This is a genomic window from Salmonella sp. 32100201201700099SM, from assembly GCF_017572645.1.
Lineage (GTDB): Bacteria > Pseudomonadota > Gammaproteobacteria > Enterobacterales > Enterobacteriaceae > Salmonella > Salmonella enterica.
In genome coordinates, this window is sequence record NZ_JAGERQ010000001.1 from 1 (window position 1) to 227,701 (window position 227,701).

General features: G+C 50.2%; 232 protein-coding genes, 4 tRNA genes, 1 other RNA gene, 7 pseudogenes and 1 other annotated feature (1 of these 245 cut by a window edge). Of the genes and pseudogenes, 137 read left to right on the plus strand and 107 right to left on the minus strand.

Annotated features, from left to right (window positions below):
- Positions 1-146 precede the first annotated feature (146 nt).
- Both J4685_RS00005 and mfd read right to left on the minus strand, forming a co-directional pair.
- Entirely contained in the window at positions 147-1,112 is a 966-nt protein-coding gene (locus tag J4685_RS00005) for a L,D-transpeptidase family protein (protein WP_000482964.1), read from the minus strand.
- Positions 1,113-1,259: 147 nt separating this feature from the next.
- The gene (gene mfd, locus J4685_RS00010; protein ID WP_001114315.1) at positions 1,260-4,706 is read right to left on the minus strand and encodes a transcription-repair coupling factor; all 3,447 of its coding nucleotides are present in this window, start codon (positions 4,704-4,706) and stop codon (positions 1,260-1,262) included.
- 337 nt (positions 4,707-5,043) lie between these two features.
- Here mfd and lolC point away from each other — a divergent pair, with 337 nt between their 5' ends.
- Genes lolC through cobB form a run of 5 tightly spaced genes read left to right on the plus strand, consistent with a single transcriptional unit; the run spans position 5,044 to position 9,959 of the window.
- Positions 5,044-6,243: a lipoprotein-releasing ABC transporter permease subunit LolC gene (gene lolC / locus J4685_RS00015; RefSeq protein ID WP_001532069.1), complete on the plus strand. Its 1,200-nt coding sequence runs from the start codon at positions 5,044-5,046 to the stop codon at positions 6,241-6,243.
- A complete protein-coding gene (gene lolD, locus J4685_RS00020) occupies positions 6,236-6,937 on the plus strand; it encodes a lipoprotein-releasing ABC transporter ATP-binding protein LolD (RefSeq protein ID WP_001033714.1) in 702 nt (233 codons plus the stop codon). Before lolC ends, lolD begins: the two co-directional genes overlap by 8 nt.
- Entirely contained in the window at positions 6,937-8,181 is a 1,245-nt protein-coding gene (lolE, locus tag J4685_RS00025) for a lipoprotein-releasing ABC transporter permease subunit LolE (protein ID WP_000168090.1), read from the plus strand. The genes lolD and lolE overlap by 1 nt, the downstream gene beginning before the upstream one ends.
- Positions 8,182-8,209: 28 nt before the next feature.
- Positions 8,210-9,121, plus strand: a complete 912-nt coding sequence (gene nagK, locus J4685_RS00030) for an N-acetylglucosamine kinase (protein WP_000291319.1) — start codon at positions 8,210-8,212, stop codon at positions 9,119-9,121.
- 16 nt (positions 9,122-9,137) lie between these two features.
- Positions 9,138-9,959, plus strand: a complete 822-nt coding sequence (cobB, locus tag J4685_RS00035; RefSeq protein ID WP_023211513.1) for a Sir2 family NAD+-dependent deacetylase — start codon at positions 9,138-9,140, stop codon at positions 9,957-9,959.
- 81 nt (positions 9,960-10,040) lie between these two features.
- Here cobB and potD read toward each other — a convergent pair whose 3' ends face one another.
- The 5 genes from potD to potA form a co-directional block, all read right to left on the minus strand.
- Complete coding sequence (gene potD, locus J4685_RS00040; RefSeq protein WP_000759329.1) at positions 10,041-11,087, minus strand: spermidine/putrescine ABC transporter substrate-binding protein PotD; 1,047 nt, start codon at positions 11,085-11,087, stop codon at positions 10,041-10,043.
- Positions 11,088-11,111: 24 nt separating this feature from the next.
- Positions 11,112-11,891, minus strand: a complete 780-nt coding sequence (potC, locus tag J4685_RS00045) for a spermidine/putrescine ABC transporter permease PotC (RefSeq protein WP_000580301.1) — start codon at positions 11,889-11,891, stop codon at positions 11,112-11,114.
- A 315-nt stretch (positions 11,892-12,206) separates the two neighbouring features.
- Complete coding sequence (gene sifA, locus J4685_RS00050) at positions 12,207-13,217, minus strand: SPI-2 type III secretion system effector SifA (RefSeq protein ID WP_011233075.1); 1,011 nt, start codon at positions 13,215-13,217, stop codon at positions 12,207-12,209.
- 328 nt (positions 13,218-13,545) lie between these two features.
- Positions 13,546-14,409 carry a spermidine/putrescine ABC transporter permease PotB gene (gene potB, locus J4685_RS00055; protein WP_000799391.1) on the minus strand — a complete coding sequence of 288 codons (864 nt, stop codon included), beginning with the start codon at positions 14,407-14,409 and terminating at the stop codon, positions 13,546-13,548.
- Positions 14,393-15,529, minus strand: a complete 1,137-nt coding sequence (potA, locus tag J4685_RS00060) for a spermidine/putrescine ABC transporter ATP-binding protein PotA (protein WP_000531582.1) — start codon at positions 15,527-15,529, stop codon at positions 14,393-14,395. Before potA ends, potB begins: the two co-directional genes overlap by 17 nt.
- Positions 15,530-15,779: 250 nt before the next feature.
- On the opposite strand from potA, the gene pepT reads away from it, so the two are divergent.
- Both pepT and J4685_RS00070 read left to right on the plus strand, forming a co-directional pair.
- Positions 15,780-17,009, plus strand: coding sequence for a peptidase T (gene pepT, locus J4685_RS00065; protein ID WP_000359418.1), 1,230 nt, complete (start codon positions 15,780-15,782; stop codon positions 17,007-17,009).
- Between the two features lie 3 nt (positions 17,010-17,012).
- Positions 17,013-18,347, plus strand: coding sequence for a periplasmic protein (locus tag J4685_RS00070; RefSeq protein WP_016505389.1), 1,335 nt, complete (start codon positions 17,013-17,015; stop codon positions 18,345-18,347).
- A gap of 39 nt (positions 18,348-18,386) precedes the next feature.
- Here the strand turns inward: J4685_RS00070 and roxA are convergent, their stop codons facing one another.
- The 9 genes from roxA to rluE form a co-directional block, all read right to left on the minus strand.
- Positions 18,387-19,508, minus strand: a complete 1,122-nt coding sequence (roxA, locus tag J4685_RS00075) for a [50S ribosomal protein L16]-arginine 3-hydroxylase (protein ID WP_000456514.1) — start codon at positions 19,506-19,508, stop codon at positions 18,387-18,389.
- An 80-nt stretch (positions 19,509-19,588) separates the two neighbouring features.
- Positions 19,589-21,052, minus strand: coding sequence for a two-component system sensor histidine kinase PhoQ (gene phoQ, locus J4685_RS00080; RefSeq protein WP_001031687.1), 1,464 nt, complete (start codon positions 21,050-21,052; stop codon positions 19,589-19,591).
- Positions 21,052-21,723, minus strand: a complete 672-nt coding sequence (phoP, locus tag J4685_RS00085; RefSeq protein ID WP_001537766.1) for a two-component system response regulator PhoP — start codon at positions 21,721-21,723, stop codon at positions 21,052-21,054. Before phoP ends, phoQ begins: the two co-directional genes overlap by 1 nt.
- 126 nt (positions 21,724-21,849) lie before the next feature.
- Positions 21,850-23,220 carry an adenylosuccinate lyase gene (purB, locus tag J4685_RS00090; RefSeq protein WP_000423767.1) on the minus strand — a complete coding sequence of 457 codons (1,371 nt, stop codon included), beginning with the start codon at positions 23,218-23,220 and terminating at the stop codon, positions 21,850-21,852.
- A 3-nt stretch (positions 23,221-23,223) separates the two neighbouring features.
- Entirely contained in the window at positions 23,224-23,865 is a 642-nt protein-coding gene (hflD, locus tag J4685_RS00095; RefSeq protein WP_001519653.1) for a high frequency lysogenization protein HflD, read from the minus strand.
- Positions 23,866-23,951: 86 nt separating this feature from the next.
- Positions 23,952-25,058, minus strand: a complete 1,107-nt coding sequence (gene mnmA / locus J4685_RS00100; protein WP_000004540.1) for a tRNA 2-thiouridine(34) synthase MnmA — start codon at positions 25,056-25,058, stop codon at positions 23,952-23,954.
- A gap of 53 nt (positions 25,059-25,111) precedes the next feature.
- Positions 25,112-25,573 (minus strand): NUDIX hydrolase, encoded by a 462-nt coding sequence (locus J4685_RS00105; RefSeq protein WP_000476064.1) that lies wholly within the window; start codon positions 25,571-25,573, stop codon positions 25,112-25,114.
- 11 nt (positions 25,574-25,584) lie between these two features.
- Positions 25,585-25,914: a lysozyme inhibitor LprI family protein gene (locus J4685_RS00110; protein ID WP_000825956.1), complete on the minus strand. Its 330-nt coding sequence runs from the start codon at positions 25,912-25,914 to the stop codon at positions 25,585-25,587.
- On the minus strand, positions 25,911-26,576 hold the full coding sequence (rluE, locus tag J4685_RS00115) for a 23S rRNA pseudouridine(2457) synthase RluE (RefSeq protein WP_001249417.1): 666 nt from the start codon (positions 26,574-26,576) through the stop codon (positions 25,911-25,913). Before rluE ends, J4685_RS00110 begins: the two co-directional genes overlap by 4 nt.
- 171 nt (positions 26,577-26,747) lie before the next feature.
- Between rluE and icd the strand changes: the two genes are divergently transcribed.
- Together icd and sopF are read left to right on the plus strand one after the other, a co-directional pair.
- A complete protein-coding gene (gene icd, locus J4685_RS00120) occupies positions 26,748-27,998 on the plus strand; it encodes an NADP-dependent isocitrate dehydrogenase (protein ID WP_000444503.1) in 1,251 nt (416 codons plus the stop codon).
- Between the two features lie 458 nt (positions 27,999-28,456).
- Positions 28,457-29,581 (plus strand): type III secretion system effector SopF, encoded by a 1,125-nt coding sequence (sopF, locus tag J4685_RS00125; RefSeq protein ID WP_000915986.1) that lies wholly within the window; start codon positions 28,457-28,459, stop codon positions 29,579-29,581.
- Between the two features lie 187 nt (positions 29,582-29,768).
- Here the strand turns inward: sopF and J4685_RS22370 are convergent.
- Positions 29,769-29,915: pseudogene (locus tag J4685_RS22370) on the minus strand (hypothetical protein); the annotation flags it as partial.
- Between the two features lie 612 nt (positions 29,916-30,527).
- On the opposite strand from J4685_RS22370, the gene pltB reads away from it, so the two are divergent.
- From pltB to J4685_RS00140, 3 genes are all read left to right on the plus strand, one after another.
- Entirely contained in the window at positions 30,528-30,941 is a 414-nt protein-coding gene (gene pltB, locus J4685_RS00130) for a typhoid-like toxin S-CDT binding subunit PltB (protein ID WP_011233074.1), read from the plus strand.
- 16 nt (positions 30,942-30,957) lie between these two features.
- Positions 30,958-31,686: a typhoid-like toxin S-CDT ADP-ribosylating subunit PltA gene (gene pltA, locus J4685_RS00135; protein WP_011233073.1), complete on the plus strand. Its 729-nt coding sequence runs from the start codon at positions 30,958-30,960 to the stop codon at positions 31,684-31,686.
- A gap of 191 nt (positions 31,687-31,877) precedes the next feature.
- Positions 31,878-32,420, plus strand: coding sequence for a glycoside hydrolase family 108 protein (locus J4685_RS00140; RefSeq protein WP_000158843.1), 543 nt, complete (start codon positions 31,878-31,880; stop codon positions 32,418-32,420).
- Between the two features lie 147 nt (positions 32,421-32,567).
- Here J4685_RS00140 and J4685_RS00145 read toward each other — a convergent pair whose 3' ends face one another.
- The 6 genes from J4685_RS00145 to pagD all read right to left on the minus strand — a co-directional run bounded on the left by J4685_RS00145 (position 32,568) and on the right by pagD (position 36,651).
- Positions 32,568-32,945 carry a DUF1353 domain-containing protein gene (locus J4685_RS00145; protein ID WP_001277616.1) on the minus strand — a complete coding sequence of 126 codons (378 nt, stop codon included), beginning with the start codon at positions 32,943-32,945 and terminating at the stop codon, positions 32,568-32,570.
- Between the two features lie 72 nt (positions 32,946-33,017).
- Positions 33,018-33,827, minus strand: coding sequence for a cytolethal distending toxin S-CDT (cdtB, locus tag J4685_RS00150; protein ID WP_011233072.1), 810 nt, complete (start codon positions 33,825-33,827; stop codon positions 33,018-33,020).
- A gap of 873 nt (positions 33,828-34,700) precedes the next feature.
- Positions 34,701-34,940 carry a virulence protein MsgA gene (gene msgA / locus J4685_RS00155; protein WP_000497451.1) on the minus strand — a complete coding sequence of 80 codons (240 nt, stop codon included), beginning with the start codon at positions 34,938-34,940 and terminating at the stop codon, positions 34,701-34,703.
- Between the two features lie 180 nt (positions 34,941-35,120).
- Positions 35,121-35,642 (minus strand): RICIN domain-containing protein, encoded by a 522-nt coding sequence (locus J4685_RS00160; protein ID WP_011233071.1) that lies wholly within the window; start codon positions 35,640-35,642, stop codon positions 35,121-35,123.
- A 401-nt stretch (positions 35,643-36,043) separates the two neighbouring features.
- On the minus strand, positions 36,044-36,256 hold the full coding sequence (cspF, locus tag J4685_RS00165; protein ID WP_011233070.1) for a cold shock-like protein CspF: 213 nt from the start codon (positions 36,254-36,256) through the stop codon (positions 36,044-36,046).
- Between the two features lie 131 nt (positions 36,257-36,387).
- Entirely contained in the window at positions 36,388-36,651 is a 264-nt protein-coding gene (pagD, locus tag J4685_RS00170) for a virulence protein PagD (protein ID WP_010989183.1), read from the minus strand.
- Positions 36,652-37,455: 804 nt separating this feature from the next.
- On the opposite strand from pagD, the gene pagC reads away from it, so the two are divergent.
- Positions 37,456-38,013 (plus strand): virulence membrane protein PagC, encoded by a 558-nt coding sequence (gene pagC, locus J4685_RS00175; RefSeq protein WP_000789473.1) that lies wholly within the window; start codon positions 37,456-37,458, stop codon positions 38,011-38,013.
- A 390-nt stretch (positions 38,014-38,403) separates the two neighbouring features.
- Positions 38,404-38,480, plus strand: a tRNA-Arg gene (locus J4685_RS00180).
- A gap of 747 nt (positions 38,481-39,227) precedes the next feature.
- On the opposite strand, the pseudogene J4685_RS00185 reads toward J4685_RS00180, so the two are convergent.
- Positions 39,228-39,425: pseudogene (locus tag J4685_RS00185) on the minus strand (MliC family protein); the annotation flags it as partial.
- Here J4685_RS00185 and J4685_RS00190 point away from each other — a divergent pair.
- Positions 39,393-40,355 carry a sialidase family protein gene (locus J4685_RS00190; protein ID WP_011233067.1) on the plus strand — a complete coding sequence of 321 codons (963 nt, stop codon included), beginning with the start codon at positions 39,393-39,395 and terminating at the stop codon, positions 40,353-40,355. The pseudogene J4685_RS00185 and the gene J4685_RS00190 sit on opposite strands and share 33 nt — an antisense overlap.
- Positions 40,356-40,436: 81 nt before the next feature.
- Here the strand turns inward: J4685_RS00190 and J4685_RS00195 are convergent, their stop codons facing one another.
- Together J4685_RS00195 and J4685_RS00200 are read right to left on the minus strand one after the other, a co-directional pair.
- Positions 40,437-40,967: a cytochrome b gene (locus J4685_RS00195; protein ID WP_000929978.1), complete on the minus strand. Its 531-nt coding sequence runs from the start codon at positions 40,965-40,967 to the stop codon at positions 40,437-40,439.
- A gap of 148 nt (positions 40,968-41,115) precedes the next feature.
- Positions 41,116-41,430, minus strand: coding sequence for a TRL-like family protein (locus J4685_RS00200; RefSeq protein WP_000182479.1), 315 nt, complete (start codon positions 41,428-41,430; stop codon positions 41,116-41,118).
- A 681-nt stretch (positions 41,431-42,111) separates the two neighbouring features.
- On the opposite strand from J4685_RS00200, the gene J4685_RS00205 reads away from it, so the two are divergent.
- The 5 genes from J4685_RS00205 to J4685_RS00225 are packed head-to-tail and all read left to right on the plus strand — an operon-like array spanning position 42,112 to position 46,897.
- The gene (locus tag J4685_RS00205) at positions 42,112-43,746 is read left to right on the plus strand and encodes an ABC transporter substrate-binding protein (RefSeq protein WP_000946098.1); all 1,635 of its coding nucleotides are present in this window, start codon (positions 42,112-42,114) and stop codon (positions 43,744-43,746) included.
- Positions 43,746-44,720, plus strand: a complete 975-nt coding sequence (locus J4685_RS00210) for an ABC transporter permease (protein ID WP_016505386.1) — start codon at positions 43,746-43,748, stop codon at positions 44,718-44,720. Before J4685_RS00205 ends, J4685_RS00210 begins: the two co-directional genes overlap by 1 nt.
- A complete protein-coding gene (locus J4685_RS00215) occupies positions 44,710-45,522 on the plus strand; it encodes an ABC transporter permease (RefSeq protein ID WP_000966640.1) in 813 nt (270 codons plus the stop codon). Before J4685_RS00210 ends, J4685_RS00215 begins: the two co-directional genes overlap by 11 nt.
- On the plus strand, positions 45,516-46,313 hold the full coding sequence (locus J4685_RS00220) for an ATP-binding cassette domain-containing protein (protein ID WP_000950212.1): 798 nt from the start codon (positions 45,516-45,518) through the stop codon (positions 46,311-46,313). Before J4685_RS00215 ends, J4685_RS00220 begins: the two co-directional genes overlap by 7 nt.
- Positions 46,307-46,897: an ATP-binding cassette domain-containing protein gene (locus tag J4685_RS00225; RefSeq protein ID WP_000947467.1), complete on the plus strand. Its 591-nt coding sequence runs from the start codon at positions 46,307-46,309 to the stop codon at positions 46,895-46,897. Before J4685_RS00220 ends, J4685_RS00225 begins: the two co-directional genes overlap by 7 nt.
- 81 nt (positions 46,898-46,978) lie before the next feature.
- On the opposite strand, the gene J4685_RS00230 is transcribed toward J4685_RS00225, so the two are convergent.
- Complete coding sequence (locus J4685_RS00230; RefSeq protein ID WP_000456060.1) at positions 46,979-48,112, minus strand: mechanosensitive ion channel family protein; 1,134 nt, start codon at positions 48,110-48,112, stop codon at positions 46,979-46,981.
- Positions 48,113-48,305: 193 nt separating this feature from the next.
- Between J4685_RS00230 and J4685_RS00235 the strand changes: the two genes are divergently transcribed.
- The 6 genes from J4685_RS00235 (at position 48,306) to J4685_RS00260 (ending at position 52,028) form a co-directional block, all read left to right on the plus strand.
- A complete protein-coding gene (locus J4685_RS00235; RefSeq protein ID WP_001183699.1) occupies positions 48,306-48,632 on the plus strand; it encodes a four-helix bundle copper-binding protein in 327 nt (108 codons plus the stop codon).
- An 8-nt stretch (positions 48,633-48,640) separates the two neighbouring features.
- A tRNA-Arg gene (locus J4685_RS00240) sits at positions 48,641-48,717 on the plus strand.
- Positions 48,718-48,828: 111 nt separating this feature from the next.
- A complete protein-coding gene (zinT, locus tag J4685_RS00245) occupies positions 48,829-49,476 on the plus strand; it encodes a metal-binding protein ZinT (RefSeq protein WP_016504863.1) in 648 nt (215 codons plus the stop codon).
- Between the two features lie 108 nt (positions 49,477-49,584).
- Complete coding sequence (aadA, locus tag J4685_RS00250) at positions 49,585-50,373, plus strand: cryptic aminoglycoside nucleotidyltransferase ANT(3'')/ANT(9) (protein ID WP_000175807.1); 789 nt, start codon at positions 49,585-49,587, stop codon at positions 50,371-50,373.
- A gap of 144 nt (positions 50,374-50,517) precedes the next feature.
- Complete coding sequence (locus J4685_RS00255; protein ID WP_001562706.1) at positions 50,518-51,111, plus strand: helix-turn-helix domain-containing protein; 594 nt, start codon at positions 50,518-50,520, stop codon at positions 51,109-51,111.
- 68 nt (positions 51,112-51,179) lie between these two features.
- Entirely contained in the window at positions 51,180-52,028 is an 849-nt protein-coding gene (locus J4685_RS00260) for a MerR family transcriptional regulator (RefSeq protein ID WP_000190263.1), read from the plus strand.
- 254 nt (positions 52,029-52,282) lie between these two features.
- On the opposite strand, the gene J4685_RS00265 is transcribed toward J4685_RS00260, so the two are convergent.
- Complete coding sequence (locus tag J4685_RS00265; RefSeq protein ID WP_000208086.1) at positions 52,283-52,531, minus strand: biofilm/acid-resistance regulator YmgB/AriR; 249 nt, start codon at positions 52,529-52,531, stop codon at positions 52,283-52,285.
- Between the two features lie 78 nt (positions 52,532-52,609).
- Positions 52,610-52,765, minus strand: coding sequence for a hypothetical protein (locus J4685_RS00270; RefSeq protein ID WP_000908466.1), 156 nt, complete (start codon positions 52,763-52,765; stop codon positions 52,610-52,612).
- An 82-nt stretch (positions 52,766-52,847) separates the two neighbouring features.
- Here J4685_RS00270 and J4685_RS00275 point away from each other — a divergent pair, with 82 nt between their 5' ends.
- The 6 genes from J4685_RS00275 to J4685_RS00300 all read left to right on the plus strand — a co-directional run bounded on the left by J4685_RS00275 (position 52,848) and on the right by J4685_RS00300 (position 56,382).
- Positions 52,848-53,393 carry a chorismate mutase gene (locus J4685_RS00275; RefSeq protein ID WP_000617983.1) on the plus strand — a complete coding sequence of 182 codons (546 nt, stop codon included), beginning with the start codon at positions 52,848-52,850 and terminating at the stop codon, positions 53,391-53,393.
- A 196-nt stretch (positions 53,394-53,589) separates the two neighbouring features.
- The gene (gene leuE, locus J4685_RS00280) at positions 53,590-54,228 is read left to right on the plus strand and encodes a leucine efflux protein LeuE (RefSeq protein WP_000457190.1); all 639 of its coding nucleotides are present in this window, start codon (positions 53,590-53,592) and stop codon (positions 54,226-54,228) included.
- A 173-nt stretch (positions 54,229-54,401) separates the two neighbouring features.
- Positions 54,402-54,764 carry a DUF1971 domain-containing protein YeaR gene (yeaR, locus tag J4685_RS00285; protein ID WP_001248993.1) on the plus strand — a complete coding sequence of 121 codons (363 nt, stop codon included), beginning with the start codon at positions 54,402-54,404 and terminating at the stop codon, positions 54,762-54,764.
- Between the two features lie 2 nt (positions 54,765-54,766).
- Positions 54,767-54,949, plus strand: coding sequence for a DUF1869 domain-containing protein (locus J4685_RS00290; protein ID WP_000513733.1), 183 nt, complete (start codon positions 54,767-54,769; stop codon positions 54,947-54,949).
- 229 nt (positions 54,950-55,178) lie between these two features.
- A complete protein-coding gene (locus J4685_RS00295; protein WP_001532438.1) occupies positions 55,179-55,820 on the plus strand; it encodes a hypothetical protein in 642 nt (213 codons plus the stop codon).
- A gap of 313 nt (positions 55,821-56,133) precedes the next feature.
- Complete coding sequence (locus tag J4685_RS00300) at positions 56,134-56,382, plus strand: GlsB/YeaQ/YmgE family stress response membrane protein (RefSeq protein WP_000512149.1); 249 nt, start codon at positions 56,134-56,136, stop codon at positions 56,380-56,382.
- Positions 56,383-56,520: 138 nt separating this feature from the next.
- Here J4685_RS00300 and J4685_RS00305 read toward each other — a convergent pair whose 3' ends face one another.
- Entirely contained in the window at positions 56,521-56,619 is a 99-nt protein-coding gene (locus J4685_RS00305) for a YoaK family small membrane protein (RefSeq protein ID WP_001589065.1), read from the minus strand.
- Between the two features lie 195 nt (positions 56,620-56,814).
- Here J4685_RS00305 and J4685_RS00310 point away from each other — a divergent pair, with 195 nt between their 5' ends.
- Together J4685_RS00310 and J4685_RS00315 are read left to right on the plus strand one after the other, a co-directional pair.
- Entirely contained in the window at positions 56,815-57,066 is a 252-nt protein-coding gene (locus J4685_RS00310; RefSeq protein ID WP_000673489.1) for a DUF333 domain-containing protein, read from the plus strand.
- 68 nt (positions 57,067-57,134) lie between these two features.
- Complete coding sequence (locus J4685_RS00315) at positions 57,135-57,446, plus strand: hypothetical protein (protein ID WP_000487135.1); 312 nt, start codon at positions 57,135-57,137, stop codon at positions 57,444-57,446.
- On the opposite strand, the gene J4685_RS00320 is transcribed toward J4685_RS00315, so the two are convergent.
- On the minus strand, positions 57,432-57,779 hold the full coding sequence (locus J4685_RS00320; protein ID WP_001222527.1) for a DUF488 domain-containing protein: 348 nt from the start codon (positions 57,777-57,779) through the stop codon (positions 57,432-57,434). The two genes, J4685_RS00315 and J4685_RS00320, sit on opposite strands and share 15 nt — an antisense overlap.
- Positions 57,780-57,897: 118 nt before the next feature.
- On the minus strand, positions 57,898-59,082 hold the full coding sequence (locus J4685_RS00325; protein WP_000205341.1) for a CynX/NimT family MFS transporter: 1,185 nt from the start codon (positions 59,080-59,082) through the stop codon (positions 57,898-57,900).
- Between the two features lie 100 nt (positions 59,083-59,182).
- Here J4685_RS00325 and J4685_RS00330 point away from each other — a divergent pair, with 100 nt between their 5' ends.
- The gene (locus tag J4685_RS00330) at positions 59,183-59,977 is read left to right on the plus strand and encodes an AraC family transcriptional regulator (RefSeq protein ID WP_000579798.1); all 795 of its coding nucleotides are present in this window, start codon (positions 59,183-59,185) and stop codon (positions 59,975-59,977) included.
- Here the strand turns inward: J4685_RS00330 and J4685_RS00335 are convergent.
- Positions 59,957-60,403, minus strand: a complete 447-nt coding sequence (locus J4685_RS00335) for a DUF441 domain-containing protein (RefSeq protein WP_000460698.1) — start codon at positions 60,401-60,403, stop codon at positions 59,957-59,959. The genes J4685_RS00330 and J4685_RS00335 overlap by 21 nt on opposite strands.
- Positions 60,404-60,608: 205 nt before the next feature.
- Here J4685_RS00335 and yoaI point away from each other — a divergent pair, with 205 nt between their 5' ends.
- Entirely contained in the window at positions 60,609-60,716 is a 108-nt protein-coding gene (gene yoaI / locus J4685_RS00340; RefSeq protein ID WP_000272239.1) for a small membrane protein YoaI, read from the plus strand.
- Here the strand turns inward: yoaI and J4685_RS00345 are convergent.
- Together J4685_RS00345 and dgcJ are read right to left on the minus strand one after the other, a co-directional pair.
- Entirely contained in the window at positions 60,713-61,231 is a 519-nt protein-coding gene (locus tag J4685_RS00345; protein WP_162467023.1) for a YbaK/prolyl-tRNA synthetase associated domain-containing protein, read from the minus strand. The two genes, yoaI and J4685_RS00345, sit on opposite strands and share 4 nt — an antisense overlap.
- A gap of 49 nt (positions 61,232-61,280) precedes the next feature.
- Complete coding sequence (dgcJ, locus tag J4685_RS00350; RefSeq protein ID WP_001048660.1) at positions 61,281-62,774, minus strand: diguanylate cyclase DgcJ; 1,494 nt, start codon at positions 62,772-62,774, stop codon at positions 61,281-61,283.
- Positions 62,775-63,072: 298 nt separating this feature from the next.
- Between dgcJ and J4685_RS00355 the strand changes: the two genes are divergently transcribed.
- Entirely contained in the window at positions 63,073-63,291 is a 219-nt protein-coding gene (locus J4685_RS00355) for a hypothetical protein (protein WP_000976279.1), read from the plus strand.
- Between the two features lie 153 nt (positions 63,292-63,444).
- On the opposite strand, the gene J4685_RS00360 is transcribed toward J4685_RS00355, so the two are convergent.
- Positions 63,445-64,731: a YeaH/YhbH family protein gene (locus J4685_RS00360; RefSeq protein WP_000219716.1), complete on the minus strand. Its 1,287-nt coding sequence runs from the start codon at positions 64,729-64,731 to the stop codon at positions 63,445-63,447.
- A gap of 122 nt (positions 64,732-64,853) precedes the next feature.
- Entirely contained in the window at positions 64,854-66,788 is a 1,935-nt protein-coding gene (gene yeaG / locus J4685_RS00365; RefSeq protein WP_012532511.1) for a protein kinase YeaG, read from the minus strand.
- Positions 66,789-67,213: 425 nt separating this feature from the next.
- Here yeaG and J4685_RS00370 point away from each other — a divergent pair, with 425 nt between their 5' ends.
- The 3 genes from J4685_RS00370 to J4685_RS00380 all read left to right on the plus strand — a co-directional run bounded on the left by J4685_RS00370 (position 67,214) and on the right by J4685_RS00380 (position 70,400).
- Entirely contained in the window at positions 67,214-67,960 is a 747-nt protein-coding gene (locus J4685_RS00370; RefSeq protein ID WP_000163759.1) for a MipA/OmpV family protein, read from the plus strand.
- A gap of 289 nt (positions 67,961-68,249) precedes the next feature.
- Positions 68,250-69,446: an anaerobic sulfatase maturase gene (locus J4685_RS00375; protein WP_000029239.1), complete on the plus strand. Its 1,197-nt coding sequence runs from the start codon at positions 68,250-68,252 to the stop codon at positions 69,444-69,446.
- A gap of 96 nt (positions 69,447-69,542) precedes the next feature.
- Positions 69,543-70,400 (plus strand): aldo/keto reductase, encoded by an 858-nt coding sequence (locus J4685_RS00380; RefSeq protein ID WP_000843751.1) that lies wholly within the window; start codon positions 69,543-69,545, stop codon positions 70,398-70,400.
- Between the two features lie 98 nt (positions 70,401-70,498).
- On the opposite strand, the gene J4685_RS00385 is transcribed toward J4685_RS00380, so the two are convergent.
- Together J4685_RS00385 and gapA are read right to left on the minus strand one after the other, a co-directional pair.
- Positions 70,499-71,383 (minus strand): D-hexose-6-phosphate mutarotase, encoded by an 885-nt coding sequence (locus J4685_RS00385; protein WP_000608662.1) that lies wholly within the window; start codon positions 71,381-71,383, stop codon positions 70,499-70,501.
- A 328-nt stretch (positions 71,384-71,711) separates the two neighbouring features.
- Positions 71,712-72,707, minus strand: a complete 996-nt coding sequence (gene gapA, locus J4685_RS00390; protein WP_000153505.1) for a glyceraldehyde-3-phosphate dehydrogenase — start codon at positions 72,705-72,707, stop codon at positions 71,712-71,714.
- A 341-nt stretch (positions 72,708-73,048) separates the two neighbouring features.
- Here gapA and msrB point away from each other — a divergent pair, with 341 nt between their 5' ends.
- Positions 73,049-73,462, plus strand: coding sequence for a peptide-methionine (R)-S-oxide reductase MsrB (gene msrB / locus J4685_RS00395; protein ID WP_001519539.1), 414 nt, complete (start codon positions 73,049-73,051; stop codon positions 73,460-73,462).
- Positions 73,463-73,503: 41 nt separating this feature from the next.
- Positions 73,504-73,782 carry a YeaC family protein gene (locus J4685_RS00400; protein ID WP_001046861.1) on the plus strand — a complete coding sequence of 93 codons (279 nt, stop codon included), beginning with the start codon at positions 73,504-73,506 and terminating at the stop codon, positions 73,780-73,782.
- Between the two features lie 350 nt (positions 73,783-74,132).
- Here the strand turns inward: J4685_RS00400 and pncA are convergent, their stop codons facing one another.
- The 3 genes from pncA to sppA form a co-directional block, all read right to left on the minus strand.
- Positions 74,133-74,789, minus strand: a complete 657-nt coding sequence (gene pncA, locus J4685_RS00405) for a bifunctional nicotinamidase/pyrazinamidase (RefSeq protein ID WP_000184700.1) — start codon at positions 74,787-74,789, stop codon at positions 74,133-74,135.
- Between the two features lie 26 nt (positions 74,790-74,815).
- Complete coding sequence (gene ansA, locus J4685_RS00410) at positions 74,816-75,832, minus strand: asparaginase (protein ID WP_001170132.1); 1,017 nt, start codon at positions 75,830-75,832, stop codon at positions 74,816-74,818.
- Between the two features lie 95 nt (positions 75,833-75,927).
- Complete coding sequence (gene sppA / locus J4685_RS00415) at positions 75,928-77,784, minus strand: signal peptide peptidase SppA (protein ID WP_001259874.1); 1,857 nt, start codon at positions 77,782-77,784, stop codon at positions 75,928-75,930.
- A gap of 173 nt (positions 77,785-77,957) precedes the next feature.
- Here sppA and J4685_RS00420 point away from each other — a divergent pair, with 173 nt between their 5' ends.
- From J4685_RS00420 to topB, 3 genes are all read left to right on the plus strand, one after another.
- The gene (locus J4685_RS00420) at positions 77,958-78,509 is read left to right on the plus strand and encodes an NAD(P)H nitroreductase (RefSeq protein ID WP_000339311.1); all 552 of its coding nucleotides are present in this window, start codon (positions 77,958-77,960) and stop codon (positions 78,507-78,509) included.
- A gap of 117 nt (positions 78,510-78,626) precedes the next feature.
- Positions 78,627-79,670 carry a selenide, water dikinase SelD gene (gene selD, locus J4685_RS00425; protein WP_001294894.1) on the plus strand — a complete coding sequence of 348 codons (1,044 nt, stop codon included), beginning with the start codon at positions 78,627-78,629 and terminating at the stop codon, positions 79,668-79,670.
- A gap of 4 nt (positions 79,671-79,674) precedes the next feature.
- On the plus strand, positions 79,675-81,624 hold the full coding sequence (gene topB, locus J4685_RS00430; protein ID WP_001235856.1) for a DNA topoisomerase III: 1,950 nt from the start codon (positions 79,675-79,677) through the stop codon (positions 81,622-81,624).
- Between the two features lie 29 nt (positions 81,625-81,653).
- On the opposite strand, the gene gdhA is transcribed toward topB, so the two are convergent.
- Positions 81,654-82,997 (minus strand): NADP-specific glutamate dehydrogenase, encoded by a 1,344-nt coding sequence (gene gdhA, locus J4685_RS00435; protein WP_000372863.1) that lies wholly within the window; start codon positions 82,995-82,997, stop codon positions 81,654-81,656.
- Between the two features lie 238 nt (positions 82,998-83,235).
- Here gdhA and J4685_RS00440 point away from each other — a divergent pair, with 238 nt between their 5' ends.
- Positions 83,236-83,511 (plus strand): YnjH family protein, encoded by a 276-nt coding sequence (locus J4685_RS00440; protein ID WP_001254683.1) that lies wholly within the window; start codon positions 83,236-83,238, stop codon positions 83,509-83,511.
- Here the strand turns inward: J4685_RS00440 and J4685_RS00445 are convergent.
- Positions 83,471-83,887 (minus strand): pyrimidine (deoxy)nucleoside triphosphate diphosphatase, encoded by a 417-nt coding sequence (locus J4685_RS00445; RefSeq protein WP_000592148.1) that lies wholly within the window; start codon positions 83,885-83,887, stop codon positions 83,471-83,473. The two genes, J4685_RS00440 and J4685_RS00445, sit on opposite strands and share 41 nt — an antisense overlap.
- A gap of 72 nt (positions 83,888-83,959) precedes the next feature.
- Positions 83,960-84,766 (minus strand): exodeoxyribonuclease III, encoded by an 807-nt coding sequence (gene xthA, locus J4685_RS00450; protein ID WP_000673954.1) that lies wholly within the window; start codon positions 84,764-84,766, stop codon positions 83,960-83,962.
- A gap of 445 nt (positions 84,767-85,211) precedes the next feature.
- Between xthA and J4685_RS00455 the strand changes: the two genes are divergently transcribed.
- The 6 genes from J4685_RS00455 (at position 85,212) to spy (ending at position 92,060) form a co-directional block, all read left to right on the plus strand.
- Positions 85,212-86,438, plus strand: a complete 1,227-nt coding sequence (locus J4685_RS00455) for an aspartate aminotransferase family protein (RefSeq protein ID WP_000059519.1) — start codon at positions 85,212-85,214, stop codon at positions 86,436-86,438.
- The gene (astA, locus tag J4685_RS00460; protein ID WP_001263889.1) at positions 86,429-87,463 is read left to right on the plus strand and encodes an arginine N-succinyltransferase; all 1,035 of its coding nucleotides are present in this window, start codon (positions 86,429-86,431) and stop codon (positions 87,461-87,463) included. The genes J4685_RS00455 and astA overlap by 10 nt, the downstream gene beginning before the upstream one ends.
- On the plus strand, positions 87,460-88,938 hold the full coding sequence (astD, locus tag J4685_RS00465) for a succinylglutamate-semialdehyde dehydrogenase (RefSeq protein WP_000177279.1): 1,479 nt from the start codon (positions 87,460-87,462) through the stop codon (positions 88,936-88,938). Before astA ends, astD begins: the two co-directional genes overlap by 4 nt.
- Positions 88,935-90,278, plus strand: a complete 1,344-nt coding sequence (astB, locus tag J4685_RS00470; protein ID WP_000123946.1) for an N-succinylarginine dihydrolase — start codon at positions 88,935-88,937, stop codon at positions 90,276-90,278. Before astD ends, astB begins: the two co-directional genes overlap by 4 nt.
- Positions 90,271-91,239 carry a succinylglutamate desuccinylase gene (gene astE, locus J4685_RS00475; protein WP_016504859.1) on the plus strand — a complete coding sequence of 323 codons (969 nt, stop codon included), beginning with the start codon at positions 90,271-90,273 and terminating at the stop codon, positions 91,237-91,239. Before astB ends, astE begins: the two co-directional genes overlap by 8 nt.
- Before the next feature lie 335 nt (positions 91,240-91,574).
- Positions 91,575-92,060 (plus strand): ATP-independent periplasmic protein-refolding chaperone Spy, encoded by a 486-nt coding sequence (spy, locus tag J4685_RS00480; RefSeq protein WP_001229001.1) that lies wholly within the window; start codon positions 91,575-91,577, stop codon positions 92,058-92,060.
- Between the two features lie 74 nt (positions 92,061-92,134).
- Here the strand turns inward: spy and cho are convergent, their stop codons facing one another.
- On the minus strand, positions 92,135-93,016 hold the full coding sequence (gene cho / locus J4685_RS00485) for an excinuclease Cho (protein WP_011233065.1): 882 nt from the start codon (positions 93,014-93,016) through the stop codon (positions 92,135-92,137).
- Positions 93,017-93,136: 120 nt separating this feature from the next.
- Positions 93,137-93,964 (minus strand): ammonia-dependent NAD(+) synthetase, encoded by an 828-nt coding sequence (gene nadE / locus J4685_RS00490; protein ID WP_000174983.1) that lies wholly within the window; start codon positions 93,962-93,964, stop codon positions 93,137-93,139.
- A 218-nt stretch (positions 93,965-94,182) separates the two neighbouring features.
- Between nadE and osmE the strand changes: the two genes are divergently transcribed.
- From osmE to chbG, 7 genes are all read left to right on the plus strand, one after another.
- A complete protein-coding gene (osmE, locus tag J4685_RS00495; RefSeq protein ID WP_001039301.1) occupies positions 94,183-94,524 on the plus strand; it encodes an osmotically-inducible lipoprotein OsmE in 342 nt (113 codons plus the stop codon).
- Between the two features lie 300 nt (positions 94,525-94,824).
- Complete coding sequence (gene chbB, locus J4685_RS00500; RefSeq protein ID WP_000412161.1) at positions 94,825-95,145, plus strand: PTS N,N'-diacetylchitobiose transporter subunit IIB; 321 nt, start codon at positions 94,825-94,827, stop codon at positions 95,143-95,145.
- An 82-nt stretch (positions 95,146-95,227) separates the two neighbouring features.
- Complete coding sequence (gene chbC, locus J4685_RS00505) at positions 95,228-96,586, plus strand: PTS N,N'-diacetylchitobiose transporter subunit IIC (protein ID WP_000073015.1); 1,359 nt, start codon at positions 95,228-95,230, stop codon at positions 96,584-96,586.
- A 50-nt stretch (positions 96,587-96,636) separates the two neighbouring features.
- Positions 96,637-96,984, plus strand: a complete 348-nt coding sequence (gene chbA, locus J4685_RS00510; protein WP_000459883.1) for a PTS N,N'-diacetylchitobiose transporter subunit IIA — start codon at positions 96,637-96,639, stop codon at positions 96,982-96,984.
- A 9-nt stretch (positions 96,985-96,993) separates the two neighbouring features.
- Complete coding sequence (gene chbR, locus J4685_RS00515) at positions 96,994-97,836, plus strand: transcriptional regulator ChbR (RefSeq protein ID WP_000983393.1); 843 nt, start codon at positions 96,994-96,996, stop codon at positions 97,834-97,836.
- Between the two features lie 124 nt (positions 97,837-97,960).
- The gene (locus J4685_RS00520; protein ID WP_000078775.1) at positions 97,961-99,316 is read left to right on the plus strand and encodes a 6-phospho-beta-glucosidase; all 1,356 of its coding nucleotides are present in this window, start codon (positions 97,961-97,963) and stop codon (positions 99,314-99,316) included.
- 12 nt (positions 99,317-99,328) lie between these two features.
- Complete coding sequence (gene chbG, locus J4685_RS00525) at positions 99,329-100,087, plus strand: chitin disaccharide deacetylase (RefSeq protein WP_000442730.1); 759 nt, start codon at positions 99,329-99,331, stop codon at positions 100,085-100,087.
- Positions 100,088-100,130: 43 nt separating this feature from the next.
- On the opposite strand, the gene katE is transcribed toward chbG, so the two are convergent.
- Positions 100,131-102,383, minus strand: coding sequence for a catalase HPII (gene katE, locus J4685_RS00530; protein ID WP_000019112.1), 2,253 nt, complete (start codon positions 102,381-102,383; stop codon positions 100,131-100,133).
- 364 nt (positions 102,384-102,747) lie between these two features.
- Here katE and cedA point away from each other — a divergent pair, with 364 nt between their 5' ends.
- Positions 102,748-102,990: a cell division activator CedA gene (cedA, locus tag J4685_RS00535; protein ID WP_000977510.1), complete on the plus strand. Its 243-nt coding sequence runs from the start codon at positions 102,748-102,750 to the stop codon at positions 102,988-102,990.
- A 102-nt stretch (positions 102,991-103,092) separates the two neighbouring features.
- Here cedA and tcyP read toward each other — a convergent pair whose 3' ends face one another.
- From tcyP to hxpB, 3 genes are all read right to left on the minus strand, one after another.
- Positions 103,093-104,484, minus strand: coding sequence for a cystine/sulfocysteine:cation symporter (gene tcyP / locus J4685_RS00540; protein ID WP_001010670.1), 1,392 nt, complete (start codon positions 104,482-104,484; stop codon positions 103,093-103,095).
- A gap of 136 nt (positions 104,485-104,620) precedes the next feature.
- The gene (locus J4685_RS00545) at positions 104,621-105,220 is read right to left on the minus strand and encodes a metal-dependent hydrolase (RefSeq protein WP_000505804.1); all 600 of its coding nucleotides are present in this window, start codon (positions 105,218-105,220) and stop codon (positions 104,621-104,623) included.
- Between the two features lie 137 nt (positions 105,221-105,357).
- Positions 105,358-106,026, minus strand: a complete 669-nt coding sequence (hxpB, locus tag J4685_RS00550) for a hexitol phosphatase HxpB (protein WP_000106855.1) — start codon at positions 106,024-106,026, stop codon at positions 105,358-105,360.
- Positions 106,027-106,174: 148 nt separating this feature from the next.
- Between hxpB and J4685_RS00555 the strand changes: the two genes are divergently transcribed.
- Positions 106,175-106,711, plus strand: coding sequence for a YniB family protein (locus tag J4685_RS00555; protein ID WP_000222160.1), 537 nt, complete (start codon positions 106,175-106,177; stop codon positions 106,709-106,711).
- A 42-nt stretch (positions 106,712-106,753) separates the two neighbouring features.
- On the opposite strand, the gene J4685_RS00560 is transcribed toward J4685_RS00555, so the two are convergent.
- The 3 genes from J4685_RS00560 to pfkB all read right to left on the minus strand — a co-directional run bounded on the left by J4685_RS00560 (position 106,754) and on the right by pfkB (position 109,040).
- Positions 106,754-107,614, minus strand: coding sequence for a fructosamine kinase family protein (locus J4685_RS00560; RefSeq protein ID WP_000267686.1), 861 nt, complete (start codon positions 107,612-107,614; stop codon positions 106,754-106,756).
- Between the two features lie 106 nt (positions 107,615-107,720).
- The gene (gene ghoS, locus J4685_RS00565) at positions 107,721-108,011 is read right to left on the minus strand and encodes a type V toxin-antitoxin system endoribonuclease antitoxin GhoS (RefSeq protein ID WP_000146137.1); all 291 of its coding nucleotides are present in this window, start codon (positions 108,009-108,011) and stop codon (positions 107,721-107,723) included.
- Positions 108,012-108,107: 96 nt separating this feature from the next.
- Positions 108,108-109,040, minus strand: coding sequence for a 6-phosphofructokinase II (pfkB, locus tag J4685_RS00570; RefSeq protein WP_000251706.1), 933 nt, complete (start codon positions 109,038-109,040; stop codon positions 108,108-108,110).
- A gap of 288 nt (positions 109,041-109,328) precedes the next feature.
- Here pfkB and J4685_RS00575 point away from each other — a divergent pair, with 288 nt between their 5' ends.
- Positions 109,329-110,087, plus strand: coding sequence for a YdiY family protein (locus tag J4685_RS00575; RefSeq protein WP_000770984.1), 759 nt, complete (start codon positions 109,329-109,331; stop codon positions 110,085-110,087).
- A gap of 48 nt (positions 110,088-110,135) precedes the next feature.
- Here J4685_RS00575 and J4685_RS00580 read toward each other — a convergent pair whose 3' ends face one another.
- Positions 110,136-111,095, minus strand: a complete 960-nt coding sequence (locus tag J4685_RS00580; protein WP_001046442.1) for a lipid A deacylase LpxR family protein — start codon at positions 111,093-111,095, stop codon at positions 110,136-110,138.
- Positions 111,096-111,237: 142 nt separating this feature from the next.
- Here J4685_RS00580 and J4685_RS00585 point away from each other — a divergent pair, with 142 nt between their 5' ends.
- The 3 genes from J4685_RS00585 (at position 111,238) to J4685_RS00595 (ending at position 112,782) form a co-directional block, all read left to right on the plus strand.
- On the plus strand, positions 111,238-111,552 hold the full coding sequence (locus J4685_RS00585) for a hypothetical protein (RefSeq protein ID WP_000916613.1): 315 nt from the start codon (positions 111,238-111,240) through the stop codon (positions 111,550-111,552).
- Positions 111,549-112,403, plus strand: coding sequence for a DNA/RNA non-specific endonuclease (locus J4685_RS00590; RefSeq protein WP_001044100.1), 855 nt, complete (start codon positions 111,549-111,551; stop codon positions 112,401-112,403). The genes J4685_RS00585 and J4685_RS00590 overlap by 4 nt, the downstream gene beginning before the upstream one ends.
- A 172-nt stretch (positions 112,404-112,575) precedes the next feature.
- On the plus strand, positions 112,576-112,782 hold the full coding sequence (locus J4685_RS00595; protein WP_011233063.1) for a hypothetical protein: 207 nt from the start codon (positions 112,576-112,578) through the stop codon (positions 112,780-112,782).
- A gap of 322 nt (positions 112,783-113,104) precedes the next feature.
- On the opposite strand, the gene rfc is transcribed toward J4685_RS00595, so the two are convergent.
- On the minus strand, positions 113,105-114,328 hold the full coding sequence (rfc, locus tag J4685_RS00600; RefSeq protein WP_000905563.1) for an O-antigen polymerase Rfc: 1,224 nt from the start codon (positions 114,326-114,328) through the stop codon (positions 113,105-113,107).
- Positions 114,329-115,219: 891 nt separating this feature from the next.
- Here rfc and thrS point away from each other — a divergent pair.
- The 14 genes from thrS (at position 115,220) to selO (ending at position 128,033) form a co-directional block, all read left to right on the plus strand.
- Positions 115,220-117,148: a threonine--tRNA ligase gene (thrS, locus tag J4685_RS00605; RefSeq protein WP_001144225.1), complete on the plus strand. Its 1,929-nt coding sequence runs from the start codon at positions 115,220-115,222 to the stop codon at positions 117,146-117,148.
- A 3-nt stretch (positions 117,149-117,151) separates the two neighbouring features.
- Positions 117,152-117,694: a translation initiation factor IF-3 gene (gene infC, locus J4685_RS00610; protein ID WP_011233062.1), complete on the plus strand. Its 543-nt coding sequence runs from the start codon at positions 117,152-117,154 to the stop codon at positions 117,692-117,694.
- Positions 117,695-117,789: 95 nt separating this feature from the next.
- Positions 117,790-117,987 carry a 50S ribosomal protein L35 gene (rpmI, locus tag J4685_RS00615; protein WP_001124225.1) on the plus strand — a complete coding sequence of 66 codons (198 nt, stop codon included), beginning with the start codon at positions 117,790-117,792 and terminating at the stop codon, positions 117,985-117,987.
- 50 nt (positions 117,988-118,037) lie between these two features.
- The gene (gene rplT / locus J4685_RS00620; RefSeq protein WP_000124850.1) at positions 118,038-118,394 is read left to right on the plus strand and encodes a 50S ribosomal protein L20; all 357 of its coding nucleotides are present in this window, start codon (positions 118,038-118,040) and stop codon (positions 118,392-118,394) included.
- A 115-nt stretch (positions 118,395-118,509) separates the two neighbouring features.
- Positions 118,510-118,633, plus strand: a sequence feature (Phe leader region).
- Complete coding sequence (gene pheM, locus J4685_RS00625; protein WP_001386830.1) at positions 118,515-118,559, plus strand: pheST operon leader peptide PheM; 45 nt, start codon at positions 118,515-118,517, stop codon at positions 118,557-118,559. Its footprint overlaps the feature before it by 45 nt.
- A gap of 62 nt (positions 118,634-118,695) precedes the next feature.
- A complete protein-coding gene (pheS, locus tag J4685_RS00630) occupies positions 118,696-119,679 on the plus strand; it encodes a phenylalanine--tRNA ligase subunit alpha (protein ID WP_000018570.1) in 984 nt (327 codons plus the stop codon).
- Positions 119,680-119,694: 15 nt separating this feature from the next.
- Positions 119,695-122,082 (plus strand): phenylalanine--tRNA ligase subunit beta, encoded by a 2,388-nt coding sequence (gene pheT, locus J4685_RS00635; protein WP_000672404.1) that lies wholly within the window; start codon positions 119,695-119,697, stop codon positions 122,080-122,082.
- Between the two features lie 4 nt (positions 122,083-122,086).
- Positions 122,087-122,386, plus strand: a complete 300-nt coding sequence (ihfA, locus tag J4685_RS00640) for an integration host factor subunit alpha (RefSeq protein ID WP_001229266.1) — start codon at positions 122,087-122,089, stop codon at positions 122,384-122,386.
- Positions 122,387-122,588: 202 nt separating this feature from the next.
- Positions 122,589-123,569, plus strand: coding sequence for a vitamin B12 ABC transporter permease BtuC (btuC, locus tag J4685_RS00645; RefSeq protein WP_000954980.1), 981 nt, complete (start codon positions 122,589-122,591; stop codon positions 123,567-123,569).
- 91 nt (positions 123,570-123,660) lie between these two features.
- Positions 123,661-124,212 (plus strand): glutathione peroxidase, encoded by a 552-nt coding sequence (locus J4685_RS00650; protein ID WP_001181565.1) that lies wholly within the window; start codon positions 123,661-123,663, stop codon positions 124,210-124,212.
- Positions 124,212-124,961 carry a vitamin B12 ABC transporter ATP-binding protein BtuD gene (btuD, locus tag J4685_RS00655; RefSeq protein ID WP_000080606.1) on the plus strand — a complete coding sequence of 250 codons (750 nt, stop codon included), beginning with the start codon at positions 124,212-124,214 and terminating at the stop codon, positions 124,959-124,961. The genes J4685_RS00650 and btuD overlap by 1 nt, the downstream gene beginning before the upstream one ends.
- A 76-nt stretch (positions 124,962-125,037) precedes the next feature.
- On the plus strand, positions 125,038-125,502 hold the full coding sequence (locus J4685_RS00660) for a C40 family peptidase (protein WP_001213256.1): 465 nt from the start codon (positions 125,038-125,040) through the stop codon (positions 125,500-125,502).
- A gap of 313 nt (positions 125,503-125,815) precedes the next feature.
- Complete coding sequence (ydiV, locus tag J4685_RS00665) at positions 125,816-126,529, plus strand: anti-FlhDC factor YdiV (protein WP_000562005.1); 714 nt, start codon at positions 125,816-125,818, stop codon at positions 126,527-126,529.
- 61 nt (positions 126,530-126,590) lie between these two features.
- Complete coding sequence (selO, locus tag J4685_RS00670) at positions 126,591-128,033, plus strand: protein adenylyltransferase SelO (RefSeq protein ID WP_000175667.1); 1,443 nt, start codon at positions 126,591-126,593, stop codon at positions 128,031-128,033.
- Positions 128,034-128,068: 35 nt separating this feature from the next.
- On the opposite strand, the gene hemP is transcribed toward selO, so the two are convergent.
- The 3 genes from hemP to ppsR form a co-directional block, all read right to left on the minus strand.
- On the minus strand, positions 128,069-128,260 hold the full coding sequence (gene hemP, locus J4685_RS00675; RefSeq protein WP_000089116.1) for a hemin uptake protein HemP: 192 nt from the start codon (positions 128,258-128,260) through the stop codon (positions 128,069-128,071).
- Positions 128,261-128,416: 156 nt separating this feature from the next.
- Positions 128,417-129,463 carry a 3-deoxy-7-phosphoheptulonate synthase AroH gene (gene aroH / locus J4685_RS00680; protein ID WP_001082189.1) on the minus strand — a complete coding sequence of 349 codons (1,047 nt, stop codon included), beginning with the start codon at positions 129,461-129,463 and terminating at the stop codon, positions 128,417-128,419.
- A 155-nt stretch (positions 129,464-129,618) separates the two neighbouring features.
- On the minus strand, positions 129,619-130,452 hold the full coding sequence (gene ppsR / locus J4685_RS00685; RefSeq protein ID WP_000370992.1) for a posphoenolpyruvate synthetase regulatory kinase/phosphorylase PpsR: 834 nt from the start codon (positions 130,450-130,452) through the stop codon (positions 129,619-129,621).
- Positions 130,453-130,780: 328 nt separating this feature from the next.
- Between ppsR and ppsA the strand changes: the two genes are divergently transcribed.
- Positions 130,781-133,159 carry a phosphoenolpyruvate synthase gene (gene ppsA / locus J4685_RS00690; RefSeq protein WP_000069330.1) on the plus strand — a complete coding sequence of 793 codons (2,379 nt, stop codon included), beginning with the start codon at positions 130,781-130,783 and terminating at the stop codon, positions 133,157-133,159.
- A gap of 99 nt (positions 133,160-133,258) precedes the next feature.
- Here ppsA and aroD read toward each other — a convergent pair whose 3' ends face one another.
- From aroD to ydiK, 3 genes are all read right to left on the minus strand, one after another.
- The gene (gene aroD / locus J4685_RS00695) at positions 133,259-134,017 is read right to left on the minus strand and encodes a type I 3-dehydroquinate dehydratase (protein ID WP_000860213.1); all 759 of its coding nucleotides are present in this window, start codon (positions 134,015-134,017) and stop codon (positions 133,259-133,261) included.
- A gap of 61 nt (positions 134,018-134,078) precedes the next feature.
- Positions 134,079-134,186: antisense sRNA RprA (rprA, locus tag J4685_RS00700), an RNA gene on the minus strand.
- Between the two features lie 182 nt (positions 134,187-134,368).
- On the minus strand, positions 134,369-135,487 hold the full coding sequence (gene ydiK / locus J4685_RS00705) for an AI-2E family transporter YdiK (RefSeq protein ID WP_000248617.1): 1,119 nt from the start codon (positions 135,485-135,487) through the stop codon (positions 134,369-134,371).
- Between the two features lie 264 nt (positions 135,488-135,751).
- Between ydiK and J4685_RS00710 the strand changes: the two genes are divergently transcribed.
- The 3 genes from J4685_RS00710 (at position 135,752) to J4685_RS00720 (ending at position 139,502) form a co-directional block, all read left to right on the plus strand.
- Positions 135,752-138,808, plus strand: coding sequence for an FAD-binding and (Fe-S)-binding domain-containing protein (locus J4685_RS00710; RefSeq protein ID WP_000612897.1), 3,057 nt, complete (start codon positions 135,752-135,754; stop codon positions 138,806-138,808).
- Complete coding sequence (gene menI, locus J4685_RS00715) at positions 138,805-139,215, plus strand: 1,4-dihydroxy-2-naphthoyl-CoA hydrolase (protein ID WP_000637930.1); 411 nt, start codon at positions 138,805-138,807, stop codon at positions 139,213-139,215. Before J4685_RS00710 ends, menI begins: the two co-directional genes overlap by 4 nt.
- Positions 139,216-139,313: 98 nt before the next feature.
- The gene (locus J4685_RS00720) at positions 139,314-139,502 is read left to right on the plus strand and encodes a YdiH family protein (RefSeq protein WP_001537749.1); all 189 of its coding nucleotides are present in this window, start codon (positions 139,314-139,316) and stop codon (positions 139,500-139,502) included.
- A gap of 287 nt (positions 139,503-139,789) precedes the next feature.
- On the opposite strand, the gene J4685_RS00725 is transcribed toward J4685_RS00720, so the two are convergent.
- Entirely contained in the window at positions 139,790-141,136 is a 1,347-nt protein-coding gene (locus J4685_RS00725) for an L-cystine transporter (RefSeq protein WP_000261869.1), read from the minus strand.
- Positions 141,137-141,562: 426 nt separating this feature from the next.
- Here J4685_RS00725 and sufA point away from each other — a divergent pair, with 426 nt between their 5' ends.
- The 7 genes and pseudogenes from sufA to J4685_RS00760 all read left to right on the plus strand — a co-directional run bounded on the left by sufA (position 141,563) and on the right by J4685_RS00760 (position 148,237).
- Positions 141,563-141,931, plus strand: coding sequence for a Fe-S cluster assembly scaffold SufA (gene sufA, locus J4685_RS00730; protein WP_000418973.1), 369 nt, complete (start codon positions 141,563-141,565; stop codon positions 141,929-141,931).
- An 8-nt stretch (positions 141,932-141,939) separates the two neighbouring features.
- Complete coding sequence (sufB, locus tag J4685_RS00735) at positions 141,940-143,427, plus strand: Fe-S cluster assembly protein SufB (protein ID WP_000089372.1); 1,488 nt, start codon at positions 141,940-141,942, stop codon at positions 143,425-143,427.
- A 16-nt stretch (positions 143,428-143,443) separates the two neighbouring features.
- Entirely contained in the window at positions 143,444-144,190 is a 747-nt protein-coding gene (sufC, locus tag J4685_RS00740) for a Fe-S cluster assembly ATPase SufC (RefSeq protein WP_000948902.1), read from the plus strand.
- Positions 144,165-145,436 (plus strand): annotated as a pseudogene (gene sufD / locus J4685_RS00745) (Fe-S cluster assembly protein SufD). The gene sufC and the pseudogene sufD overlap by 26 nt, the downstream one beginning before the upstream one ends.
- A pseudogene (sufS, locus tag J4685_RS00750) lies at positions 145,433-146,652 on the plus strand (cysteine desulfurase SufS). Before sufD ends, sufS begins: the two co-directional pseudogenes overlap by 4 nt.
- Before the next feature lie 12 nt (positions 146,653-146,664).
- Positions 146,665-147,081: a cysteine desulfuration protein SufE gene (gene sufE / locus J4685_RS00755; protein ID WP_000729470.1), complete on the plus strand. Its 417-nt coding sequence runs from the start codon at positions 146,665-146,667 to the stop codon at positions 147,079-147,081.
- Positions 147,082-147,235: 154 nt separating this feature from the next.
- Entirely contained in the window at positions 147,236-148,237 is a 1,002-nt protein-coding gene (locus J4685_RS00760) for a L,D-transpeptidase family protein (protein ID WP_000817066.1), read from the plus strand.
- A gap of 65 nt (positions 148,238-148,302) precedes the next feature.
- Here the strand turns inward: J4685_RS00760 and J4685_RS00765 are convergent, their stop codons facing one another.
- From J4685_RS00765 to ttrB, 11 genes and pseudogenes are all read right to left on the minus strand, one after another.
- Positions 148,303-148,542, minus strand: a complete 240-nt coding sequence (locus J4685_RS00765) for a major outer membrane lipoprotein (RefSeq protein WP_001082323.1) — start codon at positions 148,540-148,542, stop codon at positions 148,303-148,305.
- A 77-nt stretch (positions 148,543-148,619) separates the two neighbouring features.
- Positions 148,620-148,859, minus strand: coding sequence for a major outer membrane lipoprotein (locus tag J4685_RS00770; RefSeq protein WP_001082322.1), 240 nt, complete (start codon positions 148,857-148,859; stop codon positions 148,620-148,622).
- 81 nt (positions 148,860-148,940) lie between these two features.
- Entirely contained in the window at positions 148,941-149,177 is a 237-nt protein-coding gene (gene lpp / locus J4685_RS00775) for a murein lipoprotein Lpp (protein ID WP_001082307.1), read from the minus strand.
- A gap of 310 nt (positions 149,178-149,487) precedes the next feature.
- Entirely contained in the window at positions 149,488-150,900 is a 1,413-nt protein-coding gene (pykF, locus tag J4685_RS00780; protein ID WP_000751449.1) for a pyruvate kinase PykF, read from the minus strand.
- 401 nt (positions 150,901-151,301) lie between these two features.
- Entirely contained in the window at positions 151,302-152,645 is a 1,344-nt protein-coding gene (locus J4685_RS00785) for an APC family permease (protein WP_000756099.1), read from the minus strand.
- Between the two features lie 21 nt (positions 152,646-152,666).
- Complete coding sequence (locus tag J4685_RS00790) at positions 152,667-153,560, minus strand: proline iminopeptidase-family hydrolase (protein ID WP_001000503.1); 894 nt, start codon at positions 153,558-153,560, stop codon at positions 152,667-152,669.
- 12 nt (positions 153,561-153,572) lie between these two features.
- Positions 153,573-154,355 (minus strand): glutamine amidotransferase, encoded by a 783-nt coding sequence (locus J4685_RS00795; protein WP_000697192.1) that lies wholly within the window; start codon positions 154,353-154,355, stop codon positions 153,573-153,575.
- An 11-nt stretch (positions 154,356-154,366) separates the two neighbouring features.
- Positions 154,367-155,593 (minus strand): annotated as a pseudogene (locus tag J4685_RS00800) (PfkB family carbohydrate kinase).
- Between the two features lie 322 nt (positions 155,594-155,915).
- Complete coding sequence (gene ttrA / locus J4685_RS00805; RefSeq protein WP_000002380.1) at positions 155,916-158,978, minus strand: tetrathionate reductase subunit TtrA; 3,063 nt, start codon at positions 158,976-158,978, stop codon at positions 155,916-155,918.
- Positions 158,971-159,993: a tetrathionate reductase subunit TtrC gene (gene ttrC, locus J4685_RS00810; RefSeq protein ID WP_000149751.1), complete on the minus strand. Its 1,023-nt coding sequence runs from the start codon at positions 159,991-159,993 to the stop codon at positions 158,971-158,973. The genes ttrA and ttrC overlap by 8 nt, the downstream gene beginning before the upstream one ends.
- A pseudogene (gene ttrB / locus J4685_RS00815) lies at positions 159,994-160,729 on the minus strand (tetrathionate reductase subunit TtrB).
- Between the two features lie 181 nt (positions 160,730-160,910).
- On the opposite strand from ttrB, the gene ttrS reads away from it, so the two are divergent.
- The 3 genes from ttrS (at position 160,911) to fumD (ending at position 163,594) form a co-directional block, all read left to right on the plus strand.
- The gene (gene ttrS, locus J4685_RS00820) at positions 160,911-162,689 is read left to right on the plus strand and encodes a tetrathionate respiration histidine kinase TtrS (RefSeq protein WP_001214425.1); all 1,779 of its coding nucleotides are present in this window, start codon (positions 160,911-160,913) and stop codon (positions 162,687-162,689) included.
- Positions 162,664-163,284, plus strand: a complete 621-nt coding sequence (gene ttrR / locus J4685_RS00825) for a tetrathionate respiration response regulator TtrR (RefSeq protein WP_000190927.1) — start codon at positions 162,664-162,666, stop codon at positions 163,282-163,284. The genes ttrS and ttrR overlap by 26 nt, the downstream gene beginning before the upstream one ends.
- A 97-nt stretch (positions 163,285-163,381) precedes the next feature.
- Positions 163,382-163,594, plus strand: coding sequence for a fumarate hydratase FumD (gene fumD, locus J4685_RS00830; protein ID WP_000165779.1), 213 nt, complete (start codon positions 163,382-163,384; stop codon positions 163,592-163,594).
- A 95-nt stretch (positions 163,595-163,689) separates the two neighbouring features.
- Here fumD and mlrB read toward each other — a convergent pair whose 3' ends face one another.
- The 4 genes from mlrB to J4685_RS00850 form a co-directional block, all read right to left on the minus strand.
- The gene (mlrB, locus tag J4685_RS00835; RefSeq protein WP_001060721.1) at positions 163,690-164,649 is read right to left on the minus strand and encodes a transcriptional regulator MlrB; all 960 of its coding nucleotides are present in this window, start codon (positions 164,647-164,649) and stop codon (positions 163,690-163,692) included.
- Positions 164,650-164,820: 171 nt separating this feature from the next.
- Positions 164,821-165,549 (minus strand): MerR family transcriptional regulator, encoded by a 729-nt coding sequence (locus J4685_RS00840; protein ID WP_000122317.1) that lies wholly within the window; start codon positions 165,547-165,549, stop codon positions 164,821-164,823.
- A 178-nt stretch (positions 165,550-165,727) separates the two neighbouring features.
- Positions 165,728-166,366: a two component system response regulator gene (locus tag J4685_RS00845; RefSeq protein ID WP_000666334.1), complete on the minus strand. Its 639-nt coding sequence runs from the start codon at positions 166,364-166,366 to the stop codon at positions 165,728-165,730.
- 30 nt (positions 166,367-166,396) lie between these two features.
- Positions 166,397-169,159 carry a two component system sensor kinase gene (locus J4685_RS00850; protein ID WP_001050780.1) on the minus strand — a complete coding sequence of 921 codons (2,763 nt, stop codon included), beginning with the start codon at positions 169,157-169,159 and terminating at the stop codon, positions 166,397-166,399.
- Between the two features lie 400 nt (positions 169,160-169,559).
- Here J4685_RS00850 and spiC point away from each other — a divergent pair, with 400 nt between their 5' ends.
- From spiC to ssaU, 30 genes are all read left to right on the plus strand, one after another.
- Positions 169,560-169,961: an SPI-2 type III secretion system protein SpiC gene (spiC, locus tag J4685_RS00855; protein ID WP_001562740.1), complete on the plus strand. Its 402-nt coding sequence runs from the start codon at positions 169,560-169,562 to the stop codon at positions 169,959-169,961.
- 1 nt (position 169,962) lies between these two features.
- The gene (spiA, locus tag J4685_RS00860; RefSeq protein ID WP_000261283.1) at positions 169,963-171,456 is read left to right on the plus strand and encodes an SPI-2 type III secretion system protein SpiA; all 1,494 of its coding nucleotides are present in this window, start codon (positions 169,963-169,965) and stop codon (positions 171,454-171,456) included.
- Positions 171,437-172,648, plus strand: a complete 1,212-nt coding sequence (gene ssaD, locus J4685_RS00865; protein ID WP_000323798.1) for a SctD family type III secretion system inner membrane ring subunit SsaD — start codon at positions 171,437-171,439, stop codon at positions 172,646-172,648. The genes spiA and ssaD overlap by 20 nt, the downstream gene beginning before the upstream one ends.
- A 7-nt stretch (positions 172,649-172,655) precedes the next feature.
- Positions 172,656-172,898, plus strand: a complete 243-nt coding sequence (gene ssaE / locus J4685_RS00870; RefSeq protein ID WP_000210200.1) for a YscE family type III secretion system co-chaperone SsaE — start codon at positions 172,656-172,658, stop codon at positions 172,896-172,898.
- A gap of 262 nt (positions 172,899-173,160) precedes the next feature.
- Positions 173,161-173,487 carry an SPI-2 type III secretion system chaperone SseA gene (gene sseA, locus J4685_RS00875; RefSeq protein WP_000972855.1) on the plus strand — a complete coding sequence of 109 codons (327 nt, stop codon included), beginning with the start codon at positions 173,161-173,163 and terminating at the stop codon, positions 173,485-173,487.
- A 6-nt stretch (positions 173,488-173,493) separates the two neighbouring features.
- Complete coding sequence (gene sseB / locus J4685_RS00880; RefSeq protein WP_000094432.1) at positions 173,494-174,084, plus strand: SPI-2 type III secretion system translocon protein SseB; 591 nt, start codon at positions 173,494-173,496, stop codon at positions 174,082-174,084.
- Positions 174,081-174,554: a SycD/LcrH family type III secretion system chaperone SscA gene (gene sscA / locus J4685_RS00885; protein WP_000711030.1), complete on the plus strand. Its 474-nt coding sequence runs from the start codon at positions 174,081-174,083 to the stop codon at positions 174,552-174,554. Before sseB ends, sscA begins: the two co-directional genes overlap by 4 nt.
- Before the next feature lie 2 nt (positions 174,555-174,556).
- Entirely contained in the window at positions 174,557-176,011 is a 1,455-nt protein-coding gene (sseC, locus tag J4685_RS00890; protein WP_001079757.1) for an SPI-2 type III secretion system translocon protein SseC, read from the plus strand.
- Positions 176,012-176,026: 15 nt separating this feature from the next.
- Positions 176,027-176,614 (plus strand): SPI-2 type III secretion system translocon protein SseD, encoded by a 588-nt coding sequence (sseD, locus tag J4685_RS00895; RefSeq protein ID WP_000388328.1) that lies wholly within the window; start codon positions 176,027-176,029, stop codon positions 176,612-176,614.
- A gap of 2 nt (positions 176,615-176,616) precedes the next feature.
- Positions 176,617-177,033, plus strand: a complete 417-nt coding sequence (gene sseE, locus J4685_RS00900) for an LcrR family type III secretion system chaperone SseE (protein ID WP_000249605.1) — start codon at positions 176,617-176,619, stop codon at positions 177,031-177,033.
- Positions 177,034-177,084: 51 nt separating this feature from the next.
- Complete coding sequence (gene sscB / locus J4685_RS00905; RefSeq protein ID WP_000979964.1) at positions 177,085-177,519, plus strand: SycD/LcrH family type III secretion system chaperone SscB; 435 nt, start codon at positions 177,085-177,087, stop codon at positions 177,517-177,519.
- A gap of 15 nt (positions 177,520-177,534) precedes the next feature.
- Positions 177,535-178,317: a type III secretion systems effector SseF gene (gene sseF, locus J4685_RS00910; RefSeq protein WP_000690725.1), complete on the plus strand. Its 783-nt coding sequence runs from the start codon at positions 177,535-177,537 to the stop codon at positions 178,315-178,317.
- The gene (gene sseG, locus J4685_RS00915; RefSeq protein WP_000805845.1) at positions 178,314-179,003 is read left to right on the plus strand and encodes a pathogenicity island 2 effector protein SseG; all 690 of its coding nucleotides are present in this window, start codon (positions 178,314-178,316) and stop codon (positions 179,001-179,003) included. The genes sseF and sseG overlap by 4 nt, the downstream gene beginning before the upstream one ends.
- A gap of 93 nt (positions 179,004-179,096) precedes the next feature.
- Positions 179,097-179,312 carry a type III secretion system needle filament protein SsaG gene (gene ssaG, locus J4685_RS00920; protein ID WP_000350226.1) on the plus strand — a complete coding sequence of 72 codons (216 nt, stop codon included), beginning with the start codon at positions 179,097-179,099 and terminating at the stop codon, positions 179,310-179,312.
- A complete protein-coding gene (locus J4685_RS00925) occupies positions 179,290-179,580 on the plus strand; it encodes an EscG/YscG/SsaH family type III secretion system needle protein co-chaperone (RefSeq protein ID WP_000444713.1) in 291 nt (96 codons plus the stop codon). The genes ssaG and J4685_RS00925 overlap by 23 nt, the downstream gene beginning before the upstream one ends.
- Positions 179,581-179,591: 11 nt before the next feature.
- Positions 179,592-179,840, plus strand: coding sequence for a SctI family type III secretion system inner rod subunit SsaI (gene ssaI, locus J4685_RS00930; RefSeq protein WP_001574409.1), 249 nt, complete (start codon positions 179,592-179,594; stop codon positions 179,838-179,840).
- Entirely contained in the window at positions 179,837-180,586 is a 750-nt protein-coding gene (gene ssaJ / locus J4685_RS00935) for an SPI-2 type III secretion system apparatus lipoprotein SsaJ (RefSeq protein ID WP_000862876.1), read from the plus strand. Before ssaI ends, ssaJ begins: the two co-directional genes overlap by 4 nt.
- 17 nt (positions 180,587-180,603) lie before the next feature.
- Positions 180,604-181,152, plus strand: coding sequence for a type III secretion system domain-containing protein (locus tag J4685_RS00940; protein WP_001526945.1), 549 nt, complete (start codon positions 180,604-180,606; stop codon positions 181,150-181,152).
- Complete coding sequence (ssaK, locus tag J4685_RS00945; protein ID WP_000011202.1) at positions 181,149-181,823, plus strand: SPI-2 type III secretion system apparatus protein SsaK; 675 nt, start codon at positions 181,149-181,151, stop codon at positions 181,821-181,823. Before J4685_RS00940 ends, ssaK begins: the two co-directional genes overlap by 4 nt.
- Positions 181,789-182,805, plus strand: a complete 1,017-nt coding sequence (ssaL, locus tag J4685_RS00950) for an SPI-2 type III secretion system apparatus protein SsaL (protein WP_000238878.1) — start codon at positions 181,789-181,791, stop codon at positions 182,803-182,805. The genes ssaK and ssaL overlap by 35 nt, the downstream gene beginning before the upstream one ends.
- A gap of 57 nt (positions 182,806-182,862) precedes the next feature.
- A complete protein-coding gene (gene ssaM / locus J4685_RS00955; protein ID WP_000383700.1) occupies positions 182,863-183,231 on the plus strand; it encodes an SPI-2 type III secretion system apparatus protein SsaM in 369 nt (122 codons plus the stop codon).
- The gene (gene ssaV, locus J4685_RS00960; RefSeq protein ID WP_001258214.1) at positions 183,216-185,261 is read left to right on the plus strand and encodes an SPI-2 type III secretion system apparatus protein SsaV; all 2,046 of its coding nucleotides are present in this window, start codon (positions 183,216-183,218) and stop codon (positions 185,259-185,261) included. The genes ssaM and ssaV overlap by 16 nt, the downstream gene beginning before the upstream one ends.
- Entirely contained in the window at positions 185,251-186,552 is a 1,302-nt protein-coding gene (ssaN, locus tag J4685_RS00965; RefSeq protein WP_000787220.1) for a SctN family type III secretion system ATPase SsaN, read from the plus strand. The genes ssaV and ssaN overlap by 11 nt, the downstream gene beginning before the upstream one ends.
- Positions 186,553-186,554: 2 nt before the next feature.
- Positions 186,555-186,932 (plus strand): SPI-2 type III secretion system apparatus protein SsaO, encoded by a 378-nt coding sequence (gene ssaO / locus J4685_RS00970; protein ID WP_000449089.1) that lies wholly within the window; start codon positions 186,555-186,557, stop codon positions 186,930-186,932.
- Positions 186,913-187,287, plus strand: coding sequence for an SPI-2 type III secretion system apparatus protein SsaP (gene ssaP, locus J4685_RS00975; RefSeq protein ID WP_001223305.1), 375 nt, complete (start codon positions 186,913-186,915; stop codon positions 187,285-187,287). Before ssaO ends, ssaP begins: the two co-directional genes overlap by 20 nt.
- Positions 187,268-188,236, plus strand: a complete 969-nt coding sequence (gene ssaQ / locus J4685_RS00980; RefSeq protein ID WP_000944183.1) for an SPI-2 type III secretion system cytoplasmic ring protein SsaQ — start codon at positions 187,268-187,270, stop codon at positions 188,234-188,236. Before ssaP ends, ssaQ begins: the two co-directional genes overlap by 20 nt.
- A 67-nt stretch (positions 188,237-188,303) precedes the next feature.
- Positions 188,304-188,951, plus strand: a complete 648-nt coding sequence (gene ssaR / locus J4685_RS00985) for an SPI-2 type III secretion system export apparatus protein SsaR (RefSeq protein WP_000056367.1) — start codon at positions 188,304-188,306, stop codon at positions 188,949-188,951.
- Complete coding sequence (ssas, locus tag J4685_RS00990) at positions 188,948-189,214, plus strand: SPI-2 type III secretion system apparatus protein SsaS (RefSeq protein ID WP_000999982.1); 267 nt, start codon at positions 188,948-188,950, stop codon at positions 189,212-189,214. The genes ssaR and ssas overlap by 4 nt, the downstream gene beginning before the upstream one ends.
- Positions 189,215-189,994, plus strand: a complete 780-nt coding sequence (gene ssaT, locus J4685_RS00995) for an SPI-2 type III secretion system apparatus protein SsaT (RefSeq protein WP_000068769.1) — start codon at positions 189,215-189,217, stop codon at positions 189,992-189,994.
- On the plus strand, positions 189,991-191,049 hold the full coding sequence (gene ssaU, locus J4685_RS01000; protein WP_001291715.1) for an SPI-2 type III secretion system apparatus protein SsaU: 1,059 nt from the start codon (positions 189,991-189,993) through the stop codon (positions 191,047-191,049). Before ssaT ends, ssaU begins: the two co-directional genes overlap by 4 nt.
- A gap of 157 nt (positions 191,050-191,206) precedes the next feature.
- Here ssaU and J4685_RS01005 read toward each other — a convergent pair.
- From J4685_RS01005 to mdtK, 3 genes are all read right to left on the minus strand, one after another.
- Positions 191,207-191,283, minus strand: a tRNA-Val gene (locus tag J4685_RS01005).
- A 10-nt stretch (positions 191,284-191,293) separates the two neighbouring features.
- Positions 191,294-191,370, minus strand: a tRNA-Val gene (locus J4685_RS01010).
- A 151-nt stretch (positions 191,371-191,521) separates the two neighbouring features.
- Entirely contained in the window at positions 191,522-192,895 is a 1,374-nt protein-coding gene (gene mdtK / locus J4685_RS01015; protein WP_001175075.1) for a multidrug efflux MATE transporter MdtK, read from the minus strand.
- Positions 192,896-193,111: 216 nt separating this feature from the next.
- Here mdtK and J4685_RS01020 point away from each other — a divergent pair, with 216 nt between their 5' ends.
- Positions 193,112-193,753 (plus strand): riboflavin synthase, encoded by a 642-nt coding sequence (locus J4685_RS01020; protein ID WP_000493969.1) that lies wholly within the window; start codon positions 193,112-193,114, stop codon positions 193,751-193,753.
- Between the two features lie 41 nt (positions 193,754-193,794).
- On the opposite strand, the gene cfa is transcribed toward J4685_RS01020, so the two are convergent.
- Positions 193,795-194,943 (minus strand): cyclopropane fatty acyl phospholipid synthase, encoded by a 1,149-nt coding sequence (gene cfa, locus J4685_RS01025; RefSeq protein ID WP_000098872.1) that lies wholly within the window; start codon positions 194,941-194,943, stop codon positions 193,795-193,797.
- Positions 194,944-195,232: 289 nt separating this feature from the next.
- Positions 195,233-196,438, minus strand: a complete 1,206-nt coding sequence (gene punC, locus J4685_RS01030) for a purine nucleoside transporter PunC (protein WP_001182316.1) — start codon at positions 196,436-196,438, stop codon at positions 195,233-195,235.
- Positions 196,439-196,550: 112 nt separating this feature from the next.
- On the opposite strand from punC, the gene punR reads away from it, so the two are divergent.
- Positions 196,551-197,483: a DNA-binding transcriptional activator PunR gene (gene punR, locus J4685_RS01035; RefSeq protein ID WP_000269518.1), complete on the plus strand. Its 933-nt coding sequence runs from the start codon at positions 196,551-196,553 to the stop codon at positions 197,481-197,483.
- On the opposite strand, the gene purR is transcribed toward punR, so the two are convergent.
- A complete protein-coding gene (gene purR, locus J4685_RS01040) occupies positions 197,480-198,505 on the minus strand; it encodes an HTH-type transcriptional repressor PurR (RefSeq protein WP_000190998.1) in 1,026 nt (341 codons plus the stop codon). The two genes, punR and purR, sit on opposite strands and share 4 nt — an antisense overlap.
- Positions 198,506-198,800: 295 nt before the next feature.
- Between purR and J4685_RS01045 the strand changes: the two genes are divergently transcribed.
- Positions 198,801-198,890, plus strand: a complete 90-nt coding sequence (locus J4685_RS01045; RefSeq protein ID WP_000102277.1) for a YnhF family membrane protein — start codon at positions 198,801-198,803, stop codon at positions 198,888-198,890.
- An 82-nt stretch (positions 198,891-198,972) separates the two neighbouring features.
- Here J4685_RS01045 and sodB read toward each other — a convergent pair whose 3' ends face one another.
- Both sodB and J4685_RS01055 read right to left on the minus strand, forming a co-directional pair.
- On the minus strand, positions 198,973-199,554 hold the full coding sequence (gene sodB, locus J4685_RS01050; RefSeq protein WP_000007298.1) for a superoxide dismutase [Fe]: 582 nt from the start codon (positions 199,552-199,554) through the stop codon (positions 198,973-198,975).
- 126 nt (positions 199,555-199,680) lie between these two features.
- Entirely contained in the window at positions 199,681-200,502 is an 822-nt protein-coding gene (locus J4685_RS01055) for a C40 family peptidase (RefSeq protein WP_016504846.1), read from the minus strand.
- Positions 200,503-200,837: 335 nt separating this feature from the next.
- On the opposite strand from J4685_RS01055, the gene grxD reads away from it, so the two are divergent.
- Positions 200,838-201,185 (plus strand): monothiol glutaredoxin 4, encoded by a 348-nt coding sequence (gene grxD, locus J4685_RS01060; protein WP_000108176.1) that lies wholly within the window; start codon positions 200,838-200,840, stop codon positions 201,183-201,185.
- 77 nt (positions 201,186-201,262) lie between these two features.
- Here the strand turns inward: grxD and rnt are convergent, their stop codons facing one another.
- From rnt to J4685_RS01080, 4 genes are all read right to left on the minus strand, one after another.
- Positions 201,263-201,910: a ribonuclease T gene (gene rnt / locus J4685_RS01065; RefSeq protein ID WP_001282267.1), complete on the minus strand. Its 648-nt coding sequence runs from the start codon at positions 201,908-201,910 to the stop codon at positions 201,263-201,265.
- 100 nt (positions 201,911-202,010) lie between these two features.
- Positions 202,011-202,418: a lactoylglutathione lyase gene (gene gloA / locus J4685_RS01070; RefSeq protein ID WP_001237787.1), complete on the minus strand. Its 408-nt coding sequence runs from the start codon at positions 202,416-202,418 to the stop codon at positions 202,011-202,013.
- A gap of 68 nt (positions 202,419-202,486) precedes the next feature.
- Positions 202,487-203,584: an alkene reductase gene (locus tag J4685_RS01075; protein WP_000092944.1), complete on the minus strand. Its 1,098-nt coding sequence runs from the start codon at positions 203,582-203,584 to the stop codon at positions 202,487-202,489.
- Between the two features lie 58 nt (positions 203,585-203,642).
- Positions 203,643-204,242, minus strand: coding sequence for a TetR/AcrR family transcriptional regulator (locus J4685_RS01080; RefSeq protein WP_001041823.1), 600 nt, complete (start codon positions 204,240-204,242; stop codon positions 203,643-203,645).
- A gap of 102 nt (positions 204,243-204,344) precedes the next feature.
- Here J4685_RS01080 and J4685_RS01085 point away from each other — a divergent pair, with 102 nt between their 5' ends.
- The 3 genes from J4685_RS01085 (at position 204,345) to sodC2 (ending at position 206,132) form a co-directional block, all read left to right on the plus strand.
- Positions 204,345-204,584, plus strand: coding sequence for a DUF1289 domain-containing protein (locus J4685_RS01085; protein ID WP_001538148.1), 240 nt, complete (start codon positions 204,345-204,347; stop codon positions 204,582-204,584).
- 50 nt (positions 204,585-204,634) lie between these two features.
- Positions 204,635-205,531 carry an aldo/keto reductase family oxidoreductase gene (locus tag J4685_RS01090; protein WP_000250721.1) on the plus strand — a complete coding sequence of 299 codons (897 nt, stop codon included), beginning with the start codon at positions 204,635-204,637 and terminating at the stop codon, positions 205,529-205,531.
- 79 nt (positions 205,532-205,610) lie between these two features.
- Complete coding sequence (gene sodC2, locus J4685_RS01095) at positions 205,611-206,132, plus strand: superoxide dismutase [Cu-Zn] SodC2 (protein ID WP_000826813.1); 522 nt, start codon at positions 205,611-205,613, stop codon at positions 206,130-206,132.
- Here sodC2 and J4685_RS01100 read toward each other — a convergent pair.
- Genes J4685_RS01100 through J4685_RS01110 form a run of 3 tightly spaced genes read right to left on the minus strand, consistent with a single transcriptional unit; the run spans position 206,108 to position 209,237 of the window.
- Positions 206,108-208,147 carry an FUSC family protein gene (locus tag J4685_RS01100; protein WP_000777626.1) on the minus strand — a complete coding sequence of 680 codons (2,040 nt, stop codon included), beginning with the start codon at positions 208,145-208,147 and terminating at the stop codon, positions 206,108-206,110. The genes sodC2 and J4685_RS01100 overlap by 25 nt on opposite strands.
- On the minus strand, positions 208,147-208,998 hold the full coding sequence (locus J4685_RS01105; protein ID WP_046596311.1) for an HlyD family secretion protein: 852 nt from the start codon (positions 208,996-208,998) through the stop codon (positions 208,147-208,149). Before J4685_RS01105 ends, J4685_RS01100 begins: the two co-directional genes overlap by 1 nt.
- Before the next feature lie 2 nt (positions 208,999-209,000).
- On the minus strand, positions 209,001-209,237 hold the full coding sequence (locus J4685_RS01110) for a DUF1656 domain-containing protein (protein ID WP_000649755.1): 237 nt from the start codon (positions 209,235-209,237) through the stop codon (positions 209,001-209,003).
- A 194-nt stretch (positions 209,238-209,431) separates the two neighbouring features.
- Between J4685_RS01110 and slyA the strand changes: the two genes are divergently transcribed.
- Positions 209,432-209,872 carry a transcriptional regulator SlyA gene (gene slyA, locus J4685_RS01115; protein ID WP_000764554.1) on the plus strand — a complete coding sequence of 147 codons (441 nt, stop codon included), beginning with the start codon at positions 209,432-209,434 and terminating at the stop codon, positions 209,870-209,872.
- A 47-nt stretch (positions 209,873-209,919) separates the two neighbouring features.
- Here slyA and slyB read toward each other — a convergent pair whose 3' ends face one another.
- Complete coding sequence (slyB, locus tag J4685_RS01120; protein WP_000597179.1) at positions 209,920-210,387, minus strand: outer membrane lipoprotein SlyB; 468 nt, start codon at positions 210,385-210,387, stop codon at positions 209,920-209,922.
- 271 nt (positions 210,388-210,658) lie between these two features.
- Here slyB and anmK point away from each other — a divergent pair, with 271 nt between their 5' ends.
- The 5 genes from anmK (at position 210,659) to pdxY (ending at position 215,233) form a co-directional block, all read left to right on the plus strand.
- Positions 210,659-211,780: an anhydro-N-acetylmuramic acid kinase gene (anmK, locus tag J4685_RS01125; RefSeq protein WP_000835012.1), complete on the plus strand. Its 1,122-nt coding sequence runs from the start codon at positions 210,659-210,661 to the stop codon at positions 211,778-211,780.
- Between the two features lie 87 nt (positions 211,781-211,867).
- Complete coding sequence (gene mliC / locus J4685_RS01130; RefSeq protein WP_001132086.1) at positions 211,868-212,197, plus strand: C-type lysozyme inhibitor; 330 nt, start codon at positions 211,868-211,870, stop codon at positions 212,195-212,197.
- A 58-nt stretch (positions 212,198-212,255) separates the two neighbouring features.
- Positions 212,256-212,912 (plus strand): pyridoxamine 5'-phosphate oxidase, encoded by a 657-nt coding sequence (pdxH, locus tag J4685_RS01135; RefSeq protein ID WP_001282334.1) that lies wholly within the window; start codon positions 212,256-212,258, stop codon positions 212,910-212,912.
- Positions 212,913-213,038: 126 nt separating this feature from the next.
- Positions 213,039-214,313: a tyrosine--tRNA ligase gene (gene tyrS / locus J4685_RS01140; protein ID WP_000168626.1), complete on the plus strand. Its 1,275-nt coding sequence runs from the start codon at positions 213,039-213,041 to the stop codon at positions 214,311-214,313.
- A gap of 59 nt (positions 214,314-214,372) precedes the next feature.
- Positions 214,373-215,233, plus strand: a complete 861-nt coding sequence (gene pdxY / locus J4685_RS01145; protein WP_000789736.1) for a pyridoxal kinase PdxY — start codon at positions 214,373-214,375, stop codon at positions 215,231-215,233.
- Between the two features lie 58 nt (positions 215,234-215,291).
- Here pdxY and gstA read toward each other — a convergent pair whose 3' ends face one another.
- The 12 genes from gstA to blr all read right to left on the minus strand — a co-directional run bounded on the left by gstA (position 215,292) and on the right by blr (position 225,726).
- Positions 215,292-215,897: a glutathione transferase GstA gene (gstA, locus tag J4685_RS01150; RefSeq protein WP_000764754.1), complete on the minus strand. Its 606-nt coding sequence runs from the start codon at positions 215,895-215,897 to the stop codon at positions 215,292-215,294.
- A 104-nt stretch (positions 215,898-216,001) separates the two neighbouring features.
- The gene (gene dtpA, locus J4685_RS01155; RefSeq protein WP_000100907.1) at positions 216,002-217,507 is read right to left on the minus strand and encodes a dipeptide/tripeptide permease DtpA; all 1,506 of its coding nucleotides are present in this window, start codon (positions 217,505-217,507) and stop codon (positions 216,002-216,004) included.
- Between the two features lie 601 nt (positions 217,508-218,108).
- Positions 218,109-218,744, minus strand: a complete 636-nt coding sequence (nth, locus tag J4685_RS01160; RefSeq protein ID WP_001030326.1) for an endonuclease III — start codon at positions 218,742-218,744, stop codon at positions 218,109-218,111.
- The gene (locus J4685_RS01165) at positions 218,744-219,436 is read right to left on the minus strand and encodes an electron transport complex subunit E (protein WP_001289632.1); all 693 of its coding nucleotides are present in this window, start codon (positions 219,434-219,436) and stop codon (positions 218,744-218,746) included. Before J4685_RS01165 ends, nth begins: the two co-directional genes overlap by 1 nt.
- A 2-nt stretch (positions 219,437-219,438) precedes the next feature.
- The gene (gene rsxG, locus J4685_RS01170; RefSeq protein ID WP_000920820.1) at positions 219,439-220,059 is read right to left on the minus strand and encodes an electron transport complex subunit RsxG; all 621 of its coding nucleotides are present in this window, start codon (positions 220,057-220,059) and stop codon (positions 219,439-219,441) included.
- A 3-nt stretch (positions 220,060-220,062) separates the two neighbouring features.
- The gene (rsxD, locus tag J4685_RS01175) at positions 220,063-221,121 is read right to left on the minus strand and encodes an electron transport complex subunit RsxD (RefSeq protein WP_000231886.1); all 1,059 of its coding nucleotides are present in this window, start codon (positions 221,119-221,121) and stop codon (positions 220,063-220,065) included.
- The gene (gene rsxC, locus J4685_RS01180) at positions 221,122-223,329 is read right to left on the minus strand and encodes an electron transport complex subunit RsxC (RefSeq protein ID WP_000915596.1); all 2,208 of its coding nucleotides are present in this window, start codon (positions 223,327-223,329) and stop codon (positions 221,122-221,124) included. It lies immediately after the preceding gene.
- Complete coding sequence (gene rsxB, locus J4685_RS01185; protein ID WP_001092600.1) at positions 223,322-223,900, minus strand: electron transport complex subunit RsxB; 579 nt, start codon at positions 223,898-223,900, stop codon at positions 223,322-223,324. The genes rsxC and rsxB overlap by 8 nt, the downstream gene beginning before the upstream one ends.
- Complete coding sequence (rsxA, locus tag J4685_RS01190) at positions 223,900-224,481, minus strand: electron transport complex subunit RsxA (RefSeq protein WP_000133179.1); 582 nt, start codon at positions 224,479-224,481, stop codon at positions 223,900-223,902. Before rsxA ends, rsxB begins: the two co-directional genes overlap by 1 nt.
- 76 nt (positions 224,482-224,557) lie before the next feature.
- Positions 224,558-224,998 (minus strand): DUF2569 domain-containing protein, encoded by a 441-nt coding sequence (locus J4685_RS01195; protein ID WP_000214061.1) that lies wholly within the window; start codon positions 224,996-224,998, stop codon positions 224,558-224,560.
- Between the two features lie 88 nt (positions 224,999-225,086).
- A complete protein-coding gene (gene ydgT, locus J4685_RS01200; protein ID WP_000217946.1) occupies positions 225,087-225,302 on the minus strand; it encodes a transcription modulator YdgT in 216 nt (71 codons plus the stop codon).
- Positions 225,303-225,600: 298 nt separating this feature from the next.
- Positions 225,601-225,726 (minus strand): division septum protein Blr, encoded by a 126-nt coding sequence (blr, locus tag J4685_RS01205; RefSeq protein ID WP_031608772.1) that lies wholly within the window; start codon positions 225,724-225,726, stop codon positions 225,601-225,603.
- 207 nt (positions 225,727-225,933) lie between these two features.
- On the opposite strand from blr, the gene J4685_RS01210 reads away from it, so the two are divergent.
- A complete protein-coding gene (locus J4685_RS01210) occupies positions 225,934-226,974 on the plus strand; it encodes an oxidoreductase (protein WP_000998242.1) in 1,041 nt (346 codons plus the stop codon).
- 73 nt (positions 226,975-227,047) lie between these two features.
- Here J4685_RS01210 and add read toward each other — a convergent pair.
- A pseudogene (gene add, locus J4685_RS01215) lies at positions 227,048-227,701 on the minus strand (adenosine deaminase) (it continues 348 nt past the right edge of the window).

Sequence of the window (227,701 nt, forward strand, 5' to 3'; positions counted from 1 at the left end):
TTTACGGGCCGTAAGTAACGAAGTTTGATGCAAATGTCAGATCGTATGCGCCTGTTAGGGCGCGGCTGGTAAGAGAGCCTTACAGGCGCATCTGAAAAACCTCCGGCTATGCCGGAGGATATTTATTGTCGGTCAGCTATTCACGCTTACAGCGACTGCGGTTTCGCCTCTGATTGACGGGTTACATCCACCGGCATTCCGGAACGCACTTCCATAACATGTTCCATCACCGCAGCATCGGTCTGCGGCGCGTTCTTAAAGGCCTGCATCGGGCCATTCAGCACAATCGGCAGCACCTGTGGATCGTCGCCTATATTTTTAGACAGCGGCTGATGAACTTCCACCAGTCGCACGCCGCCTGGCTCCACCGAGGCTTTAATCGGCGTATTGATTATATTCACTTTGGTTCCCGGCGTGACCTGACGGAACAATGTCTCTATATCACCGTCGCGCAGACGGATACAGCCGGAACTGACGCGCATACCAATGCCAAAATCGGCATTCGTGCCATGTAACAGATAGACGCCGCCGTAGGCCGCTAAACGAATCGCGTGATGCCCCATTGGGTTATCGGGACCGGCAGGCACCACGGCGGGGAGATCGATGCCTTGCGCTTTATAACGGGCGCGAATATTGGCGGTCGGCGTCCAGGTTGGATTGGCGCGTTTATCCGAAATGGTCGTCACCATCGTTGGCGTCAGGGTATCGCCGCCCAGTTGGCCAATCCCGATAGGGTAGACCGTGACCGTATTTTTCCCCGGTTGATAATAGTAAAGCCGTAATTCCGCGAGGTTAATGACGATACCTTCACGTGGCGCGTCCGGTAGCAGCGTTTGCAGCGGAATCGTCAGCACGCTGCCTGCGCGTGGTACGTAAGGATCAATGCCGGGGTTGGCCTGTAACAGGGCTAAAAAGCCCACGTTATATTTTTTGGCGATCGCCTCCAGCGAGCCGCCGTCGTCTTCAACGACATGGAATTTATTTTCTCCCACCAGTTGACTGCCGGGGGGCGGAAGAGGCCACGTATTCGCCTGCGCGGGAAGGGCAAGCATGATGGTCGCGGTAAGCGCAAGCAACGCCCACCAGCGAGAGAGTCGCGTATTGTTGAACATTATAATAAACCCATGATTATTATGTGGTTATTTTTATAAAAGAGGAAATAAGAATTATGGCGGTTGGCTGTGTCTGGAACTGCAGGGAAGTGCAAAGAATTTGTAAAGATTAGGCCGGACGCAGAGTAATGATGCCCGGCCTGACGCTTATGCAATAGCGTTTTCTTCCAGTTGCTGCATGAACTGGCGTACCCAGTCTATACGCGTTTTACGTTCGCTTAAATCCTGAATAAACTTGAGGCGCGTCGGGCCATCCAGACGGAAATGCTGCGGCTGTTTTTGCAGCAACCCGATAAGCCAGGCGGGGTCAACGTGGTTTTTCTCGGCGAACTCAATCGTTCCGCCTTTCTCGTTACCCTCCAGTTTTCGGATGCCGAGCTTTTGCGCCTGTTGGCGCAGGCGGGCGATATCCAGCAGATTACGCGCCGGATCGGGCAGCAGGCCGAAGCGATCGATCAATTCCACTTTGATCTCTTCCAGCTCGTTTTCGTTCTTCGCGCTGGCAATGCGTTTATAGAATGACAGCCGGGTATTAACATCCGGAATAAAATCATCCGGCAGTAACGACGGCATTCGCAGCTCGACTTCCGTTTGCTGACTGGTGAGATCTTCCAGCGAGGGTTCGCGGCCTGCTTTCAGCGCATCAACGGCGTTTTCCAACAGTTCCATGTAGAGTGAGAAGCCAATGGTTTCCATTGAGCCGCTTTGCTCTTCGCCAAGCAGCTCGCCCGCGCCGCGGATCTCCAGATCGTGGGTCGCCAGCGCAAACCCGGCGCCTAAATCCTCCAGCGACGCAATCGCCTCCAGCCGTTTTTGCGCATCGGTGGTCATGGCCTTAGGATGTGGCGTCAACAGCCAGGCGTAGGCCTGGTGGTGCGAGCGCCCAACGCGGCCACGCAGCTGGTGCAACTGCGCGAGGCCGAAATGATCCGCGCGTTCAATGATGATCGTGTTAGCGGTGGGAATGTCGATCCCCGTTTCGATAATGGTAGTACACACCAGCACGTTAAAACGTTGATGGTGGAAATCGTTCATGACCCGTTCCAGCTCACGTTCGCGCATCTGCCCGTGGCCTATAGCGATTCGCGCTTCCGGCACCAGTTCCGCCAGCCGCTCTGCGGCTTTCTGAATATTTTCGACGTCATTGTACAAATAGTAAACCTGACCGCCGCGCAGGATTTCACGCAGAATCGCTTCCCTTACTACCAGGCTATCATACTCGCGGACAAAGGTTTTTACCGCCAGACGACGGGCAGGGGGAGTGGCGATAATGGAGAGATCGCGCATACCGCTCATCGCCATATTCAGCGTCCGCGGGATCGGCGTCGCCGTGAGCGTCAGAATATCGACATCGGCGCGCATCGCCTTAATTCGCTCTTTGTGGCGCACGCCGAAACGGTGCTCTTCATCGACAATCAGCAGGCCCAGGTCGCGCAGCTTCACATCGCTTTGTAGCAGTTTATGCGTACCGATCAGAATATCGATCTTACCCTCGGCGGCTTCCGCCAGGATTTGCGTCTGCTCTTTGGCGCTGCGAAAGCGGGACAGCATCTCAATGCGTACCGGCCAGTTGGCGAAACGGTCGCGGAAGTTGTCATAGTGTTGCTGCGCCAGCAGCGTGGTCGGCACCAGTACCGCTACCTGTTTATGGTTTTCCACCGCCAGGAACGCGGCGCGCATCGCCACTTCGGTTTTGCCGAAGCCGACGTCGCCGCACACCAGCCTGTCCATCGCCAGCGGTTGGCACATATCGCTCAATACGGCGTTAATCGCCTGTGCCTGATCGGGCGTCGTTTCAAACGGGAAGCTGTCGCAGAATAACTGATACTGCTCACGATCATGCTTAAAGGCAAACCCCTCTTTTGCCGCCCGTTGCGCATAAATATCCAACAGTTCCGCTGCGACATCGCGCACTTTTTCCGCCGCTTTCTGCCGGGCGCGCGACCAGGCGTCGCCGCCCAGTTTATGCAGCGGCGCACTTTCTTCCGCGCCGCCGGCATAGCGGCTAATCAGATGCAATGAGGAGACCGGCACATACAGTTTGGCGTCATTGGCGTAGGTGAGCATCAGATACTCACCCTTGATGCCGCCAGCCTCCAGAGTGGTCATGCCGGCATAGCGTCCGACGCCGTGCTCCAGATGCACTACCGGTTGACCGACGTGGAGCTCCGCCAGGTTACGAATCAACGTATCCGGGTTGATCGTGCGGCGGGAATCCAGGCGGCGACGCGCCACCCGCTCACCCAAAAGATCGCTTTCACAAATCAGCGCCAGATTGCGTTGGGTGTCGATAAAGCCATGTTCTGCGGCGCCAATCATCAGATAGCGTCCCGCATCCTGCGCCTCGTCCAGGCGTAATATCCGCTTCGGCGCGATTTTTATGCGAGCCAGGAGCTCTCCCAGAGCTTCGCGGCGTCCTTCGCTTTCCACCGAAAAAATCACCGGACCGCTGAAAGATTCGAGGAACTTACGCAGCGCGTCCAGCGGCGCTTTCTGCTGTGCCTGGATAGACAAATCCGGTAATTTCTGGAAACCGAGATTGGTATTGGCGGCTTTTTCCGGCAGATGGTCGGTTTTAAGCTGGAGGCGAGGCCAGCGTTTAAGCTCGGAAAAGAGCTCATCCACCCGTAGCCAGAGGGCTTCCGGCGGCAAAAGCGGGCGCATAGGATCGACGCCACGATTTTCAAAACGCGCCAGCGTATCGGCCTGAAAGCGTTCGGCGCTGGTTTCCAGCGAGCCGGTATTCACCACCAGAGTATTGGCGGGGAAATAGCTAAATAATGGCGGTAACGGTTCGCTGAAAAAGAGCGGCTGCCAGTATTCGATCCCGGCGGGCAGAGTGCCTTTGCTGACCTGCTGATAGATGTGCTCGGCGTCGCGTTTTACCTCAAAGGTATCGCGCCACTGGCTACGGAAAAGCTCAATAGCGGCTTTGTCGGTAGGAAATTCGTGCGCGGGCAACAAATTGATGGCCTCGACCTCCTCCAGCGTACGCTGGGTATCCGCGTCAAACAGACGCAGGCTGTCGATTTCATCATCAAAAAAGTCGAGGCGATAAGGCTGTTCGCTGCCCATCGGAAAGAGATCCAACAGCGCGCCGCGCGTCGCGTATTCGCCATGCTCCATCACCTGATCGACATGCCGATAACCGGCGCTGTCAAGCTGCGCGCGCAGAGCGTCGCGGGACAGCCGCTGGCCTTTTTTCATCACCAGCGCATGACCATGCAGATAGCTATGCGGACAAACGCGCTGCATCAGGGTGTTTACCGGTACAATCAAGACGCCGCGCTGCATCGACGGCAACTGGTAGAGCGTGGACAGGCGCGAAGAGATAATTTCCTGATGCGGGGAAAAGCTGTCATACGGTAGCGTTTCCCAGTCCGCCAGGTTCATCACCATCTGATCGGTAAACTGGCGGATTTCATCATGCAATCGCAGAGCATTTTGCATGTCAGGCGCTATGAGTACCACCGGACCGGCATGGCGTTCGGCTATCTCCGCCACCAGCGTAGCGCAGGCGGCACCGGTAAGTTCGCCCAACTGGCACTGATCGCCCGCTTTTGTCGGCAGCGTGTAACGTTGTTTTTCAGGCATAACGGTTGTCAGTATCTCTTTTTGTTTTACGCCGCACTCTACGCGTCACCCTTCAGGCTGCTTCATGGTTGGCTGCGCGCCGGGACAGCATGAAGGACTCAGGTATTCAGGGGCATATGACTGATAAGCAATGTTCTTTATTATCCGCGATCGTTGTTTATTAGCAAATTGAATCCGCCGGATAACGCGCCGAACAGGTAAAGTATGAACATGTAAGTGACTTGATTTGTCGGCCTTTTTCAGAATAACGCTGACGAACTCTTACGGTTCAGACATTTACGCATTCCGCTTTCGCTTATATACTCGGGACTTTGCTAACAGCAACCAGACGGATTACATGTATCAACCTGTCGCTCTATTCATCGGCCTGCGTTACATGCGCGGGCGTGCAGCAGATCGCTTCGGTCGCTTCGTTTCCTGGCTTTCCACTATCGGCATTACCCTGGGGGTGATGGCGCTGGTCACGGTATTGTCGGTGATGAACGGTTTTGAGCGCGAACTGCAAAATAACATTCTTGGTTTGATGCCTCAGGCCATCCTCTCTGCTGAACATGGTTCTCTTAACCCGAGTCAGATGCCGGAAAAAGCGGTGAATCTGCAAGGCGTTAACCGTATTGCGCCGCTGACGACGGGCGATGTCGTACTGCAAAGCGCGCGTAGCGTTGCGGTTGGCGTGATGTTGGGTATCGATCCGGCGCAAAAAGATCCGTTAACGCCGTATCTGGTCAATGTGAAGCAAAGCGAATTACAGCCGGGTAAGTATAATGTCATCCTCGGCGAGCAGCTCGCCGGACAGTTAGGGGTCAACCGCGGCGATCAGATTCGGCTAATGGTGCCATCTGCCAGCCAGTTTACGCCAATGGGACGCCTGCCCAGTCAGCGTCTGTTTACGGTGATTGGCACATTTGCCGCCAATAGCGAGGTCGATGGCTATGAAATGCTGGTCAATATTCAGGACGCGTCGCGTTTAATGCGCTATCCGGCAGGCAATATTACCGGCTGGCGTCTGTGGCTGGATGAACCGCTGCAAGTCGATACCCTCAGCCAACAGACGCTGCCGCAAGGCACGAAGTGGCAGGACTGGCGCGAACGCAAAGGCGAGTTGTTCCAGGCTGTGCGCATGGAAAAGAACATGATGGGATTGTTGCTGAGCCTCATCGTGGCGGTCGCGGCTTTTAACATTATTACTTCGTTGGGCCTGATGGTTATGGAGAAGCAGGGTGAAGTGGCGATTTTACAAACTCAAGGGCTGACGCCGCGACAAATTATGATGGTCTTTATGGTGCAGGGCGCCAGCGCCGGGATTATCGGCGCGCTGTTGGGCGCTGCGCTGGGCGCATTGCTTGCCAGTCAACTGAATAACCTGATGCCGATCATCGGCGCGTTTCTGGATGGCGCTGCGTTGCCCGTGGCGATAGAGCCGTTACAGGTGATCGTTATCGCGCTGGTGGCAATGGCCATCGCGCTGCTTTCTACGCTTTATCCTTCCTGGCGCGCTGCCGCCACTCAACCCGCTGAGGCTTTACGTTATGAATAAGATCCTGTTGCAATGCGACAACCTGTGCAAACGCTATCAGGAAGGCACCGTACAAACCGACGTGTTGCACGATGTCAGCTTCAGTATCGGCGAAGGCGAAATGATGGCGATCGTCGGCAGTTCCGGTTCGGGTAAAAGTACGTTGCTGCATCTGTTAGGCGGGCTGGATACGCCCACCTCCGGCGATGTGATTTTTAGCGGCCAGCCGATGAGCAAACTCTCTTCTGCGGCAAAAGCGGAATTACGTAACCAGAAACTGGGGTTTATCTATCAGTTTCATCATCTCCTGCCGGATTTTACGGCGCTGGAAAACGTGGCGATGCCATTATTGATTGGCAAAAAGAAACCGGCGGAGATTGACGCTCGGGCGCGAGAAATGCTGCACGCCGTAGGGCTGGAGCATCGCGCAACCCATCGACCTTCGGAACTTTCCGGCGGTGAGCGCCAGCGTGTCGCGATAGCGCGCGCGTTGGTGAATAACCCGCGTCTGGTACTGGCGGATGAGCCGACCGGTAATCTGGATGCGCGTAATGCCGACAGTATTTTTGAGCTTCTGGGCGAGTTAAATCGTCTGCAGGGAACCGCGTTTCTGGTGGTGACTCACGATTTGCAACTGGCGAAACGTATGAGCCGCCAGCTTGAGATGCGCGATGGCCGCCTGACGGCGGAACTGAGCCTGATGGGGGCGGAGTAATGGCGTCGCCTTTATCATTGTTAATTGGCTTGCGTTTCAGCCGTGGACGGCGGCGCGGCGGTATGGTTTCGCTCATTTCCGTCATTTCTACCATCGGTATCGCGCTGGGCGTGGCGGTATTGATTGTCGGTTTAAGCGCGATGAACGGTTTCGAACGCGAGTTGAATAACCGTATTCTGGCGGTGGTTCCGCACGGGGAGATTGAAGCGGTCAATCAGCCGTGGACCAACTGGCGTGAAGCGCTGGCAAAAGTGCAGAAGGTGCCGGGCATTGCCGCCGCCGCGCCGTATATCAATTTTACCGGCCTGGTAGAGAGCGGGGCCAATTTGCGCGCTATTCAGGTTAAAGGCGTCGACCCTAAGCAAGAGCAGCAGCTTAGCGCGTTACCGTCATTTGTGCAAAATCACGCCTGGGATCATTTCAAAGCGGGCGAGCAGCAGATCATTATCGGTAAAGGCGTCGCCGATGCGCTGAACGTGAAACAGGGCGACTGGGTGTCCATCATGATCCCCAATGCGAATGCCGACCATAAGCTGCTCCAGCCCAAACGCGTGCGTTTGCATGTCATCGGGATTCTGCAACTGAGCGGCCAGCTCGATCACAGCTTCGCCATGATCCCGCTTGAGGATGCGCAGCAGTATCTGGATATGGGGTCCAGAGTTTCCGGTATCGCGCTTAAAGTCCATGACGTGTTTAATGCGAACAAACTGGTGCGTGACGCGGGTGAGGTGACTAACAGCTATGTCTACATTAAGAGCTGGATCGGCACCTACGGCTATATGTATCGCGATATCCAGATGATTCGCGCCATTATGTATCTGGCGATGATTCTGGTGATCGGCGTGGCCTGTTTTAATATCGTTTCCACCTTAGTGATGGCGGTAAAAGACAAAAGCGGCGACATTGCGGTATTAAGAACGCTGGGGGCGAAAGATGGTTTGATTCGTGCCATTTTCGTCTGGTACGGACTACTGGCGGGCTTGCTGGGCAGCTTGATTGGCGTGGCGATCGGCGTTGTCGTTTCGCTTCAGCTTACCGCCATTATTAATGGGATTGAAAAGGCGATCGGGCATCAGTTTTTGTCCGGCGATATCTATTTTATCGACTTCCTGCCATCCGAATTACATTGGCTGGACGTTGTTTACGTACTGGTCACGGCGTTGTTGTTAAGCTTACTGGCGAGCTGGTATCCGGCGCGGCGGGCGAGCAACATTGACCCTGCGCGAGTATTGAGCGGCCAGTAATCGCGGAATATAAAAACAAGGAGCGGTGATGTATTACGGGTTTGACATTGGCGGAACAAAGATTGCGTTAGGCGTATTTGACTCAACGCGGCGGCTACAGTGGGAAAAACGGGTTCCCACGCCTCATGCCAGCTATGGTGCCTTTTTAGACGCTGTGTGCGAACTGGTCGCGGAAGCCGACCAGCGATTTGGCGTAAAAGGGTCGGTAGGGATTGGCATACCCGGTATGCCGGAAACCGAAGACGGCACGCTGTACGCCGCGAATGTCCCGGCAGCCAGCGGTAAGCCGTTGCGCGCCGATCTCAGCGCCCGACTGGATCGCGATGTGCGTCTGGACAATGACGCTAACTGTTTTGCCTTGTCCGAAGCCTGGGATGATGAATTCACGCAATATCCTTTGGTTATGGGGCTTATCCTCGGCACCGGCGTCGGCGGTGGCCTGGTGCTAAACGGGAAGCCGATTACCGGTCAGAGCTATATCACCGGCGAGTTTGGCCATATGCGTTTGCCGGTTGACGCGCTAACGTTGATGGGGTTTGATTTTCCTCTCCGCCGTTGTGGATGCGGTCAGATGGGCTGCATTGAGAATTATCTGTCCGGGCGTGGGTTTGCGTGGCTATATCAGCATTATTATCATCAATCGCTGCAGGCGCCGGAGATTATCGCGTTGTGGGAGCAGGGCGATGAGCAGGCGCACGCGCATGTTGAGCGCTATCTGGATTTACTGGCGGTTTGTCTGGGGAATATACTGACGATTGTCGATCCCGATTTATTGGTGATCGGCGGCGGACTATCGAACTTTACGGCAATAACAACGCAACTGGCGGAAAGACTGCCGCGCCATCTCCTCCCTGTTGCCCGCGCGCCGCGCATTGAGCGTGCGCGGCATGGGGATGCAGGTGGGATGCGCGGTGCTGCTTTTTTACATCTTACCGACTAATCAAAAAGAGGTTGTTATGCAGTCGCGTCGGTTTCATCGATTAAGCCGCTTTCGTAAAAATAAACGTCTGTTGCGTGAACGTCTGCGCCAGCGGATCTTTTTCAGAGACAGAGTGGTGCCGGAAATGATGGAAAACCCAAGAGTATTAGTCCTTACAGGTGCAGGAATTTCTGCAGAGTCTGGTATTCGTACGTTTCGCGCGGGGGATGGCCTTTGGGAAGAGCATCGGGTTGAAGATGTGGCCACGCCGGAAGGATTCGCCCGTAATCCGGGGCTGGTGCAGACATTTTATAATGCCCGCCGTCAGCAGCTTCAACAGCCGGAAATACAACCCAATGCGGCGCATCTGGCGTTAGCGAAGCTTGAAGAAGCGCTTGGCGATCGCTTTTTGCTGGTGACGCAAAACATCGACAATTTGCATGAACGCGCGGGCAATCGCAACATCATTCATATGCATGGCGAGCTGTTGAAGGTGCGCTGTTCGCAAAGCGGCCAGATTCTGGAATGGAACGGCGATGTGATGCCGGAAGATAAATGTCACTGCTGTCAGTTCCCGGCGCCGTTACGTCCGCACGTGGTGTGGTTTGGCGAGATGCCGCTTGGCATGGATGAAATTTATATGGCGCTGTCGATGGCGGATATTTTTATCGCCATTGGCACATCCGGTCATGTCTATCCGGCTGCGGGTTTTGTGCATGAAGCAAAACTGCACGGCGCACATACGGTGGAACTGAATCTTGAGCCAAGCCAGGTCGGCAGCGAGTTTGAAGAGAAGCACTACGGCCCGGCAAGCCAGGTTGTGCCGGAATTTGTTGATAAATTCCTGAAAGGGCTGTAGTGCCGTTTGCCCGGTAACGCCTTATCCGGCCTACATTTCACGTTACGTTCATCTGTAGGCCCGACAGGCGCTTTGGCTGAATTAGCGTCCTGCTTTTAGCTTCTGATAATACTCTTCATAAATGGCGCTGGCGTCGCCGACATCGTTTTGCCACTCGCCTTTGCTGATGGTTTGCGCATCCGGATAGAGCGACTTATCATTGGCGACCTCCGGGCTTAACAGCTTACGCGCCGCCAGGTTGGGGGTAGGGTAGCCGATGGTTTCTGCCACCTCTTTCGCGACGTCAGGACGCAGCAGGAAGTTGATTAGCTTCAGCGCGCCCTCTTTATTTTTCGCGTTCGCCGGAATAGCCAGGCTGTCCATCCAGAAAATACCGCCTTCCTTCGGCCAGACGACCTCCAGCGGCGTGCCAGCCTGACGAGCAACGAAGGCCGAACCGTTCCACACCATACCCAGGTTGACTTCCCCTTCCATATACGGATTCGCCGGATTATCGGAGTTGAAGGCCGCTACGTTCGGCATCAGTTTTTTCAACTCTTCATATGCCGCTTCGATCTCTTTCGGATCGGTAGTGTTACCGGAATAACCTAGCTTGCGCAGCGCCATCTGGAAGACTTCTCGCGCATCGTCGGTTAAAAGCAGGCTGTTTTTATATTCCGGTTTCCACAAGTCAGCCCAGCTGGTAATGGTTTTTGGATCGATAGCATCGCTGTTCACGCCAATCGCCGTTGCGCCCCAGATATACGGAACAGAATAATCGTTGTTGGGGTCAAACGGTTTGTTGAGCATTTCCGGATCGAGGTTGTGGAAATTGGTTAATTTCGACTTATCGATCTTCTGGATCATGCCTTCTTTGCGCATTTTGTCGACATAGTATGTAGAAGGAACAACCAGGTCATACGCGCCATCTTTATAGGTTTTGAGTTTGGCATACATGGTTTCGTTCGACTCGTAGGTCGAATAAATCACCTTAATGCCAGTCTCTTTAGTGAACTGTTCCAGCAGGCCCGGCGGTACATACTCAGTCCAGTTATAGAAATAGAGCGTGTCGTTGTCGGAGGCATGAGCGGCACTCATACCCAGCGCCAGGGCGCCCGCCGCGAGCAGGTGGCGTGACCATTTTTTCATTTAACGTCCCCTGAATTACGGGCCTTATCGGCCCTTGGTTTTATCACGAGCAATAAGCTGGCTGGCAATGACCATTACCAGAGACAGCACCAATAAAACGGTCGCCAGCGCGTTCACTTCTGGTGAAACGCCGACTTTTACCATGGAATAAATCTTTAAGGGTAAAATTTCATAGCCCGGCCCGGTGACAAACGACGAGACTACTACATCGTCCATCGACAACGTAAAGCTCAGCAACCAGCCCGCCGCCACCGCCGGCATCGCCAGCGGCAGAATGATTTTGCGTAAAATCGTTACCTCACTGGCCCCCAGGTCTTTTGCGGCTTCCTGCATTCTGACATCAAAGCCTTTCAGGCGCGAATAGACCGTGACGACCACAAACGGCAGACTAAAGGTGATGTGCGAGAACAGCAACGACCAAAAGCCCAGTTGAATGCCGAGTAACATAAACAGCACCAGCAGGGAGATCGCCATCACGATATCCGGCGACATCATTACTACAAACAGCATCCCGCTGACGAATGGCTTCCCGCGAAAGCGGTAGCGATAAAGCGCCACCGCGGTTAACGAGCCAATCAACGTGGCGAAGGTCGCTGAGAAAATCGCCATCGTCAGTGAATGTTGAGCGGCCTGCAACAGACTGTCGTTATTGACCAGGAGTTCGTACCATTTAGTGGTAAAGCCCTGCCAGTTAATGCCGAATCGCGAACTGTTGAAGGAGTTCACGATCAGAATAATGATGGGAATATACAGATACGCATAGATGGCAGTCATGAAACCGCCACGGAGCAGCCGACCGATCATTCAAGTTCCACCTTCTTATTCAGAGGATGGGGTGCTTTTAGAGTATTGAAAATGATCAATTTTTTCTCTTCTCCAAAATCTCTCCAAAACGTCTCGCGGTTATCAGCAGCCAGGAAGAAGCAAGCTGCCGCTTGAAGCCGCGAATTTTACAACAAATTGCCAGACGAGCGGGAAAAAAAGGCCATTTAAATGACTATTCTCATCCGATCCGGTCATATGCGGCATTATTGCGCCTGGCAAGAGGTTACTCTGTAGGCAAACAGGAAGTACGTGAGTAAACCCTGAACGTGACGTCTGAGAAAGCGTCGTCTGATTTTACAAAAAACAACATAAACAGCCGCTTTGTTGTTCTGAGCGAACGTGTAGCGTGGTTAACTGTTCTTCTGCCATTTTTTGTATAGCCTGGGGGGCTATTCTAAAAATGGCGTGAAAAACCTGATCAGAGATGGCTTCGACTATCTCAGCTAACATACTTTGGCTGGTGCTGGGATCCGTTACGAGGAACGCCTGAAACGTCTTATCCGCCAGTAAAACCTCTTTTACCATTTTCTCAATAGGTATGTGGGTATGTGGTGGTGGTATTTCAAGCTGCTTTAATCCACACATCGCCATTGTTTCTAAAAATGCGCTTTGCTGAGTACTTTCGGATATATTCGCATGCTGTAAAATGCGCGTTGTCTTTTCAATCCCAGACTGAATTTTCGCTGCCAGGTAGGTTACCTTTTCTTGCGTTTTCCACTCATCTAAATTTCCTTTTCTCCATTCAGAATATAAATACCCCTCTATGTTGTCTAATGGAACCGATAATGTCGGCGCGCCAGCAGGGTTGAGACATAATGTCGAAGGGAGGGGGTAATCTACGATTTCGCTATATCTTCTATTAATCATGGCCGTCATTTGTGGATGCGGTTTTAAAATATCGGGGCGATCTTTTATTAAAAAATAAGCATTCCCCATGACTTCACAGGTAAAGGCATCGGTATTTTGAGTGATACGTAACAATTCGTTCTCTTCGTTTTGATCCATGATGCGAAGAATAATAGTGTCATCATTTTCATTAGGATTATAAACCTGAAATCTATCTCTTTGTGATGCGCAGGCTAACTCTTTTAACTCAAAAAAAATCTCTGTAAGCCGCTCTCGTGTGGGGGTGCGATCGGCAAACAACATCTCATGTAGACAACGGTCCGCTTTTGCTTTGCCAGTAGAAAAAAAGAAGTCTTTAATTTTTTCCCATAAAACTTTCCACCATGCTTCTTTCGTATTCCTTGGGGAGTTGGTAAGGATTTCACTTTTTAAAAAACCATTCCCTATAGTAATCGGCATATTAATCTCACTTAAACTGGAGTAAAAATGACTACATAATTGATTAAATCGACCCTTTTTATCTCAACTGCGGGCGCATCGGATGTAATATAATTTTTAAAAGAGACTGGCAATCAGTATAAAACCTGAGAGCTTCGCGTATAAACGCATTACTGTCTGTGATAGCGTCGCTACAGGTAAAAATAAAAGAAGGCCTACCGCGGATGATGTTGTAGATTTGCAATACTGGCAGCAACTGCTTTCATGCGTTTTTTATGCCGGAGGCATGAAGTTTACCCTTGAATAAACTTCATGCCTGGATGCGTGTGGATTTGTTAGCGTTGCGCAATTAATCGCTTATATCACTCACCTTCTTATTCAATAAGCGGGAAGCCCGCCAGTAAATCAACAGCATGAGTCCCATCACAATGGTCAGCGTAATGCTGGTAGCCGCGCCAAACGGCCAGTCGCGAATATTCAGGAACTGTACCTTAATGACGTTACCAATCAGCAGGTTTTTCGCGCCACCCATTAAATCGGAGACGTAGAACAGGCCCATTGCCGGTAGCATCACGAGCAGGCAACCGGCGACAATGCCCGGCATGGTTAATGGAATAATGATGCGGATGAACGTTTGCATTTTACTGGCGCCGAGATCGCGAGCGGCCTCCAGTAGCGGTTTGTCGAGCTTCTCAATGCTGGAGTAGAGCGGCATGACCATAAACGGCAGCAAAATGTAAACCAGGCCGATAATAACGGCGCTCGGGGTGAACATGATGCGAATCGGCGTATCAATCACGCCCAGCCACAGCAGGAATTCATTGAGATAACCTTTAGTGCTCAGGAATATTTTTAGCCCATAGATGCGGATCAGTGAGTTGGTCCAGAAAGGAACAATCAGCAAAAACAGCAATAACGGACGTATCTTTTCCGGTAACTTCGCCAGAAACCAGGCGAAAGGATAGCCCAGCACCAGGCAGGAGAGGGTGGCGATCAGCGCCATATTCAGAGAGTGCAGGAGCACTTCAAAATAGAGCGGATCGAGCAGGCGTGCGTAGTTATCCAGCGTAAAGACCATCTTGACGAAACTGGCGTCGTCACGGGTCAGAAAGCTGGTGCCAATGATCATCAGGTTGGGCAGAAAAACAAACAACACAAGCCAACCGACGATAGTGACAATCACTACATTCTGGAATTTACTTGTGTTCTTCATCAGCCAGTACGACCTCCCAGCTTTCTACCCAACTAATGGCCATTTTTTGGTCAAGTGAATGGTCGAAGTCAGGATCGTCTTCGTTGAAGAATTCGCTGACCATCACCATTTTGCCATTTTCCAGTTCAACCACCGACTCCAGCGTCATACCTTTGTAATTGCGCTCGCGCACGTAGCCGATAAGCCCTTCGATGTGGTTATCATCGTTGATCTCTTCGACGCGTAGATCTTCCGGTCGCAGCAGGACGTTCAGTTTTTGGCCCGGTTCGACAGCGAAATTGACGTATATATTGCACTCCCGACCTTCTACGCTGGCGCGGACGCGCTGTTCATCAAGCCGTTCAATGACGGTTGCGTCAAAGCGGTTAATTTCGCCGATAAAACCAGCGACAAACAGGTTTTTTGGCTCTTCATAGATTTCACGCGGCGTGCCGTCTTGCTCAATCACGCCATTACGCATTACCACGATACGATCGGACATGGTGAGCGCTTCTTCCTGATCGTGAGTGACAAAAACAAACGTGATACCGAGTTTACGCTGTAATGCTTTAAGCTCGTTCTGCATTTGTTTGCGCAATTTATAGTCCAGCGCGGAGAGCGATTCGTCCAGTAATAACAGGCGAGGTTTATTCACCACCGCGCGAGCGATAGCCACACGCTGCTGCTGTCCGCCGGAAAGCTGGTGCGGTTTACGTTGTGCAAACTCTTCAAGCTGCACCATACGCAGCGCATCGGTCACGCGAGGCGCTATCTCGGCGGCTGGTGTTTTTTGCATTCGTAAGCCAAACGCGACATTTTCAAACACCGTCATATGCGGAAATAAAGCGTAGCTTTGAAATACGGTATTTACATAACGATTTTCGGCGGGAACGTGGGTGATATCCTGGTTATCCAACATGATATGCCCGGCATCAACGGTTTCCAGGCCGGCAATCAGGCGAAGAACGGTTGTTTTACCGCAGCCGGAAGGGCCAAGCAGCGTGAGGAATTCGCCATTGTTGATGGTCAAATCCAGCTGTGAAATGACCTCTTTGCCATCGAAACTTTTGCTAATTCCCGACAAAAGCACCAGCGGTGAAAGCGAACGCGGTTGTTTATTCAATTTCTTACTCTGTCCCATGTAAACGCAACGGATGGCTGACCGCTGCGGGGTTTGTGGTTAACCACCTTAATCACTCTTAATGAGGGCGGTCATTCTACGGCAAACCACCGTGATCGCCAATCCTTGTTGCGAATTACTGACTTAGCTTTATAGTCAGAAAGCGTGTCAAAGTGAAATATTCTTGTTTGCAGGGATAAAAGTGACCTGACGCAATATTTGTCTTTTCTTGCTTATTAATAATGTTGTCACGAAAAGTGAGGGTGACTGCATGGATAAACTACTTGAGCGTTTTTTACACTACGTATCGCTGGATACCCAATCAAAGTCGGGTGTTCGGCAGGTTCCAAGCACTGAGGGGCAGTGGAAGTTACTACGTTTGCTCAAACAGCAGCTCGAAGAGATGGGGCTGGTTAACATTACATTAAGTGAAAAAGGGACGTTGATGGCGACGCTCCCGGCCAATGTTGAGGGGGATATTCCCGCCATTGGTTTTATCTCCCATGTGGATACCTCTCCGGATTTCAGCGGTAAAAACGTTAACCCGCAGATTGTCGAGAATTATCGCGGCGGCGATATAGCATTAGGGATTGGCGATGAGGTGTTGTCACCCGTGATGTTCCCGGTACTGCATCAATTACTGGGACAAACGCTGATTACTACCGATGGTAAGACATTGCTGGGCGCGGACGATAAAGCCGGTGTTGCGGAGATCATGACCGCGCTGGCGGTGCTGAAAGGTAATCCTATTCCCCACGGCGAAATTAAAGTGGCGTTTACGCCTGACGAAGAGGTAGGGAAAGGCGCGAAGCACTTCGATGTTGAGGAATTTGGCGCGCAGTGGGCCTATACGGTCGACGGCGGCGGCGTGGGAGAACTGGAGTTTGAAAACTTCAATGCCGCCTCGGTGAATATCAAAATCGTCGGCAATAACGTGCATCCTGGTACGGCGAAAGGCGTGATGGTCAATGCGCTGTCGTTGGCGGCGAGGATTCACGCGGAAGTGCCGGCGGATGAAGCGCCTGAAACCACTGAAGGTTACGAAGGGTTTTATCATCTGGCCAGCATGAAAGGCACCGTTGACCGGGCCGAAATGCACTACATCATTCGCGATTTCGACCGTAAGCAGTTTGAAGCGCGTAAACGCAAAATGATGGAGATTGCCAAAAAAGTCGGTAAGGGGCTGCATCCGGACTGCTATATCGAACTGGTGATTGAAGACAGTTATTACAATATGCGCGAAAAAGTGGTTGAGCATCCGCATATTCTCGATATCGCCCAGCAGGCCATGCGCGACTGTCATATTACGCCGGAGATGAAACCGATTCGCGGCGGTACAGACGGGGCGCAACTGTCGTTTATGGGCTTGCCGTGTCCTAATCTCTTTACCGGCGGATATAACTATCATGGTAAACATGAGTTTGTGACGCTGGAGGGGATGGAAAAAGCGGTACAGGTGATTGTACGTATCGCGGAGCTGACGGCGAAGCGCGGCCAGTAGCGAATGTTACGCATTGTGGTGAAGTGTTTTATTATTTATGGCGGGATATTTTCCGCCATCAATTTTTCTGCCTGGAGCGCCGAATATCCGCCTTCCTGGTCCCAGCGCCAGCAACAATCTGCAGCATGTTTTATGACCGGCGATGAAACCTGCATGACGTTTATTGATGATGCGGTGAGGCTGGCCTCGCGGCAATATGGCAAACGCTCAATACAGCTTGTTCGTAGCCTGCTATTACAAAGCGATATTTATCAATGGCTGGGTAAACCTGAATTAACGCCGCAAATGCTGCTGCGAGCGCGGGCAATCATGAAAACATTTCCGGCGGGCACTTGTCCGGGCGATCGGGCCGATATGTTTGAACACCTTGCGGCCTTTAATGTTTACAGTGACGATCGCCATATAGAGTATTCATCTACAGAGCAGTGGCGATACGAGATCAAGGTTGATTACCGTCAGCGAATAGCCTGGCAAGAGCAGGCATTAACGTGGTGTCTTAAAGACAAAAAGGCATCGACGGAGGCATTGGTTTATACCTTAAACAGGATGCGCGACGCTTATTCTGATGCGCTGGAAGAGCGGGATGTCGAATGTGATAGTGCGCGTAAAGCCTATTATTTGGCGAAGATAGACGCAACGGAGCGGCAGTGGTTGGGCGTTATTTTACGGGATAAAACCTGGGATAATCGTGAGCGCGTCGCCTCTTTTTTGCAGCAGAAAGCGGATATTGCTTATAATGCAGGACATATTAGCGAGGCGATTAATGCGCTAAGTCAGGCGCTAAAAATTAAGCAAACGCTTTATGGCGCCGAATTCGGCGAAATGACGATTGACAGCAATAATCTTGCTGGCTTTTATGCACAGGGCCATCATTATAAGGAAGCGAAAGATCTCTACCTTAAACTTATCGCGTATTACCAGAGCCGTTTAACGCCAATGGCGACGGTAATATCACGATTACGCTTTTATTTGCCCGAAAACATCGACCTGGACAGTACCTCCCCCTATCTCCCATTGCTGGAAGAATATAATCGTCGGCAGTCTGACGTATCAATGGTGTTGTATGGTATTTCGCTGCTTTATCAGAATAATCAACAGCTTGAACAAGCAAAAGACTTTGCGGAACGCGCCTTTACGCTTGATGCCGTAGCTTATCCAGCAAAGATGCAGTATGAACGATTACAGCAACTGGCTAATATTGCCGAAGGTCTTGGCGATAACGTACTGGCGCGGCGCTATCGGCAAATGTCATTTCGCCATCGAATGGCCCACTCGATTTATCCGGGCGATCCGCAATATAACGATTTCGCCAAAGCTGGCGGCGATCGTTGTGGATAGTTTGCGTCAGCCCGGCGGTCGCCGGGCATTGCGATGTTCTTATCCTTCGAAGAACCAGTACCCGCTATTCACCAGCGCCGCCAGCATCGCGAGGAAGGACGGGTCTTCCAGCGCATCGCCGAAGTTTTCAGCGGTCAGTGCAATATGACTGGCGAGCGCCTCCAGAGCGGGGCGATGCGGAGAGTCTATTTTTTCGCCATTCGCATAGACCTCATCGCCGATACGCAATACGCGAAGCCCGCCGAGACGTACTAATACCTCGCCTTGCTTTAAGGCATCGTAAATTTCATCAGGCTGATACGGCGGCTCCGGCGGCGCAATATCCAGTTCGTGGCGTGACTGAGAGAGAAACTCGCCAAGCCACTGTTGGAAATGCGCGGGTTGATTGATCAAATCGAGCATCATATTACGCAGTTTATCCATCTCCTGCGGCAGGATATCCGCCGGATGCTTGCGGGACGGCATATCCGGATCGCTGTAGTATGTATTGCCCAACTCCCGTTGCAGGACGTAATCGGCAAAACCGCTGATCAGCTCACGGCTATTGGGCGCGCGAAAACCGACCGAATAGTTCATGGCGTTTTCCAGCGCATAGCCTTCATGCGGGAATCCTGGCGGAATATACAGAATGTCGCCCGGCTCCAGCTCTTCATCAATAATGGCCTCGAACGGATCGACTTGTAACAGGTCGGGATGCGGGCAGTGCTGACGCATTTGCAGCTTTTCGCCCACGCGCCAGCGACGGCGACCGGTTCCCTGGATAATAAACACATCATACTGATCCAGATGCGGGCCAACGCCGCCGCCGGGGACGGAAAAGGAGATCATCAGATCGTCGATACGCCAGTCCGGCAGAGCGCGGAACGGGCGCATCAAGGCGGCGGTGGGTTCGTGCCAGTGGTTTACCGCCTGTACCAGCAGCGACCAGTTGCTCTCACCCAGATGATCGTAGCTTTCGAAAGGGCCATGGCTGACCTGCCATTTGCCATCCTGATGGCTAACGAGACGGCTGTCGATTTCGCTTTCCATCGCCAGCCCCGCCAGCTCATCCGGCGAGAGCGGATCGATAAAGTTGCTAAACCCACGTTTTAAGACCACCGGGCGTTTTTGCCAGTGGCGTTCAAGAAAGTCGGGCCAGTTAAGAGTTAATTGGTATTCCATGTTAAGTATCCGCAGGCTGGTATCTGACACCGATTATAACGGATGCTTAACGAGATGCGTGGAAGAACGCGCAGAAATGTTTATTCCTCTTTCTGTGTGGGATGCTGTCGGCCAAAAACGACCTCCATACGGGCGCCGCCGAGCAGACTGTCGCTGGCAATGATCTGCCCGGCGTATTGTTCCGTAATCTCGCGCGCGACAGCCAGCCCCACGCCTTGCCCTGGTCGTAGGGTATCGGCGCGCTGACCGCGATCAAACACCAGGGAACGTTTGCTGTGGGGTATGCCTGGGCCGTCATCTTCGACGAAAATATGCAAATGATCGTCGGTCTGGCGAGCCGAAATCTCGACAAACTCCAGACAATATTTACAAGCGTTGTCCAGTACGTTGCCCATAACTTCGACAAAGTCGTTTTGCTCGCCGACAAAACTGATCTCTGGTGAAATATCCATACTGATATTCACCCCTTTACGCTGATAAACTTTATTTAGCGCGGAGATCAGGTTATCTAACAACGGCGCGACGGGATGCAGTTCGCGGCTTAACAATACGCCGCTACCGCGCATACTGGCGCGATGCAGATAATAGCCGATCTGCTGGGAAATCCGGCTGATCTGTTCCAGCATCACCGGTTCAGCTTTGCTGACGCTCATCTTTTCGTTGCGTAAAGAGCGTAACGTACTCTGCAAAACCGCGAGCGGCGTTTTTAAACTGTGCGTCAGGTCGGTCAGGGTCGTGCGGTATTTGTTATAACGTTCACGCTCGCTTTTGAGCAGTTGATTAAGGTTGCGCACAAGGCTGGTCAGCTCACGCGTCGTCTCCGGATTGAGCATTTCGCGGTGATGATCTTCAAGCTCGCGGACTTCCCGCGCCAGCGCCTCGATAGGGCGTAAGCTCCACCAGGCGGCGATCCACAGTAAAGGAATGACTAACAGTAAATTGGCGGCCAGCACGTATACGAACCAGCTCCACACCATATAGGAGCGTTTTAGTTCTATCGGAATGGTATCGACCACCACGATGGTTAACTGCGGCATCCGCGCCGTGGCAGGATAAATATTTACCGCTACCGAGTGGGTCATCTCCGCATCATCGTCATCTTCACGTACTTCTTTGAGTTTTTCCTGCGCGGAATGGTCCTCGCTCAACAGCGTGCTGGTAGCGTCTACGTTGGTTTCAATTTCATGGAAGCCGTTCGTTTTTAACCATTCCGGTTGAATGCTTTTAATCAGCCAGGGGATATTGCGCTGCGTCCATAATAATTTGCCCGTTTCATCGTAAATCAGCGTCATGGTCGGACTTTGCATGTCCAGATTTTCAGGCAGCTCAACGCTGATTTTATTATTTTCCCATTTGGCGAGGGTATAAAACAGGTTGCTTTCGCCGCGCAGCAAACGAAAAGTGGTTTTATCAAAACTTACGCTATAGCCGACCAGCGCCACTATGCCATATGCCAGAGAAAGCACCAGCACGACGCCGGCTGTCGCCAGCAAAAAACGAACCCGCAGCGACAGCGGCAGAAAATGGCGAGCAAATTTATTCATTAGCGCAATTCAAAAAGATATCCTTGTCCGCGTACGGTGGTAATGACATCGTGCGGATACTGGGCCTGTATTTTTTTCCGCAGACGCCCCATGAGAACATCAATGGTATGGCTTTCCCGCAGTTCCGCATCCGGATACAGCTGAAGCATCAGCGAATCTTTGCTGACCACTTTACCGTTGTTACGGATAAGCGTTTCCATAATGGTGTATTCGAACGCCGTGAGTTTGATGACCTCTTCATTGACGGATAATTCCCGGCGTGAGAGATCCACCTGGAAAGGCGGGATGTTGATCACCTGGGAGGCCAGACCGCTATTACGGCGCATTAACGCCTGCATACGCGCCATTACCTCTTCGATGTGGAATGGCTTCGTTACGTAGTCATCGGCCCCGGAGCTGAGAACCTCGACTTTATCCTGCCAGCCTTCGCGCGCGGTTAACACCAGAACCGGCAGTGAAACATCACTGCTGCGCCAGCGGCGTATTAAGGAAAGGCCGTCTTCATCCGGCAGACCTAAATCGACAATAGCGATATCCGGAAGGTGTTCATTAAGGTAGTAATCAGCTTCCCTGGCATCTTCTGCGGCATCGACCTGGTGACCTGAATCCTGGAGCTGAACCTTCAGGTGGTGGCGTAATAATGCATTATCCTCTACAACCAGTACGCGCATCATCTCTTCTCCCTTGTGTTAACAATAAGAACAGTCTAGCGTTGATTATGGTGCTTTGGGGATAAACAGTTAATAAACCAGACAAATAGTCACCCTCTTTCTGAAGAAAAGAGGGTGAGGCACATATTATTTAAGTTCGTCGACCAGAGTCACAGCGCGACCGATATAATTTGCCGGCGTCATGGCTTTAAGGCGCGTTTTTTCTGCTTCCGGCAGGGCCAGACTATCAATAAACTGTTTCATTCCTTCGGCATCGACACGCTTGCCACGGGTCAACTCTTTCAGTTTTTCATATGGTTTTTCAATACCATAGCGGCGCATGACGGTCTGGATCGGTTCGGCTAATACTTCCCAGTTGTGATCCAGTTCGTCAAGCAGATGATCGCGGTTTACTTCCAGCTTGCTGACGCCCTTCAGGGTGGACTGATAAGCGATAAGCGCATAGCCGATGCCGACACCTAGGTTACGCAGGACGGTTGAGTCGGTCAGATCGCGCTGCCAGCGGGAAACCGGCAGTTTGTTTGCCAGATGGTGCAACACTGCGTTAGACAGACCGAGGTTGCCTTCTGAGTTTTCAAAGTCAATGGGGTTAACTTTATGCGGCATGGTAGAAGAACCGATCTCCCCGGCGATGGTTTTCTGTTTGAAATGGTTCAACGCAATATAGCCCCAGACATCGCGATCGAAATCGATCAGGATAGTGTTAAAGCGCGCGATACAGTCAAACAGTTCCGCAATATAATCATGCGGTTCAATCTGGGTGGTGTAAGGATTCCACTGGATGCCCAGCGAGGTGACGAACTCTTCGCTGAACTGATGCCAGTCAACTTCCGGATAGGCGGCGATATGCGCGTTATAGTTGCCTACGGCGCCGTTAATTTTACCGAGGATCTCCACCTGGTTGAGCTGGCGGAACTGACGCTCCATCCGATACGTCACGTTCGCCATCTCTTTACCCAGAGTGGAAGGTGTTGCCGGCTGGCCGTGGGTGCGGGAGAGCAGAGGAATATCGCGATACTGCGTGGCGAGATCTTTAACCGCGTTAATCACCTGACGCCAGTAAGGCAGGATCACTTCATCGCGCGCGGTTTTGAGCATTAACGCGTGCGACAGGTTGTTAATGTCCTCAGAAGTGCAGGCAAAGTGGATAAATTCGGAAACGTCATGTAGCGCCGGGATCGCGGAGACTTTTTCTTTCAGAAAATACTCAACCGCTTTCACATCGTGATTTGTGGTGCGCTCAATGGTTTTAATGCGCGCGGCATCTTCTTCATTGAAGTTTGCAACAAGCGTATCCAGGTAACCGTTTGCGTCGGCAGCAAAAGCAGGAACTTCCTTGATCGCTGCGTGCGCGGCTAATTTCTGCAGCCAACGTACTTCGACTTGTACACGAAATTTCAGCAAACCGTATTCGCTAAAAATTCCGCGCAGCGCGCTGACTTTATCGCCGTAGCGTCCATCGACAGGGGAAACGGCGGTCAGTGAGGATAATTCCATAGATCATAACTCCGGGGTTAAATGAGCAAGAATTTGTTTTGCCTGAGTCGTCAGGCGATGACGAGAAAACATAAGCTGTAGGCGACCACCGCCTACCTGATGCCAGAGCACGGCTGCACGGATGCCTGCCAGTAGCGAGGCGCGGACTTTGGCCTGCACCTGCGGACTTTGCAGAACGGCCGGGGAGCCCGTCACCTGAATGCGCGGGCCCAATGGGCTAATCACATCCACGTAGATGCCCGCCATGGCGCTCATTAACGTGTCTGACTGTAAATCAAAATGATCAAGCTGGCGCTGCAGGCCGTTAATGCGATCGCCTAACGTATTCAATGCGCCTTTGGCGGATGACAGCTTGCGCTCCAGCACCATCAGGCTAAGCGTATAACGCGTCAGTTCGGCGTTAAGTCCTTGTCGGCTGCTGGCATTCAGCACGCCGAGCAGTGTTTCCAGACCAAGACGCAGGTTAGCTTCGCTGCCGCCGAACACGCCCAGAGTAGAACTGGGATTCATATCAATGACACTGTTGAGTGAAACGTGCAACGCGTCGGCATCACAGTGCCCCTGGTGCGCCAGTTGTTGCACCAGGCGTGCCGACTGGCAAATGCCAGACAGCGCGAGGGTGATGTCATAATAATTCTTTGCCACAATCACTGCTTCCTTGTATCAAATAAAATACACTTCATCTTTTAAGCCGCTTTGAGGCGACTTGAATGATGTTGTGTATTGAATAATCAGACCGTCAGCGGCAGTCGCTGCTCGATAATGCCGCCGCCCAGGCAGACTTCGCCGCTGTAAAAGACAGCGGACTGGCCCGGCGTAACGGCGGCAACCGGCTCGTCAAAAATGACCTCGATACGATCGTCATCCAGCGCGTTAATCGTGCACGGAATATCGGTCTGGCGGTAGCGGGTTTTTACCGTACAGCGCAGGGTGCCGGTGAACGGTTCGCGATCGACCCAATGTAGCTGCTGGGCGATGAGGCCTACCGACATCAGGCGTGGGTGCTCATGCCCCTGGGCGACAATTAACACATTGTTTTCAACGTCTTTATCCACCACATACCAGGGGTCTTCGCTACCGTCTTTGGTGCCGCCGATTCCCAGCCCTTTACGCTGACCGAGCGTATGATACATCAGACCCTGATGCTCGCCGATTTCATCGCCGTCAACGGTAATGATTTTCCCCGGCTGCGCAGGCAGATAGCGCCCTAAAAAGTCGCGGAATTTGCGCTCGCCGATAAAGCAGATACCGGTAGAATCTTTTTTCTTTGCGGTTACCAGCCCCAGATCTTCGGCGATTTTACGCACCTGCGGTTTTTCCAGCTCGCCAACCGGGAACAGACTTTGCGCAATCTGCTCATGGCCAAGTGTGTAGAGGAAGTAGCTCTGATCTTTGTTGCCGTCGAGCCCGCGCAACAACCGGCTTTTGCCGTTTACATCCGCGCGGCGAACGTAGTGACCGGTGGCGATATAGTCGGCGCCTAAATCTTCTGCGGCAAATTCAAGGAAGGCTTTAAATTTGATCTCTTTATTGCACAGAATATCCGGGTTCGGCGTACGGCCTGCTTTGTACTCTTCAAGGAACAGTTCAAAGACGTTATCCCAATATTCTGCGGCAAAATTAACGGTATGCAGTTCAATGCCAAGCTTGTCGCACACGGCCTGCGCGTCAGCCAGATCGGCTGCCGCGGTACAGTATTCCTCACCATCGTCCTCTTCCCAGTTCTTCATGAACAGGCCTTCTACCTGATAACCCTGTTGTTGCAACAGCCAGGCGGAAACGGAGGAATCGACACCGCCGGACATGCCGACGATCACTTTTTTTGGGCTTTCTGACATTGGAATGCTCGCGACATTGAACTTCAAGGCGGCGTATTCTATCACGCAGCCCTTTACTTGACACCCTCTGTAAACGGCCAGTTAAATTCGCCCACTATAGATAAGGGGTAACGTTGTCCCGTTTGATAACTGCGAATGCTTTCAGCCACCAGCGGAGAACGTAAATTCGGCGCGTTCAGAATCTCGTCGGCGCTCACCCAACGGCAGCAATCGATGTCATTGTCATGGGGGGCGGTCGCGCAAATATGATCAAGCTTGATAGCGAATAAAAAGCGCAGGAACGGGGTCTTATCCGGCGCAATCCACTGATGCATACGGATAAAATACTGTGGTTGCGCCGTGATGCCAGTCTCTTCCCACAGTTCACGCGCGGCGGCCTGCGCCAGCGTTTCATCTGCCTCCAGGTGTCCGGCAGGTTGATTCCATAACGATTTACCGTTGATGGTCTCTTCCACCACCAGAAATTTATCTTCGGCATGTACGATGCAGGCAACGGTCACGTGCGGCTTGAACATAGGCATCCTTATTAAAGCGGTTTATCAATGTGGTCATAGATCGCGTCAAGCTGTTTCAGACGCTCGTTATAAGCTTTTGTCAGGCAGGTGACGTCGGCCTTGCACTGCTGACGCTGTTTAAGCCAGCTCTGCTGGGCGTCCTGCAGGGCGCCGCGACTGCCCATCGCGAACAACCCTTTCAGAAACTGATATTTGGTGTGCATTTCCACGTCTTTATCATTCAGCGTCAGATGCGCGCAGATAGCCTTTTCATCCGCAGCCTGCGCTTTCTGGCAGTCGAAGCTGGCCGCATTAACGGATAACGGTGTTAATAAAGCAAAAGCAATGAGAAGCCGTTTCATCTGTCTTTCTCCTGTGCGATCTCGCGCCACTGTCCATTATCGAGGCCGTTGAGCGTGTAGTCGCCCATGCTGTAACGAATTAATCGTAGAGTGGGATGACCGACATGCGCTGTCATGCGTCTTACCTGGCGGTTGCGGCCTTCATATAAGGTGACTTTTAGCCAACTGGTGGGAATATTCTTCCGTTCGCGAATCGGCGGGGTGCGCGGCCACAGCCAGTCAGGCTCCGCGACAATCTCAATACCGGCGGGCAGGGTAGGGCCATCGTTGAGCGTGACGCCAGTACGAAGCGCCTGCAGCGCTGCATTATCCGGGATACTTTCTACCTGAACATAGTAAATCTTGCCGGTGCGTTTGCCCGGTTGCGTGAGGCGCGCCTGCAGCGCGCCGTCATTAGTCAGCACCAAAAGCCCTTCGCTGTCGCGGTCCAGGCGGCCTGCGGCATAAACGCCTTGCACAGGAATAAAATCTTTTAACGTGCGGCGACCTGCTTCATCCGTGAACTGCGGCAACACATCGTAAGGTTTATTGAACAAAACCACGCGTTTTGGCTGGTTTTCTTTCCGTGATTTAGATGCTTGTCGTGAGCTGAATCGCTTAACGTAGTGATTTCTAAAAGAAGTTTTTTGCATGGTGTTTTCAGAACTTATTAATTGCCGCATTATAGCGCAATAATGAGTGTCTTTCATGGCGGCAAACAATAGGGTAGTATTGACATGCTCATTACAAAACATTAACAAAAAATTGCTCTAACGCAGTCGTGCAGCAGGACGCCATTGCACATGCAGCGCGATGACAGACGAGCAAACCAGAAGCGCTCGAAGGAGAGGTGAATGGAAAGCAAAGTAGTTGTTCCGGTGGAAGGTAAGAAGATCACCCTGCAAAACGGCAAACTCAACGTTCCTGAGAATCCGATTATCCCGTTTATTGAAGGCGATGGTATCGGTGTTGATGTCACTCCTGCCATGCTTAAAGTGGTCGATGCCGCCGTCGAGAAAGCCTATAAAGGCGAGCGTAAAATTTCCTGGATGGAAATTTACACCGGAGAAAAATCCACACAGGTTTACGGCCAGGATGTCTGGCTCCCCGCTGAAGCCCTTGATTTGATTCGTGATTACCGCGTAGCGATTAAAGGTCCGTTGACCACGCCGGTTGGCGGCGGTATTCGCTCTCTGAACGTTGCCCTGCGTCAGGAGCTTGACCTGTACGTTTGTCTGCGTCCCGTTCGTTACTATCAGGGCACGCCAAGTCCGGTGAAACATCCGGAGCTGACCGATATGGTCATCTTCCGTGAAAACTCTGAAGACATCTACGCCGGAATTGAATGGAAAGCTGACTCTGCAGACGCTGAGAAAGTGATCAAGTTCCTGCGCGAAGAGATGGGCGTGAAGAAAATTCGCTTCCCGGAGCACTGCGGTATCGGTATCAAACCATGTTCTGAAGAAGGCACTAAACGTCTGGTTCGCGCGGCGATTGAATACGCTATTACCAACGATCGCGATTCCGTCACGCTGGTACATAAAGGCAATATCATGAAGTTCACCGAAGGCGCGTTTAAAGACTGGGGCTACCAGTTGGCGCGCGACGAGTTCGGCGGTGAGCTTATTGACGGCGGTCCGTGGCTGAAAATTAAGAACCCGAACACGGGTAAAGAGATTGTGGTTAAAGACGTTATCGCCGATGCGTTCCTGCAACAGATCCTGTTGCGTCCGGCGGAATACGACGTTATCGCCTGTATGAACCTGAACGGTGACTATATTTCCGATGCCCTGGCGGCTCAGGTTGGCGGTATCGGTATTGCACCGGGTGCGAATATCGGCGACGAATGCGCGTTGTTTGAAGCGACTCACGGGACTGCGCCGAAATATGCGGGCCAGGATAAAGTCAACCCAGGCTCCATTATTCTGTCTGCGGAGATGATGCTGCGCCACATGCAGTGGTTCGAAGCGGCGGATCTGATTGTTAAAGGTATGGAAGGCGCGATTGCCGCGAAGACCGTGACCTATGACTTTGAACGCCTGATGGAAGGCGCTAAGCTGCTGAAATGTAGTGAGTTTGGCGACGCGATTATCGCAAATATGTAATAACGATAATTGTTAAAAACAAAAACGGGGACTTAACGTCCCCGTTTTTATTATTAGCATTCGAACGGTTATCAAAATTTTATCAAAAAAATTTATCAAAACTCCCTCAATTCTGACCGCAATAGTAATCCATCCTTTACGCCGATCGTCATGATAACCTGAGACCCCCTGAAAGCTGATAGTTACCGATTTTGATTGTGGTGGTTTTCTTTATGATGTGTGGTTTGGCTATTTTTTGAAAGTGCCTTACCAGATTTATTGTTATTATCAGGGGATTATTTCAATAAAAGGTGATGATTTATTGCCTGCAATAGTGGGTAGATTAAGCATTTTATGAAATTATTAGTGTCTTTATTTGCACTTCTATAAGGCTGTTAAGAGGTGTTGAAATATCAGCTTGGTAAAGAATACGTCAGCGAAAGTGAATGCTATATTAGTCATAAAAATTCAGGAGACATATGCTCAAACTTATCTTCTACAGTGGAAGTGTGAAGGTTCCGGAATATCTGGAAACAGATAAGGAAAAAAATGTCGGACGTACTCCTCTGTCTTCAGACATTCAGCAAATTAAAAATGTTGTTGAAGATGTTCCGCCATTTCCAGAAAGCAGAGCGGCGAGAGGTTCTGTAAGCGCAGCGTACAGGCTTTCTTTTGACGAAGTGTTTTGCGGTCTCAGCAATGAAGAGCGTAAAAAGGTGTATGGTCGCCTTTTTGGAAAACAAGTACTTGCGCATATTCATTCCAGGTGTCAGCGCGACGCTGACATAATAAGAGAAAAAGCGCTCAGGCGGATAAGCCGTGAGTGTGGTGCCGAAATAGATTGCGCTCTCTTACTAAATAAGATGGTGGATATTTTACAAAATGCCCGGCTGACAATAAATTTTAATGCAGCAAAAATTGACTTTGTCTCTCTCTTAAAAAATAAAGAATATCTGAACTCTTATGCATTAGGTTGCAGACCGGGAGATTTACCTGCTTATAATGTCGGGCGTGATTCAGTTGAAACTAAAGCATTTGAACTGGAGAAGCTTGCAGATTCACCTTATGCCCCATATGGTCAGACAGGCGGTTTTTCCGTAGCATATACTCCCAACAGTAAAACTTTTAGCCCTACAAGCAGACCAATTTATGCTGCACTGGACTTTCTGAACGGTGAAAATGGAGGTGCCAGCGCCTATGGGAAATCATTTTTTGAATTAAATGATAATGTAAAAACAAATTGTACATTCTCACCTTTTGATATCTACGGCCACAGATTTGGCCTGGATACTAGTAAATTATCTACATTTTGCCATATGGAGAACCTGATTGCATCCTGTCAAAATGATTTTTTTGGTTATAATTGCTTTAAGAGTTTGGTTAAAATGGCTAAGGGCGAAAAATTTTTAGCTCATTCTAATTATGGTACAGGCTATGAAGGGAATTATATAGAGGCTCATATTCATGGTGATGTATGTTTATTCAGAGATATAAAGCATGTTTATTTGTCTTTGCAAGAAAACTCTTACTCGGAAAGTCAACTATATGATTATGCAAAACAAATAAGCCAGGCGCTTAATAGAGACTGCATAATATTATATTGACAAGATTATTATCAGTCTCTTTAAAAGAGCTTTAAATGATCATGAGCACATACTTCTTGAGGTAGGCAGTAACTGCTTTTATATTTATTATAGCAGGACCGCTCTGGCAGATACCTGGGTGGCGCTCCAGTATGGCCTGGCAAAATGGAGGAATATGGACCAGCAGAAGCGCCTGCTGGCTATCGATATTCCTGCTCATCAGGTTTTTACGCCATCTACGCACATTTATTCTGCTATAAGTTGAAATACTGCAAAAAATATTAAGGCTTATTATTTTTTCTTTAAGTAAATTTTCGTTCAACAAACTTGGATGCGGGAATGTTTGAAATATTATTGCCTTATACTAGATCTCAGCGACCTACAACTCACAACTTTATTAGATCATCTTCCTGAACATATTACTTTTCTGGCGGTTATCAACAATAGGCTGACTAAATTGCCTGACACTTTACCAGGAGGGTACAGATAGATCACGCGGGTAGGATCACTACACCGGAAAAAGATTGCCAGTTAATAAGATGTCGTCCATGATTCAGTTGGATGATAATGATTTATTCCCCACTCTTTGATCCTATAATAGTGATCTGATAGTTATCCAGAATGTTCTTGCAGAGGGCGGGCTTGTTAAATTACCGTCAATTTATTAATGAGTTATGTCCTGCTTTGCTGAAAATAAAAACCAGTAGACAGACGACGGCGATCAATATGAGCCGGAAGTACCTGTGTTATTACCGTGGCAGAAATTCTGTAACTGATAAAATAGGTGTGGCTTATTATCAGTGATGAAATTTTTTATATGTGTATTATTACTATTTACAAGTAATTTGAGTGTTTGTTGTGGTTGGTAACATTGTGTTGAAGTAAATCATGATAGACTGAATTTTGATGTGATAAGATATAATAAATTTGTGCTTTGTTAATTATTTTAAATGTACAGGAGAGTAGTATGTATATAAATAAGTTTGTGCCTGTTTATACATTATTAATTCTCATTTATTCTTTTAATGCCAGCGCTGAGTGGACAGGAGATAATACGAACGCCTATTACTCAGACGAAGTTATCAGTGAATTACATGTTGGTCAGATAGATACTAGTCCTTATTTTTGCATAAAAACGGTTAAAGCTAACGGTAGTGGTACACCAGTTGTTGCATGTGCGGTATCAAAGCAGAGCATATGGGCGCCCTCCTTTAAAGAACTTCTTGATCAGGCAAGATATTTTTACAGTACAGGGCAATCCGTAAGGATTCATGTTCAAAAAAATATCTGGACCTATCCGCTTTTTGTTAATACCTTTTCAGCAAATGCTCTTGTGGGACTATCATCGTGCAGTGCGACACAATGCTTTGGACCCAAGTAAGAGGGGAGAAGAAATAATGAAAAAGTTAATATTCTTAACCTTATCTATAGTTAGCTTTAATAACTATGCTGTAGATTTTGTGTATCGTGTGGACTCAACCCCGCCGGACGTTATTTTTCGCGATGGGTTTTCACTACTTGGGTATAACCGTAACTTTCAGCAATTTATTAGTGGAAGGTCATGTAGTGGTGGAAGTAGTGACAGTCGCTATATTGCAACAACCTCAAGTGTTAATCAAACATATGCTATAGCCAGAGCGTACTATTCTCGCTCAACATTCAAAGGTAATTTATACAGATATCAGATTCGTGCAGATAATAATTTCTACAGCTTGCTCCCATCCATCACCTATCTGGAAACGCAAGGTGGTCACTTTAATGCTTATGAAAAAACGATGATGCGATTGCAAAGAGAGTATGTTTCCACATTATCTATTTTACCCGAGAATATTCAAAAGGCCGTGGCGCTAGTTTATGATAGCGCAACCGGTCTGGTAAAGGATGGTGTAAGCACAATGAATGCCAGTTATTTAGGTTTAAGCACTACGTCTAATCCTGGTGTGATACCTTTTCTTCCGGAACCGCAGACGTATACCCAACAACGAATTGATGCATTCGGCCCATTAATAAGTTCATGCTTTTCAATAGGTAGCGTATGTCAGTCACATCGAGGGCAAAGAGCTGACGTATACAACATGTCTTTTTATGATGCAAGACCTGTAATAGAACTTATACTTTCTAAATAAATGAAACTTACCTATGTTGCCTATTAAATTAAACAGACCGTTTATTAGTGGTCTGGTTAATATTGTTTATTAAGTTGGCTATCCACTTAAATATAAATGTTTATATACTTCAATAAGTTTTTTATCAGATTCATTGCATTATCAATCATAGCATTCAGGTACGTATTTTATTAATATTAGAAGGAGTTATTATGACTAAAGATGAAATCTTTGCAGCTATCCTTAGTAGAGAAGGCGGTTACGTTGATCACCCTGACGACAGGGGGGGACCAACGCATTGGGGTATAACCCTGACGACGGCCCGGGCTAATGGCTATATGGGGGATATGCGGAATCTTACCCGTAATCAAGCATTAAAAATCCTTGAGGCAGATTATTGGTATGGTCCACGACTTGATCAGGTTGCCATTATCTCTCACTCTATCGCAGCTGAGCTTTGTGATACTGGTGTGAACATGGGACCCTCAATTCCGATTAAGTACTTCCAGCGTTGGCTTAATGTTTTTAATGATCAGCAAAAAATTTATCCGGATTTGATAGCAGATGGTCAGATTGGGCCACGGACGCTTTCGGCACTAACATTTTTTCTCTCTCACCGGAGAGATGAGGGCGAAATGATACTTATCCGGGCATTGAATTGTAGTCAGGGACAACGCTATCTGGAGTTAGCTGAAAAGCGCCAGGCGAATGAATCATTTGTTTATGGATGGATAAAGGAACGGGTAAGATTGTAATTCCCTTACTTACCACTATAGCGGTTTGTGATGATAGCATATAATGATATATTCACACAGAGAACTGGTGAAAGCCACTAAGTCTCATTATTACTATATTAAGGCGTCAGGTTTTTCTATAGTTCTTTGTGTGTTAAAAACGAGAAATTAATTATGTTGTATGGTATGAGAATGATAGTATTTCCAGCCAAATATTCTTACGGCTAAATACATTATTATCCTTTTCCATTTTGGCACGCCCAGAACTTTCATCCCATCCAGGAATATGAGATCGGACTCTTTTCTGTTACGTAATGGATAATGATACAGGTAGTCATGAATGATTGCCGCTTTGGCATATTCACCATCCGGTGGTAATAATGACCAGAAAATACGCGGAACAGTGGCAAGGTCGGTAACGAATCCTACCGGTACTTCAATGACATCATTTTTATCTTCACTGAGATAAAACCTGAATGGCTCATAAACACGCCATTTATAATGACCTAACATTTCCATAATTGCTGGACTGGTAAAACAACTCATAATTTTACCTTATAATAAATATATATTCTGCACCTTACGCTCAAAGTACATGTCGTCAACGCTATTTACTCATTAACAGCTTCGTGCCAAAAAGGCTACGGGATAATGATCAGAAGCGAGTTGTGGATTACGTAATGCTTCGACCCTTTGTGAATAAGGTGCTCGATCGACAATGACCCCATAATCTAAAATACCACCGCTAATTTGCGTGGGTTCTGTAGGTGCGAGTACGGCTACAACTCGTTCCAGATGCTCAGTCATCAGGTCATTTTCAAGTCTGTCTGGGCTGCGATTAAAATCCCCGGCAAGAAACCAGGATAAATGCCGCATCTGAGGTTGTCTAAAAAAATTAATGGTAACCCTGACAATAGCTGCAGCATCCGGACCTCCACTAGCCAGTGCGTGCGCTGTCAGAAAAACATCATTACCCAGTCCGATGCCAATGACGGGGCGAGATGCGACAGTTGTCGGACGCAAGACATAAACATTATCCGCTCTTTGTCTGGAAACTATTGCCAGATTAACACGGCGTGCTCCAACATCAATAGCCGAGTAGTAGATATATCTTATATCCTGACGGCTGGTGGTTCCGAGATTCCAGGTGTATTCATCAATGGGAATACCCACTCCAAAAGGCTGAATATGTCGTCCGGTAGGAACCGCTGAGGTGGGAACAGCACCGGCCTCCTGTACCATAAGAATATCCACACCGGCAGTACCGCTTAAAAGCTGTCTGACATTGACATTCCATTTACTTTCTGTAGATGCTGAAGAGCCCTGAAGATTCCAGGTCATAACTTTGTAGTCACTGATATTAGCGCAGGCAAAAGAAATATAGCTGCAGATGATCATGGTCAGAAGGAAAAAAACAGGTTTTTTCATGATATCTACTCTCCCGATTATTACTTCTTTATCTGAATGATATATGTGTTCATAACCCATTGTTTCATGACATTGATTTTATTCTGGCAATGCCTGACTTGTTTCTGGTTCTATGTCTTGTGCAGATAGTAAGATACATAGTCTAACGTCAATAAAACTAAAATAGATGTCTATTACAGAGGTAAAATGATAGTTTATTCAGTACAATCAATTAATTATTGTTAATACCAAAGAGACAACTATAGATAAACAACTAACTGAATTTAAAACTACATTCACTTATCTCATTGTAACTGTATTGGGTTGATTTATATGTGGAAATAGAGATTCGATATCATTAGTACTTTATAAGTAAACATAAATTTTTCATTACCAGGATTATTATATCCCTGTGAGGGAGGTGACATTTCATCTATTCTCACTCTTGTAGTGACATAGTAAATTTGGCCACCTGATTAAAGGCGATGTTCTCACCTCAACACAAAACAGGTAACTTAGTGAACAAGAAAACCAAATAAATCAATGGTTACATCTTGAACGGCTACAATAGCGTCAGACCTCATCATTATAACGGTGCACTGACGCCGGAAGAGTCTGAGAACAGGTACCGTTTTTACTGTAAAACCGTGACCAATAGCGTCGATGCGCAACAAAACGTATAATCCGTTGATAGGGCGTACAGGTGTGGCACTGGGCAAAACGTTCAGTGACAATGACTGGAGCTGGCGGCATTTGGCAAATAGCATGTTGACCATGCGATAAACGCCAACTTCCGCTACATGTTCTGAGTGGTGGCGTTTGCGTTATATCGTCACAGACAGCGCCTCAGGGCGCTGTTTTCGATCGGACATGTCGCTTTCGCAGGAGGGGACGTTATTCGGCGACCAGCCACATATCAGCCTCTTCAAACATCTCTTCCAGCATACGGTGCAGTCGTTCTTTCTCGGTTTTTGTACAGTCACTGTTTAATGCGTTCGCCTGCATTGGCTTAACTTTCACTTGCGCATCGGGAAAAAGTTGATGTACGCGTTTTGTGAGTTCATTGAGGATGATTTCGCGTGCGCCTGGCAAACCTTCAACATTTCGCTTGTCATAAACGAGTTCGACGAACATCGCCATTTCCTTTTTACTGGTTGGATGAGCAGTATTTAAGCTGGGTATATAACTGGTGTCAAGGTTTAGCCGCCGTTTTGTCATCCTGACGTTGCGGACGTGACCGCACGTGGAAGTAAAGGTCGCTAACCTGTTGTTGTGTCATGAGGTTAGCGGCTCTCTCTTCACAGCGGTGTCCTGCTACCTGATGGTAAATTCCAGGGCGCGACTAAAATCGCAATCGGCCAACACAACAGGGTCGCCTTTTCTGACAATAATGCTATTTGTGCCCAGGCATTTTCGGCTCTGTTTCCCCTTAATTTTGTTATCATCAGTGAGCCAGCGCTGGTTATCATTACCCGTGCATGAATAAAGAATGATTGGTGTGCCTTCTTTTGTACCTTGTCCTGCGGCATCCAGACATTTCTCACCCTGCGTGATTCTGTCTCGGTGAAATGAGAAAAGCTGAGATTGCACATGCTTACACTCCCGCAGCGTCAAACGATTCTGTTGATCTGAACCTGTATCAAGGCACAGACCATCAGTTGTCCGAATTTGTTCCGCGTCATTTATGTAATAACCACCGGAATTAATTTGGTTTTGTGTAATGACCGGGAACGACAAATTAATACTATAAGGTGCGGGTAAGCCGTTCGTCGTACATCCACATAAAATAGAGGAGAGGCAGAGAACCAGTGTGGTTTTTCCTGAAAGCAAAGTCATTCAATTATTACCCTAAAAATAAATAGCGTTACAACTATATTGGCGATTTATACCCACTGAATATGATGTAGCATTGAGCGGCAATAGAGATAATTCCGATAGAATCACATAAATACTTCGGTTAAATGCGCGCAGCCAGCCACTCCTGTGACGATGGGTATATAGCGTTAAATACTTTTGCAATATTAGATGCTATCACAGTGAAAAACGGCTGTACATTTCTTCACGTTAAAAAAAGTGAGAAGGGGGGGACACCCGATATATGATAAAAGAGGTCACAGGAGTCATTAGCAAAATAAATCCTTTAGATTTTCGCCACTGAAATTCAGGCAAAGCCTCATAGCAGACTGCGGAGGTATACGGGCTCGCTAAATTTTTCTGAAAAAATGCCGAGTGACGAATTATGAAAGATAAACGTTGGCGGCGGTAGGTCCGCGGAGGCCATTAATACGACAAAACTCAACGCGTATACCGGGGATAAGCGCTTCTGTTTCGTGTAGGCGACATGCTGAAATGTGGAACTGAACATCTTTGCGTCCATCGGAGGGGGTGATGAGACCTTTACCGCTCTTACAATCAAAGGTTTTGACAATTCCTGTCATTTTACGAGACAAACAAATTCCTTAATGGGGATAACGAGGCGCACTATACACGTCAGGAAAAATAATGCCAGCTATATTTGATGGCAATCAAGATTTCCGGATGGCTAAAAGTAGTCGTTCGGCACCATTGTAGATAAATAACATTATGTTCTGGAGAAAGTATTCCCTTTCCTGGCGTCGTTGGTTGGTGCGGACATCATGGGTTTTGCTGTCGGGCAGGATGGTGAACTAATCTGCCTGGCTTGCTTTTTATCGGTATTTGTAGGTGGTTGCGGGGTTTTACTACCAAAATCGTAGATAAAAATTTCCCATGATGCCTGTTGTAAACCAGAACAATGGTCTGAACTGGCCAAAACATGGAATGAAAAAATAAGTAATGACCAAAGCATAAAAGCATGATGTTTCATAGCACCTCCTGTTATATGTAATGACTTGTGAAGTTCATCTAATGAATTATGGGACGTCATTGGCATTTTTTATTCAACGAAGAGTTAACCACTCTTAATAATAATGGGTTTTATAGCAAAATAGACTTTTTTATCGAGTATTCAATATTTGCGTTCGTTATTATTTTTCTGGAATGTAAATTCTCTCTCAACACAGGTGAAATTTATGTTTGAATTGTGGTGTTGATTCTATTCTTATAACAAGAAATGTTGTAACTGATAGACATATTAAAAGATTGAATCGGAGCGGGAATAAAGCATGCTGAACATCATGGTGAATAGGATTACGGTGCCAGCGATGGCATGTAACGGCATTTCGTCTGGAGCGTCACGTGAGGACTGTGAAGCACAATGCGATATGTTCTGGTTATATGGCGAGTTTGCTTAATGACATTTTTTTAGCCGATCAGCGTCAGGCTTCTTAATGTGGTTGTAATATTTTTCTTTAAATATCAAAAGTTTGTATGACGTGTTTGTTGTTTTATAGTGGCTAAACACTTTATGGTTTCTGTTAAATATATATGCGTGAGAAAAATTAGCATTCAAATATATAAAAGTGAGATGACATTGTAGAACCGGTTACCTTAATGAGCGATAGAGCGCTTCGGTAGTAAAAATATCTTTCAGGAAGTAAACGCATCAGGAGCGATAGCGGTGAATTATTCGTGGTTTGTCGATTCGGCATAGTGGCGATAACTGAATGCCGGATCGGTACTGCAGGTGTTTAAACACACCGTAAATAATAAGTAGTATTAAGGAGTTGTTATGAAAAATATTATTTTATCCACTTTAGTTATTACTACAAGCGTTTTGGTTGTAAATGTTGCACAGGCCGATACTAACGCCTTTTCCGTGGGGTATGCACAAAGTAAAGTTCAGGATTTCAAAAATATCCGAGGGGTAAATGTGAAATACCGTTATGAGGATGACTCTCCGGTAAGTTTTATTTCCTCGCTAAGTTACTTATATGGAGACAGCCAGGCTTCCGGGTCTATTGAGTCTGAAGGTATCCATTACCATGACAAGTTTGAGGTGAAATATGGTTCTTTAATGGTTGGGCCAGCCTATCGATTGTCTGACAATTTTTCGTTATACGCGCTGGCAGGTGTCGGCACGGTAAAGGCGACATTTAAAGAACATGCCACTCAGGATGGCGATTCTTTTTCTAACAAAATTTCCTCAAGGAAAACGGGATTTGCCTGGGGCGCGGGTGTACAGATGAATCCGCTGGAGAATATCGTCGTCGATGTTGGGTATGAAGGAAGCAACATCTCCTCTACAAAAATAAACGGCTTCAACGTCGGAGTTGGATACCGTTTCTGAAAAGCATAAGCTATGCGGAAGGTTCGCCTTCCGCACCGCCAGTTACAAAACAGGGCTTCTTTACCAGTAACACGTACCTGCCTGTCTTTTCTCTCTTCGTCATAGTGACGCTGTACATAATATCTCACCAGCATAAGCACAGATAAAGGATTGTGGTAAGCAATCAAGGTTGCTCAGGTAGGTGATAAGCAGGAAGGAAAATCTGGTGTAAATAACGCCAGATCTCACAGGATTCACTCTGAAAAATTTTCCTGGAATTAATCACAATGTCATCAAGATTTTGTGATCGCCTTCGCATATTGTACCTGCCGTTGAACGACTACTAAAAAGTAGCAAGGTATGTATTTTATCCAGGAGAGCACCTTTTTTGCGCCTGGCAGAAGTCCCCAGCCGCCACTAGCTCAGCTGGATAGAGCATCAACCTCCTAAGTTGATGGTGCGAGGTTCGAGGCCTCGGTGGCGGTCCAATGTGGTTATCGTATAATGTTATTACCTCAGTGTCAGGCTGATGATGTGGGTTCGACTCCCACTGACCACTTCAGTTTTGAATAAGTATTGTCTTGCAATCCTGTTACAGAATAATTTCATTTATTACGTGACAAGATAGTCATTTATAAAAAATGCACAAAAATGTTATTGTCTTTTATTACTTGTGAGTTGTAGATTTTTCTTATGCGGTGAATCCCCCTTTGCGGCGGGGCGTCCAGTCAAATAGTTAATGTTCCTCGCGAACCATATTGACTGTGGTATGGTTCACCGGGAGGCACCCGGCACCGCAATTTTTTATAAAATGAAATTCACACCCTATGGTTCAGAGCTGTGTTTTTACATCAGGTGGGCAAGCATAATGCAGGTTAACGTGAAAGATACGAGCAATAACAGAAACCAGTGATTTCGTTTATGGCCTGGGGATTTAACCGCGCCAGAGCGTATGCAAGACCCTGGCGCGGTTGGCCGATGATTGTTCAATAATGCGAATATGAATGGTTACCAGCCGCTGCGAATTCTACCTGGGTCACTTAATAAAGCAAAACATTTAAACACTCAACAACGACAATTCAGACAGTTCGAACTTTTCTTTAAAAATAGGATTAACCATGTTTAAAAGTGGTTACTAATTAGCCATTATCCTACGGTAGTGATTCACATATTCTTTAACGTTACAGGAAGGTTGAAGTGGAAATGCCTGATGAGCCTTCAGGCATTTCTGAAGGTTAGTTAGCTAAGGAACAGTTACTGAGAACAGGTTTATCATCACCTTCCACCAGTTCAGCCGTTTTGCCTTTGGTATAAAGTTTGTAAGTATAATTTTTGTCTATGGCTTCGTAATTTGCTCCGGAGGCCATTTTCATTAACCGCATCGGGATCATCTCGTTTACCTGACTGATAATCGCATAGGCGTTTCCAGCCTCGGGTTCGCGGGGTTGCGCGAAGGAAGCGAAGATACAGCCATCTGGCTATCTCGCTATGAACATAATATCTGGACAACACCGCAGCGAGTGGCGGCACGCGAGGGGGAAGCGCACTGGAATCCGGTGTTATTTTACCCGTCGGATAAATTGTGGTTATTTTATAAAGTAGGCAGCGACGTACACGTGTGGAAAACCTGGTTTATCATCTCCAGCGATCGAGGATTTACCTGGAGTACGCCAGCTCCGTTGGTTAACGATGATATTTTGCCGCGCGGTCCCGTAAAAAATAAACTCCTGCTGGCATCAAATGGCGCCTGGATTGCGCCAGGGTCGATTGAAAGTCCTGAACGGTGGAGGGCATTTGTGGATCGATCCTCTGACGAAGGAAAACACTGGAATATCTCTTTTGTTCCGCTGGAGCCTGATAACGCTATTTCCGGGACAAACGTAGCGTTGTGGGATGGTGTAAAAAAGGGGATGTTGTGGGAATGTTGTCTGGAAAACCTCCTGCGCTGGGATGGCGTTATTCAGCCTACGCTGTGGGAGTCTTCTTCGGGGCATATCCATATGTTGTTACGAAGCACACGCGGGGCAATTTTTCGCAGTGATTCAATCGACTATGGCGCTACCTGGTCTGTTGCCCGCGCGACATCTTTACCGAATAATAATAGTGGTATCGATCTGGTTAGTATGCAGGACGGTACGCTGATTCTTGCGTTAAATCCGGTCAACGGCAACTGGGGAAAGCGCTATCCGCTTTCACTGATTGCTTCCCATGATAATGGCGAATCATGGCTACCGCTACTGGACCTGGAAAGTGACCACGGTGAGTATTCTTATCCCGCTATTATTAGCGAGGGCGGCGTCGTACATATCACCTACACGTGGAACCGGAAAAATATCGTATATTGTCGATTACAAACGGTGTAAGGCGCTATCAGTCGAAACCGATAGCGCTGAATAATAATGCCTTGCCCGGCGTGCTCTCTCACGCCGGGATGGCCGAAATAGTCATGATTTACCGGGTAACATCCTTGAAAATGTATCGTCTTTTTGTATGTAATGGTGAAACAACGCCGCTGCTGCATGCATGGCAATCAGGAAATAGCCGATATTGGCCAGCATTTCATGAATACGCTTTATATCCGATTTTAGGGTGCTATCTGGCGTCAAAAATACCGGTACAGTAAAACCAAAAAAGCTCCAGCTTTTCCCGCCTGATGCCATCATCGCGACGCCCAGCAGCGGTAAGGCGAGAAAAGTGAGATAAAGCGCGATATGCATTAATTTAGCGGCCACGTGCTGCCAGTGAGGAGGGGGAGGCGTAATGACCGGATTCGGGTATTTGTGTTTAAGATATAACCGTAAAAACATCAGCGCCCAGACCAGAACGCCCATGTCATAGTGCATGTCTTTCATAAACAGGTAAACGCTGGAGCCTTTTGGCGCCCACCCCCGTAACTCAATAGCCGCATATGCGATGCCTGTCAGGAGCAGTGTTAACCAGTGAAGTGTTATTTGCAGTCTTGAGAAATGTGCCATTATTATTATCCTTTATTAACAACTGCTTGTAGGGTATGCGTAAAATCTTAACAGAACCTTAAAGCGGGGGCTGAGTCGCAAGGAACAGACAGAGATAGCGGCACGTAAAATGGGATAAAAAGCCGGCGGCATCGCCGGCTTACTGTTGTTATTGTCCTCTTACGACAACACAGGTTTTACCATAAAACGGATATGAGCCTGTAGTTTCATAATCAACACTCGACACTAAAGAAATATCGCCCGCTTTTTTCGCTGAATCAATAGATGCGTCGCCGGTATTTACAATACCCAATACCGTTTGCGCACACGCTTTACCGGTTTTGGTTGCCGGGAGACTCGTGGCAGTAATTGGCCCTTTAACATCCGTATATAAGCCAATCCCTGTCGGTGATGGTCCTGTAGCACACCCCGTTAAAAGAGAACCAATAAAGATAATTGAAAAAATGTGTTTTTTATTTGTCATGGGATTAGTCCATTATAAATTAATAGAAAACTTACCGTCCGAAAATGTCCGGACAGTCATTTAAAAAGTGGTGTATATTAAATATGCGATATTACTCTTTGCACCCTCCTGTTGATGTCGTACCTGATGGACAAATATCCGTTGAAGCCGGATATATTCCCCATGCCGTGTTTTTATAACTTGCGCATCCTGTCAGCAATGAGAACAGTACGGCTAAAAAAATCATCACGAGCCCTGGCGGCGTTAACATTTTTCGGTTGGACTCCATAGCATGTCATTTCATCGGGTTGCCATATGACTGGCGTTCTGCTGGTAAGTTTCATTAACGCCCGGTTCGTTTAATATTGGTTTAGGTTTAAAGCCAGGAAGCGCTAATTACGATACCTTCTTACGTTTCAGTACTGACTAATAACGTTGAGAAAATGAACAGCGTCGGATGGGAAGACGTAATACAGAATAGAAAGGAAATAAGAGAATAAGATGGCGTTAATTAACCCGGTATTCCTGGCGTCATTTCCCTTGCGTTTTATCCCCGTCAAAAGCGGCCTTTAGCCCACGTTGGCGCTCCCGACGTTTGTGCGTATGATGTTTTTAAAAGATCGTCATACTTTCTGTTCTGCATCAATTTTTTCCTTACAAATGCTCGCCATAATGCCGTCCTCAGGAGGTCTCCCGACGTTTATGCTGCGCCGGGAGAAACAAAAACAACGTATAATCTGGGGTAAACTGATGATTAAAGGCAAACTGGCGCTCATAACGTGCGCGATGGCTCTGGCATTCACCTCGCCGCTTTTCGCCGCGTCGGACACGGCAGATGGCCATACCTTAAAGCTGGCCATTGGCCCTGAGCCAACGGAAGGATTTGATCCTATGCTGGGCTGGAGCCACGGCAGTTACTTATTGCTTCATGCGCCGTTGCTCAAGCAAAACGCCGATATGAGTTGGGGTAATTTACTGACGGAAAAAGTGGACACCAGCCCCGATGGTAAAACCTGGATACTGACCTTAAAACCCGATCTGAAATTCTCCGATGGCTCGCCATTAACTGCCGAAGATGTCGTTTTTACATATAACAAAGCGGCGAAGAGCGGCGGTAAAATTGACATGGGCAACTTTAGTCATGCGCGAGCGCTGGATGCGCGCCGAATTGAGATGACGCTGAGCCATCCGCAGAGCACCTTTGTGAATGTATTAGGATCGTTAGGGATTGTTCCGGCCAGCCGTTATGATGAAAAAACGTTCGCCCGTGAACCGATAGGCGCCGGTCCATACCGACTGGTCAGCTTTCAGCCGGGTCAGCAACTGATCGTTGAAGCTAATCCCTGGTATGCGGGTAAAAAGAATGACTTTAACCGACTGGTTTTTGTCTTTCTGGATGAAGATAATGCTTATGCTGCCGCGCGCAGCGGACAGTTGGGACTGGTGCGCATTGCCCCTTCTATGGCGGTGGCCCCGCAGCAGGATAATCTTAAACTCTGGGTACGCGATAGCGTTGAAAACCGGGGCATTGTCTTCCCGATGGTGCCTGCCGGTAAAAAGGATGCTAACGGTTATCCTGTCGGCAACGATGTAACCGCTGATGTCGCTATCAGACGCGCAATTAACTATGCCATTAATCGTAAGCAACTGGCGGAACAGGTGATGGAAGGCCATGCGATACCCGCTTATAGCGCGGTGCAGGGATTGCCGTGGCAAAATCCTTCAGTGATATTCAGCGATGGCGATATTGCAAAAGCGCGCGCCATCCTGGAAGAGGCTGGCTGGAAGATAAACCGTGCGGGCGTGCGTGAAAAAGCAGGTAAAGAAGCGCGTCTGACCTTATGGTATGCCAGTGGCGACAGCACCCGGCGGGATCTGGCCGAAGCGGTGCGCGCCATGTTACAGCCTTTAGGCATTGTCGTCTCGTTGCAGTCGGGAAGCTGGGAAACCGTAGAGCGCCATATGCACGCTAACCCTACGCTGTTTGGCTGGGGAAGTCTGGACCCGATGGAACTCTTCCATCACTACAGCGGGAAAGCCGCTGGTGTGGAATATTATAACCCGGGCTATTACAGCAACCCTGCGGTAGAAGCACATCTGAAACAGGCTATAGATGCGCCTGACTGGCAAAAGGCGATTCCTTTCTGGCAGCAGGTTGAGTGGGATGGGAAGCAGGGCGCGGGCGTCCAGGGCGATGCGGCATGGGCATGGCTGCTTAATATTCAGCATACCTATCTGGCCAACCCCTGTATTGATCTGGGAAAAGGCGCGCCAGAAATCCACGGTAGCTGGTCGGTGTTAAACAATCTTGATGACTGGACCTGGACCTGTCGGTGATGAAATTGTTCTTCAGTCATTTTTTGCGGCTGATTATTCTGTTGGTGCTGGTGGCTGCTGGCACCTTCATTTTGCTTAGCTTTTCGCCCGTTGATCCTATCCGTGCTTATATTGGCAACGATCTGCTCCATGTTCCGCCAGAACAATATGCGCGGATTGCGGCGCGCTGGGGGCTTGACCAGCCGCTGTGGGAGCGTTTCGGTCACTGGTTTTGGCGTCTGCTCCAGGGCGACATGGGGTATTCCATGCTGTTCAACATGCCTGTCGCCAGCGTGATCCGGGAACGTTTTGCGACGTCATTCGCGCTGCTGGCAGGCGCCTGGCTATTGTCTGGTGTGCTGGGCGTAACATTGGGTTTTCTGGCCGGACGTTTTCTCCACCGTTGGCCGGATAAGATGATTTGCCGTATCAGCTACTTATTGTCATCGTTGCCCACTTTCTGGATAGCAATGCTGTTGCTGGCGCTGTTTGCCGTCCGCTGGCCGGTATTACCTGTTTGTTGCGCCTGGGACCCCGGAAATAATGCAGGAACAGCTCTTTTATCGGAACGTTTACGCCATCTTGTGTTGCCGGTATGTGCGTTAAGTCTGTTGGGCATGGGGCAAATTGCGCTGCATACGCGAGAAAAAATAGCCAGCGTAATGAAGAGCGAATTTATTCGTTTTGCGCGTGCTCAGGGGGATAAAGGATGGTCGCTGTTATGTCACCAGGTGTTACGTCATGCGATTACCCCAGCGCTCTGCTTACAGTTTGCTTCTCTGGGCGAACTGATGGGGGGGGCGTTACTGGCAGAAAAAGTCTTTGCGTATCCGGGGCTGGGACAGGCCACTATCGATGCCGGCCTGCGTGGCGATGTTCCGCTGCTCATGGGGATCGTTTTATTCTGTACGCTATTAGTGTTTGCCGGAAATACGATTTCAGCCTGGCTTGTGGTGGGGCTTAATCGATCGCTGGAGCGTCCCGATGCTCTATAATCCTGCCCCGACGTTGTTTCGTCTGATCCTCTCCGTTACCTGTCTGCTGTTTATTGCCGGATACGGTTATGCCACGTTGAGCCAGCCGCCAGAGGTTAATCTACTTGCCCGGCATCTGTCGCCTGATATCCAGCACTGGTTTGGCACCGATAATCTGGGGCGCGATGTATGGCTTCGTTGCTTTCAGGGGGCCTTCACCAGTTTACAAATTGGCGTTGGCGCCGCGCTGTGCAGCGGCGTTATCGCGTTAGTGATGGCGGCAGTGGCGCGCATTCATCCCCGGCTGGACCTCCTGGTGCGGCTGATAACCGATGCTATGCTCGCCATGCCGCATTTACTTTTGCTGATCCTTATCTGTTTTACGCTCGGCGGCGGTAAAAGCGGCGTCATTGCGGCCGTGGCGTTAACGCACTGGCCCCGTCTGGCGCTGATTCTGCGCGCCGACGCGGAGCGGGTAGCGCAGAGTGACTACCTGACATTGACCTATCGTCTGGGGCATGGACACCTTTATTGCTGGCGATATCACTATTTTCCGGCGCTATTGCCGCAATGGTTGACGGGAACGTTATTGATGTTTCCTCATGCGGTATTGCACAGCGCGGCGTTAAGTTTTCTGGGGTTTGGGCTGGCGCCGCATGAGCCTTCGCTGGGGCTGTTGCTGGCGGATGCGTTACGGTTTATTAGCCATGGAAACTGGTGGCTGGTGCTGTTTCCCGGCCTAATGTTATTCACGCTGGTGATGCTCTTCGATCAGTTTGCGCGCGCCATTCAGCGGCTGTGGCTAAGGAGTGACGTATGCTAAGTTTACAACAGGTTACGCTGGAAAGCGCGCGTTATCGCTGGTATGGCACGAGACGCTGGTCGCCGTTATTACAGAATGTCTCTTTTGATATCGCACCCGGCGAAATGGTGGCATTGGTTGGCGGCAGCGGGGAGGGAAAAAGTCTGCTGCTGCAATGCCTGCTCGATCTGCTGCCGGAAAACTTACGCTTTCGGGGGGAGATTACGCTTGATGGCAACCGGCTGGACAGACATACCATCAGGCAGCTTAGGGGCAATACGTTTAGCTACGTGCCGCAGGGGGTACAGGCGCTTAATCCCATGCTGAATATCAGAAAACATTTGAACAGAGCATGTCATCTGACCGGACGCGCCTGGGATGAGACGCAGATGGTACAGCTATTACAGCAAAGCGATCTTGAACCGACAGTCCTGGAACGCTTTCCCCGCCAGCTCTCTGGCGGGATGGCTAAACGAATTCTGGCGTGCCACGCCTCGCTCAGCCAGGCTCGTTATATCCTCGCGGATGAGATCACCGCCTGGCTTGATACCGCACTGGCAAACCAGTTGCTTGAGCACTTGCGAGGTCTCTGCGAGCGGGGATGCGGCGTGCTGTGGGTGACTCATGACCTGCTGCTGGCGGCGCGGTATGCCGATCGCATTGTGGCGCTGCATCAGGGTTATATCACGGACAATATCCGCTGCGAGCAGTTACAGCCGGAAGAGATGAGTGAACCGTTAAAACGGCAATGGCAAGCATTGCCTGAACTAAACCCGTTATTTATGCCGACCGGAGAGGGAATAGAATGCTAAGCTGCCGCGACCTCGTTATTCGTCAGGGCGGGAAAGTCTTATGGCAGAACCTGACGTTTACGATTTCTGCCGGTGAACGGGTAGGAATTCATGCGCCAAGCGGAACGGGGAAAACAACGTTGGGGCGCGTCCTGGCCGGATGGCAAAAGTCGACGGCGGGCGATGTTCTGCTGGACGGCAGCCCGTTACCCCTGCATCAGTATTGTCCGGTACAGTTGGTCCCCCAGCATCCTGAACTGACGTTTAATCCCTGGCGAAGCGCCGGAGACGCTGTACGTGATGCCTGGCAGCCTGACCCGGAAACGATGAGGCGTTTGCATGTGCAGCCCGAGTGGCTGACGCGTCGGCCAATGCAGCTCTCAGGCGGGGAGTTGGCGCGTATTGCGATACTGCGCGCGCTTGACCCACGAACGCGTTTTCTGATTGCCGACGAAATGACGGCGCAACTCGATCCGTCTATTCAAAAAGCGATATGGGGATACGTGCTTGAGGTGTGCCGCAGCCGTTCATTAGGGATGTTGGTGATTAGTCATCAGTCTGCGCTACTTGATCAAGTCTGTACCCGCCATTTACAGGTGGAATAGCCGCAAGTCGTTTCTCCGCATTGCCGTGTCGCCGTTAACGCACCGGGAACCCATGGGTTCCCGTTATTGTCGGCAGAGATTTTACTGCATGACGCGTTTATCTGCTTTTTTTGCATCAGCGGTATTACTGTAGTCCCTGGTCTCTTCAACCTGTACAGGAGCTCTGACGACCAGACTTGGCAGCGCCAGTTCGATATCATTCTCAATGAGTTTTTCAATAATACGGATATTTATCTCTTGCTGAATATCCATGTATTTATTGTAATCCGCGGTATTGACGATATGCACCACCTCATAGGTCAGCCGATCCTGACCAAAGGCCAGTAGATGGGCGCGGTCGAATTGTGTTTCGCCGACATCGGTAATAATCTTTTTCACCATATCGCCGATGAGGCGTAACTTTTCCGGCGGTGTCGCAGTGGCGATGCCAAAAGTAAACACGATACGACGCGTTTGCATCCGCTTATAGTTGTGTATGGTTTGCTGCAACAACTGCGCGTTCGCACAAACGATCTGTTCGCCGCTGAGGCTACGGATGCGAGTGGTTTTCAAACCGATATGTTCAATCGTACCGGCTACATCATTAAAGACGACGAAATCGCCGATCTCGAAGGGCTTATCGAAACCAATCGACAGCGAAGCGAAGACATCGCTCAGAACGGTTTGTACCGCCAGGGCAATAGCAATACCGCCCACGCCGAGGCTGGCTACCAGTGCGGTAATATCCACTCCGACGTTCGCCAGGATGGAGAGCAACATCATAGACCAGACGAGCACGCGCAAAATCATACCAAGAATGACTAACGTCACCGGGTTTTTATTGGAGCCTGGGGCATACAGTAAATGACGCATCCATGACTGTACGCCCTGATCAAGCCAAATCGCCATTTGAATCGCAACCACTAAAAACCAGGCGTGAGAGAGGGGAGAGAATAACCGGTCGGGCAGGGCGACAAAGCGCAGGCTAAAGAGAAATGCGGCAAAAAAGATGAGCATCTTACTGGTCTTTTTCAGCATCTCGAAAACAATAGGCCGCAGCCGCCCATGAGCATCATCCTTTTTATCCGGGCGTTGTAGCGCTTTATAGACCACATTAAGTAGCCAGTTGATGAGCCAGTAAGTAATGAGGGTGACGAAAAAAACGACCGCCAGATTGATCCAGAACGTCGTTGACATCAGCATCGCAACGATATTTAGTCGTGCTAAATACTCCATTTTACCTCCGATGAAAAGCAGATGAACATTACAGTATAGACGTCACATCACGGAGGCCGATTTCCGGCTTTACTATTGCTGTTTTATTCAGCACTTTTGTTCAAAAAGTATGAAAAAGAGGGGTAGCCGTTTGGCTATCCCGGCGTTTCTGTGCAGACTTATCTACTCCTCTTAATAAAATAAGGAGTCATTTATGCAACAAGAACATCGTGAGTGTATTGAGCAGTGTTATGAATGCGCGGCGGCGTGTGATATCTGCGCCTCTTCTTGTCTGCGTGAAGATAACGTCGAAATGATGAAGCACTGCATCCAGTTAGATATGCAATGTGCGGCCATTTGTCGCCTGGCGGCGCAATTTATGGCATTGGAAAGCGAGTACTCACAAAAATTATGCCGCCTGTGCGCGGATATCTGCAAAGCCTGCGCCGAAGAGTGTGCAAGGCACGATCACGATCATTGCCAGAATTGCGCGCGGGCATGCAGCCAATGCGCAGACGCCTGCCTTAAAATGGCCGCGTAATTTTTCTTCCGCCATTAGCTCAACCGGATAGAGCATAGAGCTTCTACCTCTAAGGTTCGGGGTTCAATTCCTCGATGGCGGACCAGTTGATATCAAAAAAGGCCACCTGCGCGGTGGCCGCTGAGTTTCTGTTGAAATAAATGCAATGTTATAATATAACAATCATCTTTCTAAGAAAGATGAGGGGAACGTTTTGGTGATTCATTTAAAAAAACTGACAATGCTTCTGGGAATACTGTTGGTGAATAGTCCTGCCTTCGCGCATGGTCATCATGCTCATGGCGCGCCGATGACGGAGGTTGAGCAAAAAGCGGCAGCGGGCGTGTTTGATGATGCTAATGTACGCGATCGCGCGCTCACCGACTGGGATGGTATGTGGCAATCCGTCTATCCTTATCTGGTCAGCGGCGAGCTGGACCCTGTCTTCAGACAAAAGGCGAAGAAAGACCCGGAGAAAACGTTTGAGGATATTAAAGCGTATTATCGCAAAGGATACGCGACGAATGTTGAGACTATCGGCATTGAAAATGGCGTTATAGAATTCCATCGCGACAATAACGTTGCATCCTGTAAATACAATTATGCCGGCTATAAAATTCTGACTTACGCATCGGGTAAAAAAGGGGTGCGCTATCTGTTCGAATGTAAAGATGCGAATAGCAAAGCGCCTAAATATGTTCAGTTTAGCGATCATATCATTGCCCCGCGCAAATCGGCGCATTTCCATATCTTTATGGGAAATACCTCGCAGCAGACATTGTTGCAAGAGATGGAAAACTGGCCTACCTATTATCCTTATCAGTTAAAGGCGAATGAGGTCGTTGACGAAATGCTACATCATTAAGTCTGATTGCAATGTTAAAAGCTCGCTATGAATAGCGAGCTTTTTTTCTGCCGTTATGCCATATTTCTGGCAATCAATATAAAAAATACCTGCGCCCCCGGAGCAACGATGACGCTGTCCATACCGCCCTCGATTCAATGCCAAACGGAAGCGGCGTGTCGCCTGATTACTCGTGTCACAGGCGATACGTTGCGTGCTATTCATTTATATGGTTCCGCTGTCGCGGGCGGTCTGAAGCCAAACAGCGACATTGATCTGCTGGTGACAATATGCCAGCCGCTGACGGAGACCCAACGCGCAACGCTGATGCAGGAATTGCTGGCGCTTTCATCGCCGCCGGGGGCGTCGGCAGAAAAACGCGCTCTGGAGGTCACTGTCGTGCTTTATTCGCAGCTGGTCCCCTGGTGTTTTCCACCTTCCAGGGAAATGCAATTTGGCGAGTGGCTAAGAGAGGACATTTGTCAGGGGATTTATGAACCAGCGCAACAGGACTGGGACATGGTGTTACTGATAACCCAAATTCTGGAAACCAGTATACCGCTAAAGGGAGAACGCGCGGAACGGCTGTTCACGCCAGCCCCTGCGGCGCAGTTGCTGAAGGCCTTGCGTTATCCCCTCGACCTTTGGCAATCTACGGCAGATGTGCAGGGAGATGAGTATCATATCGTTTTAACCCTGGCGCGTATCTGGTACACTCTTTCTACCGGGAGATTTACCTCTAAGGATGCGGCGGCTGACTGGCTGTTACCTCAGTTGCCAGAAGATTATGCTGCCACGTTGCGTACGGCGCAGCGTGAATATTTAGGTCTGGAGCAACAGGACTGGCATATTTTGCTGCCTGCGGTCGTACGCTTTGTGGATTTTGCGAAAACGCACATCCCCACGCAGTTCACATAAGATGCCCCAGGACGTCTGTCAGGTTGCGCAAACGGCGTTCCTCAACTACTACTTAATAGGTTCTCATCGCTGAAGTAAGCAGATGATCTTATGCGGGCCATCGAATGGATATTCCCACATGGCTCTCGTTTTGTTGAGGTGGATATGACTGGTTCCGCATCATCTGTTTTAAAGACAGATACAAGACTATTGAGCGAAAACCTGTTTCTTAATTATGGTCTGGAGTCCTTATTTAAGGACGTCGCAATAATAGCTGGTAACGTAAATTATATTATTTTTGATATCGACGATTACTACACCGTACAGCAGTATATTACTTCCACATTTAAAACGGTACTCATTGGAATTGTTACCCATAATGAATATAACTTTATTGATGAACATCATGCTATATATCGAATAAAGGTCGATGCCTCTATTGCTGAGTGGCGTGAGTTACTGATTTTGGCCGCTGCTGGTCAATTTTTTCCCAGGTCAGAGAAAGTCAGATTAACGGCGAATGAAAGAAATGTTTTGGCGATGCTTGTTAAAGGAATGGATATCCGACAAATAAGCTGTGAGCTGAATGTACATTTAAAAACTATTTACTCAGTACGCTACCATGTTCTGACTAAATTAGGTTGTAGAACAGTTCTGGACTATCAAATACTGTCCGTTTCTAAAGCCTTTACGCACTGGCTTACAATAAATAATGTTGATAATGTAATTTCCCGTGTAAATAGTAAGGTCATTGCTTAATAATGATTTGCTTCTGATGGCGTTTAGGTTCACTATGCTTTCTTACATCATCATGAGGCCAGACAGGCATGGCTACTTTTAGTATTAGCGCAATGGCGGCGCAGTGTGGTGTCACAACAGCAAATATCAGGTCCTGGGAACGCTATGGCCTGCTTCAACCTACCAAAGATGAAGCTGGCAATCGTTTTTATTGCATAGAAGATGCTATCAGAATACAGCATATTATCGACGCGTTAAGCAAAGGCTTTTCATTAAAAGAGATTAAACCTGCCCTCTATGGTGAAGAAACGCATTGCCGCTCGGGATGGTTATTCTACCAGGAAGAGATTTTAGCGCAGTGTAGAAAATTCGAACCCGCCAAATTGCGAAAATTACTCTGGCGTTATGGTCGGGAAATTCCGCCGTGTATCGTAATTGAGTCAATACTGCGTCCTTTACGGCTGTGGTTGTCCGCAGGCGATGATGATGCACGCCGATTTGAAAAGGCATTACTGGATACTGCGATTATTGAATACGCCACGTTTCAGCTAAGTAGCGTACGAAAGGCGCCAGCAGGCACAATGCTTATTGCTGCGTTTTCGCTGAACGACCCCATTGAGCTATGGCTGGAAACGATTAAATATTGTAGTGAAGGTATGCGAGTTGAAGTCATCCCCTGGCAGGCGCCGATGCCCGATCTTTTATCAACGTCTTTCGAGCATATTGTTCTGTGGCATGATGAGACATTAACTCCCGCGCAGGAAAATCTTATTCAGGCTTTAAAAGAATCGGGTAAATTTAGTCTTCATGTGAAAAATGGCTCAGGCTTAACATTACTGCCAGCCGTATATCGGCAGCATGAGATGCCAGAAAGCATGCAGCATGTTGCACCGCAAATCCATGCAAACGGCTACGAAAAATCAGGCACCGCACGTTGAGGCATCTGCATTATTAACGAACAGGGGAGGAGTAAACCCCTCCCTTGTTTATACTCTTCATACTCCAAGTTACTTATGTGTTGGCTACGGATTACTCGGCCCATCCATGGGCCTCGCCCTGACGGGCCGTCGCACGCGACGTTCAAATCTGCTCCCGGCAGATTTGTCGTTCACCCCAGTCATATAGTTATCTATGCTTCTGGGGACTCACTCCCTTGCCGCCTTTAAGCAACTCGAATTATTTTGGGTATATATTAGATGTCGTCAGGTGTCTGAAACAAAACGGCTTCTAAGGCATTACGGTAAATATCAAGCTGCACTACGTCTTTTTCTGTTTCCAGTTTTTCAATAAGTTTGGCGATGATATCCTTATTTGAGACATGCTGCTGCGATTGCAATAGTTCGTAAGTAATTTCCTGAATAGCTCGCTGTTCACATAACATATGTGCAGAAAAAGGATTGCCAGTACTATTTTGTTCGTTGACTAGTGTAATGGTAGTCATATTTCACCATATTCGATGTAAATTGAAGCCGATCTCCCTGAGCGGGGGAGAGAAATTAGTGACCTATTAAAGTTAGACCTATATCATAAAACTGTAATAAAAAATCATAAAAACGTGATGCGCATCACATTTGTGTGATTTGTTGTATATTTTATACACTTTAAATGAAGGTGAAGATTCCGCAGAATCAACGGCCTGTTCTTTTTTCTCACTCCAGTTTAAACGAATAAGCATTAATACCCATCTGTAATAATTACTTAATGTTATCTTAATAAAGGTAAATTACTGTCAGGCCTCCGTAAAAGGAGGTTGATTAATGATTCGTCATATCGCCATTTTTCTTTGTTCTTTATTGATGTGCAGCACCACTTTTGCCGATTCGGTAACGTCGGTATCGCTTGGCGCGCTCTTAACCGCGCTCAATGAACGCATGTTATTAATGAAAGATGTGGCTGCTTATAAAATGAAGCACCATCTGCCGATAGAGGATTTCACACGTGAACAAAATGTTTTTGCCGAGGCTGAAGAAGAAGCGAAAAATAACGGTCTGGACCCGCATTCGATAACCCCTTTTATTCGTTCGCTAATGGATGCCAGTAAAGCGATACAGTACCGCTATTTAGCGCAGTGGCGAACCGGCCCAGAACCCTCCTTTCCGATACAAACCTTGTCGGTCACCCGGCAACGTATTCGACAACTTGATAATCAAATGTTGATCATTATCAGCCAGCGCCTGATGGTCGGCGCTTTCAGCCATGAGGATATGGTGTGGCTGAGAACGCACTTTAATGCGCCGAATCTGAATGAGAGCGATATCAGTGATGTGTTGGCAGCCCTATCTTTGGTGCGACGCGCGCGTTAATCCCCCATGAGGAAACGTGGGCCAATACCTGGTGATTGCCTGCGGGGGCGCGATATAAAGAACGTTTTTGGGTGATGGGGATATAAGCGTGGCGGAATAGCGGCTGGAGAGACGTGGTTTCGCTTCCCATCTTTCGGTGCATTCGTTAGCATACTGTTTCGCAGCTAAGCGTAAATGTTTTCAGGAAGAGGTTAATGTGTTCGCGGAGTATGGTGTTCTGAATTATTGGACGTACCTGGTCGGGGCGATTTTTATCGTTCTGGTACCGGGGCCGAATACGCTTTTTGTGCTTAAAAATAGCGTGGGGCGCGGGGTTAAAGGAGGATATCTTGCCGCATGCGGCGTGTTTATCGGCGATGCGATATTAATGTTTCTGGCGTATGCGGGCGTGGCGACGCTGATCAAAACAACGCCGGTTCTGTTTAACATTGTTCGCTATCTCGGCGCGTTTTATCTGCTCTACCTTGGCGCAAAAATCCTTTACGCCACTCTGACCTCAAAAGGGCGTGCGGCGACGGAAACGGTAGTTCCTTTTGGCGCTATTTTTAAGCGTGCTTTAATTCTTAGCCTGACGAATCCTAAAGCCATACTTTTTTATGTTTCCTTTTTTGTGCAATTTATTGATGTTACTGCGCCGCATACTGGTGTGTCATTTTTTATTTTGGCCACCACCCTTGAAATCGTCAGTTTTTGCTATCTGAGCTTTTTAATTCTTTCTGGCGCTTTTGTAACCCACTATATTGGTACCAAAAAGAAACTGGCAAAAGTGGGCAATTCTTTGATTGGCCTTCTTTTCGTCGGGTTTGCCGCCCGCCTGGCAACGCTCCAGTCTTAACCCTCCCGGACCCGTCGTCAACGGCGGGTCATTGCTCTCCTTTCGGTTTTATTGCGTGGAAAACAGCAAAATAGTAACCAATAAATGGTATTTAAAATACTGTTTTTGGAGCGTAACCTTTTTACGACAGCGATGAGATTATCGCTGAGTAACCTGCGTGAAGAGGGAAGCAAATGCGGCAAATTCCACAAAATCATATTCATACACGTTCCACGCCATTCTGGAACAAAGAGACGGCGCCTGCCGGAATTTTCGAACGCCACCTTGATAAGGGAACGCGACCCGGCGTTTATCCTCGCCTCTCGGTGATGCAGGGGGCGGTCAAATATCTCGGATACGCTGATGAACATTGCTCTGAGCCGGAAGAGATCATGGTGATCAATGCCGGCGAGTTTGGCGTGTTTCCTCCGGAAAAGTGGCACAATATTGAGGTCATGACGGATGATACCTATTTTAACATCGACTTTTTTGTCGCGCCGGAAGTACTGATGGAAGGGGCGACCTCACGAAAAGTCATTCATGCCGGGAGAGAATAATAATGGGAAAAGCCACTTATACCGTCACGGTCACGAATAATAGCAACGGCGTCTCTGTGGACTATGAAACGGAAGCACCGATGACGTTGCTGGTACCTGAAGTTGCAGCAGAAGTTGTGAAGGATTTGGTCAATACCGTGCGTTCCTACGATACCGAAAACGAACACGACGTTTGCGGTTGGTAAGGATCTTGTAGTATCTATTTGATATAAAGTGATTTTTTAAATCAGAAGCCGCATCGCGCGTCGCCAGCGTGATGCGGTTTTTGCGTATTGAAAAGCGCTGTTTATTTACATCAGACATGGGTTGAAAAGAAACATTAAGAAAACATTAAGAATATCGCATTGTTTGCTAATGAGAGCGTATTCATAAAACTTATGATTGGGTATTAAAAACCAGAAGAGTCTTATAATCATGAAACTCGATACCCGATTAACTTCGTCAGCACTTACTCTTGCGCTTGCCGCTGTGGTCATCCCGTTTACGGCGGACTGGCAATTGCCTTTGCTTAACGGCGTGGTGGTCCGATGGATTGAAAACGGACAAGCGTTATGGTTACTGTTTGGGGCGCTATTTACCGCCTGGTATATACGGCCACTTTCCCGTCCCGAAGGGGCAAAGCAGTTTTGGCTATGGGCTGTTGTCTGGTGGGTGGTGCTATTGGGTAGAAGCACCAGTTGGGGGCGTGACTATTTCCCTGACGAGCCGCGTATGCTGTTCAGAACGATTTCAGTGATATTAATTGCTGCGTTAGTCTTGCCAGTCCTGTTTTCTGCCGGGCTACGTAAGGAGATTGTTCGTCGCCTACGGGACGCTCCTCTGCCATTGTGGCTGTTTACCGTGACGGCATGTTCATATCTGATTTCCGACACTGTCGAGCATCATCGGTGGTTGTCGCCGATATTCCTGCATAACGCTCGTTACACAGATTTGATTGAAGAGCTTTATGAAGTGCCATTTATGATCGGTTTGTTTATGGTGACCGTGGTGTTTATGCAGCAGGACAAGCAGGATGAATGTACTGCGCTGGAGATGACCCCGTATCACGCAAAATAGCGCGGCTGAAAAAGACCATGAATTCGACATGGGATAGATAGCGGTTAGCAAAAAAAGCCCGCACTCGGTGAGGCGGGCAAATAATACTGGAAGCAATGTGAGCAATGTCGTACCGAACAGGTGGGTTATAAACTCAACTACTCGGTGTTGATAAAGATAATCGTTATCATTAATGATTGCAACCCTGATATTTATGCGCTTTTATCCACGGCGCTAAAAGGTGATGGATATCACAAACTTCACTTTCCTGACGATGTGCTATTCTTTTTAACGGCAAATAAACCGCTAACGTTAAGACATAAGTGAGGAAAAAATGGGCATTCTTTCATGGATTATTTTTGGACTTATTGCGGGTATTTTGGCTAAGTGGATCATGCCAGGTAAAGATGGCGGCGGATTCTTTATGACGATCATTCTGGGGATCGTTGGTGCGGTAGTCGGAGGATGGATCAGTACGTTCTTTGGCTTTGGCAAAGTGGATGGTTTCAACTTCGGCAGCTTTGCAGTCGCGGTGATCGGCGCGATTGTCGTGCTGTTAATCTACAGAAAAATCAAAAGCTAAACGCAGAACTTTCAGAGATAATAAAGGCTACGACAGGTAGCCTTTATTATTCAAAATGAATTTACCACCAGCCCAGTTCGGTACCCGCCACCGCAATTAGCGCGATGCCCATCAACACCATCGTTGTTTTCCTCATGGTTATGCTCCCGGCGCGGCGTAACCGCCAATAAAAAACCATGCCAAAAATAATATTGCCGTAATGAAAATGACGACAGGGAAGAGGATACCCACTCTCATGCTATTACCTTCACTGTTCAGGGGGCGCCAGAATAGCAGGGTTTTCTCAGCGACAAAAGGTCGGTTGCTTTGTGACAGGGCGTGGTTATTACTGACTTAACCCGGGATAAACACCCACTAAAGCGCTGACAGAAAGTATGGAAATAGCGTACCCGCCAGGTTATCCTGGACAAAATATCGCTTTAAGGAGTCGTTATGAAATTTACGTGGATTGCGTTGCCAGGCGTATTGCTGCTGAGCGCTTGTTCATCGTCGCAACCCAACGCCCCCAAGCCGCCGCGTATTGGGATGCCTAATCCGGCAGCCGTCTATTGTGAGCAACAAGGCGGTACGCTGATGCCGGTGCAGACCCCACAAGGCGTGCGTTCCGATTGCAAATTGCCCAATGGCGAAATCATTGATGAGTGGACATTATGGCGCAGAGAGCACCCTGATACGAAAAAGTGACAACCTGCGGTCCGACGGGATATGATTAAGAACAATCTGATAATGAGTTTCATGCGGCGCAAGAAAATATGTTTCAGTTAAAGCCGGGCGCGTTGGCAATAGTTATTGGCGCTAAGACAACCGCCGGACGGCGGAATATTGGTAAATCGGTTGAGCTATTTTGCCTGTGCCAACCCGGAGATGAATTCATTAATCCAGTAAATGGACACGTCACCTTACTGCCGAAAGAAGCGCCTCGGGCGCTGTGGCTGGTCACGGGCGACGTAGCCTCCGCCGATGGTCAGCACGGTTTTGCCTGGGTGCGAGCAGAACATTTGATGCCGTTGTCCCCGGACAGACAACCAGGCCAGGCGGCGGCACGACAATCACAGCTCTCGTAGCCACTCTGCCAGCACAATGGCATGGTTCTGGCGAGTATCTTTAGCGGCGTATAGCAACGTTAGCGGTTGGTGTCGGGCAATATCCGCCAGCCGTTTGCCTTCTTGATGCTGTTGTGCAAGTTCTGCCCGGTATTGCTGCGCGAAGTGGTTAAAATCAATCAGTTCGCTATGAAAGGCTTTGCGCAATTCGGTGGAGGGCGTAATGGCCTTATTCCATTCATCATAGACCAGCGCTGCTTTTTTAATGCCGCGTGGCCATAGCCTGTCAACCAATACCCGATAACCATCGTCTTTTTCCGCCGGGAAATAGACGCGCTTACACTGGATTCGCATTTTTCCCTCCTGTGATGGTGTCGCTTACGGTACTTTTGTCGGATAGCGGTAATGATTTTAATGGATCAGGCCTGATAAACGAAGCGTCATCAGGCATTCAAGTGGGTATCAGGTTTATTTATGACGCTATCTCTCGATCGCGTCCGGCGTAGAGGCCGAAAATCGCCATGATGATAGCCAGAACCGTCACGCCTGACAGCGGTAGATACCAGCTACCGCTGGCATCATGAAGTTTTCCCATGACGGGCGGCCCACATGCCGCCAGTAAATACCCGACCGACTGCGCCATGCCGGAAAGCGCCGCCGCCTGATGCGCCGAACTGGCGCGCAGGCCGATAAACGTCAGGCCGAGGATCATCGTCGCGCCTGAACCGAAGCCGAACAGTAGCGTCCAGATGATCGCCTGGCCCGGCACAAACCAAAGCCCCGCCGCGCCCACTGCGCACAATAGTGAGACCAGCGCGGCAATCCAGCGTTGATCGTTAAAGCGATGCAAAATAAGCGGAATAGCTAACCCAGGCGCCGCGGTCGCCAGTTGCAGCAGGCCATGTAGCGATCCTGCCTGTGCTTCGCTGTAACCGTGGCTGATGAGTATTGTTGGTAACCAGCCGATAATTACATAATAAATCAGTGAGTTAAGTCCCAGAAACAACGTAACTTGCCAGGCTAAAGGCGAACGCCAGATACCGCGTTCATGTAATGCCCGGGAGCTACTCAGGTTAGCTGAGCGGGTAGTGCGCCACTGCGGCAACCAGATAAGAAACGCCAACAGCGGAAACAGCATCAGCATTAACAGCGCGCCGCGCCAGCCAAAACCGTGCAACGCCAGCGGAACCACCAGCGCAGACCCCAACGCGGCGGCGGCGCCCATCGTCAATGAGTACGCGCCCGTCAGCCTGGCGACATGTTGTGAAAAATCGCGCTTAATCAATCCTGGTAGCAGCACATTACCCAGCGCTATCCCGCACCCAATAATGGCAGTTCCGGCAAACAACAATGCAGCGGAGGGCAGGGAGCGGAGAGCAATACCCGCGCAAATCAGCAGCATTGCGGCAAACAGACTGCGTTCCATCCCAAACCGGCGGGCAATACCGGCCGCCAGCGGCGAAACCAGTGCAAACGCCAGAAGCGGCAAGGTTGTTAGCAGGCCCGTCTGGGCGGTGGAAAGACCGTAATCCGAACGGATTGTCTCCAGCAACGGCGCAGCGCCGGTAAATGTTACACGTAGCGTAGTGGCTATCATCAAAATACCGGCAATCAGTAAAGCGCCCTGTTTGCCGCGTGGTGAAAGGGCTGTCGTCATCGTTTTCTCATCTTGTCAGGCGAGGCGATACCTTAACAGTTTTTACTGTTTGGATGAATCAAGCTAAAATGACAATTTATCGCTAAAATCGGACAATATAATGATTGGTCTGAGACTGGACGGTTACGATCCCGACCTTCACCACGATGCCGCTGTGGCCTTTTGTATTCGCGCCAGGGATGATGAACTGTTTAGCCCTCGCCATCAGCATCGCAAGGGACAGTTGATTCTCGCTCTGCACGGCGCGATTACCTGCGAGGTGGAAAATGCGATGTGGATGGTTCCGCCCCAGTATGCCGTCTGGCTCCCCGGCTCGCTGCCGCACAGTAATCATGTGACCGCAGGGGCGGAACTGTGCTTTTTATTTATTGAACCTGCAGCGGTCGTCATGCCGGAGCGTTGCTGCACGCTGAAAATTTCGCCGTTATGCCGGGAGTTGATTTTGTCGCTGGCGCGCAGAACCGATTCCGAAAGAGCGCAAATGCCAACGCAGCGCCTTATTCAGGTGTTGTTTGATGAACTGCCGCAGCAGCCGCAGGAACAATTGCAATTACCGGTATCGGGGCATCCTAAAATTCGCCAAATGGTTGAGACAATGGCGCAGGAGCCCGCGCGATGGAATACGTTAGGGCAGTGGGCCAGCGTATTCGCGATGAGCGAGCGTAACCTTGCCCGGCTGGTCGTCAAAGAGACGGGACTAAGCTTTCGTCGCTGGCGTCATCAGTTGCAATTAATTCTGGCGCTACAAGCGCTGATCGCGGGGCGTAATGTACAACAGACGGCGCAAATGCTGGGTTATGATTCCACCACGGCATTCATTACCATGTTTAAAAAAGGCCTGGGGCAGACGCCAGGCCAGTATCTGACGGGCGAGTTACTGCTTCCCCACAATTAAAGAGACCAGCCCCGCCGCAATCAGTGGGCCGACCGGCACGCCGCGAAACAGCGCGACGCCAAGTACCGTACCGACCAGCAGCCCGGCGACGAGCTGCGGTTGGTTTCCCATCAGCGTAATGCCGCGACCACCCAGCCAGGAGACGAAAACGCCGACGGCAATCGCGACCAGCGATTTCCAGTTCACAAAAGAGTGGATCAATGTGGAGGGCGGTAGGGTTCCGCTGGCGATGGGAGCCATTACGCCGATGGTCAGAATGATAATCCCGACGGTGAGTCCCTGTTTTTCAATCCAGGGAAAAAAGGTATTCAACGGGGTTACGCGGACAATAATCAGCACCAGAATTGAGACGGCGACAGTGGTGTTGTGGCTGATAAATCCCAGAGCTGCCAGTCCGAGCAGGATCAGCAGAGTGACATCAAACATTATGGTTTCCTTGCCAAAAAGTAAGCCTGACTACTTTACGCCCAAACGGGAAAGCGCACAGGCCTTTTTAACGATTGATGCGGATTTCAGGCAACTGCCTGAAAGACAATCTCTACGTGAAAAACGGCGTTATCATTAAATTGTCATCAACGCCGCGTATTGCTAACAGGTGAACCGTCATTGTTGTCTTCCTGAGGATACAATTATGTACGATCCACCGTTTCTTGAAGCGCTGATGATTACGGCGTCGTTTTTCGCCATTTTTATCATTATCGTTGTGTCTGTATTGCTCCTTGAAGGGGAAGGGGACTAAGCCGTTGGCGATGACTGAAAGCGGCGGAAGACTGCCAGTTCTGGTCGGGCGATGCGCAGATAGTCCTGTGTATTCATAATGACTGATTTTTCCAGCAGGCCGGCATTAAAGGCAATTTCATCGAAACGCTCAAACAGGAGCGGATCGGCGACCAGTTTCAGATTAGGGTGAAAACTGAAAGGCGGGATCGCGCCAAAAACGCAGCCGGTCAGCATATCGACTTCCGCCGGGCTGGCAAGGGAAGCGCGTAAGCCGCCCAGATGTGAAGCAAGCTGAGAGAGGTCGGCTTGCTGATCGGCCGCCAGAATAGCAAGAACGTGCTGGTTTACGCCGTTGCCTTTGACTTTACAGACCAGCGCTTTTGCGCCCTGGTCCAGCGCAGTACCGCGTATTTCAGATACCGCTTCGCATTTTCCTACCGCTTCATGGCTCACCACACGATAGCGCGCGTTTTCCTGGGTTAATAAAGCCACTAAACGTTGGTGTGTAGCAATACCCTTCGCGACTTCAGTCATTTCGGCCATTTCTCACTCCTGGTGCAATATGAACATTTACTGCGAAGCACTATGATGAACGATGTTGTTTTTGTTGTTTGTTCAGATAGAGCTGCGCATCGGAAGCCTGGTAGGCATCATTAATCGTATCATTGGGCTGCATATTATAAATCCCGGCGGAAAAATGGACTGTCTTATCCGGTGCGATAATTTGCAGGTTACGAATAATACGCTCCGGCAGATGGATAGCCAAATCCGCCGCGTAATCAACAAGAATAATACAGAACTCATCGCCGCCGAGGCGAATGGCGTAATCGCTTTTACGAATCGATGTTTTAATCGCTTTCGCTAACAGGGTAATGATTCGGTCGCCTTCCCGGTGCCCCTGGGTATCGTTGATCAGTTTTAACCTGTCGCAATCAATAGCGACAAATGTTACCGGCGTCCCGGCATTGACCAGGCGTTGCAATCGCTGTTCCAGCACCGGTGTTAATATTTTACGGTTGTAAAGCCCGGTCATGGCATCGCTAATATTTTCGCGTGTGACGTTGCGATAAAGCCGAAAGTGCATCCGTACCATATTAAGCAGGAGCGCCGTTGCCAGTAAGTAAAAGGCCAGCGCTTTCCAGGACGAGACAAGGAAATAGGTTAAATCAAGGGACAACGAAACGCGCAGTCCACCAGGGATATCATGGCTATAATTCACATATTGAAACAGATTATTTTTGCTTTGATTAATAAGAATTTCTTTTCCGGAGTCCATGTCCTTTAGTGTTACGTTAAGATAACGCCAAACCAGCGGACGGTCCTGGGTATAAAAAATATTTTTTAAATTATCCTGGTTAACATCCACCATCACGATACCTTTTAACGTTCCCGCCAGATAGACTGGCGTTAAAAAGCTCATGACGTTTTCCTGGGTAATATCATCCATGTAAATACTTGAAATAACCGTACGGCCGGTAAAAAGTTTATCTATATCTTTTCTGTTAATACCCATTGTGCCTTTTTGTAAAAAAGTCCAACGATGCATGGCGAAGCGCCGTGAGTTGATTAAATCATAGAAATAGACATAATGTTTATTTAAATCAACGTAATAACGGAATTTAAGCTCCAGTGTGCCCAACCCGTGACTGTGGTCGTCCTGCGAACGGTTGATGCTTACCGCCTGATCAAATGCAGGCAGTAAAAGGGCGTCATCAAGATTATCGGTACACTGTGTAGCGGCGGTTTGCAGGGTACCATGTAGCGCCGGATAATTATGCCGGGTCAGGTTGACACCGTGCGTACCGTTAATAGCCTCAAAGGCGTCGCAAAACGCGCGGCGTTTTTCTGCGGTGACGGGGTCTCCCGGTGCTTCAAAAGTTCGCATCAAATGTGCGGCGATGCTCTGATTCTGGTACTTATCGTACAAAAACGACGAATCGGCTCTCTCCATGATATAACGCATATAGGCATTCATTGCCCTGTCGCTGGCAATAAGTTCGTAAATCAGGAAGGACGATGTCAAAACGATGACGCTTGCCGAGATAAAGTGCCTGAGCGCTTTATGATGCAAATTCATGATGAACTACAGCCCTGAAAGTCGGATGCGTTAGTTTACCATAGCGATGAGAATTCCTCTAATAGACTGTTTAAAAATAAAACGCGTTGATGTTATGGAATAAAAATCATTCTCGGTTTAATTACGGCAATAATTCGATGTGTTGATATTTTCAATGGTTATTAATGGTAGCGAAAGTAAATTTCAGGTAACGATGTTACGTTATTTCTTTTAAAAATAGGAAAACCATTATTATTACCGTGAAAGGAGCGTCGAGCGGTAAGGATAATCTATTTATTCTCTTATTCCTGTAGGGGGAATGATGAAAAAGTTGAAAGAAATGGCTGCTATCTCGCTTTTTACACTATTGGCTGCGGGTTTTTCCTCATCGGTTATGGCAGACGACCAGGCGCCTGAAAGAGTTCCAGTAGCTGAAGTTAAGCCCGTTGGTGAACATGTACACTGGTGTACTCTCTTTGATCCAGATGGTATGGAGTTGCCGCCGTTGCCAGGCATGGAATGGCCGTGGTGTTTGTAATATTAACGCAAAGGCATAGCGCTAACGAATCAATTTGTAACATAGGTCAGAACAGCTTTATTCATGCTATACGCGAATAATGATATCAGTTGCGAAGGGTGAACGTTAAGTTGCTAATAAACCTGCCCGTAATAACAACGGGCAGGTTTAGGGTTATGCACTTTGATTGGCGCTCTGTTTCTGAAACAATTCGCGGAATACCGGATAAATATCCTCCTGATCGCGAATATGCTGCATGGCGAAGTTATCGAACGTCGCCTGCAGATGTTCATACTCGCGCCATAAGGTCTGGTGGGCGCGGCGGGTAATCTCGATATAGCTGTAATAGCGCACTACCGGCAGCAGCTTTTTCGCCAGAATCTCATGACACAGCGGTGAATCGTCGGCCCAGTTATCACCGTCTGACGCTTGCGCCGCATAGATGTTCCACTGACCGGGGTCGTAGCGCTCTTTAACCACTTCGTCCATGAGTTTAAGCGCGTTGGAGACAATCGTCCCGCCGGTCTCTTGCGAATAAAAGAACTCATGTTCATCCACTTCCTTCGCCTGGGTATGGTGGCGGATATAAACCACTTCTACGTTCTTATACGTTCGGCTCAAAAACAGATAAAGCAGAATGTAAAAACGCTTGGCCATATCTTTGGTTGCCTGGTCCATCGAACCCGAGACGTCCATCAGACAGAACATCACCGCCTGGCTGGAGGGCTCAGGTCGTTTTTCATAATTTTTATAGCGTAAATCAAAAGTGTCGATAAACGGCACTCGCTCGATTTTAGCCCGTAGTTCGGCAATCTCCCGACGTAACCGCTCCTCTTCAAGCAGTTGCGCTGGTTCGCTTTTGCTGATGGTCTCCAGTTCCGTTTCCAGCGCGTGCAGTTCGCGGCGTTTTCCTGCCGTCATTGCTGTACGGCGCGCCAGAGAGTTTTGTAGCGAACGTACCACGCTGATATTGGCCGGTACGCCGTTTGAGGTGAAACCGGCGCGGTGAGTTTTATACTCGTTAAGCTGGCGATGCTGGTTTTTCTTCAGATTAGGCAGCGCTAAATCTTCAAAGAGCAGATCCAGATACTCATCTTTTGAAATCTGAAAAACAAACTCATCCTGGCCTTCGCCGTCCTGGCTGGCCTGACCTTGACCGCTGCCGGAACCGCCGCCGCCACCGCCTTGCGGACGCTCAATGCGATCATTCTGGATAAAGTGATCGTTACCCGGATGGACGCGATGGCGCAGACCGCCGCGCCCCTGATGAAACATCGGTTCGCTAATATCATCGGTTGGAATAGAGACGGACTCTCCGCTGTCGACATCGGTCACAGAGCGTTTATTAATCGCTTCGGAAATCGACTGCTTAATTTGTGCTTTATAACGGCGCAAAAAGCGCTGGCGATTCACCGTGCTTTTATTTTTGCCGTTAAGACGTCGGTCTATGAACCAGGTCATATGCCCCCCGTACTGCCAACTGAGCGCCTGTTCTGTCAGTGCCGGATAGCGCTAATGCTTAGCCAGTCTACAGAACATTACTTTGTAGGCCCGGTAAGCGCAAGCGCCACCGGGCATTAACATCACGACGATTTACGCACGCGCAGGTACCACTCGCACAGCAAACGAACCTGCTTACGGGTATACCCTTTTTCCATCATCCGATCGACAAAGTCGTCATGCTTTTTCTGCTCGTCAGTCGACGTTTTGGCGTTAAAAGAAATGACCGGCAACAGCTCTTCAGTATTAGAGAACATTTTTTTCTCAATCACCGTGCGCAGCTTCTCGTAACTGGTCCAGTTTGGATTACGGCCGCTATTGTTGGCTCTGGCGCGCAGGACAAAGTTTACTATCTCATTACGGAAATCTTTCGGGTTACTGATACCCGCTGGTTTTTCAATTTTTTCCAGTTCGGCGTTCAGCGACTCGCGATCGAACAGTTGACCGGTATCTGGGTCGCGATACTCCTGATCCTGAATCCAGAAATCCGCATAAGTCACGTAACGATCAAAAATGTTCTGCCCGTACTCAGAGTAAGATTCGAGATAGGCCGTCTGGATCTCCTTGCCGATAAATTCGGCGTATTTCGGGATCAGGTAGCCTTTCAGGAACTCCAGATAACGCTCAGCTTGCTCCTGCGGGAACTGCTCGCGCTCGATTTGTTGTTCCAGAACGTAGAACAGATGTACCGGGTTTGCCGCCACTTCTGTATGGTCGAAGTTGAATACGCGGGAGAGGATCTTAAAGGCGAATCGGGTGGAGAGACCGTTCATCCCTTCGTCCACACCCGCATAGTCGCGATACTCCTGGTACGATTTAGCTTTGGGGGCGGTATCTTTCAGGCTTTCACCGTCATAAACGCGCATTTTCGAGTAAATACTGGAATTTTCCGGCTCTTTCAGGCGGGAAAGAATCGAGAAGCGCGAAAGCGTTTCCAATGTGCCCGGCGCGCAGGGCGCATGAGCCAGCTCGCTATGATTAAGTAGTTTCTCGTAGATTTTGATCTCTTCGGAGATTCGCAGGCAATAAGGCACCTTCACAATATAGACACGGTCGAGGAACGCTTCGTTATTTTTATTGTTACGGAAAGTCACCCATTCAGATTCGTTTGAGTGGGCAAGTATGATGCCATTAAAGGGCAGGGCGGAAATACCTTCCGTGCCATTGTAGTTACCTTCCTGAGTTGCGGTCAGCAAGGGGTGCAGCACCTTAATAGGCGCTTTAAACATCTCGACGAACTCCATGATCCCCTGGTTAGCGCGGCACAGCGCGCCAGAGTAACCATACGCATCCGGATCGTTCTGGGCGTGATGTTCGAGTTTACGAATATCCACCTTGCCGACCAGCGCCGAAATATCCTGGTTGTTTTCATCGCCGGGTTCCGTTTTGGCGATGGCAATCTGCTCCAGAATGGAGGGCCAGACTTTCACCACGCGGAATTTAGTAATATCGCCGCCAAACTCATGCAGGCGTTTGGCCGCCCACGGGGACATAATCGTACCGAGATAGCGGCGCGGAATACCGTACTCTTTTTCCAGAATCTGCGCGTCTTCCTGCGGATTAAACAGGCATAACGGATGATCGTTGACCGGACTACGCTCGCCGTTGGCGCTTAAAACATAAATTGGCACGCGCTGCATTAGCGATTTTAGCCGTTCAGCGAGCGATGATTTGCCACCCCCCACAGGTCCCAGCAAATAGAGAATTTGCTTCTTCTCTTCCAGCCCTTGCGCCGCATGTTTCAGATAAGAGACAATCTGTTCAATCGCGTCTTCCATGCCGTAAAACTCTTCAAACGCAGGATAGCGAGCAATAACCCGGTTGGAGAAGAGTCGGGAAAGTCGGGGTTCCTGGGCAGTGTCGACCATATTAGGCTCGCCGATAGCCATTAATAGCCGCTCTGCCGCGTTGGCATAAGCACTGCGATCTTGCCGACAAATGGTAAGAAAATCCTGCAGTGTGAACTCTTCGTCCTTGGCAGCTTCGTAACGCTGGCGATAGTGATCGAATATATTCATGATATGCCATCCTTTCGTTTTTTCGCACATGTTAAGAGCCGTTCATATGAATAGTAGAGGCTCCCGGAAGAAGTAGACTGAACGCCGTCTCTGCTAAGGAAAAAAAGCAACTCTCATGCCATTTTATTGGTCAGAAGATCAACGTGTCCGGTGATACACCTTCTTAACATTAAGCGTAGATGGCATTTGCAAAACTTGCCTGTACGCGTCAGTGGATTTCGATGACATATCAATAACTCATCAGGTAGAAAAGGCTGGTGGATATCAGAAAAAGCGTTCCCGGTCACATAACGATCATCAGCCGATCATCTGAAAATAATCGGTGGTGGTGATATTAAACGGTTACATTGTGTAAAATAGTTGGGCTTACAGGTATTGGCGGTTACACTTTTGCCGCAGAACATTTGAATAAGGAATTATGGATTGTGACCAAACTTAAACTTCTGGCTCTTGGCGTGTTTATTGCAACATTCGCCAGCGTCGCGCACGCTGAAAGCAACCTGACGTTGGGCGCAGGCGTTGGTGTGGTTGAACACCCTTATAAAGATTACGATAGCGATGTTTATCCGATACCGGTCATCGCTTATGAAAGCGAAAACTTCTGGTTCCGTGGTCTGGGCGGCGGGTACTACTTGTGGAATGACAATGCCGATAAGTTGTCAATCATGGCATACTGGTCCCCGATGTACTTCAAACCGGGCGACAGCGATGACCATCAGTTGCGTCGTCTGGACAGGCGTAAAAGTACTATGATGGCGGGCGTTTCTTACGCGCACCACACCCAGTATGGATTCCTGCGTACCTCACTGGCAGGGGATACGTTAGATAACAGTAACGGTATTGTCTGGGATCTGGCCTGGCTGTATCGGTATACCAATGGCGGGCTGACCTTAACGCCAGGTATCGGGGTTGAATGGAATAGCGAGAACCAGAACGATTACTATTATGGCGTATCACGTAAAGAATCTTCGCGTAGCGGCCTGCGCGGCTATAACCCGAACGATAGCTGGAACCCGTATCTTGAACTGAGCGCTAACTATAATTTCGCCGGTAACTGGAGCGTATATGGTACTGCGCGCTACACCCGCCTGTCGGATGAAATTACCGACAGCCCGATGGTGGATAAATCCTGGACCGGTATCCTTTCTACTGGCGTGACCTATAGATTCTGATTGATTGAATTTGCCGGAAAAACCATGACAAAGCCTGCGTTATGCGGGCTTTGTGCTGTCTGAAACGCGAACATGGCGGCTTGCATAAATGCGCTGTTGACCGGGTATGGCGCAGCCTTACGTGATTTATACTTTGTTACATCAATTTAAAAAACTAGCCTTTTATATGAAAAATCCAGGTTATTACAACTGCACTAACAATTAGCGTAATAATTGTTGCAATGCTGGCTGATATCGCCCTGTCACGTCCCGCTTATGCTATACCCATTCTTCACAGCGAGTAAGACGAATGAGCATAGTATTCAATACCGTGGCCAAGCCCAGCGGCAGTCTGTGTAACTTATCCTGCAAGTACTGTTTCTATCTTGATAAACCCCGGGGCCAGCGCGTCATGTCTGACGATGTGCTGGAGACGTATATCCGCCGGGTAATTGATGATACGCCATTATCAGAGGTCTCGTTTTGTTGGCAGGGGGGAGAGCCGACGCTATGCGGTCTTTCTTTTTATCAAAAAGTGGTGTGCTTGCAGCAACGCTATGCCAACGGCAAAACTATTTACAACAGTCTGCAAACCAATGGCGTATTAATCAATGAAGAGTGGGCGGCTTTCTTTGCGCAGCACCAGTTCCTGATTGGTATATCGATTGATGGGCCGCAAGTCGTTCATGATAATTACCGGAGAACGCCGTCAGGGCGGGCGTCTTTTTCCCGAGTCGTTAATGCTATCCGCCTTCTGCAGGCAAATGATGTCGAGTTCAATACGCTCACTGTCGTGAATGATGCATCATGCCGTCATGGCAACGCTATTTATCATTTTTTGACGCAGGAACTGGAAAGTAAACACCTGCAATTTATTCCCATTGTTGAGCCGCTCGCGCAAAAAGCGCAGCGTTCTTTGACGTTATCTGACAATGAGGATTCGCCTTCGCTGATGCCCTTTTCCGTCACGCCTGAAGGGTGGGGCGCCTTTATGTGCGATGTTTTTGATCAATGGATACGTCACGATGTCGGACGCATATTCGTACAGCTTTTTGACAACTTACTTGGCGTCTGGATGGGGGAGCTCGCCACGCTTTGTACGATGCAGTCGACCTGCGGGCAAAGTTTGCTGGTGGAGCAGAATGGCGACGTGTTTAGCTGCGACCATTTTGTTTTTCCCGCCTATAAACTGGGCAATCTGCAGCAACACTCTTTAGAAGAAATGGCGGCCTCTCCTTTTCAGCAGCAGTTTGGCGCGGCTAAAGCAAACCTTTCCTCACGCTGCCAGAACTGTACGTGGTGCTTTGCCTGTCACGGCGGTTGTCCGAAACATCGAATTTGTATGGACGGCGGCGAACGGCAAAATTATCTCTGTAAAGGATATCTGGAGTTCTTTCACCATGTGACGCCCTATATGAATGTGATGCGTCAATTATTACTGAATCAGCGACCCGCCGCGCATATTACCCGCATCGTCGACATGATTGCGGATGACGTTCGTCAGTGACAAGAAAATAGCCCCCTTGCGCGGTATGATGCCGGACATTACCGTAGGGTCTAAGAGTCCTGTATTGTTTTACCGTCGAGTGACATTGAAAAGGAAATGAAATCAGTGAAAAACGTAACGTTTTGCGGGCAGGTGACGCTTCCTGCCATCGGACAGGGAACATGGTATATGGGCGAGCGCGCGGATCAACGTCAGCGCGAGGTTTCGGCGCTGCGCGCGGGGCTGGATTTGGGGTTACGCCTTATTGATACGGCGGAAATGTATGCCGACGGCGGGGCGGAAAAGGTCGTGGGCGAGGCGCTGGCAGGGCGACGCGATGAGGCATTTCTGGTGTCAAAAGTGTACCCGTGGAACGCTGGCGGCCAGAAGATAGTTGCCGCCTGTGAGGAAAGCCTGCGTCGTCTGAAAACAGATTATCTCGATCTCTATCTATTGCACTGGGCCGGAAGCTTTTCATTCGAAGAGACCGTTGAAGGTATGGAGCGGCTAATCGCGCAGGGGAAAATTCGCCGTTGGGGAGTTTCTAATCTTGATTATGACGATATGCAGGCGCTGTGGCGCATCCCCGGGGGACAGCAATGCGCGACAAATCAGGTGCTCTATCATCTGGCGTCACGCGGTATTGAGTATGATTTATTGCCGTGGTGTCAACAACAGCGAATGCCAGTGATGGCCTATAGCCCGCTGGCGCAGGCTGGCCGGTTACGTAGCGGTTTACTGAATCATCCGGTGGTGAATGAAATTGCGCAAGCGCATAACGCTACGGCGGCGCAAATCTTACTGACGTGGGTGATTGCGCATCCGGGCGTGATGGCGATCCCGAAAGCCGGAAGTACAGAACACGTGAAGCAAAATGCGGCGGCGCTTGAGATCGCCTTGTCAGCAAACGAACTTGCCTTACTGGACAACGCCTGGCCTGCGCCAAAGGGGAAAACCGCGTTGGATATGGTGTGACGCCGGATAAAATGTGTAAGCGCCGCCATCCGGCAGGTCATGCCTGATGGCGGCTGACGCCTTTCAGATCCTATAGCAACGCCATTATCCATTCACTTTTAGCGTTTAGCGACGCAGATAGTCTGCGCCAGACGAGAGGGTTTTTCTTCTGTGGCTTGTTGCGGCGCAGTAGCGTAAACCGTTTCAACGCAGACAAACGTTTTATAGCCGTCATCCGGCATGTCGCCCATGCTAACGGACAACGCCGGGCCAGGGTTCCAGCCTACGACGTTAAGGTGATGGTGGTGGACCACATCAATCGTGCGGTTTAATGTCGCATCGTGGATCACGCTACATGCTTCAGGATTGAGGTAAACGCGATCGGTACGGTCCGGAAAGGTTTGTATACCGTCGGTCAGGACACCTTCTTTAGCGTCGTTAACTTTATCAATAAACCGATCGCCGAGTCCGCTGACCTTAACGTTGGCGATGTCGCCAACGTTAAAATAGCTGTGGAGCGCGGATGTGGTTGCAAACTCGCCATGCGCTTCCAGTTCAATTTCACAGGTTTTGCCCACTTTAAAACGTGCCAGCAGCGTGAAATCGTGCGGCCAGTATTTCCGGGTGGCCTCACTGCTTTGCAGCTCAAATGTCAGCATTACGCCATTATCATCTTCATTATGCGCTTTTAGCGCCCACGGTAGATTACGCGCAAAGCCGTGTGACGGCAGACCCTGTTGAGCCGCAGGTCCAAACCAGGGCCAGCAGATCGGTACACCGCCGCGTAGCGCCACGCCGGTTTTGAAAGGCGTATTATTACTGAGCCACAATACCTCTTCCTCGCCAACGGGTTTCCAGGAGAGAAGGTGCGCGCCCTGTAATGCAAAAGAGGCTTTAACCTGCGGATGGTCAACGACGATCAGATCCAGGTCATCAAGCTGACGACGGGAAAGGACAGGGGTAAGCTGTTCGATAACCGGGAGGGCAAAAATTTTATTAATCATTACGCAATCCTCTTAACCCTAAATAATTCGAGTTGCATGACAAGGCGCTTGTGCCTTGACCAGTGCTTGCGCTGGCCCGTAGAGGCGAGGCCGCAGGCCGAGTAACGCGGCAAGTGAACGACAAATTCATCGGGAACGAATTTGAACAACCGTAGGTAACCTTCGGTCAGGGGCATCCCTGATTCATCCCGATAAGTTCGACTTCCGTCAGTGATTCGGGTGAGAAAGCATAGCCAACACACCTGCAACTTGAAGTATGACGGGTATATCTTTAAGCAAAAAAAAGAGCGACCTGAGTCGCTCTTACCAATGACTGTGTCATCTCAACTTATTTGGAGATGTGAGCAATCAGGTCCAGTACTTTGTTGGAGTAACCGGTTTCGTTATCGTACCAGGAGACCAGTTTCACGAAGTTGTCGTTCAGCGCGATGCCTGCTTTAGCATCGAACACGGAAGTGCATACTTCGCCGTTGAAATCGGTAGATACAACGTCGTCTTCGGTGTAACCCAGAACGCCTTTCATTTCGCCTTCGGCAGCAGCTTTAACAGCAGCTTTGATCTGCTCGTAGGTAGCCGCTTTTTCCAGACGAACGGTCAGGTCAACAACGGATACGTTCGGAGTCGGAACGCGGAACGCCATACCAGTCAGTTTGCCATTCAGTTCCGGCAGTACTTTACCTACCGCTTTAGCAGCGCCAGTAGAGGACGGGATGATGTTCTGAGATGCGCCGCGGCCGCCGCGCCAGTCTTTGTGAGACGGGCCGTCAACGGTTTTCTGGGTTGCGGTAGTCGCGTGAACAGTAGTCATCAGACCTTCGATGATGCCGAAGTTGTCGTTGATAACTTTAGCCAGCGGCGCCAGGCAGTTGGTGGTGCAGGAAGCGTTGGAAACGATGTCCTGGCCTTCGTATTTGTCAAAGTTAGCGCCTTTAACAAACATTGGGGTGTTGTCTTTAGACGGACCCGTCAGAACCACTTTTTTCGCGCCAGCGGTGATGTGTTTACGCGCGGTTTCGTCAGTCAGGAAGATACCGGTAGCTTCAGCCACTACGTCAACACCAACTTCGTCCCATTTCAGGTTAGCCGGATCGCGTTCAGCGGTAACACGGATTTTTTTACCGTTAACGATCAGATGACCGTCTTTCACTTCAACAGTACCGTCGAAACGGCCGTGAGTGGAGTCATATTTCAGCATGTATGCCATGTACTCTGCGTCTAACAGGTCGTTGATTGCAACGATCTCGATGTCAGAACGTTTCTGAGCAGCACGGAAAACAATGCGACCGATACGGCCAAAACCGTTGATACCTACTTTGATAGTCATATATTCCACCAGCTATTTGTTAGTGAATAAAAGGTTGCCTGTAAAATTACAAAAACCTTACGCAGCGTCAAGCGGAATCGTGTCAATCATTGCGACAAATCAATCCTCTGCACAACCTTTGCGCGGCTGATTCGCCTCACTCTTCCTTTCAGCTTGAAACCACATGGGGGCGCCGCCCCGAATTTTAAAGGGCAACCGAGATAATAATGTGACATCAGTCACGATTCGTGAGCCGCCATTTCGCAATGATCAAGTTTAGAACAAAAGTTGGTACTGAGGTGTTAATGTTTTGTTAGAATCGGTCAGGCAATGTGAGCACGTTTAAAGTGAGATGTGAGCAAATGGCTAACCAACCTTCAGCAGAAGAACTCAAGAAAAAATTGTCCGAAATGCAATTCTATGTGACGCAGGATCGTGGCACAGAACCGCCATTTACCGGACGCCTGCTACATAATAAACGCGATGGGGTTTATCACTGCCTGGTCTGTGATACGCCGCTTTTTCACTCCCACACCAAATACGATTCAGGCTGCGGCTGGCCTAGCTTTTACCAGCCTGTCAGCGAAGAGGCGATTCGTTACATAGACGATTTTTCTCATGGCATGCAGCGTGTCGAAATTCGTTGCGGTAACTGCGATGCGCATCTCGGACACGTTTTCCCGGACGGGCCGCAGCCAACCGGTGAGCGCTATTGCGTTAACTCGGCCTCGCTGGCCTTTTCTGACGAGAAAAACGGCGATCAACTGAAAGGCTGAAAAAACGATTCAGCAAATTATTCCACAGGAGCGGACACATCATGAATCTTGATGAGATCATTAACAGCATGACGCCGGAAGTGTATCAACGTTTATCCACCGCCGTTGAGCTGGGTAAATGGCCGGATGGCGTGGCGTTGACGCCGGAACAGAAAGAAAACAGCCTGCAACTGGTGATGCTATGGCAGGCGCGGCACAATACCGAAGCGCAACATATGACGATCGATACTCACGGTCAGATGGTGATGAAAAGCAAGCAGCAGTTCAAAGCGGATTTCGGTATTACGTCAAAGCCGATTGCGACATTGAAAATGCAGTAACGGCAGCCGGATAAGAGGTAGTCGCCATCCGGTGGTTTAATTGCCAATGCGTTGTGCTTACCGGGCCTGCTCATTGCTGTCAGGCACAGGCCCGCCATATTTTTACCCATTACGCTTAATGTCCAGCGAGTCCGCCAACTGTTTCGCTAACTGATTATTGTCATTGGCGGCCTATTCCCAGAACATTGCGCCGGCCAGCCCGCGCTTTTTAATCTGTTTCGTTAGAAGCGCTCTCCAGCCTGCGTTGAGCTTTGCCTGGTAGCGACGCTGACGTGACGTATCCGGCCCAAAGATCTATGCAATGGTCTCACCGTTGCGTGATGTATTGACCGGATACGATACCTGCTCCGCTACCTGGCGATAGCCTGGCCCTGCGTCTCTTCCCAGTCTGCCAGCGTATACAGCGTTGCGCCTGCCGCCGCCATCTCCATAAACGCGTGTGCGCTATCCTGCGGGTGAATATTCACGCCGCGACAGCCATCGGTGATAACGTTAACGGCATAGCCCAACTCTAGCGCATCCAGCACCGTAAATTTTACGCAGTAATCGGTCGCCAACCCCATCACGATAAGCTCGGTAACGTCATGCTCGCGAAGCCAGGTATCAAGGGTAGTTTTCTGCCGATGTTCGTTGTCAAAAAACGCGCTGTAGCTATCAATCAGCGGGTTTTCACCCTTATAGATACAGGCGTCAATCGCATGTTGGTTAAGCAGGGGATGTAACGCCGCGCCGTCGGTATGTTGAACGCAGTGATCCGGCCAGAGCGTTTGCGGCAGCCCGTCCAGCTTTCCCTGTCTATAGGGTTCCGCCTGATGCTGGCTGGCGAAGCTGCCATGCTGCGCGGGATGCCAGTCCTGGCTGGCCAGCACCGGAATCTGCCGGGGCTGGCACCAGTCAATAAGAGCGTTGGCGATGTCGATGGTGCTGTCGCCTTCCGCTACAGCCAGCGCGCCGCCGGCGCAAAAGTCATTTTGCAAGTCGACCAGTAATAAGGCCCGGTTTGTCATTATCTTCTCCTTGTCGTCGGGATTTTTTAATCATCCGGCGTCAATTCACCACGCAAGTTTTGCGCCATCGCGCTACGAATCGCCTGAGTGTCCAGATCCTGGCTTAACAAATAATGCAGTTTGGTTAAGGTAGCTTCGACGGTCATATCGGCACCGCCAATCACGCCAGCGTGCGCCAGCGCATTACCGGTAGCGTACCCGCCCATATTGACTCGCCCTGACATGCATTGCGTCAGGTTAACCACCACGATGCCGCGCGAACTGGCCTCTTTCAGCTCCTGTAAAAACGCTTTATTTTGCGGCGCGTTGCCTACGCCATAAGAGCGCAGAATCAGCGCTTTTACCGGCTGACGCAGAAAGTTACGTACTACCTCGGCGGAAATCCCCGGATAAATCGTCACTACGCCTATCGGCTGCGGCGTAATAGGGTGAACGATTAATTCACCAGAACCGTAGGGCGCGGGAGGCGTATTTAAACGGCGAATGTGAATTCCTGCTTCCAGCAAGGGCGGCAGATTAGGAGAGGCAAAAGCGTCAAAACCATCCGCATGGGCTTTGGTCGTGCGATTGCCGCGGAACAGACGATTATTAAAAAACAGCGTTACTTCATTAATAGGATAGTTGGCGGCGACATAAAGCGCATTCAGCAAATTAATTTGCCCGTCGGAGCGCAGCTCAGCCAGCGGAATTTGTGACCCTGTCACAATGACCGGTTTGCCCAGATTTTCCAGCATGAAAGAGAGCGCCGATGCGGTAAACGCCATCGTGTCGGTGCCGTGCAGAATAACAAAACCGTCATACTCATCGTAGTGCGCTTTGATATCTGCAGCGATATGCTGCCAGTCTTCCGGCGTCATATCTGATGAATCCATCAGCGGGGCATATTCATGGATGGTAAAATCCGGCATCTCCGGGCGGTGGAATTCCGGCATCAGCGCCAGTTGACGCTGAAGGTGCCCGGACACCGGGATATACCCTTTATCTGAGCGCTGCATACCGATAGTGCCGCCGGTATAGGCAACGTAAATTGATTTCTTTTGCATGATAATGTTCAGTCGTGTCGCGAAGGACGTATTAATGATTATCGGATGGCGGCTATGAGCAGACGCCGCCATCCGGTATGGCTATTGATGAAGCATTAGCGAACGTTCGCGCAAGTCAAACAGAACGCATAACGGTTTTGCGGATCGTTAAATGCCGCCAGTTTATCCCCCTCGGCCTTCACCGTGTTGGCGGCGGAAACGAGCGGCGCCGGGAGCATCGCCTGAATGGCCTCCGGCAGCATGGCGCGTACTGATCCGGTCATACTGTCCATGACCATATCAAGGACCGTCGGTTCGTCCTGATAGTAATCAAGATGCCACTGTTTCAGTTTCGCCAGCTCCGCCGCTTTGGCGACGGCGTCGTCAAAGTCGCCGAGACTGTCCACCAGACCATTGGCTTTCGCGTCTTCTCCGGTCCAGACATGGCCTTGAGCGATTTTGTCAATCTGCTCCGGCGTACGCTTACGCGCGTCTGCCACCAGCGTGATAAAGCGTTTGTAGCCGTACTCAATACTGAGTTGCATCATCTGCTGCACTTCCGGTGACAGCGCTTTGGTCATCGAAATATCCGCCAGCGGCGAGGTGGAAACGCCGTCGCTGTGTACGCCAATCGACGACAGGCTGTTTTCTACCGTATTAATTACGCCGAAAATGCCAATTGAACCCGTCAGCGTGCTGGGGCTGGCCACGATATAGTTTGCCGGCGTAGAGATCCAGTAACCGCCGGAGGCCGCCATGCCGCCCATTGAGACCACCACCGGTTTGCCAGCCGCTCTTGCCGCCGCCAGTTCGGCGCGGATAACTTCGGAGGCGTTGACGCTACCGCCTGGGCTATTGACGCGCAGCACAATCGCTTTCACTTTAGGATCAAGGCGTGCGTCGCGGATCTGCGATGCCGTAGTGTCGCCGCCGACATTCCCTGGCGTTTCTTCGCCATCCATAATCGCGCCATTGGCGAAAATAACCGCAATAGTACCGCCGGTATCCGCAGGCGTTTTCAGCGAATAATCGTAATAGCTGATCGCGCGATAGTTATTTTCGGTTTTACTCCAGCCAAACTGCTTCGTCAGCGCTTTTTCAACATCTGCGCTGGAGGCGAGGGCGTCCACCAGTTTATGGTCGAGCGCATATTTGGCGGTGTCGCCGCCCACGCTGGTTAACCCGTCGATAATAGCCTGCGCGCCGGGGAAGAGTTGTTGCGGCGAAATCTGGCGATTGGCAGAAACGGTATGCAGGTAGTTCTGCCACAGTTCGCCTATCCAGCGGCTGTCGGCCTCGCGGGCGGCGGGCGACATATCGTCGCGGATAAACGGCTCGACGGCGGATTTATAGGTGCCGACCCGGAAAACGTGGGTAGAGACTTTCAGTTTATCCAGCAGCGTTTTGTAGTACAGGCCATTCGTAGCGAAGCCGTGAAGATCTACCTGACCCTGTGGGGAAAGCCAAATTTTATTAGCGAAACTGGCGAGGTAATACTGACCCTGGCTGTAGTTTTCACCCACGGCAAAAACCGGTTTGCCGCTGTCGCGGAATTCGCGCAGCGCTTTACCGATATAGCGCATTGACGGCTGATCGGCGCCGGTGAAGTTTTTCAGATCCAGAACGATACCCGTGATGTTACGGTCATCTTTCGCCTGACGAATAGCGTTGACGATGTCAAACAGGGAGTTTTCCTGCAGACGGTCGGAGCTGGCGCCAAATAACTGGCGACCCAGCGCGCCCAGACGGTGATTGGTAGACGGTTTATCCACAATGACGCCGGAAATATCCAGCAGCAGAGCGCCGCGCGCGGTTTGCTCACTGTTGCTGCCGTTACCGATCTGCATCCAGATCCCAACGCCCACCAGAACCAAAAAAATAAAGAACAGGTTGAGTACCATTTCACGGACGAAGTTCAACACTCGCCACGTCCATTTAAAAAATCCGGCAATAAATCGCCACAGGGTTCGCATGTATTCTCCCTATCAGAGTAACAACGCTTATACCTTGGTGAGGATAAAGCATTAAGATGTGGCTATCGTAATGACCCATCAGGCAGTTGTCAGCAGGAATCACTGCCTGCGCTGTAACAAAATCCGCTCCCGTGTTAATTTTGTGAATAAATATCATTGCTGGAGTTAATCAAATGGATGCACTAGAACTGCTGGTCAACCGTCGTAGCGCCTCTCGTCTCGCAGAACCGGCGCCTGTCGGAGAGCAATTACAGAACATTCTGCGGGCGGGAATGCGTGTTCCCGATCATAAATCTCTACAGCCGTGGCGTTTTTTTGTGATTGAAGGAGAGGGGCGCGACCGCTTCAGCGCCGTGCTTGAACAAGGCGCTGTCGCTGCCGGGGGGGATGAGAAAGCGATAGAAAAAGCGCGTAATGCGCCGTTTCGCGCGCCGCTGATCATTACCGTGGTGGCGAAATGCGAAGAAAACCATAAGGTTCCGATGTGGGAACAGGAGATGTCTGCCGGATGCGCGGTGATGGCGATGCAAATGGCGGCGATTGCGCAAGGGTTTAATGGTATCTGGCGTAGCGGCGCATTAACGGAGAGCGCTATTGTGCGGGAAGCCTTTGAGTGCCGCCCGCAGGATAAAATTGTTGGTTTTCTCTATCTCGGCACGCCGCAGCTCAAAGCGTCAACGACGATCAGTACCCCCGACCCCACGCCGTTTGTGCGTTATTTCTGACGCTGAGGGATAAAACTGTCTGGATTCTGAGCAAAGGCGCGGTAATTCAGACAGTGATACTTACCACATCAGGGAATGAGCGCTACCATAGCGCGAATGCAATGACAGGAGATGTCCATGAGCGAGCAAGCCATTCGTTTAACGCAATACAGCCACGGCGCTGGTTGCGGTTGTAAAATTTCCCCTAAAGTGCTGGAGACTATCCTGCATAGCGAGCAGGCGAAGTTCGTCGACCCGAATCTGTTGGTGGGTAATGAAACCCGCGATGATGCGGCGGTTTACGATCTGGGTAATGGCACCAGTATTATCAGCACCACCGACTTCTTTATGCCGATAGTCGATAACCCGTTTGATTTTGGCCGCATTGCGGCAACAAACGCCATCAGCGATATTTTTGCGATGGGCGGCAAACCGATTATGGCGATCGCGATCCTTGGCTGGCCGATTAATACCCTGTCGCCCGATATTGCGCGTGAAGTGACCGAGGGGGGGCGCTTTGCCTGCCGTCAGGCCGGTATCGCGCTGGCGGGCGGACACTCTATTGACGCCCCGGAGCCGATCTTTGGTCTCGCGGTCACAGGCGTAGTGCCGACCGAACGGGTGAAGAAAAACAGTACCGCGCAGGCGGGATGCAAACTCTTTCTGACCAAACCGTTGGGGATTGGCGTGTTGACCACCGCCGAGAAAAAATCGCTGCTTAAACCTGAACATCAGGGGCTGGCGACGGAAGTCATGTGTCGGATGAACGTTGCTGGCGCGGCGTTTGCCAATATCGATGGCGTAAAAGCCATGACTGACGTTACCGGTTTTGGCCTGCTGGGGCACCTGAGCGAGATGTGCCAGGGCGCAGGCGTGCAGGCGCTGCTTTGCTATCAGGACATCCCTAAACTGCCGGGCGTGGAAGAGTATATTGCTCTGGGCGCCGTACCGGGCGGCACAGATCGCAACTTCGCCAGCTATGGTCATCTGATGGGCGACATGTCGCGTGAAGTTCGTAGCCTGCTGTGCGATCCGCAAACGTCAGGCGGTCTGTTGTTGGCGGTAACGCCGGACGCCGAAGACGATGTTAAAGCCACCGCGGCGGAATTTGGTATCGATCTGACCGCGATTGGCGAACTGGTCGAGGCCCGCGGCGGTCGCGCTATGGTTGAGATTCGTTAACCTGATGCGGTTGTTTATTGCCGAAAAACCGAGTCTGGGGCGCGCCATTGCGGATGTGCTGCCAAAACCGCACCGTAAAGGCGATGGTTTTATTGAGTGCGGAAACGGGCAGGTCGTCACCTGGTGTATTGGTCATTTGCTGGAACAGGCGCAGCCGGATGCGTATGACAGCCGTTATGCGCGCTGGAATCTGGCTGACCTGCCTATCGTGCCGGAAAAATGGCAGCTTCAGCCTCGTCCTTCCGTCACCAAACAGCTCAATGTGATTAAGCGCTTTTTGCATCAAGCCGGTGAAATTATTCACGCCGGCGACCCGGATCGCGAAGGACAGCTTCTGGTTGATGAAGTGCTGGATTATCTCCAGCTTCCTGCCGAAAAGCGCCAGCAGGTGCGGCGTTGTCTGATAAACGACCTTAACCCGCAGGCGGTCGAGCGTGCTATCGACAGGCTGCGAGCGAACAGCGACTTCGTGCCGCTGTGCGTCTCCGCGCTGGCGCGAGCGCGAGCGGACTGGCTGTATGGCATTAATATGACCCGCGCTTACACGATCCTGGGCCGTAATGCCGGCTATCAGGGCGTGTTATCCGTGGGACGCGTGCAGACGCCGGTACTGGGGCTGGTGGTGCGGCGAGACGAAGAGATTGAGAACTTCGTCGCCAAAGACTTCTTTGAAGTGAAGGCGCACATCGTTACGCCTGCCGACGAGCGTTTTACCGCTATCTGGCAGCCGAGCGAGGCGTGCGAACCTTATCAGGATGAAGAGGAGCGCTTGCTTCATCGTCCGCTGGCGGAGCATGTAGTGAACCGAATCAACGGTCAGCCCGCGCTGGTAACCAGTTATAATGATAAACGGGAATCAGAATCCGCGCCGCTGCCGTTTTCGCTCTCGACGCTACAGATTGAAGCCGCTAAACGCTTTGGCCTGAGCGCGCAAAACGTGCTTGATATTTGTCAGAAGCTATATGAAACCCACAAACTGATTACCTATCCGCGTTCCGACTGCCGTTATCTGCCGGAAGAACACTTTGCCGGACGGCAGGCGGTCATGAACGCGATTAGCGTCCACGCCCCGGATTTATTGCCGCAGTCTGTGGTTAATCCTGATACGCGCAATCGCTGCTGGGATGACAAAAAAGTGGATGCGCACCACGCGATTATCCCGACGGCGCGCAGTTCTTCTGTCCATCTGACGGAAAACGAAGCGAAAGTGTACACCCTGATTGCGCGTCAGTATCTGATGCAGTTCTGCCCGGACGCGGTGTTTCGTAAATGCGTTATTGAACTGGAAATCGCCAAAGGAAAATTTGTCGCCAAAGCGCGTTTTCTGGCGGAGGCCGGATGGCGGACGTTACTGGGCAGTAAAGAGCGCGACGAGGAAAACGACGGTACGCCGCTGCCGGTTGTCGCCAAAGGTGATGAGTTGCTGTGTGAAAAGGGGGAAGTGGTCGAGCGCCAAACCCAGCCGCCGCGTCATTTCACCGATGCGACATTGCTTTCCGCGATGACCGGAATTGCCCGCTTCGTGCAGGATAAAGATCTGAAAAAGATCCTGCGCGCGACCGATGGGCTGGGGACGGAGGCCACGCGCGCCGGGATTATCGAACTGCTGTTCAAACGTAGCTTTCTGACCAAAAAAGGGCGCTACATTCATTCTACCGATGCTGGCAAAGCGTTAATACATTCGCTGCCGGAAATGGCGGCCCGTCCAGATATGACCGCGCACTGGGAATCTGTTTTGACGCAAATCAGCGAAAAACAGTGCCGTTACCAGGATTTTATGCAACCGCTGGTCGGCACGTTATATCAGCTGATCGAGCAGGCTAAGCGCACGCCGGTGAAGCGCTTCAGAGGGATAGTCGCGCCAGGCGGTGGAGACAAGAAAAAGAGCGCGCCGCGTAAGCGAGCGGGCAAAAAAAGCCCGCCTGCTGAGGAGACAGGCCGTCAGACCGAATAAGCGTAAAGCTATCTGGCCTGACGACGGGATTAAATGACGCCCTGCGCCAGCATGGCGTCGGCGACTTTCACGAAACCGGCGATGTTGGCGCCCTGAACGTAGTTGGTATGCTTATTATCGCCGCCGTACTCGACACAGGCGTGGTGGATATCCAGCATAATGTGATGCAGACGGGCGTCCACTTTCTCGGCTTTCCAGCTCAACCGCGCGGCGTTCTGCGCCATTTCCAGACCTGATGTCGCCACGCCGCCCGCGTTGGCGGCTTTACCCGGCGCAAACAGTACGCCCGCCTCAAGGAAGAGATCGGTCGCTTCAATCGTGGTTGGCATATTTGCCCCTTCCGCCACGGCTTTTACGCCATTGGCAATCAGTATGCGCGCGGCATCAACGTCCAGTTCGTTCTGCGTCGCACATGGCAGGGCGATATCCACCGGTACGCTCCAGGGCTGCTGGCCTTCCAGATAGGTTAAGCCAAACTCACGGGCGTAGTCAGCGACGCGACCGTCACGGCTGGCTTTAATTTCACACAGACGCGCCAGCTTCTCTGGCGTGAAGCCACTTTCATCGACCACCGTCCCGCTCGAATCCGACGCGGTAACCACGCGCGCGCCAAAGGCCATCGCTTTCTCAATGGCGTATTGCGCTACGTTGCCGGAGCCGGACACGGCGACGCGCATCCCTTCGAAACCGAGACCATGACGTTTAAGCATTGCTTCGGTGAAGTAGACCAGGCCATAGCCCGTCGCCTCCGGGCGAATCAGGCTGCCGCCGAAGGAAAGCCCTTTGCCGGTGAAGACGCAGGCGCTGTTATTGGAAAGCTTGCGCATCATTCCCGCCATAAAGCCCACTTCGCGCCCGCCCACGCCGATATCCCCGGCAGGCACGTCGGTATCCGGCCCTAAATGGCGATACAGTTCAGTCATCAGCGCCTGGCAGAAACGCATCACTTCGCCTTCGCTTTTCCCTTTCGGATCGAAATCGCTGCCGCCTTTACCGCCGCCCATCGGCAACGTGGTGAGAGCATTTTTAAAGGTTTGCTCAAAGCCGAGGAACTTAAGGATGGAAAGGTTTACCGAAGGATGGAAGCGCATACCGCCTTTATAGGGGCCGATAGCAGAGTTGAACTGCACGCGCCAGGCGCGATTTACCTGCACCTGGTTTTTGTCGTCCAGCCACACTACGCGAAACTGAATTACGCGCTCTGGTTCAACCAAACGTTCCAGTAAAGACATGTGGCGGTAACGGGGGTTTTGTTCAAGAAACGGCCACAGGGTGGTCATGACTTCACGGACGGCTTGCGCGAACTCGGTTTGATGCGGGTCGCGCTTTTGTACATGGTTGAGGAACGATTCCAGAGAACATGTCTGATCCATAGATATAAAAACCTCTTATATATTAATGTGGTTGTATTTGCGTTTTATCAGAATATGTATTTGCAGTTTTCGACTATACCATCAGCAATGTGACGGTAAGCAAGAAAAAAATGACGCTGCTAAGTAAATTCATAACGGGGCGAGGGTCATAACTAAAAGCGATGACAAAAGAGGATTAAAGTTTTCACGGCGGCTTACCGTTATACTGAGAATATACCTGGAAAAATAAGGAAATCCTATGCGCCGAAGCCTCGTGGTCGCCGTGATGGCGATAATGCCAATGGTCGGGCTGGCAAACCAAAACAGTCGTCCTGATATTCAGGTGAATGTCCCGCCGGAAGTTTTCAGCACGCGCGGTCAGTCATCCCAGCCCTGCATTCAGTGCTGCGTTTACCAGGATCAGAATTACTCCGAAGGCGCGGTAATAAAAGTGGAAGGCGTCGTGCTCCAGTGCCAGCGTGACGAAAAAACCATCAGCACAAATCCGTTAGTCTGGCGTCGCGTAAAGCCATAAACGCCTGCAATAGCGGAATATCCGCCGGGGCGAGGGGGTATTCCAGCGCCTCTTCCGGCGTACACCAGGCTAAGGCCTGATGTTCCAGCGCACGTATCAGACCGTTAAACGCAGGCACATGCCAGGCGTGCAAATGAATTCGTCGGCCAGACGCGTCGCGTTGATGGCTGGCGATATAGACGCCGGGCGTGGCGTCAATCCCTAACTCTTCGCGTAGCTCGCGGATAAGCGCCTGCGGTTGGGTTTCGCCGGGTTCGACTTTACCGCCGGCAAACTCCCATAAACCGGCTTGATCCGCATGAACTGAGCGCTGGGCCAGCAGTATTTTGCCGTCGCGTTCAATGATGGCGGCAACAACATCGAGTTTTTTTATCATTGTCGTTAAGGTCGTTATTCCTGCCGGGAAGCGTCGCGCTATCCCGGCCTTACGGTTAATCAGATAGCGGAATCAAACACGAAACGTCGCCCAGACCGGCGCATGGTCGGAGGGTTTTTCCATACTGCGAATGTCGTAGTCTATACCGGTTTCTGCGCAACGTTCCGCCAGCGGAGCGCTTGCCAGCAAGAGGTCAATGCGCAGTCCGCGATTATCCACGAAACCTTTTGAACGGTAATCAAACCACGAAAATTTATCCATCGTTTGCGGATTTGCCTGACGGAACGTGTCCACTAATCCCCACTTCAGTAACCGCGACATCCATTCACGCTCCTCCGGCAGGAAGGAGCATTTACCGGTACGCAGCCAGCGTTTGCGGTTCTCTTCGCCGATGCCAATATCCAGGTCGGTCGGGCTGATATTCATGTCGCCCATAATTAATACCGGATTATCGCACTTGAGTTCCGTTTCAAGATAGTTTTGCAAGTTCTGATAAAACTGCGCTTTCGCGGGGAACTTCAACGGATGATCCCGGCTTTCCCCCTGCGGGAAATAGCCGTTAATGACGGTGATATTACCCAGCGGCGAGGGGATTTCCGCCATGATAATGCGGCGTTGCGCCTCTTCGCCATCATCCGGAAAACCGCGTCTGACGGAAATGGGCGTGGCTTTTGTTAGCAGCGCGACGCCGTAATGGCCTTTTTGTCCATGATAGAAAACGTTATAGCCCAGCTTCGCGACCTCTTCGAGCGGGAACATTTCGTCGTGGACTTTTGTCTCCTGTAGACCGATCACATCGGGCTGGTGTTTTTCGACAATCGCTTCAAGTTGATGGGGACGGGCGCGCAGGCCGTTGATATTAAAAGAGACAAATTTCATAGTCACTGCCACTTTGCAAGGTGAATCGTGTTGGGATGGTAGCAGAAATTTTACCGGGTGACTGCCACTCATCGTCAGATTCGGCCAATGGAAGCGTATGGTGTTTTCTATAGCGCGAAAATGGCACAGTTTGCGTGCAGATGCGCCAGAACGGGGCGGTAATTTCCAGTAAATTTCGTATAAGATCACAATTCCAGAATTATATTTGGCAACTGAATAATATTTCGCTTTTTCCTCTTTTTAGCCACCGATTATGCGGGAATATTCACTTTTCATGCAGTAAAAGTGAATATCGCTACGCTGTAGCCCATTGATTTACCGTTTATCACTTCTGTTTATGCAATGTTAACGCTGGCTGGCACGAATGCTGCAATCTACATTTACAGCGCAAACACTCATATTAATTAACATATAAATAACTTTATTTTTACCAAAAGAGGTCGCTATGTCTCTGTCAGTTACGCGCGAAAACTTTGATGAATGGATGGTGCCGGTATACGTTCCCGCGCCTTTGATTCCTGTACGCGGAGAAGGCTCACGCCTGTGGGATCAGCAGGGGAAAGAGTACATTGATTTTGCTGGCGGGATCGCGGTCAACGCATTGGGACATGCGCATCCGGCGCTGCGCGAGGCGTTAAATGAACAGGCGAATCGCTTCTGGCATACCGGGAACGGTTACACCAATGAACCGGCGCTGCGACTGGCGAAAAAACTGATCGACGCGACCTTCGCCGAACGCGTTTTCTTTTGTAATTCAGGCGCTGAAGCAAATGAAGCAGCATTAAAACTGGCGCGCAAATATGCCCACGATCGTGTCGGCAATCATAAAAGCGGCATTGTGGCCTTTAAAAACGCGTTCCATGGCCGCACGCTCTTTACCGTCAGCGCTGGCGGTCAACCCACCTATTCACAGGACTTTGCGCCGCTGCCGCCGGATATTCGTCATGCAGCCTATAACGATCTGAACTCCGCCAGCGCGCTCATTGATGACAATACCTGCGCCGTGATCGTAGAGCCTGTGCAGGGCGAGGGCGGCGTGATCCCCGCCACGAAAGCTTTTTTGCAGGGGCTGCGTGAATTGTGCGACCGGCATCAGGCGTTACTGATTTTTGATGAGGTGCAGACGGGCGTCGGACGTACCGGCAAACTGTATGCATATATGCATTATGGCGTTACGCCCGATATCCTGACGACCGCTAAAGCGTTGGGCGGCGGCTTCCCGATCGGCGCGATGCTGACCACGCAAGACTATGCCAGCGTCATGACGCCAGGCACGCATGGCACCACCTACGGCGGTAATCCGCTGGCGACGGCAGTTGCCGGAAAAGTACTGGATATCATCAATACGCCGGAGATGCAAAACGGCGTCAGACAGCGCCACGATGCGTTTATTGAACGTCTAAATACCCTTAATGTGCGTTTTGGCATGTTCAGTGAAATTCGCGGGCTGGGGCTACTGCTTGGCTGTGTGCTACAGACGGAGTTTGCCGGAAAAGCCAAACTCATCGCCCAGGAAGCGGCAAAAGCAGGCGTGATGGTGCTCATCGCCGGTGGCGACGTGGTGCGTTTTGCGCCAGCGTTAAATGTGAGCGACGAGGAGATAGCTACCGGGCTTGATCGTTTTGCCCTGGCGTGCGAACGCCTTCAGACGGGAGGCGCATCATGCGGGTGATTCGTCCTGTCGAACATGCGGATATCGCCGCGCTGATGCAGCTTGCAGGCAAAACGGGCGGCGGCTTAACCTCGCTACCGGCAAATGAAGCGACGCTGGCGGCCCGCATTGAACGCGCGCTAAAAACTTGGTCCGGCGAGCTGCCAAAAGGCGAACAAGGGTATGTATTTGTTCTCGAAGACAGTGAAACGGGTGAGGTCGGCGGGATCTGCGCCATTGAGGTCGCGGTCGGCCTTAACGACCCCTGGTATAACTATCGTGTCGGTACGCTGGTTCATGCCTCCAAAGAGCTGAATGTATATAACGCGTTGCCAACATTATTCCTGAGTAATGATCACACTGGCAGCAGTGAGCTTTGCACGCTGTTTCTCGATCCCGAATGGCGTAAAGAGGGTAACGGCTACCTGTTGTCAAAATCGCGCTTTATGTTTATGGCCGCGTTTCGCGATAAATTCAATGAGAAAGTGGTGGCGGAAATGCGCGGCGTCATTGACGAGCACGGCTATTCTCCCTTCTGGCAAAGTCTCGGCAAACGCTTTTTTTCTATGGATTTCAGCCGGGCGGATTTTTTATGCGGTACCGGGCAAAAAGCGTTTATCGCCGAGCTGATGCCCAAACATCCTATTTATACCCACTTCTTATCTGAAGAGGCACAGGCCGTGATTGGCGAAGTCCACCCGCAAACGGCGCCAGCCCGCGCGGTGCTGGAAAAGGAAGGCTTTCGCTATCGCCACTATATCGACATCTTCGACGGCGGGCCGACGCTGGAGTGTGATATTGACCGCGTGCGGGCCATTCGTAAAAGCCGACTGGTGGAAGTCGCGGAAGGGCAACCCGCGCCTGGCGACTATCCGGCATGTCTGGTCGCCAATGAAAACTATCACCACTTTCGGGCCGCGCTGGTGCGTGCCGATCCGCAGACTTCACGACTTGTACTTACCGCCGCGCAGTTGGATGCGCTGAAATGTCGCGCGGGCGACCACGTTCGGCTGGTACGCCTTTGTGCAGAGGAGAAAACCGTATGACGCTATGGATAAACGGCGACTGGATAACCGGTCAGGGCGAACGCCGCCGCAAAACGAATCCGGTGAGTGCGGAGATACTTTGGCAGGGGAATGACGCTAATGCGGCACAGGTCGCCGAGGCCTGTCAGGCGGCGCGTGCGGCGTTTCCTCGTTGGGCCAGACAGCCTTTTACGGCACGACAGGCTATCGTACAGAAATTTGCCGCCCTGCTGGAGGCGCATAAAGCCGATCTCACGGAGGTCATCGCGCGTGAAACCGGTAAACCGCGCTGGGAGGCGGCAACGGAAGTGACGGCGATGATCAATAAGATTGCCATCTCGATTAAGGCTTACCACGCCAGAACAGGCGAACAAAAAAGCGAACTTGTCGATGGCGCCGCGACGTTGCGCCATCGTCCTCACGGTGTGCTGGCGGTATTCGGCCCTTATAACTTTCCCGGCCATTTACCGAATGGCCATATTGTGTCCGCGTTGCTGGCAGGCAATACGCTGATCTTCAAACCTAGCGAGCTAACGCCATGGACCGGGGAAACGGTAATAAAACTCTGGGAACGGGCGGGGCTACCGGCAGGCGTTCTTAATCTGGTGCAGGGCGGCCGGGAGACCGGACAAGCGCTAAGTTCGCTCGACGATCTCGACGGACTGCTGTTTACCGGCAGCGCCAGTACCGGATATCAGCTTCATCGCCAGCTATCCGGCCAGCCGGAAAAAATCCTGGCCCTTGAAATGGGCGGAAACAATCCGCTCATTATTGAGGATGTGGCAAATATAGATGCGGCGGTACATCTGACGCTGCAATCGGCGTTTATTACCGCCGGACAGCGCTGTACCTGCGCGCGACGCCTTCTGGTAAAACAGGGTGCGCAGGGAGATGCATTTCTGGCGCGACTGGTTGACGTCGCCGGACGTCTGCAGCCCGGCAGATGGGACGACGATCCGCAGTCGTTTATCGGCGGACTGATTTCAGCGCAGGCGGCACAGCATGTGATGGAGGCCTGGCGTCAACGAGAGGCATTAGGCGGTCGCACGCTACTGGCGTCGCGGAAGGTCAAAGAGGGAACCTCTCTGCTGACGCCTGGCATCATTGAGCTGACCGGCGTCGCGGATGTGCCGGATGAAGAGGTGTTTGGTCCGCTGCTGAACGTCTGGCGTTATGCGCATTTCGATGAGGCGATTCGTCTGGCGAATAATACCCGTTTTGGTCTGTCGTGTGGGCTGGTGTCGACGGATCGCGCGCAGTTCGAACAGCTCTTGCTGGAGGCGCGGGCAGGGATCGTTAACTGGAATAAACCGCTCACCGGGGCAGCGAGTACTGCGCCGTTTGGTGGTGTCGGCGCGTCTGGCAACCATCGGCCCAGCGCCTGGTATGCCGCCGATTATTGCGCCTGGCCGATGGCTAGTCTGGAGTCTCCCGAACTGACGTTGCCTGCGACATTAAGCCCCGGCCTCGACTTTTCTCGCAGGGAGGCGGTATGACGGCGCATGAAGTTAATTTTGACGGGCTGGTGGGGCTTACGCACCATTATGCCGGGCTATCCTTCGGCAATGAGGCATCGACCCGCCACCGTTTTCAGGTGTCGAATCCTCGTCTGGCGGTAAAACAGGGGCTGCTAAAGATGAAAGCTCTGGCGGATGCCGGCTTTCCCCAGGCGGTGATCCCGCCGCATGAGCGGCCTTTTATTCCGGCGTTGCGTCAGCTCGGCTTCACGGGTAGCGATGAGCAGATTCTGGATAAGGTTGCGCGTCAGGCGCCACGCTGGCTTTCCAGCGTGAGTTCCGCGTCGCCAATGTGGGTTGCGAATGCGGCGACGGTTTGCCCATCGGCAGACGCGCTGGACGGGAAAGTTCACCTGACGGTGGCGAATTTAAACAATAAATTTCATCGCGCTCTTGAGGCGCCTGTTACCGAAGCGCTGCTACGCGCCATATTTCGCGATGAAAGTCAGTTTTCAGTGCATAGCGCGTTACCGCAGGTCGCATTATTGGGAGATGAAGGCGCGGCGAATCATAACCGTCTTGGCGGCGAGTATGGTTCGGCAGGCGTGCAGCTTTTTGTCTATGGGCGCGAAGAGGAGAATGAAATACGACCCGCTCGTTATCCGGCGCGCCAGAGCCGCGAAGCCAGCGAGGCCGTGGCGCGTCTTAATCAGGTGAATCCGCAACAGGTTATCTTCGCTCAGCAGAACCCGGAGGTCATCGATCAAGGCGTATTCCATAATGATGTCATCGCCGTTTCGAATCGACAGGTATTGTTTTGTCACGAAGCGGCGTTTGCCCGGCAGAAAGTGCTCATTAATCAGTTGCGTACGCGCGTTGACGGTTTTATGGCGATAGAGGTGCCCGCCGGAGAGGTTTCTGTATCAGATGCTGTGGCGCCCTACCTGTTTAATAGTCAGTTGCTAAGCCGTGACGACGGCTCAATGCTGTTAGTGTTGCCGCGGGAATGTCAGGACCATGCCGGCGTCTGGCGCTATCTGAATAAGCTGGTGGCGGAGGATAACCCCATCAGCGCGATGCAGGTGTTTGATTTGCGAGAAAGTATGGCCAACGGCGGCGGCCCGGCCTGTCTGCGATTACGCGTGGTGTTAACAGAAGAAGAACGACGGGCGGTGAATCCAGCGGTAATGATGAATGACGCTCTGTTTACGGCCCTTAACGCGTGGGCGGATCGTTATTATCGCGATCGCCTGACCGCCGCCGATCTGGCCGATCCGTTATTATTGCGAGAAGGCCGGGAGGCGCTGGATGTGTTAACGCGTCTGCTGGATTTGGGGTCGGTTTATCCTTTCCAGCAAACGGGGGCGGCTGATGGATAACTTTCTGGCGTTGACGCTAAGCGGCACGACACCACGGGTGACGCAGGGGAAGGGCGCGGGTTTTCGCTGGCGCTGGTTAAGCCATGGTCTGCTTGAACTCACGCCCGATGCGCCGGTCGACCGCGCGTTAATTCTTTCTGCGGGGATACACGGCAATGAAACCGCGCCGGTCGAGATGCTGGATAAGCTGCTGTCGGCGCTGTATTCAGGCAGCTTGACGTTAACGTGGCGAGTGCTGGTGGTACTCGGCAATCCGCAGGCGCTGGCGGCGGGAATACGCTATTGTCACAGCGATATGAACCGTATGTTTGGCGGGCGTTGGCAGTCCTTTGCCGAAAGCGATGAAACGCGGCGGGCGCGTGAGCTGGAGCTCAGTCTGGAGACCTTCTTTTCATCTGGCCAGGCGCGGGTACGCTGGCATCTGGATCTGCATACCGCCATTCGTGGCTCGCATCATTTGCGTTTTGGCGTATTGCCGCAGCGCGACCGCCCGTGGGAGACAGGTTTTCTGGCGTGGCTGGGCGCGGCAGAACTGGAGGCGTTGGTATTTCATCAAGCGCCCGGCGGTACGTTTACGCACTTTAGCTCTGAACATTTCGGCGCGCTTTCCTGTACGCTGGAGTTGGGAAAGGCGTTGCCGTTTGGGCAAAACGATCTGACGCAGTTCAGCGTAACCTCGCAGGCGTTGTCGGCGCTGCTGAGCGGTGTCGAAACGTCAACCTCGTCTTCGCCGCCGCTACGCTATCGGGTGGTGTCGCAAATCACGCGTCACAGCGACAAGTTCGCGCTTTATATGGATGCGCAAACGCTGAATTTTACTGCCTTTGCGAAGGGAACGTTGCTGGCCGAGGAGGGGGATAAGCGCGTGACGGTGACGCATGACGTTGAATATGTTCTCTTTCCTAATCCCTCTGTCGCCTGCGGATTGCGGGCTGGATTAATGCTGGAAAGACTGCCCTGATAAACGTCCCTGTAAGCTCACGTTAGGATTACAGGGATGATTTGGGACACATTTTCATGCTATTACGGATTATTCCTGGATAATTGCTTTATTAATAAGCGTTGCTGAGTTATAGTTCTGCATAATTTCTGCTATATCATGCTGTTGTATATTTCTCTTTCAACTCTGCGCAATTTATTCTTTTTTTCTTCACAATTGGCGAAAAAGTGTTTTTTATACTTTCATTGTTTTACCGTTGTTATGACTAATTGACGCTAAGACGGTTAAAGTTAATCACGACAACACGGCGCTGTTTTAAATATGCCGTAAAAATAACTGAAAGGAAGGATGGAAATATGCGTAAACTGACTGCTCTATTTGTTGCCTCTACCCTGGCGATGGGTGCTGCGAATCTCGCTCATGCCGCTGAGACTACCACCGCCGCGCCAGCGGATGCGAAGCCAATGATGCAGCATAAAGGTAAATTTGGCCCACATCACGATATGATGTTTAAAAACCTGAACCTGACGGACGCACAGAAGCAACAAATTCGCGACATTATGAAAGCGCAGCGCGAGCAAATGAAACGTCCGCCGCTGGAAGAGCGTCGCGCCATGCATGATATTATCGCCAGCGATACCTTCGATAAAGCCAAAGCCGAAGCGCAAATTACGAAAATGGAAGCGCAGCGCAAGGCCAATATGCTGGCGCATATGGAAACCCAGAATAAAATTTATAACGTTCTGACGCCGGAGCAGAAAAAGCAATATAACGCTAATTTTGAGAAGCGTCTGACAGAACGCCCGGCGCAAGAAGGTAAAATGCCTGCTGCGGCAGAATAACTTTCCGCATAATTTAAGACCGCCGGTCTTGTCGACAACACAATCGTTGAGGTGGACAGAATCGGCGGTTTTCTTTATGACTGGCGACAGTCGGTGTGCAGATCAATGATCTCATATTGACCTGACATCAGTGGCTTACAGAGAATTTTATAGCCATCCTGATCAAAGCCCGCAGGGGTGCGCACCAGCGTGGCGGCCTCATCCAGCGAGGGGACCGCCCCCAGCCATAACCAGTTGTTGATAATGTGGAACTGGGTCATTTGTGGGCGGCTCTCTTTTAACGCGATAGCGCCTTTCCAGGGCCAGCAAACCACACGTAACCGTTCCAGCGAGGCCTGCAGACGAAGAAAATGCGCCTGCGGGGTTTCTTGCCCACAACACGCGCCAGCGCAGCGCTTCAGAGCGAAACGAAAACAGGCGCGCCCACGGCTTACCGGTTCAAGCCCCAGCAGGCCATAACACAATTTTTGTTCATCGGCGAGGTTCTGTAAGCTTTGCAGCGCCGCCCGACGGTTGGCGAAGAGGCCAAACAGGTTTGGCTCATGGGAAAAATCGACGCTGCGGGCGGAAACGACCTCAATCTTTTGTTCGCTCAACTGTAGCGAGCAAAGCTGGCGATTACGACGTAACCGCTTGTTAAACAGCGGCTGTTGTTCTTTGATCAGCCGTGCCTCCAGCAGCAACGCGCCCATTTCCCCAGCGGTGCAGATCCAGCTTATCCGCCGCGCCTGTCGCAGCATAGTGGCCTCGTCAGGCGTTCGCAGATGTGAAAGCACCCGGCTGCGAATATTTACGCTTTTACCGATATAAAGCGGCAGCGTATCGCTTTCGCTATGAAATACATAGACGCCCGGTAAGGCTGGCGCTTCGCTGAGGAAAGGACGTAAATGTTCTGGATATTCGTAAATGGCCGCCGCTTCAAACTCAAGGCGGGGGGCTGATTGACGCCGTACCACAGTGATCTCCGTTAACTGGTTATTCATCCAGTATAACAGCGGATGGGTGATTAAAAAAGAGGCTGGGAAGAGAGGAGGCCGGATAGACGAGCGATATCCGGCACAACAGTAGAAGTACGCTTACCTTTTCCAAAAGTCGTCGAATACCGTAATCGGCAAACGGCGCTTATGTTCAGTTTTTACATACCAGCCTTCGATAGTTTTAGCGATGGCGGAGTCCAGCGTTTTGCCTTCCAGGTAATCGTCAATATTGTCATACGTTACGCCCAGCGCGGCTTCATCAGGCAGTGAAGGGCGGTCGTCTTCCAAATCGGCGGTGGGGACTTTTTTATACAGATGCTCAGGACAGCCCAGCGCTGCGAGAAGCTGTTTGCCCTGGCGTTTGTTAAGGCGATGAAGCGGGTTAATATCGGTACCGCCATCGCCATATTTGGTGAAGAACCCGGTTATCGCTTCCGCCGCATGGTCGGTGCCCACCACAACGCCGTGAGTCATACCGGCGATGCTATATTGCGCTTTCATTCGCTCACGCGCTTTTTCATTGCCGCGAACAAAATCGCTCAGCTCAATTCCCGCTTCGCGCAGCGCCTGTTCGCTGGCGAGGACGGCGCCTTTAATATTGACGGTGAGTACTCTGTCCGGCTGAATAAAAGCAATGGCGTCCTGGCAATCCTGTTCATCGGCCTGCACGCCATAAGGCAGACGAACGGCGATAAACTGCAGCGCATTATCACCGGTCTCTTCCCGCAATTCGGCGATAGCCATCTGGCTGAGTTTACCGGCCAGCGTCGAATCCTGCCCGCCGCTGATGCCTAACACCAGCGATTTCAAAAAGGGATAGGTTTTCAGGTACGCTTTAAGAAAATCCACGCTGCGGCGAATTTCTTCTTCAGGGTTGATATGTGGTTTCGCGCCAAGCGCCTGGATTATCTCTTGCTGCAGAGTCATTTAACCCCCTTCGACATTAAAAAAATGAATCTTTACCCTGTTAAAGCTAACCCTTCGCCGCTGAAACGACAAGGTTTGGCGGGCTAAGCGGTGTTTAAAACAACATATCGCTGCGTTAGAGAATTTTCCGAAAGACTTTTTGTGGCGAGGCGCGGCTTGAAAAATGTTCTGATGTATTCCAGGCTTACATAACACGCTGATAAACAAGAGGACGGAAAATGAACAAGAACGTAGCAGGAATTTTAAGCGCAGCGGCGGTAATGACTATGCTGGCAGGCTGTACGGCGTACGATCGTACAAAAGACCAATTTGTTGAGCCTGTCGTTAAAGATGTTAAAAAAGGAATGAGCAGGGCGCAAGTTGCGCAGATTGCGGGCAAACCGTCATCTGAAGTGAGCATGATTCATGCGCGCGGTACCTGTCAGACCTACATCCTGGGTCAACGTGATGGTAAAGCGGAAACCTACTTTGTTGCGCTGGATGATACCGGGCACGTGATTAACTCCGGCTACCAGACCTGTGCGGAGTACGACACTGACCCACAGGCGCCGAAGCAGTAACAACTGTACATTGCCTGAACATTCAAGGAAACCGGCCTGCGAGCCGGTTTTTTTGTGCCTGCCATAACCTTATTTATTATCGCGAATTATTTGCCCGAAATGTGAGGGGGGTCATAACGCCAGGTCAATGAGAGACAATTTAGTGGGTCAAGGAAATACCATCCGGCGGTCCGATCCCGTATACTCATTTCAGCCACCTAAAAAAGTAAATCCGGTTACGCAAGTCGCCCAGAGTATGGATGCAGGTTGAGGCTTGCGGCGTATCTGGTTGACAGATAATCGCACATGAGGAAGGTTTTTATGGAAAAGAAACACATTTATCTGTTTTGTTCTGCGGGCATGTCAACGTCGTTACTGGTATCAAAAATGCGCGCTCAGGCTGAAAAATATGAAGTGCCGGTGATTATTGAAGCATTCCCTGAAACCCTGGCCGGTGAAAAAGGCCCGGCAGCGGACGTCGTGTTATTAGGCCCGCAAATTGCTTATATGCTCCCCGAAATTCAGCGTTTATTACCCGGTAAACCGGTAGAAGTCATTGATTCAATGTTGTACGGCAAGGTAGATGGCTTAGGCGTGCTTAAAGCTGCGGTAGCGGCAATTAAAAAAGCCGCCGCGAATTAATTATTTTTTAATTTTTCCCGTCAAAGAGTTATTTCATACACTAACCGCAATATTTTATTGCGGTATTTAAGGGTATTTTTCTATGAGTAATGTTATTGCTTCACTTGAAAAGGTACTCCTTCCTTTTGCTGTAAAAATAGGAAAGCAGCCACACGTTAATGCAATCAAGAACGGCTTTATTCGTTTAATGCCATTAACCCTTGCGGGGGCGATGTTTGTATTAATTAATAACGTTTTCCTGAGCTTTGGGGAGGGGGCGTTTTTTTATTCCATGGGCATTCGGCTTGATGCCTCAACCATTGAAACACTTAATGGATTGAAAGGCATCGGCGGGAACGTCTATAACGGCACATTGGGCATTATGTCGCTCATGGCGCCATTTTTTATCGGCATGGCGCTGGCGGAAGAGCGCAAGGTTGATGCGCTGGCCGCCGGACTGCTCTCCGTGGCGGCATTTATGACCGTAACGCCGTATAGTGTCGGCGAGGCCTATGCCGTAGGCGCTAACTGGCTGGGCGGCGCGAATATTATCTCCGGTATTATTATTGGCCTGGTGGTCGCGGAGATGTTTACATTTATTGTCCGGCGCAACTGGGTGATTAAACTACCGGACAGCGTACCGGCTTCGGTGTCTCGTTCATTCTCAGCATTAATTCCCGGCTTTATTATTCTCTCTATTATGGGGATTATTGCCTGGGCGCTGTCTAATTACGGTTCTAACTTCCATCAGATTATTATGGACACTATCTCTACGCCGCTGGCATCGCTGGGTAGCGTGGTAGGGTGGGCATATGTCATTTTTGTACCGCTGCTGTGGTTCTTTGGTATTCATGGTTCGCTGGCGCTGACCGCGCTGGACAGCGGCATCATGACGCCCTGGGCGCTGGAAAACATCTCTATTTACCAGCAGTATGGCTCCGTCGATGCGGCGCTGGAAGCCGGTAAAACGTTCCATATCTGGGCGAAACCGATGCTGGATTCTTATATCTTCCTCGGTGGTAGCGGCGCAACGCTGGGTCTGATCATCGCTATCTTCCTGGCATCCCGTCGCGCGGACTATCGCCAGGTGGCAAAACTGGCGCTGCCGTCAGGTATCTTCCAGATTAACGAACCCATCCTGTTTGGCCTGCCGATTATTATGAACCCGGTGATGTTTATCCCCTTCATTCTGGTTCAGCCGATTCTGGCGGCGATTACGCTGGTGGCTTACTATTTGGGTATTATTCCGCCGATTACCAATATTGCGCCGTGGACCATGCCAACCGGGCTGGGGGCGTTCTTTAACACCAACGGCAGTGTCGCCGCGTTGCTGGTTGCGCTATTTAACCTGGCGGTCGCTACCCTGATTTATCTCCCCTTCGTGGTGGTGGCTAACAAAGCGCAGAACGCCATCGAGCAGGAAGAAAGCGAAGAAGATATCGCTAACGCACTGAAATTCTAAACTCCGCGTCGGTATGGGATGCCATGCCGGGCTGAATCAGAGGAAAGACTATGTTTGATCTTGAAAATGTTGTAGATAACCAGACAGCGGCTGAGGAACTCGAAGAAGTCGTTATGGGGCTTATCATCAATTCTGGTCAGGCGCGCAGCCTGGCATATGGCGCGCTCAGAAAAGCGAAAGAAGGCGATTTTGAGGCGGCGAAAGCGATGATGGACCAGTCGCGCATAGCGCTCAATGAAGCGCATCTTGTGCAGACAAAACTCATCGAAGGCGATCAGGGCGAAGGCAAAATGAAAGTCAGTCTGGTCCTGGTTCACGCTCAGGATCATTTGATGACATCAATGCTGGCTCGTGAACTGATCGCCGAGTTGATTGAGCTCCATGAGAAACTGAAATAACAGGGGCGGATGATGCAGCTACAGGTTAACGCAACGGAAATCAAAACGGTTTATGAGCAGCAGCTCTTCAATGGCAAAAATTTCCATGTGTTTATCTATAACAAGACGGAAAGCGTCACCGGGCTGCATCAGCACGACTACTATGAATTTACCCTGGTATTAACCGGACGTTATTACCAGGAGATTAACGGGAAGCGTGTGCTGCTGGAACGTGGAGATTTTGTTTTTATCCCGGTGGGGTCGAATCACCAAAGTTTCTATGAGTTTGGCGCAACGCGTATTCTGAACGTAGGAATTAGTAAACGTTTTTTTGAACAGCATTATCTTCCGTTACTGCCGTTTTGTTTTGTGGCATCACAGGTATACAGGGCGAATAGCACCTTCCTTACCTATATTGAAACGGTGATTGCGTCGTTGAATTTTCGCGGCAATGGGCTCGACGAATTTATCGAAGTGGTGACATTTTATATTATAAACCGCTTACGCCATTACCGCGAAGAGCAGGTTTATGATGATATTCCACAATGGCTGAAAGCAACCGTGGAGATAATGCATGATAAAACGCAGTTTGGCGAACATGCGCTGGAAAATATGGTGCGCCTGTCGGCAAAATCCCAGGAGTATCTGACGCGCGCCACCCGACGTTATTACAGCAAAACGCCGATGCAAATCATTAATGAGATTCGCATTAATTTTGCCAAGAAACAGTTGGAAATGACCAACTATTCGGTTACGGATATTGCTTATGAAGCCGGGTATAGCAGTCCAAGTCTGTTTATTAAAACGTTTAAGAAGATGACCTCATTTACGCCGAATAGTTATCGGAAACGATTGACGGAAATTAATGAGTAACGGTTTGCATTGCTCGATTAATTACATTTCACGCTTGCCCCAATAGCGCGGGGAACGTCACGCTATTTCTTACGAGCGGGCATAGCGTAATACATATCAGTGTCATACACTGAAGGGAGATATTATGAGCCAGAAATTAAAAGTCGTCACTATTGGTGGCGGGAGCAGCTACACCCCTGAATTACTTGAAGGCTTTATTAAGCGCTACCATGAATTACCTGTCACCGAATTATGGCTGGTTGACGTTGAAGACGGGAAAGAGAAGCTGGGCATTATTTATGATCTCTGCCAGCGAATGATTGATAAAGCAGGCGTTCCGCTAAAATTGTATAAAACGCTGGATCGCCGGGAAGCGCTGAAAGACGCTAATTTTGTCACTTCCCAGCTACGCGTTGGTCAACTCAAAGCCCGTGAACTGGACGAGCGTATCCCGCTTAGCCACGGCTATCTGGGGCAAGAAACCAACGGCGCTGGCGGTTTATTTAAAGGGTTGCGTACCATTCCGGTTATTTTTGACATCATTAAAGATGTTGAAGAATTATGTCCGAATGCGTGGGTCATTAACTTTACTAATCCGGCGGGGATGGTGACGGAAGCGGTTTATCGTCATACCAACTTTAAAAAGTTCATTGGCGTATGTAATATTCCTGTCGGCATGAAAATGTTTATTCATGACGTGCTGGCGCTGAATGAGACTGACGATCTTTCCATTGACCTGTTTGGTCTAAACCATATGGTCTTTATTAAAGATGTGCTGGTGAATGGCACCTCACGGTTCGCAGAATTACTGGATGGCGTGGCGTCCGGTCAGTTGAAAGCGTCAACCGTAAAAAATATCTTTGATCTGCCGTTTAGTGAAGGATTGATTCGCTCGCTGAACATGCTGCCGTGCTCTTATTTGTTGTATTACTTCAAGCAAAAAGAGATGCTGGCGATTGAAATGGGCGAATATTACAAAGGCGGCGCGCGCGCTCAGGTCGTACAAAAAGTGGAGAAACAACTCTTCGACTTGTACAAAAATCCTGGGCTAAACGTGAAGCCGAAAGAGCTTGAACAACGCGGCGGCGCTTATTATTCCGATGCCGCTTGTGAAGTCATTAACGCTATTTATAATGACAAACAGACTGAGCATTACGTTAATATTCCACATCATGGGCATGTCGAGAATATCCCGGCGGACTGGGCGGTGGAAATGACCTGCATTCTGGGACGCAATGGCGCGACGCCGCACCCGCGTATCACCCGTTTTGACGAAAAAGTGCTGGGGCTTATCCACACTATTAAAGGATTTGAGGTCGCGGCCAGCAATGCGGCGCTGAGCGGAAACTTTAATGATGCGCTGCTGGCGCTTAACCTGAGTCCGCTGGTGCATTCCGACCGCGACGCAGAAGTCCTGGCGCGTGAGCTCATTCTGGCGCATGAAAAATGGCTGCCTAATTTTGCCGCTTGCATCGAAGCGCTTAAAGGTAAGCACCACTGACAGAGGTAGGCTATGGAACGCGTGTTGATTGTGAATGCCGATGATTTTGGCCTGAGTAAAGGGCAAAATTACGGCATTGTTGAAGCATATCGCAACGGCGTTGTGACCTCCACGACGGCGCTGGTCAATGGCGAGGCTATTGACCATGCGGCGCAGCTTAGCCGCGAGCTGCCTGCGCTTGGGGTGGGAATGCATTTTGTTTTGACGTTAGGCAAACCGGTGTCAGAGATGCCGGGCCTGACGCGAGACGGCCTGTTGGGGAAATGGATCTGGCAAATGGCGGAGGAGGATACGCTTCCGCTGGATGAAATTGCGCATGAACTGGCGTGTCAGTATCAGCGTTTCATCGACGTATTTGGCCGCGAGCCAACGCATCTCGACAGTCACCATCATGTGCATATGTTCCCGCAAATTTTCCCCATCGTCGCCCGCTTTGCGGCGCAGCGCGGGATTGCGTTACGTATTGACCGCCAGACGGTGTTGAACGCCGACGATCTGCCGTCGGATTTGCGCAGCACTCAAGGATTTAGCAGTGAATTTTACGGCGAGGAGATCACCGAAGCGTGCTTTTTACGCATTCTGGATGCCTCGGCGCATCGAGGAGAGGCCTCTCTGGAGGTGATGTGTCATCCGGCGTTTGTGGACAACATTATTCGCCAGAGCGCCTATTGTTACCCCCGCTTAACTGAACTGGAGGTGTTGACGTCTGCGTCACTCAAGGCAGCGATTGCGGAACGTGGATATCGTCCTGGCAGTTTTCTTGATATTTAGCTCCTGAGTTTGCGGCGCAAGAATGCGCCGCATTTTTTGCCGTTTATGCAGGAATCGCGTTAATTTTCCCCGCACGCGACCAGACACGGTGTGCCGCCATCAGCGTCAGCAGAGTGTCCATAAAGTGGTGGTCAACGTTATCTGCCTCAACAAGTCCTTCTTCCCCCTGGCTATCAATGTTTAAAAGCGCCTTAAACCGTCGGGTGTCGCCTGCCAGTGCGATGGGCTTCAGATGTTTGTAGGCTTCCAGAAGGTAGTAACGGGCATCGCCGCAACTCTCGATATCGGCAATATTGCCGCACGGTACTATTACCGCATCGACCGTTAGCGACGGCGCGCCGGCAAAGGTTGCCGCAATAGTTAATGTTGAACCGTCATCAGCCGTTACTTCACCCATCCGTGAATAGAGCAGTTTTGCGTGGACGCCTTTGGCTTTTAAAGCCTGCAAAATGGTCAACAGTTCGGCGGCGTTAACCTTGTCGTTCAGCAGAATAGCGACCACTCGGCCTTTAACATCGCCGTCCGGCACCGCATACAGGCTGAGCGCCGGATCTTTTTTCAGACCGTTGACATCAGGAGGCGGGGCAATTTGCGTTTGCTCATGGGTGAGTGCAAAACCGAGATTATGCGCGACGCCCTGAGCCAGCGTGACATCAATATGCGCTAACTGATCGACCACCCGTTCCCGAATATACGCGCGGGCGACTTTACCCAGCTCAAAGCTGAACGCGTCAATAATATGCTGCTGCTCTATCGGCGTCTGACTGAGCCAGAACAGGCGAGGATGCGAGTAATATTCACCAAAAGAAGGGCTGCGTTCGCGGATTTTATTGCCATCCACGCGTTCCTGGTATGATTCGAAGCCGCCGCGTTTTGGTGCTGGCGGCGTTTCGCGCGGCCAGTTGTCATTAATGGAGTTCGGTTCATAGTTCGCCGGATTGGTGTCGATATCCATCCGGTGCATACCGTCACGCTGGAAGTTATGGTAGGGGCAGGTAGGGCGGTTAATCGGAATTTCGTGGAAGTTTGGCCCGCCCAGACGACTGATTTGCGTGTCGGTATAAGAGAACAGACGCCCCTGTAACAGCGGATCGTTGGTAAAATCAATGCCGGGAACAATATGTCCTGGATGAAATGCCGCCTGTTCGTTTTCAGCGAAAAAGTTATCCGGATTACGGTTTAACACCATTTTGCCGACGCGTTGTACTGGCACCAACTCTTCCGGAATCAGTTTGGTCGGATCGAGCAGATCAAAATCGAATTTAAATTCATCCTCTTCGGCAATGAGTTGTAGGCCCAGCTCGTATTCCGGGAAATCGCCCGCTTCGATGGCCTCCCACAGATCCCGGCGGTGAAAATCCGGATCGCGACCGGTCAGTTTTTGTGACTCATCCCATACCAGCGAGGCTTTACCCGCCAACGGTTTCCAGTGGAAACGGACAAAGGTCGCTTTCCCTTGTGCATTGATCAGACGGAAGGTGTGAATGCCGAACCCTTCCATCGTCCGATAACTGCGTGGAATACCGCGATCCGACATTGCCCACATGACGTTGTGCAGCGTCTCAGGCTGTAAGGAAACATAGTCCCAGAAGGTGTCGTGCGCGCTCTGTCCTTGCGGAATAGCCCAATGTGGTTCGGGCTTAACGGCGTGCACAAAATCCGGAAACTTATGCGCATCCTGGATAAAAAAGATCGGCGTGTTATTACCGACGAGATCGAAAATTCCCTCTTCGGTATAAAATTTGGTCGCAAAACCGCGGATATCACGTACGGTATCAGCAGACCCCGCGCCGCCCTGTACTGTCGAAAAGCGAACAAAGACCGGGGTAATTTTCTGTGGATCGCACAGAAACGCGGCTTTCGTGATGTCGCTCAGGTCTTTATATGGCTGGAAATAGCCGTGCGCTGCAGATCCGCGGGCGTGAACGATCCTCTCCGGGATACGCTTATGGTCAAAGTGGGTAATTTTCTCGCGCAGGATAAAATCTTCCAACAGCGTAGGGCCACGGCTGCCGGCGCGAAGAGAATTTTGATCGTCGGCGATGCGCACGCCCTGATTGGTGGTCAGCGCATAATTTTCGCTGCCTTTACGAAAGGCGTCGAGGGCAGTGAGCTTATCATTCGCGGTCTCGGGCGCTTTTAAGCTGCCGGGGGCCGTCGGTTGCGCGCCCGGCGGCGTCGGTTCTGGCGTGGGGCGATGTGAACCGTCTGACGGTGCCAGGGAGTCCAGGCCGGGCTGTGATTCACGGGTATCATGCACGGGGGACTGATGGGGGGATTTTTCATTATGCGACATTGAACTCGTCTCCTGCTTTCATCACTGAAATGGGCGTGGTAGTAGTCAAAATCACTCTAACTATAGAACATTTCAGCAATTATGCCGGGGGAGAGCGGAACGGCAGACAGGGTACAACGGGGAAATCGCACGCGCGGAACAGGACGTCGGGGGCGAAGATCGGCTAAAATAGTGTTTTTCTGATTTTTAGCCTTAGAGCCTATCCCAGTAGGCGTTATTGGCGCAGCCAGTTTGGACACGGACAGCGCGCAAAAACCGGAGCGTACACGTAGTACGTGAGGATTTTGAGCACTGCCCAGGACCAAAATGGCAAGTAAAATAGCCCTAATGGGATAGGCTCTTAGCCTCTTTTAGTGAAGCATTAATGATGAAACCTCTTCGCCAGCAAAATCGCCAGATTATTAGCTATATTCCGCGTGTTGAACCCGCGCCGCCGGAACATGCGATAAAAATGGATACGTTTCGCGACGTCTGGATACTGCGCGGTAAATATGTTGCCTTTGTTCTGACGGGGGAGTCATTTCAACGGTCGCCCGCCTTTAGCGTGCCAGAATCGGCGCAGCGTTGGGCGAATCAGGTTCGCCAGGAAAACGAAATCGCTGACTAAGAAAAAAACAAAACGCCGGTACTGGAGACCGGCGTTTTTAGTGACAGACATTTTGAGTTGCTGATCGTCGTGTCTCAGACGATGTGAACGCCCGATAATGTATTATCGATGCGCCAGTTCGGCGTCTTCTTCGCTATCGAGAATGGTTTTATCGGTCTGCTTCAGCCACTGGCTGGTCAGCGTACCAGCGGTCATTGAGCCACTCACGTTCAGTGCGGTACGGCCCATATCAATCAACGGTTCGACGGAGATTAACAGCGCGACCAGCGTGACCGGTAAGCCCATGGCAGGCAGCACAATCAGCGCGGCGAAGGTCGCGCCGCCGCCAACGCCGGCAACACCCGCCGAACTTACAGTAACGATACCCACCAGCGTGGCTATCCATACGGGGTCTAAGGGGTTGATGCCGACCGTCGGCGCAACCATTACCGCCAACATCGCAGGATAAAGACCGGCACAACCGTTTTGGCCGATGGTCGCGCCAAAAGAGGCAGCAAAGCTGGCGATGGACTCCGGCACGCCCAGGCGGCGGGTTTGCGCTTCCACATTAAGTGGAATGGAGGCGGCGCTGGAGCGGCTGGTAAAGGCAAATGTCAGCACCGGCCACACCTTGCGGAAATATTTCAGCGGGCTAATCCCGTTCACGCCCAATAGTATGCCGTGAACCACAAACATTATCGCCAGACCAAGATATGACGCTACCACGAAGCTTCCAAGCTTAATAATGTCCTGCAGATTGGAGCCGGCAACCACTTTCGTCATCAGCGCCAGTACACCGTAAGGCGTAAGTTGCATCACCAGACGCACCAGCTTCATCACCCAGCTTTGCAGGGTATCGATAGCAACAAGCACACGCTCGCCTTTTGGCGCATCATCTTTCAACAGTTTAAGCGCGGCCACGCCCAGGAATGCGGCGAAAATCACCACGCTGATAATAGACGTAGGATTTGCGCCAGTCAGATCCGCAAACGGATTTTTCGGTACAAAAGACAGCACCAGTTGCGGCACGCTGAGATCGGCCACTTTGCCGACATAGCTCGTCTCAATGGCATTCAGACGCGCAGTTTCCGCGCCGCCCTGAACCAGACCTTCCGCCGTCAGTCCGAACAGATTGGTGACCAGCACGCCCACCAGCGCTGCGATAAGGGTAGTAAACAGCAGCGTGCCGATAGTCAGAAAACTGATTTTCCCCAATTGAGAGGCGTTATGCAGTCGTGCCACGGCGCTTAAAATAGAGGCGAATACCAGCGGCATCACAATCATTTGTAGCAATTGCACATAGCCGTTGCCGACAATATTGAACCACTGAATGGAGTCTTTTAACACCTGACTGTCAGCGCCATAAATGGTGTGCAGGGCCAGACCAAAGACCACGCCCATAACAAGGCCGACAAGCACTTTTTTAGCCAGACTCCACTGTTTATGACGGGTCTGCGCCAGTACAAACAGCAGAATGACGAACACCGCAATGTTCGCAATTAATGGAAAATTCATCCTCGTTCTCCTGATTTTTTTATTATGAAGCGCTGTGTTTTAGCGATTCTGTTCGCGCAAGATTAGCAGAACTGTGAGCTGGCTCTTATATTCAAATGGAATGGTTTATACCAAAAATGACCTTGGCGTTGATTTACTAATCAATCTGGTGATTTATAAAACGATTGAACTGCATTTGCAGGATAGTGATCATCTGCGAAGACCAGCGTATGACGTTGTTTTCCGGCATGGACTGCGGCATCCACACCGCCCAGGCAAACAACGCCATACATAAAAATCGCTCCAGTTGATTGCCTTTGCGCGGCGCCAGAATAGGCAGGCGGAAACGCCAGCGGCACGGCCACAGTAAGGGAACGCCTGCGGGGGTGAGCATATCCGCGACGATATGGCTTAAATAGCCAAGTACCATGCCTTGCAGCGCATCCGCCGGGATAATCCACGTATCCGGTACCTTGAGATAAAAGGTCGCCAGTAGGGCAAAGACCGCCAGCAGACTATGGGTAAACCCCCGGTGACCAAACGCGCGGGCGATCGGTTTCGATACCCATTTCAGGCGCTGGCCAAGAAAAGATTTGGGGTGGTCGATATCCGGCAGCAGACAGGTCAAAATAGCCGAAGGAATAATATGCCACCAGTCGCCGTGCGCAAGGACGGGCGTTAACTCGGCATTCTTGGCGAAAACCGCGCTGGCTATAGAAAAAAGAAGATGTCCTTCCGCCGTCATGATAAAACCCATTAAACTGTCAATTCATACAGTATAGGGTTTTTATACAGTAGGCGGAAGTGGTGACGTTGTAACTCTTTGTCTCTGTCAAAGCCGCTTGCCGTCTGGCTCAGCGGCTAATTGCCCGTTGACTTTGTTTCGGAAACATCTTAACCGAGTAGATGCGCCGCCGTCAGCTCTGTCAGTGAGTTAAGTTTGACATTCGCCAGCGCAAAGCTCGGATCATGCTGGTTTTCTTCTGCTGGCACCACAATGGCGCGCATTCGCGCCGCCTTTGCCGCGATTAAACCATTCACCGAATCTTCCAGCGCCACGCAGGTTAATGGATCAACGCCTAATTTGGCCGCACAATCCAGATAGACCTGCGGGTGCGGTTTGCTGTAGGGCAATTTTTCTGCAGAAGCCAGCGCGTCAAAACTGTCGCGCAGTTCGAACATGGTGAGCACTTTTTCCAGCATATGCAGCGGCGATGCCGAGGCAAGCCCCACTAATAGCCCCTGCGCTTTACACAGCGCCACGGCCTCGCGCACACCCGGTAAAAGAGGGCGCGTCTCTTCGATAAGCGTAATCGCGCGGGCAATAACACGGTTTGTCACTTCCTGGCGATCGGGGCCGCTCCACGGTTGCTGCGCAAACCAGAGATCGACAACCATATCAATGCGTAGCCCAAGCGTGTCTGGTAACTCATGGCGCCGAGTAATATCTACGCCTAAACTTGCCATCACGTCCAGTTCAGCGCGATCCCAGAGCGGTTCGGAATCGATCAGTAGTCCATCCATATCGAAAATTGCAGCAAGAATTTGGCGTGGGGTTGACATCACAACCTCTCCTGTTGAGATTAAAAAATAACGAATTAAGCGTTCATTATGACCATGTTCTTAGTATATCGCCCTTAAAGATCAGGCGAAAACGGGAATCAACAGGTAGACTTAGGCCAAAACGACGCGTCTTTATCAAGGGGAACTCATGACGTATCAACAAGCTGGACGCATTGCAATCCTAAAAAGAGTTGTTGGGTGGGTTATTTTTATTCCGGCACTGCTTTCCACGCTCATCTCAGTCCTTAAATTTATGTATGCGCACAGTGAAAAGCAGGAGGGGATAAATGCGGTAATGCAGGATTTTACCCACGTAATGATAGACATGATGCGCGTGAATACGCCGTTTCTGAATGTTTTTTGGTGCAACTCGCCGACGCCGAATTTTCAGGGAAGCCTGAATATCGGTTTCTGGCTCATTTTTATTCTGATTTTTGTCGGGCTGGCGATGCAGGATTCCGGTGCCAGAATGAGCCGCCAGTCACGTTTTTTGCGTGAAGGCGTGGAAGATCAGTTGATCCTGGAAAAAGCAAAAGGCGCGGAAGGGCTAACGCGTGAGCAGATAGAGTCACGTATCGTGGTGCCGCACCATACCATCTTTTTACAGTTTTTCCCGCTCTATATTTTGCCGGTCATTATTATCGTGCTCGGCTACTTTTTCTTTTCCTTGTTAGGTTTCATGTAAACTGAAAAATGCCGGATAGCCCGTATCCGGCGTGGGCTGTACCTATACCGCAAGCAGCCGATCCATCGCTTTTTGCGCAGTAGCCAGGTGCTGACCGCCAAACAGCCTTGCCCGATTAAGCAGGGTGTAGAGCTGGTAAATCGGCTGCCTGTCGAGAAAATCCAGCGGTAGCGGCGAAACGGACTGATAGCCGTCATAAATCTGCGGTGGCTGATCGGTATGCAGCGGCAGCATCGCCAGATCGCATTCTCTGTCGCCCCAATAGCAGGCTGGATCGAAGATATAGGGGCCGTCAGGGCCAAGCGCGCAGTTCGCCGACCATAGATCGCCATGCAAAAGAGAAGGCTGCGGTTGATGCGACGCCAGACGTTGCTGAACATGTTCAACAATGGCGTCAATATTACCAAAGGTAATGCCTTTTTCCGCGGCGAGTTCAAGCTGCCAGCCAATGCGCTGTTCGGCGAAAAAAGTCGACCAACGGCGTTGCCAGGTATTCGGCTGCGGCGTGGTAGAGAGCGCGTTATCAAAATCGAGGCCGAATTGAGGTTGGTCGCTCCATTGGTGCAGGCGCGCCAGCTGTTGCCCAAGAATAAACGCATTATGGGCATCCAGCGGGCGGGGCGAGAGGTAGTCCATGACTAAAAAGCTGTAATCCCGATCCGAACCTACCGCCCATACCTTAGGCACAACAACGGTTTTACTGCGGGAGAGCAGCTCCAGCTGATCGGCTTCAGCGGTAAAACCGCGAAGCATTTCTCGTTCATCGCACTTCACGAAAAAATCATGGCCGGCGTAACGTAAATGCCATGCGGCATGAACTTCTCCGCCTGGCAGTTCATTACGCAGTTCGATTTCGCCTTCACCGACTTGCTCGCTTAAAAGACGACTGATAGCTTGCCACATAATGTCTCTCCCCACGTTGTCTGCCAGATCATAAGGTTAGCGCAAAAATGCGGTTAAAAAATACGAACTAACGCACATCGCGGACGCGCCGCGGCGGGAATGGCACTTATTGTGCGTTTTTACTCCACGCCTCCCAGGTCGCCACGGTAATGTCGACATCCTTATCTAACGCGCTTTTCGCAAGTCCGGCGACAAGCGCTTTGATTTCATCAGCGCTCTGAGCGCTAACAAAGCCAAACGTATTGGTGCCGAGCTCATGCACATTCCCTTCATCGTTCGTTAATGTCAGCAAAAAACCGCTGCGCGTCAGATGGTTATTGAGTTCGTTAATCTCGGTCAGGGAATCTTCATGGAAGGTTACGGTAATAACATAACGGGTAATATCGCCACTGGCCATCGTTCACCTCGTTGGGAGCAACTGTGTTTTTAACAGCGGCGGATGCGCCGCCCGTTAACCGATTTTCCGGTATCCCCCTCGGCGAGGGGGAAACGATTATTGCGCGGAAAGATAGGCGTATATTTTTTGGGTATCGTCATGAGAACACAGACGCGTACCTTGATTGAGCGTAGCGGCGCTGCCTGCCGCCACACCGAAGCGCACCATCTCTTCCAGCGACGCGTCTTGCGCCAGTTTTAACGTCATCGCGCCCACCATACTGTCGCCTGCGCCGACAGTACTTTGACTTTTCACCGGGGGAGGAACAACCTGGATGCAATTCTCACTGTCTATGCCCAGCGCCCCTTGCGGCCCCAGAGAGACCACTACCCGGCGAGCCTTGCCACTTTGCACTAATTCCTGGGCCGCTTTACGCACATCATCAGGCTGCGTCAGATCGCGATTGACTAACGCGCTCAATTCTTTCAGGTTAGGTTTCACCAGTTCGATATCGCCAAGCGCCAACGCAGCGGTGAGCGCGTCGCCAGAGCTATCAATAATGCAGCGAATGCCTTGCTTCTGCGCGGCGGAAATCAGTTGCGTGAGTTTCTCGACCTTAACGCCGGGCGGAAGGCTGCCGCTGATAACCAGAATTGCCCCGGATTCAATTTCCAGTACCTGTTCTTCAAGCTGGCGAAATTCGTCATCGTCCAGCGTGGCGCCGGGCATAACAAAACGATATTGTTCGCCGCTGGACTCGACGTGGACGTGCAGGTTCTGACGCGTCCAGTCCTTCGCATCGACGGTAGACACGGGGACATTTTCGTCAGCCAGTAGTGCGACCAGATGTTCGCCGGTAGCGCCGCCAGCCGGGAAAATTGCGGTCGCGGTGCCGCCAAGATGCGCAATGGCGCGAGCGACATTAATACCCCCGCCGCCGGGTTCGAATACCGGCGCGGAGCACCGCAGTTTACCTTCGGGATAAATTTGCGGCGTGATTGTTGCGCTATCGAGAGAGGGCGCAAGCGTCAACGTATAGATACGTACCATCGTTACCTCCTGTTAGGCTGATTTCAGTCTGGCACTTAATCCCCGGAAAGTGAAGGAATTAACAATATGATTTTCCGGATCTTTATTTAAAGAAGTACGATGTAAAGTTATATAAATAAATGAATGCTTCGGGAGGGTTCTTATTCAAAAAATGAAATAGTAATTGATTGCTATGTTATTCGGGGCTTCTTATAATTCGCTACCTTTCCAGGGGCGTTTGTCATTGATCCCTATGAAAGTTTCCGGGACCGTCGTGGTCTCTTTTTTAGTTGTACGGACTCTATATAAATGAAGCTTTTGAAGGCAGTACCCGCTGTAGTTATGCTGGCGGGTGGCGTGTTCGCGTCTCTGTATGCCGCCGCCGATGATTCCGTTTTTACTGTCATGGATGATCCCTCCACCGCGAAAAAACCTTTTGAAGGTAATCTGAATGCGGGCTACCTTGCTCAGTCAGGCAATACTAAAAGTTCTTCCTTAACGGCTGACACGGCGATGACCTGGTATGGACAACGTACCGCCTGGTCATTATGGGGCAATGCCAGCAATACCTCCTCTAATGATGAACGCTCTTCAGAAAAATATGCGGTAGGCGTGCGTAACCGTTTTAATATGACGGATTATGATTATACCTTTGGCCAGGCCAGTTGGCTGACAGACCGTTTCAACGGTTATCGTCAGCGCGACGTACTGACCGCCGGTTACGGGCGGCAGTTCCTTAATGGTCCAGTGCACAGCTTCCGTTTTGAATTCGGTCCAGGGGTTCGCTATGACGAACATACGGACGATACCACTGAAACGCAGCCGTTGGGTTATGCTTCCGGCAGCTATGCCTGGCAGTTAACTGACAATGCTAAGTTTACACAGGGGGTGTCAGTATTTGGCGCAGAAGACACCACACTAAATTCGGAAACAGCCCTCAATGTCGCCATTAACGAACATTTTGGTCTAAAGGTGGGGTATAATTTAACGTGGAACTCGCAGCCGCCTGAATCAGCGCCTGAACATACCGATCGCCGCACTACGGTAACGCTGGGCTATAAGATGTAATATTGCGCCGGGTTACGTTACGTAACCCGGTTATTCCGTGGTGACGCCTCAGAAGAAGAAGGTGATGTCGCCGTTGATATAAGAATAGTCGTCTCCGGTGCGAAATTCCGACGTGACTTTGTTTAAAGAAAGAGAAAATGCGACGGGAGAATAGCCGATGGTGGCACCGACGCGATATTCATCCACGGTTTTATTAATATCCACCGTTTCCATTTTTGTTTGCAGCGTTTTCCCCTGTAACGTGTAGTTTTTATCAACTTCCCTGCGCTCAACGCCAGCAAATACTTTATAGATCAATCCCTCTTTTTGAGTGTGTATTAACCCTCGGCGGGACAATAACCCAAACCCATTATCAGAGTTGAAGGTCTTATCATTTCCCAGCGCAACGGTTGCGCCGTACCCCAAATACTGGAAGAGATTGCCGCCGACAGCAGAGACTTCTGGATAGAAGCCCACATTGACACCCAGAATATCAATAGCTGGCGTAAGGGAGACCATTCCTTTTGCCGTGTAACCATAACGGTTTTCAATTTGATCCTGCCAGGCAGGGTATTTTTCTGCGCCTATTATTCGATGCGCCCGATTCTGAACTTCCTGACCGCCTGCGTCAGGACCAATAACGCCGATATCGGTACCTAAACGATAACGTAACCAATTGGTGGCTAATGAATTCCACTCCAGTCCGGTATGAAGAAAGGCGCTGAACGCGCGGTCGCCTTTGACGGCTTCAGGCTTTCTCTTATTGGCGCCAGATGGAGAATAAATATCTTGCGCGATATGAAAAGAGAGTTGACTGGCGTCAGTGAGATCGTGGCTGTAGCCTAAAAAGAGCCCGGCAGTATAATCACCCCGGTCTGCAGCCTTGTGCCCGTAAAGGGCATTTAAGGATGGTTGAAATATACCTGCATCATCATTCGCCACTGAAATAGCAAGGCTACTGGCATTGGTCATTGTGGTCGTACTGAGTATGGCGGCAATCATCGTTGCGCAATAGCTGTATTTGTTCACTTTTTACCCCTGAATATGAAAGTGAATACTCTTATTTTTACAAAGTAATAAGCACAGCAGCATGATGCGCAGTGCTTATTAAACCTTTAAATATAACTAAACTCCTGCCAGCAGCGAGTCATTGAGAGGATACGTTGCCTTAATGTTGAAAAATGGTGTTAAAAAACATGCGCCAGATATTATTGAATATCCATTTTTCATTCGCTATCTGAGTGCGAGAAATTATTGGCTTCACGATTATGCATATAATACGATGTTTTTTGGTATCAACATGAATATCATGTTGTATTCTTTTGAGCTCATTTTCTTTGATGGCTTCGATGTTTATCTGTTATTAATTTTTACCGTGATAGTGTTGTCTTTAATGATGAGCGCATCTAACGGCTGGCAGGGTAATATAACCAAATTATTGCCATCTGAATTATTAGGGCAGTTATTATTAAGGAAGAAAAAATGAATAAAACCATTAATCTGCTAAAATTACTGCCCGTAGTATTATTAAGCGCATGTACTACATCGTATCCTCCCCAGGATACAACATCGGCACCCGAGTTACCCCATCGTAACGTACTCGTTCAGCAACCTGATAACTGTAGCGTTGGTTGTCCTCAAAGAGGAAGTCAACAAACAATCTATCGCCATGTCTATACGCTCAATAATAATAGCGCCACGAAATTTGCCAACTGGGTTGCCTATAGCGTGACAAAGACCAGCCAGGCAAGCGGTCGCCCGCGGAACTGGGCGCAGGACCCCGATTTACCGCCCTCGGATACGTTGGCCCCTTCGGCCTATAAAAATGCCCATACGCTATTAAAAGTCGACAGGGGACACCAGGCGCCGTTGGCAGGATTGGGCGGCGTTTCGGACTGGCCGTCGTTAAATTATTTATCGAATATTACGCCGCAGAAATCCGCCCTGAACCAGGGAGCATGGGCTGCACTGGAAAACCGGGTGCGCGAACTTGCCAAACAGGCTGATGTATCTGTAGTGCACGTAGTGACCGGCCCCCTTTTTGAGCGGCATATCGCCACATTGCCAGAAGATGCGACGGTAGAAATTCCCAGCGGGTACTGGAAGGTTTTATTCACCGGAACGGCGCCGTCAAAAAGTGAAGGAAATTACGCTGCGTTTATTATGGATCAGAATACACCCCGTTCGGCGAATTTTTGCGACTATCAGGTTACCGTGGAGGCTATCGAACATAAAACGAAGCCAGTGCTGACGCTGTGGTCTAACTTGCCTGAAGCGGTAGCCAGCGAGGTGAAAACAACAAAGGGGAGTCTGGCGCAGAGGTTAGGTTGCCGATGAGAAGCGCTATACGGCGCGTAGAAAGATAATGGAGAAACTCTGTCAAGGGGCTTGATTTGCTACAGAGTGATGCAATCTCCCTTTTTTTAGTGTTACCATCATCATGCCGGACGAAAATAGCGATTTTCGTCTGTGTCGAAGGTTGTGCGCCAATTTAGCAATGGTTGGCTAGATGGATACACAACTCACTGTTAATAAATTCATTTTCTCTTTGTATGTGATCTTGCGTAATAAGTACAATCCTTCATTCACATCCATTCTCGTTCGTTTAAACCTGTTTCACCAGTTCCGCGTCATTACTGGTAATAGCGGATATATATGTTTCATACCGTTTTACATTGATCCCTTTCGCGCCGTAAGATGTACGTACCTAATCTAACTTAAGCAGGGAACTGTCATTCATAACACAGAGTTTATTGGTATCAATGGTAGATTATATTACGGTGACAATCTCGGGATGATCCGCATATGAGTAGATGTGGATTAGGGCGGAGTAGCGGCAGGACTAATAATAACCGGCGGCGAGAAATACATAATTGAGGGGCTATTCATAAATCATCATCTAGAAACGCAAGCACTATCATGAATATATCATAAGTAATTTACGTTGGTAATGATGGCTCAGCAAACCCAACAAGCTTTACAGGAACAATTTTTACGCTTCAGAGCCAAATAAAACGGCGGCATTGACGCCGTATAACTTATTTATTGTTTCTTAGTAAAACGAATCTTATATGCTCTGAAAAAACAAAGGAAGATGCAATGTATACCATAAAAGCAATCATCAAATGCTCAGGGAACAACCATCCCATGCTAACAGGAATCACACTTATTCCAATGCAAAATAGGAACATTATGAAATAATGCGCTGACTTTGTTTCCTGAGTTTTATTGGAGAAATACTTAGCTAGGACGCCTTTAAATACTCCAGATATAACTAACCAAACTGGTGTAAAAAGCCCGAAATCTGCGTATAGTTCACCATACCCGAAAGCAGGAGCGCCCTGATTTCTGTAGAATGCATCAGGGAAAAATACTTTTGCCAGATACAATGCGCCAAAATCTTCAGGCTTATCAGGCCAAATAGCCCTCGGAATCCTCGAGTAAACCTCGCTCTCCATTAGTAATTTTCCGTACATAAAGTCAAAGTTTGAGGAAGCAACAAGAACAGCATTACGGGTATAATCCGAGTAATTCGCCATATTTTCTATCGGATTCCCATCAGTAAACGTATATGCAAAGAATGCCGTTACAATGACTGCTATAACAGCAAACGATTTTACCAGGAACATAAATTTAATTTTTTTATTTTCAATATATGAAAGGTAAAGGATGAATGCTATAAATATACTAAATATTGGTCCTTTGTTACCATGCAAGAAAATAAGTATACAGTTAAATAAAACTATGGAAATACAAAATAACTTTGATTTTTTGTATGTAAAGAACGCGCAAATAGAAGCGACAAGAGAAAACATTAATGAAGGATAGAAGTATATACCATACCCTGTTCTGGTTAATTCGTATATTCTTCTTGGGCTAAGTATATACTCTCTGAACTCCATCAACACTGGAAGGTAAATGATAAAAGCAAGGAAGGTGAATAACAATGAAGTAAACACATACCTTGGTTTATTTTTCGTGTTTGATTTGTTGTATATGGGTTTTCTTTGTGTGTAAAGATAAGAAATAACAAATGATGCTATGTATGTTATATAGCAAGTATAGAAAAACAAATATTCCACTGTATAATTCTGCACCTCTGAGAGGTATACAAATATACCTTCAAACACGTACAGTGTAGGGACTGTTATTATCAGGTATGGGACCATTACATTTATTATTTTTCCCTCAATTCTTACGGAAAGAGTATAGAGATAAACTATAAATAATAAGCATAATGCAATGTATGAAATTATAAGCATATAGAGCCTTTAGAAAAAATGCTTAGTATTAAAAATATTACCATCAGGCAAATAAGGTGTGGTACGGAAAATCTTCTGGCAAGATATTCTGAATCTGGTAGTCTATAATCATTACTCATCACTATCTTCCCGATATCAAAACCGTGTTATTGACATATTAACACTCATTAACACTCCTATCTACTGCGCCTCCGATAGCATGAAGCTATCAAGCGTTTGCAGCACAAACATCAAACAATGTAAATGCTTTTGATAATTACGCATGATTGTTACTGTGTTTATATACAGTGGTATTCGAAGATTCATCATGAGGTTCCCGAGTCCTGTAAAAGACTATACAGAGAAAGAGCTATCACTCGACGAGTAATTCACCTCACATCGTGCCGCGACATACTTCAAGCAACACAGACGAATTACAAGTACGGCATCATAAGTGAGACGTTGCTAGTTATAGAAGCTTCATAGCAGCATGTAATGGCTCTTTGCTGGTATGTGCTTTGGAAAGTGGGTTTCGTATTGTGCGTTATCGCATGCTGCCAGGTCCCCATCTGGAGAATATAGATAGCGGTCGTCGTGAAAAGCTATCTGATGTGAATGCCTCATACGGTGGCAGTAAGCCGAGACTCAGAGTGACCATGTACATCATTAACGATACGCGTGCCGGGTAGTGTGTTGGGATTCAGGTTCTGTAGAACAGAAAGATGCAATCTCCCTTTTTTTAGTGTTACCATCATCATGCCGGACGAAAATAGCGATTTTCGTCTGTGTCGAAGGTTGTGCGCCAATTTAGCAATGGTTGGCTAGATGGATACACAACTCACTGTCAATAAATTCATTTTCTCTTTGTATGTGATCTTGCGTATGGGTCACCACTGCAAATAAGGATATTACATGCCTGTTATTACTCTTCCTGATGGCAGCCAACGCCATTATGACCACCCTGTAAGCCCGATGGATGTTGCTCTGGACATTGGTCCTGGCCTGGCGAAAGCCACCATTGCGGGCCGTGTGAATGGCGAGCTGGTTGATGCTTCCGATCTGATTGAAAATGATGCGACGCTTTCCATCATCACCGCAAAAGATGAAGAGGGTCTGGAGATCATTCGTCACTCTTGCGCGCATCTGTTAGGTCACGCTATCAAGCAACTTTGGCCGCACACGAAAATGGCGATCGGTCCGGTTGTCGACAACGGTTTTTACTATGACGTTGATCTTGACCGCACGCTAACTCAGGAAGATGTCGAAGCGCTCGAAAAGCGGATGCATGAGCTCGCCGAGAAAAATTACGACGTTATCAAGAAGAAAGTCAGCTGGCACGAAGCGCGTGAAACCTTCGTGAAGCGTGGTGAAAGCTACAAAGTTTCCATTCTTGATGAAAACATTGCTCATGATGACAAGCCAGGCTTGTACCATCATGAAGAATATGTCGACATGTGTCGTGGTCCGCACGTGCCGAATATGCGTTTCTGCCATCACTTTAAACTGATGAAAACTGCCGGCGCATACTGGCGCGGTGACAGCAATAATAAGATGTTGCAGCGTATTTACGGTACGGCATGGGCAGATAAAAAAGCCCTGAACGCTTATCTGCAGCGCCTGGAAGAGGCCGCAAAACGCGACCACCGTAAAATTGGTAAGCAGCTCGACCTGTATCATATGCAGGAAGAAGCGCCGGGCATGGTGTTCTGGCATAACGACGGCTGGACTATCTTCCGCGAGCTGGAGGTCTTTGTTCGTTCTAAACTCAAAGAGTACCAGTATCAAGAAGTTAAAGGCCCGTTCATGATGGACCGTGTGCTGTGGGAAAAAACCGGGCACTGGGACAACTATAAAGATGCGATGTTCACCACATCTTCAGAAAACCGCGAATATTGCATCAAGCCGATGAACTGCCCGGGCCACGTTCAGATCTTTAACCAGGGTCTGAAATCCTATCGTGATTTGCCGCTGCGTATGGCGGAATTCGGTAGCTGCCACCGTAACGAGCCATCAGGCGCGCTGCATGGTCTGATGCGCGTACGCGGCTTTACGCAGGATGATGCGCATATCTTCTGCACCGAAGAGCAGATCCGCGATGAAGTTAACGCTTGTATTCGTATGGTCTACGATATGTACAGCACCTTTGGCTTCGAGAAGATCGTCGTCAAGCTTTCCACTCGTCCTGATAAGCGTATCGGCAGCGATGAGATGTGGGATCGTGCTGAGGCGGATCTGGCGGTTGCGCTGGAAGAAAATAATATCCCGTTTGAGTATCAACTGGGTGAAGGCGCATTCTACGGTCCGAAAATTGAATTTACCTTATATGACTGCCTCGATCGTGCATGGCAGTGCGGTACAGTACAGCTGGACTTCTCCTTACCGTCTCGTCTGAGCGCCTCCTATGTAGGCGAAGACAACGAGCGCAAGGTGCCGGTAATAATTCACCGTGCGATTCTTGGGTCGATGGAACGCTTCATCGGTATCCTGACCGAAGAGTTCGCTGGTTTCTTCCCGACATGGCTCGCGCCTGTTCAGGTAGTCGTGATGAATATTACCGATTCGCAGTCTGAATACGTTAACGAATTGACGCAGAAACTACAAAATGCGGGCATTCGTGTAAAAGCAGACTTGAGAAATGAGAAGATTGGCTTTAAAATCCGCGAGCACACTTTACGTCGTGTCCCTTATATGTTGGTCTGTGGTGATAAAGAGGTGGAAGCAGGCAAAGTTGCCGTTCGCACCCGCCGCGGTAAAGACCTGGGCAGTCTGGACGTAAATGACGTGATTGAGAAGCTGCAACAAGAGATTCGCAGCCGCAGTCTTCAACAACTGGAGGAATAAAGTATTAAAGGCGGAAAACGAGTTCAAACGGCGCGTCCGAATCGTATTAATAGCGAAATTCGCGCGCAAGAAGTTCGCTTAACAGGTCTGGAAGGCGAGCAGCTTGGTATTGTGAGTCTGAGAGAAGCTCTGGAAAAAACTGAAGAAGCCGGAGTAGACTTAGTCGAAATCAGCCCTAACGCCGAGCCGCCGGTTTGTCGTATAATGGATTACGGCAAATTCCTCTATGAAAAGAGTAAGTCTTCTAAGGAACAGAAGAAAAAGCAAAAAGTTATCCAGGTGAAGGAAATTAAATTCCGTCCTGGGACAGATGAAGGCGACTATCAGGTAAAACTCCGCAGCCTGATTCGCTTTCTCGAAGAGGGCGATAAGGCCAAGATCACGCTGCGTTTCCGCGGTCGTGAAATGGCCCACCAGCAAATCGGTATGGAAGTGCTTAATCGCGTGAAAGACGATTTGCAAGAACTGGCAGTGGTCGAATCCTTCCCAACGAAGATCGAAGGCCGTCAGATGATCATGGTGCTTGCTCCTAAGAAGAAACAGTAAGGCCTTCAAGTAACAATTCTGTGAAGCCTTCGGGCTTCACAGGTTTTGTTCGCCTATGTTTCGTTTATTAACAATGCGAAGTGGAAGTTATTAAAATGCCAAAAATTAAGACCGTACGCGGTGCTGCTAAGCGCTTCAAAAAAACCGGTAAAGGTGGTTTTAAGCACAAGCACGCTAACCTGCGTCACATTCTGACCAAAAAAGCGACTAAACGTAAACGTCACCTGCGTCCGAAAGCCATGGTTTCTAAAGGCGATCTGGGCTTGGTTATCGCGTGCCTGCCGTACGCATAAGCCGTTAACGTTTTTAACTTTTTAATTAGAATAGATACAGGAGAGCACATATGGCTCGCGTAAAACGTGGTGTAATTGCACGCGCACGTCACAAGAAAATTTTGAAACAAGCCAAAGGCTACTACGGTGCGCGTTCTCGCGTATACCGCGTTGCCTTCCAGGCAGTTATCAAAGCTGGTCAGTATGCTTACCGTGACCGTCGTCAACGTAAGCGTCAGTTCCGTCAACTGTGGATTGCGCGTATCAACGCAGCAGCACGTCAGAACGGTATTTCTTACAGCAAATTCATCAACGGCCTGAAAAAAGCCTCTGTTGAAATCGACCGTAAGATCCTGGCTGATATCGCCGTATTCGACAAAGTCGCGTTCACCGCGCTGGTTGAAAAAGCGAAAGCAGCTCTGGCATAAGCCAGTGAAAAGAGGGAGCCTGGCTCCCTCTCTTTTATTTACTGTTCAGTGAGTTGACAATTGACCTGTAACCCTTTTCAATAAAGGATATTCGGTTTTACCACATAAGGTAACGCAAGCATGAACGCTGCTATTTTCCGTTTCTTTTTTTACTTTAGCACCTGATCCCAGGAGGCTAGCGCGTGAAAAACGAAACGAAAAACAGCGCAAAAAAGCCTCCTGATGGAGGCTTTTTTTGTATCTGAAATCGAGAGATTACGTCCAATGAACCGGTGTCTTCACCGACACAATGAGGAAAACCATGTCACATCTCGCAGAGCTGGTTGCCAATGCAGCGGCCGCCATTAACCAGGCGTCAGATGTTGCCGCGTTAGACAATGTACGCGTCGAATATTTGGGCAAGAAAGGGCATTTAACCCTTCAGATGACGACCCTACGCGATCTGCCGCCGGAAGAGCGTCCGGCAGCCGGGGCAGTCATTAACGCCGCGAAAGAGCAGGTACAACAGGCTCTTAACGCGCGTAAAGCCGAGCTGGAAAGCGCAGCGCTTAACGCCCGTCTGGCTGCTGAAACCATCGATATCTCCCTGCCGGGGCGCCGTATTGAGAACGGCGGTCTGCATCCGGTCACGCGTACCATTGACCGTATTGAAAGTTTCTTCGGCGAGCTTGGTTTTACCGTGGCGACTGGCCCGGAAATCGAAGATGACTACCATAACTTCGATGCGTTAAACATTCCGGGTCATCATCCGGCCCGCGCCGATCATGATACCTTCTGGTTTGACGCGACCCGTCTGCTGCGGACCCAGACGTCTGGCGTCCAGATCCGGACGATGAAAGCGCAGCAACCGCCGATCCGTATTATTGCGCCGGGCCGTGTATACCGTAATGACTACGACCAGACGCATACTCCGATGTTCCATCAGATGGAAGGTCTGATTGTTGATACCAACATCAGCTTCACCAACCTCAAAGGTACGCTGCACGACTTCCTGCGTAATTTCTTTGAGGAGGATCTGCAGATTCGCTTCCGTCCTTCTTATTTTCCGTTTACCGAACCTTCTGCGGAAGTGGATGTGATGGGTAAAAACGGTAAATGGCTGGAGGTGCTGGGCTGCGGGATGGTGCATCCGAATGTGCTGCGTAATGTCGGTATCGATCCGGAAATCTATTCTGGCTTCGCTTTTGGTATGGGGATGGAACGTCTGACCATGTTGCGTTACGGCGTCACCGACCTGCGTTCATTCTTCGAAAACGATCTGCGTTTCCTTAAACAGTTTAAATAAAGGCAGGATAAAACAATGAAATTCAGCGAACTGTGGTTACGCGAGTGGGTTAACCCGGCAATTGATAGCGATGCGTTGGCTAACCAGATTACGATGGCTGGCCTGGAAGTAGACGGCGTTGAGCCGGTCGCGGGAAGCTTCAATGGCGTTGTGGTTGGGGAAGTGGTTGAGTGTGCCCAGCATCCGAACGCTGACAAATTGCGTGTAACGAAAGTCAACGTTGGCGGAGAACGCCTGTTGGATATCGTCTGCGGCGCGCCAAACTGTCGTCAGGGGCTGAAAGTAGCGGTGGCCACCATTGGCGCTATTCTGCCGGGCGATTTCAAAATTAAAGCGGCGAAACTGCGCGGCGAACCGTCTGAAGGGATGCTGTGCTCCTTCTCCGAACTGGGGATTTCCGACGATCACAGCGGCATTATCGAACTGCCGGCGGATGCGCCGCTGGGTACCGATATCCGTGAATACCTGAAGCTTGACGACAATACCATCGAAATTAGCGTCACGCCGAACCGTGCGGATTGCTTAGGTATCATCGGCGTTGCGCGCGATGTGGCGGTACTGAACAAAGCGCCGCTCCAGGAGCCTGAAATGGCGCCGGTTACGGCAACCATCAGCGATACGCTGCCGATTACAGTAGAGGCCGCTGATGCGTGTCCACGCTATCTGGGCCGGGTGGTAAAAGGCATCAATGTTAACGCGCCGACGCCGCTGTGGATGAAAGAGAAACTGCGTCGCTGCGGTATTCGCTCCATCGATGCGGTGGTTGACGTCACGAACTATGTGCTGCTCGAACTGGGTCAGCCAATGCATGCTTTCGATAAAGATCGCATTGATGGCGGTATTGTCGTGCGGATGGCAAAAGAGGGTGAAACCGTCGTCCTGCTGGACGGTAGCGAAGCAACGTTAAATGCGGACACGCTGGTGATCGCCGATCACCATAAGGCGCTGGGGATAGCCGGTATTTTTGGCGGCGAACATTCCGGCGTGAACGGCGAAACGCAAAATGTGCTGCTGGAATGTGCGTACTTTAATCCGCTGTCTATCACCGGTCGCGCTCGCCGCCACGGTCTGCATACCGATGCGTCTCACCGCTACGAGCGCGGGGTGGACCCGGCGCTGCAATATAAAGCGATAGAGCGCGCTACTCGTCTGCTTCTTGATATCTGTGGCGGTGATGCGGGTCCGATAATTGATGTGAGCAACGAAGCAACGTTGCCGAAACGCGCCACCATTACTCTGCGTCGCAGTAAACTGGATCGCCTGATCGGGCATCATATTGCGGATGAGCAGGTCAGTGATATTCTGCGTCGTCTGGGCTGTGAAGTGACCGAAGGGCAGGACGAGTGGAAAGCCGTGGCGCCGACCTGGCGTTTCGATATGGAGATTGAAGAAGATCTGGTGGAAGAGGTGGTCCGCGTTTACGGCTATAACAATATTCCGGACGAGCCAATCCAGGCCGGTTTAATCATGGGGACGCACCGTGAAGCCGATCTGTCGTTGAAGCGGGTTAAAACCATGCTTAACGACAAAGGCTATCAGGAAGTGATTACCTATAGCTTTGTCGATCCTAAAGTACAACAGCTCATCCATCCAGGCGCAGAAGCGCTGCTGCTGCCAAACCCTATCTCCGTTGAGATGTCGGCGATGCGTCTGTCTCTGTGGAGCGGATTGTTGGCGACGGTGGTCTATAACCAAAACCGTCAGCAGAATCGCGTGCGTATTTTTGAAACCGGTTTACGTTTCGTTCCGGATACACAAGCCAATCTGGGTATTCGACAGGATCTGATGCTGGCTGGCGTGATTTGCGGTAACCGCTATGATGAGCACTGGAACCTGGCAAAAGAGACCGTTGATTTCTATGATTTGAAAGGCGATCTGGAAGCAGTACTGGATTTAACCGGCAAACTGGGTGATATCCAGTTTAAGGCGGAGATGAATCCGGCTCTGCATCCGGGACAGTCTGCGGCGATTTATCTGAAAGATGAACGTATTGGTTTTATTGGGGTTGTTCACCCTGAACTGGAACGTAAACTGGATCTGAATGGTCGTACGCTGGTGTTTGAACTGGAATGGAATAAGCTCGCAGACCGTATCGTGCCGCAGGCGCGGGAGATTTCACGCTTCCCGGCTAACCGTCGCGATATTGCGGTTGTTGTTGCAGAAAACGTTCCCGCAGCGGATATTTTATCCGAATGTAAGAAAGTTGGCGTAAATCAGGTAGTTGGCGTAAACTTATTTGACGTGTACCGCGGTAAGGGTGTTGCGGAGGGTTATAAGAGCCTCGCTATCAGCCTGATCCTTCAGGATACCAACCGTACACTCGAAGAAGAGGAGATTGCCGCTACCGTCGCCAAATGTGTAGAGGCATTAAAAGAGCGATTCCAGGCATCATTGAGGGATTGAACCTATGGCGCTTACAAAAGCTGAAATGTCAGAATATCTGTTTGATAAGCTTGGGCTTAGCAAGCGGGATGCCAAAGAACTGGTTGAACTGTTTTTCGAAGAGATCCGTCGTGCTCTGGAAAACGGTGAGCAGGTGAAACTCTCTGGTTTTGGTAACTTCGATCTGCGTGATAAAAATCAACGTCCGGGGCGTAACCCGAAAACGGGTGAAGATATTCCTATTACAGCACGGCGCGTGGTGACCTTCAGACCCGGGCAGAAGTTAAAGAGCCGGGTCGAAAACGCTTCGCCCAAAGAAGAGTAATCAGATCCAGGCATAACATCCATCAGGGTGTATTGCGGCAGATACGCTACCATCCCGAAAGTAGATCAGCGGGATGACAGCGTATCTGTCAGCCTGAAAGATGACCCGTATAACTAAAAAGGCCGCATTGCGGCCTTTTTTCTTTCAAGTAAAGGATACCCACCGTAAAATCACGCTACCTCTTTTCAGCTGAATGGATAACATGCTGACTTTTGCCCGCCAACAACAGCGACGAAACGTTCGCTGGCTTCTGAGCCTGTCACTGCTGGTGCTACTGGCTACACTTCTGAGCTTATGCGCAGGCGAACAGTGGATTGCCCCCGGTGACTGGTTAAGCGCCCGGGGGGAACTGTTTGTCTGGCAAATTCGCCTTCCCCGCACGCTTGCGGTATTGCTGGTTGGCGCTGCGCTGGCGCTATCTGGCGCCGTGATGCAGGCGCTGTTTGAAAATCCACTTGCTGAACCGGGCCTGCTCGGCGTTTCGAATGGGGCCGGTGTTGGGCTTATTGCCGCCGTCTTACTGGGGCAGGGGCAACTGGCAGGATGGGCGCTGGGACTGTGCGCTATAGCCGGCGCGCTCATTATTACGTTAATCCTGCTGCGTTTTGCGCGTCGCCATCTCTCTACCAGCCGCTTGTTGTTGGCGGGCGTCGCGCTGGGCATTATCTGTAGCGCGCTGATGACGTGGGCTATCTATTTTTCCACCTCTTTCGATCTGCGGCAATTAATGTACTGGATGATGGGAGGATTTGGCGGCGTTGACTGGCAGCAGAGCTGGCTAATGATTGCGCTCATCCCGGTACTGATCTGGATATGTTGCCAGTCGCAACCGCTGAATATGCTGGCGCTAGGGGAAACCTCGGCGCGGCAGCTTGGCCTGCCGCTGTGGTTCTGGCGCAATTTGTTGGTCGTCGCCACCGGCTGGATGGTGGGCGTCAGCGTGGCGATGGCGGGGGCGATTGGTTTTATCGGTCTGGTTATTCCGCACATCCTGCGCTTATGTGGTTTAACCGATCACCGGGTTTTACTTCCCGGCTGCGCGCTGGCCGGGGCTATCGCCCTGCTATTGGCTGATGTGGTCGCCCGACTGGCGCTGGCGTCGGCTGAACTGCCTATCGGGGTGGTCACCGCCACATTGGGGGCACCAGTGTTTATCTGGCTGCTACTCAAATCCGCGCGTTAGCGCATCGGTAAACAACTGCTTTCATCATTCGCAGTCTATGATTAAAGGCTAACGATGAAACCCGCTATTCTACCGACATCAGGGAGACACCATGCAAAACTCGCTTCTTAATACTCACGTTACGACGATTGATGGAGAGGTCACTACACTTGAAAAATACGCCGGAAAAGTGCTGCTCATTGTAAACGTCGCCTCCAGATGTGGCCTGACGCCGCAATATGAACAGTTGGAAAATATCCAGAAGGCGTGGGCAGATCAGGGGTTTGTCGTGTTGGGTTTTCCCTGCAACCAGTTTATGGGGCAGGAGCCAGGCAGCGAAGAGGAGATTAAAACCTATTGTGCCAGCACCTGGGGCGTCACGTTCCCGATGTTCAGTAAAATTGATGTGAATGGCGACGCGCGCCATCCGCTGTATCAAAAACTGATAGCCGCTGCGCCAACGGCAGTCGCGCCGGAGAAGAGCGGCTTTTACGAACGGATGGTAAGCAAAGGGCGTACGCCACTCTATCCGGATGATATTCTGTGGAATTTTGAAAAATTTTTGGTAGGCCGGGATGGTCAGGTAGTACAGCGTTTTTCGCCGGATATGACGCCTGAAGATCCTATTGTGATGGAAAGCATAAAAATCGCGTTGGCAAAATAATGTCTCAATTGATGCAATTAAAGGACGTCGCCGAGAGCACCCGCCTGGGGCCGCTTTCCGGCGAAGTAAGCGCAGGAGAGATCCTTCATCTTGTCGGGCCGAACGGTGCCGGGAAAAGCACGCTACTGGCGCGTATGGCGGGGTTAACCTCCGGCGAGGGGAGCATCAGGTTTGGCGGAGCGCCGCTGGAGGCATGGGCGACGGCAACGCTTGCCCAACACCGCGCTTATCTTGCGCAACAGCAAAATCCGCCGTTCGCCATGCCGGTCTGGCATTACCTGACATTGCATCAACCTGATAAAACGCGAACCGGGCAGCTTAACGAGGTGGCCGATATGCTTGGATTGGGCGACAAACTGGGGCGAAGCGTGAATCAGCTTTCCGGTGGCGAGTGGCAGCGTGTTCGCCTTGCTGCCGTTGTACTACAAATTCATCCCGACGCTAATCCGGTCGGTCAATTATTGCTGCTTGATGAGCCGATGAACAGTCTCGATGTTGCGCAACAAAACGCTCTGGATCGGGTATTACATCATTTATGTCAGGCAGGAATTGCGATTGTGATGAGTAGCCACGATCTGAACCACACGCTGCGCCATGCGCATAAAGCCTGGTTACTAAAGCGCGGTAAACTCATTGCCTGCGGCCGCCGGGAAGAGGTGTTCACCCCCTCTTATCTGGCGCAAGCCTACGGTCTGCGCTTTCGACGACTCGACGTCGAGGGGCATCCAATGCTCATTTCGGCCACTTAAGTAAAATCGTTTCTTGAAAAGCAGGTAATTTCGACGCTAAATTAATACCAAAATAAAAACAGAGGATTGTTGCGGCATGCGTTTTTGGCTTCTTGTTATCACAGCATTGTTCCTGGCAGGATGCAGTACTCATCGGGCACCGGCGCCAAATGCCAGATTATCAGACTCCATTACCGTCATTGCGGGTCTGAACGATCAGTTGCAGTCTTGGCGCGGTACGCCATACCGCTACGGCGGCATGAGTCGCAGAGGCGTGGACTGTTCCGGCTTTGTGGTAGTCACTATGCGCGACAAGTTTGATTTGCAGTTGCCTCGTGATACGCGTGAACAATCAAAAATCGGCACCAGAATCGATAAAGATGAATTGCTGCCCGGAGATTTGGTTTTCTTTAAAACCGGTTCGGGCGAAAGTGGTTTACATGTTGGTATTTACGATACAAATAATGAGTTTATTCATGCCTCTACCAGTCGTGGCGTGATGCGTTCATCGCTGGATAATGTGTACTGGCGAAAAAACTTCTGGCAGGCACGGCGAATTTAACCCCGCAGACGATATAAATTTTATAGTCTATTTTTAACATATCGCCGGTTGAACTTATGACATCTGTTGTCATCATATATAATGATATAACCGTAGCATTTACAAACGTACTTTTATTAAAAACGGGCGTGTTCACGCCCTGTTAAAAGTACAAGATTGAATATTGGTTTATAATCAGAGTAAGTTAAAAAAAGGAACCGGTTCACCGGTAAACAAGAAAAATGATGACGCTTCAATTAGTATCTGAAGTTACGTCTGTTTCCGTCCGTAGTGACTGGATGGCGAATAGCGCCCTAACCATGGGACTGGCGTAATGATTGCTTCACTTGATGAGCTTTACCATTCCGAACTCTTTTTCCTTCCCGTCATGGATGAAAACGCTCGGCTTGTTGGTTTAGAGATTATTGCAACGTTTGCCGCTGAAGACGGCGCCGTGCGGATGCCGACTGAGTTGGTAGCGCCTCGCCTTTCGGTGGAGGAACAATACTGTCTGTTTGTTGAAAAACTGGCGTTGTTAGAAACCTGTCAGCACTTTTTTATTCAGCATAAACTTATTGCATGGCTTAATTTACCGCCTGCAATTAGTGACTTATTATTATTAGATAGCGAACTTTTTTCCCGGGCAGCGCGCTTTCCGTTTCTTGAATTAGCTATAAATGAGAATTATCCTGGGTTAAACCAGGGCAAAAACAATGAAACGTTAGCTAATCTGGCAATGCATTTCCCATTAATGCTGGCAAATTTCGGGGCAGGCGAGGCGTCGACTAAAGCTATTTTCGATGGGCTTTTCAAACGAGTCATGTTGGATAAAAATTTTATTCAGCAGCGAGCTGAAATGATCTCATTCGAACCATTCATGCACGCCATCGTTGCCCAGATCTCCTCCAGCTGCGAGTCGCTGATGATTGCCGGTATTGATACTGAGGCGATGTTTGCGCGCGCAGCGCCATTGGGGTTTAGCGCATTCCAGGGCGGACTATGGCCTCCGGTGCCGGTAAGCCAGCTCATTAAACTCGTTCAGCGATAACCTTTCTGTTTGCCGGTGTTTAACCGGTGATTAACCGTCTACACTGAAGACAGGAGGCCCTATGACCCTGTCTTTTACTGCCCGTTGGCGCGATGAACTGCCAGCAACGTATACCGCGCTTTTACCCACACCGTTAAAAAATGCGCGACTGATTTGGTATAACGACGAACTGGCGCAGCAGTTAGCCATTCCCGCGTCGTTATTTGACGCTACCAATGGCGCTGGCGTTTGGGGCGGCGAAACCTTATTACCAGGTATGTCGCCTGTCGCGCAGGTATATAGCGGGCATCAGTTCGGCGTTTGGGCGGGACAACTCGGCGACGGACGCGGTATTTTGCTGGGCGAACAGCTCCTGGCGGATGGCTCGACGCTCGACTGGCATCTGAAAGGCGCCGGATTAACACCCTATTCGCGAATGGGGGATGGACGCGCCGTCCTGCGTTCAACCATACGAGAAAGTCTTGCCAGCGAAGCCATGCATTATCTGGGTATTCCCACTACGCGCGCGTTATCTATCGTAACCAGCGATACGCCGGTTCAGCGAGAGACGCAGGAAACGGGCGCGATGTTAATGCGTCTGGCGCAAAGTCATATGCGTTTTGGTCATTTCGAACATTTCTACTACCGCCGTGAGCCGGAAAAAGTTCAGCAACTGGCTGATTTCGCTATTCGTCATTACTGGCCGCAATGGCAGGATGTAGCGGAAAAATATGCTTTGTGGTTTGAAGAGGTGGCGGCGCGTACCGGAAGACTCATCGCCGAGTGGCAAACTGTCGGTTTTGCGCACGGCGTTATGAATACGGATAACATGTCGATTCTGGGGCTGACCATCGACTATGGTCCCTTTGGTTTTCTCGACGACTACGATCCCGGCTTCATTGGTAACCATTCCGATCATCAGGGACGTTACCGCTTCGATAATCAACCATCGGTGGCGCTGTGGAATTTACAACGTCTGGCGCAGACGTTAACCCCTTTTATTGAGATCGACGCGTTAAACAGAGCGCTGGATCGTTACCAGGACGCGTTGTTAACGCACTATGGGCAGCGAATGCGCCAGAAGCTGGGCTTCTTTACCGAGCAAAAAGACGATAACGTTTTACTGAATGAATTGTTTAGTCTGATGGCGCGCGAAGGGAGTGACTATACCCGTACATTTCGGATGTTAAGCCATACGGAGCAACAGAGCGCTTCCTCGCCGTTGCGGGATACGTTTATCGATCGCGCGGCGTTCGATGCCTGGTTCGACCGCTACCGGGCGCGATTGCGCACAGAGGCGGTGGATGACGCGCTGCGCCAACAGCAGATGCAACGCGTGAATCCTGCGATTGTGTTGCGCAACTGGCTGGCGCAACGCGCGATAGATGCGGCTGAACAAGGAGACATGGCGGAACTGCATCGGTTGCATGAAGTTTTACGTCAACCTTTTACCGATCGAGATGATGACTATGCCAGCCGACCGCCGGAGTGGGGAAAGCGGCTGGAGGTCAGTTGTTCAAGTTAGCCTGATGCCAGCAGCATCGTCTGCTGGCGGGAGCGCTATTTGGTTAACAGTTGCTTACCGGCCTGAGTTTTGCGCAACAGATACTCCTGACCGTTGTGATCGATAATGACTTTGCCGTCCGGACCTAATAGCGCCTGACTGTTGACGCGCCGTTCAGCGGCAGGGAGAAGCGTTTCATTGTCTATTTCCTTAGGGTGAGGCAGCTCGGTGTTATCCATACGCGACATGTTATTTATTAATAATCAAACTCACAATGATTATTATTATCAATAATTAATGCGATAACAGCAAGTGCTAATTCTGTGGAGTGATATACGCGTGCGTAGAGAAAAGGGTGGGTAACGCATCGAAGAAACGCCCATCCCGGCAGGATGGGCGAGCTATTAAAAGCGGCTGTCTACCGCCGCGGCAAGTTTTTCCAACAGAACTTCCGTATCTTCCCAGTTCAGGCAGGGATCGGTAATGGATTGACCATAGATTAACGGTTGACCGCTGATAATTTTTTGCGTGCCTTCCCGCAAAAAACTCTCTGCCATAATCCCGGCAATTGCCGTGGAGCCATTACGAATCTGCTGGCAAATATCATCACATACGTCCAACTGGCGGCGATGCTGTTTTTGACAGTTGCCGTGGCTGAAGTCGACGACCAGATGTTCCGGCAGATCAAATTCATGCAACGTGTCGCAGGCGGCGGCAATATCTTCAGCGTGGTAGTTCGGTTTTTTACCGCCGCGCATGATGATGTGCCCATACGGGTTGCCACTCGTTTGGTAGATAGTCATCTGTCCGTCTTTATCCGGCGAGAGAAACATATGACTGGCGCGGGAGGCGCGAATAGCATCAACGGCAATGCGGGTATTGCCATCCGTACCATTTTTAAAGCCGACCGGACAAGAGAGCGCAGAAGCCATTTCCCGATGGATTTGGCTTTCGGTGGTACGCGCGCCAATCGCTCCCCAACTGATCAGATCGGCAATAAACTGGCCGGTGACCATATCAAGAAATTCTGTGGCGGTCGGTACTCCCAGTTCGTTCACCTGCAATAGCAAGCGACGCGCCAGTTCAAGCCCATGATTGACGCGGTAACTGCCATTCAAGTCGGGATCGGAAATCAGGCCTTTCCATCCCACGACGGTGCGCGGTTTTTCAAAATAGGTGCGCATGACGATTTCCAGACGCGCCTGATGCTTTTGGCGTTGTGCCTGGAGCTGCGTCGCGTATTCCATGGCAGCATTCAGATCGTGAATCGAACAGGGGCCAATGACGACCAGTAGCCGTGGATCTTCACCATTTAAAATCTTTTCTATCCGGCGTCGGGAGTCGGTAACGTGACTGGCGACGGAGGACGATACAGGATACCGCTGCGCGAGTTCGGTTGGTGTTACCAGGCTGTCGATACGCGCAGTACGGAGTTCGTCGGTTCTGTTCATTACAAGTCTCAGAAATTTGTTGCTTCAACGGCAGGACTACCGGGAAGTGATGGGCATCACGATAAACCAATCCCTGCTGATTTCAAGTGCGAGGCGTGTCACACCTCGCAGGCAGAACGGCATGATAACAAAAACCAATCCATTAAACTAGTTTGCTAGTACATTCTGCGGTTAAGCCCCATAATATCGAGAATCTTGGTGGCTATCTCTTCAACGGAATAATTGGTGCTGTTCAGGCAGGGGATCTGATTCTTACGATACAGCGCTTCGACCTCCGCCACTTCCATGCGGCACTGACGCAACGAGGCATAGCGACTGTTTTCACGGCGTTCTTCGCGAATTGCCGCCAGGCGTTCAGGGTCAATTGTCAGGCCGAACAGTTTATGTTGTAGCGGTTTTAACGATGTGGGCAGCGTCAAATTATCCATATCATCGGCGATGAAAGGGTAGTTAGCCGCACGAATACCGAATTGCATTGCCAGATAGAGACTGGTGGGCGTTTTTCCACAGCGCGAAACGCCAAGTAAAATGACCTGGGCCTGATCGAGGTTGCGCAATGAAATGCCATCATCATGCGCCAGGGTATAATCGATAGCGGCAATACGGGCGTCATACTTGTTCAGGTTACCCGGATTAAGCCCATGAGTACGATGAGCGATCGGCGTCGGATCCAGTTTCATCTCCTGCTGAAGCGGCGCCACCAGCGCCTGGACGATATCCTGGCAGAAGCCTTCGCTCTGCAAGATGATGGCGCGAATTTCAGGTAAAACAATCGAGTAAAACACCAGCGGGCGAACGCCGGTTTGCTGATAAATGGCGTCAATTTGGTCTTTGACGGCGCGGGCGCGACTTTCGTTTTCCACGAATGGCAGCGTAATGCTGCTGATCGTCACCGGAAACTGCGACATAACCGCGTGACCCAGGACCTCGGCGGTGATGGCGGTACCATCAGAAATATAGAAAACATGGCGATCAACAACATTATCCATTCTGTTCATCCTGAAGAGTAAACATAATTATCTGAAAGCATAAATTAAAAGTAACGGGAAACGTATAACCTGTCGCTTATTTTATAAAATGACAGGTACTTTTTATAATTAATGAAAAGTGTGTTTCATTTTCTGGAAACGCAGTTTATACCGGGGGTGATTAAGGGAATGCCGTGCTATGCGCGGGTTTGCGCAACTACGTAAACAATCTGAAAAAATAAATTTGCTTGAACGATTCACCGTTTTTTTCGCGGGTTTAAGTATGCCAGGATAAATACGCAACTATGTGTTTCTTAAACTCGTTCATTTATCACAAAAGGATTGTTCGATGTCCAACAATGGCTCGTCACCGCTGGTGCTTTGGTATAACCAACTCGGCATGAATGATGTAGACAGAGTTGGGGGCAAAAATGCCTCCCTGGGTGAAATGATTACTAACCTTTCCGGCATGGGCGTATCCGTTCCGAATGGTTTTGCAACCACTGCCGATGCGTTTAACCAGTTTTTGGATCAAAGCGGCGTAAACCAGCGCATTTATGAGCTGCTGGATAAGACGGATATTGATGATGTTTCCCAGCTGGCGAAAGCGGGCGCGCAGATCCGCCAGTGGATTATCGACACTCCTTTCCAGCCGGCGCTGGAAAACGCCATCCGCGATGCCTATGCGCAGCTTTCGTCGGATGATGAAAATGCCTCTTTTGCCGTGCGTTCCTCCGCCACGGCGGAAGACATGCCAGATGCTTCGTTTGCGGGTCAACAGGAAACGTTTCTTAACGTTCAGGGCTTCGATGCGGTACTGGTGGCAGTGAAACACGTATTTGCTTCTCTGTTTAACGATCGCGCCATCTCTTATCGCGTTCACCAGGGATATGATCATCGCGGCGTAGCGCTTTCCGCTGGCGTGCAGCGGATGGTTCGCTCCGATCTCGCCTCGTCAGGGGTGATGTTCTCTATCGATACCGAATCCGGTTTTGACCAGGTGGTCTTTATCACCTCGGCATGGGGACTGGGCGAAATGGTGGTGCAGGGGGCGGTTAACCCGGATGAATTTTATGTCCATAAGCCAACCCTGGCGGCAGGCCGCCCGGCCATCGTACGCCGCACCATGGGGTCGAAAAAAATCCGCATGGTTTACGCCGCCACCCAGGAGCACGGCAAGCAAGTGAAGATTGAAGATGTGCCGCAGGAACAGCGCGACATTTTCTCGCTCACCAACGAAGAAGTGCAGGAACTGGCGAAACAAGCGGTGCAGATTGAGCAGCACTATGGTCGTCCGATGGATATCGAATGGGCGAAAGACGGTCATACCGGTAAGCTCTTTATTGTGCAGGCACGTCCGGAAACCGTGCGCTCCCGTGGCCAGGTGATGGAGCGTTATACGCTACATGCGCAGGGGAAAATCATTGCCGAAGGTCGCGCCATTGGGCATCGTATCGGCGCAGGTACGGTAAAAGTTATTCACGATATCGGCGAAATGAACCGTATTGAGCCTGGCGATGTGCTTGTCACCGATATGACCGACCCGGACTGGGAACCGATCATGAAAAAAGCGGCGGCGATTGTCACTAACCGTGGCGGGCGCACCTGTCACGCGGCGATTATCGCCCGCGAATTGGGCATTCCGGCGGTAGTCGGCTGCGGCGACGCCACCGAACGCATGAAAGATGGCGAAAAAGTAACCGTCTCCTGCGCAGAAGGTGATACCGGTTATGTGTATGCCGACATGCTGGATTTCAGCGTAAAAAGCTCCAGCGTAGACACCATGCCAGAGCTACCGCTGAAGGTCATGATGAATGTCGGCAACCCGGACAGGGCATTTGACTTTGCCTGCCTGCCGAATGAAGGCGTAGGTCTGGCGCGACTGGAATTCATCATTAACCGTATGATTGGCGTTCACCCACGCGCGCTGCTGGAGTTTGCCGACCAGGATGCCGCGCTGCAAAACGACATTCGTGAGATGATGAAAGGGTTTGACTCGCCGCGTGAATTTTACGTTGGTCGACTGACGGAAGGGATCGCGACGTTAGGCGCCGCCTTCTACCCGAAACGCGTCATCGTTCGCCTGTCTGACTTTAAGTCCAACGAATACGCCAACCTGGTCGGCGGCGAACGCTATGAGCCGCATGAAGAAAACCCGATGCTGGGCTTCCGCGGCGCGGGTCGTTACGTCGCAGAAAGTTTCCGCGATTGTTTTGCGCTGGAATGCGAAGCGGTGAAACGCGTGCGCAACGCTATGGGCCTTACCAACGTCGAAATCATGATCCCGTTCGTGCGGACGGTCGACCAGGCGAAAGCGGTCATCGAAGAGCTGGCGCGCCAGGGGCTTAAACGCGGCGAGAACGGGCTGAAGATCATCATGATGTGCGAGATCCCGTCCAATGCCTTGCTGGCTGAACAGTTCCTCGAGTATTTTGATGGCTTCTCGATTGGTTCTAACGACATGACGCAGCTGGCGCTGGGGCTGGATCGCGATTCCGGCGTGGTGTCTGAACTGTTTGACGAGCGTAACGACGCGGTGAAAGCGCTGCTATCTATGGCGATCCGCGCGGCGAAAAAACAGGGCAAATATGTTGGAATTTGCGGTCAGGGTCCGTCCGACCATGAAGACTTTGCCGCCTGGCTGATGGAAGAGGGGATCGACAGCCTGTCGCTGAACCCGGACACCGTGGTACAGACCTGGCTGAGTCTGGCGGAACTGAAGAAGTAAACCGCGACCAGATAACGCTATGCTTATCCGGCCTGCACAAGAAACATGTTGTGTAGGCCGGATAGGGCGTAAGTTGCCCGACGCCTGCATAATGCCGGTTCAGGCGTTGTGCAGAATCATTAATACACTGCGTAGATCATTTACGGCGATTTGCCCCGGCGCTGAAGCCTGCTTCACCGCGCCAAACGTGGCGGCAGAGCCAAACACTTCCCCTGCCAGACGTGAAATGACACCCTCTTTCGCCATTGACATAGTAATTACCGGACGGTCGGCGTAATGTTGCTGCATCTCCAGCGTGGCAGTGAGTAACGTTAATACATCATGTTTGCTTTGCGGCATAACGGCAATCTTGGGTATATCCGCGCCGAGCGCTTGCATTTTACGTAGCCGCAGAACCATTTCCTCTGCGGACGGCGTCTGGTGAAAATCGTGGTTAGACATCACGACATAAACATTATGCGCATGGGCATAATCGACAGTGGCTTTAACGTCAGCATCACCGGTAAATAGCTCAAGATCGATCATATCGACCAGGCCGCTGTCGATTGCGGCACGATTAAGCGAGAGATAATGCTGAGTGGTTATTGTCTGCTCGCCGCCTTCTTTGGCGCTGCGGAAAGTAAACAGTAACGGAATGTCAGGCATCGCATCGCGGATAACACGCGCAGCGGTAAGAACGGATTGAGTCGATGCGATATCCATAAAGTGATCCACGCGCCACTCCAGAATATCGAATGTAGCTTCGCGGTAGGCCAGCGCCTCCGCTTTCACGCTATTGATGTCTCTTCCCATCAACGACACGATAATTTTGGGCATCCCTTCGCCAATGATAAGATTTTTTACGGTGACGGTTTTCATGCGTGTCCTGTCAGTTTTTTTTCTTCTCGCCATTATGAACGGTGAGGCTGGCCGCTTGAAGTAAAAAAAAAGCCCATCGTAGGAGACGGGCAAAGACTACACACAGCAATTCGTTGTTTCACTCAGGGGATTTCCATGCTTATAAATCAATGTGTTGATTTATAACCGTGTGCTAATAGTAGGCATGAGCACTTTTTGCGTCGATCAGATTCGTCTCAATAGTTTAAAAACAGTAACGGATTTGCGACAGAAATGAGATGCGGCGGGGAACAGACGGGCGAATCAAAATGGGGTGTGCGTTGAATTGATAAACGTCGCTAAAGCATCGGGCGGCAATGCCGCCCGACGGGATTATGACTGCTTGTTGGCTTCCTCGATGTCATCCAGCTCTTCAAGGAGCTCCTCTGGTTCATTCGTCGGCGCCGGAACTTCATGTACCCATGCGGAGAACAAACGCCAGGTCACGGCCAGAAGCACCGGTCCAATAAACAGACCAATCATACCGAATGCAATCAGGCCGCCGATTACCCCGGAAAGGATCAGAAGCAGCGGTAAATCGGCGCCCATGCGGATGAGTACCGGGCGAATCACGTTATCCAGAGTGCCGACGACGGCGCTCCAAACCAGCAGCACGGTGCCCCAGGTGGTGTCGCCTGTCCAGTAAAGCCAGATAATGGCTGGAATCAATACCGGCAATGGCCCCAACTGAACCAGACACGAAAGGATCATCACTACCGTCAACAGGGTAGCGTAAGGCACGCCGGAAATCGCCAGCCCGACGCCGCCAAGTACCGCCTGTACCAGCGCGGTGACCACCACGCCAAGCGCCACGGCGCGGATCGCCTGGGCAGCCAGCAGAACCGCCGCATCGCCGCGTTTAGCCGCGAGACGACAGGCAAAATGGCGTATACCCATCGCCACTTGTTCGCCGCGCCAGTAAAGCAGGGCGCTAAACAACAGCATCAGGGCGCAGTGCATCATAAAGCGTCCGATATGCGCCGCCTGACCGACAAACCAGGTCGTGGTTGTGCCGATATAAGGCCGCACTTTCGCCATAATAGCGCTACCGCCCATATCCAGCAGGCTATGCCATCCGGCATACAGTTTGGCGCCAACCAACGGAATATTATTTAACCATGCCAGATCGGGTAGCGTCATATCGCCGCCAGTCACTGCATGGATGAGCGGACCGCTACCATCGACAATGCTGTTCACCAGCAAGGCGACGGGAATAACGAAGAGCAGCACTAACAGCAGCGTCATGACCAATACGGCAAGCGAGCGGCGGCCCCACAATATTTTTTGTAATTTCAGCAAAACGGGCCAGGTCGCGATAACAATCGTACCTGCCCATGCAAACCCCAAAATAAAAGGCTGTACTATCCACAAACAGGCCACAATCATGATGGCTAAAAACAGCACCGATAGCAGCACTTGCGCAATATCCCTGGGCTGACGAACATTTACCATAAATACTTTTCACCTTTGTCTTTGCGCCAGAACGTTGGCGCGACGTGAACATGCAAACCACACCCTATAATGATGAGCAATTTCAGCGGTTTTTAACAGGCCGATTCTGCATGTAATTCTGTTGGGCGCACAGGAAAAAAATGTGATACAACAAATAACGCAACACGCAAACGATTAAGCATCCCTTCCTGTGCGTAGACCGCTCGCGCTCGCCGGGTTGGGCGCCACCGTTCACAACATAGACCGCAGGAAAAGGTCAATATAATGATTCCACAAATTTCTCAGGCACCCGGCGTCGTTCAGCTGGTGCTCAATTTTTTGCAGGCGCTGGAGCAGCAAGGGTTTACGGGCGATACGGCAACCAGTTATGCCGACCGTCTGACAATGTCGACCGATAACAGTATCTACCAGCTTCTTCCCGATGCTGTTGTGTTTCCCCGTTCTACGGCGGATGTCGCGCTTCTTGCCCGTCTGGCGGCGGAGCCGCGCTTTACGTCGCTGATATTTACCCCTCGAGGCGGCGGTACTGGCAAGAATGGCCAGGCGCTAAACCAGGGCATTATTGTTGATATGTCCCGCTATATGAACCGCATTATTGAAATTAATCCTGAAGAGGGATGGGTGCGGGTAGAGGCGGGGGTGATAAAAGATCAGCTTAATCAGGCATTAAAGCCGTATGGCTATTTTTTTGCGCCGGAACTTTCCACCAGTAATCGCGCCACGCTTGGCGGTATGATTAATACCGATGCCTCTGGTCAGGGTTCGCTGGTCTATGGAAAAACGTCAGATCACGTCTTAGGCATACGGGCCGTATTGTTGGGGGGCGATATCCTTGACACGCAATCGATGCCCGTAGAGCTTGCCCGGACGTTGGGTGAAAACACGACGATGCCAGGCCGCATCTATCAGACCGTCTATCAGTCCTGCCTGGAAAACCGTCAACTTATCCTCGATAGCTTTCCAAAGCTCAATCGCTTCCTGACAGGCTACGATTTACGCCACGTCTTTAACGATGACATGACCCGTTTCGATCTTACCCGCATCTTAACGGGGTCGGAAGGGACGCTGGCGTTTATTACTGAAGCCCGGCTGGATATTACCCCGATACCCAAAGTTCGCCGTCTGGTGAATGTAAAATACGACTCCTTTGATTCCGCGCTGCGTAACGCCCCTTTTATGGTTGATGCGCGCGCCTTATCCGTCGAGACGGTCGATTCCAAAGTCCTTAACCTCGCGCGGGAAGATATTGTCTGGCACTCCGTTAGCGAATTGATTACCGATGTGCCGGATAAAGAAATGCTTGGCCTGAATATCGTGGAATTCGCGGGTGACGATGAAGCGCTTATTGACGGACAGGTCGAGGCGCTGTGCCACCGGCTGGATGGTCTGATGGCGCGAGCGGAAGCGGGCGTGATCGGCTGGCAACTTTGTACCGATTTGACGGGTATTGAGCGTATTTACGCGATGCGTAAAAAAGCGGTAGGGCTGCTGGGTAATGCGAAAGGTGCTGCCAAACCGATTCCTTTTGCGGAAGATACCTGCGTGCCGCCTGAACATCTGGCCGATTACATCGCCGAATTTCGCGCCCTGCTGGATGGTCATGGCTTAAGTTACGGCATGTTCGGCCACGTGGATGCCGGGGTGCTACATGTGCGTCCGGCGCTGGATATGTGCGATCCGCAGCAGGAACTGTTGATGAAACAGATCTCCGATGAGGTCGTCGCGCTGACCGCCAGATACGGCGGGCTGTTGTGGGGCGAGCATGGAAAAGGTTTTCGTGCGGAATACAGCCCGGCCTTTTTCGGCGAAGTCCTGTATGGCGAGCTGCGCAAAATAAAAGCGGCTTTTGATCCGCATAATCGACTTAACCCGGGTAAAATCTGTCCGCCGCAGGGGATAGAGGCGCCGATGATGAAGGTGGATGCGGTAAAACGCGGCTCCTGGGATCGGCAAATCCCGCTGGCGGTGCGGCAGACCTGGCGCGGCGCTATGGAGTGTAATGGTAACGGCCTGTGCTTTAATTTCGATGCGAAAAGCCCAATGTGCCCGCCGATGAAAATTAGCCTTAACCGGATCCACTCGCCGAAAGGGCGGGCGACGCTGGTGCGGGAATGGCTCCGTCTATTGGCCGATCGCGGCGTCGATCCGTTGAAGCTGGAAAAGGAGTTGCCAGAAAAACGCGCCAGCTTACGCACGCTGATTGCCCGCACCCGGAATAGTTGGCACAAACGCAAAGGCGAGTATGACTTTTCCCATGAAGTTAAAGAGGCCATGTCCGGCTGTCTGGCGTGTAAAGCCTGTACGACCCAGTGTCCGATTAAAATCGATGTTCCGGAGTTTCGTTCACGTTTCTTACAGCTTTACCATACGCGTTATCTGCGTCCGGTACGCGATCATCTGGTGGCGACGGTCGAGACCTACGCGCCGCTGATGGCGCGTGCGCCAAAGACCTTTAACTTTTTTATTAACCAACCGGTGGTTCGTAATCTGGCGAAAAAACATATCGGTATGGTGGATTTACCTCTGCTTTCTGCCCCTTCATTGCAACAGCAACTGGTGGGCCATCCGTCCGCTAATATGACGCTTGAGCAACTGGAGCGCATGAGCGCCGAGCAAAAAGCGAAAACGGTACTGGTAGTTCAGGATCCGTTTACCAGCTACTACGACGCCCGGATCGTGGCGGACTTTATCCGCCTGGCGGAAAAACTGGGCAGGAGGCCGGTATTGTTACCGTTCTCGCCGAATGGTAAGGCGCAGCATATTAAAGGTTTTCTTAATCGCTTTGCGAAAACGGCGAAAAAAACCTCTGAGTTCCTTAATCGGATCGCTGCGTTGGGGATGCCGATGGTGGGCGTCGATCCGGCGCTGGTTCTGTGTTATCGCGACGAATACAAACTGGCGCTGGGCGAACAGCGCGGCGATTTTCATGTGTTGCTGGTGAATGAATGGCTGGCGCAGGAAATAAATGCAAGACTGTCCGTCGAGGTGAGCGGCGAACCGTGGTACTTTTTTGGTCATTGTACGGAAGTCACGGCTTTACCCGGCGCGCCTGCGCAGTGGGCCGCCATCTTTGCCCATTTTGGCGCGAAGCTGGAAAATGTCAGCGTAGGCTGCTGCGGTATGGCGGGCACTTATGGACATGAACTAACCAATCATAAAAATTCGCTGGGAATTTATGAGCTATCCTGGCATCAGGCGATGCAACGTTTACCGCGAAACCGTTGCCTGGCAACCGGCTATTCCTGCCGAAGCCAGGTTAAACGCATTGAAGGTACGGGCGTGCGTCACCCGTTGCAGGCATTACTGGAGATTATAGGTTGATCTGGAAACGTGAAGTGACCCTCGATGCGCTTAATGCGATGGGGGAAGGGAATATGGTTGGCCTGCTTGATATCCGCTTTGAGCGTATTGGGGACGATACGCTGGAAGCGACAATGCCCGTCGATCATCGCACCAAACAGCCGTTCGGCTTGCTGCATGGCGGAGCGTCTGTGGTGCTGGCGGAAAGTATCGGCTCGGTCGCAGGCTATCTGTGTACGCAGGGGGAGCAAAAGGTGGTGGGGCTGGAGGTGAATGCCAACCATGTACGGTCGGCGCGTCAGGGGCGCGTACGAGGCGTCTGTAAAGCGTTGCATACCGGGGCTCGCCATCAGGTCTGGCAGATAGAGATCTTTGATGAACAGGGACGTCTGTGCTGTTCTTCGCGTCTTACTACGGCGATTGTGTGACGTTGTCACCATAAAAGTGTGATGCATATTGCTTTTGGTCAAAATGTGCGCAGAAAAAGGTGATATACTGTGCACGTTTACACATAAGCGAGGATGATATGTCTACTGATTTAGACCCAACCCAACTGGCGATTGAATTTTTACGCCGTGATAAAACCGAACTTTCTCCCGCGCAGTATTTGAAGCGTTTAAAACAGCTGGAGTTAGAGTTTGCCGATCTCCTCACCCTCTCTGCAACCGAACTGAAAGAAGAGATCTATTTCGCCTGGCGGTTGGGAGTGCATTAATAAAGTCTGTGTAGGCCGGATAAGGCGTTAGCCGTCATCCGGCTATGTTACCAGGCAATCTCACCAGACCCTGTTCCCCGGTAATAGATAATCCTCTTGATTTTGTTTAAAAAAAATACAGATCGCCATTTGTGCTAAAAAGATGCGCTCTCTTTATGAGATTATTCTTATGCCCCTTCAAGAGCTAAGCCATTAAGAGTGCCGGAGATAAGCGCCGGATGGGGCCGGAACCCTTAAGCCTGTATTGAACAGACTTAAGGGTTTTTCTTTTCCGGGCGCGTAAAAAACTAAGGTCTGTCAATAACCGCTGGCATGTCGTCAGCCGTATGATTATTCAAAATACGGTTAGCCAGCACACCTGACATCATCGATCCGTTAACGTTCAGAGCCGTGCGGGCCATATCAACGATAGGTTCGATGGCAATAAAAATACCGACCAGCGCAACGGGAAAATTCAACGTCGACAGGACAATCAGCGCCGCGAACGTACCACCGCCGCCGACGCCGGCTACGCCAATAGACCCTAGCGCAATGGCAGGTAACATCGCGGCCAGAAAATGCAGCGAGAGCGGATCAATGCCGATGGTGGGCGCAATCATCGCTACCATAATAGCCGGATAAATCCCGGCGCAGCCATTTTGCCCCATACTGGAGCCAAACGAGGCGGAAATATTGGCAATGGTGCTTTGTACGCCAAATTTTTCCTGGGCGGAAATGGCCAGCGGAATAGAGGCTGCGCTGCTGCGGGAGACAAACGCAAAGGTTAAGACGGGCCAGACCATTCTGAAATAACGCGCTGGATTATTACCGCTGAGGATCAGCAAGGTGGCGTGCACGATAAACATCATGAAAATCGCGATGTAACAGGCGCCGATAAAACCAAGTAAGCTGGCGAATTGTTCAAGGCGGTATGATGAAAATACGGTAGTCATTAATGCCATGACGCCATAGGGCGTTAATGCAATAACGATACGTACCATCTTCATGACCCAGATCTGGATAGCGTTAATGCCTGCGCTTAATTTCTGACCTTCTTCCGGCGCCTCTTTTTTGACCTTTAACAGAGCGATCCCCGCTATTAGCGTGAAGATAACGATGCCGATAACGGAAACACTTCTGGCTCCCGTAAGATCAAGAAAAATATTTGTCGGGATCAGCGATGTCACTAACTGGGGAATCGACACCGCGGCAGTCTTATTGACTTCTTCTGTAGTTAACATTGACGGCATGTGCACAAAAGCGCTGGCGTCAAGCCCCAGTATATGAGCGGTCAGTAATCCGATAAAACCGGCAACCATCACCAAACATAACATGCATCCGACGATCGTCAGCGACATTTTTCCGATGCCGGCGCTATTTTCCAGTTTATTGATGGCGGAAAGAATAGAAATAAAAATTAGCGGTATAGCGACCAGTTTTAACAGATGGACGTAGCCATTGCCGACGATGCTGTACCATTCGATAATGGTGTTAGTGTGATTTGCTGAAATAAAATGCAGGGATAAACCAATAACAGCCCCTAAAAAGATAGCGATAAAAACGCTTTTCGACAGGGAATCGCTTTTTTGATTAATTCTCAAGATGACCCACGAGAAAACCAAAAAAAGTGCGATATACGCGAGCGTAACAACCATATTTTAAGCCTCTTGCCTCATTCAGCACCTGAAATGCCGGAAAGAGTTTACATAAACCTATAGCCCAACCTGAGTTATAGAACCGCAGCGGATTATAAAGAGCGCAACGCCAGGTATCCATACAAAAAATGGGGTTCTGACCTCGCCGCCTGGCAATGTCGACAGCCTATTAATTAAATAGTCATTTTCTATACATCTTTTCGTTTTTGACCTGCCAGAACGGTTAATATCGTATAAATCATTACTTATCAATAGGTTAATCGACTTTTTGTCTGTCGTATGACCTGGCGGACAGGGTCTATGTTTAATAAAAGGCGCTCAATATGACCATTTGTTGGAAAGCCCCTGCGGTTAATGGGTTGAAGTGATAATCATTATCACTAACATGCTGTTATATCCTGGTGATTTAGAACGCGAGGTAACTCTATGGAATTGCATTCAGGCACGTTTAACCCGGAGGACTTCCCCTGGCAAGGGCTGACGCTAACGCCAGCGGCGGCAGCGCACATACGTGAACTGGCAGCAAAGCAGCCGGGCATGTTGGGCGTGCGGTTAAGCGTAAAACAGACGGGATGTGCCGGATTTGGCTATGTTCTGGATACCGTTCGGGAGCCGGATAAAGACGATTTGGTTTTTGAAGCCGAAGGCGCAAAGCTTTTCGCACCGTTACAGGCGATGCCTTTTATTGACGGAACAGAAGTGGATTACGTACAGGAAGGGCTGAACCAGTTATTTAAATTTCATAACCCCAAAGCCCAGAATGAATGCGGCTGCGGCGAAAGTTTTGGGGTATAGGCGGTACTATGTCTCGTAATACTGAAGCAACGGAAGAGGTCGGCATCTGGACAGGCGGACGCCTTAATTACAAAGAAGGATTTTTCACGCAATTACCCACTGATGAACTGGCAAAAGGCATCAGCGAAGAGGTGGTGCGTGCGATTTCCGCAAAGCGTAACGAACCTGATTGGATGCTGGAATTTCGTCTCAATGCCTATAGAGCCTGGCTGGACATGGATGAACCGCACTGGCTGAAAGCGCATTACGATAAACTGAACTATCAGGACTACAGTTATTACTCTGCGCCATCATGCGGAAACTGCGACGATAGCTGCGTTTCCCAGCCGGGAGCCGTACAGCAAACGGGCGCGAATACCTTTTTGAGTAAAGAGGTTGAAGACGCCTTCGAGCAACTTGGCGTTCCGGTTCGCGAAGGGAAAGAGGTCGCCGTCGATGCGATTTTTGACTCGGTCTCCGTAGCGACCACATACCGTGAAAAACTGGCGGAACAGGGCATTATTTTCTGTTCTTTTGGCGAAGCGATACACGATCACCCTGAGCTGGTCAGGAAATATCTTGGCACCGTCGTGCCGGGGAACGATAACTTTTTTGCCGCGCTGAATGCGGCAGTCGCTTCCGATGGGACATTTATCTATGTTCCCAAAGGCGTGCGTTGCCCAATGGAGTTATCCACCTATTTTCGCATTAACGCTGAGAAAACCGGTCAGTTTGAGCGCACGATTCTGGTGGCGGATGAAGGCAGCTATGTGAGTTATATCGAAGGCTGCTCCGCGCCCGTACGCGACAGTTATCAGCTCCACGCCGCGGTCGTGGAAGTCATCATCCATAAAGATGCTGAAGTAAAATATTCCACCGTACAAAACTGGTTCCCGGGCGACAACAACACGGGCGGCATTCTGAACTTTGTGACCAAGCGGGCGTTATGCGAAGGGGAAAACAGCAAGATGTCGTGGACCCAGTCGGAAACCGGTTCGGCGATTACCTGGAAATACCCGAGCTGCATTCTGCGCGGTGATAATTCTATCGGCGAGTTCTATTCCGTTGCGCTGACCAGTGGACATCAGCAGGCTGACACCGGCACCAAAATGATCCATATCGGTAAAAACACGCGCTCAACCATTATCTCAAAAGGCATTTCCGCCGGCCACAGCCAGAACAGCTACCGTGGGCTGGTAAAAATTATGCCGACGGCAACCAACGCCCGAAATTTCACCCAATGCGACTCCATGTTGATTGGCGCGGACTGCGGCGCGCATACGTTCCCGTATGTTGAATGCCGCAATAACAGCGCGCAGCTGGAGCACGAGGCGACGACATCACGCATCGGTGAAGATCAGCTTTTCTATTGTTTGCAACGCGGCATCAGCGAAGAAGACGCTATTTCGATGATCGTCAACGGTTTCTGCAAAGACGTTTTCTCGGAACTGCCGCTGGAGTTTGCCGTTGAAGCGCAAAAACTGCTGGCGATTAGCCTGGAGCACAGCGTCGGTTAATGATGAAGGAAAACCCATGTTAAGCATTAAAGATTTACAGGTCAGTGTGGAAGAAAAAGCGATTTTGCGTGGCCTGAATCTGGAGATTCGCCCCGGCGAAGTTCACGCCATTATGGGGCCGAACGGTTCCGGGAAAAGCACGCTTTCCGCCACCCTGGCGGGACGTGAAGATTATGAGGTCACCGGCGGCTCGGTTACGTTCAAAGGTAAAGATCTGCTTGAACTGTCGCCGGAGGAACGGGCGGGCGAAGGGATTTTTATGGCCTTCCAGTACCCGGTAGAAATCCCCGGCGTCAGTAACCAGTTTTTCCTGCAAACCGCGCTGAATGCCGTGCGCGCCTACCGCGGGCAGGCGTCGTTGGATCGCTTTGATTTTCAGGATCTGATGGAAGAGAAGATCGCATTGCTGAAAATGCCGGAAGATTTGCTGACCCGTTCGGTAAACGTCGGTTTTTCCGGCGGGGAGAAAAAGCGCAATGATATTTTGCAAATGGCGGTGCTGGAGCCGGAACTGTGCATCCTTGATGAGTCGGACTCCGGACTGGATATCGATGCGTTGAAAATTGTGGCGGAAGGCGTCAACGCGTTACGCGACGATAAACGCGCTTTTATTATCGTGACCCACTATCAGCGCATACTGGACTACATCAAGCCCGATTACGTCCACGTCCTCTATCAGGGGCGAATTGTCCGATCCGGCGATTTTACTCTGGTCAAACAACTGGAGGAGCAGGGTTATGGCTGGCTTACCGAACAGCAGTAAAGCGCTACAGCAATGGCAGCATCTCTTTGAAGAAAAAGGAGAAAGTCGAACTGAGCAGGCAAGACAACATTTACAACAGATGTTACGTCTGGGATTGCCGACGCGTAAACATGAAGACTGGAAATACACGCCGCTGGAGGGCTTAACCCATAGCCAGTTTATCCAGCAGTGTGCGACTATCAGCGCCGCACAGCGTGATGCGCTGGCGCTGCAAATCGATGCCGTGCGGCTGGTGTTTGTCGATGGTCGGTTTATGCCAGAGCTCAGTGATAGCACGCAAAACAGCGGATTTGACGTTAGCGTCAGGGATGAGCGCCAGACGCTTGCCGCGCCGGTACATCCCGAGGTTTTTCTGCATCTGACGGAAAGCCTGGCGCAATGTGTCACGTATATACAGGTCCGGCGAAATCAGCGTCCGACCAGGCCCCTACTGTTAATGCATATCACGCAGGGCGTGGATGGCGACGAGCTGAATACCGCGCATTATCGCCACCATCTGGCGCTGGCGGAAGGCGCGGAAGCGACGGTTATTGAGCATTATGTCAGCCTTACAGCGGCAAAACATTTTACTGGCGCGCGTCTGACGATGAACGTTGCAGACAATGCGTAACTGCGCCATATCAAACTGGCGTTTGAAAATGCGTCCAGCTATCACTTTGCGCATAACGATCTTCTGCTGGCGACAGACGCCTCGGCGTTTAGCCACAGTTTTCTGCTGGGCGCCGCAGTACTACGTCACCACAGCAGCTCACAACTGAATGGTGAAAACGCGACGCTTCAACTGAATAGTCTGGCGATGCCGGTGAAAAATGAAGTCTGCGATACGCGGACATGGCTGGAACATAACAAAGGCTACTGTAACAGCCGCCAGTTGCACAAGACCATCGTCAGCGACAAAGGACGCGCGGTCTTTAATGGCCTGATTAACGTGGCGCAACACGCCATTAAAACCGACGGCCAGATGACCAATAATAACCTGTTGTTGGGGAAACTGGCTGAAGTCGATACCAAACCGCAATTAGAGATCTATGCCGATGACGTGAAGTGCAGCCACGGCGCGACGATCGGGCGTATTGACGATGAGCAGATGTTTTATCTGCAATCACGCGGCATCAGGCAGCAGGAGGCGCGGCACATGATTCTTTACGCGTTTGCCGCAGAGTTAACGGAAGCTATCCATGATAGCGCCCTTAAACAGCAGGTGCTGACGCGAATCGGCCAGCGACTGCCCGGAGGCCTGGTATGACATTTCCTGTAGAAAAAGTACGGGCGGATTTTCCCATACTGCAGCGTGAAGTTAACGGCCTGCCGCTGGCTTACCTGGACAGCGCAGCCAGCGCTCAAAAACCTAATCAGGTGATTGATGCTGAATCTGCCTTCTACCGTCACGGCTATGCTGCGGTACATCGAGGTATCCATACGTTAAGCGCGCAGGCGACCGAAAGCATGGAGAATGTGCGTAAGCAGGCGTCGCGGTTTATTAACGCCCGCTCCGCAGAAGAACTGGTGTTCGTGCGCGGTACGACGGAGGGCATTAACCTTGTCGCCAACAGTTGGGGAACGGAAAATATTCGCGCCGGGGATAACATTATTATCAGCGAGATGGAGCATCACGCCAACATCGTTCCCTGGCAGATGCTGTGCGAGCGCAAAGGCGCCGAACTGCGCGTGATCCCGTTGCATCCTGACGGTACGCTGCGGCTGGAGACCTTAGCTGCGCTGTTCGATGACCGGACCCGACTGCTGGCCATTACCCATGTTTCCAATGTGCTGGGGACGGAAAACCCACTGCCGGACATGATTGCGCTGGCGCGCCAGCATGGGGCGAAAGTGCTGGTGGATGGCGCCCAGGCCGTGATGCACCATGCTGTTGACGTCCAGGCGCTGGACTGCGATTTTTACGTTTTCTCCGGCCATAAACTTTACGGGCCGACCGGCATCGGCATTCTGTATGTTAAAGAGGCGTTGCTGCAAGAAATGCCGCCGTGGGAAGGGGCGGGTCGATGATCTCGACCGTCAGCCTGACGCAGGGAACGACGTGGGCGAAAGCGCCCTGGCGTTTTGAGGCGGGAACGCCGAATACTGGCGGCATCATTGGTCTGGGCGCGGCAATTGACTATGTGACGTCGCTGGGACTGGATAAGATTGGCGATTATGAGCAGATGCTGATGCGCTATGCGCTGGAGCAACTGGCGCAGGTGCCTGATATCACGCTGTATGGTCCGGCGCAGCGGTTGGGCGTCATCGCGTTTAATCTGGGTAAACACCATGCTTACGACGTCGGCAGCTTTCTTGATAATTACGGCATCGCGGTACGAACGGGGCACCACTGCGCGATGCCGCTCATGGCCTGGTATGGCGTGCCGGCAATGTGCCGGGCTTCGCTGGCGATGTATAACACCCATGAAGAAGTGGACCGACTGGTGGCAGGATTAACGCGTATCCACCGCTTATTGGGATAACAGTGAGGTTTTATGGCTGCGTTACCGGATAAAGAAAAATTGCTGCGTAACTTTACGCGTTGCGCTAATTGGGAAGAGAAATATTTATATATTATTGAGTTGGGGCAGCGCCTGGCGGAGTTAAATCCGCAGGATCGCAATCCGCAAAATACGATTCATGGCTGTCAGAGCCAGGTGTGGATCGTGATGCGGCGAAACGCCAACGGCATTATCGAATTGCAGGGCGACAGCGACGCGGCGATCGTTAAAGGCCTTATGGCGGTGGTATTTATTTTGTACCACCAGATGACGGCGCAGGATATTGTGCATTTTGATGTCCGGCCATGGTTCGAAAAAATGGCGCTTACGCAACACCTCACACCTTCTCGTTCTCAGGGGCTGGAAGCAATGATTCGCGCAATTCGCGCTAAGGCCGCCACTCTTAGCTAAACTGTACAGACAGCGTTCTACCTGATGTCAAATCCTTTGTCGGACGGCGACGTCGCTTTATCCAGAGTGGAGAGAGCGTATATTTTGTTGTTCTGATAAGCGAAGCGCTACCAGTCGTCGCAGAGGGCATCACCAGGAATACAGGAGGTTTGGTATGAAACGTGCGTCTTTCATTACGCTAACTATTATCGGCGCGTATAGCGCGTTACAGGCAGCCTGGACGGTTGATTATCCATTACCGCCAGAAGGCAGCCGTCTTATTGGTCAGAATCAAACCTATACCGTACAGGAAGGTGATAAAAACCTGCAGGCTATCGCCCGGCGTTTTGATACGGCGGCGATGCTCATTCTTGAAGCGAACAATACGATTGCGCCGGTGCCTAAGCCCGGTACGCTAATTACCATTCCCTCGCAGATGCTATTGCCGGATGCGCCCAGGGAAGGCGTTATCGTCAACCTCGCGGAGCTACGGTTGTATTATTACCCGCCGGGAGAAAACCGCGTTCAGGTGTATCCCATCGGCATCGGTTTGCAGGGACTGGAAACTCCCGTCATGGACACCCGGATAGGGCAAAAGATCCCCAACCCGATGTGGACGCCGACGGCGGGCATACGCCAACGTTCGCTTGAGCGGGGGATCACGCTGCCACCGGTGATCCCTGCCGGGCCAAATAACCCGCTGGGACGCTATGCGCTGCGTCTGGCGCACGGTAATGGGGAATATCTCATTCATGGCACCAGCGCGCCGGATAGCGTGGGTCTGCGCGTGAGTTCCGGTTGCATTCGCATGAACGCGCCGGACATCAAGGCGTTATTTGCGCAGGTCAGAACGGGGACGCCGGTAAAAGTGATTAACCAGCCGGTGAAATTCTCTGTCGAGCCGAATGGCATTCGTTATGTAGAGGTACACAGGCCGCTATCGCCGGAAGAAGAGCAAAACGTGCAGACGATGCCCTACGTGTTGCCTGCGGAATTTACCGCGTTCAGAAACGCGCAAGGGGTGGATAGTCGCCTGGTCGATAAGGCGCTATACCGGCGAGCCGGGTATCCTGTCAGCGTGAGCGCCGGGCAGACGCCAGCGGTAAATACAACCGCAGTCGAATCCGCTCAGAACGGTTTTGTCGGGGAAGAGGGGCAAACACGCGCGACGCAGTAGCCTTCGCAGCAAACGACGGACAAAAAATGGCGCACGATGTGCGCCATTTTATATCGTGCGTTAAATTATTTACAGATGCGTAACACTTTGTTGTCCAGACGCTGGTTAGCGCGAGCAGCGTCGTCTTTAGCAGCCTGAACGTCGGAACGCATTGCATTTACGTCATTACTCAGTTGATCAACTTTAGCGCTCAGCGTCTGTACATCGGAAGATAACTGATCGATTTTAGCGTTGCTGGAACAACCTGCCAGTAACGCGGAGCCCAGAACTACTGCACCTAAGATCAGTTTGTTAGTACGGTTCATAATAACCTTATATTATGTATGGTTATGTATGTAAAGAAATGGCGCACGATGTGCGCCATTTTATATCGTGCGTCAAATTATTTACGGACGCGGGATACTTTGTTGTCCAGACGCTGGTTAGCTCGAGCAGCATCGTCTTTAGCAGCCTGAATGTCGGAACGCATTGCATTTACGTCATTACTCAGTTGATCAACTTTAGCGCTTAGCGTCTGCACATCGGATGATAACTGATCGATTTTAGCGTTGCTGGAACAACCTGCCAGTAACGCGGAGCCCAGAACTACTGCACCTAAGATCAGTTTGTTAGTACGGTTCATAAGAATAACCTTGCATTTTGTGTGGTTATATGTGTAAAAAAATGGCGCACAATGTGCGCCATTTTTATTACGCAGGTACTATTACTTACGGTATTTAGTAGCCTGGTTGTCCAGACGCTGGTTAGCGCGAGCTGCGTCGTCTTTAGCAGCCTGAACGTCGGAACGCATTGCGTTCACGTCGTTGCTCAGCTGGTCAACTTTAGCGTTCAGAGTCTGAACGTCAGAAGACAGCTGATCGATTTTAGCGTTGCTGGAGCAACCAGCCAGCAGAGTAGAACCCAGGATTACCGCGCCCAGTACCAGTTTAGTACGATTCATTATTAATACCCTCTAGATTGAGTTAATCTCCATGTAGCGTTACAAGTATTACACAAACTTTTTTATGTTGAGAATATTTTTTTGATGGGAATGCACTTATTTTTGATCGTTCGCTCAAAGAAGCATCGAAATGCATGAAAGTCCCTAAAAAACCGAAAGAAAACAGGGGGCTTCCATCGGATTCTTCTTAGATAATCCGCAATTAGATAGTAAAATCCGATTTGATTTTTTTATTAATAGTGGCTATCGATTAAATAAAAAAAGCGCCGGAAGGGCGCTTTTTTAAACAAATTAATTCACACAACAATTATTACAGTACGTGAACAGAGGCGGTGTTAGTGGTGCCGCTTGGAACCAGCGCGCCGGAGACCATCACTACGACGTCGCCTTTCTGGGCGAGGCCGCTTTGCAGGGCGACATCTTTGCCCAGACGGTAGAAATCATCAGTAGAATTGATTTCTTTCACCAGCTGCGATACCACGCCTTTGCTCAGTACTAACTGACGGGCGGTCACTTCATTGGTGGTCAATGCCAGGATGGTGGCGTCCGGGAAGTATTTACGCACGGCGCGAGCGGATTTACCGCCCTGGGTCGCTACCACGATCAGCGGCGCTTCCAGTTTTTCGGCGGTTTCTACCGAGCCGCGGCATACTGCTTCCGTAATGCGCAGTTTACGGCTGTCGTTGTTGTAGTCCAGACGGCTGTTCATGACGCGGTCGGTACGTTCGCAGATGGTTGCCATGATAGAAACGGCTTCCAGCGGGTATTTCCCTTTTGCGGATTCGCCGGACAGCATAACCGCATCCGTACCGTCGAGGATGGCGTTCGCAACGTCGCCTGCTTCTGCGCGGGTCGGACGCGGGTTTTTGATCATAGAATCCAGCATCTGAGTCGCGGTGATCACGACTTTACGTGCGCGGATACATTTTTCGATCATCATTTTCTGCGCAAAGATCACTTCTTCAACCGGGATTTCTACGCCCAGGTCGCCACGCGCAACCATGATGCCGTCGGAAGCTTCGAGAATTTCATCGAAGTTGTTCAGGCCTTCCTGGTTTTCGATCTTAGAGATAATCTGGATGTTTTCGCCGCCGTGGGCTTTCAGATGCTCGCGAATTTCGACAACGTCAGAACGTTTACGGATAAAGGACGCAGCAACAAAGTCAACGCCCTGTTCGCAACCGAAGATCAGGTCCTGTTTGTCTTTTTCAGCCAGCGCCGGCAGAGCAATAGAAACGCCCGGCAGGTTAACGCCTTTGTTCTCGCCCAGATCGCCGTTGTTCAGCACCTTACAAATGACTTTATTGCCTTCGATGGCGGTCACTTCCATACCGATCAGACCATCGTCAACCAGGACGGTGTTGCCAACGCTCAGGTCGCTGGTGAAGCCTTCATAGGTGACGGCAACGATTTCATTATTACCGACCACGGATTTGTCGGTGGTAAAAGTAAAGGTTTGGCCCGCTTTCAGCGAAACGTCGTTACCGCCTTCCAGTTTAATGGTGCGGATTTCTGGTCCTTTAGTATCAAGCAGAATAGCGGCTTTTTTACCAGTTTTGCTCATCACGTTGCGCAAGTTCTGGATACGCTGACCGTGTTCTGCATAATCGCCATGAGAGAAGTTCAGACGCATCACGTTCATGCCCGCGTCCAGCATTTTGCTTAACATCTCTTCGGATTCGGTTTTCGGACCGATAGTACAAACAATTTTCGTCTTTTTCATGACAGTCTTAGTCTTTAAGTTGAGGAGGATATGGAAATCTGGCTTCGGACGCGCACGGCCCGGAAGCTAAGCCTGTGTTGCTAAAGTGATGATGCCTCGCTCTAAGGATAGGTGACATCGAAAGAGCGTGCAGAGGAATGTGTGCTCGCGTTTCAGCCCAACGGGAAGGGGATAATTTTAGTCGTTGAGTTTTACAGTCCAATGCGCTGAAACCATTCAAGAGACAATTGGCGCGCATTATACGCTGAAATTTACAAAAAAGGAAAATGAAAACCCTGTTTCAAAAGACATCTGTGCAGATCCACAACGGTTTGTTATTACGCTGTTTACGATGTCGCTGGCGATAACGCCGCCCGAACAGGGGCGGCGTTGCGCAACAGCGGGTGTTGTTGCGCATAATGTCAATCGAGCAACTTTTTGCCTTCCAGGTCGATGGCGATGTTTTGGTTGTGTGCTTTTCGATAGCACAGAATCGCTATCCCGATGGCCGCCCAGCTAATTCCGAGTATCAGAGCGTGAATGTTCATGTTTAAACAGACGTAGCCGATGACGATCATCCCCATGATCGGCGAAATAACATGGGCGAAAATGCGCCGCTGGGCTTTCATCCGGAAATTGAACAGGATAAACACACACAGGTTCACGACAAAAAAAGCGAAAAGCGCGCCAAAGTTCACCAGCGTGGAGATAGACTCAATCTTGCCGGAAAACAGGTAGCTGAGCAGCAGGGTGACGCCGCCGGTAAACAGAATGGCATAATTCGGCGTTTTACGCGTGGTATGGACGTGAGCGAGGAAGGCGGGCAGCATTCGGTCGCGCCCCATTGAAAATAACACTCTGGACACCGCCGTTTGCGCGGTAATAATGTTGCCGACGGCGCACACAAACGCCACAATGATGGAAAACGCCACTTTGAGCCAGATACCGCCAACGTTGCCGGCAATGGTGAAAAATGCTTCATTCGTCGCATTACCTTCCGCGAAGCGGTCGACGTTACCGGTGGCGAACGCCGCAAACGCCACAACGATAATAAACAGTACCGTCGCCAAAACTAACGCCAACAGCGTTGCTTTACTGACGGCGCGTCCCCCGCCTTCGCTTTCTTCACTTAATGTACTGATAGCGTCAAAGCCGAGAAAATTCAGCGCAGCCACCGAAATCGCCGTCGCGATGAGCCCTGGGGTGAACCACTGTGAATCGAAAAAAGGCCGGAAAGAAAGCGTTATCTGACTACTGTCCTGCATCATCAGACGGACAATGAGTAGCACGAAAATCGCCAGAATACCGAGTTGAATAAAGACCAGTAACTTATCGAATTTCGCCGTTTGCTGTATCCCGAGATAGTTGACTCCGGTGCCAATAGCCACATAAATCAACGGCCAGACCCAGACCGGGATTTGCGGTAAAATAGCGTGGACCGCGACGCCGCCCAGCACTGCCACGAGCGTAGGGAACAAAAGATAATCCAGCAGTAATATCCATCCGGTCAGAAACCCTACGGCGGGATTAATGCATACGCCAGCATACGCATAGGCCGAACCCGACGAGGAGATATGTTGCGATAAGGTAGAGTAGCTGTACGCGGTAAAAAACATCGCGATCGCGCCAATAATATAAACCAGCGCAACCATACCGTGCGAAAGATTATAAACGACGCCATAAAGAGAGACTGGCGCGATAGGCACCATAAACACCAGACCATAAAGCACTAAATCGGTAAGAGACAATTTTTTGACTTTTTTCATGATAAATACCTTAATGGCTTTTTATGCCAGATCGCGTAAAAACGCGCTTACCGCTGCGAGGCAGGGCGCGATATTTTCTTCATGCGGGTTATGGCTGCTGCCGGGAATAGTGACCGCGCGGCAGTCTGAAATGTGAGAGAGAAGCGGAGAGACGACGCGCTCGGTTGCCTGATCGTTTTCGCCGCGCAGTACCAGAACAGGACAGCGTATCTGGCACAAATGGGGCGTAATATCCCAGTCGGCAAGTTTGCCATTTGCCGCCAGTTCATTGGTTCCCCATAAAATGTGATAACCCGTAGGGTCGGCGGCGAACTGCGCATTAGATCGCTGAACATGAACGGCTTCTTCCGCGAGGGTATAAACGTGCCTGGCATAATAAGCGACCAGCTGTTCCGGTGGGTTTTGATAAATGACGGCGGGCATAATGACGTTTTTGATATCGTCATCGGACATTGGCGTCAGAGCGTTAAAGAGCCGTATGGCTTCCTGTTGCCACAGGGCGATACTGGCCGGCGAACTGGCCAGTATCGTCCCGCGAAGCCCGGCAGGCTGTAAGCAGGCGTGCTCTGCGGCAAGCATTCCGCCCCAGGAATGTCCCAGTATCGAATACCCGTGCCCAATACCCAGGTGATTAATTAATTGGGTTAATTGACGGAGATAACGCGCAATAGTCCAGAAAGACGCGTCAGCATGAGGAAAATGCGTTGAACGACCGCAGCCATATTGATCGTAAAATATTACCATGCGCCCGTCATCAGCCAGATGGCGATAATTTAATAAATAATCAAAGCCGCCAGAAGGGCCGCCGTGAAGGATAATGAGCGGCGTGAGTAATGATTTTCTGTCTCCATAAATCCGATAGCTTGTCAATATATTTTCAGAAAACATTTCGCCATAGAGATAAGTATCATTCATATTCTTAATGACTCAGTGTGTGGCAGGGCAGGCGAAATTTATATTCGCCTGGGTAATATTATTTTTTATTGTGCGTAAAACATTACACCAGAAGGTGGCGTAATGTTCCCATTGCAGAAACTGCGGACTTCCCCAGTGCGGCGAACAATCACTGGCAAAGCAACATACTTTCCCTTTATGGTAAGTACCCATAACTAACAGTGGATCGCCATTAATTTCAGTAAGGACCTGACTATTTTCTTTGGCGATAAGCTTGTTATAGCCCAACAGCGGCGGCCATTCGCTAAATGGCTGGGTAATAAAATGTTCTATCGCAGTATTTACTGCTTTACATCCTTGCGGTAGTTCTACGCGATCATCTATATCCAGCATATCAACCGGCAATACCTCCGCCAGAACCGTATTTTTATAATTGGCTTTTGCTTCTATTCCCGTAAAGGATAAATACCCGCCGATCATCAACAGACCGCCGCCCTCAGCAACATAATCTGCGATAAGTTGTAAGGCATCAGGAATAATGTCCATATTATAAAACGTTCTGTTTTGTAACAGGAACGTATTGCTACCGATATCACTGATGACGATCGCATCATAGCAGGCTAATGCTTCGGCAGTTTGTGGAAAACGAGTTTGCACAATATGGGCAGGCATGTAGTCCACATTGATATTACCCTGGCGCAAGCAGGATAATAAATAGTCTGCGCCTTCTTCATATTTGCTCGATGTAAAGCTATCAAAACCTTTAGAGTGAATCATATGAATGTGCCATGATTCGCCAATAAATAAAATTTTCATTATGTCACCTGTTAATTAATGTTAATGACTTTATTAGATTGGGTACGCATTCGATGTAAAACCTGCAAGTGCTGAGGCATACTCGACGCACCGACTTGTTCCACCGCCAGAGAAGCGAAAGCGGAGGCATATTGAATGGCAGCGACCATGTCTGCTTGTCGCGCCAGCGCGGCGGCTAAGGCGCCATTAAAAGCGTCACCGGCCCCAGCGGCATCTTTTACCACGGCGCTCCACGCAGGAATATACAACGTGCGGGCGTGCTCACAGAGCAGAGAGCCACGGGCGCCAAGGGTAATGATGACTTTTTTCACCCCGGATTGCAGAATAATATTTCCGGCTTTTTTCGCATCATTAATATCAGTAATGGTTACGCCGGATAAAAAAGAGGCTTCAGTTTCATTCGGCGTGATGATGTCAATATCAGATAATAAATGCGTCACCTGTTTCGTATAGGGGGCAGGGTTCAGCATGATCATTTTATTTTCTTGTTTGCCCAGACGAATAAATTCAGTCAACGCTTCAATGTTCGTTTCGAGCTGCATTAACATAACGTCAGACTCGGCGATATAACGGTGTTGCTCATTAATCTCTTGCGTGGTGAGCATCATATTGGCGCCAGGGTAGATGGCGATAATATTATCGCTATCCACGGCGGAGACATAGATCAATGCGCTACCGGTGGGCGCTTTATCTGTTTGATACGCGCTGTATGAGGTGATGCCTGATTGAATAATATGATTCATAGCAAATGCGCTGAACTGATCTTTACCCACTTTAAAAATAAAATGTGCCGCAGCGCCGGCATTGTTTGCCGCTAAAGCCTGGTTGGCTCCTTTACCGCCAGGATAGAATCCAAATTGACTGGCCAGAATGGATTATCCGCTTTGTGGAAACCACGGCACGGTTGCTGAAACATCAATATTAAATGAGCCTAAAACACACACCTTGCCTGCTTTTTTTGTGTTTTCCCGGCGCAGTTTTGCATCCTGATGGATTGGCGTGGCGATAGTGCTGGAGATATCAATCTTATTTTCAGTGATAAGCTTACTCAGCGCGTCACGGTTTAAAATCCCTCCGCCATAGCAACGCTGAAGCATACCTGATTTCTGGAAATAGCGTAGATCGGAACGAATAGTCTCCTGGCTAACCTTATAAAGGCCTGAAAGTTTACTGACGCTAACACTATTATCCTTTATCAGTAAATTAATGATGGCATGACGTCTTTCTTCTTTAAACATATTGCCTCCGGGTAGTGAGTTGAATTGTATTTATGGCAATGTTGTCATGCGGTGAATTCAATCACAGATTATGCGGTCAACCGGAAGTAACCCCAAATGAATGTCAATAATCAGAAGCGCAGCCAATGTGTTAAATATTAATTGCTTACAGAAGGGGAAAATAGTTTTGTGAGTGTTGTCATATATTTTCTATGTAATATGACAGGGTGAACGTAAAATAGTTGGGCTTGCACGATTCAGTGAGTATATGCAGCCGGACAGCGTTCGCTTATCAGTCGCTACCCTCGACGAAATAAGACGATATCGCTCTCCGGCCCTGGGGTTATATACGCTCGATTTTTGCCGGCAGCCCCTGACGTACCGCCGCGCCAGAAACCCAGTCGAGCCAGGTGTTGGCAATGGTTCTTGTCGGATCGGCAAAGCCCAGATCGTTAAGATTTATGCCTGCCCTGATTTGTGGATCATACGGCATAGGCACGCCATCCAGAGAATGCTGCGTTGCGCCCATCTCGCGGTGGCCATATCCGTGTTCGATGGCGATGACGCCTGGCATCACGCCATTTAACAAACTGATTTGCGCCACGACCTGACCGCCCGGCGTAATGATCCGTACCCGATCGCCATGTTGCAGTCCATAACGCTCGCCGTCTTGCGGATTCAGCGCCACCAGGTTTGCTGGCTTCACATGGTGTAAGCGCGGGATGACGGCTGTTGAGCTGGACATGGTATTTGATTTAAATGAAATCAGTTTCAGCGGCCACTGTCCAATGGGAAACTGGTCGTCAATCGCACGACCATCTGACAAACGCGCCGGATACCAGATCGGGCAACCGCTGAAACGCTCCCCGGTGATGGCGTGACGGTGGGCGGCGACATCTGCATTCCAGATCTGTAAGGGTTTTTTCCACGCGTTACCTAACCGTTGCTCCGTATAGCCGCTATCCTCGGGCGCAAACCGGCCGCCACGCGAATAGATAAACGCCACGCGACCGACCTCATCAGCTTTAAGCGTGTGCTGAATTGCTGGCAGAATGCGGCTGACGCCGGTAAGCGAAATATCTTCCTGATTTGTCAGCGCGACCGGCGTCTTGCCCATAAAGGCGATATTAGCGGCTACGCGCAGATAGAAATCTTCCGCCCGGTTCAGTGGAAAAGCATTGCCCTGCGGATCGGTTATCGCCCGGTCGCCGAAGCCGGGCAGATGGAGCCGTTTTGCTACCGCAATACAAAATGCTTCCATTGAGACAGGTTGCCCGTCCGCCGTTCGGTGAGTGGCGGGGGCGACAACCGGCCAGCGGGCGGTAGTGGCTTTACTGGCTACGCCGCCCCAGGGTGCCGTAAAGCCCCAGCTCTCAAAATTGTGCGTATCCGGCACAATGTAATCCGCCAGCGCCGTCGTTTCATTCATAAAGGCGTCAATCGCGATAAAGAGCGGCAGTCGGCGAGGGTCTTTTAGCTTTTCTTCCGCCACGGCGCGTAGACCGGGAACACCGTAAAACGGGTTGCTCATATTGGAAATCCAGGCTTTAAGCGGATAAGGATAGCCTTCGAGCGCGGAGGTCAACAGTTCGGTAAGCTGGCCTGCCACAAAGGGATACCACGGCGCTTTGGCTGGATAAGGGGATTGCCCGCGGGCAATTTTGTCGCGGTATTCTTCCGATGCTTCATAAGCGGTTTTGCTACGGGCAATACTTAACCCTGACGGTTTCACTTTTCCGGCAAAACTGTTCATGTTGTAGCGGGGGCCGTCGCTAACGCCGTTGAATTTGCCGCCGCCGACAAAGACGCCGCCGGACAAGCTGAGGTTGCCGATCAGCGCGTTAAGCATCATGACCGACCAGGCGTTATAAAACCCATTGCCGGCCATCATGCCGCCGTGACTGATGACCGCAGCTTTACGTCCGTGACTGGTAAAGGTTTCCGCCAGCGCGATAATTTGCGCTTCCGGCACGCCGCACTGTTCGCTGTATTGCGCCAACGAGAGCTTTTCTGCCGCCTCTTTCAGGCGTTGCAACCCGCTCTTCACCGTGACCCGCTGGCCGTCGGCGAGCGTAACGTACTGCGTCACGAAAAGCCGTGCCTGTCGGCAAGTGGATGCATCGACCAACTCGCCGTCGGTATTCAGTACGACAGGGGTCTCTTCGCCATCGGGCGTAAGATGGCGCAGCGTCAGGTGCTGTCCGGCAAGCGTCGGCAGTTCATCCGCAATGACCAGGTGCGTGGCGTTGGTCCAACTTTGCTCGCCGGCCTGCTGCATCGCCTGTACGCCGGGAATTGCCAGATAATCAGCATTATAACATTGATTATCCATGATCCAGCGGATCATCCCCATTGCCAGCGCCGAATCGCTGCCGGGCATGACCGGTTGCCAGCGACCGCGAGGATCGGCGAGCACCGTTGATAAGGGGAGGGCGGGGGCGACCACGACGTATTGAAAATTCTCACGCAGCCGGGCGCTCGTCAACTGACGCGCCTGGCGTTTAAAGGGATTACCGGACTGTGCCGGGGAGGTGCCCATAAAGAGCGCAAACTCCACGTTTTCCCAGTCGGGTTTGACATGCGGGTTTTTATCCAGATCGCCCATCAGCGCCCCGGAGCCGGCCCGGTAAGCCAGTCCACAGTAGGCGCCATGCGCGCCGAAATTCTTGCTGCCGAAGCTATTTAGCGCAAAACGACGCAGAAACGCATCGCGGCCTTCGTCGCTGGTATTCGTGACCAGTAACTGATTGGTTTTGGGCCCGAAACTGGGATGCTTTGCGTCAATTGGCGTATCCGGCGCATGAATCGCGCGCAGTCCGTCCACATGACCTTCGCCAAACAGATCGCCGCCTTCCACGACTTCTTCAATAAGCTGCTCAAAGCTGATGCGCTGCCATTTCCCTTCGCCGCGTTTACCCACGCGTTTCATTGGTTCAAGCAGTCGCAGCGGACTGTACAGGCTTTCCAGCAGTGTGGCGCCGCGCGCGCAGGCGGTTGAGCGGGCGTCAAGACCGCTTTCTCCCGCCAGTTGCTCCATGGCTTCGCTAAAAGGGACGGACGAGTCAATCGGGTGTTCCTGCGACAAGGGGTGATAGGGATTGCCGGCGATGCGTATCACTTTGCCATCGGCATTAACCCGGGCGCGGATACCGCACTGTGTCCAACAGCCGAAGCATTGCGTCATGGCGATGGTTTGTTGTGGATTTTGCTGCCAGTGCGTTTGCGCCTGCGCCTCCGGAATTAACGCATTGCCAAAGATGCGGTCGCGCGTTACCTTGCCGGATGTCCCGTTTAACAGGCCATCAATTGCGCGTTTCGCCACATCACGGTAGCTCAGACCAAAAGTGACCATCCCACCGACGGCGAGACCGACTTTTAGCCACTGACGACGGGTTAAATTAGCCATGTTGTAATCTCCTGATGAGTCCGTTCAGCGTTTCACGAATAATAATCAGTAGCGCTATCCACAGGCCGAAGGTGCCGAGAATAGCCAGCCAGCCATTCGTTCCGCCTGGTAACGAGTAAGGGTTAAATTGCGCGTTGAACTTGGGGACGGTTTGTACCTGAATCAACAATGTCCAGCGCATCAGCCAACATAGCGCCAGCGCGCTCAGAGCCAGCAGAACGCGTCTTAGCTGCGATAACGGATGACGTAGCGCCAGGCTACAGAACAGCAGCGTGAATACCCACAGCGCTAGCCAGCCGATAGCGTAATATTTGGCTGACAGGGCGACGGAAATCCACTGACGGATTGCCGTGCCGGAAAGCGTATCGCCGCTAACCCACATGGCCACAACCAGCCCCAGCGCCGCCAGCGTCCAGATTTGTCCCCACAATATTTTTGGCAGCCTTACCGAGTCGCGTCGGGCGGCGACAATCATCAGCGCGAAGAACGCCTGTAAGGCGCTAAGAAACATCGCCACGGGGAAGGCGTAGCTAAACCAGATTGGACGCGCCAGCACAACGGAGACTTCGCGGCCGGTATAAATCAACAGGCCCACCGCGCAAAGTGCGCTGGCTAACGCCAACCATTTAGTGACGTTGTAACTTTTATTGAGTAATCGTTTTATCTGCTGCGCCAGGAACCACAGAGCGAGAAACCCGGTAAACAGCGGCAGGAACAACGCTCCCCAGGGCATCCACGACCAGGGCGTCGGCCAGGCATAGAAATGCCAGACGCGGGCGGTCTGGTGCAGATCCGCCGTCAGCGCCAGCGGTGCGGTAATCGCACAGGTAATGGCAATCAGTAATGCCCGATTTTCTTCTGTTGCGGCGTCTTTTTTCCGCCAGTGAAGATAACAGGCAAACAGTGCGGCGCAGGCGGCAATACCAATAAAAAAGAAATATTGTACCGCCCACGGCAGCCAGCTAATGTCCTGCGGGTGAGCCAGCGCTTCTTCAATGATGAGTGAATGCGTCATTCAGACCTCCTGCCAAAGCGCGGGCTGCGCACGGCCCATTAATGGGGTGACAAAGGCGTCGTCCAGACCCAGGTAAAAAACATGGGGCGACGTGCCGTTTTCCGGCTTTAATACCTTGATAGCGTCGCGATGTTGATGAAGCATGGTGGAGATGCGGCTATGGGGATCTTTGATATCGCCAATAATACGCGCGCCGCCGACGCAGGACTCTACGCAAGCGGGTAACAGCCCGGCTTCCAGACGATGGACGCAAAACGTGCATTTATCGGCAGTTTGCGTTTCATGATTGATAAATCGGGCGTCGTAAGGACACGCCTGGACACAATAGGCGCAGCCGACGCAGCGTTTGTTATCCACCACCACAATGCCATCTTCCCGCTGAAAGGTGGCTTGTACCGGGCAGACCGGCACACAGGGGGGGGGGATCGCAATGGTTGCACAGACGCGGCAACAGCACATTCGTGACTTCCTGACTACCTTCACGCTGGACCTGGTATTGGTTCACCGTCGTACGAAACGCGCCCTGCGGCGTTTGGTTTTCAATAGTGCAACTTACGGTACAGGACTGACAGCCGATACAACGCCGCAGGTCGATAAGCATGGCGTAACGGTGTCGGGGAGAGCCTTCATGCCGCTCCGGCGAAAAAGGAAATTTCGCTTCAGCCAGCGGAACCAGCGAGGCGCCAGCGGTCAGGACGCCAAGCTGCTGGAGAAATTGCCGTTTACTGCTGTCCATATTGACTCCCGTCCACATTGCCAACAATGAAACATTTGTCACGATGTTGGTTCATGTGTAATGAATAAAAAATGTTGATGATTTACAGTGTAAAAATCGAGACGGGGTGCGCTCTATTGTGGTTAACCACATACCCGGCTTGTTGTTGATCTAAAACAACATAATTGACAGGGATATTGGGGTGAGAGGTAAAACCGTAAGGCGCCTGGCGGTGTTGGCGGCAGTAGGGCTACTTTGTCATGGCGCGTGGGCAGGGACGTGGAATATCGGTGTTTTGGCCATGCGCGGCGAGGCGTCTACGCGTAGCCACTGGCAACCGTTGGCAAAGACATTAAGCCAACAGCTTCCAGGCGAAACCTTTCACATCCAGCCGCTGGATCTGCATCAAATGCAGGAGGCCGTTAACCAGGGAACCGTGCAGTTTGTGATAACCAACCCGGCGCAATTTGTCCAACAGAACAGCAATGCGCCGCTGCGCTGGTTAGCTTCCCTGCGTTCCACGCGCGATGGGAAAGCGGTGAGTAATGTTATTGGCAGCGTGATTTTGACCCGGCGCGATAGCGGCATCACCACGGCGCATGATCTCATCGGTAAGACCGTCGGCGCGATTGATGCTCAGGCGTTTGGCGGCTATTTATTAGGCTATAAAGCGCTCAGCGACGCGGGCTTACGCCCGGAGCGCGATTTTCATCTTCGTTTTACCGGATTTCCTGGCGATGCCTTAGTCTATATGCTGCGCGAAAAAGCGGTGCAGGCGGCAATTGTGCCAGTGTGCCTGTTAGAAAATATGGATCAGGAAGGATTGATTAATAAAAAGGACTTTATCGCGCTGCTTTCCCGACCGACGCCCCTGCCTTGCTTAACCAGTACGCCGTTATATCCTGACTGGTCGTTCGCGGCGCTACCTGCGGTAAGCGATGCGCTGGCGGATCGCGTAACGCGAGCGCTATTCAACGCGCCCGCCGCCGCGTCATTTCACTGGGGCGCGCCAGCGTCGACCAGTCAGGTGGAAGCGTTGCTGCGTGATGTTCGTCAGCACCCTCAGCAGCGTCGACTGTGGCTGGATGTCAAAAGTTGGTTAATCCAGCACCAGCTAATGGTCGGCGGCGTGATTCTGGCGTTCCTGTTGCTCACGCTCAATTATATTTGGGTCATGCTGCTGGTGCGTCGACGTGGAAAGCAACTGGAACGTAATAGCGTAGTTCTTCATCAGCATGAGCGGGCGCTGGAAACCGCCCGGCAAATGAGCGTGTTGGGTGAAATGACCTCCGGGTTTGCCCATGAGCTTAATCAGCCGCTTTCCGCGATTCGACATTATGCCCAGGGGTGCCTGATTCGACTGCGCGCTGCAGATGAACAGCATCCCTTGCTGCCGGCGCTGGAGCAGATTGACCAGCAGGCGCAACGCGGTGCGGATACTCTGCGTAACCTGCGTCACTGGGTCAGCCAGGCGCAGGGCAACCCGGTGCTAACCGAAGCGTGGAAGGCCATAGCCATTCGCGAGGCGATTGATCATGTCTGGCAATTGTTGCGTATGGCGCAACAATTTCCGACAGTGACTCTGCATACCGAGGTTAGCGCTGCGCTGCGCGTAACGCTGCCGTCAGTGCTGCTGGAACAGGTGCTGGCGAATATCATTCTTAATGCGGCTCAGGCGGGCGCCACCCATTTATGGGTCGTTGCTGAACGCACTGAAAACGGCATCAGTATTGTTTTACAGGATAACGCCGGGGGAATCGATGAGGCACTATTACGTCAGGCGTTTCAGCCGTTTATGACCACCCGTAAAGAGGGGATGGGCTTAGGGCTGGCGATTTGCCAGCGGCTGGTGCGGTATGGGCGGGGCGATATCAGCATCAGGAACCAGACCGCGCCGGACGGTCTGTCGGGAACGGTGGTCACGATACATTTCTTACATGAACATGGGGGCAGGGATGGCGACAATTCATCTACTGGATGATGATACGGCGGTCACTAACGCGTGCGCGTTTTTACTGGAAAGTCTGGGATATGACGTAAAATGCTGGACGCAGGGGGCGGATTTTTTGGCGCAGGCCAGTCTGTATCAGGCCGGGGTCGTATTACTGGATATGCGAATGCCGGTACTGGATGGGCAGGGCGTTCATGATGCGTTGCGCCAGTGCGGAAGTACCCTGGCGGTTGTTTTTCTTACCGGGCATGGCGATGTACCGATGGCCGTGGAGCAGATGAAACGCGGCGCCGTCGATTTTCTGCAAAAACCGGTATCGGTAAAACCGCTACAGGCGGCGCTGGAGCGTGCGCTGACGGTTTCATCGGCAGCGGTGGCGCGCCGTGAGATTATACTGTGTTACCAGCAGTTGACGCCGAAAGAGCGTGAGCTGGCCAGCCTGGTGGCAAAAGGATTTATGAACCGTGAAATTGCGGAAGCGATGAATATCGCGGTGCGTACCGTAGAGGTGCACCGCGCCAGAGTCATGGAAAAAATGCAGGCCGGTAGCCTGGCGGAACTGATTAGGCGTTTCGAAAAAATGGCCTCGCCAGAGACCAGAATACGAACAACGTATGAGCCATGAATAATAAACTGCGTTATTTCTTTGATTTGCATCAAATTTTGTTTAATTGAGAAGACTGTTATATTCTGTTGGTTTGAGCTGGCGACGAGTAAAACGTATGACAAAACCGACAAAAGATGACGAACTGTACCGCGAGATGTGCCGGGTGGTGGGCAAGGTCGTGCTGGAAATGCGCGATTTGGGGCAGGAGCCTAAATATATTGTTATTGCGGGCGTGTTAAGAACCGCGCTGGCGAATCAACGCATCCAACGTAGCGCGTTAGAAAAACAGGCTATGGAAACCGTGATTAACGCTCTGGCGCGGTCATAGCCGCTATCAGGGTGTCAATAACGAAATCGCCTTTGAATTGTCGCGATTGTCACCATGGCGGGCTGGTTACCCGCCGTTAGCGATGCGCAGGGTTATCAGGTGATGGCTAAGCGCAGCCCTAATGTATCAGGGTACGGCTCAAAATAATTCTGGCTGCGTAGATAGTCATCCGGATGTTCCGCCAGATAGTGCTTCAGCAGCGTTAACGGTGCCAGGATAGGTAGTCGGCCCGCCCGGTAGCCGAGAATCACCTCGCGTAATTCCGCGCGTTGCCTGCTGTTCAACGCGCGGTGAAAATAGCCCTGGATATGCATCAGCACATTGGTGTGATTTTTACGTGAAGCGGGGTGTCGCAGGATAGCCATCAGTTTTTCTCTGTATCGGACAAAGAAGGCATCCAGATCGTCCCACTCATGCAGACGCGCGACGAAAGGGCCAATTTCGCGGTAGCCGGCCTGGTGGTGGGCGAGAAGCTGAAGTTTGTATCGGCTATGAAACGCGAGCAAACTGTGACGACTCAAGCCCTGCGCGCGTAGCGCATTTAATTCATGTAGCGCGAAAATACGTGCGATGAAATTTTCGCGTAGTACCGGATCGTGCAGGCGACCATCTTCCTCTATCGGCAGCCAGGGATATTTGTCCATCATCGCGGCGGTAAACAGCCCCGTGCCAGCTTTGCGGCCCCTGTTACCCTTTTCATCATACAGGCGAACGCGCTCCATTCCGCAACTGGGCGATTTTGCACACACAATAAACCCCGCCAGTTCGCCTATTGTTGGCAGAAACCGATCGGCAAAGGCATTCATTCGCTCGGTGACGTCATCGTGCGGGGCATGGCTATAGCGCATCCGAATGTCGCCACAGGTCGTCTGGATAAGACGCAGCGCAGGGCGGGGCACGGGCAGGCCGATCGCCACCTCCGGGCAGTTCGGTTTGTAGGCCACCCACGGTGCCAGAGAGTTCATGACGAAATCCATACGCTTATGTCCGCCATCAAAGCGTACCGCGGCGCCAGTCAGACATCCGCTAATGCCGACTACGGGTTTGTTATTCATGATTCCCCCTTATTGAAAGTACGACGACTGACGCCAATGGCGCAAAATGTTATCTCACGCTGATTTAAAACTTACACAACTTTGTTTTTTTGTCTAAGTTTTCGCGGAGATTTTTTTGATGTAGTTAAATATCAATAAGATAGAATGAGGGGAAGAAATCTATTTCAGCGCTTATAGTGTGATAACCTCCAGCGAAGCGACCACGTTGCGCCACTGGGCAAGCTGTTTTTTCTGCCCGGCAGTGAGCTTTCCGGTGGTCACCAGGAACCATTTTTTCTGGGCGAACAGCTCGGGCGCCAGCATGGCTGGTGGAGAGGGAAGCACATTGAGCCGCAGCTCTTGTCCGGTACGAGTCAACGCTTCCAGCCAGATTTCACAGTGATCCGAGAGATGCCATCCGCTAATAAAGGCATTGTTGCCAGGCGCTTTTCTGTCGCCTTCAAGGCAAAAAGAGGTGTAGGCAATAATGATGCCATCCAGTATTTCGCGCAGCGTCATCACGGCGGGAAGATGCGCGGACACTTTGCTGCGCAACGGACGCAATAAATGGGTCACCAGTTCTGCGCGAGGATATTCCCGGCCACAGTCATAAATCAACTGCCGCAGCGCGTCAATTCGCCCTTCGTGGAGATGTTGGAGCATCGTCTCCTGGATCGTTATCCAGTTATCGCCCAGGCGAATGACCGGACGCGACAGTAAGGGTTTGACCTGGCTTATCGGTACGCCTTTTCTCACCCAGTCGAGGATGCTAAGCGCTTGTCGAATATCGTCATCGCTGTATAAGCGATGCCCGCCATCAGTACGTTGCGGTTTCAATAAACCATAGCGTCGCTGCCATGCCCTTAGCGTGGCGGCATTGATACCGCATAGTCTGGCAAATTCGCCGATAGAATACGACATGGTAAAGCCCGTTAAATAAGGGGATTCTACTATATCATGATTAAATGAAGACTAAGGTAGTGATAAATGGTGCGGCATACCAGGGCATCCGTATGGATTTTGTCGATGATGAGCAATACTGCGTGGCGTAAGGCTCATCAAAATATGACCAATGCTTAATACCATCGGATGCCCCTGGTTAATACTCTATTAACCTCATTCTTCGGGCGCAGTTAAGTAACTCTGTCACTTTATGAACCTGTAGCTTTCTCATCATATTCATCCGATGTGTTTCGACGGTTTTTATACTGATATGTAGCTTTTCGCTGATCCCATGATTGGTATACCCCTCGTCAATAAGTTTAAGAACCTGACGCTCGCGTAAAGTAAGCAGTTGATGATTGGTCGTGTCAGCCTTTAATTCAGCCAGGATAGCTTCCCGATTCAACGTCGGGTCAATGTAACGCTTGTTTACTGCGACTGTTTGCAATGCCGCTAACAGAACTTGCTGACTACTGCTTTTTAAAACATAGCCATTAGCACCTGCGGCTAAAGTTTTAATGGTCATATACTCTTGTTGGTATGCTGTGTAAACCAGAATATTCATTGCTGGCCAACGCTGATGTAATTGAGGAATGATATCCAGGCCATTGATGCCAGGTAAGCTAAGATCAAGGATAAGTATGTCAGGCTCGTATGCGCAACAGGCATTATAAACCTCAAGACCATTTTTAACATGCTCTACAATTTTAAAATGAGGCCAGGGTAATAAGGCATTCATAATGCCGTTAATGATGATTTCATGATCGTCTACTAATAAGATCTTATATTCTTTCATTTTGCTGCCCTCGCGAAAATTAAGATAATATTAAGTAATGGTGTAGTTTTTGAAGATCATACGTATTTTCTGGCGTAAGTCGGTTAGTTCCTCCAGCGCGATGATTTTCCCCATTTTTACGCGATTCTCAATGTCTATGACATAGCATACCAATTCAGTCTGCCCTATTTGACCTAAACAGCCTTTTAATGTGTGAATTAACTGATCGATTTTTTGTCCAGCCGATACGGCATTTTCAATATCAGCCAGCAAGAGGTCCAGTGATTGGAAAATCTTGCTATTAATGACCATATCATCTGTCGCCAGTAGCGCTGAGCAGCGACTTGGATCCTGCTCCTGTAGCTCTATATTTCGTAAAAGCTGGTATTCTGCGGCAATACTGATATAGCGAGCTAAGGTAGCCAACGTCACTGGTTTGGTAATGTAATGATGAATCCCATTTTTTTTACAACGATGAATATCTTCTGTCGCTACGCTAGCGGATAGCGCCACAAACATGCAGTCAGGATCTAAATTATTCGGCTCATCGTGCCATAATTGTACACATTCAATACCATCTATTTCTGGCATTCTAATGTCAATCAGTACTAAATCGAATCGTTGCTGTTGTGATAAAGTCAGAGCCTCGTTACTACTGGCGGCAATAGTGACGTGTTGGCCCTGGCTGACAAGCATTTTGCCGATGATATCCCGATTAATATCGGCATCATCAACCAAAAGAATCTGCAACTGCCAGGGTGGTAACAAATTATTTATTACTGGCATATTTGGTGTACACAATATTAACTGTTGCGCCAGGTCGTAGAGTTTTCCGGGGAAATACAAAAGCTCTGCGTTGAGAAGCGCATTTTGCTGGTGGGGTGGCTCGCCGCGTATTCCCCAGCAAGCCAGTTGCCGATGCAGGCAGAACGGCGCTGACAGCGTCCCTTTAATTGGTTGAGGCGGCTGGTATTCTTGTAAGGGTAATACTAGCGAGACACAGGTTCCAACCCCGGGGACACTTTTTAGTGCCAGATTACCGCCCATCATTTTAGCTAGGCTTGACGCAATAGTCAGTCCAATTCCTGTACCTTGCGAATTTGTGTCTGCTTGATAAAAAGCAGTAAAGATTTGAGACTGCTGCTGTATTTCAATCCCTTTACCGCTATCGCTAACCAGAAATATTAATTGTTCCTCATGACGCTTGACCGTCAGACGTATCCCTCCGGTTTCGGTAAATTTTACCGCGTTCCCGAGTAAATTAACCAAAATTTGCCGTAAACGGATACTGTCGGTATGAAAATAGAGAGGGACATGTTGACCGACAAAAGTACGTAATGACAGTTTTTTGCTTTGCGCCGGCCCCTGGATGGTTTGCATTGCCTGGTCCAGTAACGGCAGTAACGCTGTTTCTTCCATACGTAATGTGAAATGACCAGACTCGATGCGTGAAAAATCCAGCAGATTATTAATAATAGCTAACAAAGACAGTGTACAATTCCTGGCGGTATCAGCTAATCCTTGCTGCTCTATGTTTAAAGGGGTGGTTTGTAATAATTCAATCGCACCGAGTACGCCATTCATCGGAGTACGTAACTCATGACTTATTACCGTAAGATGAATGCTTTTACGTTTGTTAGCTTGCTCAGCGCGTTTTTTTGCTTCATTTAGCGCTTGGGTGCGCTCTGCGACTTTGTTTTCCAGATTGTCGTATTGGACTTGTAGAGTATCAAGCAGTTGGTTAAAAGCACCGGCAATACTATCTAATTCATCCAGTCGTTGTGCTGGTAAACGTGTGCTCAGCGGTGCAGTTGCGGTTTTATTAATGACATCGACAAAACGCCATAACGGTTTGGCCAGTGAGCGATGTAGTAACCAGCAAAAAGCCGACGTCATCAACACCAATGCTGTTAATGTAAAGGGGATTTGTTGAAGGATAATTTTTAAGATGCGATTATGTAGATTACCGTATGGGTACAGCGTAACCAGACTCCATCCGGGGCCATGCAAGGTTGTGCGTAATATCAGAAATCCGGGAATTTGCTGCCATCCATCATGCAGCGTTACATTCTCTAACTGTGTACGTATTTTTTGCGGGATGTATGAAAACGGCAATAAGTGGTTGTTTTGATCCAGCCATACTCGAATACTATCATCTAATGGTAGGTGGCTCTTAGTAATGAGATCGGGAAGTTTAACCGTCACCCCAAAAAATACGCCTTGCTGATCGGCAACCGCAACGGAAGCGTGCCATCCTTTGCCGTTTATGTATTCTGGTTCACTCCAGTAAAACCCGGCATGGGTTGGGTATAAAGGAAAGCTTTTTCGCGTTAAAGGCTGTAGAGTTGAATAATCTGAAGGGTTATCAGTAGATAATAACGAAATCTCATTTTTATGGTTAAGAATAAAACTATCGCGACGAAAGCTTTTTTCATCGATATCAGAGGACTGCAGAAAGAGACGGTGCTTCTCTCCGTTTAGCGTCGGCGTGCAATTTGAAGGACCGACAGAAAGATGCCGGCTCACCTCAGGGAAAATATCGTTATGATGAATCTCAGTCGCTAATGAGCATTGATACATTAAATTTTTAGCGTCACGTTCAGTTTCTTCAAACCGTTGATTGCTTAGTACAATATTCATCTCGGATAGAACGGATAAATCCTCTATTATATGCTGCCGTTTCTGAACCATTGATATATAAGCTGCGGTAAGCACAGATAGCAGCCAAATAATTATTGTTGTTAATAAAAATAAAAAAGTTAGCCTGATTACTAAAGATGTTTGCAGCGTATTCTTGAGATTGAGCAAATTCATAATGCTTTCCTCCAGTTGCCTGTTGCAAAATCTTTGGCACTTGATCACTATCGCAGTACATATAGTTTCATCAGAAGATTAATCGATGGTGTTATCATTAGGAAGATAAATTTCTTCATATATAACCCAGTCGATGACTACAATTACTTTTTAATAAGGTGGCGATGTAAAAACATCGTAACAGTTTATTTAATAAATAATTTTTCAAATTGTAATTTTTTATGTCAATGCTGAAAGTGTAATTGTGAATTTATCGGAAAATCCGAATGATAGAATCGCCTGTGACAAGGTATATGTAGACAGCATCCTGATATTGTACAAGAAGAGTATAGTCGAAATAAATGTGAATCAGGCTTTTTACGGATGTGGTTGTGAGCGAATTTGATAGAAACTCCCATTTATGTCTGAGGAGGGATTCATGCTGGCAGTTTTAAAAGGCATTCCATTAATTCAGGATATCAAGGCCGAAGGTAATAGCCGATCCTGGATAATGACTATTGATGGGCATCCTGCCAGAGGAGAAATTTTCTCAGAAGCATTTTCTATTTCTTTGTTCTTAAATGACCTGGAAAGCTTACCTAAGCCTTGTCTTGCCTATGTGACACTACTGCTTGCAGCACACCCGGACGTCCATGATTATGCTATACAGCTCACAGCGGATGGGGGATGGTTAAACGGTTATTATACCACAAGTAGTAGCTCTGAGCTTATTGCTATTGAGATAGAAAAACACCTGGCTTTAACTTGCATTTTAAAAAATGTAATACGCAATCACCATAAACTTTATTCGGGTGGGGTATAAAATGGTAGTAAATAAACGTTTAATCTTAATTTTACTATTTATACTCAATACGGCAAAGAGTGATGAGTTATCATGGAAAGGTAATGACTTCACCCTTTATGCCAGACAAATGCCATTAGCAGAGGTTTTACATCTGCTCTCAGAGAACTATGATACGGCTATTACTATTAGCCCATTGATAACAGCTACATTTAGTGGGAAAATTCCGCCTGGACCACCGGTCGATATTTTGAATAACCTGGCAGCACAATATGATTTGCTTACCTGGTTTGATGGCAGCATGTTATATGTATATCCTGCATCGTTATTAAAACATCAGGTTATCACTTTTAATATTTTATCTACTGGACGGTTCATTCATTACTTACGCAGCCAGAATATCCTTTCATCACCGGGATGCGAGGTTAAAGAAATTACCGGTACCAAAGCTGTGGAGGTGAGCGGTGTTCCCAGTTGCCTGACTCGTATTAGTCAATTAGCTTCGGTGTTGGATAATGCGTTAATCAAACGAAAAGACAGTGCGGTGAGTGTAAGTATATACACGCTTAAGTATGCCACTGCGATGGATACCCAATACCAATATCGCGATCAGTCCGTCGTGGTTCCAGGGGTCGTGAGTGTATTGCGTGAGATGAGTAAAACCAGCGTACCGGCGTCATCGACGACCAATGGTTCACCCGCTACACAGGCATTGCCCATGTTTGCTGCCGACCCACGCCAGAATGCAGTGATCGTTCGTGATTATGCGGCCAATATGGCCGGGTATCGGAAACTTATCACAGAATTAGATCAACGCCAGCAGATGATAGAGATTTCGGTGAAAATTATCGATGTTAATGCTGGAGATATTAACCAGTTAGGCATCGACTGGGGAACGGCAGTGTCGCTGGGTGGCAAGAAAATTGCGTTCAATACAGGTTTGAATGACGGTGGTGCTAGCGGTTTTTCAACGGTAATCAGCGATACCTCAAACTTTATGGTGCGTTTGAATGCCCTGGAAAAAAGCTCTCAGGCTTATGTACTTTCCCAGCCATCTGTGGTGACTTTAAATAATATCCAGGCTGTGCTGGATAAAAATATTACTTTCTATACCAAACTGCAGGGAGAAAAAGTGGCTAAACTTGAATCCATCACTACGGGTTCTTTGTTGCGCGTTACACCTCGCTTGTTAAATGACAATGGCACGCAAAAAATAATGCTTAATCTTAATATTCAGGATGGACAACAAAGTGATACGCAAAGCGAAACAGATCCGCTACCCGAAGTGCAAAATTCTGAAATTGCTTCGCAAGCCACATTATTAGCCGGACAGAGTCTATTGCTGGGAGGATTTAAACAAGGTAAACAAATCCACTCGCAAAACAAAATCCCTTTATTGGGCGATATTCCTGTCGTAGGCCATTTGTTTCGCAATGATACGACTCAAGTACATAGTGTAATCAGGCTGTTTTTGATTAAAGCCTCAGTAGTAAATAATGGCATATCTCATGGTTAATCCAAAGAGCTCCTGGAAAATACGTTTTTTAGGTCACGTTTTACAAGGCCGGGAAGTATGGCTGAATGAAGGTAACCTGTCACTGGGGGAGAAAGGATGCGATATTTGTATTCCGCTTACTATAAATGAAAAAATTATTCTGAGAGAACAGGCAGATAGTTTATTTGTTGATGCCGGGAAAGCCAGAGTTAGAGTTAATGGCCGCAGATTTAATCCAAATAAGCCGCTACCATCCAGTGGGGTTTTGCAGGTTGCGGGAGTGGCTATCGCGTTTGGTAAACAGGATTGTGAACTTGCTGATTATCAAATACCCGTTTCCAGATCAGGGTACTGGTGGTTGGCTGGCGTATTCTTGATTTTCATCGGTGGAATGGGTGTCCTGTTAAGTATTGGCGGTCAGCCTGAAACGGTAAATGATTTACCTTTGCGGGTTAAGTTTTTATTAGACAAAAGCAATATTCATTATGTGCGGGCACAATGGAAAGAAGATGGCAGCCTGCAGTTGTCCGGTTATTGCGCGTCAAGCGAACAGATGCAAAAGGTGAGAGCGACTCTCGAATCATGGGGGGTCATGTATAGGGATGGTGTAATCTGTGATGACTTATTGATACGAGAAGTGCAGGATGTTTTGATAAAAATGGGTTACCCGCATGCTGAAGTATCCAGCGAAGGGCCGGGAAGCGTGTTAATTCATGATGATATACAAATGGATCAGCAATGGCGTAAGGTTCAACTATTACTTGCAGATATTCCCGGGTTATTGCACTGGCAGATTAGTCATTCTCATCAGTCTCAGGGGGATGATATTATTTCTGCGATAATAGAGAACGGTTTAGTGGGCCTTGTCAATGTTACGCCAATGCGGCGCTCTTTTGTTATCAGTGGTGTACTGGATGAATCTCATCAACGCATTTTGCAAGAAACGTTAGCAGCATTAAAGAAAAAGGACCCCGCTCTTTCTTTAATTTATCAGGATATTGCGCCTTCTCATGATGAAAGCAAGTATCTGCCTGCGCCAGTGGCTGGCTTTGTACAGAGTCGCCATGGTAATTACTTATTACTGACGAATAAAGAGCGTTTACGTGTAGGGGCATTGTTACCCAATGGGGGAGAAATTGTCCATCTGAGTGCCGATGTGGTAACGATTAAACATTATGATACTTTGATTAACTATCCATTAGATTTTAAGTGAGTGGAAAATGACAACTCTGACCCGGTTAGAAGATTTGCTGCTTCATTCGCGTGAAGAGGCCAAAGGCATAATTTTACAATTAAGGGCTGCCCGGAAACAGTTAGAAGAGAACAACGATAGGTTACAGGATCCGCAGCAATATCAGCAAAACACCTTATTGCTTGAAGCGATCGAGCAGGCCGAAAATATCATCAACATTATTTATTATCGTTACCATAACAGCGCACTTGTAGTGAGTGAGCAAGAGTAAAGTAAAAATATCTTAGAGCCTATCCCACCAAGCGTTAATTGGCGCAGCCAGCCTGGACACGGACAGCGCGCAAAAACCGGAGCGTACATGTATACGTGAGGTTTGACTCGCTACGCTCGCCCTTCGGGCCGCCGCTAGCGGCGTTCAAAACGCTAACGCGTTTTGGCGAGCACTGCCCAGGTCCAAAACGGCAAGTAAAATAGCCCTAATGGGATAGGCTCTTAGTTAGCACGTTAATTATCTATCGTGTATATGGAGGGGAATGATGATAAAGAAAAAGGCTGCGTTTAGTGAATATCGTGATTTAGAGCAAAGTTACATGCAGCTAAATCACTGTCTTAAAAAATTTCACCAAATCCGGGCTAAGGTGAGTCAACAGCTTGCTGAAAGGGCAGAGAGCCCCAAAAAGAGCAGAGAGACAGAGAGTATTCTTCATAACCTATTTCCACAAGGCGTTGCCGGGGTTAACCAGGAGGCCGAGAAGGATTTAAAGAAAATAGTAAGTTTGTTTAAACAACTTGAAGTACGACTGAAACAACTTAATGCTCAAGCCCCGGTGGAGATACCGTCAGGAAAAACAAAAAGGTAAAGCATAATGTCTTCAGGAAACATCTTATGGGGAAGTCAAAACCCTATTGTGTTTAAAAATAGCTTCGGCGTCAGCAACACTGATACCGGGGGGCAGGATGACTTATCCCAGCAAAATCCGTTTGCCGAAGGGTATGGTGTTTTGCTTATTCTCCTTATGGTTATTCAGGCTATCGCAAATAATAAATTTATTGAAGTCCAGAAGAACGCTGAACGTGCCAGAAATACCCAGGAAAAGTCAAATGAGATGGATGAGGTGATTGCTAAAGCAGCCAAAGGGGATGCTAAAACCAAAGAGGAGGTGCCTGAGGATGTAATTAAATACATGCGTGATAATGGTATTCTCATCGATGGTATGACCATTGATGATTATATGGCTAAATATGGCGATCATGGGAAGCTGGATAAAGGTGGCCTACAGGCGATCAAAGCGGCTTTGGATAATGACGCCAACCGGAATACCGATCTTATGAGTCAAGGGCAGATAACAATTCAAAAAATGTCTCAGGAGCTTAACGCTGTCCTTACCCAACTGACGGGGCTTATCAGTAAGTGGGGGGAAATTTCCAGTATGATAGCGCAGAAAACGTATTCATGAAAAAAGACCCGACCCTACAACAGGCACATGACACGATGCGATTTTTCCGGCGTGGCGGCTCGCTGCGTATGTTGTTGGATGACGATGTTACACAGCCGCTTAATACTGTGTATCGCTATGCCATGCAGCTTATGGAGGTAAAAGAATTCGCCGGCGCAGCGCGACTTTTTCAATTGCTGACGATATATGATGCCTGGTCATTTGACTACTGGTTTCGGTTAGGGGAATGCTGCCAGGCTCAAAAACATTGGGGGGAAGCGATATACGCTTATGGACGCGCGGCACAAATTAAGATTGATGCGCCGCAGGCGCCATGGGCCGCAGCGGAATGCTATCTCGCGTGTGATAACGTCTGTTATGCAATAAAAGCGTTAAAAGCCGTGGTGCGTATTTGCGGCGAGGTCAGTGAACATCAAATCCTCCGACTACGTGCAGAAAAGATGTTACAGCAGCTTTCTGACAGGAGCTAAAAATGAATCGAATTCACAGTAATAGCGATAGCGCCGCAGGAGTAACCGCCTTAACACATCATCACTTAAGCAATGTCAGTTGCGTTTCCTCGGGTTCGCTGGGAAAGCGCCAGCATCGTGTGAATTCTACTTTTGGCGATGGCAACGCCGCGTGTCTGCTATCCGGGAAAATTAGTCTTCAGGAGGCAAGCAATGCGTTGAAGCAACTGCTTGATGCCGTACCCGGAAATCATAAGCGTCCATCATTGCCTGACTTTTTGCAGACCAATCCCGCGGTTTTATCAATGATGATGACGTCATTAATACTCAACGTCTTTGGTAATAACGCTCAATCGTTATGCCAACAGCTTGAGCGGGCAACTGAGGTGCAAAATGCATTACGTAATAAGCAGGTAAAGGAGTATCAGGAGCAGATCCAGAAAGCGATAGAGCAGGAGGATAAAGCGCGTAAAGCGGGTATTTTTGGCGCTATTTTTGACTGGATTACCGGCATATTTGAAACCGTGATTGGCGCCTTAAAAGTTGTGGAAGGTTTTCTGTCCGGTAATCCCGCAGAAATGGCTAGCGGCGTAGCTTATATGGCCGCAGGTTGTGCAGGAATGGTTAAAGCCGGAGCCGAAACGGCAATGATGTGCGGTGCTGACCACGATACCTGTCAGGCGATTATTGACGTGACAAGTAAGATTCAATTTGGTTGTGAAGCCGTCGCGCTGGCACTGGATGTTTTCCAGATTGGCCGTGCTTTTATGGCGACGAGAGGTTTATCTGGCGCAGCTGCAAAAGTGCTTGACTCCGGTTTTGGCGAGGAAATGGTTGAGCGTATGGTTGGTGCAGGGGAAGCAGAAATAGAGGCGTTGGCTGAAAAGTTTGGCGAAGAAGTGAGCGAAAGTTTTTCCAAACAATTTGAGCCGCTTGAACGTGAAATGGTTTCGCCGGGCGAGATGGAAGAGGAGTCTGCCGAATTTTCTCGTAACGTAGAAAAAAATATGACAAAAAATGCGGGAAAAAGTTTTACGAAAGAGGGGGTGAAAGCCATGGCAAAAGAAGCGGTAAAAGAAGCCCTGGAAAAATATGCGCAAGAAGGGGAAAAGTTTCTGTTAAAAAATTTTCGTAATAAAGTTCTCTTCAATATGTTCAAAAAAATCCTGTATGCCTTACTGAGGGATTGTTCATTTAAAGGCTTACAGGCTATCAGATGTGCAACCGAGGGTGCCAATCAGATGAATACTGGCATGGTTAACACAGAAAAAGCGAAGCTTGAAAAGAAAATAGAGCAATTAATAACTCAGCAACGGTTTCTGGATTTCATAATGCAACAAACGGATGACCAAAAAAAGATAGAACAAAAACGCTTAGAGGAGCTTTATAAGGGTAGCGGTGCCGCGCTTAGAGATGTATTAGATACCATTGATCACTATAGTAGCGTTCAGGCGAGAATAGCTGGCTGGCGCGCTTAATCTGAGGATAAAAATATGGAAGCGAGTAACGTAGCACTGGTATTACCAGCGCCTTCCTTGTTAACGCCTTCTTCCACTCCATCTCCCTCCGGGGAGGGAATGGGTACTGAATCAATGCTTCTGTTATTTGATGATATCTGGATGAAGCTAATGGAGCTTGCCAAAAAGCTGCGCGATATCATGCGCAGCTATAACGTAGAAAAACAACGACTGTCCTGGGAACTGCAAGTCAATGTTTTGCAGACGCAAATGAAAACAATTGATGAAGCGTTTAGAGCATCAATGATTACTGCGGGTGGCGCCATGTTGTCGGGAGTGCTGACGATAGGATTAGGGGCTGTAGGCGGGGAAACCGGTCTTATAGCGGGTCAAGCCGTAGGACACACCGCTGGGGGAGTCATGGGCCTGGGGTCCGGTGTAGCGCAACGTCAAAGTGATCAAGATAAAGCGATTGCCGACCTGCAACAAAATGGGGCCCAATCTTATAATAAATCCCTGACGGACATTATGGAGAAAGCAACTGAAATTATGCAGCAAATCATCGGCGTGGGGTCGTCACTGGTCACGGTTCTTGCTGAAATACTCCGGGCATTAACGAGGTAAATATGGTGCAAGAAATAGAGCAATGGTTGCGTCGACATCAGGTGTTTACTGAGCCTGCATATTTAGGGGAGACCGCCATATTACTTGGGCAGCAGTTTATATTATCGCCTTACCTGGTGATCTATCGTATTGAGGCAAAAGAAATGATTATTTGTGAGTTTAGACGCCTGACGCCCGGGCAACCTCGACCACAGCAATTGTTTCACTTACTGGGACTTTTACGCGGGATATTTGTGCATCATCCGCAGTTAACATGTTTAAAGATGTTGATAATCACCGACGTTCTGGATGAAAAAAAAGCTATGCTACGCAGGAAATTATTGCGCATCCTGACAGTAATGGGAGCGACCTTTACACAGCTTGATGGCGATAACTGGACAATTTTATCCGCCGAGCATCTTATCCAGCGACGTTTTTAAATGACCTTCCTGGCGTAAATCATTATCACGTGAAAATAACAATCAATAGGTATGATGATGAAAGAAGATCAGAAAAATAAAATACCCGAAGACATTCTGAAACAGCTATTATCCGTTGATCCGGAAACCGTTTATGCCAGTGGTTACGCCTCATGGCAGGAGGGGGATTATTCGCGCGCCGTAATCGATTTTAGCTGGCTGGTGATGGCCCAGCCATGGAGTTGGCGTGCCCATATTGCATTGGCTGGCACCTGGATGATGCTTAAAGAATACACGACGGCCATTAATTTCTATGGACATGCCTTGATGCTGGATGCCAGCCATCCAGAACCGGTTTACCAAACGGGCGTCTGTCTCAAAATGATGGGGGAACCCGGGTTGGCGAGAGAGGCTTTTCAAACCGCAATCAAGATGAGCTATGCGGATGCCTCATGGAGTGAGATTCGCCAGAATGCGCAAAAAATGGTTGATACTCTTATTGCTTAAATAACAGAACGAAATATGAAAATTCATATTCCGTCAGCGGCAAGCAATATAGTCGATGGTAATAGTCCTCCTTCCGGTATACAAGCGAAGGAGGCATCGTTTCCTCCCCCTGAAATTCCAGCCCCTGGCACCCCTACAGTTCCTGTGGTGCTTACGCCTGAACAAATAAGGCAGCAGAGGGATTATGCTATACATTTTATGCAATACACGATTCGTGCGCTGGGGGCGACAGTCGTGTTTGGATTATCGGTTGCTGCAGCGGTAATTTCTGGCGGGGCAGGATTACCCATTGCTATTCTTGCGGGGGCGGCGCTCGTGATTGCTATTGGGGATGCTTGCTGTGCGTATCATAATTATCAATTGATATGTCAGCAAAAGGAGCCGTTACAAACCGCCAGTGATAGCGTTGCTCTTGTGGTCAGTGCGCTGGCCTTAAAATGTGGGGCAAGTCTTAACTGCGCTAACACCCTTGCTAATTGTCTTTCTTTATTAATACGTTCAGGAATCGCTATTTCTATGTTGGTTTTACCCCTACAGTTTCCACTGCCCGCCGCTGAAAATATAGCGGCCTCTTTGGACATGGGGAGTGTAATTACCTCCGTTAGCCTGACGGCGATAGGTGCGGTACTGGATTATTGCCTTGCCCGCCCCTCTGGCGACGATCAGGAAAATTCTGTTGATGAACTTCATGCCGATCCCAGTGTGTTATTGGCAGAACAAATGGCAGCGCTCTGTCAATCTGCTACTACACCTGCATTAATGGACAGTTCTGGTCATACATCTCGGGGAGAACCATGAAACCTGTTAGCCCAAATGCTCAGGTAGGAGGGCAACGTCCTGTTAACGCGCCTGAGGAATCACCTCCATGTCCCTCATTGCCACATCCGGAAACCAATATGGAGAGTGGTAGAATTGGACCTCAACAAGGAAAAGAGCGGTTATTGGCCGGACTTGCGAAACGAGTGATAGAGTGTTTTCCAAAAGAAATTTTTAGTTGGCAAACGGTCATTTTGGGCGGACAGATTTTATGCTGTTCCGCTGGAATAGCATTAACAGTGCTAAGTGGTGGAGGCGCACCGCTCGTAGCCCTGGCAGGAATTGGCCTTGCTATTGCCATCGCGGATGTCGCCTGTCTTATCTACCACCATAAACATCATTTGCCTATGGCTCACGACAGTATAGGCAATGCCGTTTTTTATATTGCTAATTGTTTCGCCAATCAACGCAAAAGTATGGCGATTGCTAAAGCCGTCTCCCTGGGCGGTAGATTAGCCTTAACCGCGACGGTAATGACGCATTCATACTGGAGTGGGAGTTTGGGACTACAGCCTCACTTATTAGAGCATCTTAATGATATTACCTACGGACTAATGAGTTTTACTCGCTTCGGTATGGATGGGATGGCAATGACCGGTATGCAGGTCAGCAGCCCATTATATCGTTTGCTGGCTCAGGTGACGCCAGAACAACGTGCGCCGGAGTAATCGTTTTCAGGTATATACCGGATGTTCATTGCTTTCTAAATTTTGCTATGTTGCCAGTATCCTTACGATGTATTTATTTTAAGGAAAAGCATTATGGATATTGCACAATTAGTGGATATGCTCTCCCACATGGCGCACCAGGCAGGCCAGGCCATTAATGACAAAATGAATGGTAATGATTTGCTCAACCCAGAATCGATGATTAAAGCGCAATTTGCCTTACAGCAGTATTCTACATTTATTAATTACGAAAGTTCACTGATCAAAATGATCAAGGATATGCTTAGTGGAATCATTGCTAAAATCTGAAGTTATTAGCGACGATGTTCGACGGTTGCTGCTGGAAATCATGTTTGCGGGCGTTAACCATAGCCTGATTTCCCAGGTACATGCGATGTTACCAGCGCTAACGGTTATTGTTCCGGATAAAAAATTACAGTTGGTATGTCTGGCATTATTGTTGGCGGGTTTAAATGAGCCGCTAAAAGCCGCGAAAATTTTATCGGATATTGATTTGCCAGAGGCTATGGCGCTGCGTCTGTTATTTCCTGCACCAAATGAGGGGTTTGAAAATTGAATATTTCTGATATGAGCGTAGTGCCTGTAAGCACTCAATCTTATGTAAAGTCCTCTGCAGAACCGAGCCAGGAGCAAATTAATTTTTTTGAACAATTGCTGAAAGATGAAGCATCCACCAGTAACGCCAGTGCTTTATTACCGCAGGTTATGTTGACCAGACAAATGGATTATATGCAGTTAACGGTAGGCGTCGATTATCTTGCCAGAATATCAGGCGCAGCATCGCAAGCGCTTAATAAGCTGGATAACATGGCATGAAGGTTCATCGTATAGTATTTCTTACTGTCCTTACGTTCTTTCTTACGGCATGTGATGTGGATCTTTATCGCTCATTGCCAGAGGATGAGGCGAATCAAATGCTGGCATTACTTATGCAGCATCATATTGATGCGGAAAAAAAACAGGAAGAGGATGGTGTAACCTTACGTGTCGAGCAGTCGCAGTTTATTAATGCGGTTGAGCTACTTAGACTTAACGGTTATCCGCATCGTCAGTTTACAACGGCGGATAAGATGTTTCCGGCTAATCAGTTAGTGGTATCACCCCAGGAAGAACAGCAGAAGATTAATTTTTTAAAAGAACAAAGAATTGAAGGAATGCTGAGTCAGATGGAGGGCGTGATTAATGCAAAAGTGACCATTGCGCTACCGACTTATGATGAGGGAAGTAACGCTTCTCCGAGCTCAGTTGCCGTATTTATAAAATATTCACCACAGGTCAATATGGAGGCCTTTCGGGTAAAAATTAAGGATTTAATAGAGATGTCAATCCCTGGGTTGCAATACAGTAAGATTAGTATCTTGATGCAGCCTGCTGAATTCAGAATGGTAGCTGACGTACCCGCGAGACAAACATTCTGGATTATGGACGTTATCAACGCCAATAAAGGGAAGGTGGTGAAGTGGTTGATGAAATACCCTTATCAGTTGATGTTATCGTTGACAGGACTGTTATTAGGAGTGGGCATCCTGATCGGCTATTTTTGCCTGAGACGCCGTTTTTGAGCCGACCTGATCCCGAGGTGTTGCAACTTTATCGTTATTTTTGGCAACCTGCTCGTTACGCTGTACCGGAATGGCTGGATAAGCTGGGCTTTCATCTTTCAAACTGCTGGCGTTATGGCGATCGGCCCGAATTGGATCGTCTTCTTGACAGAGCGTTAAATAGACTAAGAGGAAGCTCTGTTATTCCAGCCTGTTTAAATGACAGGCAAAAACGGCAGGTTCGTCTTGCCCCGCGTATATCGGCATTTGCCTTTGGGCTGGGATTATTCAAACTCAGGTGTAGTGACTATTTTATGCTACCAGAGTATCGGCAATTGCTTCTACAGTGGTTTAGCGAGGATGAGATCTGGCAGCTATATGGTTGGTTGGGGCAAAGAGATGGCAAATTACTTCCTCCGCAAGTGATGCAACAAACTGCATTGCAGATCGGTACCGCTATTCTTAATCGGGAAGCGCATGACGATGCGGTTTTACATGCGCTATTAGTATTATTACCCCCTCCGCAGCGTATACTTTGGCCGAAGACTTCTCTTACCGAGATTATCTTCATGGAGCATTTGCTATGAGTTTTACTTCACTTCCTCTGACGGAAATTAACCATAAGCTACCCGCTCGAAATATTATTGAGTCACAGTGGATAACATTACAATTAACTTTATTTGCGCAAGAGCAACAAGCTAAGAGAGTTTCACATGCTATTGTGAGCTCCGCTTACCGTAAGGCTGAAAAAATCATCCGAGACGCCTATCGTTATCAGCGTGAACAGAAAGTTGAGCAGCAACAAGAACTAGCGTGCTTGCGTAAAAATACGCTGGAAAAAATGGAAGTGGAATGGCTGGAACAGCATGTAAAACATTTACAAGAAGATGAAAATCAATTTCGTTCATTGGTCGATCACGCAGCGCATCATATTAAAAATAGTATAGAACAGGTTCTGTTGGCCTGGTTCGACCAACAGTCGGTAGACAGTGTTATGTGCCATCGTCTGGCACGCCAGGCCACGGCTATGGCGGAAGAGGGAGCGCTTTATTTGCGTATTCATCCTGAAAAAGAGGCATTGATGCGTGAAACTTTTGGCAAGCGGTTTACGTTGATTATCGAGCCTGGTTTCTCTCCCGATCAGGCTGAACTTTCCTCAATACGATATGCCGTTGAGTTTTCACTTTCTCGTCATTTCAACGCGTTACTGAAATGGTTACGTAATGGTGAAGATAAAAGAGGTCGCGATGAATATTAAAATTAATGAGATAAAAATGACGCCCCCTACAGCATTTACCCCTGGCCAGGTTATAGAGGAACAAGAGGTTATTTCGCCTTCAATGTTAGCTCTCCAGGAGTTACAGGAAACGACGGGGGCAGCGCTCTATGAGACGATGGAAGAAATAGGAATGGCGCTGAGTGGTAAACTGCGCGAAAGTAATAAATTCATTGATGCTGAGAAACTGGAGCGCAGACAGCAGGCTTTGCTGCGTTTGATAAAACAAATACAGGAGGATAATGGGGCAACGTTGCGTCCGCTTACCGAAGAGAATAGTGATCCTGATTTACAGAATGCGTATCAAATTATCGCTCTTGCAATGGCGCTTACTGCCGGCGGGTTGTCAAAAAAGAAAAAACGCGATTTGCAATCGCAACTGGATACGCTTACAGCGGAGGAGGGATGGGAACTTGCCGTTTTTAGTTTACTGGAACTTGGCGAAGTGGATACCGCTACGCTGTCCTCGCTGAAGCGTTTTATGCAACAGGCGATAGACAACGATGAAATGCCCTTATCGCAGTGGTTCAGACGCGTGGCAGACTGGCCGGATCGCTGTGAACGGGTCCGTATTTTGCTAAGAGCAATAGCCTTTGAACTTAGCATATGCATCGAACCCTCGGAGCAAAGTCGTTTGGCCGCAGCATTAGTACGTTTGCGTCGTTTGTTGTTATTCCTTGGCCTTGAAAAAGAGTGCCAGCGTGAGGAGTGGATTTGCCAGTTGCCGCCTAATACATTACTGCCGCTACTACTCGATATCATTTGTGAGCGTTGGCTTTTCAGTGATTGGTTGCTTGATAGACTTACCGCTATAATTTCTTCATCGAAGATGTTCAATCGGTTACTCCAACAACTTGATGCGCAGTTTATGCTGATACCCGATAACTGTTTTAACGACGAAGATCAACGTGAACAAATTCTCGAAACGCTTCGTGAAGTAAAGGTAAATCAGGTTTTATTCTGATACCTGGCTTTCAATATTTAGGTAAATTGGCGTTCTGGCTCATCATGAGGCGGCAGGATGGATTGGGATCTCATTACTGAACGTAATATTCAGCTTTTTATTCAATTAGCAGGATTAGCTGAACGGCCTTTAGCAACCAATATGTTCTGGCGGCAAGGACAATATGAAACCTATCTAAACTATCATAACGGTCGTATTCACTTATGTCAGATACTCAAGCAAACCTTCTTAGACGAAGATCTGCTTTTTAAAGCCTTAACTCACTGGAAACCTGCAGCGTTCCAGGGTATTCCTCAGCGATTATTTTTGTTGCGCGATGGGCTTGCAATGAGCTGTTCTCCTCCTCTTTCCAGCTCCGCCGAGCTCTGGTTACGATTACATCATCGACAAATAAAATTTCTGGAGTCGCAATGCGTTCATGGTTAGGTGAGGGAATCAGGGCGCAACAGTGGCTCAGTGTATGCGCGGGTCGGCAGGATATGGTTCTGGCGACGGTGTTATTAATCGCTATTGTGATGATGCTGTTACCTTTACCGACCTGGATGGTTGATATCCTGATTACTATCAACCTTATGTTTTCAGTGATCCTGCTCTTAATTGCTATTTATCTTAGTGACCCTCTCGATTTATCGGTATTTCCGTCTTTATTACTTATTACTACATTATATCGTTTGTCACTCACAATCAGCACATCACGGCTGGTACTGTTACAACATAATGCCGGTAATATTGTGGATGCTTTCGGTAAGTTTGTCGTAGGAGGAAATCTCACCGTTGGGTTGGTCGTATTTACCATCATTACTATCGTGCAGTTTATTGTCATTACAAAAGGTATCGAGAGGGTGGCGGAAGTTAGCGCACGTTTCTCGCTTGATGGGATGCCAGGCAAACAAATGAGTATCGATGGCGATTTGCGTGCCGGAGTTATCGATGCAGACCATGCCCGTACATTAAGACAGCACGTCCAGCAGGAAAGCCGTTTTCTCGGTGCGATGGACGGTGCGATGAAATTTGTTAAAGGCGATACGATTGCCGGTATTATTGTTGTTCTGGTGAACATTATCGGCGGTATCATTATCGCTATCGTGCAATATGATATGTCGATGAGTGAGGCTGTTCACACTTATAGCGTACTGTCAATCGGAGATGGTTTATGTGGGCAAATTCCATCGCTGCTGATTTCCCTTAGCGCGGGAATTATTGTCACCCGTGTTCCGGGTGAGAAACGCCAGAACCTGGCGACAGAGTTGAGTTCTCAAATTGCCAGACAACCTCAGTCGCTCATATTAACCGCTGTGGTTTTAATGCTCCTCGCTTTAATTCCTGGCTTTCCTTTTATCACTTTTGCTTTCTTTTCAGCGTTGTTAGCATTGCCAATTATCCTCATTCGCCGCAAAAAGTCTGTGGTTTCCGCAAATGGCGTCGAAGCGCCGGAAAAAGATAGTATGGTTCCCGGCGCATGTCCTCTAATCTTACGTCTTACCCCGACGTTACATTCTGCCGACCTGATTCGTGATATTGACGCCATGCGATGGTTTTTATTTGAGGATACCGGCGTCCCTCTCCCTGAGGTGAATATTGAGGTTTTGCCTGAACCCACCGAAAAATTGACGGTACTGCTATATCAGGAACCCGTATTTAGTTTATCTATTCCCGCCCAGGCGGATTATTTATTGATAGGCGCGGACGCTAGTGTGGTGGGTGACAGCCAGACGTTACCGAACGGGATGGGGCAGATCTGTTGGCTTACAAAAGACATGGCCCATAAGGCGCAAGGTTTTGGACTGGACGTTTTCGCGGGCAGCCAACGTATCTCTGCCTTATTAAAATGTGTCCTGCTTCGCCATATGGGAGAGTTTATTGGTGTTCAGGAAACGCGTTATCTAATGAATGCGATGGAAAAAAACTACTCTGAGCTGGTGAAAGAGCTTCAGCGCCAGTTACCCATTAATAAAATCGCTGAAACTTTGCAACGGCTTGTATCAGAACGGGTTTCTATTAGAGATTTACGTCTTATTTTCGGCACCTTAATTGATTGGGCGCCACGTGAAAAAGATGTCCTGATGTTGACAGAATATGTCCGTATCGCGCTTCGCCGTCATATTCTGCGTCGTCTTAATCCGGAAGGAAAACCGCTGCCGATTTTGCGGATCGGCGAAGGTATTGAGAACCTCGTGCGTGAATCCATTCGCCAGACGGCAATGGGGACCTATACTGCGCTGTCGTCTCGTCATAAGACGCAGATCCTGCAACTTATCGAGCAGGCGCTGAAGCAGTCAGCCAAATTATTCATTGTCACTTCTGTCGACACCCGACGTTTCTTGCGAAAAATTACAGAAGCCACCTTGTTCGACGTACCGATTTTGTCATGGCAGGAATTAGGAGAGGAGAGCCTTATACAAGTGGTAGAAAGTATTGACCTTAGCGAAGAGGAGTTGGCGGACAATGAAGAATGAATTGATGCAACGTCTGAGGCTGAAATATCCGCCCCCCGATGGTTATTGTCGATGGGGCCGAATTCAGGATGTCAGCGCAACGTTGTTAAATGCGTGGTTGCCTGGGGTATTTATGGGTGAGTTGTGCTGTATAAAGCCTGGAGAAGAACTTGCTGAAGTCGTGGGGATTAATGGCAGCAAAGCTTTGCTATCTCCTTTTACGAGTACTATCGGACTTCACTGCGGGCAGCAAGTGATGGCCTTAAGGCGACGCCATCAGGTTCCCGTGGGCGAAGCGTTATTAGGGCGAGTCATTGATGGCTTTGGTCGTCCCCTTGATGGCCGCGAACTGCCCGAAGTCTGCTGGAAAGACTATGATGCAATGCCTCCTCCCGCAATGGTTCGACAGCCTATCACTCAACCATTAATGACGGGGATTCGCGCTATTGATAGCGTTGCGACCTGTGGCGAAGGGCAACGAGTGGGTATTTTTTCTGCTCCTGGCGTGGGGAAAAGCACGCTTCTGGCGATGCTGTGTAATGCGCCAGACGCAGACAGCAATGTTCTGGTGTTAATTGGTGAGCGTGGACGAGAAGTCCGCGAATTCATCGATTTTACACTGTCTGAAGAGACCCGAAAACGTTGTGTCATTGTTGTCGCAACCTCTGACAGACCCGCCTTAGAGCGCGTGAGGGCGCTGTTTGTGGCCACCACGATAGCAGAATTTTTTCGCGATAATGGAAAGCGAGTCGTCTTGCTTGCCGACTCACTGACGCGTTATGCCAGGGCCGCACGGGAAATCGCTCTGGCCGCCGGAGAGACCGCGGTTTCTGGAGAATATCCGCCAGGCGTATTTAGTGCATTGCCACGACTTTTAGAACGTACGGGAATGGGAGAAAAAGGCAGTATTACCGCATTTTATACGGTACTGGTGGAAGGCGATGATATGAATGAGCCGTTGGCGGATGAAGTCCGTTCACTGCTTGATGGACATATTGTACTATCCCGACGGCTTGCAGAGAGGGGGCATTATCCTGCCATTGACGTGTTGGCAACGCTCAGCCGCGTTTTTCCAGTCGTTACCAGCCATGAGCATCGTCAACTGGCGGCGATATTGCGACGGTGCCTGGCGCTTTACCAGGAGGTTGAACTGTTAATACGCATTGGGGAATACCAGCGAGGAGTTGATACTGATACTGACAAAGCCATTGATGCCTATCCGGATATTTGTACATTTTTGCGACAAAGTAAGGATGAAGTATGCGGACCCGAGCTACTCATAGAAAAATTACACCAAATACTCACCGAGTGATCATGGAAACTTTGCTGGAGATAATCGCGCGGCGTGAAAAGCAATTACGCGGCAAACTTACCGTACTTGATCAGCAGCAACAGGCGATTATTACGGAACAGCAGATTTGCCAGACGCGCGCTTTAGCAGTGTCTACCAGACTGAAAGAATTAATGGGCTGGCAAGGTACGTTATCTTGTCATTTATTGTTGGATAAGAAACAACAAATGGCCGGGTTATTCACTCAGGCGCAGAGCTTTTTGACGCAACGGCAGCAGTTAGAGAATCAGTATCAGCAGCTTGTCTCCCGGCGAAGCGAATTACAGAAGAATTTTAATGCGCTTATGAAAAAGAAAGAAAAAATTACTATGGTATTAAGCGATGCGTATTACCAAAGTTGAGGGAAGTCTTGGGTTGCCATGCCAGTCTTATCAGGATGATAACGAGGCGGAGGCGGAACGTATGGACTTTGAACAACTCATGCACCAGGCATTACCCATTGGTGAGAATAATCCTCCTGTAGCATTGAACAAGAACGTGGTTTTCACGCAACGTTATCGTGTTAGTGGTGGTTATCTTGACGGTGTAGAGTGTGAAGTCTGTGAGTCAGGAGGGCTAATCCAGTTAAGAATCAATGTCCCTCATCATGAAATTTACCGTTCGATGAAAGCGCTAAAGCAGTGGCTGGAGTCTCAGTTGCTGCATATGGGGTATATAATTTCCCTGGAGATATTCTATGTTAAGAATAGCGAATGAAGAGCGTCCGTGGATGGAGATGCTTCCAACGCAAGGCGCTACCATTGGTGAGCTGACATTGAGTATGCAACAATATCCAGTACAGCAAGGGACATTATTTACCATAAATTATCATAATGAGCTGGGTAGGGTGTGGATTGCAGAACAATGCTGGCAGCGCTGGTGTGAAGGGCTAATTGGCACCGCTAATCGATCGGCTATCGATCCTGAATTGCTATATGGAATAGCTGAATGGGGGGTGGCGCCGTTATTGCAAGCCAGTGATGCCACCCTCTGTCAGAACGAACCGCCAACATCCTGCAGTAATCTACCACATCAGCTAGCGTTGCATATTAAATGGACAGTTGAAGAACATGAGTTCCATAGCATTATTTTTACATGGCCAACGGGTTTTTTGCGCAATATAGTCGGAGAGCTTTCTGCTGAGCGACAACAGATTTATCCTGCCCCTCCTGTAGTAGTCCCTGTATATTTAGGCTGGTGCCAGCTTACGTTAATTGAACTTGAGTCTATCGAAATCGGCATGGGCGTTCGGATTCATTGCTTTGGCGACATCAGACTCGGTTTTTTTGCTATTCAACTACCTGGGGGGATCTACGCGAGGGTGTTGCTGACAGAGGATAACACGATGAAATTTGATGAATTAGTCCAGGATATCGAAACGCTACTTGCGTCAGGGAGTCCAATGTCAAAGAGTGACGGAACATCTTCAGTAGAACTTGAGCAGATACCACAACAGGTGCTCTTTGAGATCGGACGTGCGAGTCTGGAAATTGGACAATTACGACAACTTAAAACGGGGGACGTTTTGCCTGTAGGTGGATGTTTTGCGCCAGAGGTGACGATAAGAGTAAATGACCGTATTATTGGGCAAGGTGAGTTGATTGCCTGTGGCAATGAATTTATGGTGCGTATTACACGTTGGTATCTTTGCAAAAATACAGCGTAAACCTGATAAGAAAAATAATATGCGAACAATATAATAGCGTTCCAGGTCGTGTCATGAGAGATACAGTATGTCTTTACCCGATTCGCCTTTGCAACTGATTGGTATATTGTTTCTGCTTTCAATACTGCCTCTCATTATCGTCATGGGAACCTCTTTCCTTAAACTGGCGGTGGTATTTTCGATTTTACGAAATGCTCTGGGTATTCAACAAGTTCCCCCCAATATCGCACTGTATGGCCTCGCGCTTGTACTTTCCTTATTCATTATGGGGCCGACGCTATTAGCTGTAAAAGAGCGCTGGCATCCGGTTCAGGTCGCTGGCGCTCCTTTCTGGACGTCTGAGTGGGACAGTAAAGCATTAGCGCCTTATCGACAGTTTTTGCAAAAAAACTCTGAAGAGAAGGAAGCCAATTATTTTCGGAATTTGATAAAACGAACCTGGCCTGAAGACATAAAAAGAAAGATAAAACCTGATTCTTTGCTCATATTAATTCCGGCATTTACGGTGAGTCAGTTAACGCAGGCATTTCGGATTGGATTACTTATTTATCTTCCCTTTCTGGCTATTGACCTGCTTATTTCAAATATACTGCTGGCTATGGGAATGATGATGGTGTCGCCAATGACCATTTCATTACCGTTTAAGCTGCTAATATTTTTACTGGCAGGCGGTTGGGATCTGACACTGGCGCAATTGGTACAGAGCTTTTCATGAATGATTCTGAATTGACGCAATTTGTAACGCAACTTTTATGGATCGTCCTTTTTACGTCTATGCCGGTGGTGTTGGTGGCATCGGTAGTTGGTGTCATCGTAAGCCTTGTTCAGGCCTTGACTCAAATACAGGACCAAACGCTACAGTTCATGATTAAATTATTGGCAATTGCAATAACCTTAATGGTCAGCTACCCATGGCTTAGCGGTATCCTGTTGAATTATACCCGGCAGATAATGTTACGAATTGGAGAGCATGGTTGAATGGCACAACAGGTAAATGAGTGGCTTATTGCATTGGCTGTGGCTTTTATTCGACCATTGAGCCTCTCTTTATTACTTCCCCTATTAAAAAGTGGCAGTTTAGGGTCCGCGATTTTACGTAATGGCGTGCTTATGTCACTTACCTTTCCCATATTACCAATCATTTACCAGCAGAAGATTATGATGCATATTGGTAAAGATTACAGCTGGTTAGGGTTAGTCACCGGAGAGGTGATTATTGGTTTTTTAATTGGGTTTTGTGCGGCGGTTCCCTTTTGGGCCGTTGATATGGCGGGGTTTCTGCTTGATACTTTACGTGGCGCGACAATGGGTACGATATTCAATTCTACAATGGAAGCTGAAACCTCACTTTTTGGCTTGCTTTTCAGCCAATTTTTGTGTGTTATTTTCTTTATAAGCGGCGGCGTGGAGTTTATATTAAACATTCTGTATGAGTCATACCAATATTTACCGCCAGGGCGTACTTTATTATTTGATCGGCAATTTTTAAAATATATCCAGGCAGAGTGGAGAACGCTTTATCAATTATGCATCAGCTTCTCTCTTCCTGCCATAATATGTATGGTATTAGCCGATCTGGCTTTAGGTCTTTTAAATCGGTCGGCACAACAATTGAATGTGTTTTTCTTCTCAATGCCGCTCAAAAGTATATTAGTTCTACTAACGCTCCTGATCTCATTCCCTTATGCTCTTCATCACTATTTGGTTGAAAGCGATAAGTTTTATATTTATCTAAAAGACTGGTTTCCATCTGTATGAGCGAGAAAACAGAACAGCCTACAGAAAAGAAATTACGTGATGGCCGTAAGGAAGGGCAGGTTGTCAAAAGTATTGAAATAACATCATTATTTCAGCTGATTGCGCTTTATTTGTATTTTCATTTCTTTACTGAAAAGATGATTTTGATACTGATTGAGTCAATAACGTTCACATTACAATTAGTAAATAAACCATTTTCTTATGCACTAACGCAATTGAGTCATGCTTTAATAGAGTCACTGACTTCTGCACTGCTGTTTCTGGGCGCTGGGGTAATAGTTGCTACTGTGGGTAGCGTGTTTCTTCAGGTGGGGGTGGTTATTGCCAGCAAGGCCATTGGTTTTAAAAGCGAGCATATAAATCCGGTAAGTAATTTTAAGCAGATATTCTCTTTACATAGCGTAGTAGAATTATGTAAATCCAGCCTAAAAGTTATCATGTTATCTCTTATCTTTGCCTTTTTCTTTTATTATTATGCCAGTACTTTTCGGGCGCTACCGTACTGTGGGTTAGCCTGTGGCGTGCTTGTGGTTTCTTCTTTAATAAAATGGTTATGGGTAGGGGTGATGGCTTTTTATATCGTCGTTGGCATACTGGACTATTCTTTTCAATATTATAAGATTAGAAAAGATCTAAAAATGAGTAAAGATGACGTAAAACAGGAGCATAAAGATCTGGAGGGCGATCCTCAAATGAAGACACGGCGTCGGGAAATGCAGAGTGAAATACAAAGTGGGAGTTTAGCTCAATCTGTTAAACAATCTGTTGCGGTAGTGCGTAATCCAACGCATATTGCGGTTTGTCTTGGCTATCATCCCACCGATATGCCAATACCACGCGTCCTGGAAAAAGGCAGTGATGCTCAAGCTAACTATATTGTTAACATCGCTGAACGCAACTGCATCCCCGTTGTTGAAAATGTTGAGCTGGCCCGCTCATTATTTTTTGAAGTGGAACGCGGAGATAAAATTCCTGAAACGTTATTTGAACCCGTTGCAGCCTTGTTACGTATGGTGATGAAGATAGATTATGCGCATTCTACCGAAACACCATAAATGCTTTTGGTATGCTTCTTCAGGCCACTGCGAAGGTTAAGAGGGTAATAGCGTATAGAGCAGTGCTTGACGATAAAGGTGAGAGACTGAAAATAATCGCTTTTAGCCTAGCACAAGCACCAGATAGCGTATTATAAAATTAAACAAGATAATGGATTGGTGCGTCTGAATGGACTCGAACCATCGACCCCCACCATGTCAAGGTGGTGCTCTAACCAACTGAGCTACAGACGCATTAAAATGATGGTGCGTTCAATTGGACTCGAACCAACGACCCCCACCATGTCAAGGTGGTGCTCTAACCAACTGAGCTATGAACGCAACGTTGTAGGTGACAACGGGGACGAATATTAGCGTCACAACCGCAATGAGGCAAGAGGGAAATCGCAATTTTCTTCCTGAAATCACCTGATTGCGGTGGAAATATGCAACATGTCGAGAAAATAGCCGCCATGCGACGGCTATCGTCGTATTATCGCGCAGCGCGCTGCAAAATGATGGCGGACGGCTGACGTTGTAGATAGCGCATCCGTAGCATCATTAACACCGCCGCCGAGGTCAGGCCGATGATGAACCCCATCCAGAAGCCTGCCGGTCCCATACGATCCACCACCAAATCCGTTAACGCCAGGATATAACCGCTGGGTAAACCTAACACCCAGTAGGCGGTAAAGGTGATAAAAAAGATGGAACGCGTATCTTTATAACCGCGCAGAATACCGCTGCCGATAATCTGTATAGAGTCGGAAATCTGGTAAACCGCAGCGAGCAGCATTAATTGCGCGGCAAGCGCCACGACCTCAGGGTTGTCATTGTAGAGCAAAGCAATATGCTTACGCAGAGTAACGGTAAAAATAGCGGTAACCACAGCCATACAAATGCCGACGCCTAAACCGGTACGCGCTGCGGTTTGCGCATCCAGCGTTGAGCCCTGGCCCAGACGATAACCCACTCGAATCGTTACCGCCGCAGCCAGCGACATCGGCAGTACGAACATCAGCGAGCTAAAGTTAAGCGCAATCTGATGACCGGCGACATCCACAATACCTAATGGCGAAACCAGCAGCGCAACGACCGCAAACAACGTCACTTCAAAGAACAGCGCCAGCGCAATCGGCAACCCCAGTTGAATCAGGCGCTTCATGACGACGCTATCAGGTTTGCCAAAGCCTTTTTCATTACGAATATCACGCATTGAACGCGCGTGTTTAATGTAAGAAAGCATGGCGATAAACATCACCCAATAGACCGCCGCAGTCGCAACGCCGCAGCCGATACCGCCGAGTTCCGGCATACCAAAATGGCCATAGATAAAAATATAGTTCACCGGAATATTCACCAGCAGGCCCAAAAATCCCATCACCATACCCGGTTTGGTTTTGGCCAGACCTTCGCACTGGTTTCGCGCTACCTGAAAGAAAAGGTATCCTGGCGCGCCCCACAGCAGCGCGCGAAGATAACCCACGGCTTTATCGGCCAGCGCCGGATCAATATTATGCATAGAGCGGATAATGTATCCGGCATTCCACAGGACGATCATCACCAGCACGGAGACAAAGCCCGCCAGCCAGAACCCTTGTCGAACCTGATGCGCGATACGCTCACGACGGCCGGAGCCATTGAGTTGCGCAATCACAGGCGTCAAGGCCAGCAGTAAGCCGTGACCAAACAAAATGGCGGGAAGCCAGATAGAGGTGCCGATAGCGACGGCAGCCATGTCCGTAGCGCTATAGCCTCCCGCCATGACGGTATCGACGAATCCCATTGCGGTCTGTGCCACTTGCGCAAGGATCACCGGTATCGCTAACGCTAATAACTGACGCGCTTCACTGGTATACTTCTGCACGTATTCACCTTTTATTTTGTTGTTATATGAAAGACTAAAAAGCCGCCGTAGTGGCAGCCAAAAGAAATAGCAGGGGAAATTTCAGTCTATTGTAGCGGGGTATTACTATTTCTCCAGTGAAAAAACAGTTGTTAACGGCGCATTGCTGGCAAGCTGTTTTTCCACCTGCTATTGTGCTGAACAGTTCTGCTTTTATTTATTTCAGGAGTTGAAGATATGTTTACGGGGATCGTACAGGGTACCGCGAAACTGGTATCGATTGATGAAAAACCCAACTTTCGCACCCATGTGGTGACGTTACCGGACTACATGCTGGAGGGGCTGGAGACGGGGGCGTCGGTAGCGCATAACGGATGCTGTTTGACGGTAACTGAAATAAACGGCAATCAGATAAGCTTTGATCTGATGAAAGAAACGTTGCGCATCACCAATCTGGGCGCGTTGAGGGTAGGTGATGAGGTCAACGTAGAGCGCGCCGCCAAATTCAGCGATGAAATCGGTGGACATCTGATGTCGGGGCATATTATTACGACGGCGGAGATCGCGAAAATCCTGACCTCTGAAAATAACCATCAGGTGTGGTTTAAAGTGCAGGATGCGTCCCTGATGAAGTATATCCTGTACAAAGGCTTTATCGGCGTCGACGGCATCAGTTTGACCGTCGGCGAGGTAACGCCAACGCGCTTCTGCGTGCATCTCATTCCGGAAACGCTGGAACGTACTACGTTTGGCAGAAAAAAACTGGGTGAGCGTGTGAATATCGAGATCGATCCGCAAACGCAGGCGGTTGTCGATACCGTAGAACGCGTACTGGCTACACGAGAAAATGTGGTCAGAAATCAGGCCGACATTGGCTAACGGAAAATAAGATTCCCCCGCATGAAATGCGGGGGAGATGATTAGCGAGGAACGCGCAGACCGTTTTCAACGCCGCGCGTAAATACCACCTGCCAAAGCTGGATATCACGCGCGCGAAACGCACCCGCGCAGGCGTTGAGATAATAGCTGAACATACGTTTAAAGCGCTCGTTATAATTGCCCGCAATCTCTGGCCAGGCATTGATAAAGCGCTCATGCCACGCCATCAGAGTCGTGTCATAGTCGGCGCCAAAGTTATGCCAGTCTTCCATTACAAAGTGTGATTCGCTGGCCTCGGCGATTTGACGAACAGACGGCAAGCAACCGTTGGGGAAAATATACTTATTGATCCACGGATCGACATTATGATCGGTTTTTTTAGAACCAATAGTATGGAGCAGGAAAAGACCATCCGGTTTTAAATTCCTGTCAACAACTTCAAAATAGGTGTTGTAGTTTTTTGGCCCGACATGTTCGAACATGCCGACGGAGACGATTCGGTCAAACTGATCGTTAAGGTCGCGATAATCTTCCAGGAGAATGGAGACATCCAGACCTTCGCAACGCGTCTGCGCCATTTTTTGTTGTTCAGCGGAGATCGTTACGCCCACCACGCTAACGCCATAATGGGTCGCCATATATTGCGACAGGCCGCCCCAGCCGCAGCCGATATCCAGCACACGCATCCCCGGTTGTAGCTGTAGCTTTTCGCAAATTAATTTCAGCTTGGCTTGCTGTGCCGCTTCCAGCGTATCGGCATCTTTCCAGTAGGCGCAAGAATATTGCATATAGGGATCGAGCATACGGGAAAAAAGGTCATTACCAAGATCGTAATGTTCCTTGCCGACAATCCAGGCGCGTTTTTTACTTTGTAGATTAATCAGACGCGCGCCGAGGATACGGAGCGTATCTTTGACATGGTGGGGGAGTTGATTTTCAAGACCGGCACGTAAGACTTTGCTGAAGAAAATATCCAGACGCTCGCATTCCCACCAGCCATCCATGTAACTCTCACCTAACCCCAACGATCCTTCCTGGAGGACGCGTTTAAAAAAATCGGGATTCTTAACACGAATGTCAGACGGGGCGGAACCATTAATTGTAATATCCGCACGACTAAACAATTCGTTGGCGATTCGGTACCAGTTATCATCCGGTACGCTGACTTCTTCTATACACGATGAACTCATAGTTTCTCCATCACTGGACGATGATCAGAACCTTAAAACAGCGTAGACGCTTTTTTGGCTTTGTGAGAAATCCCACGGACAATTCCGTGAGCCAGTTATCCGACGTAGAACAGAGGAAGGGAGGAGCCCTTGCCGAAAAGGCCATCCATGGTGAATCGGGAACGCTCCGGTTCCCGTTAATGCCTAATAATTATCGTAATATAAACAACCGGGAATCAGTATAGGCCGCAATTTTTGATGATTCAACCGAAAATTGTTAGCGTGCTAATTACAAGCGGTTAACAAGTCTTTAGTGAGACTTGTCGTGGGCGACATTGGCATGGGGAAATCCGGTCTCAGCGCAATCTGCATGAGACTGCATTTTGTAACCTAACGCCGCCAGAACAACGGTAGAGAGCATTACGCTGGTGGTGGTCAGCAGCGGCGTGCTGATGAGCCATGAAACCACCAGGCTTGCCAGGAAACATAACCCCAGTTGCAGCGTATTTTGTAGCGCCGCAGCGCGCCCCGTGGCTTGAGGGAAAGGGCGTAACGCTTGCGCGACGACGATAGGGTAGATTGCGCCATTAGCAATCGCCATTACGCAGAAAGGAATCAGGATCTCCACCAGTGAGGCATTATTCAGAAGGCCCGCTCCCCAGGTGGCGATAACGCTCAGCGCATACAGCCCTAACAGCCACGGAAGCAATTGGTAGCCCTGCCATTTTTGTAGCGCCGCGCGGCAACCATATCCGCCAATCAGAAAAGCGATGGTTTGAGGAACATAGCTCAGGCCAATCACTGCCGGGCTGTAACCCATCGCGCTGAGAATAAACGGGGACCCTGTTAGCCACGCAAAAAAGCTGGCGGAACAGGCGGCATAAATCAGCACATTACCGCGATAGGTTTTAGAGCGTAACAACGTCGCGAAAGTGAGTTTATCCTGTCCTTCGGTACGCGCTTTTACCGATGGTTTTAAGCGCAGCGCCGGCAACATCAGCAACAACGTAATCACGAACAGAGTGGCGAAAATCGCCTGCCATGAGAAATGCGTCAGTATCCAGCTTCCCAGTAAGGGCGCAAGCGCCGGGGATAATCCCACCAGTGGCATGATCGTGGCGAAGATACGGTTAATTTTTTGCGAAGGATAATAATCGGTCACCAGCGCTTGCCAGATTACCGTTGCCGCACAAACGCCGACGGCCTGCACAAAGCGCAGCGTCAGCAGTGCTGCCGCGCTTTCTACCCACAGCATCCCCAGACTTCCGAGTGCAAAGATAGATAACCCCAGCAGTAAAATCGGTTTACGGCCATAACGATCCGATAGCGGTCCCCAAAGTAGTTGCGCGACGGCAAAGCCAGCTAAAAACAGGCTTAGGCTGGCGCTGACAGCGGCGGCAGGCGTTTGTAAATCCGCCTGTATGGCGGCAAACGCGGGCAGGTACATGTCCGTAGCCAGAAATCCCAGCACGCTAAGGCCGGCTAACCAGACTAAAAAACCTTTTCCAGGTTGCATATTTGTTTCTCTTTCTTATCAGACAGACATTGTCGCAGAGTGTAGGGAGTGAAATTACGGTTGTGAAACGTTAATATTTGTCCAGTGAATTCAAAATTTTTGTAGGCAAATTATGTGGTCGGAATACTCGCTTGAAGTGGTTGACGCCGTGGCGCGCAATGGCAGTTTTAGCGCGGCGGCGCAAGAACTGCACCGTGTGCCTTCAGCAGTCAGTTACACCGTTCGTCAGTTAGAGGAGTGGCTGGCCGTACCGCTTTTTGTACGACGTCACCGTGATGTTGAACTAACGCCTGCTGGCGTCTGGTTTTTAAAAGAAGGGCGTTCTGTTATCAAAAAAATGCAGATCACTCGCCAACAGTGTCAGCAAATTGCTAATGGCTGGCGCGGGCAGTTAGCTATTGCGGTGGACAATATCGTCAGACCAGAACGTACCCGGCAGATGATCGTCGATTTTTATCGTCATTTTGACGATGTGGAACTGCTGGTTTTTCAGGAGGTGTTTAACGGCGTCTGGGACGCGCTCTCCGACGGGCGTGTCGAACTGGCGATTGGGGCGACGCAGGCGATTCCGGTAGGGGGGCGTTACGCTTTTCGGGATATGGGGACCCTGAGCTGGAGCTGCGTAGTGGCAAGCGATCACCCGCTGGCGTCGATGCCTGGGCCGTTAAGCGATGATATCCTGCGCAACTGGCCGTCGCTGGTCAGGGAAGACACTTCGCGAACCTTACCGAAACGGATTACCTGGCTGCTGGATAACCAAAAAAGGGTCGTCGTACCGGACTGGGAGTCATCGGCAACCTGCCTGTCGGCAGGACTATGCGTGGGAATGGTGCCGACGCATTTTGCCCGACAGTGGATAGACAGCGGAAAATGGGTGGCGCTGACGTTAGAGAATCCGTTTCCCGATGCGGCCTGTTGCGTGACGTGGCAGCAAAACGAAGCCTCGCCCGCGCTGGCATGGCTGCTGGACTATTTGGGCGATAGCGAAACGTTGAATCGGGAGTGGCTGCGGGAGCCAGAAGAGGCTCCCGACAGCGGGGATTAACGCCGATAGTCGCGGAACGGGCCGTCAGCGACCGAGCGACGCTCAACCAGGCGTGGATGAACTTCAATAGACTGTGACTCTTCGCGCTTATTGACGATGCGATCCAATAGCATATTAAATGCGGTTTCGCCTAAAGAGTCTTTGGGCTGGTGAATCGTCGTCAGTGCCGGGGTAAAGTAACGGGCGTTACGCACATTGTCATAACCGATCACCGAAACGTCCTGCGGTACGCGAAGCCCCATTTCGTCAGCCGCGCAAAGCGCGCCCATCGCCATAATATCGCCGCCGCAGAAAACGGCGGTAGGGCGATGTGACTGCGATAAGATTTGCTGCATCGCGTGGTAACCGGACTCCGGCTCGAAGTCGCCCTGAACAATCCAGTTGTCCGGCACGTTGATCAGCGCCTCCTCCATGGCTTTCATAAAGCCTGCCAGCCGCCCCGCGCCGGTGTTGCGCTCCAGCGGGCCGGGAATAACGCCGATATCCCGGTGGCCGCGCTCAACCAGATAACGACCCGCCATATAGCCGCCTGCAAAGGCGTTATCAATCACCGTGTCGGTAAAATCGGCCTTCGCTTCACCCCAGTCCATCACCACCATCGGAATATGGCGATACTCTTCCAGCATGGAAAGCAGAGGTTCTGGATACTCAGAACACATCACCAGCAGGCCATCCACGCGCTTTTGCGCCATCATAGACAGGTAGGCGCGCTGTTTTTCCAGGTTATTCCAGGCGTTGCCTAAAATCAGCGTATAGCCTTTCTGGAAACAGTTTTTTTCAACCGCCTCGATAATTTCGGCAAAATAGGCCGCTTCGCTGCTGGTCGCCAGTAAGCCTATCGACTTGGTATGGTTAACCTTCAGGCTACGCGCGACGGCGCTGGGAGAGTAGTGCAGCTCTTTAATTGCTGTCCAGACCGCGTTACGCGTTTCTTCAGCGACAAAACGCGTTTTGTTGATTACGTGTGATACAGTTGTAGTGGAAACGTTTGCTCGTTTCGCTACATCTTTAATTGTTGCCATTACATTTCACTCCAGACCCTCGCTAAGCTCCTGAGAAACGCCAGGTAAACGTTTGCCTACACACACCCTAATCGCAACATCAGGGTTGCGGCACGCCGGAAAAACGACACGGAACGTCAGGAAGGGGTCAATGGCCGTTACGCTAATTCAGTAAGCCTGGAATTTTGTCTGATCTTGAGGAAAAGGGGAAGCGTTAAAAACAGTTATCAATATAAAACATGAGAGATTTTTGTACGGGAATGTGCAAAAATGCGCTATATCACTTTTTGTGTGGGAATAAAAAGGAGAAAACTTGATGAGTACCGACCTGAAATTTTCGTTGATTACTACGCTGATTGTTCTGGGCGTGATTGTCGCAGGTGGATTAACGGCCGCTCTGCACTGATTTCCTCTCTTCTGAGGGTGGGCGTCTCCTCTATTCTATCCCTCTCTAAAACGCAGAAGGCGTACCTTCTGCGTACTCAGACTTATGCGGCGAGATTTTTCGCAACAAATTCCCAGTTAACCAGCGCCCAGAAATGCTCCAGATAGTTTGGACGGGCGTTGCGGTAGTCGATGTAATACGCATGTTCCCACACATCAACCGTCAGCAACGGCATTGCATCCGTAGTCAGCGGCGTACCGGCATTTGAGGTAGAAACGATAGCCAGTTTGCCATCAGCGCTTTTTACTAGCCATGTCCATCCGGAACCAAAGTTTTTGATAGCGGCATCGGTGAACTGCGCTTTAAATTCCGCGAAGCTGCCAAAAGATGCCGCGATAGCATCAGCCAGTTTCCCGGTCGGTTCGCCGCCAGCGTTTGGCGCCAGGCAGTTCCAGTAGAAGGTGTGGTTCCATACCTGAGCGGCGTTATTAAAGATACCGCCTTCGGAAGTGCGCACGATCTCTTCCAGCGATTTGCCTTCAAACGCCGTGCCTTTGATCAAATTGTTAAGATTGGTCACGTAAGTCTGATGATGTTTGCCATAGTGATATTCCAGCGTCTCAGCAGAAATATGCGGCGCCAGAGCATCTTTGGCATACGGTAATGCAGGTAATTCGAACGACATTGCTTCTCTCCTTATTATTAATATTGCGCACGCACAATAACCCTGGTGCGCGTAAGGATAGGGTAGCAAATTGAGAGGTGGCGCAAAAGAAGAAGTTATCCTGTCGTTAAACGACAGGATAAAATATTAGCGAATTGTTTTAGGCGTCATCACCCGGCGGGCGCCGACATAATGACGCTGCCAGTACTCTTCGTTCAGTGAGGTGATCTTAATTTCCTGACCGCTGCGCGGAGACTGGATAAACTTACCGTTGCCGACATAGACGCCAACGTGATCGGCGGTGCCGCGCCCCTGCGTACGAAAGAACACCAGATCGCCGCTTTTCAACTCGCTACGCTCAATGGGCGCCGCGTCACGCAGGTGATACATCTCATTCGCCGTTCGGGGGATACGGATCTTCACTAAATCTTTATAGGCATAATAAACAAGACCGCTGCAATCAAAACCGGTGCGCGGCGACGCGCCTCCCCAGTGATACGGTTTACCAATCTGATTCATGAGTTTGGACATCGCGGTCTTCGTCGCTTTTTGTACTTTTGCACGATGCGCATCGGCAATAGAGACCGGCAATGTTCCTTTCCCCTTCACGCAGTGCGGCTTACGGCCTTTACGCGTCGTGCATTTTTCCGTTACGTCGAGGGCGGCGATTGACGTGGGCGCGGTTCTGTTACGACGATGTGTGGTATGACGAGATTTCGTGGCGGCGGTGGTACGTTTTGGCGTAGAAGCGGAAGAAGAACGGCTGGTTTTTGAGGTTTTTTTTACGTTTTTTTTGCTGGTTTTACTGATTTTTTTCGTTGTGCTTTTCTTTTTATCTGCCGTTTTCGTGACATGAGAAACAGCAGGCGTCGCTTTGGCTTGCCTGGAAGCATGAGCCATTGGCGTAAAAGGGAGAGTAGTAAAAAGTAAAGCACAGAGCGTGATCGAGATTTTGTTTATCCGCGCCACTGAGCAATCCTCTGTTAAAGGCAGGCGATTCATGCCTGCGTATGATTTACAAAACCTGATAATTCTAATCTACAAAAGCACAGATTGGTAATTGCTTTTGGTTTCTGAAGCTGTGTTTCGTTAACAGATGTAAAAAAAATAGCAATTAATGCTAAACACGAATGCGTTATCGACGAATCACTGCATGGCAACCCGCTTAAAAGATATTTTGTATACAACTTATTCCCGCAGACGGTAAAATAATAAGGCATGATGAAAATGTTATTTTCCGTTGCCAGCCTGACCCGTTACAATGCCAGGCTTCAGTCGTAAAAGTAGTTTAAGGAAGCGAGACAATGAGCACCACTATCGAAAAAATTCAGCGCCAGATCGCTGAAAACCCGATTCTCCTGTATATGAAAGGTTCACCGAAACTGCCAAGCTGTGGTTTCTCTGCGCAGGCCGTTCAGGCGCTTTCAGCCTGCGGGGAACGTTTTGCCTATGTTGATATCCTGCAAAACCCGGATATTCGCGCTGAATTACCGAAATACGCCAACTGGCCGACATTCCCACAACTGTGGGTGGACGGCGAGCTGGTCGGCGGGTGTGATATTGTGATTGAAATGTATCAGCGTGGCGAGCTGCAGCAGCTTATTAAAGAAACTGCGGCAAAATATAAAACTCAGGAGCCGGACGCAGAGTAATCTGTGAAAGGGGAAAGCGACCTGTAAAGGTCGCTTTTTTACCGTCATCGTGAGCAAAAGCGGCGTCGTTAGCCACGTTATTTGTCCGTCGGCAAAGGTAACGGCCAGCCGCCCAGGCGCTTCCAGCGATTGACGATTTCACAAAACAGCACCGCTGTCCGCTCGGTATCATACAAAGCGGAATGGGCCTTTTCACCATCAAACTCCATACCTGCCGCCAGGCACGCTTTTGATAACACCGTTTGCCCCAGCGCCAGTCCGCTCAATGCCGCGGTATCAAAGGTGACGAACGGATGAAACGGGTTACGTTTCAGCGAGGCGCGCTCTGCGGCGGCCATCATAAAACTGTGATCAAAAGTGGCGTTATGCGCGACCATAATGGCGCGGCTACAACCGCTGTCTTTGATACCTTTACGCACCATTTTGAAAATAGCGTGTAGCGCCTCATATTCACTCACCGCGCCGCGTAGCGGGTTAGAGGGATCGATACCGTTAAACGCGAGCGCTTCCGGCTGTAAGTTGGCTCCAGCGAACGGCTCCACATGGAAATGCAGCGTCATGTCCGGCATCAGCCAGCCTTGTTCATCCATTTTCAGCGTGATGGCGGCGATTTCGAGCAGCGCATCGGTTTTAGCGTTAAATCCTGCAGTTTCAACGTCGATGACGACAGGATAAAAACCACGAAAACGGTCGCACAGACCGGAAAGTTGAGCGTTATCGGACATCTGAGTCTCTTAATACGAAAAAATGCAGCGCGTATTATAGCAAATTTTACGCCGGGATGCAGTAAAACAACGGGCGCAGTGACCTGCGCCCGGCGGGGGATCAGTTACCCAGACCGCGGCCTGCGTCTTTAGCTTCAATCAATTCGATTTTATAGCCATCCGGATCTTCAACGAAGGCGATGATGGTCGAACCGCCTTTTACCGGCCCCGCTTCACGGGTCACGTTGCCGCCGTTCTGACGAATACGTTCACAGGCTTCAGCGGCATTATCAACGCTCAGCGCGATGTGCCCATACGCATTGCCCATGTCGTAGCTCTCAACGCCCCAGTTATAGGTTAGTTCGATGACCGCTTCTTCCGTTTCCGGACCATATCCCACAAAGGCCAGCGAGTATTTGTATTCCGGATTCTCACTGGTACGCAGCAATTTCATGCCCAGAACGTTGGTGTAAAAAGCGATGGAACGCTGCAAATCGCCGACGCGCAGCATAGTATGCAATAAACGCATTTTCGTTGTCCTTAAAATAGTCAAGATATTCAAAGTATAGCGGCGATGTGAGGCCGCTATCAATGAAATTACAGAGTAGGGTAGTCAGTGTAGCCTTCCGCGCCGCCGCCATAAAAACTTTCGGGACGCTGTGGATTAAGTTCCGCTTTACGTTGCAGACGCGCCACCAGATCCGGGTTAGCGATGTAATCGCGACCAAACGCCACGGCGTCAATCAGCCCTTTTTCGATCAGATCTTCCGCTTTTTCTGGCGTATAGGCGCCAGCGCCGATGATGGGACCGTGGAAACGCGCGCGCACTTTTTCACGGAACGCGTCGCTGTACGGTTCGCCGCCCGCCCAGTCTGGTTCAGACATATGCAGATAAGCGATGCCGCGTTTGCCTAACGCTTCAATCAGATAAAGGGCGTCAGCTTCTTCATTCGGGCCGTTATCGACATTCTGGAAAGTGCCGACAGGAGAAAGGCGGATGCCGATACGGTCCGCGCCCCATTCCTTAATGCCGGCATCAACCACCTCCAGCACCAGACGGGCGCGATTCTCTACGCTGCCGCCGTACTGATCGGTACGGTGATTAGAAGACGGTGAGAGGAACTGGTGCAGCAGATAACCGTGCGCGGAGTGCAGCTCCACCAGATCGAAGCCTGCCTCTCGGGCATTGGCGATAGCCTGGCGGAAATCGTTGACGATCCCTGGGATCTCGTGAGTATCCAGCGCGCGCGGCGTGGAAGTCTCTACGCGGATGGCCTGACCGTTTTCGTCACGCAAAGAGGTGCGGGTTCCCGCATTGATAGCGGATGGCGCGACGGGCGCTTGTCCGCCTGGTTGCAGGCTGGCGTGTGAAATACGGCCCGTATGCCACAGTTGCACCGCCATATGGCCGCCCTGGGTATGGACTCCCTGAGTGATTTTTTTCCAGGCGGCGATCTGCTCATCGCTGTGTAATCCCGGTGCGCCGGCATAGCCTTTCGCCTGTGCGGAGATTTGTGTGGCTTCGCTGATGATCAATCCGGCGCTGGCGCGTTGACGGTAATATTCCGCCATTAACGGCGTAGGAATGTCGCCCGGTTCAATACTCCGCAAACGCGTCAAAGGCGCCATAAATACGCGATTTGTCGCCGTGATGGCACCCACCTTGAGGGGGGTAAACAGTTTTGCTGATGACATAGTGGCTCCTGATATAAGTAGACCGGTCGTCTTGTAATAAAGGAAATAAAAACGCCCGTTACTGCTCAGGCGTTGCAATGATGGTCTTAACATGCGCCAACGCATTTTCCAGCGGCGCGGCGCTACGGGATATTTTGGCCTGCAAATTGGCGCCCAGCCACAGGGCATAAAGTACCTGCGCCTGTGGCAACGGCTGGCCGGTGAAATGTAAACAGTGGCTATTACGGCCATCTTCCAGCGCGCGTGCAAGCAGTGCCATGATCTCCTGCGCCCCTTTATCCATCGTAGAGCGCATATCCTCCGACAGATCGCAGACCTCCGCTGACAGTTTCACCGTCAGGCAACCGCTAATGGCGCCTTGCTGGCAAAACTGCTTTAACGTTTCCTGATACCAGGCGAGAAGACGATCGCGATGATTACCGGGACCGGAGGTGAAGTGCGCCGTAAGACGCTGATGATAGCAGGCGTAATGTCGCTCAAGCATGGCGACGCCGAAGGCTTCTTTCGAGCGAAAGTAGTGATAAAACGACCCTTTAGGCACCTGGGCGGTTTTGAGCAACTCGCTAAGCCCCATGCCGGTAAAACCCCGTTGCATACAAAGCTGCTCGCCGGTGGCCAGCAGATGTTCGCGGGTATCGTGTTCGGTTTGCTTATTCATGACAGGCAGTATAGTAGACCAGTCGGTCTACTGCAAGCAGAGTTGCCATAATGTCAGTTAGCGTCTTCAATAGTCATAAGCGCCAAACGTTGAGGAGGGGATGTGGCCGAGCAGTTGGAGTTTTTTCCTGTAGCAAGCCCATGTCGCGGTATCTGCCAGTCTGATGAGCGTGGCTTTTGTCGGGGCTGTATGCGTAGCCGCGACGAACGGTTTAACTGGCAAAAAATGAGTGATGCCGAGAAACAAAATGTACTGCGGCTTTGTCGCCAGCGTTTCTTGCGTAAAATACGCGCAAACAAGCCTCTCCCATCGGAAGATCCTCAACAACCTTCACTCTTTTAAACGCGGAATTGCGTATACTCAACCTCATTATTCTCTATGAGGAATCTGTTATGGTTCAGCGTGTCACTATCGCTCCACAAGGCCCGGAGTTTTCGCGTTTTGTCATGGGTTACTGGCGTTTGATGGACTGGAATATGTCCGCGCGTCAGTTAGTGAGTTTTATCGAAGAACATCTGGATTTGGGCGTCACTACCGTTGACCATGCGGACATTTATGGCGGTTATCAGTGCGAAGCGGCGTTTGGCGAGGCGCTAACGCTGGCGCCGCATTTGCGGGAAAAACTGCAAATCGTTACCAAATGCGGTATTGCGACCACCGCCAGAGCGGAAAATAGGCTCGGTCATTATATTACCGATCGCCGCCATATTATTCTGAGCGCCGAACAGTCATTAAAAAATCTGGCGACAGATTATCTGGATATGTTGTTAATTCACCGTCCCGATCCGTTAATGGATGCGGATGACGTCGCCGAGGCGTTTCAACATCTACATCAAAGCGGCAAAGTGCGCCATTTTGGCGTTTCTAATTTTACGCCAGCGCAATTTACGTTGCTGCAATCGCGCCTGCCGTTCACCCTGGCGACCAACCAGGTGGAGATCTCGCCGGTTCACCAGCCTTTGTTGCTGGACGGCACATTAGATCAATTACAGCAACTGCGTATTCGTCCGATGGCCTGGTCATGTCTTGGCGGCGGTCGGCTGTTTAATGATGAGGCTTATCAGCCGTTGCGCCAGGAACTTTCCGTTATCGCGCAAGAACTCAACGCTAGTTCTATTGAACAGGTGGTCTATGCCTGGATTTTACGTTTGCCGTCGCAGCCGCTGCCGATTATTGGCTCGGGTAAAATCGAACGCGTACGCGCCGCACTAGAAGCGGAAACGCTGTCATTGTCGCGTCAACAGTGGTTCCGAATCCGCAAGGCGGCACTGGGTTATGACGTGCCGTAATCGCCAACTCGTTGACTTTCCGTTCATGTTTTCGCCAGTGGTTTACACTTAACAGGCGACCACATGTAACGGAGGTTTTATGAAGCGATTAAGTTTAGCGATAGTAACGCTGTTGGCCTGTGCGGGTGCGCAGGCTGCCAGCGAGAAAGTAGAGATGAATCTGGTGACGGCGCAAGGCGTAGGACAGTCTATCGGCACCGTCGTCATCGATGAAACCGAAGGCGGCTTAAAATTTACCCCACACCTTAAAGCGTTGCCGCCGGGCGAGCATGGTTTTCACATTCATGCCAACGGTAGCTGCCAGCCCGCGATTAAAGACGGCAAAGCGGTTGCCGCAGAAGCCGCTGGTGGTCATCTGGACCCACAAAATACCGGCAAGCATGAAGGACCGGAAGGCCAGGGGCATCTGGGCGACCTCCCGGTGTTAGTCGTTAATAATGATGGCATCGCCACCGAACCGGTTACTGCGCCGCGTCTGAAGTCTCTTGATGAAGTGAAAGATAAAGCGCTCATGATCCATGTGGGCGGCGATAACATGTCCGATCAGCCGAAACCGCTCGGCGGCGGCGGAACGCGTTACGCCTGCGGCGTCATTAAATAACCCGGAGACAGTGTTCCCTGCGCTGGAGCCTGTTCCAGCTGCGACAGCGAACAGTGTAAACGCCAGATAATCGCCGCCAGTTCATGCGCGGCGGGTTGATGATGATGTGCGAGCGTGTCGCAGATACGCTGTAGTTCCTGTAGCGTGACGGCAAGCGGGCGTTGCTGCACGCCGCGCTCGCTCATCACATCGCGCAGCAGGGATATACAAATATCCCGCACCCGGGAAAGCGGATCGGAACGCGACTCCCAGGCGCGCAGCTGCCACACCACATGCGAGCAGTTCAGCAGCACCACTCCCCAACGTAATAACCACCGGCGCGCCAGCGCATCCTGACTATTGCTGAGCTGACTGACGTGATGATAGGTCAGCGATTCAAACTCGCTTTCGCTATGGGAAGGGTGACGGCTAAGCTGATCGACGAAATCCCGGCGTAGCGCGCGGATATGGCGGCGGCTTTTTACGGCATCGGAACCGGGGCGCAAAATCGCAAACGCCAGCCAGGAAATCGCGACGCCGACGATCTTGGCGGTATTATCGTTAAGGAAGTCGGCGAAGTCGTACACCGGTGGATTGGTCACGGCGATGAATGAGCCCATAAAAACGATAAGCTGCCCCCACAGTCCCGCCAGCTTAGGCATCTGCAGTTTAAGCAGTTGCATCGTGACGAACAGCGGAAAAAGGAAAAGCAAGAATTGCCACAGATCGGTGATTTGCACCATCAGGCCAAATTTCACCACGAAGCTGAATAAGGACAGCAGCACTAAAGTACGCATCAATAAGGAAAGCGACTTAAACGGCGTGGCGACGATGGAGTAGAGGACGCAACTGATCGCCGCCAGGGTTAATGCGCCGGGCCCGGATTCCCATTGCGCGCCAATACTCCAGGCGCCAATTACCGTGAGCGTGCAAAAGGTACGCACGCCGCTCCAGATGGCCTCTGCGTTATCCGTATGCCGCGCAAGGCCGGGAGTGCGGCGGATATGGATTTGATCTACCGGCGCGCCGCTTTCGATCAGATATAACTGACGGCTGCTGCGCAGATATAGCTGGCAAAAATAGCGTAATCGCTGCCAGAACGCGAGGTGACGATAATCCTGTTCATCCTGCGGGCGTAGCGGCGCAATAATCCGCGCCACGGTGTAGCTGTCCGCGCGCGGTTTTGCCAACTCAGCTAAGAGTTGTTCAATGACTTCGCGGCTGTTTTCCGGCGGCGTCGGCCAGTTTAAAAGCATTCTACGCAGACTGGAGATCACGCTGGTTAGCCGTAATTGCTGGTGTAACAATGCATTTAGCAATGCATTCTGGCGGCGAAAACGGTAGTGACTCCAGAAGGCCTGAATACGCAGCAGGTTCATGGTCAGGATTTGCCCAATGACCCCCTCATGCGCGGAGCGGATAGCGTCGGTAGTCTCCGGCTGCCACAGTAGACTGGCATGTTCCAGCAAGCGCGCATGCATGTTTTTCAACGCGGTGAGCAGGGCGGTACCATCCGATGTGCTGGGTAGGATCATCATCATCATGCCGCCACAGAGGATGCCGACGATAACTTCACATACACGTGCCTGGGCGATATCCCACAACTGCGTGATTTCTACAATATTAACCATCGGGAACGCGATGATCGCCGCCGTGTAGCCGGACAACTGGAAAGCATAAGCGGCATTATTGGTAAAATGCGCGCAGGCCCAGGTACAAAAACCGATCCAGGCGGCCATGCTAAATAAGAACAACCAGGGTTCATTCAGCGTATGGCCGGCAATAATTAATGCGGCGGTCGCGCCGAGTAAACTCCCGGCAATACGCCCCAGACTTTTACTGATTACGCCGCCTACGGTCGGAAAGCTCACCACTGCGGCCGAAGTCATCGCCCAGTAGGGCTCATCCAGATTGAGATAATAAGCGAATGTCAGCGCGAGACACATGGCAATGGTATTGCGCAACGCGTAACGCCACTGGCCGGAGGTCGCTTTAAACCAAGGCGTATTTCGCAGGGCCGGCAGGGAGAGTTTCATTACCGCTGTCCAATGGCTACGCTGCAGGTAGTGCCGGAGACGAGCGTGATATCCTGCGGCAAAGCGTCAAATTCGATACGTACCGGTACGCGTTGCGCCAGACGTACCCACGGTACGTTGGGTTTGATATCGGGCACTAAACCGGAGTCGCTTTCCACGCTTTGGTCGTAAATAGCGCGCCCGATACTGCCAACGTGACCCTGTAACTTAACATTGCCACTATACAGTGTTATTAATGCAGGCTCACCTTCGCGGATATGGCGTAGTTTGGTTTCTTCGAAATATCCCATTACATAAAATGAATGGCTATCTACCAGGGCGAAAAGTGGCTTACCGGTGCTGGCATAATCACCGGTACGCGTGGAAAGGTTGGTCACCCAGCCGGATACCGGCGCTTTTACTTCCGTTTGGCTAAGCTGCCACTGCGCCTGTTTTAACGTTGCCAGTGCGACATCTACGCTGGCCTGCATCGCTTTAACATTCAGATTGGCGCTATCCAGATCTTCAGCAGAGATGTAGTTACGCGATAAATGTCGACGTCGATCGGCTTCATTATTCGCTTTTGCCAGATCGGACTGCGCTTTGGCCAACTGCGCCTGCGCGTTAAGTTCTGCAATATGGAAGGGCGTTTTATCAATGACAAAGAGAACGTCCCCGGCGTTGACGAACTGATTATCTTTGATATTGAGTTGGGTAATGCTGCCAGAAACCTGCGGCGTTACGCTGACCTGTTCCGCGCGGATTTTACCATCGCGCGTCCACGGTGACTGCATATAGTAATTCCATAACCACCACGCGGCCAGAACGGCGACAATGAGAGTAGAAAAATATTTTATTGTTTTTAACGACATATTTACCACGCGATCAGTAAAACGAGGCCCAGACATACGCAAAGCGTAAAGAGGGAGAGATCCATTAACAGGGGATGCCAGATTTCATCAGAGTATATCCGGTCACGCAGGAGTCGGTGAATAAACAACCAGATAACGAACCCAAGCGCAAAGGCTTTAAAGAATGGCGGAAAGTAAACAGATGCTCCCAACATGAGATCTTGTAAGGGCAATCCTGTGGCGTTGAGTATACACTTCACAAGCAATGTTCCTTTGCGTCAGACATCGATGCTTTAGTTTTAGCCAAAACTGAAGCTACAGGTGCCAGGTGCGCACTATGTCTGAAAAAATGTCTATTGGTAAGCAAATTTAGCAATACATTTGTTTTGAGAATACAAATACTGCACACTATTCTAAAATCAGCATAATAACTTAGCAAGCTAATTATAAGGAGGTGAAATTGGAATCGCCACTAGGTTCTGATCTGGCACGGTTGGTGCGCATTTGGCGTGCTCTGATTGACCATCGCCTCAAGCCTCTGGAATTGACGCAGACACATTGGGTCACGTTGCACAATATTCATCAATTGCCGCCTGACCAGTCGCAGATTCAATTGGCTAAAGCGATAGGCATTGAGCAGCCATCGCTGGTACGCACGTTGGATCAACTTGAAGATAAGGGGCTAATTTCGCGGCAAACCTGCGCCAGCGATCGTCGCGCTAAGCGGATTAAACTGACCGAAAAAGCGGAGCCGCTGATCGCTGAGATGGAAGAGGTCATTCATAAAACGCGCGGTGAAATTTTGGCTGGGATTTCTTCAGAGGAGATTGAGCTTCTGATTAAACTTGTCGCTAAACTTGAACACAACATTATGGAATTGCACTCTCACGATTGAGGTGCAGGGGCATACGTGTGGCCATGTGACCACACGTAAAGCCTGGTTTAGCGTGGAGAGACAGTAACCTGGCTGCCGTTGCTGGCCAGCACGACACGCTGACCTGCCGAGAAACGCGTATTTCCTTGTTTCTGCACAACCATAATGGTGTTGCCATCGTCTTTACGAATTTCCAGTTCCACACCCTGGGTTTTATTCATTGCGCTCTGGACGCCCTGGCCCGCTACGCCGCCAGCCACCGCGCCTGCCGCGGTCGCCAGTGAACGACCCGTACCACCGCCGATAGTGTTGCCGAGGAATCCGCCCAACACCGCGCCGCCGATAGCGCCAATCACGTTAGAATCATCACCGCCCTGAATTTGAACCGGACGAACGTTAACGATAGTACCGTACGTTACATTCTGAACTTGTTTAGCCTCGGATGCGGTATAAACATCACCCGAAAGGCTATCATTGTTAACACACCCAGCTAAGGATAACCCCATCAGTGAAACGGCCAGTACACGTTTAATCATTTACCCATCTCCTGTTCTTCACGAAACGCTATGTCAGCATCCCTATAGCTAAATTATATGGCATTTATGCAGTTAAGGTCATATCTTCTGCTGAAAGAATGTAAAAATCATAATCAGAAGTTAATTAACCAATCTTAAACGAAGTCGGAAGCAAGAAAAGATAGGTCATTGATATCCGTGGACGACACGGCAAAAAACGTGACGTGGGCATAGCATTACAAAATACGTTATGCCGAGTATTAAGGCTTAACCCAGCTTAAAAGGAAGAGGTATGAAATCGGGCCGTTTTATTGGCGTTATGTCCGGAACCAGCCTTGATGGCGTTGATGTTGTACTGGCGGCAATTGATGAAACCATGGTTGCGCAACAGGCAAGTCTCACCTGGCCCATTCCCGTTCATCTGAAAAAAGGCATTCTCGATATTTGCCAGGGACAGCCGCTTACGCTCTCGCAACTCGGCCAGCTGGATACCCAGTTAGGCCGGCTTTTTGCACAGGCGGTTAATGCGCTGTTAGCGCAACAACGTTTGCAGCCGCGGGATATCGTCGCTATTGGTTGTCATGGGCAAACGGTCTGGCATGAACCGACCGGCGAGGCCCCGCATACGCTGCAAATTGGCGATAATAATCACATCGTCGCCCATACGGGGATTACAGTGGTCGGCGATTTTCGGCGGCGGGATATTGCGCTGGGCGGACAAGGCGCGCCGCTGGTGCCCGCTTTCCATCACGCGCTGTTGGGACATCCGACGGAAAAACGTATGGTCCTGAATATCGGCGGCATCGCCAATTTATCTCTGCTTTTCCCCGGACAGGCGGTGCGCGGGTACGACACGGGGCCGGGCAATATGTTGATGGATGCGTGGATTTGGCGACAATGCGCGCAGCCCTACGACAAAGACGCGGCATGGGCGAAAGAAGGTCAGGTTATTCTTCCATTGCTGCAAAAGATGTTGCGCGATCCGTACTTTGCTGCGTCGGCGCCCAAAAGTACAGGACGCGAATATTTCAACTATGGCTGGTTAGAGCGCCATCTTGCGGCTTTCCCTGGCGCAGACGCGCGCGATGTACAGGCCACGCTGGCGGAGCTGACGGCGGTCTCCATCGCCCAACAGGTGCTGCTCAACGGCGGCTGCGAGCGGCTGATGGTCTGTGGCGGCGGTGGCCGGAATCCGTTAGTGATGGCCCGTCTGGCGGCGCTGTTGACCGGTATCGAGGTTTCGACCACCGATAAGGCGGGGATCAGCGGCGATGATATGGAAGCGCTGGCCTTTGCATGGCTTGCCTGGCGAACGCTCGCGGGCCTGCCGGGAAATTTACCTTCCGTGACGGGGGCTACAGAAGCCAGTGTTTTAGGCGCTATTTACCCGGCTAACCCAATAACTCAGAGTTAACTGAATTTTTCCCGGACCCTATATCGGTAAACTAGCAAGGTCAGGAAGGGGCGTTTGCCCTTCCAGAAGCAGGAGAGCTTTCGGGATATGCCTATGAAAAAGATCGCAATAATGTGTTTACCTGTGCTGCTGACCGGCTGTAGCGTTTATCAACAATTTGTTGAACGTATGCAAACGGATACGCTGGAATACCAGTGTGATGAGAAGCCGCTTACCGTTAAAGTCAATAACCCGCGTGAAGAGGTCAGTTTTGTCTATGACAATAAGCTGCTGACCCTGAAGCAAGGAATCTCGGCCTCGGGCGCGCGTTATACCGACGGGATTTATGTTTTCTGGTCGCAAGGCGAGAGCGCCACGGTCTATAAACGAGACAGAATTGTGCTTAATAACTGTCAGTTACAAAATCCGAAGCGTTGAGATTTTCAGTATGGGGGCGCACAATAGCGCCACCCACTGATTATTTCTGATCAACGCCATGTCTGATAACGACCAATTGCAGCAGATCGCGCATCTGCGCCGTGAATACACGAAAGGCGGCTTGCGTCGCCGCGATTTACCCGCTGAACCGTTAACCTTATTTGAGCGCTGGCTTGGGCAAGCGTGTGACGCCAGACTGGCCGATCCAACGGCAATGGTCGTGGCGACCGTAGATGACAAGGGGCAACCGTACCAGCGTATCGTATTGCTCAAACATTATGATGAAAAAGGCCTGGTCTTTTATACCAACCTGGGAAGCCGCAAGGCGCATCAAATTGAGCACAATCCGCGTATCAGTCTGTTATTTCCCTGGCATATGCTTGAACGCCAGGTGATGGTGACAGGCAAAGCCGAGCGTCTCTCCACACTTGAGGTGGTGAGGTATTTCCACAGCCGTCCGCGCGACAGCCAGATCGGCGCATGGGTCTCTAAACAATCCAGCCGCATTTCCGCGCGCGGTATCCTCGAAAGCAAATTCCTGGAGCTCAAGCAGAAGTTTCAACAGGGCGAAGTGCCGTTACCCAGCTTCTGGGGTGGTTTTCGCGTGAGTATCGAACAGATGGAGTTCTGGCAGGGCGGCGAACATCGTCTGCACGATCGCTTTTTATACCAACGCGACGACGGCGCATGGAAAATCGACCGTCTTGCGCCCTAAAGATGCAAAAATCTTGTTTTAAGCACTGGTGCGGATGAATCCGCCGTTTTATGCTATGTCTCTTTCGCGTCTGGCGAAAAGTCGTGTACCGGCAAAGGTGCAGTCGTTTTATACATGGAGATTTTGATGGCAAGCAGTAACTTGATTAAACAATTGCAAGAGCGGGGGCTGGTAGCCCAGGTGACGGACGAAGACGCGTTGGCAGAGCGACTGGCGCAAGGCCCGATCGCGCTCTATTGCGGCTTCGATCCTACCGCTGACAGCTTGCATTTGGGGCATCTGGTTCCATTGTTATGCCTGAAACGCTTCCAGCAGGCAGGGCACAAACCTGTTGCGCTGGTAGGCGGCGCGACCGGTCTGATTGGCGACCCGAGCTTTAAAGCCGCCGAGCGTAAACTGAACACTGAAGAGACCGTTCAGGAGTGGGTGGCGAAAATTCGTAAACAGGTTGCCCCATTCCTGGACTTTGATTGCGGCGAAAACTCCGCCATCGCGGCCAATAACTATGACTGGTTCGGCAGCATGAATGTGCTGACTTTCCTGCGCGATATCGGTAAACATTTTTCCGTTAATCAGATGATCAACAAAGAAGCGGTGAAGCAGCGTCTGAACCGTGACGATCAGGGTATCTCTTTCACGGAGTTCTCTTATAACCTGCTACAGGGGTACGATTTCGCTTGTCTGAATAAACTGCACGGCGTTGCCTTACAGATTGGCGGTTCTGACCAGTGGGGGAACATCACTTCCGGTATCGACCTGACCCGTCGCCTGCACCAGAATCAGGTATTTGGTTTGACCGTTCCGCTGATCACCAAAGCTGACGGCACGAAATTCGGTAAAACCGAAGGCGGCGCTGTCTGGCTGGATCCGAAGAAAACCAGTCCGTACAAATTCTACCAGTTCTGGATTAACACCGCAGATGCCGATGTTTATCGCTTCCTGAAATTCTTCACTTTTATGGACATTGAGGAGATCAATGCCCTGGAAGAAGAAGATAAAAACAGCGGTAAAGCGCCGCGCGCGCAGTATGTACTGGCCGAGCAGGTGACGCGCCTGGTTCATGGTGAAGAGGGGCTGGTCGCGGCGAAACGGATCACTGAATGCCTGTTCAGCGGTTCACTGAGCGCGCTGAGCGAAGCTGACTTTGAGCAGTTGGCCCAGGACGGCGTACCGATGGTTGAAATGGAAAAAGGCGCCGACCTGATGCAGGCGCTGGTAGACGCCGAACTCCAGCCGTCACGTGGTCAGGCGCGTAAGACTATCGCCTCCAACGCTGTCACTATCAATGGTGAAAAACAATCCGATCCTGAATACATCTTTAACGATGAGGACCGTCTGTTTGGCCGCTATACCTTATTACGTCGCGGCAAAAAGAACTATTGTCTGATTTGCTGGAAATAAGGCATTAAGTAACAGGGAGTGAGAAATCACTCCCTTATTTTTGATGTTCAGGTAAAAAAATGAAGAATATCCTCGCTATCCAGTCCCATGTTGTTTTCGGACATGCGGGCAACAGCGCCGCCGAATTTCCCATGCGCCGTCTTGGCGCGAATGTTTGGCCGCTGAATACCGTTCAGTTTTCTAACCACACGCAATATGGTAAATGGACCGGCTGTGTCATGCCGCCCAGCCATCTGACTGAGATTGTCCAGGGGATTGCGGACATTGGCCAGTTAGCGCACTGCGACGCCGTACTTAGCGGTTACCTGGGATCTGCCGAGCAGGGAGAACACATTCTCGGTATTGTGCGCCAGGTTAAAGCAGCAAATCCGCAGGCAAAATATTTCTGCGATCCCGTGATGGGGCATCCGGAAAAGGGTTGTATCGTGGCGCCTGGCGTCGCAGAGTTCCATGTGCGTTATGCGCTACCCGCCAGCGATATTATCGCGCCTAACCTGATTGAACTGGAAATTCTCAGCAAACATAGCGTGAATAATGTGAATGACGCCGTGCAGGCGGCGCGAGAACTGATTGCTCAGGGGCCAGAAATTGTACTGGTAAAACATCTCGCCCGCGCCGGTTACAGTTCAGAACGCTTTGAAATGCTGCTGGTGACAGCGCAGGAAGCCTGGCATATTAGCCGTCCGCTGGTGGATTTCGGCTCACGTCAGCCGGTTGGCGTTGGCGATGTCACCAGTGGTTTATTGCTGGTCAAACTTTTGCAGGGCGCGACGTTGCAGCAGGCGCTGGAGCACGTTACGGCGGCAGTCTATGAGATTATGATCGCCACCAAAACGATGCAGGAGTACGAACTGCAGGTCGTGGCGGCCCAGGACAGGATCGCTAACCCTGAACATTACTTCAGCGCAACGCGGCTGTAATTATTGCTGCTAAAAAGAGGCCGGATGGCGCTACAGCGAGCTATCCGGCAACATGACATTAATTCAGTCCTTCCGCTTTAAGCGCTGCCGCAACGGTCGGTCTTTTTGCGACACGCTGCATATAACTTTCAATATGCGTTAACCCGTCCATATTCAGTTTTACGCCATAGGCCCAACGCAATACGGTAAACAGATAAGCGTCTGCAATGGTAAAACGCTGGCCGCAAATCCACTGGTCGTCTGAAAGCGACTCATCCACATACTGAAATTTCTTTTCCAGACCGGCGCGAACGGCGGGTTTAAGTGTTTCCGGCGTGTCAGGGCGGAACAGCGGGGTAAAGCCTTTATGCAGTTCCGTTGCAATATAGTTGAGCCATTCCAGCGTATGATAGCGAGCAAGACTACTTACCGGCGCCAGAAGCTGGCGGTCGGGAACGCAGTCGGCGAGGTACTGCATAATGGCGACGCCTTCAGTCAACAGTGTGCCGTCATCCAGCAGCAGAGCCGGAACCTGTCCTTTAGGGTTGACTGCCAGGTAATCATCACCGTTTTCCAGGCGTTTTTTCGCGAGATCGACGCCATCAAGCGTAAAGTCTTTGCCAATTTCGCGCAGGATAATATGGGAAGCAAGAGAGCAGGCACCCGGTTTGCAGAACAGTTTCATCAGTAACTCCTTTTTGCTGAGGTTTAAAGTATGGTAGTGCGGGGACGAGCAAAAAAAAAGCCGCTAACGCACAGTTAGCGGCCTGAATGTTGTTTCCCGGAAAATTAAACTGTAGCGGCTTTAGAGCCTTTTTCAGCGGTATCATCGTCCTGGGTCATACGGTTCAGCTTAGGCGCTGTCAGCAGCATCAGGACGGCGATAACGGCGGTTGCTATGCCAATCTGCATAAATACGCGACCATAGACTTCCAGGGACATCAGTGGGTCAGTCACGTCGCTCGGCACAGCCATCAGGTTGGCGACATAACCGCCGATGATGTTAGCGCCTGCCGTTGTCAGGAACCAGCTACCCATGATGAAGCCCATCAGACGCTGCGGAACCAACTGTGCGACCATTGCCAGGCACAGACCAGAGATCATCAGCTCACCGATACTTTGCAGGCCGTAGCTTGCGATCAGCCAGTTTACGGATACGATGCCGGCATCGTTCGCAAATTTGGCGCCCAGCGGCAGAATCAGGAACGCGCCGGAACACAGCACCATACCAATGGCGAATTTCATCGGCATCGGCAGCGTATCGCCCATCCTGTTATAAATAGCGGCCAGAATCGGGCTGCCGATAATGATCCAGAATGGGTTCAGCGCCTGATACTGTTCCGGTTCGAACGCGATACCGAGAATAGAGTGCTCGACGTTACGAATGGCAAAGAAGTTCAGCGACGTCGGCATCTGGCTGTACAGTACGAAGAAGATAATCGCCTGCAGCATCAAAATAAAGGCGACGATCATTTTACGGCGAGCCGCGCCGTGCATGGAAAACGCTTCTTTACCGAAAATAATGACGATGCCAAGAGCGATTACGCCCAGCACCATACGCGCGATATCCTGGTTGTGCAGCAGCCAGGTGGCGACCGCAATCAGAACGACAATACCCACGATTGTCAGCAGCAGATTACGGAAGTTGATCGGTTCAAAGTCGGGTTTGGAACCGTAGCTTTTCACCCAGCGCTGGCAGAAAGCAAAGTTAACGACGGTTATCAGCATACCGACGACGCTAAGCGCAAACGCGGTGCTCCAGCCATAACGCGCCGCCAGCCACGGCGTCGCCAGCATAGAGAAGAAGGAGCCGATGTTGACGGACATATAATACATCGTAAATGCGCCGTCGAGACGCGGATCGTCCTTCGCGTAACAGGTAGACAGCAGGGAAGACGGGTTAGCTTTAAACAGACCGTTACCCACAGCGATAGCCGCCATGCCCATATAGACGATGCCAGCGTCATGACCAGACCATGCGACCAGCGCATAACCGATAGCCAGCACCACGGCACCCAGCATAATAACGCGTTTGGTGCCCAGAATTTTATCACCTAACCAACCGCCAATGGCGACCAGGCCGTACACCAGCGCACTGAAGGAAGAGAAAAGGGTGATGGAATCCGCTTCTGACATACCCAGTTGTTTTACCAGGTAGACGGCCATAATGCCTTGCAGGCCGTAATAACCAAAACGCTCCCATAACTCTATCGAGAAGATGAGATAGAACGCCTTCGGTTGTTTGAAAGCGTTCAAACTGACGCTTTCAGTTGGTTTTTTGTTTGCAGTAGACACTTTTACCTCTTTTTTACGCCCCGTATTAACAGGGATTGTCTGGCGCGTGATGAGTCAGACTCATCCGTCCGATTGTTATATTGGAGGGGAAACGGCAGGTAATGTTCACTATCTTTCCTCTCCAGACAAGAGCTTTGTAATAATCTGTTACATATAACTCTTCTGGTTGAATCGTCCGATGTCAGAAATGTTATCCAGCGTTAAATTTCTTCATTTGAAGAATGGCAGATTTTTACACTGCAAAAAGGCCATTAGTTTGGGTGAAAGGCGATATCTTCTGCTATTTAAGGTGAAAAGCAGTGATATAGGCCATTATCTGAAAAAATGGCAGAGTAATGTTTTGTAGTGAAAACGGGGCGTCAGTCTATCCGGTTGTAAATGTAACCTTAGGTGTCATTAAATTTTACATGAAGTTATCAAAGTGATCCTGATCACGGATAGATAGAAATTTTTGCGATTAAAAAAATGATTAACCTGACGTGGAGGGAAAACGAAAGCACATTACATCAGAAAAAGGACAGAGACTGGAATGATTGATGGCTAAAATAGATCCAGGCCGAAGGTGGGAGCGCGCTGGCGTGACGGACGCGCTCCGACCATATCAAATATCGACTTTTTCTTTGTATTCGCAAAGGTCTTCAATGAGGCAGGAGCCGCAGCGGGGTTTTCGGGCGATACAGGTATAGCGACCATGCAAAATTAACCAGTGATGGCAGTCCACTTTGAACTCATTCGGCACCACTTTCAGCAACTTCTCTTCTACCTGTTCGACATTTTTACCCGGCGCGAACTGTGTTCGGTTGCATACACGAAATATATGCGTATCAACGGCGATGGTCGGCCAGCCGAAGGCGGTATTTAGCACCACGTTAGCGGTTTTACGCCCCACGCCGGGAAGCGCTTCCAGCGCCGCCCGATCCTCCGGCACTTCGCCATTATGCTTGTCCATTAAAATACGGCAGGTCTTAATCACGTTTTCCGCTTTACTGTTAAATAAGCCGATGGTTTTGATATAGGATTTCACGCCTTCTACGCCCAGTTCCAGCATCGCGGCTGGCGTATTGGCGACCGGGTAAAGTTTGGCGGTCGCCTTGTTCACGCTGACGTCGGTTGCCTGCGCGGAAAGCAACACGGCAATCAGCAACTCAAACGGCGACGTGAAATTGAGTTCCGTTGTGGGGTGCGGATTGCTGTCGCGCAGGCGCGTCAGAATTTCCAGCCTTTTTGCTTTGTTCATCAGACTTTCCCTGTTTCACCGGCCGGAACAGCGGAAGGCGCGGTTTCGGCGCGGCGTTTCTTCATTTTTTCATCAATAAGATATTTTACCGCCAGCATGAGTCCCAGACCGATAAACGCGCCTGGCGGCAGCATCGCCAGCAGGAAAGGCGAGTCGGTGTGAAATATCTCGACCCGTAATACTTTTGCCCAGCCTCCCAGCAGGCTATCCGCGCCATCGAAAAGCGTACCATTCCCGAGGATCTCGCGCAGTGAGCCCAGCACGAACATCGCGCCTGTCGCGCCCATGCCGATGGAAAAACCGTCCAACGCGGAAAGCCACGGTCCTTTTTTCGCGGCAAACGCTTCGGCGCGACCAACAACTATGCAGTTCGTTACAATCAGCGGAATAAAAATCCCTAAAGACTGATACAGACCGAACGCATATGCATTGATCAGCATCTGTACTGCGCTGACCACCGAAGCAATGATCATAACGTAAATCGGGATACGGATTTCTGCCGGCGTCCAGCGACGTAGTGTGGACACCGTAAGGTTGGTCAGCGTTAATACCAGCGTTGTGGCGAGACCCAGCCCCAGAGCGTTGGTTGCCGTAGACGTCACTGCCAGTAAAGGGCACAGGCCAAGTAGCTGCACCAGAGCAGAGTTATTTTTCCATAACCCCTGAACAACAATGTCTTTTATTTCGCTCATGGCTATTCTCCACAGGCGGTTAAATGGGGGAGCTGAGCGGGCAGTGATTCGGCGTACAGCCCGGCGCGTTTAACCGCATTCACTACGGCGCGCGGCGTTATTGTCGCCCCGGTAAATTGATCAAAATCACCGCCATCTTTTTTCACCGCCCAGTGCGTATCATTTTCACCGCTGATGGTTTTACCGCTAAAGTGGGTAATCCAGTCAGACAAACGGCGCTCAATTTTATCACCTAACCCTGGCGTCTCATGATGTTCCGTCACGCGCGTCCCCAGGATAGTACCGTTGAAATCTGCGCCAACAATAAGCTGGATAGCGCCGGAATAGCCATCTGGCGCGGTGGCCTCAATGATGGCCGCTACGGGTTTATCATCCTTGCGAGCGATAAAAACACGGTGTGTGCCTTTGCCGAGGGCGGGCGCATCGACCAGATAACAGCTCTCTTGCAGATTATTATTGTAACGATCTGGCGGCAATACCTGATCGAACAGGGCATGTTGTTGTTGCAGCGCTTGTTCGTGGATGGTTGATTTTGTCATCTGATTAATCACCGCGGTCAATCCCGTAGAGCCTGCGGCAAAAAGCGCCAGCGTAATACCGTGTTTACGAATCGTTTTCAGCATGGTTTATCCTTTGCGATGTCCATAGACGCGGGGGCGCGTGTAGTAGTCGATCAGAGGAACCGTGATATTCGCCAACAGGACAGCAAAAGCAACGCCGTCCGGATAGCCGCCGAAGCTACGAATCAGCCACACTAATACCCCAGCCAGCGCGCCGAAAATTAAACGTCCACGGTTGGTCGTGGAGGCGGTAACCGGATCCGTCAAGATAAAAAATGCGCCCAGCATGGTGGCGCCTGACAGCAGATGAAGCTGCGGCGAGGCCAGCGTAGCGGGCGAGAAAAGCCAACCTAACGCGGCGCATAGCGCCAGCGTGAGCAGAAAACTGACCGGGATATGCCAGCGGATGGCTTTTTGCCACAGCAGGAATACGCCGCCGACAAGCCAGGCGAGGTTAACCCACTGCCAGCCCACGCCAGCCAGCGCACCGCTGTATATCGGGTACTGCATGATTTGCTCAACGGAGTGCCCGGCGCGCAAGGACGTTTTAAACGTATCCAGCGGCGTCGCCTGGCTGATACCGTCAATACCGGTACGTAGCAGCGTCATATCGCCGCCGCTGGCGGTATGCCCGCTAAAAATCATCCGTAACGTGTCCAGTATATCGGGCGTTGTTGCGGCTATTTCATAAGGCGGCAACCAGCTTGTCATTTGCACCGGAAAGGAAATTAATAGCACCACGTAGCCGATCATGGCCGGATTAAAGGGGTTTTGTCCCAGCCCGCCATATAACTGTTTAGCGATAATAATGGCGAATCCGGTTCCCAGCACGACTATCCACCAGGGCGCGAGCGGAGGGATGCTGACCGCCAGCAAAAGCCCCGTCAATAACGCGGAATAATCCTGCAGGTGACTGGCGACCGATTGTTTGCGCAGTCTAAGGACAATGGCTTCCGCGACGAGCGCCGTGATAGCAGCCAGAACGATCTGGAAAAGCGTTCCCCAACCAAAAAACCACGTCTGCGCGGCAATCCCCGGCAGAGCGGCGATTAATACCAGCAACATGATTCGCGATGTCTGGCGCTGGTTATGGGTATAAGGCGAGCTTGCGATTCTGAATACCATTTAATCCTCGTTAACAACCTGCTGCTGTGCTGCTTTTTTTGCCTGAACGCGAGCGATAGCCGCAGCAACCGCGGCTTTACGCGGGTCGGCCGGTTCGACAGGTTCGCTTACGGTCTGCTGCTCCTGCTTACGGGCTTTGGCACGGGCGATCGCCGCTTCCACCGCGGCTTTACGCGGATCGACCGGTTCGGCGGGTTCGCTTCCGGCCTGCTGCTCCTGTTTGCGGGCTTTGGCGCGGGCGATAGCCGCTTCCACCGCGGCTTTACGCGGGTCTACCGGTTCGGCAGGTTCGCTTCCGGCCTGCTGCTCCTGCTTACGGGCTTTGGCGCGGGCGATGGCCGCTTCCACCGCGGCTTTACGCGGATCGACCGGTTCGGCAGGTTCGCTTCCGGCCTGCTGCTCCTGCTTACGGGCTTTGGCGCGGGCGATAGCCGCTTCCACTGCGGCTTTACGCGGGTCGACCGGCTCGGCAGGTTCGCTTCCGGCCTGCTGCTCCTGCTTACGAGCTTTGGCGCGGGCGATAGCCGCTTCCACTGCGGCTTTACGCGGATCGTCGCCGGATATCGCGCTGTCAGCCATCGGATGAGCGGCTTGTTTAGCGCGCGCTTGCGCTTTACGCGCTTCACGGGCCGCGATGACGGCGCTATTGTCTGGCAGACTACCCGCCTGAATAACCACCGGTTGCGTGGCCTGCGCCTGTTTCTCTTTTACCCGCGCCAGCGCAGCGGCAATGGCATCCTGATCTTTTGCCGCTGGTTGTACCGCTGCGCTCTTGTGACGTGCAAGGCGGGCGGCTTTTTCGCGCTCCAGTCTTGCCTGACGAGCCTCAAAACGCGCTTTGGCTTCGGCGGCGCGTTTTTCTTCAAGCCTGATCGCATTAATCTCCGCTTTTTCCTGACGGAAATATTGGACGAGCGGAATATTACTCGGGCAGACCCAGGCGCAGGCGCCGCATTCTATACAATCAGCAATATGGTGAGCGGTAGCCTTGTCATGCTGCTGCCCTTTGCTGAACCAATAAAGCTGCTGCGGTAAAAGGTCGGCAGGGCAGGCGTCAGCGCAAGCGCTGCAACGAATACAGCTTTTCTCTTCCTGAGGCGCCCCCATTTCAGTCACGGATGGCGCCAGCAGGCAGTTGGTGATTTTTACGACCGGTACGTCAAGCCAGGGAAGGGTGAATCCCATCAACGGGCCGCCCATGATGACCATCTGGTCAGCAGAGGGGCAGAACCCGGCATCGTTAAGCAAATGACGAACGGGAGTGCCGAGCCGCGCCCAGACGTTACCCGGACGGCTTATCGCTTCACCCGTTAAGGTGACGACGCGTTCTGTGATCGGTTCGCCGTCAACCACGGCGCGTTTCACGGCATATGCCGTACCGACGTTTTGCATCAGCACGCCAATATCAGAGGAGCGCCCGCCGTGGGGAACCTGTTTTCCCGTCAGTATTTGGGTGAGCTGTTTTGCGCCGCCGGAAGGGTATTTGGTTGGGATCACACGTAACGAAATATCGTGGGCGTCAGCCAGTACGGCGCGCAGCATGGAAATAGCCTGCGGTTTGTTATCTTCAATGCCGATTAATACCTCACGCGGTTGCAGAATATGCGCCAGGATGCGAATACCTTCCACAATCTGCGCGGCGCAGTCCTGCATCAGACGATCGTCCGCCGTAATGTAAGGTTCGCACTCTGCGGCATTGATAATAAGCGTGGTGATTTTATCGCCGCCACCCTGCAATTTAACGCCGGTGGGAAACCCTGCGCCGCCAAGCCCGGCAACGCCATACTGATGAATGCGTTCAATGAGCGCTTCACGGCTGTGGGCGCGGTAATCAGACCAGCCCTCGCGTTCAATCCAGCGGTCCTCGCCGTCGGCATCAATGATGACGCTTAACTCCGCCAGCGCCGAAGGATGTGCCGTCGAGTGGGGGGCAATAGCGATAACCGTCCCGGAGGTGGGCGCGTGTACCGGCAGCATTCTCCCACGTCCACGGGTAAGCGCCTGGCCGCGTAGCACGCGATCGCCGACGCTAACGCACAGCTCGCCCTCAGCGCCAATGTGCTGTTTTAAAGGGATAACAAAGCGCGGCGCCAAAGGCACCTGGCGCAGCGGCGTGCCGTTTGACTGGGACTTCATTTCGGGCGGATGAATACCTCCGTCGAAATCCCAGATTTTATCTTTTCTGAAAGCGGAAAATAGTTTAAGCATGTTGTTCCACGGGAATGATGCGAACGGGAATGGTGTTCAAATCCCATTTCCAACTGTCGGGCGTCTCATTCACCGGACGTAATTCGATGCAGTGCGTCGGACACGGATCGACGCACAGATTACAGCCAGTACAGAGATCGCTCATGACCGTGTGCATGGCGCGCGTTGCGCCAACGATGGCGTCAACCGGGCAGGCCTGAATGCATTTTGTGCAGCCAATGCAGTTATTTTCATCAATAACTGCCAGCATACGTACTGGCGCGGCCTGCTGTTCTTCACCATCGCATGGTTGCGGCTCTACGTTTAGCAACTCTGCCATTTTCAGCATGACGGCTTCGCCGCCGGGCGCGCAACGATTGATTTTCTCGCCCTGGAGACCCACGGCTTCGGCGTAGGGGCGACAGCCGGGATAGCCGCACTGACCACACTGACTCTGCGGCAAAATCGCATCGATTTTTTCAACAACCGGATCATCTTCAACCGCGAATCGGCGGGAGGCATAACCCAGAATGGCGCCGAACACCAGACCCAGAAGGGTCAGGGCGCCAACGGCAATCCAGATAGTATTCATTACAACTTCACCAAACCACTAAAGCCCATAAAGGCTAAAGACATTAATCCTGCGGTAATCAATGCTATCGCGTTACCACGAAAAGGGGCGGGCACATCCGCCACGGCAAGGCGTTCGCGGATGGCGGCAAACAGAACCATCACTAATGAAAAGCCGACGGCGGCGGAAAATCCGTATAGCGCCGACTGAAGAAAGTGATGACCGAGATTAATATTCAGTAACGCTACGCCCAGAACCGCACAGTTAGTGGTAATCAGTGGTAAGAAGATGCCTAACAAGCGGTATAACGCCGGGCTGGTTTTCCGCACAACCATTTCGGTAAATTGCACGACCACAGCAATGACGAGGATAAAGGCCAGCGTCCGCAGATAAATCAGATCCAGCGGAATAAGTATCCAGGTGTCGATAAGCCAGGCGCATATCGACGCCAGCGTCATGACAAAGGTCGTCGCGAGGCCCATCCCCATGGCGGTTTCCAGTTTTTTGGATACGCCCATAAAGGGACAAAGGCCCAGGAATTTGACCAGTACAAAGTTATTGACCAGTACAGTTCCGACAAAGAGCAGCAGGTAATCAGTCATGTTTCGGCCTGAAATAAAAAAGCCGCCTATTATCTGTCAAACTACCACAGGCGACAACAGGTTAACTGTAGGGTTATTACGGATTAACAAACGTTGTTTTAACGCGCGCTGAACGTTTGAGATAAGGCACAATGAGCGCCGTCGCCAACAGTGGGAAGAGTAACTGACGCACGGCAAAGGCATCTGAGACGGGCGAAAAGGCAAATGCTTTAACCGCCAGTAACACCGACACCAGCAGCCAGATAATGTAATGCTTTGGCACGCAGCGTCTGCGCTTGAAGAATGCGATCGTCAACCACAAGGTATAGTACCACATGGCGATAGCGGTAATAAATGAAATGCCCCATAGCAGTAAATTACCGGTTTCCTGTCCGCTAAGCGTCTTGAACGTTTGCGGTGTGGCAAGCGCCATAACGTAGAGTAATAACGCCAGCGAGGCGCTCAACAACGCGACTAACAGCCAGGCTAACGGGCCAAGAAGCCAGCCTCCAATTCGTTGTGGCGGTGTTGTAGTCATATCTTCTCCGGGGTTACGCGCGTTAACGGTCATGCCGCTCATTTTGGGGCAAATATTATAAGGTTTTTGATGTTAAACGCTACTTTCTTTATTGCACATAGCGCCAGACGGATTGCGGAACCTGACCTACATCAAACAGGCGTCCTCCGGAAACCAGCTCGGCACGGCGGTGATCTGCAGCGCGATACATATTAACGATGTCCATGTCATCAGTAAGGGTATAGTTAAGGTGGTCGAACAGTTTTTCCAGACTTTCGAGCGAACTAATTTTGCGGAATTTTAATAGATAATCCTGAACAGTCATATAAAGTTGATCCATATTAAATATAATGCCAACGGAGTAGTCACTGATAAAAAAATAAACAAAATTGCACCAGTGAGAGGTCAGGGGTGCAGGTAAAAAGGGAATATTCTTACCGGTAAAGAGTCAGGCGCCACATGGCGCCTGGGGCGAAAGGTTAACGCGCTTTACTACAACAGGCAATAAACGTCAGACCAGATAGAACATATTTCGTTTTTTTTGCCGGTTTTTGACTTTTCTTTGCACGCCCCGGGGCGCTGCTTACCGTACCGCGCGAAAATGCCTTTACATTATCTGACGCTTACTTCTTCTGAACGGAAGCCGTGGGCTCAGGTGGTTGGTAATTGTCAATATGGTTGGCAATACCTAAAAGAATGACTGAGATAATGAGAACTATCCACCCAGTTAATTCAATAAGACGATTCATTATTGACGACATTTGCTTTGATTTATCCATAAACACAGAGAGTAAATGTTACTTTCCTGGCGAACGGTCGGCAAGAGGGAGGGGAACGATTTCAGCCTCTGTTCTGTAACAAGTTAATCATTTGATGCTACGTTGATGGTCAGGACGCTATTGCGGCTAGTCGCACGATGGTGTGGAATAGCGATATCTAAAACCGGAGGCAGTGAGATGAATGACAAAATCCGCGTTGGGTTAATCGGTTATGGCTACGCCAGTAAAACCTTTCATGCGCCCTTAATTATGGGAACGCCAGGGTTAGAGCTTGCGGCGGTATCCAGCAGCGATGAAACAAAAGTGAAAGCAGACTGGCCGGCGGTCTCCGTGGTCTCTGAGCCCCGACATTTATTTAACGATCCGCATATCGACCTGATCGTGATCCCGACGCCCAACGATACCCATTTCCCGCTGGCGAAAGCTGCGCTGGAAGCCGGTAAGCATGTGGTGGTTGATAAACCCTTTACCGTGACACTGTCACAGGCGCGAGAATTGGATGCGCTTGCGCGGAGCACTGGTCGGGTACTTTCCGTCTTCCACAACCGACGCTGGGACAGCGATTTTTTGACGCTGAAGGCCTTGCTGGCGGATGGCGTGCTCGGCGAGGTGTCCTTGTTTGAATCCCACTTTGATCGCTTCCGTCCCCAGGTGCGCGACCGCTGGCGCGAGCAAGGCGGGCCGGGAAGTGGTATCTGGTACGATCTGGCGCCGCACTTGTTGGATCAGGCCATTCAACTTTTTGGCCTGCCGGTCAGCATGACGGTGGATTTAGCGCAACTGCGTCCGGGCGCGCAATCTACAGATTATTTCCACGCGATTTTATCCTACCCCCAGCGCCGCGTGATTTTGCACGGTACGATGCTGGCCGCGGCGGAATCCGCGCGATACATCGTTCATGGTTCGCGCGGTAGCTATGTTAAATATGGCCTCGATCCCCAGGAAGAACGGTTAAAAAACGGCGAGCGTTTACCGCAGGAAGACTGGGGATACGACATGCGTGACGGCGTATTGACCCTGGTTGAGGGAGAGACGCGCAAAGAAGAGAACTGGCTTACGTTGCCGGGTAACTATCCGGCATATTATGCCGCCATCCGCGATGCGTTAAACGGTAACGGTGAAAATCCCGTGCCGGCAAGCCAGGCGATTCAAATTATGGAGTTGATTGAACTGGGCATGGAATCGGCAAAACATCGCGCGACGCTGTGTCTTGCCTGAGATGTCGCATTTCTCCGCCTGGGATAGCATTAAACCGCAGGCGGAGAAGAGCGTTAGTGTCAATAAAGCAATCTTACGCCGCGGCCACTTTTTCGCGTAGCGCACGTTTTTCGCTATCGCTCAGAAAGGCGATTTCCAGACCGTTAATCTGCGCCTGGCGAATCTGTTCGCGGCTCAATCCTGCCGCTGGCGCGGCGACGTGATATTCATGGATAATATCTACGCCCTGAACAGCCGGATCGTCCGTATTAAGACTGGCGAGAACGCCATGCTCAAGGAAGGTTTTGAGTGGATGATCCGCCAGCGATGCGACGGTACTGGTCTGAATATTCGAGGTCAGACAGGATTCAATACCGATACGCTGCTGTGCAAGAAAATCCATTAACGCGCGATCTTCGACAGCTTTTACGCCATGTCCGATACGCTCGGCCCCCAGTTCGCGAATCGCCTGCCAGATACTTTCCGGCCCTGCGGCTTCTCCAGCGTGAACGGTAATATGCCAGCCCGCATCGCGCGCCCGATTAAAGTGCGACAAAAACAGACTGCCGGGAAAGCCCAGCTCATCACCGGCTAAATCCAGCGCGGTGATTTTCTCTCTGTGCGCCAGCAGCGCATCAAGCTCCTGTAAACATGCCGCCTCGCCGAAGGTACGGCTCATAATGCCAATGAGTCATGCCTCGACGCCAAACGTGTTACAGCCGTCGCGTACACCGTCGATAACGGCTTC

What these genes read in the sequence shown, in the direction of transcription:
- J4685_RS00005 (WP_000482964.1), bottom strand. Translation starts at nt 1,112, where the DNA reads ATGTTCAACAATACGCGACTCTCTCGCTGGTGGGCGTTGCTTGCGCTT.
- mfd (WP_001114315.1), bottom strand. Translation starts at nt 4,706, where the DNA reads ATGCCTGAAAAACAACGTTACACGCTGCCGACAAAAGCGGGCGATCAG.
- lolC (WP_001532069.1), top strand. Translation starts at nt 5,044, where the DNA reads ATGTATCAACCTGTCGCTCTATTCATCGGCCTGCGTTACATGCGCGGG.
- lolD (WP_001033714.1), top strand. Translation starts at nt 6,236, where the DNA reads ATGAATAAGATCCTGTTGCAATGCGACAACCTGTGCAAACGCTATCAG.
- lolE (WP_000168090.1), top strand. Translation starts at nt 6,937, where the DNA reads ATGGCGTCGCCTTTATCATTGTTAATTGGCTTGCGTTTCAGCCGTGGA.
- nagK (WP_000291319.1), top strand. Translation starts at nt 8,210, where the DNA reads ATGTATTACGGGTTTGACATTGGCGGAACAAAGATTGCGTTAGGCGTA.
- cobB (WP_023211513.1), top strand. Translation starts at nt 9,138, where the DNA reads ATGCAGTCGCGTCGGTTTCATCGATTAAGCCGCTTTCGTAAAAATAAA.
- potD (WP_000759329.1), bottom strand. Translation starts at nt 11,087, where the DNA reads ATGAAAAAATGGTCACGCCACCTGCTCGCGGCGGGCGCCCTGGCGCTG.
- potC (WP_000580301.1), bottom strand. Translation starts at nt 11,891, where the DNA reads ATGATCGGTCGGCTGCTCCGTGGCGGTTTCATGACTGCCATCTATGCG.
- sifA (WP_011233075.1), bottom strand. Translation starts at nt 13,217, where the DNA reads ATGCCGATTACTATAGGGAATGGTTTTTTAAAAAGTGAAATCCTTACC.
- potB (WP_000799391.1), bottom strand. Translation starts at nt 14,409, where the DNA reads ATGAAGAACACAAGTAAATTCCAGAATGTAGTGATTGTCACTATCGTC.
- potA (WP_000531582.1), bottom strand. Translation starts at nt 15,529, where the DNA reads ATGGGACAGAGTAAGAAATTGAATAAACAACCGCGTTCGCTTTCACCG.
- pepT (WP_000359418.1), top strand. Translation starts at nt 15,780, where the DNA reads ATGGATAAACTACTTGAGCGTTTTTTACACTACGTATCGCTGGATACC.
- J4685_RS00070 (WP_016505389.1), top strand. Translation starts at nt 17,013, where the DNA reads ATGTTACGCATTGTGGTGAAGTGTTTTATTATTTATGGCGGGATATTT.
- roxA (WP_000456514.1), bottom strand. Translation starts at nt 19,508, where the DNA reads ATGGAATACCAATTAACTCTTAACTGGCCCGACTTTCTTGAACGCCAC.
- phoQ (WP_001031687.1), bottom strand. Translation starts at nt 21,052, where the DNA reads ATGAATAAATTTGCTCGCCATTTTCTGCCGCTGTCGCTGCGGGTTCGT.
- phoP (WP_001537766.1), bottom strand. Translation starts at nt 21,723, where the DNA reads ATGCGCGTACTGGTTGTAGAGGATAATGCATTATTACGCCACCACCTG.
- purB (WP_000423767.1), bottom strand. Translation starts at nt 23,220, where the DNA reads ATGGAATTATCCTCACTGACCGCCGTTTCCCCTGTCGATGGACGCTAC.
- mnmA (WP_000004540.1), bottom strand. Translation starts at nt 25,058, where the DNA reads ATGTCAGAAAGCCCAAAAAAAGTGATCGTCGGCATGTCCGGCGGTGTC.
- J4685_RS00105 (WP_000476064.1), bottom strand. Translation starts at nt 25,573, where the DNA reads ATGTTCAAGCCGCACGTGACCGTTGCCTGCATCGTACATGCCGAAGAT.
- J4685_RS00110 (WP_000825956.1), bottom strand. Translation starts at nt 25,914, where the DNA reads ATGAAACGGCTTCTCATTGCTTTTGCTTTATTAACACCGTTATCCGTT.
- rluE (WP_001249417.1), bottom strand. Translation starts at nt 26,576, where the DNA reads ATGCGGCAATTAATAAGTTCTGAAAACACCATGCAAAAAACTTCTTTT.
- icd (WP_000444503.1), top strand. Translation starts at nt 26,748, where the DNA reads ATGGAAAGCAAAGTAGTTGTTCCGGTGGAAGGTAAGAAGATCACCCTG.
- sopF (WP_000915986.1), top strand. Translation starts at nt 28,457, where the DNA reads ATGCTCAAACTTATCTTCTACAGTGGAAGTGTGAAGGTTCCGGAATAT.
- pltB (WP_011233074.1), top strand. Translation starts at nt 30,528, where the DNA reads ATGTATATAAATAAGTTTGTGCCTGTTTATACATTATTAATTCTCATT.
- pltA (WP_011233073.1), top strand. Translation starts at nt 30,958, where the DNA reads ATGAAAAAGTTAATATTCTTAACCTTATCTATAGTTAGCTTTAATAAC.
- J4685_RS00140 (WP_000158843.1), top strand. Translation starts at nt 31,878, where the DNA reads ATGACTAAAGATGAAATCTTTGCAGCTATCCTTAGTAGAGAAGGCGGT.
- J4685_RS00145 (WP_001277616.1), bottom strand. Translation starts at nt 32,945, where the DNA reads ATGAGTTGTTTTACCAGTCCAGCAATTATGGAAATGTTAGGTCATTAT.
- cdtB (WP_011233072.1), bottom strand. Translation starts at nt 33,827, where the DNA reads ATGAAAAAACCTGTTTTTTTCCTTCTGACCATGATCATCTGCAGCTAT.
- msgA (WP_000497451.1), bottom strand. Translation starts at nt 34,940, where the DNA reads ATGTTCGTCGAACTCGTTTATGACAAGCGAAATGTTGAAGGTTTGCCA.
- J4685_RS00160 (WP_011233071.1), bottom strand. Translation starts at nt 35,642, where the DNA reads ATGACTTTGCTTTCAGGAAAAACCACACTGGTTCTCTGCCTCTCCTCT.
- pagD (WP_010989183.1), bottom strand. Translation starts at nt 36,651, where the DNA reads ATGAAACATCATGCTTTTATGCTTTGGTCATTACTTATTTTTTCATTC.
- pagC (WP_000789473.1), top strand. Translation starts at nt 37,456, where the DNA reads ATGAAAAATATTATTTTATCCACTTTAGTTATTACTACAAGCGTTTTG.
- J4685_RS00195 (WP_000929978.1), bottom strand. Translation starts at nt 40,967, where the DNA reads ATGGCACATTTCTCAAGACTGCAAATAACACTTCACTGGTTAACACTG.
- J4685_RS00200 (WP_000182479.1), bottom strand. Translation starts at nt 41,430, where the DNA reads ATGACAAATAAAAAACACATTTTTTCAATTATCTTTATTGGTTCTCTT.
- J4685_RS00205 (WP_000946098.1), top strand. Translation starts at nt 42,112, where the DNA reads ATGCTGCGCCGGGAGAAACAAAAACAACGTATAATCTGGGGTAAACTG.
- J4685_RS00210 (WP_016505386.1), top strand. Translation starts at nt 43,746, where the DNA reads ATGAAATTGTTCTTCAGTCATTTTTTGCGGCTGATTATTCTGTTGGTG.
- J4685_RS00215 (WP_000966640.1), top strand. Translation starts at nt 44,710, where the DNA reads ATGCTCTATAATCCTGCCCCGACGTTGTTTCGTCTGATCCTCTCCGTT.
- J4685_RS00220 (WP_000950212.1), top strand. Translation starts at nt 45,516, where the DNA reads ATGCTAAGTTTACAACAGGTTACGCTGGAAAGCGCGCGTTATCGCTGG.
- J4685_RS00225 (WP_000947467.1), top strand. Translation starts at nt 46,307, where the DNA reads ATGCTAAGCTGCCGCGACCTCGTTATTCGTCAGGGCGGGAAAGTCTTA.
- J4685_RS00230 (WP_000456060.1), bottom strand. Translation starts at nt 48,112, where the DNA reads ATGGAGTATTTAGCACGACTAAATATCGTTGCGATGCTGATGTCAACG.
- J4685_RS00235 (WP_001183699.1), top strand. Translation starts at nt 48,306, where the DNA reads ATGCAACAAGAACATCGTGAGTGTATTGAGCAGTGTTATGAATGCGCG.
- aadA (WP_000175807.1), top strand. Translation starts at nt 49,585, where the DNA reads ATGACGCTGTCCATACCGCCCTCGATTCAATGCCAAACGGAAGCGGCG.
- J4685_RS00255 (WP_001562706.1), top strand. Translation starts at nt 50,518, where the DNA reads ATGACTGGTTCCGCATCATCTGTTTTAAAGACAGATACAAGACTATTG.
- J4685_RS00260 (WP_000190263.1), top strand. Translation starts at nt 51,180, where the DNA reads ATGGCTACTTTTAGTATTAGCGCAATGGCGGCGCAGTGTGGTGTCACA.
- J4685_RS00265 (WP_000208086.1), bottom strand. Translation starts at nt 52,531, where the DNA reads ATGACTACCATTACACTAGTCAACGAACAAAATAGTACTGGCAATCCT.
- J4685_RS00270 (WP_000908466.1), bottom strand. Translation starts at nt 52,765, where the DNA reads ATGCTTATTCGTTTAAACTGGAGTGAGAAAAAAGAACAGGCCGTTGAT.
- J4685_RS00275 (WP_000617983.1), top strand. Translation starts at nt 52,848, where the DNA reads ATGATTCGTCATATCGCCATTTTTCTTTGTTCTTTATTGATGTGCAGC.
- yeaR (WP_001248993.1), top strand. Translation starts at nt 54,402, where the DNA reads ATGCGGCAAATTCCACAAAATCATATTCATACACGTTCCACGCCATTC.
- J4685_RS00290 (WP_000513733.1), top strand. Translation starts at nt 54,767, where the DNA reads ATGGGAAAAGCCACTTATACCGTCACGGTCACGAATAATAGCAACGGC.
- J4685_RS00295 (WP_001532438.1), top strand. Translation starts at nt 55,179, where the DNA reads ATGAAACTCGATACCCGATTAACTTCGTCAGCACTTACTCTTGCGCTT.
- J4685_RS00300 (WP_000512149.1), top strand. Translation starts at nt 56,134, where the DNA reads ATGGGCATTCTTTCATGGATTATTTTTGGACTTATTGCGGGTATTTTG.
- J4685_RS00305 (WP_001589065.1), bottom strand. Translation starts at nt 56,619, where the DNA reads ATGAGAGTGGGTATCCTCTTCCCTGTCGTCATTTTCATTACGGCAATA.
- J4685_RS00310 (WP_000673489.1), top strand. Translation starts at nt 56,815, where the DNA reads ATGAAATTTACGTGGATTGCGTTGCCAGGCGTATTGCTGCTGAGCGCT.
- J4685_RS00315 (WP_000487135.1), top strand. Translation starts at nt 57,135, where the DNA reads ATGTTTCAGTTAAAGCCGGGCGCGTTGGCAATAGTTATTGGCGCTAAG.
- J4685_RS00320 (WP_001222527.1), bottom strand. Translation starts at nt 57,779, where the DNA reads ATGCGAATCCAGTGTAAGCGCGTCTATTTCCCGGCGGAAAAAGACGAT.
- J4685_RS00325 (WP_000205341.1), bottom strand. Translation starts at nt 59,082, where the DNA reads ATGACGACAGCCCTTTCACCACGCGGCAAACAGGGCGCTTTACTGATT.
- J4685_RS00330 (WP_000579798.1), top strand. Translation starts at nt 59,183, where the DNA reads ATGATTGGTCTGAGACTGGACGGTTACGATCCCGACCTTCACCACGAT.
- J4685_RS00335 (WP_000460698.1), bottom strand. Translation starts at nt 60,403, where the DNA reads ATGTTTGATGTCACTCTGCTGATCCTGCTCGGACTGGCAGCTCTGGGA.
- yoaI (WP_000272239.1), top strand. Translation starts at nt 60,609, where the DNA reads ATGTACGATCCACCGTTTCTTGAAGCGCTGATGATTACGGCGTCGTTT.
- J4685_RS00345 (WP_162467023.1), bottom strand. Translation starts at nt 61,231, where the DNA reads ATGACTGAAGTCGCGAAGGGTATTGCTACACACCAACGTTTAGTGGCT.
- dgcJ (WP_001048660.1), bottom strand. Translation starts at nt 62,774, where the DNA reads ATGAATTTGCATCATAAAGCGCTCAGGCACTTTATCTCGGCAAGCGTC.
- J4685_RS00355 (WP_000976279.1), top strand. Translation starts at nt 63,073, where the DNA reads ATGATGAAAAAGTTGAAAGAAATGGCTGCTATCTCGCTTTTTACACTA.
- J4685_RS00360 (WP_000219716.1), bottom strand. Translation starts at nt 64,731, where the DNA reads ATGACCTGGTTCATAGACCGACGTCTTAACGGCAAAAATAAAAGCACG.
- yeaG (WP_012532511.1), bottom strand. Translation starts at nt 66,788, where the DNA reads ATGAATATATTCGATCACTATCGCCAGCGTTACGAAGCTGCCAAGGAC.
- J4685_RS00375 (WP_000029239.1), top strand. Translation starts at nt 68,250, where the DNA reads ATGAGCATAGTATTCAATACCGTGGCCAAGCCCAGCGGCAGTCTGTGT.
- J4685_RS00380 (WP_000843751.1), top strand. Translation starts at nt 69,543, where the DNA reads ATGAAATCAGTGAAAAACGTAACGTTTTGCGGGCAGGTGACGCTTCCT.
- J4685_RS00385 (WP_000608662.1), bottom strand. Translation starts at nt 71,383, where the DNA reads ATGATTAATAAAATTTTTGCCCTCCCGGTTATCGAACAGCTTACCCCT.
- gapA (WP_000153505.1), bottom strand. Translation starts at nt 72,707, where the DNA reads ATGACTATCAAAGTAGGTATCAACGGTTTTGGCCGTATCGGTCGCATT.
- msrB (WP_001519539.1), top strand. Translation starts at nt 73,049, where the DNA reads ATGGCTAACCAACCTTCAGCAGAAGAACTCAAGAAAAAATTGTCCGAA.
- J4685_RS00400 (WP_001046861.1), top strand. Translation starts at nt 73,504, where the DNA reads ATGAATCTTGATGAGATCATTAACAGCATGACGCCGGAAGTGTATCAA.
- pncA (WP_000184700.1), bottom strand. Translation starts at nt 74,789, where the DNA reads ATGACAAACCGGGCCTTATTACTGGTCGACTTGCAAAATGACTTTTGC.
- ansA (WP_001170132.1), bottom strand. Translation starts at nt 75,832, where the DNA reads ATGCAAAAGAAATCAATTTACGTTGCCTATACCGGCGGCACTATCGGT.
- sppA (WP_001259874.1), bottom strand. Translation starts at nt 77,784, where the DNA reads ATGCGAACCCTGTGGCGATTTATTGCCGGATTTTTTAAATGGACGTGG.
- J4685_RS00420 (WP_000339311.1), top strand. Translation starts at nt 77,958, where the DNA reads ATGGATGCACTAGAACTGCTGGTCAACCGTCGTAGCGCCTCTCGTCTC.
- selD (WP_001294894.1), top strand. Translation starts at nt 78,627, where the DNA reads ATGAGCGAGCAAGCCATTCGTTTAACGCAATACAGCCACGGCGCTGGT.
- topB (WP_001235856.1), top strand. Translation starts at nt 79,675, where the DNA reads ATGCGGTTGTTTATTGCCGAAAAACCGAGTCTGGGGCGCGCCATTGCG.
- gdhA (WP_000372863.1), bottom strand. Translation starts at nt 82,997, where the DNA reads ATGGATCAGACATGTTCTCTGGAATCGTTCCTCAACCATGTACAAAAG.
- J4685_RS00440 (WP_001254683.1), top strand. Translation starts at nt 83,236, where the DNA reads ATGCGCCGAAGCCTCGTGGTCGCCGTGATGGCGATAATGCCAATGGTC.
- J4685_RS00445 (WP_000592148.1), bottom strand. Translation starts at nt 83,887, where the DNA reads ATGATAAAAAAACTCGATGTTGTTGCCGCCATCATTGAACGCGACGGC.
- xthA (WP_000673954.1), bottom strand. Translation starts at nt 84,766, where the DNA reads ATGAAATTTGTCTCTTTTAATATCAACGGCCTGCGCGCCCGTCCCCAT.
- J4685_RS00455 (WP_000059519.1), top strand. Translation starts at nt 85,212, where the DNA reads ATGTCTCTGTCAGTTACGCGCGAAAACTTTGATGAATGGATGGTGCCG.
- astA (WP_001263889.1), top strand. Translation starts at nt 86,429, where the DNA reads ATGCGGGTGATTCGTCCTGTCGAACATGCGGATATCGCCGCGCTGATG.
- astD (WP_000177279.1), top strand. Translation starts at nt 87,460, where the DNA reads ATGACGCTATGGATAAACGGCGACTGGATAACCGGTCAGGGCGAACGC.
- astB (WP_000123946.1), top strand. Translation starts at nt 88,935, where the DNA reads ATGACGGCGCATGAAGTTAATTTTGACGGGCTGGTGGGGCTTACGCAC.
- astE (WP_016504859.1), top strand. Translation starts at nt 90,271, where the DNA reads ATGGATAACTTTCTGGCGTTGACGCTAAGCGGCACGACACCACGGGTG.
- spy (WP_001229001.1), top strand. Translation starts at nt 91,575, where the DNA reads ATGCGTAAACTGACTGCTCTATTTGTTGCCTCTACCCTGGCGATGGGT.
- nadE (WP_000174983.1), bottom strand. Translation starts at nt 93,964, where the DNA reads ATGACTCTGCAGCAAGAGATAATCCAGGCGCTTGGCGCGAAACCACAT.
- osmE (WP_001039301.1), top strand. Translation starts at nt 94,183, where the DNA reads ATGAACAAGAACGTAGCAGGAATTTTAAGCGCAGCGGCGGTAATGACT.
- chbB (WP_000412161.1), top strand. Translation starts at nt 94,825, where the DNA reads ATGGAAAAGAAACACATTTATCTGTTTTGTTCTGCGGGCATGTCAACG.
- chbC (WP_000073015.1), top strand. Translation starts at nt 95,228, where the DNA reads ATGAGTAATGTTATTGCTTCACTTGAAAAGGTACTCCTTCCTTTTGCT.
- chbA (WP_000459883.1), top strand. Translation starts at nt 96,637, where the DNA reads ATGTTTGATCTTGAAAATGTTGTAGATAACCAGACAGCGGCTGAGGAA.
- chbR (WP_000983393.1), top strand. Translation starts at nt 96,994, where the DNA reads ATGATGCAGCTACAGGTTAACGCAACGGAAATCAAAACGGTTTATGAG.
- J4685_RS00520 (WP_000078775.1), top strand. Translation starts at nt 97,961, where the DNA reads ATGAGCCAGAAATTAAAAGTCGTCACTATTGGTGGCGGGAGCAGCTAC.
- chbG (WP_000442730.1), top strand. Translation starts at nt 99,329, where the DNA reads ATGGAACGCGTGTTGATTGTGAATGCCGATGATTTTGGCCTGAGTAAA.
- katE (WP_000019112.1), bottom strand. Translation starts at nt 102,383, where the DNA reads ATGTCGCATAATGAAAAATCCCCCCATCAGTCCCCCGTGCATGATACC.
- cedA (WP_000977510.1), top strand. Translation starts at nt 102,748, where the DNA reads ATGATGAAACCTCTTCGCCAGCAAAATCGCCAGATTATTAGCTATATT.
- tcyP (WP_001010670.1), bottom strand. Translation starts at nt 104,484, where the DNA reads ATGAATTTTCCATTAATTGCGAACATTGCGGTGTTCGTCATTCTGCTG.
- J4685_RS00545 (WP_000505804.1), bottom strand. Translation starts at nt 105,220, where the DNA reads ATGGGTTTTATCATGACGGCGGAAGGACATCTTCTTTTTTCTATAGCC.
- hxpB (WP_000106855.1), bottom strand. Translation starts at nt 106,026, where the DNA reads ATGTCAACCCCACGCCAAATTCTTGCTGCAATTTTCGATATGGATGGA.
- J4685_RS00555 (WP_000222160.1), top strand. Translation starts at nt 106,175, where the DNA reads ATGACGTATCAACAAGCTGGACGCATTGCAATCCTAAAAAGAGTTGTT.
- J4685_RS00560 (WP_000267686.1), bottom strand. Translation starts at nt 107,614, where the DNA reads ATGTGGCAAGCTATCAGTCGTCTTTTAAGCGAGCAAGTCGGTGAAGGC.
- ghoS (WP_000146137.1), bottom strand. Translation starts at nt 108,011, where the DNA reads ATGGCCAGTGGCGATATTACCCGTTATGTTATTACCGTAACCTTCCAT.
- pfkB (WP_000251706.1), bottom strand. Translation starts at nt 109,040, where the DNA reads ATGGTACGTATCTATACGTTGACGCTTGCGCCCTCTCTCGATAGCGCA.
- J4685_RS00575 (WP_000770984.1), top strand. Translation starts at nt 109,329, where the DNA reads ATGAAGCTTTTGAAGGCAGTACCCGCTGTAGTTATGCTGGCGGGTGGC.
- J4685_RS00585 (WP_000916613.1), top strand. Translation starts at nt 111,238, where the DNA reads ATGTTGAAAAATGGTGTTAAAAAACATGCGCCAGATATTATTGAATAT.
- J4685_RS00590 (WP_001044100.1), top strand. Translation starts at nt 111,549, where the DNA reads ATGAATAAAACCATTAATCTGCTAAAATTACTGCCCGTAGTATTATTA.
- J4685_RS00595 (WP_011233063.1), top strand. Translation starts at nt 112,576, where the DNA reads ATGGATACACAACTCACTGTTAATAAATTCATTTTCTCTTTGTATGTG.
- rfc (WP_000905563.1), bottom strand. Translation starts at nt 114,328, where the DNA reads ATGCTTATAATTTCATACATTGCATTATGCTTATTATTTATAGTTTAT.
- thrS (WP_001144225.1), top strand. Translation starts at nt 115,220, where the DNA reads ATGCCTGTTATTACTCTTCCTGATGGCAGCCAACGCCATTATGACCAC.
- rpmI (WP_001124225.1), top strand. Translation starts at nt 117,790, where the DNA reads ATGCCAAAAATTAAGACCGTACGCGGTGCTGCTAAGCGCTTCAAAAAA.
- rplT (WP_000124850.1), top strand. Translation starts at nt 118,038, where the DNA reads ATGGCTCGCGTAAAACGTGGTGTAATTGCACGCGCACGTCACAAGAAA.
- pheS (WP_000018570.1), top strand. Translation starts at nt 118,696, where the DNA reads ATGTCACATCTCGCAGAGCTGGTTGCCAATGCAGCGGCCGCCATTAAC.
- pheT (WP_000672404.1), top strand. Translation starts at nt 119,695, where the DNA reads ATGAAATTCAGCGAACTGTGGTTACGCGAGTGGGTTAACCCGGCAATT.
- ihfA (WP_001229266.1), top strand. Translation starts at nt 122,087, where the DNA reads ATGGCGCTTACAAAAGCTGAAATGTCAGAATATCTGTTTGATAAGCTT.
- btuC (WP_000954980.1), top strand. Translation starts at nt 122,589, where the DNA reads ATGCTGACTTTTGCCCGCCAACAACAGCGACGAAACGTTCGCTGGCTT.
- J4685_RS00650 (WP_001181565.1), top strand. Translation starts at nt 123,661, where the DNA reads ATGCAAAACTCGCTTCTTAATACTCACGTTACGACGATTGATGGAGAG.
- btuD (WP_000080606.1), top strand. Translation starts at nt 124,212, where the DNA reads ATGTCTCAATTGATGCAATTAAAGGACGTCGCCGAGAGCACCCGCCTG.
- J4685_RS00660 (WP_001213256.1), top strand. Translation starts at nt 125,038, where the DNA reads ATGCGTTTTTGGCTTCTTGTTATCACAGCATTGTTCCTGGCAGGATGC.
- ydiV (WP_000562005.1), top strand. Translation starts at nt 125,816, where the DNA reads ATGATTGCTTCACTTGATGAGCTTTACCATTCCGAACTCTTTTTCCTT.
- selO (WP_000175667.1), top strand. Translation starts at nt 126,591, where the DNA reads ATGACCCTGTCTTTTACTGCCCGTTGGCGCGATGAACTGCCAGCAACG.
- hemP (WP_000089116.1), bottom strand. Translation starts at nt 128,260, where the DNA reads ATGTCGCGTATGGATAACACCGAGCTGCCTCACCCTAAGGAAATAGAC.
- aroH (WP_001082189.1), bottom strand. Translation starts at nt 129,463, where the DNA reads ATGAACAGAACCGACGAACTCCGTACTGCGCGTATCGACAGCCTGGTA.
- ppsR (WP_000370992.1), bottom strand. Translation starts at nt 130,452, where the DNA reads ATGGATAATGTTGTTGATCGCCATGTTTTCTATATTTCTGATGGTACC.
- ppsA (WP_000069330.1), top strand. Translation starts at nt 130,781, where the DNA reads ATGTCCAACAATGGCTCGTCACCGCTGGTGCTTTGGTATAACCAACTC.
- aroD (WP_000860213.1), bottom strand. Translation starts at nt 134,017, where the DNA reads ATGAAAACCGTCACCGTAAAAAATCTTATCATTGGCGAAGGGATGCCC.
- ydiK (WP_000248617.1), bottom strand. Translation starts at nt 135,487, where the DNA reads ATGGTAAATGTTCGTCAGCCCAGGGATATTGCGCAAGTGCTGCTATCG.
- J4685_RS00710 (WP_000612897.1), top strand. Translation starts at nt 135,752, where the DNA reads ATGATTCCACAAATTTCTCAGGCACCCGGCGTCGTTCAGCTGGTGCTC.
- J4685_RS00720 (WP_001537749.1), top strand. Translation starts at nt 139,314, where the DNA reads ATGTCTACTGATTTAGACCCAACCCAACTGGCGATTGAATTTTTACGC.
- J4685_RS00725 (WP_000261869.1), bottom strand. Translation starts at nt 141,136, where the DNA reads ATGGTTGTTACGCTCGCGTATATCGCACTTTTTTTGGTTTTCTCGTGG.
- sufA (WP_000418973.1), top strand. Translation starts at nt 141,563, where the DNA reads ATGGAATTGCATTCAGGCACGTTTAACCCGGAGGACTTCCCCTGGCAA.
- sufB (WP_000089372.1), top strand. Translation starts at nt 141,940, where the DNA reads ATGTCTCGTAATACTGAAGCAACGGAAGAGGTCGGCATCTGGACAGGC.
- sufC (WP_000948902.1), top strand. Translation starts at nt 143,444, where the DNA reads ATGTTAAGCATTAAAGATTTACAGGTCAGTGTGGAAGAAAAAGCGATT.
- sufE (WP_000729470.1), top strand. Translation starts at nt 146,665, where the DNA reads ATGGCTGCGTTACCGGATAAAGAAAAATTGCTGCGTAACTTTACGCGT.
- J4685_RS00760 (WP_000817066.1), top strand. Translation starts at nt 147,236, where the DNA reads ATGAAACGTGCGTCTTTCATTACGCTAACTATTATCGGCGCGTATAGC.
- J4685_RS00765 (WP_001082323.1), bottom strand. Translation starts at nt 148,542, where the DNA reads ATGAACCGTACTAACAAACTGATCTTAGGTGCAGTAGTTCTGGGCTCC.
- J4685_RS00770 (WP_001082322.1), bottom strand. Translation starts at nt 148,859, where the DNA reads ATGAACCGTACTAACAAACTGATCTTAGGTGCAGTAGTTCTGGGCTCC.
- lpp (WP_001082307.1), bottom strand. Translation starts at nt 149,177, where the DNA reads ATGAATCGTACTAAACTGGTACTGGGCGCGGTAATCCTGGGTTCTACT.
- pykF (WP_000751449.1), bottom strand. Translation starts at nt 150,900, where the DNA reads ATGAAAAAGACGAAAATTGTTTGTACTATCGGTCCGAAAACCGAATCC.
- J4685_RS00785 (WP_000756099.1), bottom strand. Translation starts at nt 152,645, where the DNA reads ATGAAAAAAGTCAAAAAATTGTCTCTTACCGATTTAGTGCTTTATGGT.
- J4685_RS00790 (WP_001000503.1), bottom strand. Translation starts at nt 153,560, where the DNA reads ATGAATGATACTTATCTCTATGGCGAAATGTTTTCTGAAAATATATTG.
- J4685_RS00795 (WP_000697192.1), bottom strand. Translation starts at nt 154,355, where the DNA reads ATGAAAATTTTATTTATTGGCGAATCATGGCACATTCATATGATTCAC.
- ttrA (WP_000002380.1), bottom strand. Translation starts at nt 158,978, where the DNA reads ATGGCTAATTTAACCCGTCGTCAGTGGCTAAAAGTCGGTCTCGCCGTC.
- ttrC (WP_000149751.1), bottom strand. Translation starts at nt 159,993, where the DNA reads ATGACGCATTCACTCATCATTGAAGAAGCGCTGGCTCACCCGCAGGAC.
- ttrR (WP_000190927.1), top strand. Translation starts at nt 162,664, where the DNA reads ATGGCGACAATTCATCTACTGGATGATGATACGGCGGTCACTAACGCG.
- fumD (WP_000165779.1), top strand. Translation starts at nt 163,382, where the DNA reads ATGACAAAACCGACAAAAGATGACGAACTGTACCGCGAGATGTGCCGG.
- mlrB (WP_001060721.1), bottom strand. Translation starts at nt 164,649, where the DNA reads ATGAATAACAAACCCGTAGTCGGCATTAGCGGATGTCTGACTGGCGCC.
- J4685_RS00840 (WP_000122317.1), bottom strand. Translation starts at nt 165,549, where the DNA reads ATGTCGTATTCTATCGGCGAATTTGCCAGACTATGCGGTATCAATGCC.
- J4685_RS00845 (WP_000666334.1), bottom strand. Translation starts at nt 166,366, where the DNA reads ATGAAAGAATATAAGATCTTATTAGTAGACGATCATGAAATCATCATT.
- J4685_RS00850 (WP_001050780.1), bottom strand. Translation starts at nt 169,159, where the DNA reads ATGAATTTGCTCAATCTCAAGAATACGCTGCAAACATCTTTAGTAATC.
- spiC (WP_001562740.1), top strand. Translation starts at nt 169,560, where the DNA reads ATGTCTGAGGAGGGATTCATGCTGGCAGTTTTAAAAGGCATTCCATTA.
- spiA (WP_000261283.1), top strand. Translation starts at nt 169,963, where the DNA reads ATGGTAGTAAATAAACGTTTAATCTTAATTTTACTATTTATACTCAAT.
- ssaD (WP_000323798.1), top strand. Translation starts at nt 171,437, where the DNA reads ATGGCATATCTCATGGTTAATCCAAAGAGCTCCTGGAAAATACGTTTT.
- ssaE (WP_000210200.1), top strand. Translation starts at nt 172,656, where the DNA reads ATGACAACTCTGACCCGGTTAGAAGATTTGCTGCTTCATTCGCGTGAA.
- sseA (WP_000972855.1), top strand. Translation starts at nt 173,161, where the DNA reads ATGATGATAAAGAAAAAGGCTGCGTTTAGTGAATATCGTGATTTAGAG.
- sseB (WP_000094432.1), top strand. Translation starts at nt 173,494, where the DNA reads ATGTCTTCAGGAAACATCTTATGGGGAAGTCAAAACCCTATTGTGTTT.
- sscA (WP_000711030.1), top strand. Translation starts at nt 174,081, where the DNA reads ATGAAAAAAGACCCGACCCTACAACAGGCACATGACACGATGCGATTT.
- sseC (WP_001079757.1), top strand. Translation starts at nt 174,557, where the DNA reads ATGAATCGAATTCACAGTAATAGCGATAGCGCCGCAGGAGTAACCGCC.
- sseD (WP_000388328.1), top strand. Translation starts at nt 176,027, where the DNA reads ATGGAAGCGAGTAACGTAGCACTGGTATTACCAGCGCCTTCCTTGTTA.
- sseE (WP_000249605.1), top strand. Translation starts at nt 176,617, where the DNA reads ATGGTGCAAGAAATAGAGCAATGGTTGCGTCGACATCAGGTGTTTACT.
- sscB (WP_000979964.1), top strand. Translation starts at nt 177,085, where the DNA reads ATGATGATGAAAGAAGATCAGAAAAATAAAATACCCGAAGACATTCTG.
- sseF (WP_000690725.1), top strand. Translation starts at nt 177,535, where the DNA reads ATGAAAATTCATATTCCGTCAGCGGCAAGCAATATAGTCGATGGTAAT.
- sseG (WP_000805845.1), top strand. Translation starts at nt 178,314, where the DNA reads ATGAAACCTGTTAGCCCAAATGCTCAGGTAGGAGGGCAACGTCCTGTT.
- ssaG (WP_000350226.1), top strand. Translation starts at nt 179,097, where the DNA reads ATGGATATTGCACAATTAGTGGATATGCTCTCCCACATGGCGCACCAG.
- ssaI (WP_001574409.1), top strand. Translation starts at nt 179,592, where the DNA reads ATGAGCGTAGTGCCTGTAAGCACTCAATCTTATGTAAAGTCCTCTGCA.
- ssaJ (WP_000862876.1), top strand. Translation starts at nt 179,837, where the DNA reads ATGAAGGTTCATCGTATAGTATTTCTTACTGTCCTTACGTTCTTTCTT.
- ssaK (WP_000011202.1), top strand. Translation starts at nt 181,149, where the DNA reads ATGAGTTTTACTTCACTTCCTCTGACGGAAATTAACCATAAGCTACCC.
- ssaL (WP_000238878.1), top strand. Translation starts at nt 181,789, where the DNA reads ATGGTGAAGATAAAAGAGGTCGCGATGAATATTAAAATTAATGAGATA.
- ssaM (WP_000383700.1), top strand. Translation starts at nt 182,863, where the DNA reads ATGGATTGGGATCTCATTACTGAACGTAATATTCAGCTTTTTATTCAA.
- ssaV (WP_001258214.1), top strand. Translation starts at nt 183,216, where the DNA reads ATGCGTTCATGGTTAGGTGAGGGAATCAGGGCGCAACAGTGGCTCAGT.
- ssaN (WP_000787220.1), top strand. Translation starts at nt 185,251, where the DNA reads ATGAAGAATGAATTGATGCAACGTCTGAGGCTGAAATATCCGCCCCCC.
- ssaO (WP_000449089.1), top strand. Translation starts at nt 186,555, where the DNA reads ATGGAAACTTTGCTGGAGATAATCGCGCGGCGTGAAAAGCAATTACGC.
- ssaP (WP_001223305.1), top strand. Translation starts at nt 186,913, where the DNA reads ATGCGTATTACCAAAGTTGAGGGAAGTCTTGGGTTGCCATGCCAGTCT.
- ssaQ (WP_000944183.1), top strand. Translation starts at nt 187,268, where the DNA reads ATGTTAAGAATAGCGAATGAAGAGCGTCCGTGGATGGAGATGCTTCCA.
- ssaR (WP_000056367.1), top strand. Translation starts at nt 188,304, where the DNA reads ATGTCTTTACCCGATTCGCCTTTGCAACTGATTGGTATATTGTTTCTG.
- ssas (WP_000999982.1), top strand. Translation starts at nt 188,948, where the DNA reads ATGAATGATTCTGAATTGACGCAATTTGTAACGCAACTTTTATGGATC.
- ssaT (WP_000068769.1), top strand. Translation starts at nt 189,215, where the DNA reads ATGGCACAACAGGTAAATGAGTGGCTTATTGCATTGGCTGTGGCTTTT.
- ssaU (WP_001291715.1), top strand. Translation starts at nt 189,991, where the DNA reads ATGAGCGAGAAAACAGAACAGCCTACAGAAAAGAAATTACGTGATGGC.
- J4685_RS01020 (WP_000493969.1), top strand. Translation starts at nt 193,112, where the DNA reads ATGTTTACGGGGATCGTACAGGGTACCGCGAAACTGGTATCGATTGAT.
- cfa (WP_000098872.1), bottom strand. Translation starts at nt 194,943, where the DNA reads ATGAGTTCATCGTGTATAGAAGAAGTCAGCGTACCGGATGATAACTGG.
- punC (WP_001182316.1), bottom strand. Translation starts at nt 196,438, where the DNA reads ATGCAACCTGGAAAAGGTTTTTTAGTCTGGTTAGCCGGCCTTAGCGTG.
- punR (WP_000269518.1), top strand. Translation starts at nt 196,551, where the DNA reads ATGTGGTCGGAATACTCGCTTGAAGTGGTTGACGCCGTGGCGCGCAAT.
- purR (WP_000190998.1), bottom strand. Translation starts at nt 198,505, where the DNA reads ATGGCAACAATTAAAGATGTAGCGAAACGAGCAAACGTTTCCACTACA.
- J4685_RS01045 (WP_000102277.1), top strand. Translation starts at nt 198,801, where the DNA reads ATGAGTACCGACCTGAAATTTTCGTTGATTACTACGCTGATTGTTCTG.
- sodB (WP_000007298.1), bottom strand. Translation starts at nt 199,554, where the DNA reads ATGTCGTTCGAATTACCTGCATTACCGTATGCCAAAGATGCTCTGGCG.
- grxD (WP_000108176.1), top strand. Translation starts at nt 200,838, where the DNA reads ATGAGCACCACTATCGAAAAAATTCAGCGCCAGATCGCTGAAAACCCG.
- rnt (WP_001282267.1), bottom strand. Translation starts at nt 201,910, where the DNA reads ATGTCCGATAACGCTCAACTTTCCGGTCTGTGCGACCGTTTTCGTGGT.
- gloA (WP_001237787.1), bottom strand. Translation starts at nt 202,418, where the DNA reads ATGCGTTTATTGCATACTATGCTGCGCGTCGGCGATTTGCAGCGTTCC.
- J4685_RS01075 (WP_000092944.1), bottom strand. Translation starts at nt 203,584, where the DNA reads ATGTCATCAGCAAAACTGTTTACCCCCCTCAAGGTGGGTGCCATCACG.
- J4685_RS01080 (WP_001041823.1), bottom strand. Translation starts at nt 204,242, where the DNA reads ATGAATAAGCAAACCGAACACGATACCCGCGAACATCTGCTGGCCACC.
- J4685_RS01090 (WP_000250721.1), top strand. Translation starts at nt 204,635, where the DNA reads ATGGTTCAGCGTGTCACTATCGCTCCACAAGGCCCGGAGTTTTCGCGT.
- sodC2 (WP_000826813.1), top strand. Translation starts at nt 205,611, where the DNA reads ATGAAGCGATTAAGTTTAGCGATAGTAACGCTGTTGGCCTGTGCGGGT.
- J4685_RS01100 (WP_000777626.1), bottom strand. Translation starts at nt 208,147, where the DNA reads ATGAAACTCTCCCTGCCGGCCCTGCGAAATACGCCTTGGTTTAAAGCG.
- J4685_RS01105 (WP_046596311.1), bottom strand. Translation starts at nt 208,998, where the DNA reads ATGTCGTTAAAAACAATAAAATATTTTTCTACTCTCATTGTCGCCGTT.
- slyB (WP_000597179.1), bottom strand. Translation starts at nt 210,387, where the DNA reads ATGATTAAACGTGTACTGGCCGTTTCACTGATGGGGTTATCCTTAGCT.
- anmK (WP_000835012.1), top strand. Translation starts at nt 210,659, where the DNA reads ATGAAATCGGGCCGTTTTATTGGCGTTATGTCCGGAACCAGCCTTGAT.
- mliC (WP_001132086.1), top strand. Translation starts at nt 211,868, where the DNA reads ATGCCTATGAAAAAGATCGCAATAATGTGTTTACCTGTGCTGCTGACC.
- pdxH (WP_001282334.1), top strand. Translation starts at nt 212,256, where the DNA reads ATGTCTGATAACGACCAATTGCAGCAGATCGCGCATCTGCGCCGTGAA.
- tyrS (WP_000168626.1), top strand. Translation starts at nt 213,039, where the DNA reads ATGGCAAGCAGTAACTTGATTAAACAATTGCAAGAGCGGGGGCTGGTA.
- pdxY (WP_000789736.1), top strand. Translation starts at nt 214,373, where the DNA reads ATGAAGAATATCCTCGCTATCCAGTCCCATGTTGTTTTCGGACATGCG.
- gstA (WP_000764754.1), bottom strand. Translation starts at nt 215,897, where the DNA reads ATGAAACTGTTCTGCAAACCGGGTGCCTGCTCTCTTGCTTCCCATATT.
- nth (WP_001030326.1), bottom strand. Translation starts at nt 218,744, where the DNA reads ATGAACAAAGCAAAAAGGCTGGAAATTCTGACGCGCCTGCGCGACAGC.
- J4685_RS01165 (WP_001289632.1), bottom strand. Translation starts at nt 219,436, where the DNA reads ATGAGCGAAATAAAAGACATTGTTGTTCAGGGGTTATGGAAAAATAAC.
- rsxG (WP_000920820.1), bottom strand. Translation starts at nt 220,059, where the DNA reads ATGCTGAAAACGATTCGTAAACACGGTATTACGCTGGCGCTTTTTGCC.
- rsxD (WP_000231886.1), bottom strand. Translation starts at nt 221,121, where the DNA reads ATGGTATTCAGAATCGCAAGCTCGCCTTATACCCATAACCAGCGCCAG.
- rsxC (WP_000915596.1), bottom strand. Translation starts at nt 223,329, where the DNA reads ATGCTTAAACTATTTTCCGCTTTCAGAAAAGATAAAATCTGGGATTTC.
- rsxB (WP_001092600.1), bottom strand. Translation starts at nt 223,900, where the DNA reads ATGAATACTATCTGGATTGCCGTTGGCGCCCTGACCCTTCTGGGTCTG.
- rsxA (WP_000133179.1), bottom strand. Translation starts at nt 224,481, where the DNA reads ATGACTGATTACCTGCTGCTCTTTGTCGGAACTGTACTGGTCAATAAC.
- J4685_RS01195 (WP_000214061.1), bottom strand. Translation starts at nt 224,998, where the DNA reads ATGACTACAACACCGCCACAACGAATTGGAGGCTGGCTTCTTGGCCCG.
- ydgT (WP_000217946.1), bottom strand. Translation starts at nt 225,302, where the DNA reads ATGACTGTTCAGGATTATCTATTAAAATTCCGCAAAATTAGTTCGCTC.
- blr (WP_031608772.1), bottom strand. Translation starts at nt 225,726, where the DNA reads ATGAATCGTCTTATTGAATTAACTGGGTGGATAGTTCTCATTATCTCA.
- J4685_RS01210 (WP_000998242.1), top strand. Translation starts at nt 225,934, where the DNA reads ATGAATGACAAAATCCGCGTTGGGTTAATCGGTTATGGCTACGCCAGT.